General features: G+C 60.8%; 205 protein-coding genes, 1 tRNA gene and 1 riboswitch. Of the genes, 96 read left to right on the top strand and 110 right to left on the bottom strand.

Annotated elements, in window-relative coordinates:
- A partial coding sequence (locus AU074_RS29650; RefSeq protein WP_143503746.1) for an integrase core domain-containing protein occupies positions 1-211 on the top strand: 211 nt, incomplete at its 5' end.
- Between the two features lie 143 nt (positions 212-354).
- Here the strand turns inward: AU074_RS29650 and AU074_RS29655 are convergent.
- From AU074_RS29655 to gshB, 7 genes are all read right to left on the bottom strand, one after another.
- Positions 355-1,626, bottom strand: coding sequence for a dihydroorotase (locus AU074_RS29655; protein WP_076017741.1), 1,272 nt, complete (start codon positions 1,624-1,626; stop codon positions 355-357).
- Positions 1,623-2,627, bottom strand: a complete 1,005-nt coding sequence (locus AU074_RS29660) for an aspartate carbamoyltransferase catalytic subunit (protein WP_076017742.1) — start codon at positions 2,625-2,627, stop codon at positions 1,623-1,625. Before AU074_RS29660 ends, AU074_RS29655 begins: the two co-directional genes overlap by 4 nt.
- 24 nt (positions 2,628-2,651) lie before the next feature.
- Complete coding sequence (gene pyrR / locus AU074_RS29665) at positions 2,652-3,158, bottom strand: bifunctional pyr operon transcriptional regulator/uracil phosphoribosyltransferase PyrR (RefSeq protein ID WP_003213746.1); 507 nt, start codon at positions 3,156-3,158, stop codon at positions 2,652-2,654.
- A gap of 174 nt (positions 3,159-3,332) precedes the next feature.
- On the bottom strand, positions 3,333-3,770 hold the full coding sequence (gene ruvX, locus AU074_RS29670; RefSeq protein WP_003213744.1) for a Holliday junction resolvase RuvX: 438 nt from the start codon (positions 3,768-3,770) through the stop codon (positions 3,333-3,335).
- The gene (locus AU074_RS29675; protein ID WP_063026519.1) at positions 3,770-4,339 is read right to left on the bottom strand and encodes a YqgE/AlgH family protein; all 570 of its coding nucleotides are present in this window, start codon (positions 4,337-4,339) and stop codon (positions 3,770-3,772) included. Before AU074_RS29675 ends, ruvX begins: the two co-directional genes overlap by 1 nt.
- A gap of 190 nt (positions 4,340-4,529) precedes the next feature.
- Positions 4,530-5,429 (bottom strand): energy transducer TonB, encoded by a 900-nt coding sequence (locus tag AU074_RS29680; RefSeq protein ID WP_076017743.1) that lies wholly within the window; start codon positions 5,427-5,429, stop codon positions 4,530-4,532.
- 77 nt (positions 5,430-5,506) lie between these two features.
- Positions 5,507-6,460: a glutathione synthase gene (gene gshB, locus AU074_RS29685; protein WP_010167673.1), complete on the bottom strand. Its 954-nt coding sequence runs from the start codon at positions 6,458-6,460 to the stop codon at positions 5,507-5,509.
- 239 nt (positions 6,461-6,699) lie between these two features.
- Here gshB and pilG point away from each other — a divergent pair, with 239 nt between their 5' ends.
- The 6 genes from pilG to AU074_RS29715 all read left to right on the top strand — a co-directional run bounded on the left by pilG (position 6,700) and on the right by AU074_RS29715 (position 16,529).
- The gene (pilG, locus tag AU074_RS29690; protein WP_003213736.1) at positions 6,700-7,107 is read left to right on the top strand and encodes a twitching motility response regulator PilG; all 408 of its coding nucleotides are present in this window, start codon (positions 6,700-6,702) and stop codon (positions 7,105-7,107) included.
- A gap of 47 nt (positions 7,108-7,154) precedes the next feature.
- Positions 7,155-7,520, top strand: coding sequence for a twitching motility response regulator PilH (gene pilH, locus AU074_RS29695; RefSeq protein ID WP_017476512.1), 366 nt, complete (start codon positions 7,155-7,157; stop codon positions 7,518-7,520).
- 12 nt (positions 7,521-7,532) lie between these two features.
- Positions 7,533-8,057, top strand: a complete 525-nt coding sequence (locus AU074_RS29700) for a chemotaxis protein CheW (protein ID WP_076017744.1) — start codon at positions 7,533-7,535, stop codon at positions 8,055-8,057.
- Positions 8,054-10,093, top strand: coding sequence for a methyl-accepting chemotaxis protein (locus AU074_RS29705; RefSeq protein WP_076017745.1), 2,040 nt, complete (start codon positions 8,054-8,056; stop codon positions 10,091-10,093). The genes AU074_RS29700 and AU074_RS29705 overlap by 4 nt, the downstream gene beginning before the upstream one ends.
- A gap of 147 nt (positions 10,094-10,240) precedes the next feature.
- The gene (locus tag AU074_RS29710; RefSeq protein WP_076017746.1) at positions 10,241-16,081 is read left to right on the top strand and encodes an Hpt domain-containing protein; all 5,841 of its coding nucleotides are present in this window, start codon (positions 10,241-10,243) and stop codon (positions 16,079-16,081) included.
- Positions 16,074-16,529: a chemotaxis protein CheW gene (locus tag AU074_RS29715; protein ID WP_010167660.1), complete on the top strand. Its 456-nt coding sequence runs from the start codon at positions 16,074-16,076 to the stop codon at positions 16,527-16,529. Before AU074_RS29710 ends, AU074_RS29715 begins: the two co-directional genes overlap by 8 nt.
- Before the next feature lie 32 nt (positions 16,530-16,561).
- On the opposite strand, the gene AU074_RS29720 is transcribed toward AU074_RS29715, so the two are convergent.
- Positions 16,562-17,149 (bottom strand): mobile mystery protein B, encoded by a 588-nt coding sequence (locus AU074_RS29720; RefSeq protein WP_076017747.1) that lies wholly within the window; start codon positions 17,147-17,149, stop codon positions 16,562-16,564.
- On the bottom strand, positions 17,140-17,604 hold the full coding sequence (locus AU074_RS29725; protein WP_076017748.1) for a mobile mystery protein A: 465 nt from the start codon (positions 17,602-17,604) through the stop codon (positions 17,140-17,142). Before AU074_RS29725 ends, AU074_RS29720 begins: the two co-directional genes overlap by 10 nt.
- A 671-nt stretch (positions 17,605-18,275) precedes the next feature.
- On the opposite strand from AU074_RS29725, the gene AU074_RS29730 reads away from it, so the two are divergent.
- The 10 genes from AU074_RS29730 (at position 18,276) to madM (ending at position 26,259) form a co-directional block, all read left to right on the top strand.
- A complete protein-coding gene (locus AU074_RS29730; protein WP_008434138.1) occupies positions 18,276-18,599 on the top strand; it encodes a DUF6124 family protein in 324 nt (107 codons plus the stop codon).
- 315 nt (positions 18,600-18,914) lie between these two features.
- On the top strand, positions 18,915-20,585 hold the full coding sequence (mdcA, locus tag AU074_RS29735; RefSeq protein ID WP_076017749.1) for a malonate decarboxylase subunit alpha: 1,671 nt from the start codon (positions 18,915-18,917) through the stop codon (positions 20,583-20,585).
- Complete coding sequence (locus tag AU074_RS29740) at positions 20,586-21,434, top strand: triphosphoribosyl-dephospho-CoA synthase (protein ID WP_076017750.1); 849 nt, start codon at positions 20,586-20,588, stop codon at positions 21,432-21,434. It abuts the gene before it with no gap.
- A complete protein-coding gene (locus tag AU074_RS29745) occupies positions 21,434-21,733 on the top strand; it encodes a malonate decarboxylase subunit delta (RefSeq protein ID WP_003216806.1) in 300 nt (99 codons plus the stop codon). The genes AU074_RS29740 and AU074_RS29745 overlap by 1 nt, the downstream gene beginning before the upstream one ends.
- On the top strand, positions 21,726-22,568 hold the full coding sequence (locus AU074_RS29750; protein ID WP_076017751.1) for a biotin-independent malonate decarboxylase subunit beta: 843 nt from the start codon (positions 21,726-21,728) through the stop codon (positions 22,566-22,568). The genes AU074_RS29745 and AU074_RS29750 overlap by 8 nt, the downstream gene beginning before the upstream one ends.
- A complete protein-coding gene (gene mdcE, locus AU074_RS29755; RefSeq protein WP_076017752.1) occupies positions 22,565-23,341 on the top strand; it encodes a biotin-independent malonate decarboxylase subunit gamma in 777 nt (258 codons plus the stop codon). The genes AU074_RS29750 and mdcE overlap by 4 nt, the downstream gene beginning before the upstream one ends.
- The gene (locus AU074_RS29760) at positions 23,335-23,931 is read left to right on the top strand and encodes a malonate decarboxylase holo-ACP synthase (RefSeq protein ID WP_076017753.1); all 597 of its coding nucleotides are present in this window, start codon (positions 23,335-23,337) and stop codon (positions 23,929-23,931) included. The genes mdcE and AU074_RS29760 overlap by 7 nt, the downstream gene beginning before the upstream one ends.
- Positions 23,928-24,833: a malonate decarboxylase subunit epsilon gene (mdcH, locus tag AU074_RS29765; protein WP_076017754.1), complete on the top strand. Its 906-nt coding sequence runs from the start codon at positions 23,928-23,930 to the stop codon at positions 24,831-24,833. Before AU074_RS29760 ends, mdcH begins: the two co-directional genes overlap by 4 nt.
- Positions 24,834-25,079: 246 nt before the next feature.
- Positions 25,080-25,493, top strand: a complete 414-nt coding sequence (gene madL, locus AU074_RS29770) for a malonate transporter subunit MadL (protein WP_076017755.1) — start codon at positions 25,080-25,082, stop codon at positions 25,491-25,493.
- A 1-nt stretch (position 25,494) separates the two neighbouring features.
- Positions 25,495-26,259: a malonate transporter subunit MadM gene (madM, locus tag AU074_RS29775; RefSeq protein ID WP_076017756.1), complete on the top strand. Its 765-nt coding sequence runs from the start codon at positions 25,495-25,497 to the stop codon at positions 26,257-26,259.
- A 156-nt stretch (positions 26,260-26,415) separates the two neighbouring features.
- On the opposite strand, the gene AU074_RS29785 is transcribed toward madM, so the two are convergent.
- Genes AU074_RS29785 through AU074_RS29795 form a run of 3 tightly spaced genes read right to left on the bottom strand, consistent with a single transcriptional unit; the run spans position 26,416 to position 28,476 of the window.
- A complete protein-coding gene (locus AU074_RS29785) occupies positions 26,416-27,330 on the bottom strand; it encodes a LysR substrate-binding domain-containing protein (protein ID WP_076017758.1) in 915 nt (304 codons plus the stop codon).
- Positions 27,331-27,367: 37 nt separating this feature from the next.
- Positions 27,368-27,910 carry a chromate transporter gene (locus AU074_RS29790; protein WP_076017759.1) on the bottom strand — a complete coding sequence of 181 codons (543 nt, stop codon included), beginning with the start codon at positions 27,908-27,910 and terminating at the stop codon, positions 27,368-27,370.
- Positions 27,910-28,476, bottom strand: a complete 567-nt coding sequence (locus tag AU074_RS29795; protein WP_076017760.1) for a chromate transporter — start codon at positions 28,474-28,476, stop codon at positions 27,910-27,912. Before AU074_RS29795 ends, AU074_RS29790 begins: the two co-directional genes overlap by 1 nt.
- A 246-nt stretch (positions 28,477-28,722) precedes the next feature.
- Here AU074_RS29795 and AU074_RS29800 point away from each other — a divergent pair, with 246 nt between their 5' ends.
- The gene (locus AU074_RS29800) at positions 28,723-29,340 is read left to right on the top strand and encodes a hemolysin III family protein (RefSeq protein ID WP_076017761.1); all 618 of its coding nucleotides are present in this window, start codon (positions 28,723-28,725) and stop codon (positions 29,338-29,340) included.
- On the opposite strand, the gene AU074_RS29805 is transcribed toward AU074_RS29800, so the two are convergent.
- A complete protein-coding gene (locus tag AU074_RS29805) occupies positions 29,335-30,237 on the bottom strand; it encodes a LysR family transcriptional regulator (RefSeq protein ID WP_076017762.1) in 903 nt (300 codons plus the stop codon). The genes AU074_RS29800 and AU074_RS29805 overlap by 6 nt on opposite strands.
- Positions 30,238-30,345: 108 nt before the next feature.
- On the opposite strand from AU074_RS29805, the gene AU074_RS29810 reads away from it, so the two are divergent.
- The 3 genes from AU074_RS29810 to AU074_RS29820 are packed head-to-tail and all read left to right on the top strand — an operon-like array spanning position 30,346 to position 32,911.
- Positions 30,346-31,587, top strand: coding sequence for a D-amino acid dehydrogenase (locus tag AU074_RS29810; protein ID WP_076017763.1), 1,242 nt, complete (start codon positions 30,346-30,348; stop codon positions 31,585-31,587).
- Positions 31,588-31,597: 10 nt separating this feature from the next.
- Positions 31,598-31,951, top strand: coding sequence for a RidA family protein (locus AU074_RS29815; protein ID WP_076017764.1), 354 nt, complete (start codon positions 31,598-31,600; stop codon positions 31,949-31,951).
- Positions 31,952-31,975: 24 nt separating this feature from the next.
- On the top strand, positions 31,976-32,911 hold the full coding sequence (locus AU074_RS29820) for a transporter substrate-binding domain-containing protein (RefSeq protein ID WP_256576986.1): 936 nt from the start codon (positions 31,976-31,978) through the stop codon (positions 32,909-32,911).
- 74 nt (positions 32,912-32,985) lie between these two features.
- Here the strand turns inward: AU074_RS29820 and AU074_RS29825 are convergent, their stop codons facing one another.
- Both AU074_RS29825 and AU074_RS29835 read right to left on the bottom strand, forming a co-directional pair.
- On the bottom strand, positions 32,986-33,705 hold the full coding sequence (locus tag AU074_RS29825) for a 16S rRNA (uracil(1498)-N(3))-methyltransferase (RefSeq protein ID WP_076017765.1): 720 nt from the start codon (positions 33,703-33,705) through the stop codon (positions 32,986-32,988).
- A gap of 163 nt (positions 33,706-33,868) precedes the next feature.
- Entirely contained in the window at positions 33,869-35,275 is a 1,407-nt protein-coding gene (locus AU074_RS29835) for an adenosylmethionine--8-amino-7-oxononanoate transaminase (RefSeq protein WP_076017767.1), read from the bottom strand.
- A gap of 280 nt (positions 35,276-35,555) precedes the next feature.
- On the opposite strand from AU074_RS29835, the gene AU074_RS29840 reads away from it, so the two are divergent.
- The 3 genes from AU074_RS29840 (at position 35,556) to AU074_RS29850 (ending at position 37,490) form a co-directional block, all read left to right on the top strand.
- Positions 35,556-36,107 (top strand): cytochrome b, encoded by a 552-nt coding sequence (locus AU074_RS29840; protein WP_076017768.1) that lies wholly within the window; start codon positions 35,556-35,558, stop codon positions 36,105-36,107.
- A gap of 32 nt (positions 36,108-36,139) precedes the next feature.
- Entirely contained in the window at positions 36,140-36,736 is a 597-nt protein-coding gene (locus tag AU074_RS29845; protein WP_076017769.1) for a YceI family protein, read from the top strand.
- A gap of 157 nt (positions 36,737-36,893) precedes the next feature.
- On the top strand, positions 36,894-37,490 hold the full coding sequence (locus AU074_RS29850; RefSeq protein ID WP_076017770.1) for a YceI family protein: 597 nt from the start codon (positions 36,894-36,896) through the stop codon (positions 37,488-37,490).
- A gap of 72 nt (positions 37,491-37,562) precedes the next feature.
- On the opposite strand, the gene AU074_RS29855 is transcribed toward AU074_RS29850, so the two are convergent.
- From AU074_RS29855 to ahcY, 5 genes are all read right to left on the bottom strand, one after another.
- Positions 37,563-39,449 carry a DEAD/DEAH box helicase gene (locus AU074_RS29855; protein WP_076017771.1) on the bottom strand — a complete coding sequence of 629 codons (1,887 nt, stop codon included), beginning with the start codon at positions 39,447-39,449 and terminating at the stop codon, positions 37,563-37,565.
- 222 nt (positions 39,450-39,671) lie between these two features.
- Positions 39,672-40,475: an ABC transporter substrate-binding protein gene (locus AU074_RS29860; RefSeq protein ID WP_076017772.1), complete on the bottom strand. Its 804-nt coding sequence runs from the start codon at positions 40,473-40,475 to the stop codon at positions 39,672-39,674.
- Between the two features lie 70 nt (positions 40,476-40,545).
- Positions 40,546-41,628, bottom strand: coding sequence for a hypothetical protein (locus AU074_RS29865; protein ID WP_076017773.1), 1,083 nt, complete (start codon positions 41,626-41,628; stop codon positions 40,546-40,548).
- Positions 41,629-41,703: 75 nt separating this feature from the next.
- Entirely contained in the window at positions 41,704-42,549 is an 846-nt protein-coding gene (gene metF, locus AU074_RS29870) for a methylenetetrahydrofolate reductase [NAD(P)H] (protein WP_076017774.1), read from the bottom strand.
- 167 nt (positions 42,550-42,716) lie between these two features.
- The gene (gene ahcY, locus AU074_RS29875) at positions 42,717-44,126 is read right to left on the bottom strand and encodes an adenosylhomocysteinase (RefSeq protein WP_076017775.1); all 1,410 of its coding nucleotides are present in this window, start codon (positions 44,124-44,126) and stop codon (positions 42,717-42,719) included.
- A gap of 21 nt (positions 44,127-44,147) precedes the next feature.
- Positions 44,148-44,254, bottom strand: a riboswitch (S-adenosyl-L-homocysteine riboswitch).
- Positions 44,255-44,452: 198 nt separating this feature from the next.
- Between ahcY and AU074_RS29880 the strand changes: the two genes are divergently transcribed.
- Positions 44,453-44,857, top strand: coding sequence for an acyl-CoA thioesterase (locus tag AU074_RS29880; protein ID WP_076017776.1), 405 nt, complete (start codon positions 44,453-44,455; stop codon positions 44,855-44,857).
- A gap of 76 nt (positions 44,858-44,933) precedes the next feature.
- Positions 44,934-45,821: a formate/nitrite transporter family protein gene (locus AU074_RS29885; RefSeq protein WP_076017922.1), complete on the top strand. Its 888-nt coding sequence runs from the start codon at positions 44,934-44,936 to the stop codon at positions 45,819-45,821.
- Here AU074_RS29885 and AU074_RS29890 read toward each other — a convergent pair.
- The gene (locus AU074_RS29890) at positions 45,815-47,080 is read right to left on the bottom strand and encodes a sodium:proton antiporter (protein WP_076017777.1); all 1,266 of its coding nucleotides are present in this window, start codon (positions 47,078-47,080) and stop codon (positions 45,815-45,817) included. The genes AU074_RS29885 and AU074_RS29890 overlap by 7 nt on opposite strands.
- A 244-nt stretch (positions 47,081-47,324) precedes the next feature.
- On the opposite strand from AU074_RS29890, the gene AU074_RS29895 reads away from it, so the two are divergent.
- Positions 47,325-48,158, top strand: coding sequence for an EamA family transporter (locus AU074_RS29895; RefSeq protein WP_076017778.1), 834 nt, complete (start codon positions 47,325-47,327; stop codon positions 48,156-48,158).
- A 31-nt stretch (positions 48,159-48,189) separates the two neighbouring features.
- Positions 48,190-48,576 carry an MAPEG family protein gene (locus AU074_RS29900; RefSeq protein WP_076017779.1) on the top strand — a complete coding sequence of 129 codons (387 nt, stop codon included), beginning with the start codon at positions 48,190-48,192 and terminating at the stop codon, positions 48,574-48,576.
- 141 nt (positions 48,577-48,717) lie between these two features.
- Here the strand turns inward: AU074_RS29900 and AU074_RS29905 are convergent, their stop codons facing one another.
- Positions 48,718-49,890 (bottom strand): murein transglycosylase A, encoded by a 1,173-nt coding sequence (locus tag AU074_RS29905; RefSeq protein ID WP_076017780.1) that lies wholly within the window; start codon positions 49,888-49,890, stop codon positions 48,718-48,720.
- A 128-nt stretch (positions 49,891-50,018) separates the two neighbouring features.
- Between AU074_RS29905 and AU074_RS29910 the strand changes: the two genes are divergently transcribed.
- Positions 50,019-50,468, top strand: a complete 450-nt coding sequence (locus tag AU074_RS29910; RefSeq protein ID WP_076017781.1) for a cytochrome c — start codon at positions 50,019-50,021, stop codon at positions 50,466-50,468.
- A gap of 6 nt (positions 50,469-50,474) precedes the next feature.
- On the opposite strand, the gene AU074_RS29915 is transcribed toward AU074_RS29910, so the two are convergent.
- The 5 genes from AU074_RS29915 to AU074_RS29935 all read right to left on the bottom strand — a co-directional run bounded on the left by AU074_RS29915 (position 50,475) and on the right by AU074_RS29935 (position 55,505).
- Positions 50,475-50,870, bottom strand: a complete 396-nt coding sequence (locus AU074_RS29915) for a DUF1090 domain-containing protein (protein ID WP_076017782.1) — start codon at positions 50,868-50,870, stop codon at positions 50,475-50,477.
- Positions 50,871-50,951: 81 nt separating this feature from the next.
- Positions 50,952-52,625, bottom strand: a complete 1,674-nt coding sequence (gene ligB, locus AU074_RS29920; RefSeq protein ID WP_173860418.1) for an NAD-dependent DNA ligase LigB — start codon at positions 52,623-52,625, stop codon at positions 50,952-50,954.
- A gap of 110 nt (positions 52,626-52,735) precedes the next feature.
- A complete protein-coding gene (locus AU074_RS29925; RefSeq protein ID WP_076017784.1) occupies positions 52,736-53,077 on the bottom strand; it encodes a hypothetical protein in 342 nt (113 codons plus the stop codon).
- Positions 53,078-53,299: 222 nt separating this feature from the next.
- On the bottom strand, positions 53,300-54,490 hold the full coding sequence (gene metK, locus AU074_RS29930) for a methionine adenosyltransferase (RefSeq protein WP_076017785.1): 1,191 nt from the start codon (positions 54,488-54,490) through the stop codon (positions 53,300-53,302).
- 19 nt (positions 54,491-54,509) lie between these two features.
- Complete coding sequence (locus AU074_RS29935) at positions 54,510-55,505, bottom strand: metalloregulator ArsR/SmtB family transcription factor (protein ID WP_076017786.1); 996 nt, start codon at positions 55,503-55,505, stop codon at positions 54,510-54,512.
- Between the two features lie 249 nt (positions 55,506-55,754).
- On the opposite strand from AU074_RS29935, the gene tkt reads away from it, so the two are divergent.
- The 6 genes from tkt to fba all read left to right on the top strand — a co-directional run bounded on the left by tkt (position 55,755) and on the right by fba (position 62,035).
- The gene (gene tkt / locus AU074_RS29940; protein ID WP_076017787.1) at positions 55,755-57,752 is read left to right on the top strand and encodes a transketolase; all 1,998 of its coding nucleotides are present in this window, start codon (positions 55,755-55,757) and stop codon (positions 57,750-57,752) included.
- Positions 57,753-57,922: 170 nt separating this feature from the next.
- On the top strand, positions 57,923-58,972 hold the full coding sequence (epd, locus tag AU074_RS29945) for an erythrose-4-phosphate dehydrogenase (RefSeq protein WP_063026588.1): 1,050 nt from the start codon (positions 57,923-57,925) through the stop codon (positions 58,970-58,972).
- A gap of 19 nt (positions 58,973-58,991) precedes the next feature.
- On the top strand, positions 58,992-60,155 hold the full coding sequence (locus AU074_RS29950; protein ID WP_076017788.1) for a phosphoglycerate kinase: 1,164 nt from the start codon (positions 58,992-58,994) through the stop codon (positions 60,153-60,155).
- Positions 60,156-60,184: 29 nt separating this feature from the next.
- Positions 60,185-60,412, top strand: a complete 228-nt coding sequence (locus AU074_RS29955; protein WP_076017789.1) for a hypothetical protein — start codon at positions 60,185-60,187, stop codon at positions 60,410-60,412.
- A 60-nt stretch (positions 60,413-60,472) separates the two neighbouring features.
- Positions 60,473-60,808, top strand: a complete 336-nt coding sequence (locus AU074_RS29960; RefSeq protein WP_076017790.1) for an MliC family protein — start codon at positions 60,473-60,475, stop codon at positions 60,806-60,808.
- Positions 60,809-60,970: 162 nt separating this feature from the next.
- Positions 60,971-62,035 (top strand): class II fructose-bisphosphate aldolase, encoded by a 1,065-nt coding sequence (gene fba / locus AU074_RS29965; RefSeq protein WP_003177554.1) that lies wholly within the window; start codon positions 60,971-60,973, stop codon positions 62,033-62,035.
- Between the two features lie 60 nt (positions 62,036-62,095).
- Here the strand turns inward: fba and AU074_RS29970 are convergent, their stop codons facing one another.
- From AU074_RS29970 to AU074_RS29980, 3 genes are all read right to left on the bottom strand, one after another.
- The gene (locus AU074_RS29970; protein WP_076017791.1) at positions 62,096-62,389 is read right to left on the bottom strand and encodes a fructose-bisphosphate aldolase; all 294 of its coding nucleotides are present in this window, start codon (positions 62,387-62,389) and stop codon (positions 62,096-62,098) included.
- Positions 62,390-62,785: 396 nt separating this feature from the next.
- Positions 62,786-64,015, bottom strand: coding sequence for an alanine racemase (gene alr, locus AU074_RS29975; RefSeq protein WP_076017792.1), 1,230 nt, complete (start codon positions 64,013-64,015; stop codon positions 62,786-62,788).
- A 141-nt stretch (positions 64,016-64,156) separates the two neighbouring features.
- Positions 64,157-64,822, bottom strand: a complete 666-nt coding sequence (locus AU074_RS29980) for a polysaccharide lyase family 7 protein (protein WP_076017793.1) — start codon at positions 64,820-64,822, stop codon at positions 64,157-64,159.
- Positions 64,823-65,130: 308 nt separating this feature from the next.
- Here AU074_RS29980 and AU074_RS29985 point away from each other — a divergent pair, with 308 nt between their 5' ends.
- From AU074_RS29985 to AU074_RS29995, 3 genes are read left to right on the top strand one after another with little or no spacing between them, the layout of a single operon-like run.
- Positions 65,131-67,242, top strand: coding sequence for a bifunctional diguanylate cyclase/phosphodiesterase (locus AU074_RS29985; protein ID WP_076017794.1), 2,112 nt, complete (start codon positions 65,131-65,133; stop codon positions 67,240-67,242).
- A 43-nt stretch (positions 67,243-67,285) separates the two neighbouring features.
- Entirely contained in the window at positions 67,286-67,786 is a 501-nt protein-coding gene (locus tag AU074_RS29990; protein ID WP_076017795.1) for a M48 family metallopeptidase, read from the top strand.
- Positions 67,787-67,805: 19 nt separating this feature from the next.
- Positions 67,806-68,102 (top strand): helix-turn-helix domain-containing protein, encoded by a 297-nt coding sequence (locus AU074_RS29995; protein WP_076017796.1) that lies wholly within the window; start codon positions 67,806-67,808, stop codon positions 68,100-68,102.
- A gap of 115 nt (positions 68,103-68,217) precedes the next feature.
- Here AU074_RS29995 and AU074_RS30000 read toward each other — a convergent pair whose 3' ends face one another.
- The gene (locus tag AU074_RS30000) at positions 68,218-68,670 is read right to left on the bottom strand and encodes a GNAT family N-acetyltransferase (protein WP_076017797.1); all 453 of its coding nucleotides are present in this window, start codon (positions 68,668-68,670) and stop codon (positions 68,218-68,220) included.
- Positions 68,671-68,891: 221 nt separating this feature from the next.
- Between AU074_RS30000 and AU074_RS30005 the strand changes: the two genes are divergently transcribed.
- Positions 68,892-69,629, top strand: coding sequence for an ABC transporter substrate-binding protein (locus AU074_RS30005; protein ID WP_076017798.1), 738 nt, complete (start codon positions 68,892-68,894; stop codon positions 69,627-69,629).
- A 39-nt stretch (positions 69,630-69,668) separates the two neighbouring features.
- On the opposite strand, the gene yccS is transcribed toward AU074_RS30005, so the two are convergent.
- From yccS to betI, 10 genes are all read right to left on the bottom strand, one after another.
- Entirely contained in the window at positions 69,669-71,852 is a 2,184-nt protein-coding gene (gene yccS / locus AU074_RS30010) for a YccS family putative transporter (RefSeq protein ID WP_076017799.1), read from the bottom strand.
- A 234-nt stretch (positions 71,853-72,086) separates the two neighbouring features.
- Complete coding sequence (locus tag AU074_RS30015; protein ID WP_063026608.1) at positions 72,087-73,265, bottom strand: NAD(P)/FAD-dependent oxidoreductase; 1,179 nt, start codon at positions 73,263-73,265, stop codon at positions 72,087-72,089.
- Positions 73,266-73,415: 150 nt separating this feature from the next.
- Positions 73,416-74,753: an ATP-dependent RNA helicase DbpA gene (dbpA, locus tag AU074_RS30020; RefSeq protein ID WP_256576988.1), complete on the bottom strand. Its 1,338-nt coding sequence runs from the start codon at positions 74,751-74,753 to the stop codon at positions 73,416-73,418.
- Positions 74,754-74,883: 130 nt separating this feature from the next.
- The gene (gene mdtD / locus AU074_RS30025; RefSeq protein WP_076017801.1) at positions 74,884-76,311 is read right to left on the bottom strand and encodes a multidrug transporter subunit MdtD; all 1,428 of its coding nucleotides are present in this window, start codon (positions 76,309-76,311) and stop codon (positions 74,884-74,886) included.
- A 37-nt stretch (positions 76,312-76,348) separates the two neighbouring features.
- A complete protein-coding gene (locus AU074_RS30030; protein ID WP_076017802.1) occupies positions 76,349-77,239 on the bottom strand; it encodes an alpha/beta fold hydrolase in 891 nt (296 codons plus the stop codon).
- 301 nt (positions 77,240-77,540) lie between these two features.
- Positions 77,541-78,857 carry a TldD/PmbA family protein gene (locus tag AU074_RS30035; RefSeq protein WP_076017803.1) on the bottom strand — a complete coding sequence of 439 codons (1,317 nt, stop codon included), beginning with the start codon at positions 78,855-78,857 and terminating at the stop codon, positions 77,541-77,543.
- Positions 78,857-80,299, bottom strand: a complete 1,443-nt coding sequence (locus AU074_RS30040) for a TldD/PmbA family protein (RefSeq protein ID WP_076017804.1) — start codon at positions 80,297-80,299, stop codon at positions 78,857-78,859. Before AU074_RS30040 ends, AU074_RS30035 begins: the two co-directional genes overlap by 1 nt.
- Positions 80,300-80,506: 207 nt before the next feature.
- The gene (gene betA, locus AU074_RS30045) at positions 80,507-82,210 is read right to left on the bottom strand and encodes a choline dehydrogenase (protein WP_076017805.1); all 1,704 of its coding nucleotides are present in this window, start codon (positions 82,208-82,210) and stop codon (positions 80,507-80,509) included.
- A 192-nt stretch (positions 82,211-82,402) separates the two neighbouring features.
- Positions 82,403-83,875 (bottom strand): betaine-aldehyde dehydrogenase, encoded by a 1,473-nt coding sequence (gene betB, locus AU074_RS30050; RefSeq protein WP_076017806.1) that lies wholly within the window; start codon positions 83,873-83,875, stop codon positions 82,403-82,405.
- A gap of 109 nt (positions 83,876-83,984) precedes the next feature.
- Positions 83,985-84,578, bottom strand: a complete 594-nt coding sequence (gene betI, locus AU074_RS30055) for a transcriptional regulator BetI (protein WP_010167549.1) — start codon at positions 84,576-84,578, stop codon at positions 83,985-83,987.
- Between the two features lie 376 nt (positions 84,579-84,954).
- Between betI and AU074_RS30060 the strand changes: the two genes are divergently transcribed.
- The gene (locus AU074_RS30060) at positions 84,955-86,889 is read left to right on the top strand and encodes a BCCT family transporter (RefSeq protein WP_256576989.1); all 1,935 of its coding nucleotides are present in this window, start codon (positions 84,955-84,957) and stop codon (positions 86,887-86,889) included.
- A 154-nt stretch (positions 86,890-87,043) separates the two neighbouring features.
- Here AU074_RS30060 and choV read toward each other — a convergent pair whose 3' ends face one another.
- The 3 genes from choV to AU074_RS30075 all read right to left on the bottom strand — a co-directional run bounded on the left by choV (position 87,044) and on the right by AU074_RS30075 (position 90,079).
- Positions 87,044-88,222, bottom strand: coding sequence for a choline ABC transporter ATP-binding protein (gene choV, locus AU074_RS30065; RefSeq protein WP_076017808.1), 1,179 nt, complete (start codon positions 88,220-88,222; stop codon positions 87,044-87,046).
- On the bottom strand, positions 88,219-89,064 hold the full coding sequence (gene choW / locus AU074_RS30070; protein WP_076017809.1) for a choline ABC transporter permease subunit: 846 nt from the start codon (positions 89,062-89,064) through the stop codon (positions 88,219-88,221). The genes choV and choW overlap by 4 nt, the downstream gene beginning before the upstream one ends.
- Before the next feature lie 67 nt (positions 89,065-89,131).
- The gene (locus AU074_RS30075; protein WP_017476446.1) at positions 89,132-90,079 is read right to left on the bottom strand and encodes a choline ABC transporter substrate-binding protein; all 948 of its coding nucleotides are present in this window, start codon (positions 90,077-90,079) and stop codon (positions 89,132-89,134) included.
- Positions 90,080-90,516: 437 nt separating this feature from the next.
- On the opposite strand from AU074_RS30075, the gene AU074_RS30080 reads away from it, so the two are divergent.
- Positions 90,517-91,893, top strand: coding sequence for an L-serine ammonia-lyase (locus tag AU074_RS30080; protein ID WP_076017810.1), 1,377 nt, complete (start codon positions 90,517-90,519; stop codon positions 91,891-91,893).
- A 519-nt stretch (positions 91,894-92,412) separates the two neighbouring features.
- Positions 92,413-93,516 carry a GlxA family transcriptional regulator gene (locus AU074_RS30090; RefSeq protein WP_003216915.1) on the top strand — a complete coding sequence of 368 codons (1,104 nt, stop codon included), beginning with the start codon at positions 92,413-92,415 and terminating at the stop codon, positions 93,514-93,516.
- 108 nt (positions 93,517-93,624) lie between these two features.
- On the opposite strand, the gene AU074_RS30095 is transcribed toward AU074_RS30090, so the two are convergent.
- From AU074_RS30095 to AU074_RS30120, 6 genes are all read right to left on the bottom strand, one after another.
- A complete protein-coding gene (locus AU074_RS30095) occupies positions 93,625-93,888 on the bottom strand; it encodes a hypothetical protein (RefSeq protein ID WP_017476443.1) in 264 nt (87 codons plus the stop codon).
- A 378-nt stretch (positions 93,889-94,266) separates the two neighbouring features.
- A complete protein-coding gene (locus AU074_RS30100) occupies positions 94,267-95,427 on the bottom strand; it encodes a gamma-butyrobetaine dioxygenase (protein ID WP_076017812.1) in 1,161 nt (386 codons plus the stop codon).
- Positions 95,428-95,436: 9 nt separating this feature from the next.
- Complete coding sequence (locus tag AU074_RS30105; RefSeq protein ID WP_076017813.1) at positions 95,437-95,913, bottom strand: thioesterase family protein; 477 nt, start codon at positions 95,911-95,913, stop codon at positions 95,437-95,439.
- Between the two features lie 151 nt (positions 95,914-96,064).
- Positions 96,065-97,030, bottom strand: coding sequence for an L-carnitine dehydrogenase (locus AU074_RS30110; protein ID WP_076017814.1), 966 nt, complete (start codon positions 97,028-97,030; stop codon positions 96,065-96,067).
- A gap of 177 nt (positions 97,031-97,207) precedes the next feature.
- On the bottom strand, positions 97,208-98,095 hold the full coding sequence (locus AU074_RS30115) for a 3-keto-5-aminohexanoate cleavage protein (RefSeq protein ID WP_003216924.1): 888 nt from the start codon (positions 98,093-98,095) through the stop codon (positions 97,208-97,210).
- Positions 98,096-98,182: 87 nt separating this feature from the next.
- A complete protein-coding gene (locus tag AU074_RS30120; RefSeq protein WP_076017815.1) occupies positions 98,183-99,127 on the bottom strand; it encodes a choline ABC transporter substrate-binding protein in 945 nt (314 codons plus the stop codon).
- Between the two features lie 193 nt (positions 99,128-99,320).
- Here AU074_RS30120 and AU074_RS30125 point away from each other — a divergent pair, with 193 nt between their 5' ends.
- Complete coding sequence (locus AU074_RS30125) at positions 99,321-100,265, top strand: GlxA family transcriptional regulator (protein WP_076017923.1); 945 nt, start codon at positions 99,321-99,323, stop codon at positions 100,263-100,265.
- 138 nt (positions 100,266-100,403) lie between these two features.
- Here AU074_RS30125 and AU074_RS30130 read toward each other — a convergent pair whose 3' ends face one another.
- The 3 genes from AU074_RS30130 to AU074_RS30140 form a co-directional block, all read right to left on the bottom strand.
- Entirely contained in the window at positions 100,404-100,820 is a 417-nt protein-coding gene (locus AU074_RS30130; protein WP_076017816.1) for a DUF3010 family protein, read from the bottom strand.
- 38 nt (positions 100,821-100,858) lie between these two features.
- Entirely contained in the window at positions 100,859-102,016 is a 1,158-nt protein-coding gene (locus tag AU074_RS30135) for an MFS transporter (protein WP_076017817.1), read from the bottom strand.
- A 99-nt stretch (positions 102,017-102,115) separates the two neighbouring features.
- Complete coding sequence (locus AU074_RS30140) at positions 102,116-102,517, bottom strand: lysozyme inhibitor LprI family protein (protein WP_076017818.1); 402 nt, start codon at positions 102,515-102,517, stop codon at positions 102,116-102,118.
- Between the two features lie 219 nt (positions 102,518-102,736).
- On the opposite strand from AU074_RS30140, the gene AU074_RS30145 reads away from it, so the two are divergent.
- The 6 genes from AU074_RS30145 to AU074_RS30170 all read left to right on the top strand — a co-directional run bounded on the left by AU074_RS30145 (position 102,737) and on the right by AU074_RS30170 (position 110,494).
- A complete protein-coding gene (locus AU074_RS30145; protein ID WP_003216932.1) occupies positions 102,737-103,714 on the top strand; it encodes a dipeptidase in 978 nt (325 codons plus the stop codon).
- Positions 103,715-103,790: 76 nt separating this feature from the next.
- Positions 103,791-104,321 (top strand): DUF5943 domain-containing protein, encoded by a 531-nt coding sequence (locus tag AU074_RS30150; RefSeq protein ID WP_017476435.1) that lies wholly within the window; start codon positions 103,791-103,793, stop codon positions 104,319-104,321.
- 15 nt (positions 104,322-104,336) lie between these two features.
- Positions 104,337-106,397 (top strand): dimethylglycine demethylation protein DgcA, encoded by a 2,061-nt coding sequence (gene dgcA / locus AU074_RS30155; protein WP_076017819.1) that lies wholly within the window; start codon positions 104,337-104,339, stop codon positions 106,395-106,397.
- A gap of 155 nt (positions 106,398-106,552) precedes the next feature.
- Positions 106,553-108,493 (top strand): dimethylglycine demethylation protein DgcB, encoded by a 1,941-nt coding sequence (dgcB, locus tag AU074_RS30160; RefSeq protein ID WP_076017820.1) that lies wholly within the window; start codon positions 106,553-106,555, stop codon positions 108,491-108,493.
- Entirely contained in the window at positions 108,493-109,713 is a 1,221-nt protein-coding gene (locus AU074_RS30165; RefSeq protein ID WP_076017821.1) for an electron transfer flavoprotein subunit alpha/FixB family protein, read from the top strand. The genes dgcB and AU074_RS30165 overlap by 1 nt, the downstream gene beginning before the upstream one ends.
- A 10-nt stretch (positions 109,714-109,723) precedes the next feature.
- A complete protein-coding gene (locus AU074_RS30170) occupies positions 109,724-110,494 on the top strand; it encodes an electron transfer flavoprotein subunit beta (protein WP_076017822.1) in 771 nt (256 codons plus the stop codon).
- 872 nt (positions 110,495-111,366) lie between these two features.
- On the opposite strand, the gene gbcA is transcribed toward AU074_RS30170, so the two are convergent.
- Positions 111,367-112,662 (bottom strand): glycine-betaine demethylase subunit GbcA, encoded by a 1,296-nt coding sequence (gbcA, locus tag AU074_RS30175; protein WP_076017823.1) that lies wholly within the window; start codon positions 112,660-112,662, stop codon positions 111,367-111,369.
- Positions 112,663-112,946: 284 nt separating this feature from the next.
- Here gbcA and gbcB point away from each other — a divergent pair, with 284 nt between their 5' ends.
- Positions 112,947-114,047: a glycine-betaine demethylase subunit GbcB gene (gene gbcB, locus AU074_RS30185; protein ID WP_076017824.1), complete on the top strand. Its 1,101-nt coding sequence runs from the start codon at positions 112,947-112,949 to the stop codon at positions 114,045-114,047.
- Between the two features lie 126 nt (positions 114,048-114,173).
- Here the strand turns inward: gbcB and AU074_RS30190 are convergent, their stop codons facing one another.
- The 3 genes from AU074_RS30190 to AU074_RS30200 form a co-directional block, all read right to left on the bottom strand.
- Complete coding sequence (locus AU074_RS30190) at positions 114,174-114,374, bottom strand: hypothetical protein (protein WP_076017825.1); 201 nt, start codon at positions 114,372-114,374, stop codon at positions 114,174-114,176.
- 174 nt (positions 114,375-114,548) lie between these two features.
- The gene (locus AU074_RS30195; protein ID WP_076017826.1) at positions 114,549-115,364 is read right to left on the bottom strand and encodes a nitrilase-related carbon-nitrogen hydrolase; all 816 of its coding nucleotides are present in this window, start codon (positions 115,362-115,364) and stop codon (positions 114,549-114,551) included.
- Complete coding sequence (locus AU074_RS30200) at positions 115,361-116,806, bottom strand: cytosine permease (RefSeq protein WP_076017827.1); 1,446 nt, start codon at positions 116,804-116,806, stop codon at positions 115,361-115,363. The genes AU074_RS30195 and AU074_RS30200 overlap by 4 nt, the downstream gene beginning before the upstream one ends.
- Positions 116,807-117,070: 264 nt before the next feature.
- Here AU074_RS30200 and AU074_RS30205 point away from each other — a divergent pair, with 264 nt between their 5' ends.
- Positions 117,071-118,888, top strand: a complete 1,818-nt coding sequence (locus AU074_RS30205; RefSeq protein WP_076017828.1) for an NAD(P)/FAD-dependent oxidoreductase — start codon at positions 117,071-117,073, stop codon at positions 118,886-118,888.
- Positions 118,889-118,927: 39 nt separating this feature from the next.
- Here the strand turns inward: AU074_RS30205 and AU074_RS30210 are convergent, their stop codons facing one another.
- A complete protein-coding gene (locus AU074_RS30210) occupies positions 118,928-119,968 on the bottom strand; it encodes a low specificity L-threonine aldolase (RefSeq protein WP_076017829.1) in 1,041 nt (346 codons plus the stop codon).
- Positions 119,969-120,058: 90 nt separating this feature from the next.
- Here AU074_RS30210 and AU074_RS30215 point away from each other — a divergent pair, with 90 nt between their 5' ends.
- The 8 genes from AU074_RS30215 to fdhA all read left to right on the top strand — a co-directional run bounded on the left by AU074_RS30215 (position 120,059) and on the right by fdhA (position 130,079).
- Positions 120,059-120,787: a TraX family protein gene (locus AU074_RS30215; protein ID WP_076017830.1), complete on the top strand. Its 729-nt coding sequence runs from the start codon at positions 120,059-120,061 to the stop codon at positions 120,785-120,787.
- A 258-nt stretch (positions 120,788-121,045) separates the two neighbouring features.
- Positions 121,046-122,299: a serine hydroxymethyltransferase gene (glyA, locus tag AU074_RS30220; RefSeq protein ID WP_076017831.1), complete on the top strand. Its 1,254-nt coding sequence runs from the start codon at positions 121,046-121,048 to the stop codon at positions 122,297-122,299.
- 22 nt (positions 122,300-122,321) lie between these two features.
- Positions 122,322-123,572, top strand: coding sequence for a sarcosine oxidase subunit beta (locus AU074_RS30225; RefSeq protein ID WP_010207084.1), 1,251 nt, complete (start codon positions 122,322-122,324; stop codon positions 123,570-123,572).
- A gap of 15 nt (positions 123,573-123,587) precedes the next feature.
- The gene (locus tag AU074_RS30230) at positions 123,588-123,890 is read left to right on the top strand and encodes a sarcosine oxidase subunit delta (protein ID WP_076017832.1); all 303 of its coding nucleotides are present in this window, start codon (positions 123,588-123,590) and stop codon (positions 123,888-123,890) included.
- Positions 123,887-126,904 (top strand): sarcosine oxidase subunit alpha, encoded by a 3,018-nt coding sequence (locus AU074_RS30235; RefSeq protein ID WP_076017833.1) that lies wholly within the window; start codon positions 123,887-123,889, stop codon positions 126,902-126,904. Before AU074_RS30230 ends, AU074_RS30235 begins: the two co-directional genes overlap by 4 nt.
- A 131-nt stretch (positions 126,905-127,035) precedes the next feature.
- On the top strand, positions 127,036-127,668 hold the full coding sequence (locus AU074_RS30240; RefSeq protein ID WP_076017834.1) for a sarcosine oxidase subunit gamma: 633 nt from the start codon (positions 127,036-127,038) through the stop codon (positions 127,666-127,668).
- Between the two features lie 169 nt (positions 127,669-127,837).
- Positions 127,838-128,695 (top strand): formyltetrahydrofolate deformylase, encoded by an 858-nt coding sequence (purU, locus tag AU074_RS30245; protein WP_076017835.1) that lies wholly within the window; start codon positions 127,838-127,840, stop codon positions 128,693-128,695.
- Between the two features lie 184 nt (positions 128,696-128,879).
- Positions 128,880-130,079 (top strand): formaldehyde dehydrogenase, glutathione-independent, encoded by a 1,200-nt coding sequence (gene fdhA / locus AU074_RS30250; RefSeq protein ID WP_076017836.1) that lies wholly within the window; start codon positions 128,880-128,882, stop codon positions 130,077-130,079.
- A 405-nt stretch (positions 130,080-130,484) separates the two neighbouring features.
- Here fdhA and AU074_RS30260 read toward each other — a convergent pair whose 3' ends face one another.
- The 5 genes from AU074_RS30260 to AU074_RS30280 form a co-directional block, all read right to left on the bottom strand.
- A complete protein-coding gene (locus AU074_RS30260) occupies positions 130,485-131,459 on the bottom strand; it encodes a hypothetical protein (protein WP_076017838.1) in 975 nt (324 codons plus the stop codon).
- Between the two features lie 113 nt (positions 131,460-131,572).
- The gene (locus tag AU074_RS30265) at positions 131,573-131,842 is read right to left on the bottom strand and encodes a hypothetical protein (protein ID WP_256576987.1); all 270 of its coding nucleotides are present in this window, start codon (positions 131,840-131,842) and stop codon (positions 131,573-131,575) included.
- 409 nt (positions 131,843-132,251) lie between these two features.
- Positions 132,252-132,710: an anti-sigma factor domain-containing protein gene (locus tag AU074_RS30270; protein WP_076017839.1), complete on the bottom strand. Its 459-nt coding sequence runs from the start codon at positions 132,708-132,710 to the stop codon at positions 132,252-132,254.
- An 84-nt stretch (positions 132,711-132,794) separates the two neighbouring features.
- Complete coding sequence (locus tag AU074_RS30275) at positions 132,795-133,472, bottom strand: anti-sigma factor domain-containing protein (RefSeq protein WP_076017840.1); 678 nt, start codon at positions 133,470-133,472, stop codon at positions 132,795-132,797.
- A complete protein-coding gene (locus AU074_RS30280) occupies positions 133,469-134,104 on the bottom strand; it encodes a sigma-70 family RNA polymerase sigma factor (RefSeq protein ID WP_076017841.1) in 636 nt (211 codons plus the stop codon). The genes AU074_RS30275 and AU074_RS30280 overlap by 4 nt, the downstream gene beginning before the upstream one ends.
- Positions 134,105-134,257: 153 nt before the next feature.
- On the opposite strand from AU074_RS30280, the gene AU074_RS30285 reads away from it, so the two are divergent.
- Positions 134,258-134,827 (top strand): DUF2780 domain-containing protein, encoded by a 570-nt coding sequence (locus AU074_RS30285; protein ID WP_076017842.1) that lies wholly within the window; start codon positions 134,258-134,260, stop codon positions 134,825-134,827.
- Here AU074_RS30285 and AU074_RS30290 read toward each other — a convergent pair.
- Complete coding sequence (locus AU074_RS30290) at positions 134,824-135,711, bottom strand: acyltransferase (RefSeq protein ID WP_076017843.1); 888 nt, start codon at positions 135,709-135,711, stop codon at positions 134,824-134,826. The genes AU074_RS30285 and AU074_RS30290 overlap by 4 nt on opposite strands.
- 172 nt (positions 135,712-135,883) lie before the next feature.
- On the opposite strand from AU074_RS30290, the gene AU074_RS30295 reads away from it, so the two are divergent.
- Genes AU074_RS30295 through creD form a run of 4 tightly spaced genes read left to right on the top strand, consistent with a single transcriptional unit; the run spans position 135,884 to position 139,885 of the window.
- Entirely contained in the window at positions 135,884-136,384 is a 501-nt protein-coding gene (locus AU074_RS30295; protein WP_076017844.1) for an ATP-dependent zinc protease, read from the top strand.
- Positions 136,385-136,393: 9 nt separating this feature from the next.
- On the top strand, positions 136,394-137,062 hold the full coding sequence (gene creB, locus AU074_RS30300; protein WP_076017845.1) for a two-component system response regulator CreB: 669 nt from the start codon (positions 136,394-136,396) through the stop codon (positions 137,060-137,062).
- Complete coding sequence (gene creC / locus AU074_RS30305; protein WP_076017846.1) at positions 137,062-138,501, top strand: two-component system sensor histidine kinase CreC; 1,440 nt, start codon at positions 137,062-137,064, stop codon at positions 138,499-138,501. Before creB ends, creC begins: the two co-directional genes overlap by 1 nt.
- Before the next feature lie 52 nt (positions 138,502-138,553).
- Positions 138,554-139,885, top strand: coding sequence for a cell envelope integrity protein CreD (creD, locus tag AU074_RS30310; protein ID WP_076017847.1), 1,332 nt, complete (start codon positions 138,554-138,556; stop codon positions 139,883-139,885).
- Between the two features lie 204 nt (positions 139,886-140,089).
- On the opposite strand, the gene AU074_RS30320 is transcribed toward creD, so the two are convergent.
- From AU074_RS30320 to AU074_RS30350, 8 genes are all read right to left on the bottom strand, one after another.
- Positions 140,090-140,719, bottom strand: a complete 630-nt coding sequence (locus tag AU074_RS30320) for a glutathione S-transferase (RefSeq protein WP_076017849.1) — start codon at positions 140,717-140,719, stop codon at positions 140,090-140,092.
- A gap of 99 nt (positions 140,720-140,818) precedes the next feature.
- Positions 140,819-140,995 carry a DUF4175 domain-containing protein gene (locus AU074_RS34230; protein WP_143503747.1) on the bottom strand — a complete coding sequence of 59 codons (177 nt, stop codon included), beginning with the start codon at positions 140,993-140,995 and terminating at the stop codon, positions 140,819-140,821.
- Entirely contained in the window at positions 140,992-142,095 is a 1,104-nt protein-coding gene (locus AU074_RS30325; protein ID WP_076017850.1) for a PepSY domain-containing protein, read from the bottom strand. The genes AU074_RS34230 and AU074_RS30325 overlap by 4 nt, the downstream gene beginning before the upstream one ends.
- A gap of 62 nt (positions 142,096-142,157) precedes the next feature.
- Positions 142,158-144,566: a TonB-dependent siderophore receptor gene (locus AU074_RS30330; RefSeq protein WP_076017851.1), complete on the bottom strand. Its 2,409-nt coding sequence runs from the start codon at positions 144,564-144,566 to the stop codon at positions 142,158-142,160.
- 132 nt (positions 144,567-144,698) lie between these two features.
- Positions 144,699-145,676, bottom strand: a complete 978-nt coding sequence (locus tag AU074_RS30335; protein WP_076017852.1) for a FecR domain-containing protein — start codon at positions 145,674-145,676, stop codon at positions 144,699-144,701.
- Positions 145,673-146,191: an RNA polymerase sigma factor gene (locus AU074_RS30340; RefSeq protein ID WP_076017853.1), complete on the bottom strand. Its 519-nt coding sequence runs from the start codon at positions 146,189-146,191 to the stop codon at positions 145,673-145,675. Before AU074_RS30340 ends, AU074_RS30335 begins: the two co-directional genes overlap by 4 nt.
- A gap of 261 nt (positions 146,192-146,452) precedes the next feature.
- Positions 146,453-147,160: a PolC-type DNA polymerase III gene (locus AU074_RS30345; protein ID WP_076017854.1), complete on the bottom strand. Its 708-nt coding sequence runs from the start codon at positions 147,158-147,160 to the stop codon at positions 146,453-146,455.
- Complete coding sequence (locus tag AU074_RS30350) at positions 147,157-149,079, bottom strand: putative nucleotidyltransferase substrate binding domain-containing protein (protein ID WP_173860417.1); 1,923 nt, start codon at positions 149,077-149,079, stop codon at positions 147,157-147,159. Before AU074_RS30350 ends, AU074_RS30345 begins: the two co-directional genes overlap by 4 nt.
- 246 nt (positions 149,080-149,325) lie before the next feature.
- On the opposite strand from AU074_RS30350, the gene AU074_RS30355 reads away from it, so the two are divergent.
- Positions 149,326-149,772, top strand: coding sequence for a response regulator (locus AU074_RS30355; protein WP_076017856.1), 447 nt, complete (start codon positions 149,326-149,328; stop codon positions 149,770-149,772).
- Positions 149,773-149,834: 62 nt separating this feature from the next.
- Here the strand turns inward: AU074_RS30355 and AU074_RS30360 are convergent, their stop codons facing one another.
- Positions 149,835-152,012 carry a malate synthase G gene (locus AU074_RS30360; RefSeq protein ID WP_076017857.1) on the bottom strand — a complete coding sequence of 726 codons (2,178 nt, stop codon included), beginning with the start codon at positions 152,010-152,012 and terminating at the stop codon, positions 149,835-149,837.
- Between the two features lie 484 nt (positions 152,013-152,496).
- On the opposite strand from AU074_RS30360, the gene AU074_RS30365 reads away from it, so the two are divergent.
- Complete coding sequence (locus AU074_RS30365; RefSeq protein ID WP_076017858.1) at positions 152,497-153,015, top strand: glycine cleavage system protein R; 519 nt, start codon at positions 152,497-152,499, stop codon at positions 153,013-153,015.
- Positions 153,016-153,237: 222 nt separating this feature from the next.
- Here the strand turns inward: AU074_RS30365 and rarD are convergent, their stop codons facing one another.
- From rarD to AU074_RS30390, 5 genes are all read right to left on the bottom strand, one after another.
- Positions 153,238-154,122 (bottom strand): EamA family transporter RarD, encoded by an 885-nt coding sequence (gene rarD, locus AU074_RS30370; RefSeq protein ID WP_076017859.1) that lies wholly within the window; start codon positions 154,120-154,122, stop codon positions 153,238-153,240.
- A gap of 107 nt (positions 154,123-154,229) precedes the next feature.
- Positions 154,230-155,204, bottom strand: coding sequence for a serine/threonine protein kinase (locus tag AU074_RS30375; protein ID WP_017476395.1), 975 nt, complete (start codon positions 155,202-155,204; stop codon positions 154,230-154,232).
- Positions 155,205-155,382: 178 nt separating this feature from the next.
- Positions 155,383-157,281 carry a PhoX family phosphatase gene (locus tag AU074_RS30380; protein WP_076017860.1) on the bottom strand — a complete coding sequence of 633 codons (1,899 nt, stop codon included), beginning with the start codon at positions 157,279-157,281 and terminating at the stop codon, positions 155,383-155,385.
- Positions 157,282-157,352: 71 nt separating this feature from the next.
- The gene (locus AU074_RS30385) at positions 157,353-158,117 is read right to left on the bottom strand and encodes a TOBE domain-containing protein (protein WP_076017861.1); all 765 of its coding nucleotides are present in this window, start codon (positions 158,115-158,117) and stop codon (positions 157,353-157,355) included.
- 57 nt (positions 158,118-158,174) lie between these two features.
- Positions 158,175-158,912 carry a ComF family protein gene (locus AU074_RS30390; protein WP_076017862.1) on the bottom strand — a complete coding sequence of 246 codons (738 nt, stop codon included), beginning with the start codon at positions 158,910-158,912 and terminating at the stop codon, positions 158,175-158,177.
- 90 nt (positions 158,913-159,002) lie between these two features.
- Here AU074_RS30390 and bioB point away from each other — a divergent pair, with 90 nt between their 5' ends.
- From bioB to AU074_RS30440, 10 genes are all read left to right on the top strand, one after another.
- Complete coding sequence (gene bioB / locus AU074_RS30395) at positions 159,003-160,058, top strand: biotin synthase BioB (protein ID WP_076017863.1); 1,056 nt, start codon at positions 159,003-159,005, stop codon at positions 160,056-160,058.
- Between the two features lie 154 nt (positions 160,059-160,212).
- Complete coding sequence (bioF, locus tag AU074_RS30400; RefSeq protein ID WP_076017864.1) at positions 160,213-161,391, top strand: 8-amino-7-oxononanoate synthase; 1,179 nt, start codon at positions 160,213-160,215, stop codon at positions 161,389-161,391.
- A complete protein-coding gene (locus AU074_RS30405; protein ID WP_076017865.1) occupies positions 161,384-162,115 on the top strand; it encodes an alpha/beta fold hydrolase in 732 nt (243 codons plus the stop codon). The genes bioF and AU074_RS30405 overlap by 8 nt, the downstream gene beginning before the upstream one ends.
- A complete protein-coding gene (bioC, locus tag AU074_RS30410; protein ID WP_076017866.1) occupies positions 162,108-162,917 on the top strand; it encodes a malonyl-ACP O-methyltransferase BioC in 810 nt (269 codons plus the stop codon). Before AU074_RS30405 ends, bioC begins: the two co-directional genes overlap by 8 nt.
- Entirely contained in the window at positions 162,914-163,594 is a 681-nt protein-coding gene (gene bioD / locus AU074_RS30415; protein ID WP_076017867.1) for a dethiobiotin synthase, read from the top strand. Before bioC ends, bioD begins: the two co-directional genes overlap by 4 nt.
- A 107-nt stretch (positions 163,595-163,701) precedes the next feature.
- Positions 163,702-163,983, top strand: coding sequence for a hypothetical protein (locus AU074_RS30420; protein ID WP_010167428.1), 282 nt, complete (start codon positions 163,702-163,704; stop codon positions 163,981-163,983).
- A 330-nt stretch (positions 163,984-164,313) separates the two neighbouring features.
- Complete coding sequence (locus tag AU074_RS30425; RefSeq protein ID WP_076017868.1) at positions 164,314-166,119, top strand: phenylacyl-CoA dehydrogenase; 1,806 nt, start codon at positions 164,314-164,316, stop codon at positions 166,117-166,119.
- A 265-nt stretch (positions 166,120-166,384) separates the two neighbouring features.
- On the top strand, positions 166,385-167,674 hold the full coding sequence (locus AU074_RS30430) for a diguanylate cyclase (protein ID WP_076017869.1): 1,290 nt from the start codon (positions 166,385-166,387) through the stop codon (positions 167,672-167,674).
- A 90-nt stretch (positions 167,675-167,764) separates the two neighbouring features.
- Complete coding sequence (locus AU074_RS30435; protein ID WP_076017870.1) at positions 167,765-169,549, top strand: acyl-CoA dehydrogenase C-terminal domain-containing protein; 1,785 nt, start codon at positions 167,765-167,767, stop codon at positions 169,547-169,549.
- Between the two features lie 122 nt (positions 169,550-169,671).
- Positions 169,672-171,450: an acyl-CoA dehydrogenase C-terminal domain-containing protein gene (locus AU074_RS30440; protein WP_076017871.1), complete on the top strand. Its 1,779-nt coding sequence runs from the start codon at positions 169,672-169,674 to the stop codon at positions 171,448-171,450.
- Between the two features lie 226 nt (positions 171,451-171,676).
- On the opposite strand, the gene AU074_RS30445 is transcribed toward AU074_RS30440, so the two are convergent.
- Positions 171,677-172,567, bottom strand: a complete 891-nt coding sequence (locus tag AU074_RS30445) for a LysR family transcriptional regulator (RefSeq protein WP_063026719.1) — start codon at positions 172,565-172,567, stop codon at positions 171,677-171,679.
- Between the two features lie 209 nt (positions 172,568-172,776).
- Between AU074_RS30445 and AU074_RS30450 the strand changes: the two genes are divergently transcribed.
- From AU074_RS30450 to AU074_RS30465, 4 genes are all read left to right on the top strand, one after another.
- Complete coding sequence (locus tag AU074_RS30450) at positions 172,777-174,057, top strand: aspartate aminotransferase family protein (protein WP_076017872.1); 1,281 nt, start codon at positions 172,777-172,779, stop codon at positions 174,055-174,057.
- Between the two features lie 235 nt (positions 174,058-174,292).
- Entirely contained in the window at positions 174,293-174,658 is a 366-nt protein-coding gene (locus AU074_RS30455) for a type II toxin-antitoxin system RelE/ParE family toxin (protein WP_076017873.1), read from the top strand.
- On the top strand, positions 174,642-174,962 hold the full coding sequence (locus AU074_RS30460) for a DNA-binding transcriptional regulator (protein ID WP_076017874.1): 321 nt from the start codon (positions 174,642-174,644) through the stop codon (positions 174,960-174,962). Before AU074_RS30455 ends, AU074_RS30460 begins: the two co-directional genes overlap by 17 nt.
- A gap of 96 nt (positions 174,963-175,058) precedes the next feature.
- Positions 175,059-175,217 carry a YqaE/Pmp3 family membrane protein gene (locus tag AU074_RS30465; RefSeq protein WP_003211049.1) on the top strand — a complete coding sequence of 53 codons (159 nt, stop codon included), beginning with the start codon at positions 175,059-175,061 and terminating at the stop codon, positions 175,215-175,217.
- A 6-nt stretch (positions 175,218-175,223) separates the two neighbouring features.
- Here the strand turns inward: AU074_RS30465 and pqqE are convergent, their stop codons facing one another.
- The 10 genes from pqqE to AU074_RS30515 all read right to left on the bottom strand — a co-directional run bounded on the left by pqqE (position 175,224) and on the right by AU074_RS30515 (position 185,139).
- Positions 175,224-176,363 (bottom strand): pyrroloquinoline quinone biosynthesis protein PqqE, encoded by a 1,140-nt coding sequence (gene pqqE / locus AU074_RS30470; protein WP_173860419.1) that lies wholly within the window; start codon positions 176,361-176,363, stop codon positions 175,224-175,226.
- On the bottom strand, positions 176,356-176,631 hold the full coding sequence (pqqD, locus tag AU074_RS30475; protein ID WP_003211043.1) for a pyrroloquinoline quinone biosynthesis peptide chaperone PqqD: 276 nt from the start codon (positions 176,629-176,631) through the stop codon (positions 176,356-176,358). Before pqqD ends, pqqE begins: the two co-directional genes overlap by 8 nt.
- Positions 176,628-177,380 (bottom strand): pyrroloquinoline-quinone synthase PqqC, encoded by a 753-nt coding sequence (pqqC, locus tag AU074_RS30480; protein WP_003211042.1) that lies wholly within the window; start codon positions 177,378-177,380, stop codon positions 176,628-176,630. Before pqqC ends, pqqD begins: the two co-directional genes overlap by 4 nt.
- Positions 177,381-177,391: 11 nt before the next feature.
- A complete protein-coding gene (pqqB, locus tag AU074_RS30485; RefSeq protein WP_010167410.1) occupies positions 177,392-178,303 on the bottom strand; it encodes a pyrroloquinoline quinone biosynthesis protein PqqB in 912 nt (303 codons plus the stop codon).
- 77 nt (positions 178,304-178,380) lie between these two features.
- Complete coding sequence (gene pqqA, locus AU074_RS30490; protein ID WP_003194766.1) at positions 178,381-178,455, bottom strand: pyrroloquinoline quinone precursor peptide PqqA; 75 nt, start codon at positions 178,453-178,455, stop codon at positions 178,381-178,383.
- Positions 178,456-178,610: 155 nt separating this feature from the next.
- Complete coding sequence (pqqF, locus tag AU074_RS30495; protein ID WP_076017876.1) at positions 178,611-180,983, bottom strand: pyrroloquinoline quinone biosynthesis protein PqqF; 2,373 nt, start codon at positions 180,981-180,983, stop codon at positions 178,611-178,613.
- 50 nt (positions 180,984-181,033) lie between these two features.
- Complete coding sequence (locus tag AU074_RS30500) at positions 181,034-181,828, bottom strand: carbon-nitrogen hydrolase family protein (protein ID WP_076017877.1); 795 nt, start codon at positions 181,826-181,828, stop codon at positions 181,034-181,036.
- A 10-nt stretch (positions 181,829-181,838) separates the two neighbouring features.
- On the bottom strand, positions 181,839-183,521 hold the full coding sequence (locus AU074_RS30505) for an NAD(P)/FAD-dependent oxidoreductase (protein ID WP_063033888.1): 1,683 nt from the start codon (positions 183,519-183,521) through the stop codon (positions 181,839-181,841).
- A gap of 167 nt (positions 183,522-183,688) precedes the next feature.
- Positions 183,689-184,171: an Lrp/AsnC family transcriptional regulator gene (locus AU074_RS30510; protein WP_063026735.1), complete on the bottom strand. Its 483-nt coding sequence runs from the start codon at positions 184,169-184,171 to the stop codon at positions 183,689-183,691.
- A 56-nt stretch (positions 184,172-184,227) separates the two neighbouring features.
- On the bottom strand, positions 184,228-185,139 hold the full coding sequence (locus AU074_RS30515) for a sugar ABC transporter substrate-binding protein (RefSeq protein WP_076017878.1): 912 nt from the start codon (positions 185,137-185,139) through the stop codon (positions 184,228-184,230).
- 193 nt (positions 185,140-185,332) lie between these two features.
- Here AU074_RS30515 and AU074_RS30520 point away from each other — a divergent pair, with 193 nt between their 5' ends.
- Positions 185,333-187,693 carry a glucose/quinate/shikimate family membrane-bound PQQ-dependent dehydrogenase gene (locus tag AU074_RS30520; protein ID WP_076017879.1) on the top strand — a complete coding sequence of 787 codons (2,361 nt, stop codon included), beginning with the start codon at positions 185,333-185,335 and terminating at the stop codon, positions 187,691-187,693.
- A 42-nt stretch (positions 187,694-187,735) separates the two neighbouring features.
- Here the strand turns inward: AU074_RS30520 and AU074_RS30525 are convergent, their stop codons facing one another.
- Positions 187,736-188,602 carry a LysR substrate-binding domain-containing protein gene (locus AU074_RS30525; protein ID WP_076017880.1) on the bottom strand — a complete coding sequence of 289 codons (867 nt, stop codon included), beginning with the start codon at positions 188,600-188,602 and terminating at the stop codon, positions 187,736-187,738.
- A 113-nt stretch (positions 188,603-188,715) separates the two neighbouring features.
- Here AU074_RS30525 and AU074_RS30530 point away from each other — a divergent pair, with 113 nt between their 5' ends.
- Complete coding sequence (locus AU074_RS30530; protein ID WP_010167388.1) at positions 188,716-189,141, top strand: VOC family protein; 426 nt, start codon at positions 188,716-188,718, stop codon at positions 189,139-189,141.
- Positions 189,142-189,151: 10 nt separating this feature from the next.
- Entirely contained in the window at positions 189,152-190,396 is a 1,245-nt protein-coding gene (locus AU074_RS30535) for an amidase (RefSeq protein WP_076017881.1), read from the top strand.
- Between the two features lie 9 nt (positions 190,397-190,405).
- Here the strand turns inward: AU074_RS30535 and AU074_RS30540 are convergent, their stop codons facing one another.
- The gene (locus AU074_RS30540; protein WP_076017882.1) at positions 190,406-190,918 is read right to left on the bottom strand and encodes a cupin domain-containing protein; all 513 of its coding nucleotides are present in this window, start codon (positions 190,916-190,918) and stop codon (positions 190,406-190,408) included.
- A 361-nt stretch (positions 190,919-191,279) separates the two neighbouring features.
- Here AU074_RS30540 and AU074_RS30545 point away from each other — a divergent pair, with 361 nt between their 5' ends.
- The 5 genes from AU074_RS30545 (at position 191,280) to AU074_RS30565 (ending at position 194,666) form a co-directional block, all read left to right on the top strand.
- Complete coding sequence (locus AU074_RS30545; protein ID WP_173860420.1) at positions 191,280-192,074, top strand: MarR family transcriptional regulator; 795 nt, start codon at positions 191,280-191,282, stop codon at positions 192,072-192,074.
- Between the two features lies 1 nt (position 192,075).
- Positions 192,076-192,774, top strand: a complete 699-nt coding sequence (locus AU074_RS30550) for a hypothetical protein (RefSeq protein ID WP_076017883.1) — start codon at positions 192,076-192,078, stop codon at positions 192,772-192,774.
- Positions 192,771-193,442 (top strand): PP2C family serine/threonine-protein phosphatase, encoded by a 672-nt coding sequence (locus AU074_RS30555; RefSeq protein ID WP_076017884.1) that lies wholly within the window; start codon positions 192,771-192,773, stop codon positions 193,440-193,442. The genes AU074_RS30550 and AU074_RS30555 overlap by 4 nt, the downstream gene beginning before the upstream one ends.
- Positions 193,443-193,523: 81 nt before the next feature.
- Complete coding sequence (locus AU074_RS30560; protein WP_143503748.1) at positions 193,524-193,841, top strand: hypothetical protein; 318 nt, start codon at positions 193,524-193,526, stop codon at positions 193,839-193,841.
- Positions 193,842-193,982: 141 nt separating this feature from the next.
- A complete protein-coding gene (locus tag AU074_RS30565; protein WP_083676743.1) occupies positions 193,983-194,666 on the top strand; it encodes a hypothetical protein in 684 nt (227 codons plus the stop codon).
- 231 nt (positions 194,667-194,897) lie between these two features.
- Here the strand turns inward: AU074_RS30565 and AU074_RS30570 are convergent, their stop codons facing one another.
- The 6 genes from AU074_RS30570 to rpsU form a co-directional block, all read right to left on the bottom strand.
- Positions 194,898-195,188, bottom strand: a complete 291-nt coding sequence (locus tag AU074_RS30570) for a DUF3077 domain-containing protein (protein ID WP_076017886.1) — start codon at positions 195,186-195,188, stop codon at positions 194,898-194,900.
- A gap of 558 nt (positions 195,189-195,746) precedes the next feature.
- Positions 195,747-195,823: transfer RNA gene (locus tag AU074_RS30575), tRNA-Ile, on the bottom strand.
- A gap of 15 nt (positions 195,824-195,838) precedes the next feature.
- A complete protein-coding gene (locus AU074_RS30580; protein ID WP_076017887.1) occupies positions 195,839-199,582 on the bottom strand; it encodes a bifunctional diguanylate cyclase/phosphodiesterase in 3,744 nt (1,247 codons plus the stop codon).
- A 120-nt stretch (positions 199,583-199,702) separates the two neighbouring features.
- Positions 199,703-201,553: an RNA polymerase sigma factor RpoD gene (gene rpoD, locus AU074_RS30585; RefSeq protein ID WP_076017888.1), complete on the bottom strand. Its 1,851-nt coding sequence runs from the start codon at positions 201,551-201,553 to the stop codon at positions 199,703-199,705.
- Between the two features lie 67 nt (positions 201,554-201,620).
- The gene (gene dnaG / locus AU074_RS30590) at positions 201,621-203,582 is read right to left on the bottom strand and encodes a DNA primase (protein WP_003211012.1); all 1,962 of its coding nucleotides are present in this window, start codon (positions 203,580-203,582) and stop codon (positions 201,621-201,623) included.
- Between the two features lie 445 nt (positions 203,583-204,027).
- Positions 204,028-204,243, bottom strand: coding sequence for a 30S ribosomal protein S21 (rpsU, locus tag AU074_RS30595; RefSeq protein WP_002551877.1), 216 nt, complete (start codon positions 204,241-204,243; stop codon positions 204,028-204,030).
- Positions 204,244-204,446: 203 nt separating this feature from the next.
- On the opposite strand from rpsU, the gene tsaD reads away from it, so the two are divergent.
- Positions 204,447-205,472 (top strand): tRNA (adenosine(37)-N6)-threonylcarbamoyltransferase complex transferase subunit TsaD, encoded by a 1,026-nt coding sequence (tsaD, locus tag AU074_RS30600; RefSeq protein WP_076017889.1) that lies wholly within the window; start codon positions 204,447-204,449, stop codon positions 205,470-205,472.
- 33 nt (positions 205,473-205,505) lie between these two features.
- Here tsaD and plsY read toward each other — a convergent pair whose 3' ends face one another.
- Positions 205,506-206,075 (bottom strand): glycerol-3-phosphate 1-O-acyltransferase PlsY, encoded by a 570-nt coding sequence (plsY, locus tag AU074_RS30605; RefSeq protein WP_076017890.1) that lies wholly within the window; start codon positions 206,073-206,075, stop codon positions 205,506-205,508.
- A 74-nt stretch (positions 206,076-206,149) separates the two neighbouring features.
- Between plsY and folB the strand changes: the two genes are divergently transcribed.
- On the top strand, positions 206,150-206,503 hold the full coding sequence (gene folB / locus AU074_RS30610) for a dihydroneopterin aldolase (RefSeq protein ID WP_003211007.1): 354 nt from the start codon (positions 206,150-206,152) through the stop codon (positions 206,501-206,503).
- Positions 206,494-207,012: a 2-amino-4-hydroxy-6-hydroxymethyldihydropteridine diphosphokinase gene (gene folK, locus AU074_RS30615; protein WP_076017891.1), complete on the top strand. Its 519-nt coding sequence runs from the start codon at positions 206,494-206,496 to the stop codon at positions 207,010-207,012. The genes folB and folK overlap by 10 nt, the downstream gene beginning before the upstream one ends.
- Here the strand turns inward: folK and AU074_RS30620 are convergent.
- The 11 genes from AU074_RS30620 to AU074_RS30670 all read right to left on the bottom strand — a co-directional run bounded on the left by AU074_RS30620 (position 206,982) and on the right by AU074_RS30670 (position 221,059).
- Complete coding sequence (locus AU074_RS30620; RefSeq protein WP_076017892.1) at positions 206,982-208,217, bottom strand: multifunctional CCA addition/repair protein; 1,236 nt, start codon at positions 208,215-208,217, stop codon at positions 206,982-206,984. The genes folK and AU074_RS30620 overlap by 31 nt on opposite strands.
- Before the next feature lie 63 nt (positions 208,218-208,280).
- Positions 208,281-209,843 (bottom strand): SpoVR family protein, encoded by a 1,563-nt coding sequence (locus AU074_RS30625; protein WP_076017893.1) that lies wholly within the window; start codon positions 209,841-209,843, stop codon positions 208,281-208,283.
- Positions 209,840-211,111 (bottom strand): YeaH/YhbH family protein, encoded by a 1,272-nt coding sequence (locus AU074_RS30630; protein ID WP_003211000.1) that lies wholly within the window; start codon positions 211,109-211,111, stop codon positions 209,840-209,842. The genes AU074_RS30625 and AU074_RS30630 overlap by 4 nt, the downstream gene beginning before the upstream one ends.
- Before the next feature lie 126 nt (positions 211,112-211,237).
- Positions 211,238-213,160, bottom strand: coding sequence for a PrkA family serine protein kinase (locus AU074_RS30635; protein WP_003210999.1), 1,923 nt, complete (start codon positions 213,158-213,160; stop codon positions 211,238-211,240).
- 285 nt (positions 213,161-213,445) lie between these two features.
- Positions 213,446-213,775 (bottom strand): thiosulfate sulfurtransferase GlpE, encoded by a 330-nt coding sequence (gene glpE, locus AU074_RS30640; RefSeq protein ID WP_003210998.1) that lies wholly within the window; start codon positions 213,773-213,775, stop codon positions 213,446-213,448.
- A gap of 33 nt (positions 213,776-213,808) precedes the next feature.
- The gene (locus tag AU074_RS30645; protein ID WP_076017894.1) at positions 213,809-214,660 is read right to left on the bottom strand and encodes a symmetrical bis(5'-nucleosyl)-tetraphosphatase; all 852 of its coding nucleotides are present in this window, start codon (positions 214,658-214,660) and stop codon (positions 213,809-213,811) included.
- The gene (gene apaG, locus AU074_RS30650; protein WP_076017895.1) at positions 214,660-215,040 is read right to left on the bottom strand and encodes a Co2+/Mg2+ efflux protein ApaG; all 381 of its coding nucleotides are present in this window, start codon (positions 215,038-215,040) and stop codon (positions 214,660-214,662) included. Before apaG ends, AU074_RS30645 begins: the two co-directional genes overlap by 1 nt.
- A 107-nt stretch (positions 215,041-215,147) precedes the next feature.
- A complete protein-coding gene (gene rsmA / locus AU074_RS30655) occupies positions 215,148-215,960 on the bottom strand; it encodes a 16S rRNA (adenine(1518)-N(6)/adenine(1519)-N(6))-dimethyltransferase RsmA (RefSeq protein ID WP_076017896.1) in 813 nt (270 codons plus the stop codon).
- Positions 215,957-216,946 (bottom strand): 4-hydroxythreonine-4-phosphate dehydrogenase PdxA, encoded by a 990-nt coding sequence (gene pdxA, locus AU074_RS30660; RefSeq protein ID WP_076017897.1) that lies wholly within the window; start codon positions 216,944-216,946, stop codon positions 215,957-215,959. The genes rsmA and pdxA overlap by 4 nt, the downstream gene beginning before the upstream one ends.
- Entirely contained in the window at positions 216,943-218,280 is a 1,338-nt protein-coding gene (locus tag AU074_RS30665) for a peptidylprolyl isomerase (protein WP_371103567.1), read from the bottom strand. The genes pdxA and AU074_RS30665 overlap by 4 nt, the downstream gene beginning before the upstream one ends.
- Positions 218,261-221,059 (bottom strand): LPS-assembly protein LptD, encoded by a 2,799-nt coding sequence (locus AU074_RS30670; protein WP_076017898.1) that lies wholly within the window; start codon positions 221,057-221,059, stop codon positions 218,261-218,263. Before AU074_RS30670 ends, AU074_RS30665 begins: the two co-directional genes overlap by 20 nt.
- Before the next feature lie 130 nt (positions 221,060-221,189).
- On the opposite strand from AU074_RS30670, the gene AU074_RS30675 reads away from it, so the two are divergent.
- From AU074_RS30675 to AU074_RS30685, 3 genes are read left to right on the top strand one after another with little or no spacing between them, the layout of a single operon-like run.
- Positions 221,190-222,209, top strand: a complete 1,020-nt coding sequence (locus AU074_RS30675) for an aminoglycoside phosphotransferase family protein (RefSeq protein WP_076017899.1) — start codon at positions 221,190-221,192, stop codon at positions 222,207-222,209.
- On the top strand, positions 222,206-222,880 hold the full coding sequence (gene murU, locus AU074_RS30680) for an N-acetylmuramate alpha-1-phosphate uridylyltransferase MurU (RefSeq protein WP_076017900.1): 675 nt from the start codon (positions 222,206-222,208) through the stop codon (positions 222,878-222,880). The genes AU074_RS30675 and murU overlap by 4 nt, the downstream gene beginning before the upstream one ends.
- A 1-nt stretch (position 222,881) precedes the next feature.
- Positions 222,882-223,649 carry a TerB family tellurite resistance protein gene (locus AU074_RS30685; RefSeq protein WP_076017901.1) on the top strand — a complete coding sequence of 256 codons (768 nt, stop codon included), beginning with the start codon at positions 222,882-222,884 and terminating at the stop codon, positions 223,647-223,649.
- A 164-nt stretch (positions 223,650-223,813) separates the two neighbouring features.
- Here AU074_RS30685 and AU074_RS30690 read toward each other — a convergent pair whose 3' ends face one another.
- Positions 223,814-224,788 carry an alpha/beta hydrolase family protein gene (locus AU074_RS30690; protein WP_076017902.1) on the bottom strand — a complete coding sequence of 325 codons (975 nt, stop codon included), beginning with the start codon at positions 224,786-224,788 and terminating at the stop codon, positions 223,814-223,816.
- A 77-nt stretch (positions 224,789-224,865) separates the two neighbouring features.
- On the opposite strand from AU074_RS30690, the gene AU074_RS30695 reads away from it, so the two are divergent.
- Both AU074_RS30695 and AU074_RS30700 read left to right on the top strand, forming a co-directional pair.
- Positions 224,866-227,253: a PAS domain S-box protein gene (locus AU074_RS30695; RefSeq protein WP_076017903.1), complete on the top strand. Its 2,388-nt coding sequence runs from the start codon at positions 224,866-224,868 to the stop codon at positions 227,251-227,253.
- Between the two features lie 25 nt (positions 227,254-227,278).
- Positions 227,279-227,908, top strand: coding sequence for a response regulator transcription factor (locus tag AU074_RS30700; RefSeq protein ID WP_076017904.1), 630 nt, complete (start codon positions 227,279-227,281; stop codon positions 227,906-227,908).
- The last annotated feature ends 61 nt before the right edge of the window (positions 227,909-227,969 follow it).

The raw sequence follows: 227,969 nt of genomic DNA on the forward strand, positions 1-227,969 counted from the left end.
CATGAGTCGAAAAGGCCAGTGCTGGGACAACGCCCCGATGGAACGTTTTTTTGGCAGCTTGAAGTCCGAATGGGTGCCTGAGGGAGGTTATAGCTCTGAGTACGAGGCCCAGGTAGATATCAACCGATATGTGGCGCGATACAACAGCGTAAGGCGCCACAGCTACAACGGTTATCACTCACCGATAGCGGCGGAAAAGCTAGCAGCGTGAGAACCGAAAAGAATGTCCGAAATTACTGGACCAGTTCAGCTTGCTCGCGAATGCGATGTGTCAGTCGACATCTCTATTGACTGACCCAACGCTTTCGCGAGCAAGCCCGCTCCCACATTTACCGTGCCCACTCTGGATCGGGTTTAAGCTTGGTAGCTGATCCGCCCATCCACCAGTGTGTACCGCACATTCGCCGGCAAGCTATGGCCAATGAACGGGCAATTCTCGCCCTTGGACAGCCAGTGTTCCCCGGCAATCGTGGAACTGGCCGTATCAAACAGCACCAGGTCCGCTGCCGACCCCACCGCCAAATTGCCCGCCGGCAGGCGCAGTGCCTCGGCAGGGCCCGCACTGAGGCGTGCCAGCAGCGTCGGCAGGTCCAGCAAGCCATCCTCCACCAACGTCATTGCCAGTGGCAACAACAGCTCGACACTGCTGATGCCCGGCTCTGTCGCGCCGAATGGCGCCAGCTTGGCGTCCCGCTCGTGGGGCTGGTGATGGCTGGAAATCGCCGAAACCACCCCGGACTTCACCGCAGCCCGCAAACCGTCACGGTCAGCGCGGGTACGCAGGGGCGGCTGCACGTGATACAGGCTGGAGAAGTCGATCAGCGCCTCATCCGTCAAAATCAGCTGATACAACGCCACATCCGCCGTCACCGGCAAGCCGCGGGCTTGTGCCTGAGCAATCAGGGCCACGCCGCGAGCGCTGGTCAGTTGGCTGAAGTGCGCGCGTACGCCGCTTTGCTCCACCAACAGCAGGTCCCGGGCCAGGGCCACGGTCTCGGCGGTTTCCGGGATGCCCGGCAGGCCAAGGAAGCTTGCCGTGGCGCCTTCGTGGGCCAGGCCACCTTCGGCCAGGTCGCGGTCCTGGGAGTGGAAAATCACGGTCAGGTCGAAGGTCGCAGCATATTCCAGCGCGCGGCACAGGGTGCGGGTGCTGCGAAAGCTCTCCAGACCGTTGCCGAAGGCCACGCAGCCGGCGTCGCGCAAGGCGATCAGCTCGGCCAACTGTTCGCCGTCCAGGCCTTTGCTCAGGGCGCCGATGGGGAACACTTTGCAGTTGCCGGCTTCGCGGGCGCGGTCGAGGATCAGCTCGGTCACGGCCGAGGTGTCCAGCACCGGCTTGGTGTGGGGCGGGCAGCACAGGCTGGTGACGCCGCCGGCTGCGGCGGCGCGGGTTTCGCTGGCGATGCTGCCTTTGCGGCTGTAACCCGGTTCGCGCAGGGCGACGTTCAGGTCCACCAGCCCGGGCGCGGCGATCAGGCCTTTGGCGTCGATGGTTTCACTGGCGCTGAAGCCTGCGGGGGCGGCGCCGATGGCAATGATCTTGCCGGCTTCCAGGTGCAGATCGGTGACTTGATCCAGGCCGCTGGCCGGATCGATGACTCGGGCGCCGAGAATGCTGAGCTTCACTGGGCCTTCTCCTGCTCGAATTGACGTTGTGCGGTTTGCCCGCTCATGGCCATGGACAACACGGCCATGCGGACGGCGATGCCGTAGGTCACCTGGTTGAGAATCACCGACTGCGCGCCGTCGGCCACTGCCGACTCAATCTCCACGCCACGGTTGATCGGCCCCGGGTGCATCACGATGGCATCCGGCTTGGCGCCGGCCAGGCGCGCGGTGGTCAGGCCGAACAGGCGATAGAACTCGCCTTCGCTCGGCAACAGGCCGCCGGCCATGCGCTCGCGCTGCAGGCGCAGCATGATCACCACGTCCACATCCTTCAGGCCTTCGGCCATGTCGGTGTAGACCTTCACGCCGTACTGCTCGATGCCGATTGGCAACAGGGTTTTTGGCGCGATCACGCGGATGTCCGGGCAACCCAGGGCTTTCAGGGCCAGCATGTTCGAGCGCGCTACCCGTGAGTGCAGGATGTCGCCAACGATGGCCACCGAGAGGTTTTCGAAGCTGCCTTTGTGCCGACGGATGGTCAGCATGTCGAGCATGCCCTGGGTCGGGTGGGCGTGACGGCCGTCGCCGCCGTTGATGATCGCCACGTTCGGGCACACGTGCTCGGCGATGAAGTGCGCAGCACCGGAGTCGCCGTGGCGCACCACGAACATGTCGGCGGCCATGGCTTCCAGGTTGCGCAGGGTGTCGAGCAGGGTTTCGCCCTTGCTCGCCGACGAGGTGGACACGTTCAGCGTGATCACGTCAGCCGACAGGCGCTGGGCCGCCAGCTCAAAGGTGGTGCGGGTGCGGGTCGAGTTCTCGAAGAACACGTTGCAGATGGTCTTGCCGCGTAACAGCGGGACTTTTTTCACCGCCCGGCCGCCGACTTCGAGGAACGAGTCGGCCGTGTCGAGGATTTCGGTGAGCAGTTCGCGGGGCAAGCCGTCGAGGGACAGGAAGTGTTGCAGCTGGCCCTGAGCGTTGAGCTGCAGCGGGCGCTTGGCATCTAGAGGCGTCATCGCGGGGACTCTTTACAAGGCGGTTTAAAGGGCAAGGTCTTGCAGTTCGAGTTCGAGCGGCGTGGGACCGGACAATTTTACCCGCTGGTGGGCTTCCAGGGACAGGGTGGCGCCGACCACGTCCGGGCTGATCGGCAATTCGCCGGCATCCAGGTCCAGCAGGCAGACCAGCGTCACGCTGGCCGGGCGGCCGTAGTCGAACAATTCGTTCATGGCGGCGCGGATGGTACGACCGCTCATCAGCACGTCATCGATCAGCACCAGGTGCTGGCCTTCGATCTCGAACGGCAGGGCCGAAGGACGCACTTGCGGGTGCAGGCCGTTCTGGCTGAAGTCGTCACGGTAGAAAGACACGTCCAGGGTGCCCAGGGGCGAGTCGCTGCCCAGTTCTTCCAATAGTGCCTGGGCCACCCACACGCCACCGGTGCGGATGCCGATAAAGCGCGGCTCGCTGATAGCGCGGTGTTCCAGGTGCGCCTTGAGGCGGATCGCCATCTGGCTGATCAGGTCGGCGGGATTGGGCAGGCTCATGGTGGCTCCTTCAAGGCCTTGCGCAGGCAAGGTCCGGGCTCAAACGTAAAAGACACTGTAGGAGCGAGCTTGCTCGCGAAGAACTCACAGGCACCGCGTGCATCACTGGACGCGCGCGTAATCGTTGACGTTTTTCGCGAGCAAGCTCGCTCCTACAAAAAGCAATGCGGCAATTCAGGATTCAAATAAAGCGGTGTTTTCATCCAGCCAGCCCTGCAACAGCAAGGCCGCTGCGATGGCATCCACCGGGTTGTCGCGGTAGCTGCCTTTCTGCCCGCCACGGTCGCGGCGCTCGCCCTTGGCTTCAAAGGTGGTCAGGCGTTCGTCGTGGGTATAGAAGGGCAGGTTGTAGCGGCCATTCAGGCGGCGGGCGAATTTTTCGGCTCGCAGGCACATCTCGCTCGGGGTGCCGTCCATGTTCAAGGGCAGGCCGACCACGACGGCGTCGGGCTTCCATTCCTTGATCAGGGCTTCGACCTGGTTCCAGTCCGGCACGCCGTTCTGGGCTTTCAAGGTGCACAGCTCGCGGGCCTGGCCGGTGATGACCTGGCCGACCGCTACGCCGATCTGCTTGGTGCCGTAGTCAAAGCCGAGGATCAGACGCAAGGCCATCAGGCGTGCCCCGCCTGGCTGGTCAACAGGCTGAGGTTGATCCGCAGCTTGGCGGCGGCGGCTTCAAGGCGCAGTTCGCTGGGGGTGTTGAACAGGATGTCGGCGTCAAACGGGCACGTCAGCCAGGCATTGCTCGCCAGCTCGGCCTCCAGTTGCCCGGCTTCCCAACCGGCGTAGCCCAGGGTGATCACGCTTTGATCAGGCCCGATGCCATCGGCGATGGCGAACAACACATCCTGGGAAGTGGAAAGCGACAGTCCTTCAAGGTCGACGGTCGCCTGGAATTTCGGCCCGGTAGGGTGCAGCACAAAACCCCGGTCAGTCTGCACTGGCCCGCCGATGTAGATCGGTACGTGCTGGCAGTTGGCGGGCGGGTCGATGTCCGGGCGCAGTTGCTCGAGGATATCGGCCAGGTTCAGGTCTTGCGGGCGGTTGACCACCAGCCCCATCGCACCATTGGCGGTGTGCTCGACGATGTAGGTCAAGGTCTGCGCAAAGTTCGGGTCGGCCATATGGGGCATGGCGATCAGGAATTGGTGCTTGAGGTAGGTCGGGCTGACATTTTTCATGTCCGCTAGTGTGGCGTTGGAGGGGCGAACTGACAAGCTGAGGATGCGCAGGAATTGGTTTGGCGTGTTGATTCTTTGTAGGAGCGAGCTTGCTCGCGAAAAACCGGAGAGCGCCGGGTTAAACCAGAAAGCCCGCGTTATCGTTAACGACCTTCGCGAGCAAGCTCGCTCCTACAGAGAGCAGGGGCGGTTAGTTACTGGACAGTCGATCACCTTTGGCAAAGCGCCAGGTGCGTATGATTTCCAGGCGGTCGATGTCGTTCAAGTCCCCGGTAAACGGCGCAAAAGGCGCTGCCAGGCGCACGATGCGTTGCGCCGCCTGGTCCAGCAGCGGTTGGCCGGAGGACTCCAGCACCTGCACTTCGTACAAGGTGCCGTCGCGGTTGATCGACACCAGCAGTCGCAAATTGCCGTAGATCTGCTGGCGGCGGGCTTCGTCCGGGTAGTTCAGGTTACCGATGCGCTCGACCTTCTTGCGCCACTCATCCTTATACCAGGCGCCTTTGTCGCGCATGGTGGAGGCGGCGTTGAGGCGGTAGATCCGCGGGCGCTTGGCGTACAGCTGTTGTTCATGGGCCAGCTCGGCTTCCAGGCTGGAGATTTCACTGGAGAGTTGCGAGCTGTCAAACGTCGGGGCCGGCGGGGCAGGCGTGGGTTCAGTCTTGGTCTTTTCCCGTTGGGTGGGCGCTTTTTGCGGTTTGGGCGCCACGGTGGTCACGGCGGCCTTGGGTGCAGCCTGTTTCACCTCCGGCTTGGGCGCTGGCGGTGGCGTGACCTTATTGACCTTATTGTCCTGGAACGGTGCCACTTCGGTGGTCTTGGGCACGGCCTTCTTGTCGAGGGTGCCGCTGCCTTGCTGGTTGTCCTGGGCGAGAAAATCAGCCTTCTCGGGCTTCTTTTCGCTTTTGAAGGTGGCGAGGGTGATTTCCAGGGTCTTGGTGATCTGCTTGGGTTCGGCAAAGGTGAAGCCCAGGCCGAGGATCAACGCCAGGTGAATCAACGCCGCGAGAAACAGGGTAAATCCGAGCCGATCAGCCGGGCGCACGCCGCTGTGGGAGAGTTCGGGGGGCAGATCGGACGGGAGCGTCATGACAAGAAAACCAACATCGCGCGTTTCACAGGTGGCGCATGATAACGCAATGTTGGTTTGTGTCCGGCTGTTCTATGTCACTTGGCTTGTAGCTTGGAGGCAATCGCGGCCATCAGCATTTCGCCGATGTTCGTGCCAAATGCATTGTCGATCTCGCGAATACAGGTCGGACTGGTGACGTTGATCTCGGTGAGGTTTTCGCCGATTACGTCTAGTCCTACAAACAGCAGGCCCTTTTCACGCAGGGTTGGGCCGACTTGGGCGGCAATCCAGCGGTCCTTGTCCGTCAGCGGGCGGGCTTCACCCCGGCCACCGGCTGCCAGGTTGCCACGGGTCTCGCCGGCCGCCGGAATACGCGCCAGGCAATAAGGCACCGGCTCGCCATCGATCATCAGGATGCGCTTGTCGCCGTCCTTGATTGCCGGAATGTAGGCTTGGCCCATGATCTGCTGGGTGCCCAGTGCGGTCAGGGTTTCCAGGATCACCGACAGGTTCGGGTCGCCCGCGCGATGGCGGAAGATCGAAGTGCCGCCCATGCCGTCCAGCGGCTTGAGGATCACATCACCGTGCTTGGCGGCGAATTCACGCAGCACGTCGGCGCGGCGGCTGACCACGGTGGGCGGCGTGCATTGTGGGAACAGGGTGGCGAACAGCTTTTCATTGCAGTCGCGCAGGCTCTGGGGCTTGTTGACGATCAGCACGCCCGCGCGCTCGGCCTGCTCCAGCAGGTAGGTGGAGTAGACGAACTCCATGTCGAACGGCGGATCCTTGCGCATCAGGATTACGTCGAGGTCGCTCAGGGGGCTGTCGATTTCGTCTTGCAGTTCGAACCACTTCTCAGGGTTGGCAAACACCTGCAGCGGGCGCATCCGCGCCCGCGCTTCACCGTCGCCCTGGTAAAGGTCCGGCTGCTCCATATAGAACAGGCTCCAGCCGCGGGCCTGGGCGGCCAGCAGCATGGCCAGCGAGCTATCCTTTTTATAGGAGATGCTGGCGATAGGGTCCATGACAATGCCGACGCGAACGCTCATGGGGGATTTCCTCTAGCAAATAAGGGCGCATAAAAGTGGCGTCAGAGTGGCGCTGCGGCTGTTGTGGGTCAAGGAAAAACCACCGCGCGGGTCGGCCGATAGATTGCGTTCTGAGACTGTGCTAAAAAGGCTGCCATGGCACATCAGCCCTTGAATTCCGAGGCTTTTGACGCTCGTCCTGTGCAACATCAGGCAGTACACACCGAAAACCTATTCGCTGTGGCGATGGTAGAGCAGATATGGAACAGCATTCCAACGCCTTGAAAGTGATGGTGATCGACGATTCGAAAACGATTCGCCGCACGGCCGAAACACTGTTGAAGAACGTAGGGTGCGACGTCATCACGGCCATCGACGGTTTCGATGCCCTGGCCAAGATTGTTGACCATCACCCGCACATTATCTTTGTCGACATCATGATGCCGCGCCTGGATGGCTATCAGACCTGCGCGCTGGTGAAGAACAACCCGGCGTTCAAGTCGATCCCGGTGATCATGTTGTCTTCCAAGGATGGTCTGTTCGACAAGGCCAAGGGGCGCATCGTCGGTTCTGATCAGTTTTTGACCAAACCTTTCAGCAAGGAAGAACTGCTGAGCGCGATCAAGGCCTATGTACCGGGCTTCGCCGCAGTAGAACAAGCACACTGACGAGGGCCCCACGAGGGCTTGCGTCTACTAGATAAGTGGGGAAAACCATGGCACGTGTTCTGATCGTCGACGATTCGCCGACTGAAATGTACAAACTGACTGAAATGCTCGAAAAGCATGGTCATGAAGTCCTCAAGGCCCAGAACGGCGGCGACGGCGTCGCGCTGGCGCGCCAGGAAAAGCCTGACGCGGTATTGATGGACATCGTCATGCCCGGCCTCAATGGCTTCCAGGCCACCCGGCAGTTGACCAAAGACCCTGAAACCGGGCACATCCCGGTGATCATCATCACCACCAAGGATCAGGAAACCGACAAGATCTGGGGCGAGCGCCAGGGCGCCAAGGATTACCTGACCAAGCCTGTGGACGAAGAAACCCTGATCGCCACCCTGAACAAGGTGCTGGCCGGCTGACGGCACGTTCCCATGACCGAGTCGCAAACCGCCTTCGAGCTGCTGCTGGACATCGACCGCCGCTGCCGCTTGCTGGCTGCCGACCTGCCGTCCCAGGAAACCCGGCTGCACAGCTGGAGCGGGATCGGGTTTCGCCTGGGCGAACACTGGTACGTGGCACCCATGGGCGAGGTCGCAGAAGTGCTGCACGAACCGCGCTGCACCTTGATGCCCGGGGTCAAAACGTGGGTCAAGGGCGTGGCCAACCTGCGCGGGCGCTTGCTGCCGGTGATGGATTTGGGCGGGTTCCTCGGCCTTGAGCTGTCGGTGGCGCGCAAACAGCGGCGGGTGCTGGTGGTGGAATATCAGGACGTGTTTGTCGGCCTGTTGGTGGACGAGGTGGTGGGCATGCAGCATTTCGCACAAGACGCATTGTCGACGAGCACTGCGGCCAGCGCGCCGTTTATCCAGGGCCAGTTCGACGGCGACCAGCTGTGGCAGGTCTTCAGCACTTTCGCCCTGGCCCTGGCTCCAGGCTTCATGGATGTCGCCGCATGAGTACCGTCACTCCCGTCAAACCCCAGGAGGCTTCCCGCAGCCGCTCGCAGATCATCGTGCTGTTTATCGCGCTGATCGTGTTCATCATGCTGCTGTTCGCCAACTTCGCTTACCTCAACACCCAGTCCACCTACGACAAGCAGTACATCGGCCACGCCGGTGAGCTGCGGGTGCTGTCCCAACGCATCGCCAAGAACGCCACCGAGGCCGCCGCCGGCAAGGCGGCTGCGTTCAAACTGCTGGGGGATGCGCGCAACGATTTTGCCCAGCGCTGGGGTTACCTGAAAAAAGGCGACCCGGCCACCGGCCTGCCCGCGGCACCTACCGCCGTTCGCGCAGAAATGCGCGCGGTGCAGACCGACTGGGAAGCGCTGCTGAAAAACGCCGATGCGATTCTGGCCAGCGAACAGACGGTGTTGTCGCTGCATCAAGTGGCTGCCACCTTGGCGGAAACGGTGCCGCAGTTGCAGGTCGAATCGGAAAAGGTCGTCGATATCCTCCTGCAACGCGGCGCGCCGGCCAGCCAGGTGGCTTTGGCCCAGCGCCAGTCGTTGCTGGCTGAGCGCATCCTCGGTGCGGTGAACACCGTGCTGGCGGGCGACGAAACCGCGGTGCAGGCCGCCGATGCCTTTGGCCGCGATGCCAACCGTTTCGGCCAGGTGCTCAACGGCATGCTTCAGGGCAACCCTGGGCTGCGTATCTCTCAGGTAGAAGATCACGATGCGCGGGCGCGGCTGGCGGAAATCGCCGAGCTGTTCGAATTCGTCTCCGGCTCCGTGGACGAAATCCTCGAGACCTCGCCGCAACTGTTCCAGGTGCGCGCCTCTGCGAGCAATATTTTCAACCTGTCGCAAACCCTGCTGGACGAAGCCTCGCACCTGGCCACCGGTTTTGAAAACCTGGCCGACGGGCGCACCTTCGACACCATCGGCGGCTACGTGCTGGGCTTGCTGGCGCTGGCCTCGATCATCCTGATCGGCCTGGTGATGGTCCGCGAGACCAACCGCCAATTGCGGGAAACCGCCGAGAAAAACGAGCGCAACCAGAACGCGATCATGCGTCTGCTGGATGAGATTGAAGACCTGGCCGACGGCGACCTGACCGTCACCGCCTCGGTCACCGAAGACTTCACCGGCACCATCGCCGACTCCATCAACTATTCCGTGGACCAGCTGCGCGACCTGGTGGCGACCATCAACCTCACCGCGGGCCAGGTGGCTGGCGCAGTGCAGGACACCCAGGCCACCGCCATGCACCTGGCCCAAGCGTCGGAGCATCAGGCGCAGCAGATTGCCGAAGCCTCCACGGCGATCAACCAGATGGCCCAGTCCATCGACCAGGTGTCTGCCAACGCCGCCGAATCTTCGGCAGTGGCCGAGCGTTCGGTAGAGATCGCCAACAAGGGCAATGAGGTGGTGCACAACACCATCCACGGGATGGACAACATCCGCGAACAGATCCAGGACACCGCCAAGCGCATCAAGCGCCTGGGGGAATCGTCCCAGGAGATTGGCGACATCGTCAGCCTGATCGACGACATCGCCGAGCAGACCAACATCCTCGCCCTCAACGCGGCGATCCAGGCGAGCATGGCCGGTGACGCCGGGCGTGGTTTTGCGGTGGTGGCCGATGAAGTACAGCGCCTGGCCGAGCGTTCTTCGGCGGCAACGCGGCAGATCGAAACCCTGGTGCGGGCGATCCAGACGGACACCAACGAAGCGGTGATTTCCATGGAGCAGACCACCACCGAAGTGGTGCGCGGTGCGCGGCTGGCCCAGGACGCCGGCGTGGCGCTGGAAGAGATCGAAGGTGTGTCGAAAACCCTGGCGGCGTTGATCCAGAGTATTTCCAACGCGGCGCAGCAGCAGACGTCGTCGGCAGGGCAGATATCGTTGACGATGAACGTGATTCAGCAGATCACCACTCAAACTTCCTCTGGCTCCACGGCCACTGCCGAGAGCATCGGCAACCTGGCAAAAATGGCCAGTCAGCTGCGGCGGTCGGTGTCGGGGTTCACCTTGCCGCCAGCCCCGTAGGAGCGAGCTTGCTCGCGAAAAACCCGAGAGCGCCGCGTTCATTCAGAATGCCCGCGTCATCGTTAGCGCTCTTCGCGAGCAAGCTCGCTCCTACAGGGCGTTATGTTCAAGCAACACGGCAACTCATGAATTCAGACGGGAGCAGTTATGGTTGATCGGCACGACTACGTGGCCCTCGAATGGGTCAAGGGCGAAATTGCCGAAACCCTGAAACAGGCCCGTTCGGCGCTGGACGCCTATGTAGAAGAAGGCAGCAGCGAAGCCATCGGCCAATGCCTGGAATGCATCCATCAGGTCCATGGCAGTTTGCTGATGGTCGAGTTCTACGGCGCAGCCCTGTTCGCCGAAGAAATGGAGCAACTGGCCCTCGCCCTGCAAGGCGCGCGCGTCAGCCAGCGCGACGAAGGTATTCGCCTGCTGCAACAGGGCCTCGGCCAACTGCCGCTGTACCTCGACCGCGTACACAGCGCCCGACGCGACCTGCCCTTGGTGGTGTTGCCGCTGCTCAACGACCTGCGCAGCGTACGCGGCGAAAGCCTGCTCTCGGAAACCAGTCTGTTCAGCCCGCAACTGCTGATTATCCCGCCACTGCCCGAGGAGGCGCTGGCCCAGCGCACGCCGGAGGATTTCCCCGGGCTGCTGCGTCAGTGGCGGCAGATGCTGCAACAGGCGCTGGTCGGTTTGTTGCGCGAAGACCACGGCCCCAGCAACCTGGAAGACATGGCACGGGTTTTCGCCCGCCTCGAAGCCCTGTGCCATGGTGCGCCGCTGTTACCGTTGTGGCAGGTGACCTCGGCGCTGGTGGAAGGCATGCTCATTGGCGTGGTCGCCAACAGCCCGGCGTTGCGCAGTTTGCTCAAAGCCTGCGACAAGGAACTCAAGCGCCTGCTGATCCAGGGCATCAACGGCATCAACACCCCGGCCCCGGATGAGTTGCTCAAGAGCCTGTTGTTCTACGTCGCCAAAGTCACCCGACCGACTCCACGGATGCAAAGTTTGAAAGAACGTTATGGCCTCGATGAAGCCCTGCCCGACAGCGCCGTGGTGGACGCCGAACGCGCCCGCTTGGCCGGCCCGGACCGCGACGCGATGGGCTCGGTGCTCGGCGCGTTGTGTGAGGAGCTGGTGCGGGTCAAGGAACGCCTGGACCTGTTCGTACGCAGTGACCGCCAGCACGCCTCGGACCTTGAAGCCTTGCTGGCGCCCTTGCGCCAGATCGCCGATACCCTGGCGGTATTGGGTTTCGGCCAGCCGCGCAAAGTGATCATCGACCAATTGGCGGTGGTGCTCGGCCTGGCCCAAGGGCAGCGCGAGCCCAACGACGCGGTATTGATGGATGTCGCCGGTGCGTTGCTCTACGTCGAGGCGACGCTGGCCGGGATGGTCGGCACCGTCGAGCCGGAACGCCGCGAAGAAAGCCGCCTGCCCACCACCGACCTCACGCAGATCCACCACCTGGTGATCCGCGAATCCTGCCAGTGCCTGACCCAGGCCAAAGAGCTGGTGATCGACTGCATCGAAGCCCATTGGGACCGCCAGCGTCTGGAGTCACTGCCCGAGTTGCTGACCCAGGTGCGCGGTGCGCTGGCGATGATTCCGCTGCCGCGTGCGGCGAGCCTGATGCGTGGCTGCAATGACTACGTCAACGAGCAACTGATGGTCAGTGAGGCCGCGCCTTCCGAGGCGCAGCTCGAGCATTTTGCCGATGTGCTCACCAGTCTCGAGTACTATCTCGAACGCATGCTGCAGGACCACGACGCCCCGGGCGAACGGGTGCTGGAAGTCGCCGCCGAAGGCCTCGCTGCACTGGGCTATTTGCCGGCCGAGAAGCCGTGGCGCCAGGCGCTGCTCGCCCAGGATGACACGCCGGCGGAACAAACCCCGTTTCTCGCGGATGCGCTGGCCAGCCCCACCTCGCGCCTCAACCCGCCGGCCCTCCAGCGCCCTGGCAGCCTGCTGCCACCGCCTGCCGGCGAGGAGCCCATCGACGACGAACTGCGGGAAGTGTTCCTCGAAGAAACCGCCGAAGTCCTCGACGTGCTGCACCGCTACGTACCTACCGGCACCGCGAGCCTGGAAGACAAGGCCACCCTGAGCGAAATGCGCCGCGCCTTCCACACCTTGAAAGGCAGTGGTCGCATGGTCCGCGCGTTGGTGTTGGCGGAGCTGGCCTGGGCGGTGGAAAACCTGCTCAACCGCATACTGGAACGCAGCGTTGCGCCGTGCCCTGATGTGCAAGCGGTGCTGGATGACGTGCTGGAATTGCTGCCTGAGCTGATCACCGATTTCGCCGACGATGCCCAGCGCCAGCGCGACGACGTAGACGAACTGGCGGCGCGGGCTCACGCCCTGGCCAGCGGTGTCGAACCGTCGGCCACAGACCCGGCCACCCTGGACCCGCAGTTGCTGGAGATCTTCCGCAACGAAGCCCAGAGCCACCTCGACAGCCTCAACCATTTCCTGCAACAGGCCACCGAGCACCTGCCGCTGCAAGTCAGCGATGAACTGCAACGCGCACTGCACACCCTCAAGGGCAGCGCCTACATGGCCGGCGTGTTGCCCATCGCCGAACTGGCGCGACCGCTGGATCACCTGACCCGCGAATACAAGGCCCATCGCCTGCCGCTGGACCTGGATGAAATTGAATTGCTGCTGGAGGCCGAGGCGCTGTTCCAGCGCGGGGTGCGCCAGCTGGACAGCGATCCCCATGCGCCCATCACCGGTGCGGCAGGGTTGATCGAACGCACACAGAACTTGCTGAACAGCCAGCTTGAAGCCTTGCTGAATGCGCCCAACACCGGCCTGCGGATCAAGCGCGACCCGCAGTTGATTGCCAACTTCCTGGCCCAGGGCATGGATATCCTGCTGGACGCCGAAAGCTTGCTGCGCCGCTGGCAACAACATCCCGGCGAGCGGCAGGAACTGAGTGCACTGCTGGACGAGCTGACCACCCTCGGCGAAGGCGCGCACCTGGCCGACCTGCACTCGATGGATGAGTTGTGCGAAGCCTTGCTCGACCTCTACGGCGCGGTGGAAGAAAGCAGCCTGGCGGTCAGCGAGCGCTTCTTCCACGAGGCTGAACAGGCCCACGAAGCGCTGATCAACATGCTCGACCAACTGGCTGCCGGCCAGGAAATCAGCGCGGCTCCGGCACGGGTTCGAGCCCTGCGCGAGCTGTTGGATGAAGGCCTCGACCCGTCCGCCACCGGCTTGATCAAAACCGATGGCAGCCGTGCGCTGAGCATTTCCGAACTGGGCGCCGCCACGGCGAAGTTGGACCAAGGTTTTGCGGTAGACGATGAGATCGTCGAGATCTTCCTTGAAGAGGCGGTAGACATCCTCGACAGCGCCGGCCAGTCCCTGAAACGCTGGCTGTTGGACCCGGATAACGCAGCACCGCTGTCGTCGCTGCAACGGGATTTGCACACCCTCAAAGGTGGTGCACGCATGGCTGAAATCGGCGCGGTGGGCGACCTGGCCCTTGAGTTGGAAAACCTTTACGAAGGCTTGGTGGACCGTCGCTACAGCTATTCCAGCGAGTTGGCGAACGTGTTGATGGCCAGTCATGAGCGACTGGCACTGCTGCTTGAGCAACTGCAACACCAGCAGCCGCTGAGCGACTCCACCGACCTGATCAGCCACTTGCGTGAGTTGCGCCAAGGCACCGTACAAGCGGCGCCCGCAGCCGCCGCCGAAGTCGAGACACCAGGCAGTGATCCCGAGCTGCTGGATATCTTTCTCGAAGAAGCCGCCGACATCCTCGACAGCTCCGGCGCCGCGCTGTTGCGCTGGCAGGCCGAGCCAAAAAATCGCCAGGAAGTCGAGACACTGCTGCGCGACCTGCACACCCTCAAGGGCGGCGCCCGCATGGTCGAGATCGGCCCGATTGGCGATCTGGCCCATGAGCTGGAGTTTCTCTACGAGGGCTTGTCGGCAGGGTTGCTGGCGCCCTCGGCTGAACTCTTCGCGTTGCTGCAAGGCTGCCACGACCGCCTGGCGCAGATGATCGATGCAGTGGCGGCGGGAATGCCGGTGGGCTCGGTGGATCTGCTGATCGAGCGGATCAAAAGCCTGGTGCATCCGGCTGAAGTGACGGCCGCACCGGTGGCGTTGGCGGCCACCAAAACCGAAGCGGTGCCGGCCAGCGATCCGGCCGCCGACATGGTGAAGATCTCTGCCGACTTGCTGGATGACCTGGTCAACCTGGCCGGTGAAACCTCGATCTTTCGCGGGCGTATCGAGCAACAGGTCAACGACGCGAGCATCGCCCTGCACGAAGTGGAAACCACCATCGAGCGCATGCGCGACCAACTGCGCCGGCTCGACACCGAAACCCAGGGCCGCATTCTCAGCCGCCAACAAGCTGAGGCCGAACGCCTGGGCTACGAAGAATTCGACCCGCTGGAAATGGACCGCCATTCCCAACTGCAACAACTGTCCCGGGCCTTGTTCGAGTCAGCCTCCGACCTGCTCGACCTCAAGGAAACCCTCGAGCGTCGCAACCAGGATGCCCACAACCTTTTGCAGCAACAGGCGCGGATCAACACCGAGTTGCAAGAAGGCCTGATGCGCACGCGCATGGTGCCCTTCGAACGCATGCTGCCGCGCCTTAAACGCATCGTGCGGCAGGTGGCGGGCGAGTTGGGCAAGGATGTGGAATTTATCGTCGGTAACGCCGAAGGCGAGATGGACCGCAACGTGCTGGAACGCATGGTCGCGCCGCTGGAACACATGCTGCGCAACGCCGTCGACCATGGCCTGGAATCCCGCGATGCGCGGTTGCTGGCGGGCAAGCCTGAAAAAGGCCGGATCACCCTGGACCTGACCCACGAAGGCGGCGACATCGTTTTCGACATGCGCGACGACGGCGCCGGCGTGCCGCTTGAAGCGGTTCGGCGCAAGGCGATCAAGCGTGGTTTGCTCGATCCCAACCTGGAAATCAGCGACCGCGACGTGTTGCAGTTCATCCTGCAACCGGGGTTTTCCACCGCCGAAAAAATCACTCAGATTTCCGGGCGTGGCGTCGGCATGGACGTGGTGCATGAAGAAGTGCGCCAGCTGGGCGGTTCGATGGTTATCGATTCGACGCCGGGGGAGGGCGTGCACTTTCGCATTCGCCTGCCGTTCACCGTGTCGGTCAACCAGGCGTTGATGGTGCAGTGCGCGGACGATCAATACGCGATCCCGCTGAACACCATCGAAGGCCTGGTGCGGGTTATGCCCCATGAGCTGGAAGGGCACTATCAACTGAATCCGCCGCGTTACGAATACGCCGGCCAGCGCTACGAGCTGTTCTACCTTGGCGACCTGCTGCACACCGTTGGCCGCCCGAACCTGCTCGGCCAATACCAGCCGCTGCCGGTGTTGCTGGTGCAGTGCAACGAGCGGCGCGTGGCGGTGCAGGTAGATGCCATGGCCGGCACCCGGGAGATCGTGGTCAAGGGCCTGGGGCCGCAATTTGCCGGGGTGAAGGGCCTGTCGGGCGCAACCATCCTCGGCGATGGCCGCGTGGTACTGATCATCGACCTGCTGGCGCATATCCGCGCGCGGCCACCGGCCTTGCCGGCCCAGGCGGTCGAGGCGCCCTTGATCCTCAACGACCCCCTGAAAAAGCGCCCGTTGCTGGTGCTGGTGGTGGACGACTCGGTCACCGTGCGCAAAGTCACCAGCCGCCTGCTGGAACGCAACGGCATGAACGTGCTCACCGCCAAGGACGGCATCGACGCCATGGCCGTGCTGGAAGAACACACCCCGGACCTGATGCTGCTCGACATCGAAATGCCGCGCATGGACGGCTTCGAAGTGGCGATCCAGGTGCGCGACGACCCACGGCTGATGCGCATGCCCATCATCATGATCACCTCCCGCACCGGGCAAAAACACCGTGATCGTGCGATGGCGATTGGCGTCAACGACTACCTCGGCAAGCCTTATCAAGAGTCGGTGTTGCTGGAAAGCATCGCTTATTGGAGCAAGTCCCGTGCTTGATCACCGCGCTACGCAACTCACTGGCTTGCTGCTGCCATTGGCCGACCGCCACCTGTTATTGCCCAACGTCGCCGTGGCCGAGCTGATCGACTTCCAGCGCGGCGAACCGGCCAGCGACGCGCCGCCGTGGTACCTGCGGCAAGTCACATGGCGGGATCGGCAGTTGCCGTTGATCAGCTTTGAAGCGGCGTGTGGCGAGTCGGGCGTGGTGGGAGAGCGCGCACGGATTGTGGTGCTGAACGCCCTTGGAGGACGGCCGACGTTGAAGTTTATCGCGTTGGTGATCCAGGGAATTCCGCGTTCGTACAAGCTCGATAGCCAGCTGAGTTATGTGGACGTACCGCTGTGCCCGCTGGAACTGGCGGCGGTGCAGGTGGGGGAGCATGTGGCCAGGGTGCCGGATTTGATGGGGTTGGAGGCGTTGTTGGTGGAGGCGGGGTTGGCCTGATCTACACATTTTCTATAAGCAATAACATACGCTCAACTGCGCACGAAAGCCTGAAGCGGGCCGTAGTCATTTATGTCGGCGGCACGCAGTGCATGGATATATAACGTGCGTACTTCACTGGCTGCTATCAGGTTCGCGCTTCCCCAAGAGAACGGAGCGAGCCCGTGCTGCCTCAGGAGGCAGTCGGCCATAAGGCGTGAGTGTCGTCCGTTTCCATTGGGGAATGGGTGCAACGACACGAGTTGGTGGTGGAAGCGCACAGCCACCTCTTCGGCAGGGAACACGTCGTGCTCCAGCCAGTAGGTCGTGTTATCGAGTAACTGGCGCAGGTTGACTGAGATTTTTGTCCAGTCGCAGCCAATATTTTTGTCGGACTTGCGAAACGTCCCGGCCCAGATCCAGGTATCGCTGAACATTTTGATGTGAAGTTGACGGCAGAAGTGTTCGTCCAGGACGTCCAACTTTTTTTGCCGCCCAAGCCAGCGTATGGCCTTGATGATGTTTGCCGCTTCCCATTCATCAAGTTCACCTTGAGTACCGATGTGCTTTGGCTTCAGGCCTGCGGCTTCATCAAGGTCTAACGGTGTTTGCCCAGGTTTGAGTTCAAGTTCTATCGCCATAGTCGAGCCCACGATCCGGAGAGCAGTTCTTTGCGTCGATCGTCCACTTGGCTTTCGATGAACGTATCTGAAGGCCGCTGATCTTCAAGGCTCATTGTGTGGGTGACCCCCATAATCTCTTGTCTGGCCAGCCACTCGGCGCGGGCTTCAACCGTCTGGTGCAGTGGTTTTCGCGGCACCAGGGCGTAAACGAGCTCGCAGTCCAAACCCGCCGCCAGCTTGCGTAATTGCGCGAGTGTGATCCGATCTTCGGCTTCGGCCCGTTCCGACTGTTGCAAGGTTGCGAAGGCCACGCCAACCAAGGCTGCTTGAGCCCTTAACGATCGACCCAGTGCTTCCCTGATGGAGCGCAGCCAGCCGCCCGGCGGCGTGGGCTTGCCCCGCAGTGCTTCAAAGGGTTCGAGTGCCCGCTCCACTTGGGTAAGGCGCAATTTAAAGAGATCGGAAGAGGCCATGAGATGCCACCTTTTTTAGCCTGGAAATATTCGTATCCAGCTTATTGTATGCCCTTAAGCATACGTTTTAATATTAATTGATAGGTTATGACCATACATAATTATCTACTATGTATGCTCAAATGCGATCAATAATAGAAATCTAGTATGGCTATAGGCAATCGGTATGGATGAGTTCCTGTGATCCTTGTATTGAGCGAGGTAAGCCCGCTCACTACAACTCCGCTTGGTCGTTGGCGCTTTGCATTCGGCCGCTTTCAGCGGCTATACGATTTGGAAATGAAGGCTAGATGGGACGATTCCGAGCAACAACCCGAAAAGTTCGTAGGAACAATCGGCGCGTGTTTGCCTTCGGATTTTTCCTGCAACCTCTCGCGCTGTGCATGAACTTGTTGTGCTCTGTGATCGCGCCTAGTCTTCGTCCGTCATCGCAAAAAACGGTGACACGGACGTGCAAGTCCGGTTACATATCGGCGCACTAACGCCCATAGCCATTCAACGGGCGTTTTTTATGCCTGCTGTATTTCTTATGGCGGCCGTGCGTGGGAGATCCCTTGGGGTCTGCCGGGGTCCGATATGCCCGGTCTTGCACACCTGCGCACAGCTGCCACCATAATTCGCGTGCAAGCGGACGGTGTCAGCTTCCCTAATACATATCGGAGCTGCACATCATGTTCAAACCTACCCCCAATCCGCCGCACAACACCGAAATCGAACACCGCAAACTCCAGGCCGCCGCCGAGCGTGCAATGGATCATTACTTTCCGACTTCCGCTTCATCTTCACTCTTTACCGTCACTCCCTCTCAATCCACCGAAGCCCTGCTGGCCAACGCTTCTGAAACCTTTGCCTCACTCAACGCCCTGACTTCCAACCTGGCCTTCGAATTGGAAGGCTCCCAGCGCGGCGTGGTGCTGGCCATTCAGCAGATGAGTGAGCTGGGGCAGTTGCTGGTTGATCAGGCTCTGGAGCAGGTGAGCCCAGCGGCTATGTGACGAAGTGAGATCAGTCCCAAAAAGGGACTGATCGTTCCCATTTTGGGACTTCTGCACGCGTTCTCACGAACAGCGGTGAGCAAATGCGGGAGCGGGCTTGCTCGCGAATACGGTGCGTCAGTACCCGATTTATCAACTGACCCACCGTATTCGCGAGCAAGCCCGCTCCCACATTTGAACGGCGCTTAGCTCGAGCCTCAGCGTTTGCTGGCGAACCATTACTCCAGTCGTAACGATCCACCGCGCAGCTTGATTGATGCCCTCCCAATACCCTCCTAAGGTACAGCCCACGACAGCAAATCCCGTGGAGCGACCATGACAACAACAACTTCCCCCGACTCGCGCTGGACGCGGCGGCGCGATGAGAAGCAGCGCCGGCTCGCACTGGTGCGATCCTTCGCCGATGGCGCCGTGCTCCCCAGCGAACGCATCGTCGAAGCCCTGGAAGCCCTGATCCTCCCTGGCGACCGTGTGGTGCTGGAAGGCAACAACCAGAAGCAGGCCGATTTTCTCTCCCGCTCCCTGGCAAAGACCGACCCCGCCAAGCTCCACGACCTGCACATGATCATGCCCAGTGTCGGCCGCTCCGAGCACCTGGACCTGTTTGAAAAGGGCATCGCCCGCAAGCTGGATTTCTCCTTCGCCGGCACCCAATCCCTGCGCATCAGCCAGTTGCTGGAAGACGGCCTGCTGGAGATCGGCGCGATCCACACCTACATCGAACTCTACGCGCGGCTGGTGGTGGACCTGATTCCCAACGTCGTGCTCTCCGCCGGTTTCATGGCCGACCGCGCCGGCAATATCTACACCGGCCCCAGCACCGAAGACACACCCGCGCTGATCGAGCCGGCCGCCTTCAGCGATGGCATCGTCATCGTCCAGGTCAACCAACTGGTGGATGACGTCACCGACCTGCCGCGCGTTGATATTCCGGCAAGCTGGGTCGATTTCGTGGTGGTCGCCGACAAGCCTTTCTACATCGAACCGCTGTTCACCCGCGACCCACGGCACATCAAGCCCGTGCATGTGTTGATGGCGATGATGGCGATCCGTGGCATTTACGAGAAACACAACGTTCAGTCCCTGAACCACGGTATCGGTTTCAACACCGCGGCCATCGAATTGATCCTGCCAACCTACGGTGAATCCCTGGGCCTGAAGGGCAAGATCTGCCGCAACTGGACTCTCAACCCTCACCCGACTTTGATCCCGGCTATCGAAAGCGGCTGGGTGGAAAGCGTGCATTGCTTCGGCACCGAACTGGGTATGGAGAACTACATCGCCGCCCGGCCGGATGTGTTCTTCACCGGCCGCGACGGCTCGCTGCGTTCCAACCGGATGTTCTGCCAACTGGCCGGCCAATACGCGGTGGATCTGTTTATCGGCGCCACCTTGCAGGTCGATGGGGACGGCCACTCCTCCACCGTCACCCGTGGCCGCCTTGCTGGTTTTGGTGGTGCGCCGAACATGGGCCATGACCCACGCGGTCGCCGCCACGGCACACCCGCCTGGCTCGACATGCGCCATGACGACGCCCCGGAAGCCTTGCTCGAACGTGGCAAAAAACTCGTGGTGCAAATGGTCGAGACCTTCCAGGAAGGCGGCAAACCGACCTTCGTCGAAACCCTCGATGCGGTGGAAGTGGCGCGCAAAAGCGGCATGCCCCTGGCGCCGATCATGATCTACGGCGACGACGTCACTCACCTGCTCACCGAAGAAGGCATCGCCTACCTGTACAAGGCCCGCTCCCTGGAAGAGCGCCAGGCGATGATCGCTGCCGTGGCCGGCGTGACCGCCATCGGCATGCGCCACAACCCCAAGGACACCGCGCGCATGCGCCGCGAAGGCCTGATCGCGCTGCCCGAAGACCTCGGCATCCGCCGCACCGATGCCACCCGCGAGTTGCTGGCCGCCAAGAGCGTGGCCGATCTGGTGGAGTGGTCCGGTGGCTTGTACAACCCGCCCGCCAAGTTCAGGAGCTGGTAAATGCACGCACTCAAACTGCACGACCTGACACTGGCCGAACGCCTGGCCGACATGGCCGTCGACGCCTTGATTGATGAAGCCGACCTGTCGCCGAAACCGGCCTTGGTGGACCGTCGCGGCAACGGCGCCCATACCGATTTGCACCTCGGCTTGATGCACGCCTCGGCGCTGTCGTTGTGGCCGGCGTTCAAGGAAATGGCCGAGGCCGCTATCGAATTTGGCGAAGTGGGTTTGCCCTTGCGCGAAGCCCTCGGGCGCATCGGTCGCGAAGGCGAACAGGCGATGCTTGTCACTACCAGCGGCGTGAATACCCATCGCGGCGCGATCTGGGCGCTCGGCCTATTAGTCGTCGCCGCCGCACTGCAGCCCGAATCCTGCACGGCCAACGCAGTGACGTTGCGCGCTGCCCGCCTGGCCTTGCTCAACGACCGCTATGCACCTCAACCGCTGAGCCACGGTGCTCAGGTCGCACAACGCTACGGCGCTCGCGGTGCCCGTGAAGAAGCGCAACTGGGCTTCCCATCCGTACTGCAACGCGGCCTGCCACAGCTGAAAAAAAGCCGCCTGCAACAACACGGCGAACAGAACGCTCGCCTCGATGCCTTGCTGGCGATCATGACGGACCTGGCCGACACCTGCGTGCTCTACCGCGCCGGCCCTGAAGGCTTGCAGGCCATGCAACAAGGCGCCCAAGCGGTGCTGGACGCCGGCGGCAGTGCGAGCCTCGCCGGCCGCCGCCAACTGCACGAGCTGGACCAGCAACTGCTGGCGCTGAATGCCTCCCCCGGTGGCGCCGCCGACCTGTTGGCCGCCTGCCTGTTTATCGACCGCCTCGACGGAGCGCTGTGATGGAAACCTTATCCTTTGAATTCCCCGCCGGTCAGCCTGCCAAAGGCCGCGCGCTGGTGGGTTGCGTCGGCTCGGGCGACCTGGAAGTGCTGCTGGAACCGGGCACCGCCGGCACCCTGACGATCCAGGTACAGACTTCGGTCAATGGTGCCCAGCTACGTTGGCAGCACCTGTTTGAACGGATCTTCCAGGAGCAGACGCCCCCCGCACTGAACATCGATATCCACGACTTTGGCGCCACACCCGGCGTGGTGCGTTTGCGCCTGGAACAGGGCTTCGAGGAGATCGGTCATGACTGACTTGCTCAACAAACACAGCTTCGTCGAACTCGGCGCCCGGCAGCGGGCCAAGGCCTTGCTCGATGCGGGCAGCTATCGCGAACTGATCGATCCGTTCCAGCGCGTCATGTCGCCATGGCTGAGTCGCCAGGGCGTGGTGCCTCAGGCAGATGACGGCGTGGTGATTGCCAAGGGCAGCATCGCCGGCTTGCCGGTGGTCATCGCCGCTATTGAAGGCAATTTCCAGGGCGGCAGCCTCGGTGAAGTCGGTGGCGCGAAGATGGCCGGCGCACTGGAACTGGCCGCTGAAGACAACCGCAACGGCATCCCGACTCGCGCCGTCCTGCTGCTGGAAACCGGCGGCGTGCGCTTGCAGGAAGCCAACCTGGGCCTGGCCGCGATTGCCGATATCCACGCGGCGATTGTCGACCTGCGCCAGTACCAGCCGGTAATCGGCGTGGTGGCGGGCAGCGTCGGTTGCTTTGGCGGTATGTCTATCGCGGCAGGCCTGTGCAGTTATCTGCTGGTGACCCGCGAGGCGCGCCTTGGCCTCAACGGCCCGCAGGTGATCGAGCAGGAAGCCGGGCTTGAGGAATACGACTCCCGCGACCGGCCCTTCATCTGGAGCCTGACGGGCGGTGAGCAACGCTTTAACAGCGGCTTGGCCGACCGGTATGTGGCCGACGACGTGGCGCAGATTCAGCAGCAAATCACCGAACTGCTGCAACAAGGCTTGCCGGAAAAACAGCGTAGCCGCCAGGTCGAACACTATCTGGAACGCCTGGCTGCACTGAACGCCGAACCGCAAATCGACCCGGCGACGGTTCGCGATCTGTATCAGGGAGAACGCTCATGAGAGGCTTGCAGTGGTTCAACGCATTGAGCGGCGATGCAACGCCGGTAAGCGGTTTGCCGAACTCGCTGAAAGTCGCCGACGGTGTGCTCGGTGATCAGCCGGTGCGCTTTATCGCGGTGGTCACCGATGCACAAAACCGCTTTCCCCGCGCTCGCAACGGTGAGGTCGGTTTGCTGGAAGGCTGGGGCTTGGCCAAGGCGGTTGATGAAGCGATCGACACCGGCGACAAGCGTCCGCTGATTGCCATCGTCGATGTGCCGAGCCAGGCTTATGGTCGTCGCGAAGAGGCCCTGGGCATCCATCAAGCCCTGGCCGCCGCTGCCGACAGCTACGCTCGCGCCCGGTTGGCCGGTCACCCGGTGATCGCGCTGCTGGTGGGCAAGGCGATGTCCGGCGCCTTCCTCGCCCATGGTTACCAGGCCAACCGCCTGATTGCCCTGCGCGATCCTGGCGTGATGGTGCATGCCATGGGCAAAGCCTCGGCGGCGCGGGTCACCCTGCGCAGTGTCGAAGAGCTGGAAGCCCTGGCCGCCAGCGTGCCGCCGATGGCCTATGACATCGACAGCTATGCGAGCCTTGGCTTGCTCTGGGAGACCTTGTCGGTCAGCCAAATTGAGCAACCCACTGCCGAAGATATTGCGCGGGTCAGCGATTGCCTGCTGCATGCGATTAAGGACGTGCGAGCGAGCGGCTGTGACCTGAGCGGTCGCCTGGGCGCCACCAATCGTGCGGCCTCCAGCCATGTGCGCCAACTGCTGCGGGAGCAATGGTGAACGCCCACGACTTGCTCTGGGGCATGACCCCGGTGCATGCCCCCGCTGATGCGCCGGCCTGGGTGCTGGATGCATTGGTCGCTGGGCATCCGGTGGTGGTGCGGCGTGCCATCGCGCCGCTGGGCTATGTGCCGGTGGGTGTGCGTGGCCGCTTGCGCGAGCAACGTTTTGCCGCCGTGATGCCGATCGCGGCCGTGCGGCGATGCGTGGTGCCGGAAGACTTGCGCGGTGTGATCTCTCCACGGGATTTACCGGCGTTGCAGGCACTCGCTCAGTTGCGACCGGTACTGGCGGGAGAGCGTTGGGGCGTCACCGGCAGTGCGGGTTTCGAGTTGGCCAGCGGCATCGAAGCGCTGCATGCCAAGAGCGATCTGGATTTGATTCTGCGCACGCCCGAGCGGCTTGATCGCGGCGATGCCGAGGACTTGCTGGCGATACTTGATACAGCGGTGTGCGCTGTAGACCTGCAACTGCAAACGCCGTTTGGTGCCGTCGCCTTGCGCGAATGGGCCGGTGGTTCACGTCGCGTGCTGCTGAAAAATGCCGGTGGCGCGCAGTTGGTGATCGACCCGTGGCAGGCGGTTGCATGAGCAGCCTCCTGGCCTTTCCGGGGCAGGGCGCCCAGCGTCCCGGCATGCTCCAGCAGCTGCCGCGCGCGGTGCTGGACGAAGCCAGTGCTGCCTTGAATGAAGACGTGCTGAAACTCGACTCTGCCGAAGCACTGGCCTCCACCCGCGCCGTGCAGCTATGCCTGTTGATTGCCGGCGTGGCCAGTGCGCGCTTGCTGGAACACAGCCCCGATTACGTAGCCGGCCTATCCATCGGCGCCTATCCGGCGGCCGTTATTGCCGGCTCCCTGGAGTTTGCCGATGCGCTGAAACTCGTCAGCCTGCGCGGCGAACTGATGCAACAAGCGTATCCCCACGGCTACGGCATGACTGCGCTTATCGGCCCGGACCTGTCGACTGTCGAAGCCTTACTCGCCCAGGTCAACAGCCCCCAGACCCCGGTGTACCTGGCCAATATCAATGCCGACAACCAGACGGTTATCGCGGGCAGCGACGAAGCAATGAAAGCAGTGGCCAACCTGGTCCGCGGCAACGGCGTCGCCAAACGCCTGGCTGTCAGCGTGCCGTCCCATTGCGTGCTGCTGGAAAAGTCCGCCGAAACACTGGCTCAAGCCTTCGCTGAAGTGACACTCAAACCGCCGAGCATCACTTACCTGAGCAGCACCCGCGCCCGGCCAATTCACAACACCGAACACATGCGCGACGACCTCGCCTTCAACATGTGCCGCATCGTCGACTGGCGCGGCACTGTGCAAAGCGCCTTTGAGCGTGGCGTGCGCCTGCATCTCGAACTGCCGCCCGGCGCCGTGCTCACGGGCCTCGCGCGCCGGGTGTTCGAGCAAGGCACCGTCATCGCCTTCGAAGGCGCCCGTCTGGACACCTTGCAGGCCTTGCTGCGAGAGGAGGGAAACCATCACCGATAGAGCTCCACCAAGGCTGATGCTGGTCGGTTAATAGATAGAGCGGGTCACCAATGACCTGTGGCGAGGGAGCTTGCTCCCGTTGGAGTGCGCAGCGCTCCGAGGATTTCAGGGCCGCTACGCAGCCTAACGGGAGCAAGCTCCCTCGCCACAGGTACGGTATTCATCTTTATCGGATCGGCATTGCCGCCCAAGGCTTTCGAAGCACAAAAACAACAATTTCGATGAAGCACTTTGAGGACAACCATCATGATTATTTACGGTGTGGCGTTGCTGGCGATCTGCATGTTGGCAGGCGTGATTCTGGGAGACATGCTCGGCGTGCTGCTGGGCGTGAAATCCAACGTGGGCGGGGTGGGCATCGCAATGATCCTGCTAATCTGCGCGCGGCTGTGGATGCACAAGCACGGTGGCATGACCAAGGAATGCGAGATGGGTGTCGGCTTCTGGGGCGCCATGTACATCCCGGTGGTAGTGGCGATGGCGGCCCAGCAAAACGTGGTGACCGCGCTGCACGGCGGCCCGGTGGCGGTGCTGGCGGCGATTGGTTCGGTGGTGGTGTGCGGTTGTGCGATTGCCTTGATCAGCCGTACTCACAAAGGCGAACCGCTGCCCGATGAAGAGCCGCTGATCGCGGTTGCACCTGTCGCGGGAGGTCGCTGATATGTGGGAACTCATCGAGAAAGGCCTGGCAAATAACGGCTTGATCACCGCCTTCGCATTTGTCGGCGTGGTGATGTGGATTTCGGTGGTGCTGTCCAAGCGCCTGACCTTCGGACGCATCCACGGCTCAGCCATCGCGATTGTGATCGGGCTGGTGCTGGCGTGGGTGGGCGGTACGTTGACCGGTGGGCAGAAAGGCCTAGCGGATGTGGCGCTGTTTTCCGGGATCGGGTTGATGGGCGGCGCCATGCTGCGGGACTTTGCCATCGTGGCCACGGCGTTTGAAGTGCAGGCTACCGAGGCGCGAAAGGCCGGGTGGATTGGTGCGATTGCCTTGCTGCTGGGTACGGTATTGCCGTTTATTGTGGGCGCGAGTATCGCCTGGGCGTTTGGTTATCGCGATGCGATCAGCATGACCACCATCGGTGCGGGCGCGGTGACTTACATCGTCGGGCCGGTGACCGGAGCGGCGTTGGGCGCAAGCTCGGATGTGGTGGCGCTGTCCATTGCAACCGGGTTGATCAAGGCGATCCTGGTGATGGTGGGTACGCCCATGGCGGCACGCTGGATGGGCCTGGATAACCCGCGCTCGGCCATGGTGTTTGGTGGCCTGGCCGGCACGGTGAGTGGTGTGACGGCGGGCCTGGCGGCGACGGACCGGCGGCTGGTGCCGTATGGCGCGTTGACCGCCACCTTTCACACCGGGCTTGGGTGCTTGCTGGGGCCTTCGTTGCTCTACTTCATCGTGCGAGGAATCGTCGGCTAACCCGAGATTTGTCGACCGCTTTTGTGGCGAGGGAGCTTGCTCCCGCTGGAGCGCGAAGCGGTCCCATTGCATCCTTCCAGAAACAACGCGGGCGCTGATTTTACGACTGCTGCGCAGCCGAGCGGGAGCAAGCTCCCTCGCCACAGGGGATCATTGTCAGGTTTGGCGATTCGCATACATCCGGCACTCTGCCAACAGCGCGAGCAAATTCGGGTCGCGCTCCTTGGCTTTCAGAAACACCACGCCAATGTGCTGCTGCAAACGGTAGCGCGGTTGCAGGGGAATCAGCTTGACCCGGTTCTCATACACCGCCGCAATCCGCCCCGGCAGCAGTGCATAACCCACGCCCGAGCTGACCATGCTCAGCAGGGTGAAGATGTCGTTGACCTGCATCGCCACCTTCGGCTCGAACCCTGCCTGCTTGAATACGCGGTTGCCATCCTGATGGGTGGCGAAGCCTTGGGTGAGGGTGATGAAGGTGGCGTCGCGCACGTCCGCCAGGTCGATTTCCTGTTCGCGGTCGAAGGGTGAATCGGCCGGGGTGGCGAGGAAGATGTCGTCGGAGAACAGTGCGATTTGCTCGCAGTCGGGATCGTTGGCCTGCTCGTCGAGGGAGATCAGGATCGCGTCGACTTCCATGTTCTTCAGCTTGTAGAGCAAGTCGAAATTGGAGCCGAGGATCAGGTCGATGTTCAGCTCGCTGCGGCGAATCTTCAGCCCCATGATCAACTGTGGCACGGTCTTCACCGTCAGCGAATACAGCGAGCCCAGCTTGAAACGCTCGGCGGAAAACCCGGCGGCTTCGCGGGTCAGCCGCACACTGTCCACCACGTCCTGCACCAGCTTCTGCGCGCGCTCTTCCAGCACATAGGCGCTTTCCAGCGGCGTGAGGTTGCGCCCTTCGTGCTTGAACAGCGGGCAGCGCAGGGCGTTTTCCAGGGAGTGGATCGCCCGGTGCACGCTCACGTTGCTGGTTTGCAGTTCAGCCGCCGCCCGCGCCAGGTTGCCGGTGCGCATGAACGCCAGAAAGATTTCCAGCTTCTTGAGGGTGAATTCTTCGTCGATCAGCATGACAGTGACCCTTGTTCGAATGCCGTCGATTGTGCCCCTAAAACCAGCCCGCTCCCAGCCATGCACTGCACAGGCCCAGCAGCACGCCGAGGATGATCAGCCAGATCGCGTTGAGCCTTGTGTAATACACCACGGCGGCGCTGGCCAGGGTCAGCACCAGGCTGGTGGCATTGTTTTCCAGGCTGTTCATCAGGATGTAGCTGGCGGCCAGGATCAGCCCGATGGAGATCGGCAACAGGCTGCGCTTGACCCGCTGCACCCACGGCGTCTCGGTGTGTTTCTCCAGCCAGCCGGCGCCGAAGTAGGTGAGCACCGAGCAGGGCAGCAGCTTGGCGGTCAGCGCCACCAGCGCGCCCGGTAACCCGGCGGCTTGCTGGCCGATAAACACCAGGAACATGCCGTTGGGGCCAGGCAGGGCCTGGGACAGGGCGAAGAAGGCGACGAACTGCGCGTCGGTGATCCAGTTCATGTCGGTGACGGTGTACCGGTGGATATCACTCAGGGCTACGGTGTTGCCGCCAATCGCCATCAGCGACCACAGTGCGCATTGGATCATCAGGTGAAACAGCACGCTCTGCATCAGCCGGCCACCTTTTGCGAACCGATGAAACTCAAGGCCAAGGAGCTTGGGATGCAGATCAGCAAGACCATCCACAACGGCAACACCAGTACTGCCATCAACACGAAGGTCAAGATGAATGCGCTGTAATTCGCCAGGGTCCGCGGCATGGCCTTGAGCAGGCGCAGTGTGGTGCCGAGCATCAGGCCGGTGGCGATCGGCATGACCGCGCCGAAGACCTGCTGCACCACGTCATGGCTCCACCATTTGGCATAGGCGAAGCCGGCCAGCACGGTGATCAGCGAGGGGAACAGATACAAGCCAACCACGGTCACAACCGCACCCGGCAAGCCGTGAAGGCGCCGGCCGTAGATGATGCCGACGTTGGCGATATTCGGCCCGGGGAAGAATTGGCCGGTGGTCAGCAGCTCGTTGAAACCTTGTTCGCTGACCCACTGCCTGCGGTCGACCATCATCTGCCGCGCCCAAGGCATCACGCCGCCGAAGCCAAACAGGCCGACCATGGCGAAGTTGTAAAACAACTGCCACAGACTGGGGCAGGGCCGGGCAGGTTCGAGGTCGGGCATGGGCGTTACCGTTGAGGGGCTTTGTGTGGGAGCGGGCTTGCTCGCGAAGGTCGTTAACGATGACGCGGGCATCCTGGATGAACGCGGCACCCTCAGGTTTTTCGCGAGCAAGCCCGCTCCCACAGGATGAAGCGAATCATCTATCGGCTCGTGTATTTGGGCAAATGAAGAAAGGTTGTTACCTGATATTGAGCAGGTGACGTCAGAATGGTCTGGGTGATAACCGTTATTCGAGGTGAGTGACACATGTATCACGGGGAACGATTCAACGCCTGGAGCCACTTGCTCGGGGCGGTTGCGGCTTTTGTTGGCGCGGTATGGATGTTGGTGGTGGCCGGTATGGACGGCAGCCCCTGGAAGATTGTCAGCGTGGCCATTTATGGTTTCACGTTGCTGGTGCTGTACAGCGCGTCGACCGTGTACCACAGCGTGCGCGGGCGTAAAAAAGAGATCATGCAGAAGGTGGATCACTTTTCGATCTACCTGCTGATCGCCGGCAGCTACACGCCGTTTTGCCTGGTGACGCTGCGCGGACCGTGGGGCTGGACGCTGTTCGGAATTGTGTGGGGGCTGGCGGTGATCGGCATCCTGCAGGAGATCAAGCCACGCTCCGAGGCGCGGCTCCTGTCGATCGTGATCTACGCCGTGATGGGCTGGATCGTGCTGGTGGCGGTCAAGCCGCTGATTGCCGCGCTGGGCCCCACGGGGTTTGCCTGGCTGGCGTCGGGCGGGGTGCTGTACACCGTGGGCATTATTTTCTTTGCCCTGGAGGACCGCTTGCGGCACTCCCACGGGATCTGGCATTTGTTCGTGATCGGCGGCAGCCTGCTGCATTTCGTGGCGATCATGGGGTACGTGTTATAGCCGGTCCAACTGCTCCTGGGCCCGGCTGCTGAATATCTCCAGCAGGCTCGCGAGCATATGCGGCGGCGGTTCGTCGGCGCGGGTCAGGGCGTACAAGGTGATCGGCAGCGGCGGCGCCAATGGGCGAATGCAGGTGGTTGCCGGTGATGCGCCGAGGGCGGTGAACGGATCGATCACCGCCAGCCCGGCGCCGGACTCGACCATGGCCCTGGCCAGGGAATAGGTCTGCACCGCAATGCTGACCCGCGGTGGCGGATCGACCGCTTCCAGGTAGCTGTCCAGCTTCGCCGACAAGGGGTCGGCGCTGGACAGGCCAATCAACGGCGCGCCCGCCAGCGCCATCAGCGGCAGCGGTTTGCCCCATTCGTTTTCCTTCCAGTAATCCTTTGGCGCCAGCGCTACCAATACGCCGTGGGCCAACGCCTGGGCGCTCAGCCCCGGGTGATCGGGTGGCTGCAGCGTCAGCGCTACGTCGACTTCACGCATCAACAGGTTTTGCACCAGCTCGCGGCTGTGGGCGCTGGACAGCTCGCAGGCGATGTCCGGGTAGCGTTGGGTCCATTCGCGAATGGCCGGTGGCAACAACGACAGGGCCAACGCTGGCGTGGCGCCGATACGCAAGCTCTGGCCCGGCTCGCGTCGCAGGTTCTGCGCCAGGCGCCGCACGCCTTGCAGGCTCTCGGTCACCTTGTCGACCTCCCGCTCCAGCGCCAACGCTTCCGGCGTCGGCTGCAACTTGCCGCGTATGCGCAGGAACAGCGGGAACCCCAACTGCAACTCGGCATGCTGCAGCACCTTGCTCACCGCCGGCTGCGAGACATGCAGCAGTTGGGCAGCGGCGCTGATGGAGCCGGTCTGGCGGATGGCCTGGAAGATTTCGATATGACGCAAGCGCATGGGCAGTCCATAACCTTTGTTTATGGGTGACCCATCTTTATTCATTGTCCCGCGGATGTCACCTGCCTCTAACCTTCGAGCCTGACATCGCACGGTTAAGGGACGCACATGGCTCAGCAGGTTTGCATCATCGGTGGTGGGGTTATCGGCCTGGCGAGTGCCTACGCGCTGGTGCGTGCCGGGATGCAAGTGACCGTGGTCGAAGCCCGGGAAACCTTGGGCAGCGAGACCAGTTTCGCCAACGGCGGGCAGCTGTCCTACCGCTATGTCGCACCGCTGGCCGACAAAGGCGTGCCGCTGCAAGCCATTGGCTGGATGCTGCGGGGTAACTCGCCGCTGAAGCTGCGCCCGCGTATGGACCCGGCGCAGTGGCGCTGGATGGCGTCGTTCCTGGGGGCTTGCCGTAGCTCGGTGAACCAGCGCAATGCGGCCCATCTGCTGCGCCTGGCGTCCCTGAGCCAGGACACCCTGCAACGCTGGCGTGAAGAGGACCAGTTGGGGGATTTCCACTGGCGGCGCAATGGCAAGCTGGTGACCTTCCGCAGCCTCGACAGCTATGAGCGCGCGCTGAATAAAGTGACGGACCCGTTGCAGCAGCAAGTGCTCTCGGCGGCGGACTGCGCACGGCTGGAGCCGACCTTGGACGGCGCCGGTTTTGCTGGCGGCATCTATACGCCCAATGAAGAAGTTGGCGACTGTCACGCGTTCTGCCAGCAACTGGCGGCACGTCTTGAGGCGTCGGGGCGCTGCACGTTCCTGCTGGGGCGCAAGGTGACGGGGATTCGTCACAGCGCAGGCGCCGTGCAGGCGATCGAAATGGGCCGTGAGCTGCTGCCCGTGCAGCAATTGGTGCTGGCCGCCGGACATCGCAGCCCCGAGCTGGCCTTGCCCGGCGTGTCGCTGCCGCTCTATCCCCTCAAGGGCTACAGCCTGAGCGTGCCGATTGGCGCGCAGCACCGGGCGCCGAATATCAGCATCACCGACTACGATCGCAAGATCGTCTACGCGCGCATCGGTGAGCAACTGCGGGTGGCGGCGATGGTGGATATCGTCGGCTTCGACACACGCCTTGAACCCAAACGCCTGGCGCTGATTAAACGTCAGGCGCTTGAGACGTTCCCGCTGGCCGGGGATTACCAGCATGCGGTCGAATGGGCCGGCATGCGCCCGGCCACGCCTACGGGTGTGCCGCTGATTGGTGCCAGCGCTTATAGCAACCTGTGGCTTAACCTCGGGCATGGCGCCCTCGGGTTTACCCTGGCTTGCGGCAGCGGCCAGGTGCTGGCCGAGTTGATTGGCCGGCACAGCACTTCCATTGATATGCAGGGCTTCGCGCCCCGTGCCGCTTGAGGATGTTTAGATGACCATCACCCGAATCAACAGCAACAGTCGCCTGTCTGGCGCCGTGGTGTTTCAGGACTTGGTGTTTTTGTCCGGCCAGGTGCCGGGGGAAGGCCGCGATGTGAAGACCCAGACCGAAGAAGTGTTGGTCAAGATCGATGCGCTGCTGGCCGAGGCCGGCAGCGACAAGGATCATCTGCTGAACGCGACCATCTACCTTAACAATATTCAGGACGGTTTTGCGCCGATGAATGAAGCCTGGTCCGCCTGGTTGTCGCCGGGTCAGGCACCGACGCGTACCACGTTGCAGGCGCAGTTGGCACGGCCCGATGTATTGGTGGAGATCAGCGTCATCGCTGCCCGCCGTCCATAACTAAAACAAAAACGGAGAATAACAATGCAAAAACTGTGGCGAGGGGGTTTATCCCCCGTTGGGCTGCGCAGCAGCCCCATACTCTTCCTGGCACTGATATTGAGCGCCCAGACCCAGGCAACCGAAGCCCCTCTGGAAGGCACACTGAGCAAGATCGCCAACGCCAAGAGCATCACCCTCGGCTACCGCGACGCCTCGGTGCCGTTTTCCTATGTGGGTGATCACAGCGGCAAGCCCATGGGCTATTCGGTGGAGCTGGCGAACAAGATCGTCGAGCGCATCCAGCAGAAAACCGGTGTGCCAAAACTCAACGTGAAGTACAACCTGGTGACCTCCCAGACCCGCATTGCCCTGGTGCAAAACGGCACCGTGGATCTTGAGTGCGGCTCCACCGGCGTGACCGCCGAGCGGCAGAAACAGGTGGCGTTTTCTTACGGGTTTATCTATGTGAAGGGCCAGTTGCTGACCGCCAACGACAGCGGCATCAAACGCTTCGCCGACCTGCGGGACAAGAACGTAGTGACCACCGCCGGCACCACCAATGAACGCTTCCTCAAGAGCTACAACGTCGATCACAAACTAAACATGTCGGTGATCAGCGCCAAGGACCATGGCGAGGCGTTCCAGATGCTGCAATCGGGCCGGGCAGCGGCGTTCTACATGGATGACGCGTTGCTCTACGGCGAGCGGGCCAAGGCCAAGGATCCGCACAAGTGGGTAGTAGTGGGGGAGGAGCAGTCGCGGGAAATCTACAGCTGCATGGTGCGCAAGGACGACCCGCAGTTTCTCGCGGTGGTCAACGAAACCCTGGCCGGCCTTTACAGCTCGGGGGAGATCAACGGGATTTACCAGCGCTGGTTTGAACAGCCGATTCCGCCCAAGGGCCTGAACCTGGAATTTCCGATGACCAGTGAGTTGAAGGCGATTATTGCCAAGCCGGTGAGTGATCCGGTGGAGTAGTGGAGTGGAAACCCGATCAAAATGTGGGAGCAGGCAAGCCAGCTCCCACATTTGATCGGGTTTGCAAAGCGGGTTTAGAAGTCGCCCCAGAGTTGTTGGGCCACCGCCAGCGCCACGACTGGCGCAGTTTCGGTGCGCAGCACCCTAGGGCCCAGGCGTGCAGAATGAAAACCTGCACCTTGGGCCGTTTCGACTTCCCCATCAGTCAAACCACCTTCCGGCCCGATCAGGAAGGCCAGGCTTCCAGGCTTGGCGTGGCTCACCAGCGGCTCGGCCACCGGGTGCAGCACCAGCTTCAAATCCGCTTCGGCCTGCTTCAGCCAATCCGCCAGCAACAGCGGTGGGTGAATCACCGGCACCCGCGAACGACCGCACTGCTCGCACGCGCTGATCGCCACCTGGCGCCAGTGCTGCAGGCGTTTGTCGGCGCGTTCGTCCTTGAGGCGCACTTCGCAGCGGTCGCTGAAGATCGGGGTGATCTCATTTACCCCCAGCTCGGTGGCTTTCTGGATCGCCCAGTCCATCCGCTCGCCACGGGACAGGCCCTGGCCGAGGTGAATCTGCAACGGTGATTCGATCTGCCCGGCGAAAGTCTCGGTGACCTGCACCACCACGCGTTTTTTGCCGACTTCCAGCAAGCTGGCGCGAAACTCCTGGCCGGAGCCGTCGAACAGTTGCACGGCGTCGCCTTCGCTCATGCGCAACACGCGGCTGATGTAATGCGCCTGGGCTTCCGGCAACTCGTGGTCGCCAAGGCTCAGTGGGGCGTCGACAAAAAAGCGGGACAGTCTCATTTCTGTTCTCTGGGGAGGTTCATGTAGGAGCGAGCTTGCTCGCGAAGAACGTAAGGGCGCCGCGTTTAACCAGGATACCCGCATTATCGTTGACGATTTTCGCGAGCAAGCTCGCTCCTACAGGTCAGGCAGCAGCGGCACCCGATTAATCAAGTGAACTCAATCAGCCCGGATCACGAAACCCCGGGTGGAAATCCTTGGGCACCGCCACGCTGACCTTGCTGTTGGTGGCGATATCAATCCCTTCGCTGGCCACTTCGGCCAGGAAGTCGATCTGCTCCGGGGTGATCACATAGGGCGGCAGGAAATACACCACGCTGCCCAATGGCCGCAGCAACGCGCCACGCTCCAGCGCATGCTCGAACACCTTGAGGCCACGGCGTTCCTGCCACGGGTAGGCGGTCTTGGTGGCCTTGTCCTGCACCATCTCGATGGCCAGCACCATGCCGGTCTGGCGTACTTCCGAGACGTGAGGGTGGTCCACCAGGTGCGCGGTGGCGGTGGCCATGCGCTGGGCCAGGGCCTTGTTGTTTTCGATGACGTTGTCTTCTTCGAAGATATCCAGGGTCGCCAGGGCCGCCGCACAGGCCAGCGGGTTGCCGGTGTAGCTGTGGGAATGCAGGAAGGCACGCAGGGTCGGGTAGTCGTCGTAGAAGGCGTCGTACACATCGTCGGTGGTGACCACCGCCGCCAACGGCAGGTAGCCGCCGGTCAGGGCCTTGGACAGGCACAGGAAGTCCGGGCGGATGCCGGCCTGTTCACAGGCGAACATCGTGCCGGTGCGGCCAAAGCCCACGGCGATTTCGTCGTGGATCAGGTGCACGCCATAGCGGTCGCAGGCTTCCCGCAGCAGCTTGAGGTACACCGGGTGGTACATGCGCATGCCGCCGGCGCCCTGAATCAACGGTTCGACGATCACGGCGGCCACGGTGTCGTGGTTGTCGGCGAGGGTCTGCTCCATGGCCAGGAACATGTTCCGGGAATGTTCTTCCCAGCTCATGCCCTCTGGGCGAAGGTAGCAGTCCGGGCTCGGCACCTTGATGGTGTCGAGCAGCAAGGCCTTGTAGGTTTCGGTGAACAGCGGCACATCACCCACCGACATCGCGGCGATGGTTTCGCCGTGATAGCTATTGGTCAGGGTGACAAAGCGCTTCTTGTTCGGCAGGCCGCGGTTGAGCCAATAGTGAAAGCTCATCTTCAGCGCGACTTCGATGCACGACGAGCCGTTGTCGGCGTAGAAGCAGCGGGTCAGGCCTTCGGGCGTCATCTTCACAAGGCGCTCGGACAGCTCGATCACCGGCTGGTGGCTGAAACCGGCGAGGATCACGTGTTCCAGCTGATCCACCTGGTCCTTGATGCGCTGGTTGATGCGCGGGTTGGCGTGGCCAAACACGTTGACCCACCAGGAACTGACGGCGTCGAGGTAGCGTTTGCCTTCGAAGTCTTCCAGCCAGACGCCTTCGCCACGCTTGATCGGGATCAACGGCAGTTGCTGGTGGTCTTTCATCTGGGTGCAGGGATGCCATAGCACCGCAAGGTCGCGTTGCATCCACTGGTTATTCAAACCCATCTTCATTCTCCTCGAAGCGGCTCGCGACGTGCGCGGGCGAAACAATCGCGCAAGCCTATGCAATGCGGACCTGTGTCACAACCCATTGCGAGGTGGAAGCGTAAATTGGTGGTAAACGCAGGACAGTCCGTCACGTTTCTTCTGGATAGTCCTTAATCTCTTGTTAACTTACTCTGCATACGCTCTTGATCGTATTTCTCGATATTTCAAAGCGAAATTTTCCGCTTTAAATCGATAGGTAAGTCGATAGTCTTGGCACAGTTCTTACGGGATTTGGAACATGCAGCTACGTAACTCATCGGCCCGCTACGGCTGGGTCAGCATTGTTTTGCACTGGGGCGTGGCCCTTGTGGTGTTCGGTCTGTTCGCGTTGGGCCTGTGGATGGTGGGTCTCGACTACTACAGCACCTGGCGTAAAGACGCCCCGGACCTGCACAAAAGCATCGGCATCACGCTGTTCGCCATCATGCTGGTGCGCATTGTCTGGCGTTTGCTCAGCCCGCCGCCGCCCCCGCTTGCCAGCTATAGCCGCATGACGCGTCTGGGGGCTGCGTTTGGCCACGCATTCCTGTATCTCGGGCTGTTTGCCGTGATGATTGCCGGTTACCTGATTTCCACCGCAGACGGTGTCGGGATCCCGGTATTTGGCCTGTTTGAGATTCCTGCACTGGTTTCCGGGCTACCGGACCAGGCAGACACCGCAGGCGTGGTGCATTTGTACCTGGCCTGGGTATTGGTGGTGTTCTCCGGCCTCCATGGTGTGGCTGCGTTGAAACACCATTTCATTGATCGTGATGTGACCCTGGTTCGTATGCTGGGGCGCAAAGCCTGATGTTCAACCTCGACTCACAAGGAATAGAAAGCATGTTGAAAAAGACTCTCGCCGCTCTGGCCATCGGTTCTGCCCTGCTGACTGCCGGTCAGGCGATGGCAGCTGACTACGTTGTCGACAAGGAAGGCCAGCACGCCTTCGTTGACTTCAAGATCAGCCACTTGGGCTACAGCTTCATCACCGGTACGTTCAAGGACCTGGACGGCAAGTTCAGCTTCGATGCTGCCAAGCCTGAAGACAGCAAGATTGAGTTCAACGTCCGCACCGCCAGCGTGTTCACCAACCACGCCGAACGTGACAAGCACATCGCCAGCAAAGACTTCCTGGATGTTGGCAAGTTTGCCGATGCCAAGTTCGTCTCCACCAGCGTCAAGACCACCGGCAAGAATGCTGACGGCAAAGTCACTGCAGACGTGACCGGCGACCTGACCTTCCACGGCGTGACCAAGCCAATCGTCGTCAAGGCCACCTTCCTGGGTGAAGGCAAGGATCCATGGGGCGGCTACCGTGCCGGCTTTGAAGGTACTACTTCCTTCAACCGCCAGGACTTCGGCAAGCAGATGGACCTGGGCCCAGCGTCCAACACCGTTGAGCTGTACGTGACGTTTGAAGGTGTGAAAGCGAAGTAATTTTCGCCCGCTAAACAAAACGCCGACCTTTGTGTCGGCGTTTTTTTTTGTGTCGTTTAAGAAGACTCCTACGCAATTTCAGCTCTTAGCCTGTTTTTTTACGCGACGGATATCTCTATTTCTACACGGTCCCCCCTGACTCTCTAGGAGTAGACCGATGCTGATGAAAACATTTGCTGCACTGACGATGAGCTTCAGCGTGCTTGCTGCAGGCCAGGCCCTGGCTGCGGACTATGTGATCGACAAGGAAGGCCAGCACGCCTTTATCGACTTGAAGGTCAAGCATCTGGAGTACAGCTTTATCACCGGCACCTTCCGAGACCTGGACGGAACGTTCAGTTTTGATGCGACCAAGCCCGAAGACAGCAAGATCGAAGTGAATGTGCGTACCGCCAGTCTGTTCACCAATCACACGGAACGCGACAAGCACCTGCGGGAAAAGGAATACCTCAATGTCGACAAGTTTCCCGACGCCAGGTTTGTTTCTACAGGTGTGAAACTGACCGGCACCAATTCGGAGGGGAAACTCACGGCCGATGTAACGGGTGACCTCACCCTTGGCGGTGTGACGAAATCCATCGTGGTCAAATCAACGTTCCTCGGGGAGGGCGATGACCCATGGGGCGGTTACCGTGCGGGGTTCGAAGGCACCACCAGTATTCTGCGGGAAGACTTTGGCCAGACGGGCAAGCTGTCCCCAGGCTCCAGCCGGATCGAGTTGTACATCACGTTCGAAGGCATAAGGACGAAGTAAGTCTTCGTTGCCCTGAAACAAAAATGCCCCGGATCTCGCGATCAGGGGCATTTTTTATGGCGCTTTGAAAACTCAGCGGTTGCGGGTCAGCAACGCCGGTTTTTCACCACGTGGACGGCCCGGCAGTTGATCCAACTGCTCAGGTGTCAGCGTGCGATCGCTTTTCGACTCTTTGTGGATGATCTTCGGTGCCGGGCCGCCGCGCGGGTTTTGCACCGCTGGCTCCGACAGACGAGGTTGATCATCACTAGCCGGACGACGGTTGCGCGATTCTTCGCGACGGGCCTGGCCGTCACGCGGTGCGCCGTTGCGCGGGCCGCTGCGCTTGGCAGGCGGGGTGCCGGTGGTGGCACCGTTGCTGCTGCGCGGGCCGTTCTGGCGACCTTGTGGCTGGCCGCCAGTGCGTGGCGCAGAACCTGCGCCTGCGCCCTGGGCCGGAGCGCCCGGGCGACGACCACGGCCCTGGGCCGGCTTGGCCTGGGGTACGTAGTCAACGCGGTTACCGAAGTTGTCTACGTCGTCGTCCAGGAACTCGTCCGGCGCTCGGTCGGCAGCAGCACGTGCCGGCTGGCTCGGCTGGCGCTGTTCGCGGGCCGGGGTGCCTTCACGGGGCTTTTGCTCACGAGCCGGGCGTTCGCCACGGCCGTTGGTCGCAGCCTTGTCCTTGCCGCCTTTGTCCTTGCCCTTGTCTTTACGACCGCCACCACCGCCGCCGCCGTTCGGGCCATCGCCCTTCGGACCGCGTGGGTTGTTGCGTGGGTTGCGCACGTCCGGACGCTCGCGCACTTCAGGCTTTTCAGCCTCAACGGCGCTGGAGTCGAAGCCCATCAGGTCGCCGTCGGTGATTTTCTGCTTGGTCATGCGCTCGATGCTTTTCAGCAGCTTTTCTTCGTCCGGAGCGACCAGGGAAATAGCCTCACCCGAACGACCGGCCCGGCCAGTACGGCCGATACGGTGCACATAGTCTTCGTCGACGTTTGGCAGCTCGAAGTTGACCACGTGTGGCAGCTGGTCGATGTCCAGGCCGCGAGCGGCGATGTCGGTGGCGACCAGGATGCGCACTTCACCGGCCTTGAAGTCGGCCAAGGCTTTGGTGCGAGCGTTCTGGCTCTTGTTGCCGTGGATGGCGACGGCGGTGAGGCCGTGCTTGTCCAGGTACTCGGCCAGGCGGTTGGCGCCGTGCTTGGTGCGGGTGAAGACCAATACCTGTTCCCACGCGCCGGCGGTGATCAGGTGGGCCAGCAGCGAACGCTTGTGGGCGGCCGGCAGGCGGAACACGCGCTGCTCGATACGCTCGACCGTGGTGTTCGGCGGCGTGACTTCAATGCGCTCGGGGTTGTGCAACAACTTGCCCGCCAACGCGGTGATGTCGTTGGAGAACGTGGCCGAGAACAGCAGGTTCTGGCGTTTGGCCGGCAGGCGCGCGAGGACCTTTTTCACGTCATGGACAAAGCCCATGTCGAGCATGCGGTCGGCTTCGTCCAGCACGAGGATTTCCACGTGGGACAAATCGACGCTGCCTTGGCCGCACAGGTCGAGCAAACGACCCGGGCATGCAACCAGTACGTCGACACCGCGGGACATGGCCTGAACCTGTGGGTTCATGCCGACGCCGCCGAAGATGCAGGCGCTGACGAACTTCAAGTCGCGGGCATACAGCTTGAAGCTGTCATGCACCTGGGCGGCGAGTTCGCGGGTAGGGGTCAGGACCAGTACGCGCGGTTGGCGCGGGCCATGACGCTGGGATTTGTCCGGGTGACCATTGGGGAACAACCGCTCCAGGATCGGAAGGGCGAAGCCGCCGGTTTTACCAGTACCTGTCTGAGCCGCAACCATCAGGTCGCGACCTTGCAACACGGCGGGAATGGCCCGCTGTTGCACCGGAGTAGGCTCGGTATAGCCCGCTGCCTCGATGGCGCGGACTAAAGCCTCGGAGAGACCGAGGGAAGCAAAGGACATGAGTAATCCTGTTTTAGTTAGGGCTTGGCCCAGAGGGATAGTCTTGCCTGGCGTGAATGGCGTTTAGATGAACGCAATCCCGTCCGGTCCTGCTGGGGCTGGCAGGCACTCAGACGGCTCGCGCGGGCTTGAAAGCTGCGCTGTAGCGGGGTCGGGTGCCTTTTGCAAGACCGAAGCGTCCGGGCGTAAGCCTGGCGGAAAGGCCGGAGTATAACAGAGCAATCACTCTGCGCTGCTTTCCTGCTGCTCAACGGTGCGCGCGGGCACGGCGGATGCGCTGGTTTGAGGGCTGCTGCCTGCATATTTGGCGCTCAAGGCCGCGTAGGCCGGCTCTTGCTTGAAGCGTTTGAGTTCGGCGGCAAAGCGTTGCACCAGCAAATCCATGCCGGCACCACGGCGCACGGCGAGGAATTGTGGCTGGCTGCTGACCACCGGGGGTGCCTGGGTGATCTGGTCCTCAAGTCCGAGGGCCTTGAGCACATGCTGGCCGACTCGGCGGTCCGTGATGACCAGGTCGATTCGCCCCAGGGCCAGCTTGCCGAAGTTGGCCTCATGGCTGGCGGCCGGCTCCTGCTTGAACTGTGTGGACTCGCTGAACTCGGCGCCATAGAGGTAACCCGGCGACGTGCCGATGGTCAGGCCACGCAGGTCGTCGAAGGTCTGGAACGGATGTGGTCGCTCGTTGGCGTAGAACAGCACGAACTCCACCTCGGACAGCGGCTCGCTGGGGTACAGCAGCACCGCGTCGCGTTCGTGGCTGTGGAAAATATCCAGTGCGCCATCGGCCTGGCCCTGATCGAGCATCGCCAGGCAGCGCTTCCAGGGCAGAAATTGCCAATCCACATCGATGCCCAAACGCTGGAACACGATCACCGTGGTCTCGTAGTCGAGCCCGCGCATGGTGCCTTTGTCGTCGTATACGTAAGGCGCCCAGGGCTCGGTGACAATGCGCAGTTTCTCGCCATGGGCACCGAGGCTCAGGCAAGCGAAAAGAACAACAGTCAACAACCGGAAAGTGACAGGCATGCCCCGAGATTACGACTGTCTCGGGCTAAAGAGAAGCTCTGGCTCAGTGATCTGCGGGCGCCCGCCGGTTTTACTTACCGGGAGATTTGATCAAGTGTTCGTAGATCGCCTCGCGCCGCTCACCGAGAATCAGCCGCACCACGGGATTGGCAAACCAGTGCTCCAGCAGATGGGCATCAACGGGCCGGCCCTGGCGCTCTTCCTGATTTTGCCGGGCCTTGTCCCACCAAACCGGGCCACACGCCTGGTCGAACTCGTTTTCATGCTCATAGCAGCCGTAGAGGATTTCCCGGATGAACTGCTGCTGGTGCTTGGGCAATATCAGGGTGATCAGCTTGTACATCAGCCGTTGCAGGCGCGGCGGGCGCGGCAGATGGGCGGAGACCTGGCGGGTATCGTCGAGGGCCGTGACGCTGGTGGGGTTCGCCGCATGCTTGGCGATCCATGCCTTGACCTTGGCCCGGAACAGCTGCTTGCGGCTCCAGTAGTGGTGGATCAGGTCCGGGCATTCGCGCACGTTGAGGGTGCGATAAGCGGCGATGGACAGGCAGAACTCTTCCAGGGTGTAGGCACCCTGGGCATGGGGAAACAGTTCGTCCATCAGCTCGATCGAACGGTCGAGAATGTGCGCGTCCTGCTGCGTCAGGCCCATGACCCCGGAGTTGAGGGTCATCATGTCGTCGTCGGCCACGCCCATGTCCAGCAGGCGTTGGTACAGGGCGCTGTACAGAATGCTTTCGTGGTTGTCGCCGTACTTGGTGTAGAAGGCGTTGCACAGCAGGGTGCCGGGCTGCACGCGTTCAAACAGCGCCAAGGGCGAATGGTGGAAAAACGTGTCGGTGTCGATCAGCAGCGCCACTTCGGACTCTTGCAGCACCTGCCGCAGCACCACGTGCTTGGTGCGGAAGTGGTAGCCATGGGGCTCGCTCCAGCGTTTACGCGTGGCTTCATCCAGCGGGCGCACCCGTACCGGCAGCAGGCGATAAGGCTCGGGATTGTCGCTGAAGACCTGGATATCGATGCCGGCATCCGGCGTATCCCGCAGGAAGGCCAAGGCACTGGCGATACTGAATACCGCTTCCTGATGGTAAGTCTCGGCGCCGAATACCAGGTACACCAGTTGCGGGCGGGACGTCGGGGCGGTTGTATTCATGGACTGCAGAATTCCGTGGGCGTTTAGAACGGCAAAGGCCCTCGATATGAGGGCCCTGGCATTTCGGAGCAGACCTTAGCGTGGCAGCTTCAGGTTGTTCCAGACAGCGAGGCTTGGCTCAGCCTGGTTCAGGGTATAGAAGTGCAACCCTGGCGCGCCACCTTGCAACAATTGTTCACACATTTCGCTGATGACCTGCTCGCCGAACGCCTGGATGCTCTTGACGTCGTCGCCGTAGGCTTCCAGTTGTTTGCGAATCCAGCGTGGGATTTCCGCGCCGCAGGCGTCAGAGAAACGCGCCAGTTTGCTGTAGTTGGTGATCGGCATGATGCCCGGCACGATCGGGATATTCACGCCCATCGCCTGTACACGTTCAACGAAGTAGAAGTAGCTCTCTGCGTTGAAGAAGTACTGGGTGATTGCGCTGTTGGCGCCGGCGTTGGCTTTGCGCACGAAGTTCTGCAAATCGTCTTCGAAATTGCGCGCCTGGGGGTGCATCTCCGGATAAGCGGCCACTTCGATGTGGAAGTGATCGCCGGTTTCTTCGCGGATGAAGCTCACCAGGTCATTGGCGTAGCGCAGCTCGCCGCTGGCCATGCCCATGCCGGACGGCAGGTCACCGCGCAGGGCGACGATGCGCTTGATGCCGGCGTGCTTGTATTGGGTCAGCAGGCTGCGCAGGTCGGCCTTGCTGTCGCCCACGCAGGACAAATGCGGAGCAGCAGGGACTTTGACTTCGCTTTCCAGCTGCAACACGGTGTTGATCGTGCGATCGCGGGTGGAGCCACCGGCACCGTAGGTGCAGGAGAAGAAATCGGGGTTGAAGCTGGCCAACTGCTTGGCAGTCGCCATCAGTTTTTCATGCCCAGCATCGGTCTTGGTCGGGAAGAACTCGAAGCTGTAGCGACGGTCTTGGGACATGGTCGTATCCTTGGAAACTCAAAACTGGAAGGCTTACACCGTCAATGTGGGAGCGGGCTTGCTCGCGAATGCGGTGGGTCAGCCATGATTGCTTCGACTGACACTCCGTATTCGCGAGCAAGCCCGCTCCCACACAAGCCCGCTCCGACAGGGAGAGAGCCGGTTACTTAGTAGCGGTAAGCGTGCGGCTTGAACGGGCCTTCGACCGTCACGCCGATGTAGTCGGCCTGGGTCTTGGTCAGTTGAGTCACTACGCCGCCGAAGCCGCGGACCATTTCCAGGGCCACTTCTTCGTCGAGTTTCTTCGGCAGTACTTCCACGGTCAGGCGCTCGGCTTTCTGGGCTGGCGACAGGTCGGCGTATTTCTGGCCGAACAGGAAGATCTGCGCCAGAACCTGGTTGGCGAACGAGCCATCCATGATGCGGCTTGGGTGGCCAGTGGCGTTGCCCAGGTTCACCAGACGGCCTTCGGCCAGCAGGATCAGGTAGTCATCGTTCTGCGGGTCGAAATCACCAGCACCGGTACGGTGAACCTTGTGTACCTGTGGCTTCACTTCTTCCCATGCCCAGTTCTTGCGCATGAAAGCGGTGTCGATTTCGTTGTCGAAGTGACCGATGTTGCACACCACGGCGCGCTTTTTCAGGGCCTTGAGCATGTTCGAGTCGCACACATTCACGTTGCCGGTGGTGGTCACGATCAGGTCGATCTTGCCCAGCAACGCTTTGTCGATGCTCGCTTCGGTGCCGTCGTTCTGGCCGTTGATGAACGGCGAAACCACTTCGAAACCGTCCATGCAGGCTTGCATGGCGCAGATTGGGTCAACTTCGGAGACTTTAACGATCATGCCTTCCTGACGCAGGGACTGGGACGAACCCTTGCCCACGTCACCGTAGCCGATCACCAGCGCTTGCTTGCCGGACAACAGGTGGTCGGTGCCACGCTTGATCGCATCGTTCAGGCTATGACGGCAGCCGTACTTGTTGTCGTTCTTGCTCTTGGTCACCGAATCATTGACGTTGATGGCCGGGATTTTCAGCTCGCCCTTGGCCAGCATGTCCAGCAGGCGGTGAACGCCGGTGGTGGTTTCTTCGGTCACGCCGTGGACGCGGTCGAGGATCTGCGGGTATTTCTTGTGCAGCAGCTCGGTCAGGTCGCCGCCGTCGTCGAGGATCATGTTGGCATCCCATGGCTTGCCATCCTTGAGGATGGTTTGCTCCAGGCACCACTCGTACTCTTCTTCTGTCTCGCCTTTCCAGGCGTAAACAGCGATCCCGGCAGCAGCGATAGCGGCAGCAGCCTGGTCTTGAGTCGAGAAAATGTTGCAGGACGACCAACGTACTTCGGCACCCAGGGCAACCAGGGTTTCGATCAGCACGGCAGTCTGAATGGTCATGTGGATGCAGCCGAGAATCTTCGCGCCCTTGAGCGGCTGCTCAGCGGCGTACTTGCGGCGCAGGCCCATCAGGGCTGGCATTTCGGATTCGGCGATAAAGGTTTCGCGACGGCCCCAGGCAGCGAGGGACATATCGGCGACTTTGTAGTCGGTAAAACCTGCAGGCGTGATTACAGCGCTCATGAAGAGCCTCCATTCGTAGTGTGCGAATGGGCGCCGTTGTGCGTTTAGTATCAGGCCCAATTAACCAGGCCAGACAACGCCCCATCCGAGCCTGACAGGTCGAGCCTGCTGCAGCGCCCCTCGGACAGGTGGCGGGAGAACGGTATCAATCGAAGATGACCGTTTTGAAGCGGAGGCGATTATAGCCGCCTGCGCCTGACTTCTAAAGCCTTTCTGTCGGCGGCATGAAGATCGCTCATGGGGTTGATAGCCAATGGCTCATAGAGCTTGGGGCCGGCCTCTGCCATGATGTTGACCATCATTTCGCAACACGCTTTGGAGTGAACATGAACTTCCACACCCGCAAATGGGTAAAACCCGAAGACCTCAACCCCAACGGCACCCTGTTCGGTGGCAGCCTGCTGCGCTGGATCGACGAAGAGGCCGCCATCTACGCGATTGTCCAGTTGGGCAACCAGCGGGTGGTGACCAAGTACATTTCTGAAATCAACTTTGTCAGCGCCTCGCGCCAGGGCGACATCATCGAGTTGGGCATCACCGCCACCGAGTTCGGCCGCACCTCCATCACCCTGACCTGCGAAGTGCGTAACAAGATCACGCGCAAGAGCATTCTGACGGTGGAAAAAATGGTCTTCGTGAACCTGGGCGAAGACGGTTTGCCGGCGCCCCATGGCCGCACCGAGATCAAGTACGTGAAGGATCAGTTTCAGTCGGAAGGCATCGGCGAGTAATCCTGCGCAGGGCCAGTGAACGCTCTTGATCAACCATGGGTCGTACCTGAATATCGCCCCCCGTTCAGGTATCACCATGGCCACCCAAGAAGACGGCAAGACCCCCAATCTGTCGCAGGAAGAGCAGCACGACGTCGACAAGAACCAGCCGCCTCGCGCGGCGGTTCTGCATGAAATCATCCGCACTCAAGGCGACCAGGAACTGGAGCGCAATGTCGCCGCGTTGTGGTGGTCGGCGCTGGCCGCTGGCCTGACCATGGGCCTGTCGCTGATGGGCATGGGCTTGCTCAACTCGCGCCTGCCGGATGGCGAAGAGTTCAAGGTGATAGCCAGTTTTGGCTACTGCGCAGGTTTTCTGGCGGTGATCCTCGCCCGTCAGCAGTTATTCACCGAAAACACCCTGACAGCGGTGTTGCCGGTGATGAGCAAACCCACGCTGAATAATTTCGGACGTCTGCTGCGTTTATGGGCAGTGGTGCTGGTGGGCAACCTGTGCGGCACCTTGCTGGTGGCGTACGTGATGCTGCACTTGCCGATCTTTGACACCAAGACCGACCTGGCCTTCCTGGAAATCGGGCGCAAGGTCATGGAAAACGACGCCTCCCAGATGTTCGCCAAGGGCATTGTCTCCGGCTGGATGATCGCCACCATGGTCTGGATGATCCCGTCCATGGAAAGCGCCAAAATCTGGATCATCATCCTGATCACCTACCTGATGGCACTGGGAGACTTCACCCACATCGTGGTGGGCTCGGCGGAAGTGTCGTACCTGGTATTTGCCGGCGAGTTGCCGTGGAAAGACTTCTGGCTGGTGTTCGCCGGGCCGACACTGGCGGGCAATATCATCGGCGGCAGCTTTATCTTTGCGCTGATCAGCCATGCGCAGATTCGCAGCGAAAGCAGCCTGCCAGGCAAAGCCGCTGCGGACCCGAGGCATCCGCAGCAGATCAAAAAGGATCAGTGAGTCTCCGGCGCCGCAGCAGGCGCCGGATCATCCTTGGTCACGTGCTTGACCAGCTTGCCGATGCTCAAGCCCTGCAACAGGATCGAGGACAGCACCACGATGTAGGTGATGCTCAGCAGCAAGTCGCGCTCCGGGCCCAACGGCAGGGCCAGTGCCAATGCCACGGAAACCCCACCGCGCAAGCCGCCCCATGTAAGGATGCGGATGGTGCCGCGGGGCACCGTGCGCCAGCGCCGCAGCAGCAGGATCGCCGGGGCGACCGTCAGCAGGCGTGACAACAGGATCGCCACCGCCAGCAAACTGGCGGCCAGCACGTGCAGCCAGTTGAACGGCAACAGCAGCAATTCCATGCCGATCAGCGCGAACAGCAGGGCGTTGAGCATGTCATCCAGCAGTTCCCAGAAACCGTCCAGGTAGCGACGGGTCATGTCGTTCATTGCCAGCTTGCGGCCCAGGTTGCCGATGATCAGTCCCGCCACCACCATCGCAATCGGTGCCGAGACGTGCAACTCGGTGGCCATTGCCGAGCCGCCGATCACCAGGGCGAGGGTCAGCATCACTTCGATCTGGTACTGCTCGATGCTCTTGATCATCAGGTACACGATGTAGCCGATCAGCCCGCCGAACACCACGCCACCGATCGCCTCATGGGCAAACAGCATGGCCGTGGCGCCAACCGTAGGCGTCTCGCCCAGTTGCGCGATGCCCAACAACACCGTGAACACCACCACCGCTGTGCCGTCGTTGAACAGCGATTCGCCGACAATGGTGGTCTTCAGCGGCTTGGACGCGTTGGCGGTTCGTAGCACACCGAGTACGGCAATCGGGTCGGTGGGGGAAATCAGCGCGCCGAACAGCAGGCAATACAGGAAGCTTACGTGCCAGCCGAACAGGGCAAAGATGTAGAAGGCCAGGCTGCCGATCACCACCGTGGCGATCAATACGCCGAAGGTGGCGAGCAGGCCGATGGGCCAGCGGTAGCTGCGCAGGTCGCTCAGGTTGACGTGCAGGGCGCCGGCGAACAGCAGGAACGAGAGCATCCAGTTCATCAGCAAGTCGCCGAAGTCGATCTGGCCGATCAACTGCTGAATGCGTTCTTCAAGGCCGGGGTAGCCGATAAAGCTCAAACCTTGCAGCAGCAGGGAAAACATCAGTGCCGTCACCATCACACCGATAGTGGGCGGCAGGCCGATGAAGCGGTAGTTCACATAAGTGAGCAGGGTGGTGAGGCAAATAAACGCAGCGACAAGTTCAAGCATCCGGGGTCCTTGGATGGGGGGTGAGTAGTTAGTTGGATAGGTGGACCGCAGCGAGGCGGCGACGTTGCAAGCAGATGGAGAAAAGTGCCGTCAGGCATACGCTCGGGTCGATGAGGATCGGGCAGCAGCAAAAAATTATGGGTAGAGGTCTTTGCGCAACTGAGTGCGGCGTGGTTGGCTTTAGTATAAACAGGTGCTGACATATGGCGCATCAATTCTGCTGTTTCTGACTGGGGAGTCACGAGTGATTGCAACAGCTCTGGTACTGGTAGCGGCGCTGCTGCATGCGACGTGGAACACCTTGATCAAATTCAGCGGCGAGCGCCTGTTGGTGATCGCGTGCATGGACACGGTGGCGTTGCTGTTTGTCTTGCTGGCGGTAGGTTTCGTGTCGTTGCCGCCGCTGGAAATCTGGCCATGGATCATCGCCTCGGCGCTGTTTGAATTGCTCTATCGCTACCTGCTGATCCAGGCCTATCGGGTGGGTGACCTGGGGTTGGTGTACCCGTTGATGCGTGGGCTGTCACCTCTGGTGGTGCTGGTGCTGACGCTGGTGTTTGCCGGTGAGGTGCTCAGCACCCAACAGATCCTCGGCATTCTGCTGATTCCGTTCGGCATGCTGTGCCTGTTGTGGCAAGGCGGTGGTGGCGAGCGGTTGCCCTGGTCGATGTTGCCGGTGGTGGCGCTGATTGGCCTGTGCATCGGCTGCTACACCTTCCTCGATGGCCAGGCGTTGCGCCGTTGGTCACACCCGCTGGATTACCTGGTGTGGCTGACGCTGATCAGCGCCTGGCCGTTTCCGTTGCTGGCGATGGTGCGCAAGCGGGCGGCGTTCGGGCTGTTCTGGCGTACCCAGTGGCGGCTGGGGCTGAGCGTCGGGTTGTGCGTGTTGTTGAGCTACGCTCTGGTGCTTTGGGCCATGCAGTTGGGCTCGATTGCCGAGGCTGCCGCGCTGCGGGAAGTCAGCGTGATCCTGGTGGTGCTGTTCGGTATGCGTTACCTGAAAGAACCTTTCGGCCGCCCGCGGCTCATAGCCTGTGGGTTGGTGCTGATCGGCATGTTCGTGATGAAGCTCTAACCGTCGGACAAAACTAAAAAAGGAATGGGTTATGACAGTCGCTTTCTGGTGTGTGTTGATCGCAATTTTTCTGCCGTACCTGTGCACGGGCGTGGCCAAGTTCAGCGGTGGCAAGTTCGGGCCCCGGGATAACCATGATCCGCGTGCCTTCCTGGATACGCTGGAGGGGTTTGCCAAGCGTGCCCACAGTGCGCAACTCAACAGCTTTGAAGTGACCCCGGCCTTTGCGGCGGCGGTGATCATCGCCCATTTGGCCGGCGCGGCGTCGCTGGTGACGATCAACGTGCTGGCGGTGCTGTTTATTACCAGCCGGTTGCTTTACATCATCTGCTATCTGGCGGACTGGGCGATCCTGCGGTCGGTGGTGTGGGCGGTGGGGATGGCGTTGATTGCGAGTTTCTTCTTCGTCTCGATCTAAAGCCTGACACTGTTCAAATGTGGGAGCGGGCTTGCTCGCGAATGCGGTGGATCAGTCGATACATCCGGTGACTGACACACCGCATTCGCGAGCAAGCCCGCTCCCACACAAGCCCGCTCCCACATAGACCCTTGGTGTTCTTCAGGTGCCTGTCGGCGCATCGGGCACTTTCGGCAGCGCTGCGCCTTTTGGCCACAGCATCCAGATCTGGCCCTGCTGCTTCATGTTGCCCGCCAACTCACCAGCGGCATCACCGGTTCCCCAGAACAGGTCGGCGCGCACTTCGCCGGTAATTGCACCGCCGGTATCCTGCGCAGCCACCGGGCGGGCAATGGGTGCGCCATCCGGTCGCGTAGTCGACAGCCATAACAGGCTGCCCAGCGGAATCACCTTGCGATCCACCGCAACGCTATAACCCGCGGTCAACGGCACGTTCAGCGAGCCTCGCGGGCCTTCGTTGCTGTCGGGGCGGGCGCTGAAGAACACGTAGCTGGGGTTGCTTGCCAGCAATTCAGGAATGCGCTGCGGATGCGCCTTGGCCCAGGCCGCGATGGCGCCCATGGTCACGTCTTCTTTTTTCAGCTCACCTTGCTCAACCAGCCAGCGGCCGATGGGGCGGTACGGGTAGCCGTTCTGGTCGCCGTAACCGACACGCAATTGGCGGCCATCGGCCAGTTGGATGCGGCCCGAACCCTGAATCTGCAGGAATTGCAGGTCCATCGGGTTGGTCAGCCAGGCGATAGGCTTGGCGGTGGAGCCTTGCTGGTTGATGGCGCTGGCGTCGTCATAGGGTTTGAGTACCCGACCTTCCAGGCGACCGCGCAGGCGTTTGCCCTTGAGTTCCGGGTAGATACTTTCCAGGTTGACGATGATCAGGTCATCCGGCACGCCGAATACCGGCACGTGGGCGGTAGGGGTTTCGGTGAGGCTGCCGGGGTAAACCGGTTCGTAGTATCCGGTGATCAGGCCGTTGGGGCTGTTGTCAGCCGAACGCAGGCCGTAGACATCAAGGTTGGCCTTGAGGAAGTCGCGAATCGCCACTGCGGTCGACGGTACGGTGGCCGATGCCGCGCACGTCGTGCCCCACACAGGGTCAGCCTTGAGTCGTTGGCAGGCGCTGCGCCAGGATTCGAAGCCGGCTTGCAGGTCACTGTCCGATACCGCCGGCAAGTTTTCCCAGGTGGCACTGGTGTAGGTCGCGATGGCGTGGGGCTTGGCTTTTTCATCTTTGCCGGTGTCGCAACCAGCCAGCAACGCGATCATTGGCAGAGCCCACGCCAGGCGGCGGCTCCAGGGTTTAAAGCGGGTATTCATACACAAAATTCCTGAGGCGATTGCCCGCGCGGGTTGGCGCTCGAACAACCCTTATTATTAATAGGGGTATTGGTCTTTGCAGGCGGGGCGAGGATACTGGCCGCCGTTTCCCGTGACCTTGAGCCATCATGACTTTTAAAAGACTGACCGTTGTATTGCTGGCCTGCCTGACACTGTCCGCCTGTGGCGGAGTTGATCCGAATTCGCCCCTTGGCCAGCGCAAGGCGATTTTCAAGCAGATGCTCAAGACCGGCGAAGACCTGGGCGGCATGCTGCGTGGGCGCATTCCGTTCGACGGCGCCAAATTTGCCGAAGGCGCGGTCAAGCTTGATGCGTTGTCCCATGAACCGTGGAAACATTTCCCGAGCGTGCGTGAAGGAGACCACACCAGCGCCAAGGACGACGTGTGGCAGCAACAGGCACGCTTCCAGGAGATGGCCCGCAACCTTGAAGCGGCCACCGGTGAATTGGTGATCGCCAGCCAAGTCCAGCCCTACAAGGCCAGTAACCTGGGGCCGGCCGTGCAGAAAGTCGAAGATGCCTGCACCGCGTGCCATAAACAGTTCCGCGATCACTGAGGCGTCTTACTTGTCCAGATCGTCCAGGGCTTCCTGCAAGTCCTTGCGTGACTGGGCCAGCTTGTCCTTGCGCTTGTTGATCTTGTCGGAATCACCCTTTTTCATCGCCTTGTCGAGGTCGGCCTGACGCCGGCTGACTTCGTGCTTGGCGTCGAGCACCTTGTTTTCGCGCTCCTTTTTCAAAGAAGCGTCGGTGCAATTGGCAGTGACTTCACTCAAGGCTTTTTCCAGGCCGGCTTGCTGCTCGCTGTTGCCGTGGGCCTTGGCTTGTTCGATCTGGGTGCTGATGGCCTGGCGCTTGGCGGCGCAGCCGGTGAGCTGCGGGGTTTCCTCGGCCGCCAGCAGTGGTGTGGCCATAAAGGTTGCGACGGTCAACAAGGCAAAAGGTGCGAGAAACTTCATAAAGGCTCCAAAGGAAACAAGGTCGCAATCAGGTGGGCAGGATGAATTCTGCCGGCACCGGTTAATGCTGTCGGGCAGAGGTCAAAAACCATCTATCCCGGCAGCCCGTAATGTTTCACTCAAGGCCTGCACCTGCGGGTCGCGAAAAAAAGCGCTCAGTTGCGCCGCGCGGCCCGGGCCTATGCCATCTTCGGCCAGCCAGGCTTGAGTGTCTTTGGCGGCCAGGGTTTGCCAGCCGCCTTGTAGATTGTTGCGGGCCGTGGGCGGTACTCCCAGGGCCATCAGCCATTGCGCGAACGGGCGTTGCCGGGCGCCGCGCAAGCTGTCGAGTAAACGTGCACTGCTGCGTTCACCTAAGCCATCAATGTTAGCAAGCTCTGCCTCATCCAGGGTTAACCAATCGAGCAGCCCGGCGATTAGACCGGCCTGAATCAAAGTGTTCCAGGTTTCACGGCCAATATGTGGCAGGGCCAGCCCCTGGGCGCCGCTCAGCCAGGTCAGGCGCGCGAGCAATTGTTCCTCACAGCCCGGGGCCAGTTCCCAGCAACTCAGGGGATGAAAGTTGTTGGCCTGGGGGATCTGCAACTCGACCCGTGGCTGGCTACGCAGCACGACGTGGTCAAGGCGCGGAATGACCTGGCCGGCAAGGCTGATGGACACCTGGTCGCCAGGGCGAATATCCAGTTCCCGCCAGCGTTTCAGGGAGCCAACGCTGACCCGGCTGATTTTCCGGTCATCAAGCAGTACCGGCTCCAGTTCCAGGATGGAGGTGATGCGCCCGGTGCGCCCAATCTTGAAATGCACCTTGCGCACATGGGCCAGCGCTTTGACTACCGGGTATTTCCAGGCAACCGCCCAATAGGGCGAACTGACCCTCCAGCGTTTGGCCGGCGCTCGCTGGCCCTGATGCAACACCACGCCATCGCTGGCGAAGGGCAGTGGGTGGCTGTACCAGTAGCTGCGCCAGTGCGCTGCTTCGGTAATGTCCTTGATCGGATGGCTATAGCGCTCGCTGTCATTGAAGCCCCATTTCGCAAGCTGGCTCAGCCGTTCGGAAAAATCATCGGGGCCTTGGGGCCAAGCCCACACAAACAGCCCAATATTGGCGGCTTCGGCTTCGCTCAACTGCCGGCGATTCATCAGCCCGGCGACTTTACTGCGGGCGCCGAGGCCACCTTCGGCGGCCTGCACGTGATCATCCAGTCGCCAATAGAGTTCGCCTTGCAACAACAGGTCTACGGGCTCGGGCAGTTGCTGGACGATCCCGGGAATCCTGCGGGCGGAGGCTGACCAATCCTGGCCCAGCCGGCCATCGCCACGACTGATGACCCGGCTCAGTCGGCCCTTGCGGTAAACCAGCGTGACGGCGACGCCATCGACCTTGGGCTGAATCCATACGTCCTGGCGAGTGCTCAGCCAGGTTTGAACGGCATTGTCGTCCAGCAGTTTTTCCAGGCCGGTGTGTGGTGTCGGGTGAGCGATGGTGCCTCGTGCGCTGGCCAGCGGATTGTCCGTGGTCGGCGCGGAGGAGGCGAAGCAACTGCGCCATAGGCCAAGGCGCTGGCGGGCCTGGTCATAGAGCTCATCGCTGATCAATGACTGGCCGAGTCGATGATAGCTGTCATCCCACAAGCGGACTTGCTGCGCCAAGTCGGCGATCTGGGTCCGGGCGTGATCGGCCTCCCAGTCGGGACACTCCCGCGCCCACGCAATCAGCGGCGAGAGACTGAGTAAAAAGAAGAACAGCAAGCGCATAGGCAGCATCATCATGAGCATCCTTGCTCTGAAAGGGCGCCCAGACTAAGCCATCCCGGCGGGCATAAAAAAGCCCCGCAACCGCGAGGCTTTTTACCCGATGTTTCGGCTTACTTGAACAGACCACCCAACGCTTTCACGGTATCGTTGCTGTCCGCCTTGGCCTGCTGCTTTTGTTGGCTGGCATCGAGCTTGGCCTGGGACTCGCCGACTTTTTTGCAACCTTTGTTTACTTGATCCAGAGCGGCCTGCATGGCCTTCACTTTCAATTCTTCGCCATTGGCTTTGGCCGCGTCGACCTTGGCCTGCAGGTCTGTGCCCTGTTTTTCGCAATCGCCGGAAGACACGCCCAGTTGGGAAGTCAGGCCGCTGAGTGCGCTCAAGTCGGCGTGCGCCGGCAGGGCAAACAGGCTGAGCAGAAGGGCGGCAGGGGCGAGTGTGGAAATGCGCATGGAAAACCTCAATGTACGATTGCCTGCGCGCTTATCGGTCCCGGGCAGGCGCAGTGCAATATCCAATAAGAGGTGAAGGCCCGGGAGGGCGCGGATTTTAGTGGGCCATCATTTAGCCTGCAAGCATTGGATCCAAAAAAGTGATTGTCGCCCGCAAATCATCCGGCAATAAAAAACCCTGCCGGGATAGCCCGGCAGGGTTTTGTGTTCACCGTAAGGCGATTACAGGCCGGCGGCAGTGCGCAGGTCGTTGGCGCGGTCGGTCTTTTCCCAGGTGAACGTGGTGAAGGTGTCGTTGCCGACAGTCTTCTGCTCAGGGGTGCGACCGAAGTGGCCGTAGGCCGCGGTTTCCTGGTACATCGGGTGCAGCAGGTCGAGCATGGTGGTGATTGCGTAAGGACGCAGGTCGAAGATTTCACGCACCAGCTTGACGATCTTGTCGTCGCTGATCTTGCCGGTACCGAAGGTGTTCAGCGAGATCGACGTAGGCTGGGCCACACCGATGGCGTAGGACACCTGGATCTCGCAACGCTCGGCCAGGCCGGCAGCCACGATGTTCTTGGCCACATAACGCCCGGCGTAGGCAGCCGAACGGTCAACCTTGGATGGATCCTTGCCGGAGAACGCGCCGCCGCCGTGACGGGCCATGCCGCCGTAGCTGTCGACGATGATCTTGCGACCGGTCAGGCCGCAGTCGCCTACCGGGCCACCGATGATGAATTGGCCAGTCGGGTTGATGTGAAACTGGGTGTCTTTGGTCAGCAGTTCGGCAGGCAGTACGTGCTTGACGATCAGCTCCATGACGCCTTCGCGCAGGTCGCTGTAGGACACGTCCGGGTTGTGCTGGGTCGACAGTACAACCGCGTCGATGGCGACGACTTTGCCGCCTTCATAACGGCAGGTCACTTGGGACTTGGCGTCCGGGCGCAGCCATGGCAACACACCCGATTTACGGGCTTCGGCCTGGCGCTTCACCAACTGGTGGGAGAAGGTGATCGGTGCTGGCATCAGCACGTCGGTTTCGTTGCTGGCGTAGCCGAACATCAGGCCTTGGTCGCCGGCGCCCTGATCTTCAGGCTTGGCACGGTCGACACCCTGGTTGATGTCCGGGGACTGCTTGCCGATGATGTTCATCACGCCGCAGGTCGCGCCGTCGAAGCCGACGTCGGAGCTGTTGTAGCCAATGTCGATGATCACGTCACGAACGATCTGCTCCAAGTCTACCCAGGCAGAGGTGGTGACTTCGCCGGCGATGATCGCCACGCCCGTTTTCACCAGAGTCTCGCACGCCACTCGGGCGAACTTGTCTTCAGCAATGATGGCGTCCAGCACCGCGTCAGAGATCTGGTCGGCGATTTTGTCCGGATGCCCTTCAGACACGGACTCGGAGGTGAAAAGGGAGTATTCGCTCATCTCGATGTTTTCCTGATATTTACCGATGGTGAGTGTCGCCAGCCGGCCGCTGAAAATGGCGGACCTGAATCTGGAAACCATTACGTAAACCTACATAGAGGCTTTCCCCGGGAACGAGTCCCGCAGCGGTGGCCCAACGGGCCAGATCGTCCTGTTCAAAACCCAGCCAGAGATCACCGCAGGCTTCCCTGGCCCAACTCTGGTTGTGGCTGCATAAATCTGTGACTAACAGGCTGCCGCCTGGTTGCAGCAAATTCGCCATCTGCTTGAGGGCTTCTGCCGGGGCTGCGAAATGGTGCAGGACCATGTTCAGCACCACGCAATCGGCCCGCAGGCTGGTGTCATTCAGGGCGTCCGCCAACTGCAGGTGGACATTGCCCAGCGCCTCGCGCTCACACAATTGGCGGGCCAATTCCAGCATCGCCGGGCTGTTGTCCAGCGCCGTGACCTGATGAAAGCGACGCGCCAGCTCCGGCAAAAAACCACCATCGCCGGGGCCCACTTCAACCGCCGTTGCCTCATCACTGAAGCTCAGCTTGTCCAAAAGTGCCAACACGCTTTCGCGGTATTGCGCCAAGCCGGCGATCAGGTCCTGCTGGGCGCGAAACTTCTCGGCTACCCGTGAGAAAAAGTCCTGGCTGGCCGCAGCGCGTTGCCCGTGCACCTGGCTGATGCGCGACTGCACATCAGCCGGCAGGGCCAGGCTGTCTATTTCTTCCAGCAGCGCAGCGTGCAGCCTGCCGCCCAACTGTTCGGTGTGGGGCAGGGCACGACGGTAAAAAATCGCATTGCCTTCGCGGCGGGTTGCCACCAGGTCGGCCTGGGCCAGCACCTTCAAGTGGTGGCTCATGCCGGACTGGCCGATGGCGAAGATCTGCGCCAGTTCCAATACCCCGAACGAATCGTTGGTCAGCGCGCGCAATACATTCAGGCGCAACGGGTCGCCGCCGGCCTTGCACAGGGCTGCCAGCTCGTCGCTGTCGTCGGGGCGAATGGAAGATGCGCTTAAGTTCATAAGGCCAGCAGTCTAGAGACGGTGGGAAAACCCCGCAAGGCCAATATCAAAAAGTTTTGATATTGGTCGATAATCGGTGGTTATAAGCAGCCGCTATAACCCATAGACGAAGCGGGGGGCGGTTTCTCCAGCCAATCGGCAGGAAAAACGCCCCCAAGTGACTATCTGTCATTGCCCCGAGGGCCGTGGCTGAGGGAAAATGCCGATCCTTTTTTCCGTTTCTTTTATTCAACCTCCAGGAGATCAGCGATGCCCAGCCGTCGTGAGCGTGCCAACGCCATTCGTGCCCTCAGCATGGATGCCGTGCAAAAAGCCAACAGCGGCCATCCCGGTGCCCCGATGGGCATGGCGGATATCGCCGAGGTACTTTGGCGTGACTACCTGAAACACAACCCGAGCAACCCGTCGTTCGCCGACCGTGACCGGTTCATCCTGTCCAACGGGCACGGCTCGATGCTGATCTACTCGTTGCTGCACCTGACCGGCTACGATGTCACCATCGACGACCTGAAAAACTTCCGCCAGATCCACAGCCGCACCCCGGGCCACCCGGAATACGGCTACACCTCTGGCGTCGAGACCACCACCGGTCCACTCGGCCAGGGCCTGGCCAACGCCGTGGGTTTTGCCCTGGCTGAAAAAGTGTTGAGCGCACAGTTCAACCGTCCCAATCACAACGTTGTCGACCACCACACCTATGTGTTCCTGGGTGATGGCTGCATGATGGAAGGCATTTCCCACGAAGTCGCTTCCCTGGCCGGTACCCTGGGCCTGGGCAAGCTGATTGCCTTCTACGATGACAACGGCATCTCCATCGACGGCGAAGTCGAAGGCTGGTTCACCGACGACACGCCGAAGCGTTTCGAAGCCTACAACTGGCAGGTGATCCGCAACGTCGACGGCCACGATCCTGAAGAGATCAAGACCGCCATCGAGACCGCCCGCAAGAGCGAGCAGCCGACCCTGATCTGCTGCAAGACCACCATCGGCTTCGGTTCGCCGAACAAGCAAGGTAAAGAAGACTGCCACGGCGCCCCACTGGGTGACGCGGAAATCGCCCTGACCCGCGCTGCGCTGAAGTGGAACCACGGCCCGTTCGAAATCCCGGCTGACATCTACGCCGAGTGGGACGCCAAGGAAGCCGGTCTGGCTGTCGAAGCCGAGTGGGACCAGCGTTTTGCAGCCTACTCCGCTGAATTCCCTGAGCTGGCCAACGAACTGGTACGCCGCCTCGCGGGTGACCTGCCTGCCGACTTCTCGGAAAAAGCCTCGGCCTACATCGCCGAAGTGGCTGCCAAGGGCGAAACCATCGCCAGCCGCAAAGCCAGCCAGAACACCCTGAACGCGTTCGGCCCGCTGCTGCCTGAGTTCCTCGGCGGTTCGGCTGACCTGGCCGGTTCCAACCTGACCCTGTGGAAAGGTTGCAAAGGTGTCTCGGCGGAAGACGCCAGCGGCAACTACATGTACTACGGCGTGCGCGAATTCGGCATGAGCGCCATCATGAACGGCGTCGCCCTGCACGGCGGCCTGGTGCCTTACGGCGCGACCTTCCTGATGTTCATGGAATACGCCCGCAACGCAGTACGCATGGCGTCGCTGATGAAGAAGCGTGTGATCTTCGTCTACACCCACGACTCCATCGGCCTGGGCGAAGACGGCCCGACGCACCAGCCGGTCGAGCAACTGACCAGCCTGCGCACCACGCCGAACCTCGACACCTGGCGCCCGTCGGACGCAGTCGAATCGGCTGTGGCCTGGAAGCACGCAATCGAGCGTAAAGACGGCCCTTCGGCGCTGATCTTCTCCCGTCAGAACCTGCAGCACCAAACGCGCGACGCTGCGCAGATCGAAGGCATCAGCCGTGGTGGCTACGTGCTGAAAGACTGCATCGGCGAGCCGGAGCTGATCCTGATCTCCACCGGTTCCGAAGTGGGCCTGGCGGTTCAGGCTTACGACAAGCTGACGGCAGACGGTCGCAATGTGCGCGTGGTTTCCATGCCGTGCACCAGCGTCTTCGAAGCCCAGGATGCGGACTACAAGCAATCGGTGTTGCCGTTGCAGGTCAGCGCGCGTATCGCCATCGAAGCGGCTCACGCCGACTACTGGTACAAGTACGTGGGCCTGGAAGGCCGCGTGATCGGCATGACCACCTACGGTGAGTCGGCGCCGGCGCCAGCGTTGTTCGAAGAGTTCGGCTTCACCCTGGAAAACATCCTGGGTCAGGCTGAAGAGCTGCTGGAAGACTAAAAGCTCGAACGCGGTGACCCTTTGGTTGCCGCATCCACTGTAGGAGCGAGCTTGCTCGCGAAGATCGTCAACGATAACGCAGCGTTTCTGGTTTAACGCGGCGCTCTCGGGTTCTTCGCGAGCAAGCTCGCTCCTACAATGGTTTGTGTCGCCCACAATGCGAGAACCCCATGCCTCAACCGCGTCCCTACAAAGTTGCACTCAACGGCTACGGCCGGATTGGTCGTTGCGTCTTGCGTGCTCTGTTCGAGCGAGGGGCGGCTGCCGGGTTTGAAATTGTTGCGATCAACGATCTGGCTGACATGGCCAGCATCGAATACCTGACACGCTTTGACTCCACTCACGGCCGGTTCCCCGGCGAAGTGCGGGTTGAAGACGACTGTCTGCATATTAATGGCAACTGCGTGAAGGTGTTGCGCAGTGCCACCCCCGAGGGCATCGACTGGGCGGCGCTGGACGTCGACCTGGTGTTGGAATGCTCCGGTGCTTACCACACCCGTGCCGACGGCCAGCGGTTTCTCGACGCCGGCGCGCCGCGGGTCCTGTTCTCCCAGCCGATGGCCAGCGAGGCGGATGTCGACGCCACCATCGTCTATGGCGTGAACCAGGATTGCCTGACCGGCGCCGAACTGCTGGTGTCCAACGCCTCCTGCACCACCAACTGCGGCGTGCCGCTGTTGCGCCTGTTGGACCAGGCGATCGGCCTGGAATACGTGTCGATCACCACCATTCACTCGGCGATGAACGATCAGCCGGTGATCGATGCCTACCACCATGAGGACCTGCGTCGCACGCGTTCGGCGTTTCAGTCAGTGATTCCGGTGTCCACCGGGCTGGCGCGCGGTATCGAGCGACTGTTGCCGGAACTTGCCGGGCGAATCCAGGCCAAAGCCGTACGGGTACCGACGGTGAATGTGTCTTGCCTGGACATCACCATGCAAACCGTCAGCGACACCGACGCCGGCGAGGTCAACCGGATCCTGCGCGACGCCGCCACCAGCGGCCCGCTCAAAGGCCTGTTGGCCTACACCGAGTTGCCCCACGCCAGCTGTGATTTCAACCATGACCCGCATTCGGCCATCGTCGATGCCAGCCAGACCCGCGTTTCCGGCCCACGGCTGGTGAACATCCTGGCGTGGTTCGACAACGAATGGGGTTTTGCCAACCGTATGCTGGACGTTGCAGAGCACTATCTGCAAACAGCCTCTCCACAACTTTAGCTCTCAGGAATTGCCACCCATGACCGTGTTGAAGATGACCGACCTCGATCTGCAAGGTAAGCGCGTACTGATCCGCGAAGACCTCAACGTCCCAGTCAAGGACGGTGTTGTCACCAGCGATGCGCGAATCCTGGCCTCGCTGCCGACCATCAAGCTGGCCCTGGAAAAAGGCGCGGCCGTGATGGTCTGCTCCCACCTGGGTCGCCCGACCGAAGGTGAATTCTCGGCAGAAAACAGCCTCAAGCCTGTGGCCGATTACCTGAGCAAGGCCCTGGGCCGCGACGTGCCGCTGGTTGCCGACTACCTGAACGGCGTGGACGTGAAGGCCGGCGACATCGTGCTGTTCGAAAACGTGCGCTTCAACAAGGGCGAGAAAAAGAACAGCGACGAACTGGCCCAGCAATACGCTGCCCTGTGCGACGTGTTCGTGATGGACGCCTTCGGCACCGCTCACCGTGCCGAGGGTTCGACCCACGGCGTGGCCAAGTTTGCTAAAGTTGCTGCAGCTGGCCCGTTGCTGGCCGCTGAGCTGGACGCACTGGGCAAGGCCCTGGGCGCACCGGCACAACCAATGGCCGCCATCGTTGCCGGCTCCAAGGTCTCCACCAAGCTCGACGTGTTGAACAGCCTGAGCCAGATCTGCAACCAGTTGATCGTCGGCGGCGGCATTGCCAACACCTTCCTGGCGGCTGCCGGTCACCCGGTGGGCAAATCGCTGTACGAGCCGGACCTGCTGGACACCGCCCGCGCCATTGCCGCCAAGGTCAGCGTGCCGCTGCCGGTGGACGTAGTAGTGGCCAAGGAATTCGCTGAAAGCGCCGAAGCCACCGTCAAGCTGATCGCTGATGTGGCCGACGACGACATGATCCTGGATATCGGCCCGCAAACTGCAGCCAACTTCGCTGAACTGCTGAAGTCGTCCCAGACCATTCTGTGGAACGGCCCGGTGGGTGTGTTCGAGTTCGATCAGTTCGGCAACGGCACCAAAGTATTGGCCCACGCCATCGCTGAAAGCTCGGCATTCTCCATCGCCGGTGGTGGCGACACCCTGGCAGCCATCGATAAATATGGCGTTGCTGACCAGATCTCCTACATTTCTACCGGTGGTGGTGCATTCCTCGAATTCGTCGAAGGCAAGGTACTGCCGGCTGTCGAAGTGCTGGAAAGCCGAGCGAAGGGCTGAAGCACTTGCTGAGGAAAAGGAGCATTCCGATGATCAAGTCGTTGGCACTGGTAATAGCAGCGGGCGTATTGGCCGGCTGCGGCAGCACGCCTAAAGCGGCGCCCGAGTCTGAAAAGCCCGGGGCTGACCCGCGCAAGAGTTGCTATCAGGCTGACTGGCAAGCCGAAACCATGCCGGTGATCAGCAAGCGCATCGGGCCGGACGGGTTGGAGAAATACGACTCTGCGCCCAACGGTCAGGAACAGGGTTGCCCTTGACGGGTCTGATTCACTAACCGACAGCAGCGGTGGCCGCAGGTCGCCGCTTGAGGATTGGCAATGAAAGGCGTTTTCGCCCTGGCAGCACTGGCGTTATTGGCCGGATGCACCAACCTGAACATGTTCGAAAAGAAGGCAGAGCCGGTAGACAAGTGGACCACCTGGACGTGTGACAGCCAGGCGCAAGTCAACTGGCGCTTTGCCGACCAGGCCCGCACCCAGGTGGATGTACGCCTCGGCGGCTCAGACCAGGTGTACCGCCTCAAGCAGGAAGTGGCGGCTTCGGGCGTGCTGTACAGCGACGGCCAGTTGGCGTTTCACACAAAGGGTGAGGAAGGCCTGGTTTACTGGGTTGCCACCGACGATTTGATCGGGCGTGGCTGTAAAGCGATGTAGGAGCTGGCTTGCCTGCGAAGGGGCCATCAGCCGCACCGAAATACTGATTTAACGATTAAGCAAGGCAGGCTTTGAAAGCCTGACCTTCAATAACTTGAATAGCAGCCGCCGCTACGGCAGGCTTGCACGATTAACGACCCTCGACCGGGAGAGAGACTCACAATGGCACTTATCAGCATGCGCCAGATGTTGGACCACGCAGCCGAATTCGGCTATGGCGTTCCAGCCTTCAACGTCAACAACCTTGAGCAGATGCGCGCCATCATGGAAGCCGCTGACAAGACTGACTCTCCAGTGATCGTCCAGGCTTCGGCCGGCGCGCGCAAATACGCCGGTGCTCCGTTCCTGCGTCACCTGATCCTCGCCGCGATCGAAGAATTCCCGCACATCCCGGTGTGCATGCACCAGGACCACGGCACCAGCCCTGACGTGTGCCAGCGCTCCATCCAGCTGGGCTTCAGCTCGGTAATGATGGACGGTTCCCTGGGTGAAGACGGCAAGACCCCGACCGACTACGAATACAACGTACGCGTCACCCAACAAACCGTAGCCATGGCACACGCCTGCGGCGTTTCGGTTGAAGGCGAGCTGGGCTGCCTGGGTTCCCTGGAAACCGGCATGGCCGGTGAAGAAGACGGCATCGGCGCCGAAGGCGTACTGGATCACAGCCAAATGCTGACCGATCCGGAAGAAGCCGCCGACTTCGTGAAAAAGACCCAAGTTGACGCCCTGGCCATTGCCATCGGCACCAGCCACGGCGCCTACAAGTTCACCAAGCCACCTACCGGCGACGTGCTGGCGATCGACCGCATCAAGGAAATCCACAAACGCATCCCGAACACCCACCTGGTGATGCACGGTTCTTCCTCGGTACCGCAAGAGTGGCTGGCGATCATCAACCAGTACGGCGGCGACATCAAAGAAACCTACGGCGTGCCGGTTGAAGAAATCGTTGAAGGCATCAAGTACGGCGTACGTAAGGTCAACATCGACACCGACCTGCGCCTGGCCTCCACCGGTGCGATGCGTCGCCTGATGGCCACCAACCCGAGCGAATTTGACCCACGTAAATTCTTCGGCGCTACCGTGACGGCCATGCGTGACGTGTGTATCGCGCGTTATGAAGCTTTCGGTACTGCGGGTAATGCTTCGAAGATCAAGCCGATCTCCCTGGAAGCGATGTACCAGCGTTACCTGAAAGGTGAGTTGAACGCCAAGGTGAACTAAGCCTTATGCGTTAATGAAGAAGCCCGCAGCGATGCGGGCTTTTTTGTGGCTGAAATTTGATCAGGCGGCTGTGGGTGTGTCGAAGCTGCGGTGTTCGATGACGCGGAATACATCGCTTACGTTCTGCACCAGGATGCGGGCGGTGTTGGCTACGTGGTTCAGGTCACGCTCCGCAAAATCGGGCAGGCTGGAGCAGGCCATCAGGTTGAGGTGTTCGAGGGCGGCATTGAGGCGTTCACGCAGGCAGGCGTGCAGGTCCTGTAGCGGAGCTTCGCTGTCGATCAGGAGCACCGGGTATTCGGTGGCTGTTTCGGTGCAAGGGGTGAAGCGGCGGGGCGGGAGTTGTGGCTTCATGGCAAATCCTTAACTCAAGAGAAGATTAGCCACCGTTTGCTGCGAAACAAATGGGGTGGCAGTTGTACGCGGGTTCGCAGACCGAGGAGTTAAGACCCGGCAGACCCGAAGGTCTCCCACGTACAACCGCCATAAAAAACCGAGCATTGGCAGGACTGCCTATGTCGTATTTTGACGGGTACGGTATTAACTCTGTAGGGCTGCGAAACCCTATCGCCAATCAATGCTTGCGACGGGGCGAACTATAAGCGCCGAGTCCAACCGCTGCAACCGGCCATCTGTAGGAGCGAGCTTGCTCGCGAAGGTCGCGAACGATAACGCGGGAAGCCGGATGAAGCGCGGCGGTCTCGGGTTTTTCGCGAGCAAGCTCGCTCCTACAGTAAGCAGTGATGCAGCTTATTTATCCACCAACACCTTAGGATTGGAATTGCCCCACACCGTATACAGATCCGCCAGCAACGCACCGTTGATGTCTTCAACCTCCGCCTGGCTGGTCTCCACCGCGCCCTGCTTGCCGAACAACACCACCTCATCGCCGCTCTTAACGGTCGGCACGTCGGTGACATCTACCATCAGCGTGTTCATCGACACCTTGCCCACCACCGGCACCCGGTGCCCGTTGATCAGCACCACGCCTTTGTTGGTAAACGCCCGGCGATAGCCGTCGGAATAACCGACGGTGATGTTCGCCAGTTTCGAATCCCGCGCCAGGGTGTAGGTGCGGTCGTAGCCCACGGTGTTGCCCTTCGGGTAGCTGTTGACCGACGCCACGTGGGATTTGAACTGCATCACGCGCTTGTATTCGGTGAACGACGGCACGGTATCGCCAAACAGCAGGCCGCCCGGACGAACCATGTCCAGCCGTGACTCGGGCACTTCCAGGGTGGCGAAGGAGTTGGCGGCGTGCAGGGTGATTTTGCTGCGGTCGAGCTGGGCGACGTTGATCAGCCAGTTGGCTTGTTCGTTAAACGCCTTGAGCCCCGTGCGCACGTCGACGGCATCTTCAACGGCGAAGTGGGTCATGATCGCCGTCACCTGCAGGTTCGGCACCTTGGTAATGGCTACGGCGTCGCGGCGGCCTTGGGCGGTGGTCATTTCCACGCCGTTGCGGCTCATGCCGCTGGAGTTCAGGCCCAAGTGCACGACCAGCGGGCGGCCGTGGTTTTCGGCGATCAGGCTGGCGCGCACGGCGAAGTCCAGATTGCCCACCAGCTCTTCGACGTTATACGGCAACGCAGCTTCCAGCTCGCTCAGGGCGGCGGTGCGTACGCGGATCAGTTGGCCCTTGAAGCCGCTTTCACGGACCACGCGGGCTTCTTCGTTGCTGGCGATGCCAACGCAGGGTACGCCCAATTTGATCACCGAAGGCATCAGTAAACCGATGCCGTGACCGTAGGCATCCGCCTTGAGCACGGCGCAGATTTTCGATTTGTCGGCGAGGCTGGCTTGCAGGGTGCGGATGTTGTTTTCGAAGGCGACTTTGTTGATTTCGACCCAGGCGTTGCTGTCCTGGATATTGACCTTGGCCACCCCGTCGGCCATCGAGAGAGGCGGGGCGGCGAAGGCCGGGTTTTGCAGCAGAGCCATGCCCATAGAGAGGGCGAGCAGGGTGCGGGAAAAGGGCATTGGGCAGTCTCCATGACTTTCTTATAGGGGGTAGTGCGCGTGCGCGGCGCCATACTCGGATTGTCCTACAAGAAAGTCGAGACCCTGGGTCGCGGTTCTGTCCTAAAGCGTCGTGGGACCGGTCGCTGAAGCGAATCAGCTTCAGTCGTGATCAATATCCAGCTTGGCAAACGTCACCCGGGCGCCTTCCTTGCTGTTGCCGCTGTTGTCCTGCACGTAGGCACCGGCCTTGAAGTACAGCGGCTGTTTGCCCCACGCAGCACCGATGCGTTCGTTCCACTGCCCGTTGGCCGCGTCGACGCTCAGCAGGCCAGCCTTGTTCAGGTGGATGACGTAGGTGAAGTCGCGGTCCAGCGGTACGTTCTCGGCAACGATGATCACCCGGCCTTCTGACTCGTCGGGACGCATGCGCACCTTGGCGACGATGTTGCCGGTCTGGGTTTTTTCCTTGTATTGGTACTCGACCTTGATCAGTGGCTTCTGGCTTTCGTAGGCGTGGATTTGACCGATCACCACCTTGCCGGACGACGGCACCTTGTTGACCGCCAACGTGGCACGCAGGAAATTGTCGGCGTCGCTGTAGAGCCAGTTGCGCAGGCGGCCGTCGGAGTAGGTTTCACGCAGTTCGCTACGCGGGTAAACCGCGTTTTCGGTACGCGTGCCGGTGACCGGGGTCCAGAATTGCACGCTGCTGCCTTCGGCCTGGAAGTATTGGTCCTTGAACCCGCTGAGCAGTTTCGGGGTGTCGATGGTCGAGGGCGGGGAGCCGACGGGGATGCTCAGGTTCCAGGTGGACAGATCAATCATTGAATACGCCTTTAACGGGGAGAGAAGGCCTTGGCTCGGGAGCCGGCACTTTCTTTATAGGTGGCTCGAAATGGATTGTTAATGATTTTGTGGCGGATTGTTGGCGCCAATCAAATGTCAAAAAGCCATGTTTCACGTAAACCGCGGGCTGTAGACACTGACCGTTAGTCGGTTGTCTGGAGTTTGGCGCAATGATGGCACCGTCGTGGCTTCTGCTTTATGGGATCCGAGGCTAGAGTGAGCCCTTATTGTTTATCCGGTTTTGTCGCAAAAATGACCGGAATGACGCCGACGAAAGAGAAGCAGCAATGGAATGCGCTCCAATCAAGCCCCGCGATGGTTGTTCAGTGCTTCTGGTGGTCGATGACTATCCCGAAAACCTGATCAGCATGCGTGCGCTATTGCAGCGTGAAGACTGGCATGTGGTGACGGCGGCATCCGGGGTTGAAGCCTTGGAATTGCTGCTCGAGCATGACGTCGATCTGGTGCTGCTCGATGTAATGATGCCCGGTATGGACGGGTTCGAGGTGGCTCGGCTGATGCGGGGAAGCCAGCGCACGCAACTGACCCCGATCATCTTTCTCAGCGCCCACGCCCAGTCGCCGGCGGCGATGCTGGAAGGGTATGCCAGCGGCGCAATCGACTACCTGCTGAAACCCTTCGATCCGAATATCCTCAAGCCCAAGGTCCAGGCCCTGCTGGAGCACCAGCGCAATCGCCGGGCCTTGCAGCGGCTGAGCCACGACCTTGAATCCGCCCGTGCCTTCAATGCCTCGGTGCTGGACAATGCCGCCGAAGGCATCCTGGTGGTGGGCGAGGACGGTGTGATCAGCTACGCCAACCCGGCGATTTCGCGGCTGCTGAATGCGCCGGTTGCCGAGCTACAGGGCGCCGAGTTCCTCGATTTTTTGCAAAAGCCCCACGTGCCTGCCTGGTCTGACTCGGCTTTGTACGAAGGTTACAAACGCGGCGAAACCTGGCGCCTGCACGACGCGATTTTGCGCACCGTGCCCGGCCAGCAGCTGCCGGTGGCGATGTCGTGTGCGCCGCTGCCGGCCGAGCAGAAAGCCATGGTGGTGACGGTGCTGGACATGTCCGAGGTGCGCCATCTGCATCAGCAACTGGAGTTCCAGGCGGTGACCGACCCGCTGACCGGCTTGCTCAATCGGCGCGGGTTTCACCAGTCCGTGGAGAATGTGCTCCTGCGCAGTGAGCGTAACGAACAGTCGCTGGTGCTGCTGTACCTGGACCTCGACGGGTTCAAGCGGGTCAATGATTCCCTGGGCCACGACGCCGGTGACCGGGTGCTGCGCTGGGTCGCGGAGCAGTTGAAAGCGTGCCTTCGTTCTTATGACATTCTTGGACGCATGGGCGGGGATGAATTCACCGCGCTGTTGGAGCTGGAGTTCCCGGAGCAGGCGGCCAAAATTGCGGAAAAACTGATCGAACGGGTGTCGATCTGTCAGCAGGTTGACGGTTTGGATGTGATGCTCGGGGTCAGTATCGGTATTGCCACGTTCCCGGACTGCGGCTCGGACCTCAACGGCCTGCTGCGCGCGGCGGACGTCGCCATGTACGAAGCCAAGCGCGCCGGACGTCAGCAATATCGCTATTACGACCAGGAAATGAACGGCCGCGCCCGCTCGCGCTTGATGCTCGAAGACAGTGTGCGCAGCGCCATCGACAGCAAGGATTTCACCCTGGTGTACCAGCCGCAGGTGTCGTTGCACGACGGCCAGCTGCGGGGTGTCGAGGTGCTGCTGCGCTGGCAGCATCCGAGCGTTGGCGATGTGCCGCCGGGGCTGTTTTTGCCGTTGCTGGAAGAGGCGCGGCTGATCAGCCAATTGAGCACCTGGATCTACCAGCAGGTGGCCGCCCAGCGGCAGGCATGGAAGTCGGTGTTCGGCGACGAGTTGGTGCTGAGCGTGAGTTTGAGCAGCAGCCAGTTCAATATGCCGAACCTCGCCAGCCAGCTGCAGCAGGTGCTGGATCGACATGGGCTGCAGGGCCGGCAGCTTGAGGTGGAGATCAGCGAAGAAAGCCTGATGCACAACCTGGATGAGTCCACCAAGCAGCTCAAGCTGTTGCGCCAGGCCGGTGTGCGGATTGCGCTGGATGATTTCGGCGCCGGGAACTGTTCCCTGGCGCACCTGCGGGACCTGGAATTCGACACCCTCAAGCTCGACCCGAAGCTGGTCGCTCGCCTGCCGGGCTCATCCCGGGACGCGGCGATGGCGCGGAGCATTATCGAACTGTGCCGGCACTTCGATCTGCTGGTGATTGCCGAGGGCGTCGAGACCCAGGAGCAAGTCGAATGGCTCAAGGCCAACGGTTGCCAGTTCATCCAGGGGCCGCAGGTGGCGGCCCCGTTGATAGCGGATGAAGTCGCCAACTGGCACCTGCGCGCAGCGTCCCGCTGAATTCGCTACACTGGCGGCCATTCAAATACCCGTTGTTGACCTCATGACCGCGCTGAAATACCTCCAGGCCTACCCCCCAGCATTGCAGGAGCAAGTGCGTCAGTTGATTGCCAAGGACCAACTCGGCGACTACCTGACCCAGCGCTACCCCGAGCGGCACGGGGTGCAGAGCGACAAAGCGCTGTACAACTACGCCCAGGCCTTGAAGCAGGAACACCTGCGCAACGCCCCGGCCATCGACAAAGTGCTGTTCGATAACCGCCTGGACCTGACCCACCGCGCCCTCGGCCTGCACACCACCATCTCCCGGGTGCAGGGCGGCAACCTCAAGTCGAAGAAAGAAATCCGCATCGCCTCGCTGTTCAAGGAAGCCGCGCCGGAGTTTCTGCGCATGATCGTGGTACACGAACTGGCGCACTTCAAGGAATCGGACCACAACAAGGCGTTCTACAAACTCTGTGAATACATGCTGCCGGGCTACCATCAGGTGGAATTCGACCTGCGGGTATACCTGACCTGGCGGGACATGCAGGGCAAGCCCTAACCTTCAAAGGCGATCGAGCATGGATGTGAGCAAGACCAAAAGCAGCTTCTACCGGCGCTTGTATGTGGCGTATCTGATCGACAGCCAGTTGGCCAGCAGCGTCCCGGCCCTGACCGAAGTCACGGGCATGCCCCGGCGCACTGCCCAGGACACGATTGCGGCGTTGGCGGATTTGGACATTGTGTGTGAGTTTGAGCAGGAAGACGGCGCCCGCAATCATGCCGGGCGCTATCGGATTCACAGTTGGGGCGCGATCGAGCCGCGCTGGATCGAGGCGAACCTGGCGAGCATTAAACAGGTGTTGGGGTACCCCTGAAGGTTTGTGGTGACCGGGCTGACGCCTTCGCGAGCAAGCCCGCTCCCACATTCGACCGCATTCCAAAGGTGGGACTCGGTCAAATGTGGGAGCGGGCTTGCTCGCGAAGAGGCCCTCATGCCCGGCGCATGCCTATATGTGGAATGTCATCCTCAAGGTATTCCTCACCCGCCACCACAAACCCGTATCGCCCGTAATACCCCTGCAAATGCGCCTGGGCCGACAGATAGATCGGCACGTCGGGCCACTGTTTCTCCGCCTGCCTGAGAGCCTCATCCATCATCTCGTGCCCCAGCCCGGTGCCCCGCGCACTCGGTGCGACGATCACCCGGCCGATCACCACATCGCCGCCCTGGGATTCAGGATCAAGCAGGCGCAGGTAGGCCTGTAATTGGCCGTCGCTCCAGGCCATCAGGTGATGGGTGTCGCCGTCCAGGTCCTGGCCATCGATGTCTTGGTACACGCATTTCTGCTCGACAACGAAGACCTCCGAGCGCAGGCGCAAAATGGCGTACAGCTGCTCCTTGCCCAAGTCACTGTGGTGTTTGCAGACCCATTCGACTGTCATGGTGTTCTCTCGGCTAATTGTCTGGTCAGGATAGTAAGCGCGTGGGAGGCGAGTGTCTAAATTGCGGCTTTTTTGTGAGTGAGATCAATTTGCCATCATTCTGTGCGTGCGCGACTGCCGCGTTTGTGTAATCTGCAGCGCAGGCTCATTGATGAGCTACTGTTAAACCCTCGGGTTCAACCCTGAGGTCAGGCCATAGAACGCCCGCCAAGGACTTGAGCATGCCGCGATTTTCTCGTGCCGTTGCTTTGATCGGTTTGTTGTTGCTGGCCCAGACGGCGGCGGCAGAACGCTTGCGCCTGGTGGCGGATGCCTGGCCGCCGTTTACCGATGCCACCCTGATCAATGGGGGGTTGGCCACCGACATCGTCACCACCGCCCTGGCCCGCGCCGGCTATGCCAGTGACTTTGAACAGGTGCCCTGGGCCCGAGCGCTTATGGGCGTGGGCGATGGGCGTTACGACGTGCTGGTCAATGCCTGGTACGACGATGCGCGTACTCAGTTGGGGCAGTTTTCCGGTGAGTACTTGCTCAATCGGGTGCTGTTTCTAAAGCGTCGGGATGACGCCATTGAGTACCAGAACCTGCAACAACTCCACGACTATCCCATCGCAGTGGTGCGCGGCTATGCCTATTCCGCGGCGTTCGACGCTGATCCGCAATTGCAGAAAGTCCCTGTGCATAACTTCGCCATGGCCGTACGCATGCTGGCGGCGCAGCGGGTGCGGCTGACGGTGGAGGATGAATTCGTCGCCCGCTACTACCTGGCGCGGGAGTCCGCCACCGTGCGTAATGCGGTGGAGTTTTTGCCGATGCCGCTGAGCGAGAACAGCCTGCACATTTTGGTCAGCCTGAAAAATCCGCAGCATGAGCAGATTGTCGCCGGGTTTGATCGGGAGATCGCCAGGATGAAGGCGGATGGTAGCTATGCGCGGTTGATGAAGCAGCATGGGATGTAGTGGGGCTAATGGCTCCTTCGACTTGCTCGCGAAAGGGGTTCAGGCTTCGCTGGTGTCTTTGATCAGGTGAGCCGCCAGTGTGCGCAACGGCCCCAACTGCCGGCAGATCAACGCCAACTGCGTCTGCACCAGCCGCTGCCCTTCATCAATCTCATCCGGCATCTGCTCCAGATCCACCGCCAAGGCTTCTTCCGCATCACTCTGAATCGCGATCGGCTGCTTGTTGGCCAGCCCCGTGGCAATCTCGTCGATACTCGCCGCCAGCGTCTTCCCGGCGCCTTCGATCAAGTGCTCGCGCACCTCCGCCGGCAATTGGGTTTCCCGGTGCGCACCCAGCCCCGACAGGTAGCTGAGCAGTGTGTGGGACAGCACCAGGAACCTGAACCCCACATCCGCCTCCTTACGGAAATGCCCCGGCTCCATCAGCATATTCGCCAGGGTGGTGGACAGTGCGGCGTCGGCGTTGTGGGCATTGCGCCGGGCCAGGCGGTAAGCCAGGTCGTCGCTTTTGCCCGCTGCGTACTGCTGCATGATCTGGCGCAGGTAGATGCTGTTGCAGGTCAGGGTGTTGGCCAGCACTTTGTTCAGGCGTCGGCCCTGCCAGTCCGGCAGGAACAGGAACACCGCCAGCCCGGCGATCAGGCTGCCGAGCAAGGTATCGAACAAGCGTGGCAGGAACAGCCCGTAGCCGTCGCCCACCTGGTTGAAGCAGAACAGCACCATCAGCGTGATCGCGGCGGTCGCCAGGGTGTAGCGCGTGGTGCGGTTGATAAAGAACACCAGGCCGGCGGCAATGGCGAACATTGACTGGATCAGCGGGTTGGGGAACAGGTCGAACAGCGCCCAGGCGATGGTCAGGCCGATGGCCGTGCCGATGATTCGCTGGCCGAGCTTGCGTCGGGTGGCGCCGTAATTCGGCTGGCACACGAACAGCGTGGTGAGGATGATCCAGTAGCCTTGGGACGGATGAATCAAATGCACCATCCAATAGCCGATGCTCAGTGCCAGCGGCAGGCGCAGGGCGTGGCGGAACAGCAAGGAGGTTGGCGTCAGTTGCGTGCGCAGGCGGGTCCACATCTCCTTGAGGTTGCGCGGGGCTCGATCCAGCAGGCTGCTGTCGGTGGCATCGGCCAGGCTGTCGGGGTTGGCGGCGTCGCCGAGCAGGCGGTCCAGGGTCGACAGGTTGGCGGCCAGGGCACGCAGGGAGCGCAGCAGGCCGCGCCAGGCCGGGTTGCTCTGAATGCGCAGGTGTTCCAGGGAGGCATTCAGGTCGCCCAGGGCTTCGGCGAAGCTGTCGTCATAGACGAAGGGCTGGCGCAGCTGGATCGATTCGGCGAGGGTCTGGCAGGCCTTGCCTTGCTGGCGCAGCAGGCGCTGGCAGCGGAACAGCACGTCGCTGTGGAAGAAGGCGTCGGCGAGTGCGTTGTAAGGGTAGTGCGAGGAGCTGGCGCGTTCGTGGATGTCCTGGGCCAGGAAATACAGCTTGAGGTAGCGGCTGACCTTGGAGCCCGGGCGGCCATTGCCGACCCGGTGCAGGATGATCTCTTTGGCCGCGTTCAGTGCTGCCACCACCCGGCCGTTTTGCTGCGCCAGTTCCAGGCGCCGTGCTTCCACATCCAGCTGGCGGATCGGTTCGAACAATGAGGACTTGAGCTTGAGGTAGCGCCCCAGCTCACGAAACAACCGCGCCAGGCTCTGCTGCACTGGCTGGTTGGAAAACAGCACCTGCCACAGCACCGACAGCGCGCCATACCACGCGGCACCGGCCACCAGCAGCAAGGGTTCATGCCAGAAGTCCGTGACCGCACCCCCGCGCTGGTCCACGCCGATCATGGTGTAGACCGAGAGAATCAGGGTGGCCGAAGCGATCGCCCCATAACGCTCGCCCAGCGCACCGAGCATGGTCAGGCCGAAGCTGGAAAGAGCCAGGAAGATCGCGAAGATCCAGGGATAGGGGAAGAGCAGTTCGACAGAAAGCGCGGCGGTGCTGAAGCACACCAGTGTCACGGCCAGGGCGTTGAGCCGGCCTTGCCAGTTGTCATCGGTCTCGGCCAGGGCGCTGGCGATAATCCCCAGGAACAACGGGATCAGCAGCGCCATTTCATTCTGGTACCAGCACAGCGCCATGCTGCCGGTCAGGGCGATGAATACCCGTACGCTGTAACTGAATTTATCCAGTGCCCAAAGGCGCCGCATGGACTGCTTGAAGGAGGTCGATGACATGAAGGCTGGGGTCTTCCGGGACGATGCCGCTAAATTGAGCCAGTAATGACGCCACGGCAAGCGTGGCGATCACATCTGAGAGCAAAATTTATTCCAGTCATTACTTCCAAGCACACCACGAACCAAATGTGGGAGCGGGCTTGCTCGCGAATGCGGAGTGTCAGCTAATACATGAGTGACTGATACACCGCCTTCGCGAGCAAGCCCGCTCCCACATTTTTTTACCGCATTCCGTCAGGCAAATTGAGCGGCTGCATACCCGGAAGCCCAAGCCCACTGAAAGTTGAACCCGCCCAGGTGACCGGTCACATCCAACACTTCGCCGATGAAGTACAAACCGGGGCTTTTCAGGGACTCCATGGTCTTGGACGAGACTTCCCGCGTGTCCACGCCACCCAGGGTGACCTCGGCGGTGCGATAGCCTTCGGTGCCCGCGGGCACCAATTGCCAGCTCCCCAGTTTGCTGGCGATGTCGGCAATTTCGGCATGGGTGTACTGCTTCATCGGCTTGGAAACGAACCAGGTTTCAGCCAGCAGGTTGGCCATCTTTTTTGTGAAGATCTCACCCAGCAGGGTTTTCAGCTCGCTGTTCGGGCGCTCGACCTGTTGCTCTTGCAGCCAGGTGTGGGCGTCGTGATCGGGCAGCAGGTTGATTTCCACGGTGTCACCGGACTCCCAGTACGAGGAAATCTGCAGGATCGCCGGCCCGCTCAGGCCACGGTGGGTAAACAGGATGTTCTCGCGAAAGCTCTGGTCGTTGCAGCTCACCAGGCAATCCACGGAAGTACCGGACAGCTCGCCGCACAACTCCTTGAGCTGATCGGTGATGGTGAACGGCACCAGCCCGGCCCGGGTCGGCAGCAGTTCATGGCCGAACTGCTTGGCCACTTGATAACCAAAGCCGGTGGCGCCCAGGGTTGGGATCGACAGCCCGCCGGTGGCGATCACCAGCGATTCGCAGCGCAACTCACCCAGGGTGGTTTGCAACTGATAGCCGCCATCGACCTTGGCAATCTCCTGCACCGACGTGTCCAGGTGCATGCTCACGCCGACCTGGATGCACTCATCCAGCAGCATCCCGAGGATGTCGCTGGACTTGTTGTCGCAGAACAGCTGGCCGAGTTTCTTCTCGTGGTACGGCACGCCGTGCTTGGCCACCAGCCCGATGAAATCCCACTGGGTGTAGCGGGCCAGGGCGGACTTGCAGAAGTGCGCGTTGTGGGAGAGGAAGTTGGCAGGCTCCGTGTACATATTGGTGAAGTTGCAGCGGCCACCGCCGGACATCAGGATCTTTTTGCCGGCCTTGTTCGCGTGGTCGATCAACATCACCTTGCGCCCACGCCCGGCGGCGGTCAGCGCACACATCAAGCCTGCGGCGCCGGCGCCAATGATTACGACTTCGGTAGAGCGCAAAACGGTGTCCTCACACATGAATCAGAAAGATCCCTGTAGGAGCGAGCTTGCTCGCGAAAAACTTCAACGATAACGCGTGCCGTCTGGGTAAACGCGGCGCGCTCAGGTTTTTCGCGAGCAAGCTCGCTCCTACAGTAGAGCGGTGGCGCTTTAGAGAATACGCACGCGCAACGAACGGCCTTTGATCTTGCCGTCATTCAAGCGCTGCAGCGCCTGCTTGGCGATCCCGCGTTCCACGGCCACGAAGGCCTGGAAATCAAAGATCGCGATCTTGCCAACCTGGGCCCCCGGAATCCCGGCTTCACCGGTCAGTGCGCCAAGGATGTCGCCCGGGCGAACCTTGTCTTTACGGCCGGCGCCAATGCACAGGGTGCTCATCACCGGCAGCAACGGGCCGCCGCTCTGAGGCTTGAGGTTGTCCAGTTGGTCCCAGTTCAGCGGCGACTTCTGCAGTTGCTCGATGGCCTGGGCGCGATGGGCTTCGGACGGTGCAACCAGGCTGATAGCAATGCCAGTCTCGCCCGCACGGCCGGTACGGCCCACACGGTGGATGTGGATTTCCGAGTCGCGGGCCAGTTCGACGTTGATCACCATGTCCAGTGCATCAATGTCCAAGCCGCGGGCGGCAACGTCGGTGGCAACCAGTACCGACGTACTGCGGTTGGCGAACATCGCCAGCACCTGGTCACGGTCACGCTGTTCCAGGTCGCCATGCAGGCCGACGGCGGAAATGCCCTTGGAGGTCAGGTGATCCACGGTTTCCTGCACTTGCTGCTTGGTAAAGCAGAAGGCTACGCAAGAAGCCGGACGGAAATGCGCCAGAACCTTGGTCACCGCGTCCATGCGCTCTTCCGGGGAAATCTCGTAGAAGCGCTGCTCGATCTGATCGTCCGAGTGGAACGCTTCGGCCTTGACCTGTTGCGGCGCGCGCATGAATTTCGAGGCCAGCTGCTTGATGCTCACCGGGTAGGTGGCCGAGAACAGCAGGGTCTGGCGGCGGGCCGGGGTCTTGCTGATGATGTCTTCGATGGCGTCGTAGAAGCCCATGTCGAGCATGCGGTCGGCTTCATCGAGGATCAACGTGTTCAAGCCGTCCAGAACCAGCGAACCCTTGCGCAGGTGCTGCTGGATGCGGCCCGGGGTGCCGACGATGACGTGGGCGCCGTGTTCCAGGGAAGCGATCTGTGGGCCGAGGGACACGCCGCCGCACAGGGTCAGCACCTTGATGTTGTCTTCGGCGCGGGCCAGGCGGCGGATTTCCTTGGCCACCTGGTCAGCCAACTCGCGGGTCGGGCACATGACCAGTGCCTGGCAGCCGAAGTAGCGCGGGTTGATCGGGTTCAGCAGGCCGATGCCGAAGGCTGCGGTCTTGCCGCTGCCGGTCTTGGCCTGGGCAATCAGGTCCAGCCCTTTGAGGATCACCGGCAAGCTTTGCGCCTGGATCTGCGTCATCTCGACATAACCCAGCGAGTCGAGGTTAGCCAGCATGGCGGCGGACAGGGGCAAAGTATTAAAAGCGGTGGCGATGGTAGTCACGGGACTGGCTCTGCAAAACAAAATGTCGCGCAGTGTACCAGCCCCGTGGGATTTTCCCTGCAAGTTCTAGACGAGAAGCCTGTTAATGCTCAATGTCGTGCTCGCGGCTGACCATCCGTTTGCCGTCTTTTGGCGACAATTGCAGGAAGATCGCCGCCGCCAGCATCGCCATGATGCCCACGGTGACGAAGGTCAATTGGAACGCGCCGAGCACGGTATCGACCCCGTCGTTGCCCACTTCAGCGGTAAAACCGCCCAGCAACGCACCGGCGCAGGCCACCCCCAGGCTCAGGGACAATTGCGCGACCACCGACAGCAAACTGTTGCCGCTGCTGGCCTGGGCATCGTCGAGGTCGATCAGGGTCACGGTGTTCATCGCGGTAAATTGCAGCGAGTTGATTGCCCCGAGGACCGCCAGCATGCCCAGCAGCAACGGGTAGGGCGTGTGTTCGCTGACTAGGCCCATGCTCGCCAGCATGATCCCCAGCGCCAGGGTGTTGCCGGTGAGCACCACGCGATAGCCCAGGCGCTCGATCAGCGGCCGGGCAATGGACTTGGCAAACATCGCCGCCGCCGCCAGGGGCAGCATGCTCATCCCCGCTTCGGACGGCGAATAACCCAGCGCCACCTGCAACAGCAGCGGCACCAGGAACGGCAACGCGCCGCTGCCCAGGCGGGCGAACAGGTTGCCGAGGATGCCCACGGCAAAGGTCCGGGTCTTGAACAGCACCGGCGAGAACAGCGGGTTGTCGATATGCCCGGCCCGCAGCCAGTACGCCGCCAGGCACGCGAGGCCGCCGAACAGCAGCAACATCACCCGCAGGTGCGGCAGGTGCAATTCGCCGAGGCCTTCCATGGCGATGGTGATCAGCACCATCGCCGCGCCGAACAGCAGGAAACCCACGCCGTCGAAACGGGTGCGTTCGCTGCCGCGCAGGTCGGGGATGAATTTCCAGACGGCGTAGCAGCCGATGATGCCCACCGGCAGGTTGATCAGGAAGATCCAGTGCCAGGTCAGGTATTGCACCATCCAGCCGCCCATGGTCGGGCCGAGCAGCGGGCCCAGCAGCCCGGGAATGGTGATGAAGCCCATGATCCGCACCAGCTCCGAACGCGGGTAGGCACGCAGCACCACCAGCCGGCCCACTGGCAACATCAAGGCACCGCCCAGGCCCTGGATCACCCGGGCGCCCACCAGCATGGTCAAGGTGCTGGAGAGCGCGCAGAGCAACGAGCCAATGCTGAACAGCATGATCGCGCCGAAGAAAATCTTCTTGGTGCCGAAGCGGTCGGCGACCCAGCCGGAGGCCGGGATCAGCAAGGCCACCGTCAGCATGTAGGCGATCACCACGCCTTGCATACGCAGCGGGTTCTCCGCCAGGTCTCGGGCCATGGCCGGCAAAGCGGTGTTGAGAATCGTCCCATCCAGCGACTGCATGAAGAAGGCAATCGCTACCACCCAAGGTAGCCAGCGGGCGGTCTTGGCATCGAGAGGGGCGCGATTCGGCATGAGTTACCTTTTTTGTTAGCAGCCTATGTTTCGGCGATTATGCGCCATCGGCAGCTCCTTTTCCCACTGGCGCTTCGTCTATATCTGACAACGCCACGTCTTTGCCCACCAGGAAGTCAATCAGCGCCCGGTGCACGGCCAGGGCCGCTTCGCGGGATTCCAGGTCGAGCAAATGGCCGGTGTGCTCGGCCGTGGCAAAGCTGCTGCGGCCTACGTATTTTTTGAACAGTTGGGCTTCATCTGCCGGGGTGTACTCGTCCAGCACGCCGTTGAGGAAGTGCACCGGGGTTTCGATCCGGGTCAATTGCGGCAGGTAGTTGCCGTCACCCAGCGCCAGCACCTGATGGATATGGAACCGCGCCTGGCGATACTCGGTGGTGGCCATAGTCGACAGATGCCGGTGGTTGTTGCGCTTGAGCCGGGGCGACAGGTATTTGCCCACGGTTTCATTCAGCAGATGGCCGACGGCAGATTTGTCATCGGCCTCGATCAGTACGCGCACCCGTTCCACGTACTCGAGCATCGCCCGATTGAGGTTGGGCGCCAGTGCCATCACCACCGAGCTTTCAATGGAGGGCGGATTATGGGCCAGGGTCAGCAGCGTGGAAATCCCGCCCCATGAGGCGGACACCAGATGGTTGACCTGAAAGCGCTCCACCAGTGCCCGCAGGATCTGCACTTCATCGTCCTTGGTCACAAGGTCGAGGTCGGTGTTGTGGGGGCGCGAATAGCCGGAGAACGGCAAGTCGAACATCAGCACATTGAAGTGCTCGGACAGGCACTTGCTGGTGCGGGCAAAAGAGCGGGTGGTGGAGAGCGCGCCATTGACCAACAGCACGGTTTTCTTCTCTGGGTTGTTACCAAGCTGCTCTACGTGAACGTTGTAGTGCTTGAACAGCTTTTCAATGACAAAACTTCCATGGTTCATGTCAACGCTCCAGCTTGCCCTATCCCGGGCAAGGTCATGCATCACTTGAATGTAGGAGCGAGCTTGCTCGCGAAGATCGTCAACGATGACGCGGTTTGCCTGCCTTGACGCGGTGCTCTCGGGTTTTTCGCGAGCAAGCTCGCTCCTACGGTGGCTTTGGGTGGCTGAGTGCCACTAACCGTTATAACGAGAATTCCGGCAGGGAACAACAGACCGGATGGCCGGTATAGAGAGGCGGAAGGTTCGCCGGGAGGGAGGATAATCCCCCGTAGGAATTGTCATTCAAAACGGGGGAGGAGTTTTACAGGGTCAGTGTCAGGCGTTTTACCAATGCGCCCGGTAATAGATTGGATGAGGTATTGCGCTGGCTATACGTACTCGCCGACAGCAGCAATTCCCGATCAGCGGTCAATGCCTCCAACTGCGAACCCAGCAGGCTGTACACGCTGTCATCAAAACGCATGGTGCTGACCGGCGCCTTGATCTCGCCGTCCTCGACCCAGAACGTGGCGAAGCGGGTCATGCCGGTCAGGCGCGCGGCGGGCTGGTCGGAGTAGTTCAGGTACCACAGGTTGCTGATGTACAAACCGGTGCCCAATTGCTTGAGGATATCGGCCTGGGCCAGGCTGCCGGCGGCCATCTGCAAGGCGCTGGGCGATTCATCGCTGCTGGCGCCGTTGGTGCTCAAGCCGTATTCGGCCGCGCTGCGGGAGTTCACCAGTTGGCCTTCGGCCTTGCCGGCATTGATCAGCTTCACGTCGCTGCGGGGATAGCCGTCGCGGGAAAACGCCGAGCTCAGGGAGCCACTGACCTGTTCGTCTATGGCCACCAACGGGCTCAAGGCCTGGTCGCCGTTGTACAAGCGTTGCAACGGGCTGCCTTTACTGGCGATGGACTGGGCGGAAAAACCGCCCCAGGTCAGCATGCTGATGATCTCTTCCATGGCCGCCGGCGCCAGGTAGGCGCGGTACTGCCCGGGCGCCAGCGGGTGCAGCGGGCGGCCGAGGAATTCCAGTTGCTCGCGGGCCTGCTGGAAACGCTGGGCGAAGGCCGCGCTGTCCCAATCGTTGCCGGCGTAGCTGGCTTTCACCGCTTCGCCGTTGGCGTGGAACAGGCTGAAGTCGAAGTTGAAACTGTTGGCCTGGTGCCAGCCAAAGGCGCCTGATGAACTGGCGAAGCCACGACTGATCGGGCCAGCGGCGTAGAAGCCGACCATGTCCACGCCCTCGGCGGCCACACTGATTGCTTCCAGCACCTGGGCCAGGTCCGGCAGCGGCCGGGCCTGCTGGTCCTTGTTTTGCCAGGCGTTTTGATTGAGCAGCAGGTACGGATCCTGCGGCAACAACGGCAAGGTCTCGCGCAGCTGTTGCAGGCCGTCGGCCAGGCGCTGGCGATCCAGCTCAGGCTCGCCCGCCAGGGTGATACCGAGGTCGGCGTGGCGCCCGTCGTTGATCAGCTTCAGGTTCAGGCTGGCTTGTTGCACCTGGCCGGCCTGGCGCACTTTGCCGTGGTTGAAACGCACAAACTCTGACGACTCGTCGGCGTAGCCGAGGTGGAATTGTTCGTTGTCGGTGATGGCCTGCTTGAGCCAGTCCACCAGGGCTTTGAAATTGTTCATCAGGCGTCTCCCCCGAATACGTCCACGTTGTTGAACACGCAGGCCGGCGATGCATGGCCGACGCGGATCACCTGGTTCGGTTCGCCCTTGCCGCAGTTCGGCGTGCCCAGGACCCTGGAGGTGCTGGCGTCGCCGACAGCGCTGAGGTTGCGCCAGAACTGCGCGGAAATCGCCCGGTAGTTGGGGTTTTTCACCACGCCTTTGAGCTCGCCGTTTTCAATCAACTGGCCCCATTCGCAACCGAACTGGAATTTGTTGCGCGCGTCGTCAATCGACCAGGAACGGTTGGTGGACATCAGGATGCCGTTCTCGATACCGCCAATCAGCTGCGCCATGTTCTGGTCGCCGACCTCGATATTCAGGTTGGCCATACGGTCGATGGGCGCGCGATTCCAACTGCAGGCACGGCTGTTGGCCACGCCTTGCATGCCGGAGCGGTACTGCGACAGCGCACCGCCCAACGGCTTGAGCAGCAGGCCTTCGCGGATCAGGAATTGTTTGCTGGCCTTCGTGCCGTCGTCGTCATGCCCATAGCTGGCGAGTTGCTCGGGAATGTCCGGGTCGAAGGTTACGTTCAGCAGTTTGGAGCCGTATTGCAGGTGGCCGAAGTCGCTGGCCTTGACGAAGCTGGTGCCGGCGTAATTGCGCTCGTCGCCGAGGATACGGTCGAGTTCCAACGGGTGGCCGATGGACTCGTGGATCTGCAGGATCATCTGGTCGGGCATCAGCAGCAGGTCGCGCGGGCCTTGGGGCGTGTTCGGTGCCAGCAGCAGTTGCAGCGCCTGCTCGGCAATCTGCGGCGCGGCGCCTACCAGGCCGAAGCGGCTGATCACGTCAAAGCCGCCTTGCTGGCCGAAGTTAGTGCCGCCCAGAGTGCGGGTCTGGCTGTCATTGCCATCGTAGGCCGTGACGCTGACGCCGGGGAACACAAACCGCTGGGCCTGGCGCAGTTCGGCGCCGGCGCTGTTGAGGTAGATCTGTTCGACGTGGGTGGTGCCCAGGCTGACTTCCCAGTTCACCAGGCGCTCGTCCTTGGGCACGGCGGCCGATTCGGCGCCGAGCAGTTGGTAGCAGTCGCTCAGGGACGGGAAGGGCTGGTCGAGGTTAGGCGACAGGTAGTCGGCGATGTCGCTGGACACCGGCTGGTCGCGCAGGTCGAGCAGGGCGTGAGGTTTGATCAGACGGGCTTGCTGTTCGGCGCGCTCGAGGGCGGCTTGCAGGCCGGCCAGGGAAATGTCGTGAGTGGCAGCGTAGGCTTCGACGCCGTTGAGGCGCACGGTGAGCATCGCGCCTTCGTCCTGGCTGAGGTGTGGCGGCTCGGCGACGTTTTTGCGTACCGACAGGTACTGGCCGGACTCGCGGACATAGCGCAGGGAGAAGAATTCGGCGGTGGTGCGCAGGGCACCGAACTGCTTTTTGAGTGTGGCGTGGTGTTCGAACATGGGGCCTTCCTTGTGGGCGGCTCGGCGCGGGCAGGCGAACAGAGTAGGCCTGGGCTAGGGAGCTGATCAAGGAAAGTGTAGGGGAGGGGTTTTGCAGTGTCTGGTCGGGCCTCTTCGGGAGCAAGCCCCCTCCCACATTTGATCGGGTTCACACGGTCAAAAGGTGGGAGCGGGCTTGCTCGCGAAGGGAGCGCCGCGGTGTATCAGTTACTGCGCAGTAGGACCTACTTCACGCATCGGCTTGCCACGCACCGGCGCATCGCCTGCTACGTAGTAATCCGCAGTGCTGCGCGGCAGTGGCTGGCGGCCACGGATCTTGTCGGCGATTTTCTCGGCGATCATGATCGTCGGCGCGTTCAGGTTACCGGTGGTGATGATCGGCATGATCGACGCATCAACTACGCGCAGACCCTGCATGCCATGCACACGGCCTTCGGCGTCTACCACGGCCATCTCGTCGGTGCCCATCTTGCACGAGCAGGACGGGTGGAACGCAGTTTCGGCGTGCTCACGGATAAATTTATCCAGTTGCTCGTCGGTCTGTACGTCGATGCCCGGGCTGATTTCACGGCCACGGTATTGATCCAGTGCCGGCTGTTGCATGATTTCACGGGTCAGGCGGATGCCGTCGCGGAATTCCTGCCAGTCCTGCTCGGTGGCCATGTAGTTGAAGAGGATGCTCGGGTATTCCCGTGGGTTCTTCGACTTCAATTGCACGCGGCCACGGCTCGGCGAACGCATGGAGCCCATGTGTGCCTGGAAACCGTGCTCTTTCACACCGTTGCTGCCGTTGTAGTTAATCGCCACCGGCAGGAAGTGGTACTGGATGTTCGGCCAATCGAAGTCTTCACGGGTACGGATGAAACCGCCCGCTTCGAACTGGTTGCTGGCGCCGATGCCGGTGCCGTTGAACAGCCATTCGGCACCGATGGCCGGTTGGTTGTACCAGAGCAGCGACGGGTACAGCGAGACCGGTTGGGTGCACGCGTATTGCAGGTACAGCTCAAGGTGATCCTGCAGGTTTTCGCCGACGCCAGGCAGGTCGTGGACCACCGGGATGTCGAGGCTTCCCAGCAGTTTCGCCGGGCCTACGCCGGAGCGTTGCAGCAGTTGCGGCGAAGCGATTGCGCCGCTGCACACCAGGACTTCCTTGCGGGCACGGGCTTCAACACGCTCTTCGGCAGCACCGATCAGGTAACGCACGCCGACGGCGCGCTTGCCTTCGAACAGGACTTTGTCGGTCAGGGCGTGGGTGACGATGGTCAGCGTCGAGCGCTTCTTGGCCGTGTCCAGGTAACCGCGAGCGGTGCTGGCGCGACGACCGTTTGGCGTCACGGTACGGTCCATCGGGCCGAAGCCTTCCTGCTGGTAGCCGTTCAAATCTTCGGTACGCGGGTAACCGGCTTGTACGCCTGCTTCAACCATCGCGTGGAACAGCGGGTTGTTGCCGGCCTTTGGCGTGGTCACGCTGACCGGGCCGTCGCCACCGTGGTAGTCGTTCGGGCCGATGTCGCGGGTTTCGGCTTTACGGAAGTACGGCAGGCAGTCGAGGTAGGTCCAGTTTTCCAGGCCCGGCAGTTTCGACCAGTTGTCGTAGTCCATCGCGTTGCCGCGGATGTAGCACATGCCGTTGATCAGCGAGGATCCACCGAGGCCTTTGCCGCGACCGCATTCCATCCGGCGACCGTCCATGTGTGGCTCTGGATCGGTTTCGTAGGCCCAGTTGTAGCGGCGGCCTTGCAGGGGGAACGCCAGCGCGGCTGGCATTTGGGTACGGAAATCGAGACGGTAGTCCGGGCCGCCGGCTTCCAGCAGCAGGACAGTGACGCCTTCGTCTTCGGTCAGACGGGTCGCCAGGGTGTTACCGGCGGAGCCGGCACCCACAATGATGTAGTCGTATTCTTGGGACATAAAATGCACCCTCATGTAAGTGGTTCAAGCTGCTTTTGTGGCGAGGGAGCTTGCTCCCGCTCGACTGCGCAGCAGTCGCAAAATCAGCGAACGAGTTCGGTCTGGCGAACTGCGATGCCTGGGATGGGGCTGCTGCGCAGCCCAGCGGGAGCAAGCTCCCTCGCCACAAAGGCGCACCCCTGGCTGGCAGGTTTAGAACACCGAGGCGTAGTCGCCCAGCTCAACCTGTACCGATTTGATGCGAGTGAAGTTGTTCAGCGAGCTGATCCCGTTTTCACGGCCAACGCCCGACTGCTTGTAGCCGCCCACCGGCATCTTCGCGTCGGACTCGCCCCAGGCGTTGATCCAGCAGATACCGGCTTCCAGCTGATGAATCACGCGGTGCGCGCGGTTCAGGTCTTTGGTCACCAGGCCAGCGGCCAGGCCGAAGTCGGTGTCATTGGCACGACGGATCACTTCTTCTTCGGTGTCGTAGGTGAGGATGCTCATCACCGGGCCGAAGATTTCTTCACGGACGATGGTCATCTCGTCGGTGCAGTCAGTGAACACGGTCGGGGCCACGTAGGCACCCTTGGCGAATTCGCCGTCGGTCAGGCGGTCGCCGCCGCACAGCAGGCGCGCACCTTGCTCTTTACCTTTGGCGATGTAGCCGAGCACGCTTTCCATGTGGGCGAAGCTGACCAGCGGGCCGAAGTTGGTGTTTTCATCTTCCGGGTTGCCGATGCGGATGCGTGCAACGCGCTCGGCGATCTTGGCTTCGAACGCGCCTTTGAGGGCGGTCGGAACGAAGACGCGAGTGCCGTTGGTGCAGACCTGGCCCGAGCTGTAGAAGTTGGCCATCATCGCGATGTCGGCGGCGCGGTCGAGGTCGGCGTCGTCGAAAATGATCAGCGGGGATTTGCCGCCCAGTTCCATGGTGACTTCTTTGAGCGAGGAGCTCGAAGCGCTGGCCATGACTTTCTTGCCGGTGTCGGTGCCGCCGGTGAAGGAGACTTTCTCGATGCGCGGGTGCTCGGTCAGCCAGGTGCCGACTTCACGGCCGCTGCCGGTCAGAACGTTGAACACACCGTCCGGAACGCCGGCTGCGGTGTAGATTTCAGCCAGTTTCAGGGTGGTCAGCGAGGTGACTTCGCTTGGCTTGAAGATCATCGCGTTACCGGCCGCCAGGGCCGGTGCGGATTTCCACAGGGCGATCTGGATCGGGTAGTTCCACGCGCCGATACCGGCCACGACGCCCAGCGGCTCGCGACGGGTGTAGACGAACGAAGTGTCACGCAGCGGGATCTGCTCGCCTTCGATGGCGGGCACCAGGCCTGCGTAGTATTCCAGCACGTCGGCGCCGGTGACGATGTCGACGTATTGGGTTTCGGAGTACGGCTTGCCGGTGTCGAGGGTTTCCAGGGCGGCCAGCTCGTCGTTGCGCTCGCGCAGGATGTCGACGGCACGACGCAGGATGCGCGAACGCTCCATGGCGGTCATGGCGGCCCAGATTTTCTGGCCCTTTTCGGCGCTGACCACAGCGCGCTCAACGTCTTCTTTAGTAGCGCGTTGCACGTTGGCGAGAACTTCACCGTTAGCCGGGTTGATGGCTTCGAAAGTGGCATCGCTGCCAGCGTCGGAGTAGCCGCCGTCAATGTAGAGTTTTTGCAGTTCGAAACGGGCCATAAAGTCCTCGCAAGTGCATCAGTGGTTGGCGTTAACCGCCGAAGGTGGGCCATAAGGTTCTGGCAACACCGGCCGGCAGCCGTTCAGGGGTTGAGCGTTTATGTGTGCTCTAACTCACCTGCTTGGCCAATTGGAAATCCATGTATTCGTAAGCGATCCGTTGCGCCTGCTCCGTGTCGAAAGCGTCTCCCGACAGGGCGCCGCGCAACCACAAACCGTCGATCAGGGCCGCAAGGCCTCGGGCTGCGCTGCGTGCCTCGGACAACGGCAACGCTCGGCGGAACTGGCAGCACAGGTTGGAATACAGACGGTGATCGTTGATCCGCTGCAGCCTGTGCAATGACGGGTGGTGCATGCTGGTGGCCCAGAAGGCCAGCCAGGTTTTCATAGCCGGGCCGTTGACTTGGCTGGCGTCGAAGTTGCCTTCGATGATCACCTGAAGATGAGCCCGCGGGCTGTCATCTTTCAGCGCCAACCGGCGCTCGGTGACGTTCTCGATCAGGACGTTCATCAGGTACCGCATCGTGGCGGCGATCAGGCCATTCTTGTCCTGAAAATAGTGACTGATGATGCCATTCGAGACACCGGCCAGACGGGCGATCAGCGCAATGCTGGCATCTCCCATCCCGACCTGATCGACCGCAGTCAATGTGGCTTCGATCAACTGCTGGCGGCGTATGGGTTGCATACCGACCTTGGGCATCGTGCACCTCTCCTTAGGCCTGCCAACGGGCGATAAACGTCCGTCGGCTTGTGGGCCAGTCTATTTTGTTTTGATTGAACGTTCAATCAACAAAGAATAAGATCTGCGACAAATGGTCGCTGCCTACAGGTATTTCCTACGTGCATGTGGCGCCACCTGACATCGGGAAAACCCATGAAACAGCCCGGCACAGCGGTTCGCCGAGGGTTCATGGTTTTTCGGGGTGTCTTTATACACCCGTCCGTCGACTGCCGAAAAATCGATGGCTCGGGTCATGCGTTGCCTTGTGTTTCTCTGCACTGCCCGGAGCATCTGTGCCATGAGTTCTGCCTCTCTTATAAAGACCCCGCCGGAAAAGGTGCGGGTCAACGGTTGGGTGTTCTACACCTCCACCGCGCTGATTCTGTTGTTGACCGCGATTCTGATTATCGCCCCGCAGGAAGCCGGCAGGATGCTCGGTGTGGCCCAAGCCTGGTTGTCGAAAAGCTTTGGCTGGTACTACATGGTTGTGATCGCCGCCTACCTGGTGTTTGTGGTGGGCCTGGCGTTTTCGTCCTATGGGAAATTGAAACTGGGCAGCAAGGACGACACCCCGGACTTCAGCTACGGCGCCTGGGCCGGCATGCTCTTTTCGTCGGGCATCGGCATCTCGCTGCTGTACTTCGGCGCGTCCGAGCCGCTGGACCACTACTTCAACCCGCCTGAAGGCGCGTCGGCCACTGGCGACGCTGCGCGTCAGGCATTGCAGTTGACGTTCCTGCACTGGGGCCTGCACGGCTGGGCGATCTACGCACTGGTCGGCCTGGCCGTGGCGTACTTTGCCTACCGTCATAACCAGCCGCTGGCCTTGCGCTCGGCGCTGTACCCGCTGGTGGGCGAGCGTTGGGTCAAAGGCGCGGCCGGTCACGCGGTGGACGGTTTCGGCATGTTCGTAACGCTGCTGGGCCTGGTGACGAACCTGGGGATCGGTTCGATGCAAGTGTCCTCCGGGTTGGAAAACCTGTTCGGCATGGAGCACAGCAACACCAACCTGCTGATCGTGATCATCGTGATGAGCACCGTGGCGACTATTGCTGCCGTGTCGGGTGTGGAAAACGGCATCCGCCGCCTGTCCAACCTGAACATCGTGCTGTTCAGCGGCCTGCTGATTTTCGTGCTGCTGTTTGGCCCGACCCTGCATTTGCTCAACGGCCTGGTGCAAAACACCGGCGACTACCTGAACGGTATCGTGCTGAAAACCTTCGACCTGTATGTGTACGAAGGCGACGCCGACAAGACCGAACGCTGGATGGGCCTGTGGACCCTGTTCTACTGGGCCTGGTGGATTTCCTGGGCGCCATTCGTGGGCATGTTCATCGCACGTATTTCCCGTGGTCGTACGGTGCGTGAACTGGTCGCGGGTGTGCTGCTGATCCCGTTGGGCTTCACCCTGGCGTGGTTGTCGATCTTCGGCAACTCGGCCTTGGACCTGGTGTTGAACCATGGCGCGGTGGAGTTGGGCAAGACCGCACTGGAACAGCCGTCCATGGCGATCTACCAGCTGCTTGAGCATTACCCGGCGTCGAAAATCGTCATCGGTGTGTCGATCTTTGTCGGCTTTGTACTGTTCCTGACCCCGGCGGATTCCGGCGCAGTGATGATGGCGAACCTGTCCTGCAAGGGCGGCAACGTTGACGAAGATGCGCCGCACTGGCTGCGGATTTTCTGGTCGGTCGTCATCACGCTGGTGACCATCGGCCTGCTGTTCGCCGGTAACTTCGAAGCCATGCAAACCATGGTGGTGCTGGCCGGCCTGCCGTTCTCGGTGGTGCTGATCCTGTTCATGTTCGGCCTGCACAAAGCAATGCGCCAAGACGTGGCGATCGAGCTGGAGCAGGCGCAATTGGCTGAACGTGGTCGGCGTGGTTTCAGCGAGCGTTTGACTGCCCTGGACCTGCAACCGAGCCAAGGTACCGTGCAGCGCTTTATGGACAAACACGTCACGCCGGCGCTGGAAGAAGCGGCGACTGCGTTGCGTGATCAGGGGCTGGAAGTGCAGACCCTGCTGGGTAAATCCAAGCGCTGCATTGGTGTGCGCATCGAGATGGAAGAGGGTAATCCGTTTGTCTACGAGGTGAGCCTGGATGCTTATTCGTCGGCACCGAGCGACTTGCCCGAGGAAGAGCGCACGCGTTACTACCGCGCCGAGGTTTACCTGCACAACGGGCCTCAAGAGTACGACCTGATGGGCTTCACCCAGGAACAGATCACCCGGGACGTGCTCGATCAGTTTGAAAGCCATCGGCAGCTCCTTGGCCGTGTCTATAGCTGAGTGTTGAAAGGACAGGTGGTGTCGTTACTGACACCACCTGAGCAAAATGTGGGAGCGGGCTTGCTCGCGAATGCGCAGTGTCAGTCAGTACATCTGACACTGATACACCGCATTCGCGAGCAAGCCCGCTCCCACATTTATTTTGCGGTGTCTGTTAGCCCAGGTTCTTGCCCAAGAGGGCGTGATAGAGCTCGCTGTCACCCAGAATCCCTACCACCTTGTTGTCGTCCTGCAGCACCAGCTTGTTCCCTGTCTGGTACCGAATCTGCAACGCATCGCGCATCCCGATATTGGAATCCACCAGCGTCGGTATCCGTCCCAAACCTTCCACGGCTTGCCCCGGTGCCCAGTTCTGCAAGTTCAGCACCGCGCCGTTCTGCCGCGCCCCCTTGATGGTGTTGCCTTCCGCCAGGTCCAGCCACGAGTCACCGCCCGGGTCCAGGCTGATGGAGCCGTTGACGTGGGTGCAGTTATCCAACGTGCGCATCAGGCTGCGGCCACACAGCACATTCAGCGGGTTGGTGTGGGCCACGAAGGTCCGCACATAGTCATCCGCCGGGTTCAGCACGATCTCTTCCGGCACGCTGTACTGGATGATCCGGCCGTCTTTCATGATCGCGATGCGGCTGCCGAGTTTCAGCGCCTCATCCAGGTCGTGGCTTACAAATACGATGGTCTTGCTCAGCTTGCGTTGCAGCTCCAGCAACTCATCCTGCAAGCCCTGGCGGATCAGCGGGTCGAGTGCGGAGAAGGGTTCGTCCATCAGCAGGATATCGGCGTCCATCGCCAACGCGCGGGCCAGGCCGACACGTTGCTGCATGCCGCCGGAAAGCTCGTCGGGCTTCTTGTTGCGCCACTGCGACAGGCCCACCAGTTCCAGCTTGTCGTCCACCAGCTTGCGCCGCTCTTTCTCCGGGCGGCCCTGCATCTCCAGGCCGAAGCTGATGTTTTCGCGCACCGTCAGCCAAGGCATCAGGGCGAACTTTTGAAACACCATCGCGATGCGCTGGGTGCGCATCATTTTCAGCTCGGCGGGGGTGCAGGACGCGATGTCGATCTGCCGACCTTCATGCTCCACAAACAGCTTGCCGCGGCTGACGGTGTTCAAGCCGTTGATGCAGCGCAGCAAGCTCGACTTGCCCGAGCCGGACAGGCCCATCAGCACGCAGATCTCGCCTTTCTCGACATCCAGGCTGGCGTTTTCAACGCCGACAATCTGCCCGGTCTTTTTCAGGATCTCGTTGCGCGTCATGCCCTGGTCCAGCAGCTTGAGCGCTTCGCGTGGGTCTTTGGAGAAGATCACGTCGACATTTTCGAACCGGATAATGCTCATGCATCACCCCCTACTTTGGCGTCGGGTTGTTTGCAGATGCGGTCGAGCATGATGGCCAGCAATACGATCGCCAGGCCCGCTTCAAAGCCCAGGGCGATGTCGGCGGTGTTCAGTGCGTTGACCACCGGTTTGCCGAGGCCGTCGGCGCCCACCAGGGCTGCGATAACCACCATCGACAACGACAGCATGATGCATTGGGTAATGCCGGCGGCGATGCTCGGCATGGCGTGGGGCAGTTCAATCCGCGAGAGCAACTGACGGCGCGAGCAGCCAAAGGCCTTGCCGGCGTCCATCAACTCTTGCGGCACATCACGGATACCCAGGTAAGTCAGACGGATAGGCGCGGCAATCGCAAACACCACCGTGGAAATCAGCCCGGGCACCACACCCAGCCCGAAGAGGGTCAGGGTAGGGATGAGGTAGACGAAGGTCGGTACGGTCTGCATCAGATCGAGCACCGGCCGCATCAGGGTGTAGAACATCGGCTTGTGCGCGGCAACGATGCCCAGCGGCACGCCGATCACCACGCAGACCAGGGTGGCGAACAGCACCTGCGCCAGGGTCTCCATGGTTTCCTGCCAGTACCCAAGATTCAGGATCAGCAGGAAGGAGGCGATGACAAACACCGTCAGGCCCCATTTGCGTTGAATGAAGTGAGCGAGCAGCGCAATCAGACCGATCAATGCCAGTGGATTGAACCAGGTCAGCGCGAACGTCACGCCGTGGATCATCGTTTCCAGGGTCGATGCGATTGCGTCGAAGTAGTTGGCCCCGTGTTGGGTCAACCATTCAACGAAGGCAGCGATGTACTGGCCTAGCGGGATTTTATGTTCAGTCAGCATGGTAGTGAATGTCCACATGCGAAGAGGAAAAACATCCCGGGCCAGCGTACCGGCCCGGGGTCAGCGGTTACTTGGCGAGGTAAGCTTTGACGGCCTCCAATCCTGGTTTGCCATCGACCGTGGTGACACCGGCGAGCCAGGTGTCGAGCACTTGCGGGTTCTTCTTCAGCCACGCCTTGGCGGCGGCGTCAGGCTTCATTTTGTCGTCCAGGACGTTACCCATCAGGGTGCTTTCCATGTTCAGGGTGAACGACAGGTTTTTCAGCAACTGGCCCACGTTGCTGCATTCCTGGGTGTAGCCCTTGCGGACGTTGGTGTAGATGGTGGCCTGGCCGTAGTTGGGGCCGAATGAATCATCACCCCCGGTCAGGTACTTCATCTTGAAGCGGGTGTTCATCGGGTGCGGTTCCCAGCCGAGGAACACGATGGCCTGGTCGCGCTTGGTGGCGCGTTCCACCTGCGAGAGCATTCCGGCTTCGCTGGATTCAACCACTTTGAAACCTGCGGTTTTCAGGCCGAAAGCGTCTTTGTCGATAAGGGTCTGAATGGTGCGGTTGCCGTCGTTGCCCGGCTCGATGCCGTAGATCTTGCCGCCCAGCTCATCCTTGAATTTGACGATGTCGGCGAAGTCTTTCAGGCCCTTGTTGTACAGCGCTTCCGGTACGGCCAGGGTGTACTTGGCGTTTTCCAGGTTGGCGCGCACGGTTTCCACGGTGCCGGCATCACGGTACTGCTTGATGTCGTTTTCCATGGTCGGCATCCAGTTGCCGAGGAAGATATCCATGTTCTTGCCATCGGCCAGGGACTTGTAGGTCACCGGTACGGAAATCATCGTGGTGCGGGGTTTGTAGCCGAGGCCCTTGAGAACTTCGCTGGTGGTGGCGGTAGTGACGGTGATGTCGGTCCAGCCGACATCGGAGAAGTTGACGGTCTGGCATTGCGCCGGTTCTGCAGCGTGAGCCAGGACTGGCAGACTCAGCATGGCGGCCAACAACAACGACGGTGAACCTTTCATGGGGGTGGACTCCTGGTGTTTTTCTGGCGGCAATAACACCGCGCTTATAGGTGTTGCGGTTGGGCGTGCGGCACAGCTCTGCCACGCAACTGTGCAAACGAGTCGAGACTGATCATGTACCAGTGAAAATCTGACGCCTACAGGGGGCGTCGTATCCAGTACAGGGATGGTCGTATCCAGTGTCGGTGACGTCGCTTACAGATTTTTTCAACGGCAAAACTGCACTTTTTAGCGATCTGAACCGCAAAAAACGGCCAAAACGTCGCCTTCCACAACAGCGGCGCTGATGAGCATGGGTACGTCGGTGTGAGACGCCGTGAGCGCCAACAAAAGCTTGATGATGGCCGCATCTCGGCGGATTGCGACATGAGCGTAGCAGCTCCGTCACCAGGTGCTTTTCTACGCCTGGCCTGTGCTCATCGAGGAGTTTCACGTCAATGGCTATCAGCGTTTTCGACCTGTTCAAGATCGGCATTGGGCCTTCGAGTTCTCACACCGTCGGCCCCATGCGCGCCGCGGCGTTGTTCGTTCAAGGATTGCGTGAACGTGATGTGTTGGAACAAGTAACGCGCGTCGAAGTTCAGCTGTTTGGCTCCTTATCGGCCACCGGCATCGGCCACGGCAGCGATAACGCCGTGATCATGGGCCTGATGGGCGAGTGGCCCGACGCGATCGATCCGTCGCAGATTGGCATCCGCATCGAAACCCTGCGCGAGACCAACACACTGCTGCTGGACGGACATTTGTCGGTGCCTTTCTTATGGGCGCGGGACATGCGCCTGATCGACGAAAACCTGCCGTTCCATCCCAATGCCATGACCCTGGTGGTGTTCGGTGATAACGGTGAGTTGCACCGCGACACCTACTACTCCGTAGGCGGCGGGTTTGTGGTGGATGAAGCCCAGGCCAACAGCGGCGTGGCGGACATGGACCGCACCGAATTGCCCTATGATTTTTCCAGTGCAGTGGAGCTGCTGCAGTTGTGCAAGACCCACAACCTGCGGGTCGCTGAACTGATGCTGGCGAATGAAAAAACCTGGCGCTCGGAAGACGAGATCCGCAGCGGCCTGATGAAACTTTGGCGCGCCATGCAGGATTGCGTGGAGCAAGGCCTCAAGCACGAAGGCATTCTTCCCGGCGGCCTCAATGTACGGCGCCGCGCGGCCAAGTTGCACCGCAGCTTGCAGGAGCTGGGCAAGCCGAATGTGATCGGCTCGACCCTGAGCGCGATGGAATGGGTCAACCTGTTCGCCCTGGCGGTGAATGAAGAAAACGCCGCCGGCGGGCGCATGGTCACGGCACCGACCAACGGCGCGGCGGGGATCATCCCGGCGGTGTTGCATTACTTTATGAAGTTCAGCGAAGAAGTGACCGAGGCCAACGTCGTCGACTATTTCCTCGCGGCGGCGGCGGTGGGCATCCTGTGTAAAAAGAACGCGTCGATTTCGGGTGCCGAGGTCGGTTGTCAGGGTGAAGTCGGTTCGGCGTGCGCCATGGCGGCGGCGGGGTTGGCGGAGATCCTCGGTGCTACGCCGGAGCAGTTGTGCAACGCGGCGGAAATCGGCCTGGAACACAACCTCGGCCTGACCTGCGACCCAGTAGGCGGCCTGGTGCAGGTGCCGTGTATCGAGCGTAATGCGATTGCTGCGGTGAAGGCGATCAACGCCGCGCAGATGGCGCTGCGGGGGGATGGCCAGCACTTTATCTCGCTGGATCGGGTGATCCGCACCATGCGGGATACCGGGGCGGATATGCATGACAAGTACAAGGAAACATCGCGGGGCGGGTTGGCGGTGAGTGCGGTGGAGTGTTGAAGTAAGCCCCCCCCCTGTAGGAGCGAGCTTGCTCGCGAAGGTCGTGAACGATAACGCGCTCATCCTGAGTCAGCGCGGCGCTCTCAGGTTTTTCGCGAGCAAGCTCGCTCCTACATTGAGCATCACCAACTCGTCACGCCACCTTTTAGCGCGTCGCAATTAGATAAGTAGCTCCCAAACGATTTCCCGCCCCGACCCTCTGTCACCCGTGCTTGTGGTGACAGACTTTTCCTACGTCGTTTCTCTCCCTTCCCACAAGTGCTACCGATCTGCTCACACACCCTGAGCCTGCGTCCTCTCAGGTCGTTTTCGGGTCATATCCCGCACTCCATGCGCGGGCTTATATAGACACGTCATGAGGTCGTTTTCAGGAGTTATTGAATGCGCATTCAACTTTAGGCATGGCATTTGCTCTATCAATACAAAGCCTCTCGCCACAGGAGTTTCCTTAAGGTGATGAGCGCAATAACAAGAGCCTCGCCTGAGGCCATCACCCGCTTTGTGTGAGGAGATACCGCGATGACGTCGTTCAACTCAGGGGCTCAACCCCAGAACCGTGCGCCTCAATCCATCGGCTTTTTGCTGCTGGACAATTTCACGCTGATTTCCCTGGCCTCCGCAGTCGAACCCCTGCGCATGGCCAACCAACTCTCCGGCCGCGAGCTGTATCGCTGGACGACGTTGAGTGTGGACGGAAACCAGGTGTGGGCCAGCGACGGTCTGCAAATCACTCCCGATGCCTCCATGCACAAAGCCCCGGCCTTGGACACCGTGATCGTCTGCGGCGGCGTGGGAATCCAGCGCACCGTGACCCGTGAGCACGTGTCGTGGCTGCAAAGCCAGGCGCGCCAGTCCCGTCGCCTTGGCGCCGTGTGCACTGGCAGCTGGGCCCTGGCCTGCGCCGGCCTGCTGGACGGTTTTGATTGCAGCGTGCACTGGGAATGCCTGGCGTCGATGCAGGAAGCTTTCCCTCGCGTGGCCATGAGCACACGCTTGTTCACCCTCGACCGCAACCGCTTCACCAGCTCCGGCGGCACTGCGCCGCTGGACATGATGCTGCACCTGATCAGCCGCGACCACGGCCGTGAATTGTCGGCGGCGATCTCCGAGATGTTTGTGTACGAGCGCATCCGCAACGAACAGGATCACCAGCGTGTGCCACTCAAGCACATGCTGGGCACCAACCAGCCGAAACTGCAGGAAATCGTCGCGCTGATGGAAGCCAACCTGGAAGAGCCGATCGACCTCGACGAACTGGCGGTGTACGTCGCGGTTTCCCGGCGTCAGCTGGAGCGGCTGTTCCAGAAATACCTGCACTGTTCGCCATCGCGCTATTACCTCAAGTTGCGCTTGATCCGTGCGCGGCAATTGCTCAAGCAAACGCCGATGTCGATCATCGAAGTGGCGTCGGTGTGCGGTTTTGTCTCCACGCCGCACTTCTCCAAGTGCTACCGCGAATACTTCGGCATTCCGCCGCGGGATGAGCGCGTGGGGTCCAATACCACGCAGCAAGTGGCGATGATGCCGATTCCGCAGGCGCTGGTGTTGTCACCGTTGTCCGGGCCGTTGTCGGCGTTGAGCCAGGCCAGGAATGAGTCGACTTTCGCGAGTGTAAGGCTTTAGACCGAGTCGCCTGCATTCGCGAGCAAGCCCGCTCCCACACTTGACCGCGTTTTTTTCAGTAGGAACGCTGTCGAATGTGGGAGCGGGCTTGCTCGCGAATGCGGTATATCAGGCGCCAGAGTTCTGCCTGAACTGCACCAAAGCCGGCAACAACTGCTTATCGATCGCCTGCCTCACCGCCGGCAAGATCGTCGCGCTGCCGGTGTACATCTGCTCAACCATGTTCTTCAGCGCCTTGGCCCGCGCTTCACTCAAACCGCGCACCGCACACTCACAAGCCTGCTCGGCGGTAGCGCCGCTGGACACTTCGAAACCCAACGACCGCAGCTGGCCCAGCAGGTCATCCTGGTCAATCAAATCCGCGTGCATCATGACGTTTATCCTTGTTAGGGGAGCGGGGGACTGAGGTCGATTCTGGTAGGCCATCACCGAGTCGGCAAGGCCTGAATGCGCGAATGTCCGGTACGCCTATGAACAGGTCGTTTTCGGCTAACTCGCAGGAGAGGGGAGTGTGCACACTGGAACCCAGCAAGCAGCTTGAAGGTTTGGTCACCCTCGGGATGCGCAGCTCACACAAAGCACTCTGCCCCGATCCTGTCACGGCTTGATCGGGGCTTTTTTTTGGCTGAATTTGTAGTGGTTGTGCGGGCCCCTTCGCGAGCAAGCCCGCTCCCACATTTGACCGCGTTTTTTCAGGAGGAACTCGGTCAAATGTGGGAGCGGGCTTGCTCGCGAAGGGCGCGCCTCGGTCTACCTCTGCAACACCAATATCCTGGACAGCAGCTCATCGCGATCGATATAGCAGCCCTGGAAATGCCGCGCGCCGGACGCCGGGTCAAAGGCATTGCGCGCATGCAGGGTGCGGCGGTTATCGAAGCACCACAGCTCGCCCGGGTTCAGCCGTTTGACCAGCCGAAAACGCTCCTCCCGGGTCATTGCAATAAACCGGCGATAGGCGCGATACAGCAAGGGCATCTGCTCTGCCCGCGCCTCAAACGGCCCGCGCAGAAAGTTGGCCATGCGAATCTCGGCGACTTCACCCAGGGCATCCAGCGCAATGATCGGTGCCAGCCGGCGATAGTCGCTGTGACGGTCCTTGTTGCGAAACTCCACAGGGATTTCGCACAGCGCGCGAAAGGCTTCGGAGTCTTCATCGCGCAACGCCCGGGCTATGGCGAAACCATCAACGAAAATACTCTCGCCACCGTCGGCGTCGTTCACCAGGCAATGCAAAAATTGCAGTCCCGGTTGCAGCTCCCGGGTGGGCAAATCGCTGTGCAGCGGCAGGTTGAATGCGGTGTAGGCGTTGCTGTCGGCATCGGCCTTGAATTGCACGTTGAACAACACGCCAAAATTACTCTCGCGAATGAACGAAATGCGCTTGGCGATCAGTGCCAGGGAGCCGGGTTCGGTGGGCACGCCGCGCACTTGCGTGAGGCCGCTGTCACGCACGGCCAGCAACCATTGCAGCAGGGCTTTCGGGTCTTCCATCAGTGCTGCGTAGTCAAACACGGGCAGCTCGAAAGTACGGTCCCACAGTTTGGATTTCGGTTTGGCCGCCCGACGTTCAGCGCGGGACTCATCGTCGTAGGCATGCGCTCGCAGCCAACCGGGATCGTACTGGCTGTGATGCCCGCCACTCCATTCAACCGTCAGCAAACCCTGGTGGATACGCGCGCTGACAGCTGTAAGGTTTTCGTCCACATCGACGATTTCCAGCACCTGTTCACGGGTCACGCTGTAGACGCAGGTCGGGCACGGGCAGTTATCTCGCAGCCACTGGTGATGGAACGGGCTAACGCGTCCATCGGCCCATTGCACGCGCAAGTGATCGCTGCGCACCTGCACCTCGGCCAGGTCGCTGATCAGCGGGTAAGTACGGAAGTCGGCAACAGCGGCGGCGGTTTGCATGGCGATTCCTTATTTTTGGGGTGGCAGTCCAATCACGCGGCCGAGCAGGGCGGGCTTCGGCAGGTCGGTTTGTTCGGCACTGATGCTTGCAAGCTTGCCCAGCACCGCCTCGCTGAACGGCGCCGAATGCGGGCCGGCGAGGTCGACGTGGAGCAACATTTGCTCGTTGCCGGCCAGCTCCTTTTCGTCGCCCACGAGATGCAGGCTGTGATAGAGATGCAGGCGCTTGCGGTCGTGGGCGATGAGTTGGGTGCGCACTTCGACGTCGGCGCCCAGCTTCACTTCGTGCAGGTAGTTGAGGTGCAACTCCAGGGTGAACAGCGAGTTGCCGCTGGCTTCGCGGTTTTCGCTGTCCAGGCCCAGGGTGTCCATCAGCGCATCGGTGGCGTAGCTGAAGATCAGCAGGTAGAACGCATCGCGCAGGTGGCCGTTGTAGTCGACCCAGTCGGGGAGAATTTTGGTGGTGTAGGTGGTCAATGCGGGCATGACTTAAATTCCAAGATGTACGCAGTCAAAATGTGGGAGCGGGCTTGCTCGCGAAGGCGGTGTGCCAGGCGGTGATTGCATCGACTGATACACCGCTTTCGCGAGCAAGTCGAATCGTCGCACCGCCGCTCCCACATTGGATGTTCATCGTCTATTCGGCGAAGGTCATACCGTGTTTTTCCTTGGTCGTCTTCACCGCTTCCAGCACCGCCAGCAGGCAATCATCACGATAGCGCTCCAGCGCCGAGATACTGTGTTTGCCCAGTTGGTCGCTGGTGCCATCCACCACATCGTCAATCAACTTGTCGGTCAGTTCCGGGGCCGGCAAGTAGGTCCACGGCAACTGCAACGCCGGGCCGAACTGCGCCATGAAGTGGCGCATCCCGGCATCACCGCCGGCCAGGGTATAGGTCAGGAACGTGCCCATGAATGACCAGCGCAAACCAGCGCCAAACCGAATCGCGTCGTCAATTTCGCCGGTGGTTGCCACACCATCGTTGACCAGGTGCAACGCCTCACGCCACAAGGCTTCCAGCAGTCGGTCAGCGATAAACCCGGGCACTTCCTTACGCACATGCAATGGGCGCATGCCGAGGGATTCATACACCTTGATCGCTGCCTGAATGGCTTCTGGCGCAGTGTTTTTGCCGCCCACCACTTCCACCAGCGGCAACAGGTAAACCGGGTTGAACGGATGGCCTACCACGCAACGTTCCGGGTGCGTGGAACCTTCATAAAATTCGCTCGGCAACAGCCCCGAAGTACTCGAGCCAATCAAGGCATTCGGCTTGGCCGCCGCGCTGATCTTGCTGTGCAGTTCCAGCTTCAACTCAAGGCGTTCCGGGGCGCTTTCCTGGATGAAGTCGGCGTCTTTCACGCACTCTTCAATCGTGGCCACAAAGCGCAAGCGGTCTTGCGAGGCGCCGGGTGCAAGGCCTTGTTTTTCCAGGGCGCCCCAAGCGTTGTCGACACGTTTGCGCAGGGCCGCTTCGGCACCAGGCGCCGGGTCCCAGGCCACCACGTCCAAGCCATGGGCCAGGGCGCGGGATACCCAGCCGCTGCCGATAACACCGCTGCCCAGCGCGGCGAAGGTTTTGATTTCAGTGATAAAGCTCATGGCAAATTCCTAAAGAGTTCGGTGATTCTGTGTGAGAGCCAAGATCAAAATGTGGGAGCGGGCTTGCTCGCGAAAGCGGTGTGTCAGTTGATGCATTCGGTGACTGATTCACCGCATTCGCGAGCAAGCCCGCTCCCACATTTGATTCGGTTCCTGCTGGGAGTCGTGTGGTGCGCCTTAGCCGCGCTTGGTCAGGCCCATCTTCACGCGGCCCTCGGCAGGGGTCATGACCCGCGCACCCAAGCGGCTGAGGATTTCGCTGGCGCGTTCCACCAACTGGCCGTTGGTCGCCAGCACGCCCTTGTCCAGCCACAGGTTGTCTTCCAGGCCGACCCGCACATTGCCGCCCAGCAGTACCGCTTGTGCCGCCATCGGCATCTGCATGCGACCAATGCCGAAGCCGGCCCACACAGCGTCTGCCGGCAGGTTGTCGACCATGGCTTTCATGGTGGTGGTGTCGGCCGGGGCGCCCCACGGGATGCCCAGGCACAGCTGGAACAGCGGGTTGTCGAGCAAGCCTTCCTTGATCATCTGCTTGGCGAACCACAGGTGACCGGTGTCGAAAATTTCCAGCTCGGCTTTTACGCCCAGCTCTTGAATACGTTTGGCGCCCGCTCGAAGTTGCGCCGGGGTGGAGACGTAAATGGTGTCGCCATCACCGAAGTTCAGGGTGCCGCAATCGAGGGTGCAGATTTCCGGCAGCAGCTCTTCCACGTGGGCCAGGCGGGTCAGCGGGCCCACCAGGTCGGTGTTGGGGCCGAACTCCATGGGGTTCTCGCCGCCACCGATTTCCAGGTCGCCACCCATGCCGGCGGTGAGGTTGACGATGATGTCGACGTCCGCCTCGCGGATGCGCTCCATCACTTCGCGGTACAGCGCGACGTCGCGGCTGAACTTGCCGGTTTCAGGATCACGTACGTGGCAATGCACCACGGTGGCACCGGCCTTGGCAGCTTCCACCGCCGCGGCGGCGATTTGTTTGGGAGTGACCGGCACGTGAGGGCTTCTGGCGGTCGTGTCGCCAGCACCGGTGAGTGCGCAGGTGATGATGACGTCGTGGTTCATGGGGCAGGTTCCTTACAGGCGTGATTTTCAGGCGTAGTCATACCGTTCGCAGCCAGGAGCGGCTGCGAAGCGGTGATTCAATAGCGGTTATTTGCTGGTCAATTGCAGGTTGGCCGCGGCGGGTTTGCCGTCGAAGGTAGTCACGCCTTCCAGCCAGCGCTGCTGGTCTTGCGGGTGGTCCTTGAGCCATTGCTTGGCCGATTCGAAAGCGTCCTTGTGATCCAGCAGCGGCTGCATCATTCGGCTCTCGTCGGCGGCGGTGAAGGTCAGGTTGCTGAGCAACTTGTGAACGTTGGGGCATTGCTCGGCGTAGGTCGGCGACGTGACGGACCACACGGTGGCCATGCCCTCGTTCGGGCCCAGCGCGTCATCGCTGCCGGTGAGGTACGTCATCGCCACGTTGACGTTCATCGGGTGCGGCGCCCAGCCGAAGAACACCACGGCTTCCTTGCGGCGTACGGCGCGGTCGACGGCGGCGAGCATGCCGGCCTCGCTGGATTCCACCAGTTGGAACTTGCCGAGGCCGAACTGATTCTTGGCAATCATCGCCTTGATCTGGGTGTTGGCGCCCGAGCCCGGTTCAATGCCGTAGATCTTGCCGCCCAGTTCTTTTTCAAACTTGGCGATGTCGGCGAAGGTTTTCAGGCCTTTATCAGCCAGGTAAGTCGGCACTGCCAACGTAGCGCGGGCATCTTCCAGCGACGGCTTGTCGAGCACCTTGACCTGCTTGGCATCGACAAACGGAGTAATGGTCTGGGTCATCAACGGGTTCCAGTAGCCCAGGAACATGTCCAGGCGCTGGTCGCGGATCCCGGCAAAGATGATTTGCTGGGACGCGCTGGTCTGTTTGGTCTTGTAGCCGAGGCCGTCGAGCAACACTTGAGTCATGGCGCTGGTGGCGATTACATCGGTCCAGTTCACCACGCCCATGCGCACGTTCTGGCAAGAAGCCGCATCGGCTGCCATGACGTTGGTGCTCAAAATGGCGCTGGCGCTGAGTGCGAGCACGCAGCGGCTGATCAGTCGGTTCATGGTGGTTCCCTCGGCAGGTTGTTATTGTGGGTTCCGGCGTCTTTGTGCGCCGTGCAGCCAAGTTACGCAGCTTGGGGTCCGACAAAACGCACGGCGGCGACCAGCTCTTGCACTGCAGCGACCTGCCCCCTTGAATGACCGAATGAACTGGCGTATCACAGTGACCACGCTGTCCGTCCTACGAGAGCGCTCCATGTCCCAGGATTTCTACTTTCTGCTGATGCCGGGCTTCTCCGCCATCGGCTTTATCTCCGCGATCGAACCGCTGCGGGTTGCCAACCGATTCCGAGGCGAGCTGTACCGCTGGCACGTATTGAGTGCCGACGGCGGCGCGGTGTTGGCGAGCAATGGCATGTCGGTCAACGCCGACGCCGCACTGGAGCCGCTGAAAAAGGGCGCGACCTTATTGGTGGTGGCCGGCTTTGAACCGCTGAAGTTCGCCACCCCGGCACTTGAGCATTGGCTGCGCCGTCTCGAACACGACGGCGTGACCCTCGGTGCCATCGACACCGGCAGCTTTGTGCTCGCTGAAGCCGGCCTGCTCGACGGCCATCGGCTGACCCTGCACTGGGAAGCCATCGACGCCTTCAAGGAGTCTTATCCACAGCTGACGGTGACCCAGGAGCTGTTCGAGATCGACCGCCGGCGCATCACCTCGGCGGGTGGCACCGCCTCCATCGACCTGATGCTCGACCTGATCAGCCAGGCCCACGGGCCCGAGTTGGCGATCCAGGTGTCCGAACAGTTCGTGCTCGGCCGCATCCGCCCGCGCAAAGACCACCAACGCATGCAGATCGCCACGCGCTACGGCATCAATAACAAGAAGTTGGTGCAGGTGATTGGTGAGATGGAGCAGCACACCGAGCCGCCGCTGAGCACCTTGGCGCTGGCGGAAGCGATCAAAGTGACGCGACGGCAGTTGGAGCGCTTGTTTCGGTTGCACCTGAACGACACGCCGAGCAATTTCTACCTGGGCTTGCGCCTGGAGAAGGCTCGGCAACTGTTGCGCCAGACCGACATGAGCGTGCTGGAAGTGAGCATCGCCTGCGGGTTTGAGTCGCCGTCGTATTTCACCCGCAGTTACCGGGCGAGGTTCGCCAAGTGCCCAAGGGAGGATCGGCGACGGGAGGCGGTGTGATTACCGCTCTCGAAAACGACACAGATCAAATGTGGGAGCGGGCTTGCTCGCGAATGCGGTGGATCAGTCGGTACATGTATTGACTGACACACCGCATTCGCGAGCAAGCCCGCTCCCACAGGGGATGTGCGATGTAGCTTATTTCTTCAGCAGGGCTGAACACGCGGCTTTGAACGCCTCATGCTGATACTTGTTCAGCGTCGCCGGCAGTTCAAAGTCGTGTTTCTTGTTCTGCGCATTGATGGTCTGCGGCGACAGCAGCGTCACCTCAACACCCTCCAGCAGCTGAAACACCCCTTCAATCTTGAACGTGGTCGGGCCACCGGCGAATTCGCCTTTCTTGCTGCGTTTCTTGATCGCGATCCGCGTGATTGCATTTTCCCGGACAAACGCACTCACCTGGGCGGCGAAGGCTTTGACGTTGGCCGCCTCATCATCGTCTTCAAGGGCGATTTTCTTGGTGGCCAGGGCTACATGGCTCAATGCCTGACCGTCCAGCGAGGCGACAGCAATAATGGCTTCACTGCCTTTGATTTCGATGCCGCAGATAGTCATGGGGTCGCCTTGGAAAAGTGGAGAAGGCGCGAATGGTATCAGGCCCGACGCGATTGGCGCGCTCCGGCCATCAGGCTCAAGCACGCTGCTGCCAGGGCCAATGCCGTCAACAATGCGCCCACCAGCGGCGTGATTTCCAGGCTGCCCTTGGCGATTACCACGCCACCCAGTGCGGCGCCCAAAGCCACGCCCAGGTGCATCGCCGAGGTATTGATTCCCACATTGGCCTCACCGGATTCGGGTGCGGTATGCAGCAGGTAGTTCTGCACCACTGGCGAGATGGTCCAGCTCAACGCCATCCACAACGCGTACAGCGCCAGGAAACTCGCCAGCGAACCGGTGGCCCATGGCAGCAACGCCATGACCAGGCTGAACAGCGACGGGATCAGCACCAGCGCGCGTTTGAACCCCAATCGGTCCGACAGCCAGCCGCCGCAATAACCACCGCTGATGGCGGCAATGCCGAAGAACACATAGAGATAGCTCAAGGACACGCCATGGATGCCCATGGTCTGTTGCACATAAGGCGCGAGGTAAGCGAACAGCACGAAATGCCCGGTCAGCAGCAATACCGACACCAGTTGCGCCAAAAGCAGCTTGGGAATCGCCAGTTGCCGACAGTACTCGCGCATTGAGGTGGGCGGGCGGCTGGCGAACGTCGGCAGGCTCAGGCGCAACAGTGCGGCAATCACCAACGCCAGGAGGGCCAGCAACAGGAACGGCGCACGCCAGCTCAGCGACTCGCTAACGGCGATACCCAGCGGAATCCCAAGCACCAGCGAACCGCTGATGCCCATGAACACAATGCCGATCGCCCGCCCACGCAAGCGTGCGTCCACCAGCGACGCCGACAGTGTCGATGCCAGCACCACCACCAACGCACAACTGGCCGCGCTGATGATGCGACAGACCAGCAGCATCCAGTAATTCACCGCCAGCCCGGAGCCCAGGTTGCCCACTGCAAAGGTCAGCAAAGCTGCGATCAGGAGGGTGCGTCGCTCCATACGCGAAGTCAGCGACAGCAACGGTGCGGCACACAGCGCAAAAGTCAGGGAAAACACCGCCGTCAGCTGCCCGGCTGCGCTCAGGGTGACGCCCAGTTCGCGGGACAACAGCGGCAGAATCCCGCCTATCAGGTTTTCGTCGATACCGGCGACGAAGGCGGCGAGGGCCAGAAGGTAGATGCGTGGGTTCATGAGGCGCCGCCCAAGAGAAATGGACGGCGATCATGGCGAAGGGTGGCTTGACTGGCAAGTCAACAAAGTGGGCCAGCCCGGTGAGGCCCTTTCTAACCTTTATTCCTGCCCAATCGACTCCAAAAACTCCGACCGTTCATCACTCATCCGCGCCAAACAATCATTCTGCTGGATCGCATATTCCTTGCTTCCCGCCACTGCCGGGAAGGTATCCACGGCGCAATCCGCATCCCGTAACTTTTCCCACTTCTGCTGGGCATCCTTCAGACGAGCGGTAATGTCTGCCAGCTGCGTCTTGTTGCTGCCATAGGTCGAACCCATGCGTTCCAGCAGCCCTTGGTAGTTATCCTTGAGCAGTTGCTCGGCGGTGGTTTTGTTGTAGGTGGCGCATTCCAGGGTTTGCTTGTCGTTCTCGATGCCATCGCAAGGCGTGCTATCGGTGTCTTCAGCTGCGTGTACGCCGGTTGCGATGAGTGCCAAAGCCAGGAAAATCGATTTCATTGCGCCGTCTCATATCAGTTGATGAGCAAATTCTGGCTTAAGCGTAAGACAAAGAACAGACACCCGTCAGAGATGTCATGTTGGCCTTTGTCGCGGATTGACGCTTTCGGCAATTCCCTTGTCGTTTTTGCACCCGGCTCCTTCTGCCCCGGGGCATATGCTGGCCCCAAAGCGCCGGCAGACGATTCGGCGCATGAATCGCCAATAAGGGGACGCCTGATGAGCCCAGCCGAATTGCACGCCGACAGCATCGTTATCGACGGGCTGATCATTGCCAAGTGGAACCGCGACCTGTTCGAAGACATGCGCAAGGGTGGCCTCACTGCTGCCAACTGCACGGTGTCGGTATGGGAAGGGTTCCAGGCCACCATTAACAACATCGTGGCCAGCCAGACCCTGATTCGCGAAAACAGCGACCTGGTGATCCCGGTGAAAACCACCGCCGATATCCGTCGCGCCAAGGAGCAGGGCAAGACCGGCATCATCTTCGGCTTCCAGAACGCCCACGCATTTGAAGACCAGCTCGGCTATGTCGAGATCTTCAAGCAGCTCGGGGTTGGCGTGGTGCAGATGTGCTACAACACCCAGAACCTGGTGGGCACCGGCTGCTATGAGCGTGACGGCGGCCTGTCGGGCTTCGGTCGCGAGGTCGTCGCCGAGATGAACCGTGTCGGCATCATGTGCGACCTGTCCCACGTCGGCTCCAAAACCTCCGAAGAAGTCATCCTCGAATCGAAAAAGCCGGTGTGCTACTCCCACTGCCTGCCGTCGGGCCTGAAAGAGCACCCGCGCAACAAATCCGATGAAGAGCTGAAGTTCATCGCCGACCACGGCGGCTTTGTCGGCGTGACCATGTTTGCGCCGTTCCTCGCCAAGGGCATCGATTCGACCATCGACGACTACGCCGAAGCCATCGAATACACCATGAACATCGTGGGCGAAGACGCCATCGGCATCGGCACCGACTTCACCCAGGGCCATGGCCAGGATTTCTTCGAAATGCTGACCCACGACAAAGGCTACGCCCGCCGCCTGACCAGCTTCGGCAAGATCATCAACCCGCTGGGCATCCGCACCGTGGGCGAGTTTCCCAACCTCACCGAGACCCTGCTCAAGCGCGGCCATCCCGAGCGTGTGGTGCGCAAGATCATGGGCGAGAACTGGGTCAACGTCTTGAAGGACGTTTGGGGCGAATAAGCCACCTCTCACGCATCTTTTCCCCCGACCTTTCGCGTCGGGGGCTTACCAAAGAATTTTCCGGAGTTAAGTTTCCATGGCCAAGATCGCCCCTCAATTGCCTATCGAAGTCGACAGCGAAACCGGTGTCTGGACCTCCGACGCCCTGCCGATGCTCTACGTGCCACGCCATTTCTTCGTCAATAACCATATGGGTATCGAAGAAGTCCTGGGCGCCGACGCCTACGCCGAGATCCTCTACAAAGCCGGCTACAAATCCGCCTGGCACTGGTGTGAAAAAGAAGCCGAATGCCACGGCCTGGAAGGCGTCGCGGTGTTCGAGCACTACATGAAGCGCCTGTCGCAGCGTGGCTGGGGCCTGTTCAAGATCCAGGACATCGATCTCGACAAAGGCACGGCCAGCGTCAAGCTCGAGCACTCGGCATTCGTCTACGTGTACGGCAAGGTCGGGCGCAAGGTCGACTACATGTTCACCGGCTGGTTTGCCGGTGCGATGGACCAGATCCTCGAAGCCCGCGGCAGCAAGATCCGCACCGTTGCGCAGCAGGTCTACGGTGGCTCCGAAGAGGGCCACGACGACGGCCTGTTCACCGTCAAGCCGTTGTAAGTCGAGGACCCTGCCATGGCTTTCGAAGCAATGTTTGCGCCGATCCAGATCGGCAAACTGACCATCCGCAACCGCGTGCTCAGTACCGCCCACGCCGAGGTGTATGCCACCGACGGCGGCATGACCACCGACCGCTATGTGAAGTATTACGAAGAGAAAGCCAAGGGCGGGATCGGCCTGGCGATCTGCGGCGGTTCTTCCAGTGTGGCCATCGACAGCCCGCAAGGCTGGTGGAAGTCGGTGAACCTGGCGGATGACCGGATCATTCCGCACTTCCAGAACCTGGCCGATGCCATGCACAAGCATGGCGCCAAGATCATGATCCAGATTACCCACATGGGCCGTCGCTCACGCTGGGACGGCGAGCATTGGCCGACGCTGCTGTCGCCGTCGGGCATCCGCGAGCCGGTGCACCGCGCCACCTGCAAAACCATCGAGCCGGAAGAAATCTGGCGGGTGATCGGCAACTACGCCACCGCTGCGGCACGCGCCAAGGCCGGTGGTTTGGATGGCGTGGAACTGTCGGCGGTGCACCAGCACATGATCGACCAGTTCTGGAGCCCGCGGGTCAACAAGCGTACCGACGAATGGGGCGGTAGCTTTGAAAACCGCATGCGTTTTGGCCTTGAGGTATTGAAGGCTGTACGCAAGGAAGTCGGCCCGGATTTCTGCGTCGGCATCCGTTTGTGCGGCGACGAATTCCACCCGGACGGCTTGTCCCACGAGGACATGAAACAGATCGCCAAGTACTACGACGACACCGGCATGCTGGACTTTATCGGTGTGGTCGGTTCGGGTTGCGATACCCACAACACCTTGGCCAACGTTATCCCGAACATGAGTTATCCACCGGAGCCCTTCCTGCACCTGGCGGCCGGCATCAAGGAAGTGGTCAAGGCCCCGGTGCTGCACGCGCAGAACATCAAGGACCCGAACCAGGCCACCCGCATCCTGGAAGGCGGCTACGTGGACATGGTCGGCATGACCCGTGCCCACATCGCCGACCCGCACCTGATCGCCAAGATCAAGATGGGCCAGATCGACCAGATCAAACAGTGCGTGGGCGCCAACTATTGCATCGACCGCCAGTACCAAGGGCTGGACGTGCTGTGCATCCAGAACGCCGCCACTTCCCGTGAATACATGGGCGTGCCGCACATCATCGAGAAATCCACCGGGCCGAAACGCAAAGTCGTGGTGGTGGGGGCCGGCCCTGCCGGGATGGAAGCTGCGCGGGTTGCTGCTGAGCGCGGCCACGACGTGACGCTGTTCGAGAAGAAAGAATTCATCGGCGGGCAAATCACTACCGCCTCCAAAGCGCCGCAGCGCGACCAGATTGCGGGGATCACCCGCTGGTTCCAGCTGGAACTGGCACGCCTGAACGTCGACTTGCGCCTGGGCGTGGCGGCAGACGCGGCAACCATCCTGGACCTGCGCCCGGATGTGGTGGTGCTGGCGGTGGGCGGTCATCCGTTCCTGGAGCAGAACGAACACTGGGGCGCGGCTGAAGGCCTGGTGGTCAGCAGCTGGGACGTGCTCGATGGCAAGGTGGCGCCGGGCAAGAACGTGCTGGTGTACGACACCATCTGCGAGTTCACCGGCATGTCGGTGGCAGACTTCCTTGCGGACAAGGGCAGCCAGGTCGAGATCGTCACCGACGACATCAAGCCGGGCGTGGCCGTCGGCGGTACGTCGTTCCCGACGTACTACCGCAGCATGTACCCGAAGGAAGTGATCATGACCGGCGACATGATGCTGGAAAAGGTCTACCGCGAAGGCGACAAGCTGGTGGCGGTGCTGGAGAACGAATACACCGGGGCCAAAGAGGAGCGGGTGGTCGATCAAGTGGTGGTCGAGAACGGCGTGCGTCCGGATGAAGAGATCTACTACGGGCTCAAGGCAGGTTCGCGCAACAAGGGCCAGATGGACATCGAAGCCTTGTTCGCGATCAAGCCGCAGCCGTGCCTGAGCGAGCCGGGTGAGGGGTACTTGCTGTTCCGCATTGGTGACTGTGTGGCCCAGCGTAATACCCACGCTGCCATCTATGACGCCCTGCGCTTGTGCAAGGATTTCTGACCCAACACCGAACCAATGTGGACTCGGTCAAAAATGTGGGAGCGGGCTTGCTCGCGAAAGCGATGTGTCAGTCGATGCATCCGGTGGCTGATTCACCGCCTTCGCGAGCAAGCCCGCTCCCACATTAGACCTGTGTGGTCTGTGGGAGCTTCACCATGTTGAACACCTTGCTTCCTGTTCTTTTGTTCGCCGCCCTGGGCCTTGCCGTCCTCGGCGCCCTGCGCCGGGTGAACATGTGGCGCCGCGGCCGCTCCTCCAAAGTCGACCTGATCGGCGGCCTGCTGGCCATGCCCAAGCGCTACATGGTCGACCTGCACCACGTAGTCGCCCGCGACAAATACATCGCCAACACCCACGTCGCCACCGCCCTGGGTTTTGTGCTCTCGGCGTTGCTGGCGATTCTGGTACACGGTTTCGGGCTGCATAACCGCGTCCTCGGTTACGCCTTGCTGCTGGCTTCGGTGCTGATGTTTGTCGGCGCCACCTTTGTCTACCTGCGTCGTCGTAACCCGCCTGCGCGCCTGTCAAAAGGCCCGTGGATGCGCCTGCCGAAAAGCCTGATGGCGTTCTCGGTGAGCTTCTTCCTGGTGACCCTGCCGGTGGCCGGGATTCTGCCGGCGGACTTCGGCGGCTGGCTGCTCGCCGCCTTGTTGAGCCTGGGCGTGCTGTGGGGCGTGTCTGAAATGTTCTTCGGCATGACCTGGGGCGGCCCGATGAAACACGCCTTCGCCGGTGCCCTGCACCTGGCCTGGCACCGCCGTGCCGAGCGTTTCGGTGGTGGCCGTTCCACCGGTTTGAAGCCTCTGGATCTCACAGATAAAACCGCGCCCCTGGGTGTGGAAAAACCGGTGGATTTCACCTGGAACCAGTTGCTCGGTTTCGACGCCTGCGTGCAGTGCGGCAAGTGCGAAGCCGCGTGCCCGGCGTTCGCCGCCGGCCAGCCGCTGAACCCGAAAAAGCTGATTCAGGACATGGTGGTCGGCCTGGCCGGTGGCACCGACGCAAAGTTCGCCGGCAGCCCTTACCCTGGTAAAACCATCGGCGAACACGGTGGCAATCCGCACCAGCCGATCGTCAACGGCCTGGTGGATGCGGAAACCCTGTGGTCGTGCACCACTTGCCGCGCTTGCGTGGAAGAGTGCCCGATGATGATCGAACACGTGGACGCCATCGTCGACATGCGCCGCCACCTCACCCTGGAAAAAGGCGCGACCCCGAACAAAGGCGCCGAAGTCCTGGAAAACCTGATCGCCACCGACAACCCGGGCGGCTTTGCACCGGGCGGGAGGATGAACTGGGCGGCGGATTTGAACCTGCCCTTGCTCAGCGACAAGAAAACCGTCGACGTGCTCTTTTGGGTTGGCGACGGCGCGTTCGACATGCGCAACCAGCGCACCCTGCGCTCGTTCGTCAAAGTCCTGAAAGCGGCCAAGGTCGACTTCGCCGTATTGGGCCTTGAAGAGCGCGACAGCGGCGACGTGGCCCGGCGCCTGGGCGATGAAGCCACCTTCCAGCTGCTGGCCGCGCGCAATATCCAGACCCTGGCCAAGTACAGCTTCAAGCGCATCGTCACCTGCGATCCTCACAGTTTTCACGTGCTGAAAAACGAATACGGCGCCTTCGACGGCAACTACCTGGTGCAGCACCACAGCACCTACATGGCCGAGTTGATCGACGCTGGCGCCCTGAACCTGGGCCAGCACAAAGGCAGCAGCGTGACTTATCACGACCCGTGCTACCTGGGCCGCTATAACGGCGAGTACGAAGCTCCGCGCCAAGTACTGCGGGCGCTGGGGATTGAGGTCAAGGAAATGCAACGTTCCGGTTTCCGTTCCCGCTGCTGCGGCGGCGGTGGCGGGGCGCCGATCACCGACATTCCCGGCAAGCAGCGGATTCCCGACATGCGCATGGAAGACATCCGCGAAACCGGCGCCGAGCTGGTGGCCGTGGGGTGTCCACAGTGCACGGCGATGCTGGAAGGCGTGGTTGAACCGCGTCCGTTGATAAAAGACATCGCCGAGTTGGTGGCTGATGCGTTGCTCGAAGACGCCGCACCGGTCAAGACTCCTAAACGCGAACCTGCGGAGGTGCATTGATGAGCGACATTATCCGCCGCGACCCGCGGGCCGAATGGATCGCCCGTAACCGCCTGCACCCGCTGCACGCGGCGATGCAGCCGGTGCAACACAGCTGGATGGGGCCGAACGGCGTTATCCGCAAGAACGTGCATGGCGTCGGCTTTATCGGCCCCAACGGCATCAAGCGTATTGACCGTAGCGGTGCCCAGCAGGGCGGCGCGGCAAAGCGCTCGGCAGCGGTGGAAGTGCAATTGCCGCTGCATCAGGTGGCAGCCCCCGCGTTCTATATCAACGTGGTGCCGGACATGGTCGGCGGTCGCCTGAGCAGCCACGACCGCGACTTGCTGGGCCTGGCCCGGCAGTTGGCCGGCGCCGACGGTGCGGTACTGGCCGTGGTGTTCGGCGAACACAAGGAAAGCACCTTCGCCACCGCCGGTGTGGATCGGTTGCTGGTGCTGGATGGGCATGAGTTCGACGGTTATTCACCGGAGCAACGGGTCCAGGGCCTGCGGGCTGTGGATAACCAATTCAACCCGCGCCATTGGTTACTGCCGGACAGTCGCAGCGGTGGCGGGGAATTGGGCCGGCGCTTTGCCGCAAGCCTCAAGGAACGCCCGGCCACGCGGGTCTGGCAGATCAAGGGCGAGGAATGTATTGGACGCGCTGGCGCCGGTCAGCAAGATATCGCCCGGCCATTGCCGCGCATGATCCTGGCAGCGGTGGAATGCGCCGAGCCCGTCAGCGACACCCGTCACGAAGCGCTGCCGGTGGAGTTATCCACAAGCCTGGCGCGCAGCTTGCCGCGCATTGAGGATTTGGGCGCGGTGGCGGTCGACCCGGGAGCGATTCCCATGGCCGAAGCCGAATTCATCTTCTCGGGCGGCAACGGGGTCAAGGACTGGGCACTGTTCCACCAGGCTGCTGCCGCGTTGGGCGCCACCGAAGGCGCCTCGCGGGTGGCGGTGGACGACGGCTTCATGGCCCGTGATCGTCAGGTCGGCGCCAGCGGTACCTGGGTCACCGCGCGGGTTTATGTGGCGGTGGGGATTTCCGGGGCGATCCAGCACCTGCAAGGCATTGGTGCCTGCGACAAGGTGGTGGCGATCAACCTCGCCCCGGGTTGCGACATGATCAAGCGTGCCGACTTGTCGGTGATCGGCGAAAGCGCCGCGATTCTGCAAGCCTTGATCGCTGCGGTCGAGGTTTACCGCAACGGCGCCAAGCGCGATGCGGCTTAAGGAAATGGCCATGACGACGAATGTAATCAGCCTGGTGTCCATCGGCGCCCACCCGACTTCCGGCCGTCCGCGCCGCGCCGAGCAAGATGCGCGCGCTGTGGAACTGGGCCTGCAACTGGCTGGGGATAAACTGCAAGTGCTGCACGCGGGTGACATCGCCGAACCGACCCTGCGCGCTTACCTGGGCATGGGCTTGCCGCAGTTGCATGTGCTGGAGCAACCAGCGGGGGCGGATGCCTTGCCGGTGCTCAGTGACTATCTGCGGGACGCGGGCGCCCAAGTGGTGCTGACCGGCAGCCAGGCGGAAACCGGTGAGGGTTCGGGGATGTTGCCGTTCCTGCTGGCCGAGCAACTGGGTTGGCCGCTGATTGTCGGCCTGGCCCAGGTGGAATCCATCGACAGTGGCGTGGCCCATGTGCTGCAAGCGCTGCCACGTGGCCAGCGGCGGCGCCTGAAGGTGCGCTTGCCGTTTCTGGCCACGGTGGATAACGCCGCACCCAAGCCCCGGCAAAGTGCCTACGGCCCGGCTCAGCGCGGGGTGCTGGAAGCCCACGACGTTGAGGGGCTGGAGGATGAGTTATTCACAGGTGCTGTGTTGCAGCCGGCCAAGCCACGGCCCAAGCGTCTCAAGGTGATCAAGGCCAAGAGCGGGGCGGACCGGATGAAGGCCGCCACGGCCAAGGCCAGCGGTGGTGGCGGGCAGGTGCTCAAGGGTGTTAGCCCGGAAGACGGCGCGGAAGCCATTCTCAAGCTGCTCATAGAAGAAGGCGTAGTGCGCTAAACCCTTGTAGGAGCGAGCTTGCTCGCGAAGAGCCCGAGGGCGCCGCGTTCATCCAGAAAGCGCACGTCACCGTTAACGACCTTCGCGAGCAAGCCCGCTCCCACATTGTTTGCGGCGCTTGTTGGGTTTCCCACAATCCCTGTTCACCCACCTGTGGATAACCTGTTCGCGGCTGTCCACACCCCACGCAAATCAAGCCCTCCAGCGCTCTGTATGAAAAACAACCAACCTAACTGACGGTTTTTCCTTGGGTTTTTCTGTGGATAAGGAAAATGCCCGGCACGGACTTGCCCCCAAAGTCTGTTGGTGCTTCTGTGGATAAGATGTTCGCTATCCGCTGTGGGCCATATAAAACGTGCCTTACAGGTTATTGGTTAAAATATGATCAATATCACCCTTTCAGCTTAATTTTGCTCTCAAAGCCGCGAATTCCCTCAGCTTTAGCCGGTTTTCCACAGACACCCCAAAGTTGCCCCCAAAGTCTGTTGGCGCTTCTGTGGATAAGGTGTTTGCGTTCCTCTGTAGCCCATACCCGCCGTGGCTTTCAGGCTTTAGATCAAAAAACGATCAATGTGGGATAAAACCGGCACCTTTGAATAAGTCACGGATTTTCTTGGTTTTATTTCGACGGGAAAGCGCAGTTGCCCACAATTGCTGTGGGTGGCTTTGTGGATAAGTTGTTGGGCAATGGCTGGAAGTAAGGCGGGCAGCGGTCTGTCAGAGTGTTGGATGAATTTTGTACAGTCACAAACCAGTGTGGGAGCCGGGCTTGCCCGCGATGACGGAGTAACAGCCAACAGAGGGGTTGAATGTTAAATCGCTATCGCGGGCAAGCCCGGCTCCCACATGTTGATCGGCGGCGTGTCAGCCGGTTACTCGTGTACGGCGACGCCTTTCAGATAAGGCGCTGGCGCCGCCCCCAGGTTGCTCAGCATCCGCTCGCTGTACCAGTCCACAAAGTTGACCACACCAAACTCATAGGTTTTGGAGTACGGCCCTGGCTGGTACGCAGTGGAGTTGATCCCGCGCTGGTTCTCTTCGGCCAGGCGACGGTCCTGGTCGTTGGTGGCGTCCCACACTTTGCGCATGCGCTCGACGTCGTAATCCACACCTTCCACGGCGTCCTTGTGCACGATCCACTTGGTGGTGACCATGGTTTCCTGGGCGCTGATCGGCCACACGGTGAACACGATGATGTGATCGCCCATGCAGTGGTTCCACGAGTGAGGCAGGTGCAGGATGCGCATCGAGCCCAGGTCCGGGTTCTTGATGCGGCCCATCAGCTTGTTGCAGCCTTGCTTGCCGTCGAGGGTCATCGACACGGTGCCCTTGAGCAGCGGCATGCGCACGATACGGTTACGCAGGCCAAAGCTGGCGTGGGCGTAAGGGATCTTTTCGGCATCCCAGGCGGCAGCGGAAGCGGCTACGTGGTCCTTGAAGGCCTGGTCGGCCCGCGGGTCGGTGACGTCGTCCCATTCCAGCAGGGTTTTCAACAGTTCCGGGTGCGACGCGTTGCAGTGGTAGCACTCGCGGTTGTTTTCCAGCACCAGCTTCCAGTTGGCTTTTTCGAACAAGGTGGTCTGGATCGCCACCTTGGTGTTCTCCATGTCGTAGGGTTCCATGTAATGGCTCAGGGTCGACAGGAAGTCGTCGATGGCCGGCGGGTTCTCCGACAGGCTGATAAAGATGTAGCCACCTGCGGTTTTCACATTCACCGGTTTGAGGCCGTACTGCTTCATGTCGAAGTCGGCGCCCATTTCGGTGCCGGCGAACAGCAGGCGACCGTCCAGCTCGTACGTCCACTGGTGGTAATGGCAGACCAGCTTGGCGACCTTGCCCTTGTCGCTGGTGCACAAGCGCGAACCGCGATGGCGGCACACGTTATGGAACGCATGCACCACGCCGTCGGCGCCACGGATCACGATGATCGGGTTCTTGCCCACTTGCAGGGTGATGTAGTTGCCTTTGGCGGGAATTTCGCAGGTCATGCCGGCGATCAACCACTCTTTCTGGAAAATTTCCTGCATGTCGATATCGAACAGCCGCTCATCAGAGTAAAACGGCTGCGGCAGCGAATAGGTGCGCTCGCGCTCTTGCAGCATTTGCGCGGTGGCCTTGCGTGCGGGTTCCAGCGGATCGCCCAAGCTTAAGGTTGCGGTGACGTCCATCGTGTGTGTCCTCATGGCCATTCTGTGTGGCCGGCGAATAGTGGCTACGGTTGGTGCTATGCAAGGCGTAAAGAAAGTGTCTTTGTTGGGAGCGAGTGTGGGCCCCACAAAGGCCAGAACCTTATCCATGAGCGACATGGCCCACTCTGTTCCCGACGCGTAACCCCCGTGGTATGGGGGCTGGTCGCGATAAGTATGTGAATGTCGCAGATAGGTAAATGGGTGGTTCGCGCGTTACGCAGAATCGCCACCATAAGGCCGATCACACGGCTATGGAGAACAGCATGTCCAACAGCTTCCTGAACCCGGTAACAACCCAGACCTGGGCCAATGGTCGGCACATCGTCCGTTGCGTCAAAGTCATCCAGGAAACCTGGGACGTGCGCACCTTCTGCTTTATGGCCGACCAGCCGATCCTGTTCTTTTTCAAGCCCGGGCAGTTCGTCACCCTGGAGCTGGAAATCGACGGCCAGCCGATCATGCGTTCGTACACTATTTCCAGTTCGCCCTCGGTGCCTTACAGCTTTTCGGTGACCATCAAGCGTGTGCCGGGCGGCAAGGTATCCAACTGGCTGCACGACACGCTTCACGAAGGCCAGGAGCTGGCGGTGCACGGGCCGGTCGGGCTGTTCAACGCCATCGACTTCAGCAACCCGAAAGTTTTGTACTTGAGCGGTGGCGTGGGTATCACACCGGTCATGTCCATGGCGCGCTGGTATTACGACACCAACGCCAACGTCGACATGACATTTATCCACAGCGCCCGCTCGCCGAAAGACATCATCTATCACCGCGAACTGGAGCACATGGCGTCGCGGATCGATAACTTCAGCCTGCACCTGATCTGCGAGAAACACGGCTTGGGTGAACCCTGGGCTGGCTATCGCGGCTACCTGAACCACAAGATGCTCGAGCTGATGGTGCCGGACTTCCTGGAGCGGGAAGTCTTCTGCTGCGGTCCGACGCCTTACATGAACGCGGTAAAGCGGCTGCTGGAAGCCGCCGGCTTCGACATGAGCCGCTACCACGAGGAGTCTTTCGGCGCGACGCCACCGGAAGCCCGTGCGGACGCAGTGGAACAAGCCGAACAAGCGGCGGATGCGCCGGAAATCGACCTCGCGGACCTGCACCAGGTGGAATTCATTGCTTCGGGCAAAAGCATCCGCGTGGCACCGGGCGAGACCGTACACGCGGCGGCGGCCAAGCTTGGCCTGCTGATTCCGAAGGCCTGCGGCATGGGGATTTGCGGGACGTGCAAGGTGATGAAACTGGGCGGTGAGGTCGAGATGGAGCACAACGGCGGCATCACCGAAGAAGACGAGGCCGAGGGTTACATCCTGTCGTGCTGCAGCGTGCCGAAGGGTGATGTGCGCATCGAGTTCTAACCCCCCACTCGATCGTTCCCACGCTCCGCGTGGGAACGCCTCCCTGGACGCTCCGCGTCCTGCTGTGTGACGCGGAGCGTCACGGGCTGCATTCCCACGCAGAGCGTGGGAACGATCAGTTAGAGGTTATTGGGCATAAATATGCACGACGAAGTGCTGGCCGGATGCTGTCAATTCATAGACTTTGTCAGTGATCCGCAATGTCCTCGTCGGTTCGCTGATGGTGTCACCGATTTTCGCGGATTTTCTGAATTCGTCCCAGTCGATGACGGTGGTGCTGATAGTGCCTTCGCCTTGCAGGTTGTTGCCGTAGCGTTGTGCTTCCATGGTATTGCCCTCTGCTGGATTTCCGTTTCCTGCCGATTATTCGGCTGGCGGTTAGTCCCGAAAGGCGGCCTTTTCCTTTCGGGTTCCAAGAGGCTAGTCAAAGAAATTCAGGTTGGTTGCTGTCAGAAATATCGAAAAACAGTCTCGGCACTCCGCCAGCATCCGTTGTCGGGCTCAGTACAATCCCGGTCGACGGTCCTGATGCACATGGTTGTAGTCGCTGATGTATTTGTCCCGCGCCTGAGCCAGTGGCAGGTCAACGATTAACCGCAGTTCTTTCTGATGGGCGGTGCCACCGGCCAATGGGTAACCTTCGGCGCTGACGATCACTGAGCCACCCACCCAGTTGACGCCGCGTTCTTCGCCGTAGCGATCGCAGGCGGCGATAAACATGCGATTGACCGCCGCGTTGGCTTGTACCCGCACGACTTCTCCTGGTCGTTCACCGCCGGGGCGTGGGCCGTCGGGCCAGTTCACCGGGGCGCACAGCAGGTCGGCGCCAGCGAGTGCCGCCAGACGCACCCATTCGGGCAGTTCCAGGTCATAACAAATCATTACGGCAATCCGGCCCACGACGGTTTCCACCAGGGGCGGCGGTGCGGTGCCGGGGGTGAATATCAGCTTCTCGCGATTCCACAGGTGCGCCTTGCGATACACCGTCAGGCCGCCGTCGGGCTCTACCAGTGCCGCACTGTTGGCCACTCGCCCGGCGGCCAGCCGCTCGCAAAAGCCGGCAATGATGATGATGTTCAGCTCGGCAGCCAGGGTCTTCCACTGGCTAAGCGTCGGCCCGTCCAGTGTCTCCGACACCGCATGGGCTTCTTCCCGGTCGTTGAACACGTAGCCGCTTTGTATCAGCTCGGGCAGGACTACCACCTGTGCGCCCAGTGCAGCTGCACCACGGATCGCGTCGGCGCATAGCGCGCGGTTGTAAGGTACATCGGCGATCCGTGGTGACAGTTGATGACACATCACCCGCACAGGATTCATGGCTGGACTCCTTCCAGCACCGCCTCGCTGGCGACAATGGCACGACGCTCTGCCTCGCGGTCGAGGTTGCGGCTCATCACACAGTAGATCACTGCCGAAACCGCCAGCCCGATAACGAATGCCACATCCGCACCTCCCAGCGCTGCGGCGGCAGGGCCTTCATAGAAACTCAGCGACATGAACGGCACCATCGACACCAGCCCCAGGCAGTACGCAACCAGGCCGGCGCTGCCCCATTGGCCGTAGATGCCGGCCGGGTTGAAGATGTCGCTGATGGCGTATTTGCCCTTGCGCACCAGGTAGAAGTCCGCGAGGTTCACCGCTGTCCACGGCACCAGGAAGTACAACATCAGCAACACAAAGGTGTTGAAACTTGCCAGGTAGCTCTCGGGAATACTCAGGGTGATCATGAAAATCACCGCCGCCACCAGGCCGATACCCATCACCCGGCTCTTGAGGCGCGGCTGAATCTTCACAAAGCCGTCAATCGCACTGATACCGGTGAGCATCGCGCCGTAGCAGTTGACCGCCATGATGCCGATCAGCGCGGGCACGGCGATCAGCACGGTGAAAGTGCCGAACCCGGGAATCACCTGGTTGCCCACGGCGCGCACGCTGCCGATAGCGTCGGGCGAGGGCAGGGCGGAAGCCAGGAACGCACCCAGGGACATCAGCCACAACGCCGAGCCGGCGGCGCCCAGGTAGGTCCAGAAAATCACACTGCGCGATGAAGTTTTGTGCGGCAGGTAGCGCGAGTAGTCGGATACGTACACTGCGTAGCTGATCTGATAACCGGCGGCGGCGGAGAGCTGAATCAGGAATGCCGACCAAGAGAAATGCGCATTGGCCACCGCTGCATCGGCGGTCAGGCTCATGAGGGCTGCCACGGTCAGTACCGCAAACACGCTGATCATCACGTAGGTCAGCCAGCGTTGCACGGTGTGCAGCAGGTCGTGGCCGATCACCGCAATCACCACCGCCAGGATGATCATCAGCGCGTACCACGGCGCACGGCTGCCCGGCAGTACGGTGTTGATGGCGTCAGTGGCGAGGATCACGTTGAACACGTTGAAGCCGATGTACACGAAGATCACCGCGATAAACGGCACGATCGCCCCGCGCAAACCGAACTGCGCCCGGGACTGAATCATCTGCGGCAAGCCCATGCGCGGGCCCTGATTGGCGTGGAAGGCCATGGCAAAGGTACCCAGGCCGACGCCGATCACAATCGCCAGGATCGAATACACCAGGCTCAGCCCCAGGGCTGCGCCGGTGAAACCGGTGACCATGGTGGTGAGTACGAAGTTGCCGGTGAACCAGAACGGGCCTTGGTGCCAGACCTTGCCGTGGCGTTCATTGCGCGGGACGTAATCGATGGAGCGGGTTTCGATTTTCAGGCCGGGGGTGACGGGCGGAGCCGTTTTTTCGGAAAGCGCGTTCATAGGTTCACGGTCTGTTTTTATAGTGTTTGAGTGCCGGAGCATCTGGTAAGTGGAGGGCGTATTGAATCGGGATATATAAATAATTACTTCAGACTTTCCTTAAGTAATGCTTTTTCGTCAGTTGCCATGGAACCCAATCAGATTTATTTCGAAGCGGTATAACCAGGGTTTGCCCGGTCTTCTACGCTGACCACACGTCCCGTCGTTGTCACCTTTAGCCTTGTAGTCAGGGGTGGACATTCCCTCATTGCAAGGAAGCTCGCCATGTCTGCCGTCCCCTCGCGTACCCGCAATGTTCAGCGCTTGCTGGCCAATGACGTCACTGCACTGATTCCGGATTTTCCTTTTCACTATGGTCGGTACCTGTCCCAGGCTGCCGCCAATAGCAAACCGCTGGCCCAGATTGCCACGCGGCATCATGGGACCCAGGTGTTGATCGTCGGCGCCGGCGCGGCTGGGCTGGTAACGGCCTATGAGGCGCTGCGCATGGGGTTGCATCCTGTGCTGGTAGAGGCTTCGGACCGGATCGGCGGGCGCTTGTATTCGCGGGTCATGGGCGACCCTGAGGACCCTGCCAACAGCGTCATTTGCGAGTTGGGCGCCATGCGTTTTCCCAAGTCGGGCAAGGCGCTGCTGCACTACTTCGACAAGGTCGGCATGACCCTCAATTCAGCAGACTTCCCCAACCCCGGCTCGGCCGCAACTGCCAGCACCGTGGTCGACTATCAGAACCTCCAGACCTACTACGAAGGCAGCGACTTGCCCGCGAAATACGCAGAAATCGAGCGCCTGTTCTTTGAAGTGTTCCTTGAGATTGACCCCATCCATTTCAGCGAGATGGAGACGGCAATGTCTGAAGGCTCCCTGGACCAGGCCAAGATCAAGCGACTGTGGAATGCGATCCTTGCCGACGGTTGGGACAACCTGAGTTTCTTCGCGGCCATGGTCGAAAAGGCCGGCTGGAGTCGTGCGGATATCGACCTGTTTGGCCAGATCGGTTTTGGCACTGGAGGTTGGAACACCGACTATCCAAATTGCTTCCTCGAGGTCTTGCGGGTGCTCTACACCGGGCTGGATACCAACCATTCTCTGATGTATGACGGCTCCAGTGAGTTGCCCAAGCGTTTGTGGAGCCGTTCGCCGGGGGATTTGGGCGACGTGGTGGTGGGCTGGAGCGACGAGATTACGGTGGAAGCGCTCACCCGTCGGGTGATCCCGCAGCCGTTCAACCAGGAAGTCCGCCAGATCTGGCGGCGCGCGGACGGCACCTTCGATGTGCATATACATGACCGCAATCTGGGGGCGGATACCCGCTACAACTTTCCCGCAGTGATCTACACGCCGCACGTGCGGATTCTCGACAAGTTCCGCTATATGGACGGCAAAGACCGGTTCATGCAGATGGACAGCTTGTTGCCGCAACCCACCTGGGAAGCGGTGATGTACACGCATTACATGCAGTCAGCCAAAGTGTTCGCTGCGACCCAGCGTCCGTTCTGGACCGAGCGTGGGGCCGACCATCGCTACAGGATGAGTGTGACCCTGTCGGACCGCCTGACCCGGGGCACCTATCTGCTGGACTATTCCGCCAGCCGAGGGCCGCACAAAGGCAGTGGCGTGTTCCTCTCCTACACCTGGAACGACGACAGCCTGAAGTTTCTGGGTGATCGCATGGCACCACTGCCGACTCACGTTGAGCTATGCACGACCCTGCTGGACATGGTGTATGCCGACTCGCAGCTGAACCTTGCGGCCGAGTTCGGCTGGGTGGACCCGTTTGTCGAGATCAACTGGGAGGATGAGCCGTTCTTTCTGTGCGCGTTCAAGATGAACCTGCCGGGGCAGTACGAGTATCAGCGCCGGTTGTTTTCACAGTTCATGAGCGGTATTCGGGACAGTAACCCGGACGGGTTTATCCTGGCGGGAGATGATGTTTCCTGGACCGGGGGCTGGGCTGAGGGCGCGGTGACCACCGCATTGAACGCGGTCAACAAGTTGGCCGTGAAATTCGGCGGTGGCACCTTTATCGAAAACCCCGGGCCGGTGGATGCGTGGGAGGTGCTCAAGCCGGTAGAGCTGTAACCCCGGACGGCGCGGCCGGTATGGCCGCGCCCAGGATGTTCAGCCCTGCATCACTTCCCGAATATCCGCGGCCAGTTCCCGCACGCGCTCTTCCTCGGTATCCCACGCACACATGAACCGGGCGCCGCCTTTGCCGATGAAGGTGTAGAAGCGCCAGCCCTTGGCCGTCAGTGCGGCAATCGCTGGTTCCGACAGTTGCAGGAACACGCCGTTGGCCTGCACCGGGAACATCAACTCCACCCCCGGAATATCCTCCACCAGGCTGCTGAGCAACTGCGCGCAGTGGTTGGCGTGGCGGGCGTGTTTGAGCCAGGCGTCGTTTTCCAGCAGGCCCACCCACGGGGCGGAGAGGAAGCGCATCTTTGAGGCAAGCTGCCCGGCCTGTTTGCAGCGGTAGTCGAAGTCTTCGGCCAGCTTGTGGTTGAAGAACAGGATCGCTTCGCCCACGGCCATGCCGTTCTTGGTGCCGCCAAAACACAGCACGTCGACGCCGGCTTTCCAGGTCAGGTCGGCAGGCGAGCAGCCGAGGAATGCGCAAGCGTTGGAGAAACGCGCGCCGTCCATGTGCAGGTTCAGCCCCAGTTCCTTGCAGGTGACGCTGATGGCGCGGATTTCTTCCGGGGTGTAGACGCTGCCGACTTCGGTGGCCTGGGTCAGCGTTACGACGCGGGGTTTCGGGTAGTGGATGTCCTGACGCTTGAGGGCGATCTCGCGGATCGACTCCGGGGTCAGCTTGCCGTTTTCGGTGCGGGCGGTGAGCAGCTTGGAACCGTTGGAGAAAAACTCCGGCGCGCCGCATTCGTCGGTTTCGACGTGGGCGGTTTCCGAGCAAATCACGCTATGGTAGCTCTGGCACAAGGAGGACAGCGCCAGGGAGTTGGCCGCGGTACCGTTGAAGGCGAAGAACACTTCGCAGTCGGTTTCGAACAGTTTGCGGAAACCGTCGGCGGCGCGGTGGGTCCATTCATCATCGCCATAGGCGCGTTGATGGCCCTGGTTGGCGAGTTCCATGGCGGCCCAGGCTTCCGGGCAGATGCCGGAATAGTTGTCGCTGGCGAATTGTTGGCTCTTGTCGGTCATGGCCCATTCCTGTGGTCGATGTTGGTGCGCACTTTACCCAAGATTGTCGGGCGGGCGCACGCACTGTTAATGCAAAGTCATTGGGGAATTATGCACGGTTCTGAACGCGTTCCTGTAAGCCGCGTCCGCGATGGCGCCCTGGACCTGCTCAAGTGGCTGGCGCTGCTGAGTATGGTGCTGGACCACCTGCGGTATGTCGGTTTGAGTCTGGACGGGCTGTATGTGCCGGGCCGCCTGGCGTTCCCGTGGTTTTGCCTGGCGATTGCGGCGAATTTGCATCGGGTCAAGGACGCGCCGGTGACCGGGCAGTGGCGCTATCTGGGCTGGTTGCTGCTGTTCAGTGTGATCAGTGAGGTGCCGTACCGGATGTTCATTGACGACGCCGATACGCTGAACGTGCTGCCGACCTTGGCGCTGGGCTTGCTGGTTGCCCGGGGATGGCAGCAGAAGGCGGCAATTGATCGAGGATTGGCGTTGATCGCGCTGGTTTTGGCGGGGTTGTTTTCGGCGCAGTTGATGTTCGGCTTTTTTGGCGTGCTGCTGCCGTTGGCGATGCTGCTGGTGTTTCGCCGGCCGTGGTATTTCAGCGTGCTGCCGGGTGTGGTGTGCCTGGCCGCCAATCAATGGCAGATCCTGCTCAATAGCGGCACGCCGGTGGCGATGCTGGGATTGGCGACATGCCTGATTGCGCCACTGGCCGGATTGGTCTTGTTGCGACAGGCCAGGCAGGTGTCGCCGCCGGCCATGCGGCGCTGGGCGTATGCGCTTTATCCTGCGCATTTCCTACTGCTGCTGCTCCTTCGAAAGCTCATCGCCTAGTCCCTGTAGGAGCGAGCTTGCTCGCGAAAAACGTCAACGATAACGAGGGCTGCCTGGACGCGCGCGGCGCCCACAGGTTTTTCGCGAGCAAGCTCGCTCCTACAAATGCCGGGGGCCATGTCGTAAACGCACCTTTGCGTGGCGTCCGTAGGCATTTGACCTCTCTGCGCCAGCCCTACCATCGCATCAAAGGGCCCCTCCATCGTGCAGCGGCCCCAACAATACGATTGGCGCACCGCCGCCGCTGGGAGAGACGCGATGTTCAGCAAGCAAGACCAGATCCAGGGTTATGACGATGCACTGCTGGCGGCCATGAATGCCGAGGAGCAGCGCCAGGAAGATCATATCGAGCTGATCGCGTCAGAGAACTACACCAGCAAGCGCGTGATGGAAGCCCAGGGCAGCGGCCTCACCAACAAATACGCCGAAGGTTATCCGGGCAAGCGCTACTACGGTGGCTGCGAGCACGTCGATAAGGTGGAAGTGCTGGCGATCGAACGCGCCAAGCAGCTGTTCGGCGCCGATTACGCCAACGTGCAGCCGCACTCTGGTTCGTCCGCCAACAGCGCGGTGTACCTGGCGCTGCTGAACGCCGGTGACACCATCCTCGGCATGAGCCTGGCCCACGGCGGCCACCTGACCCACGGCGCCAAAGTGTCGTCCTCGGGCAAGCTGTACAACGCGGTGCAATACGGCATCGACACCGCCACCGGCCTGATCGACTACGACGAAGTCGAGCGCCTGGCCGTGGAGCACAAGCCGAAGATGGTCGTGGCCGGTTTCTCCGCTTACTCCAAGACTCTGGATTTTCCGCGCTTCCGCCAGATTGCCGACAAGGTCGGTGCGCTGCTGTTCGTCGACATGGCCCACGTCGCCGGCCTGGTGGCCGCTGGTCTGTACCCGAACCCGCTGCCCTACGCCGATGTGGTCACCACCACGACCCACAAGACCCTGCGTGGTCCCCGTGGCGGGTTGATTTTGGCCCGTGCCAACGAAGAAATTGAAAAGAAACTCAACTCTGCAGTGTTCCCGGGTGCCCAGGGCGGCCCGCTGATGCACGTGATCGCCGGCAAGGCGGTGTGCTTCAAGGAAGCCCAGGAGCCGGGTTTCAAGGCCTATCAGCAGCAAGTGATCGACAACGCCCAGGCCATGGCAGGCGTGTTTATCAAACGCGGCTACGATGTAGTGTCCGGCGGCACCGATAACCACTTGTTCCTGGTCAGCCTGATCCGTCAGGGCCTCACCGGCAAAGAGGCGGACGCTGCCCTCGGTCGCGCCCATATCACCGTCAACAAGAACGCCGTGCCTAACGACCCGCAGTCGCCCTTCGTGACTTCGGGCCTGCGCATCGGCACGCCGGCGGTGACCACACGTGGCTTCAAAGTGACCCAATGCCTCACGCTTGCCGGCTGGATCTGCGACATCCTCGACAACCTCGGCGACGCCGATGTAGAGGCCAACGTCGCCAGGCATGTGACCGCCCTGTGCGCTGATTTCCCGGTTTATCGCTGAGCGCGGTTTTGGAGTAATGACTATGCAACGCTACTCGGGCTTCGGCCTCTTCAAGCACTCACTCAGCCACCACGAAAACTGGCAGAAAATGTGGCGCACGCCCACCCCTAAAAAGGTCTACGACGTGGTCATCGTCGGCGGCGGCGGGCATGGTCTGGCAACCGCTTACTACCTGGCCAAAGAACACGGCATCACCAACGTGGCCGTGGTCGAGAAAGGCTGGCTGGGCGGCGGTAACACCGCGCGCAACACCACCATCGTGCGTTCCAACTACCTGTGGGACGAATCGGCGCACCTGTACGAACACGCGATGAAACTTTGGGAAGGTTTGTCTCAGGACCTGAACTACAACGTGATGTTCTCCCAGCGTGGCGTCTACAACCTGTGCCACACCCTGCAAGACATCCGTGACTCCGAGCGTCGCGTCAGCGCCAACCGTCTCAACGGCGTCGACGGTGAACTGCTCAACGCCAAACAAGTGGCCGACGAGATTCCGTACCTCGACTGCTCCAAGAACACCCGCTACCCAGTACTCGGCGCCACCGTGCAACGTCGCGGCGGCGTGGCCCGTCACGATGCCGTGGCCTGGGGCTTTGCCCGCGCCGCTGACGCACTGGGCGTAGACCTGATCCAACAGACCGAAGTCATCGGTTTCCGCAAGGAAAACGGCGTGTGCATCGGCGTGGAAACCAACAAAGGCTTCATCGGCGCCAAGCGCGTCGGCGTGGTGACGGCCGGTAACTCCGGCCACATGGCTTCGCTGGCGGGCTTCCGCCTGCCAATCGAATCCCACCCGCTGCAAGCGTTGGTGTCGGAGCCGATCAAACCCATCATCGACAGCGTGATCATGTCCAACGCCGTGCACGGCTACATCAGCCAGTCCGACAAGGGCGACCTGGTGATTGGCGCCGGTATCGACGGCTACAACGGCTATGGCCAGCGCGGCTCGTACCCGGTGATCGAACACACCATCCAGGCCATCGTCGAGATGTTCCCGGTGCTGTCCCGCGTGCGCATGAACCGCCAGTGGGGCGGCATCGTCGACACCACGCCGGACGCGTGCCCGATCATCTCCAAGACCCCGGTCCCGAACATGTTCTTCAACTGCGGTTGGGGCACCGGTGGCTTCAAGGCCACTCCAGGCTCAGGCAACGTATTTGCCGCCAGCCTAGCCAAGGGTGAAATGCACCCATTGGCTGCTCCATTCTCCATCGACCGTTTCCACAACGGTGCGTTGATCGACGAACACGGCGCCGCGGCCGTCGCCCACTAACAGGAGAAATTCCCTATGTTGCATATCTTCTGTCCTCACTGTGGCGAACTGCGCTCCGAAGAGGAATTCCACGCGTCCGGCCAAGCGCACATCCCGCGCCCGCTGGACCCGAACACCTGCACCGATGAGCAGTGGGGCGACTACATGTTCTTCCGCGACAACCCGCGCGGTCTGCACCACGAACTGTGGATTCACGCCGCCGGTTGCCGCCAGTATTTCAACGCGACCCGCGACACCGTGACCTACGAAATTCTTGAAACCTACAAGATTGGCAGCAAGCCGCAATTCACCGCCAAGGCTTCTGGAGAGAAGGTATGAGCCAGATCAATCGCCTGTCCAACGGTGGCCGCATCGACCGTAACAAAGCCCTGAGCTTTACCTTCAACGGCCAGAGCTACAAAGGCTTTGAAGGCGATACATTGGCCGCCGCACTGCTGGCCAACGGCGTCGACATCATCGGTCGCAGCTTCAAGTATTCCCGCCCGCGCGGCATCTTTGCCGCCGGTGCCGAAGAGCCGAATGCGGTGTTGCAGATCGGCGCTACCGAAGCCACGCAAATCCCTAACGTGCGTGCCACGCAACAGGCGCTGTACCAGGGTTTGGTCGCCACCAGCACCAACGGCTGGCCGAGCGTGAACAACGACATGATGGGCATTCTCGGCAAGGTCGGCGGCAAGCTGATGCCACCGGGTTTCTATTACAAAACCTTCATGTACCCGCAATCGTTCTGGATGACTTACGAGAAGTACATCCGTAAGGCTGCAGGTTTAGGCCGCTCGCCGACCGAGAACGACCCGGACACCTACGACTACATGAACCGTCATTGCGACGTGCTGATTGTGGGCGCTGGCCCTGCCGGCCTGTCCGCTGCATTGGCCGCTGCCCGCAGTGGCGCACGGGTGATCATCGCGGACGAGCAGGAAGAGTTCGGCGGTTCCTTGCTGGACTCCCGTGAAAGCCTCGATGGCAAGCCGGCGGCCGAGTGGGTTGCCAGTGTTATTGCTGAGCTGAAATCCCTGCCGGACGTGGTGCTGCTGCCTCGCGCCACCGTTAACGGTTACCACGACCATAACTTCCTGACCATTCACGAGCGCCTTACCGACCACCTCGGTGACCGTGCGCCGATTGGCCAGGTGCGTCAGCGTATTCACCGGGTTCGCGCCAAGCGTGTGGTGCTGGCGACCGGCGCGTGTGAACGTCCGCTGGTGTACGGCAACAACGACGTGCCGGGAAACATGCTGGCCGGTGCGGTCTCCACTTATGTGCGCCGCTACGGCGTGGCGCCGGGTAAAAAACTGGTGCTGTCGACCAACAACGATCACGCCTACCGCGTTGCACTGGACTGGTTTGATGCTGGCCTCTCCGTGGTGGCTGTGGCCGATGCGCGCCACAACCCGCGCGGTGCACTGGTTGAAGAGGCGCGTGCCAAAGGCATCCGCATCCTCACCGGCAGCGCCGTGATCGAGGCCCGTGGCAGCAAGCACGTCACTGGCGCCCGCGTGGCCGCCATCGATGTCAAAGCCCACAAGGTCACCAGCCCCGGCGAATGGCTGGACTGCGACCTGGTCGCCAGCTCCGGCGGCTACAGTCCGGTGGTTCACCTGGCCTCACACTTGGGCGGCAAGCCGACCTGGCGTGAAGACATCCTCGGTTTTGTACCGGGCGAAGCACCGCAGAAACGCGTGTGCGTCGGTGGTATCAATGGCGTCTATGGCCTCGGCGACTCCCTGGCCGACGGTTTTGAAGGTGGCGTGCGCGCAGCCAGCGACGCCGGTTTCGCGCCGGTGGAAGGCACGCTGCCCAAAGCCTTGAGCCGTCTGGAAGAGCCGACCCTGGCGCTGTTCCAGGTGCCTCACGAGAAAGCTACCGCACGGGCGCCGAAGCAATTTGTCGACCTGCAAAACGACGTCACCGCCGCCGCCATCGAACTCGCCACCCGCGAAGGTTTCGAGTCGGTAGAGCACGTCAAACGCTACACCGCATTGGGCTTCGGCACCGACCAGGGCAAGCTCGGCAACGTCAACGGCCTGGCCATCGCGGCCCGTTCGCTGAACGTGACCATCCCGCAGATGGGCACCACCATGTTCCGTCCCAACTACACGCCGGTGACGTTCGGCGCAGTAGCTGGCCGTCACTGTGGGCACATCTTCGAGCCGGTGCGCTACACCGCGCTGCAAGCCTGGCACGTGAAAAACGGCGCCGAGTTTGAAGACGTCGGCCAGTGGAAGCGCCCGTGGTATTTCCCGCGCAACGGTGAAGACCTGCACGCCGCCGTGAAACGCGAATGCCTGGCCGTGCGCGACAGCGTCGGCCTGCTGGACGCGTCCACCCTCGGCAAGATCGACATTCAGGGCCCGGATGCCCGCGAGTTCCTCAACCGCATCTACAGCAACGCCTGGACCAAGCTCGACGTGGGCAAGGCCCGCTACGGCCTGATGTGCAAGGAAGACGGCATGGTCTTCGACGATGGCGTCACCGCCTGCCTCGCCGACAATCACTTCCTGATGACCACCACCACCGGCGGCGCAGCACGCGTGCTGCAGTGGCTGGAAATCTACCAGCAGACCGAATGGCCGGACCTCAAGGTGTACTTCACCTCGGTCACCGACCACTGGGCAACCATGACCTTGTCCGGCCCCAACAGCCGCAAGCTGCTGAGCGAAGTCACCGACATCGACCTGGACAAGGACGGCTTCCCGTTCATGACCTGGAAAGAAGGCCTGGTAGGCGGCGTGCCGGCGCGGGTGTTCCGGATTTCGTTTACCGGTGAGCTGTCGTACGAAGTCAACGTGCAGGCCGACTACGCCATGGGCGTGCTCGAGAAAATCGTCGAGGCTGGTAAAAAGTACAACCTGACGCCTTATGGCACCGAAACCATGCACGTGCTGCGGGCCGAGAAGGGTTTCATCATCGTTGGCCAGGATACCGACGGCTCGATGACCCCGGACGACCTGAACATGGGCTGGTGTGTAGGCCGCACCAAACCGTTCTCGTGGCTCGGCTGGCGCGGGATGAATCGTGAAGATTGCGTGCGTGAAGACCGCAAGCAGCTTGTCGGACTCAAGCCGATTGACCCGAACGTGTGGCTGCCGGAAGGCGCGCAACTGGTGTTCGACACCAAGCAGACGATCCCGATGAAGATGGTCGGCCACGTCACCTCCAGTTATGCCCACAACTCCCTCGGCTATTCGTTTGCCATGGGCGTGGTGAAGGGCGGCTTGAAGCGCATCGGCGAGCGGGTGTTTGCCCCGTTGGCGGATGGCAGCGTGATCGAGGCGGAGATTGTTTCTTCGGTGTTCTTTGACCCTAAAGGCGACCGCCAGAACATCTGACAGACCGAGTCGCCTGCATCGCAGGCAAGCCAGCTCCCACATTTGAAGGTATTCGCAATTTAAAAATGTGGGAGCCGGGCTTGCCCGCGATGGCGCCAGTAGATTCACCACAGAATTCAGAAAGGTGCTTTATGACAGCAGCCAATGTTTACCAGCAACGCCCCACCTCCGGAGCCAAGGCCGAGTCGTCGCTGCACCATGCCGACCTCGCCAGCCTGGTAGGCAAGGGCCGCAAGAACGCCGGCGTGACCGTGCGTGAAAAGAAACTCCTCGGCCACCTGACCATTCGTGGCGATGGCCATGACGCCGCCTTCGCCGCCGGCGTGCACAAAGCCCTGGGCATCGAATTGCCCGGCGCCCTGGCAGTGATCGTCAAGGGTGAAACCAGCCTGCAATGGCTGGGCCCGGATGAGTGGCTGCTGGTGGTGCCGAGCGGTGAAGAGTTCGCCGCGGAGAAAAGCCTGCGTGAGGCACTGGGGGATTTGCATATCCAGATCGTCAACGTCAGCGGCGGCCAGCAGATTCTGGAACTCAGCGGCCCCAACGTGCGTGACGTGCTGATGAAATCCACCAGCTACGACGTACACCCCGACAGCTTCCCGGTGGGCAAGGCCGTGGGTACGGTGTTCGCCAAGTCGCAGTTGGTGATTCGTCATACTGCTGAAGACACCTGGGAGCTGTTGATTCGTCGCAGCTTCTCGGATTACTGGTGGCTGTGGTTGCAGGACGCGGCGGCTGAGTATGGTTTAAGCGTGGAAGCTTGATGGAGTGAACGGTGTTGTGGCGAGGGGGCTTGTCCCCCGTTGGAGCGCGCAGCGGTCCCAATAAGGTCAGCGCATTTTTTCTGAAAACAACCGAATGGCAGGTTTTGGGGCTGCTTCGCAGCCCAACGGGGGACAAGCCCCCTCGCCACAAAGGCCTGAGGATTCGAATATGAGCCGCGTACCCGATACATGGATTTTGACCGCCGACTGCCCCAGCGTGCTCGGCACGGTGGACGCGGTGACCCGCTATCTGTTCGAGCAGGGCTGCTACGTCACAGAACACCACTCGTTTGATGACCGGCTTTCGGGCCGTTTCTTCATCCGCGTGGAGTTTCGCCAGCCCGACGGTTTTGACGAACAAGGCTTCCGCGATGGCCTGGCCACCCGCGGTGAAGCGTTCGGCATGATCTTCGAACTGACCGCGCCGAACTACCGGCCGAAAGTGGTGATCATGGTCTCCAAGGCCGATCACTGCCTCAACGATTTGCTCTACCGCCAGCGCATCGGCCAACTGTCGATGGACGTGGTCGCCGTGGTCTCCAACCACCCGGACCTCAAGCCCCTGGCCGACTGGCACCAGATTCCCTATTACCACTTTCCCCTGGACCCCAACGACAAGCCGTCGCAGGAGCGCAAGGTGTGGCAGGTGATCGAAGAGTCGGGCGCCGAGCTGGTGATCCTTGCGCGCTACATGCAAGTGCTGTCGCCGGAGTTGTGCCGCAAGCTCGATGGTAAAGCCATCAACATCCACCACTCCCTGCTGCCCGGTTTCAAGGGCGCCAAGCCGTATCACCAGGCCTACAACAAGGGCGTGAAACTGGTGGGCGCCACCGCGCATTACATCAACAACGATTTGGACGAAGGCCCGATCATCGCCCAGGGCGTGGAGGTGGTGGACCACAGTCACTATCCGGAAGATTTGATTGCCAAGGGGCGGGATATCGAAGGCCTGACCCTGGCCCGGGCCGTGGGGTATCACATTGAGCGGCGGGTGTTTCTGAACGCCAATCGAACAGTGGTGCTCTGATGGACGCCTTCGCGAGCAAGCCCGCTCCCACATTTTGATGTGTGAATACATTCAAATGTGGGAGCGGGCTTGCTCGCGAAGAGGCCCTTACTAACAACGCAAAAACAGCATCTGTACCCGAGCACTTTAACGCGCTGCCTGCCTGGGCAACGCGGTTTCATAAAAACAACAGCGAGGTGAAAGCATGTCTGGTAATCGTGGTGTCGTGTATCTCGGCAACGGCAAGGTCGAAGTACAGAAAATCGACTATCCCAAAATGCAGGACCCCCGTGGCAGGAAGATTGAGCACGGCGTCATCCTGCGCGTGGTTTCCACCAACATCTGCGGCTCCGACCAACACATGGTGCGCGGCCGTACCACTGCCCAGACCGGCCTGGTCCTGGGCCACGAAATCACCGGTGAAGTGATCGAGAAGGGCAGCGGCGTCGAAAACCTGAAAATCGGCGACCTGGTCTCGGTACCGTTCAACGTTGCCTGCGGCCTCTGCCGCTCCTGCAAAGAACAACACACCGGTGTGTGCCTGAGCGTCAACCCGGCCCGTCCGGGCGGTGCTTATGGCTACGTCGATATGGGCGATTGGACCGGCGGCCAAGCCGAATACGTGTTGGTGCCTTACGCCGATTTCAACCTGCTGAAACTGCCGGACCGCGACAAGGCCATGGAGAAAATCCGTGACCTGACGTGCCTCTCCGACATTCTCCCGACCGGCTACCACGGTGCGGTCACTGCGGGCGTTGGTCCAGGCAGCACGGTCTACATTGCCGGTGCCGGCCCGGTCGGCCTGGCTGCGGCCGCTTCAGCACGTCTATTGGGCGCTGCGGTAGTGATCATCGGCGACGTCAACCCGATCCGCCTGGCCCACGCCAAGGCCCAGGGTTTTGAAATCGCCGACCTGTCCACCGACACCCCACTGCACGAACAAATCGCCGCACTGCTGGGCGAGCCGGAAGTGGATTGCGCGGTGGATGCGGTGGGCTTTGAAGCACGGGGCCACGGGCATGACGGCGTCAAGCACGAGGCTCCGGCCACCGTGCTCAACTCATTGATGGGCGTGGTGCGGGTAGCCGGCAAAATCGGCATCCCGGGCCTGTATGTGACTGAAGACCCGGGTGCGGTGGATGCTGCCGCGAAAATGGGCAGCCTGAGCATCCGCTTTGGCCTGGGTTGGGCCAAGTCCCACAGCTTCCACACCGGGCAGACGCCGGTGATGAAGTACAACCGTCAGCTGATGCAGGCGATCATGTGGGACCGCATCAAGATTGCCGACATTGTAGGCGTGGAAGTCATCAGCCTGGATGACGCGCCACGTGGCTACGGCGAGTTCGATGCGGGTGTGCCGAAGAAGTTTGTGATCGATCCGCACAAGTTGTTCAGCGCGGCGTAGGCGAAAGATAAGGGCGACCCAAGGGTCGCCCTTTTTATAAAAGATTCAGTCTTCTATAAGAAAACCGGTGATAGTGATACCTAGAAGCGAGAAGCAAGTAACGAGTGTTGGTATGACCATCCAATATTTGAGGTGCCGCGGTATTTGTTCAACGTCCTCAACCAGTACCATACCCCTCCTTTGAATTATTCTCGGGATGAGAATAACGGTGGCCATAGCGAATACGCGTTGCGGCCTTCCTTCAAAGAGGGTGTGACGAAACGTGTGCCTGTATCCGACTATAAAGGTGCTGTATTGCATATAGCGCTCAGCGGCATCGAGCTTTTTGTACATGGCAGAAAAGACTATCGGGAAGCTGAGTAGCAGGAGGACGCATGAGCCCACCGCAAAGTATTCCAAGTACATTCAATCCTCCACTGCCTGATAGAGAACTTTACCCACCCATTCTCCAACATTGCTTCCAAGCGTGCCCAAGGCGAGTCCACCTGCTGCTCCGCCGATGATGGCGCATGCCAAAGCACCGGCGCCAGCCGTAGGTATGCCAAAAACAATCGCGCAGGCGCCGATACCGCCAACTGCTCCAAGTGTCCCACCCGCAGACGCTCCACCCACTCCAATCACCAACTTGCCACCTTCAACATACTTCGCTTGCGTACACTCTTGCTCGCGCCCCGTGGAGCACGCCTCCGTTATCTCCAGCGCCGCTGCCCCAACATCCAGCGCGATACCAATGTAAGTCCCCGTCTTCAACATTTGCGAAGCCTTGGCTACGCGTTTGACCGTCTCCTCATACCCGCGAATTTCTCCATGATGCCAATAGCTTTTACTGGAGATACCCAACATTTTCTTGATGGATCCTTCATTTCTCAATCCGCTCCCGAAGCGTGCCATGCCGTGGAGTTGACTCTCGAGCCGGGAGAATAAGGTTCTTCGTTTAACCACGAACTCATCTCTTGCGGCCACAGTGCCCTTGCTCAAGTACTGCTTATGCAGACCGTCGATTTCCTGAAGGGTCTTTTCGATTCCTTCCAGGTGTTTACTCCACGCGCTAGTGGCACTCCCGACGCCGATAGAAGCGTAGGCCATGATCTCCTGCAACTGATCGTAATTTTTGATCAGGAATTGATCAGTTGCGGAGTGTGCCAACAGGGTATGTTTCACGTTCTCTGCGGAACTCATCAGCCGCGCTTCTTCGACGGTACAAGAAGCTGTACGGCTGTCACCGATAATCACCAATTGCCCAGGTAATACCACGGTGTTGCGGATATTTTGGTTAAGGATGTCGAACTTGGTTTGAGCGTGAGGATTAAGCGAGAGGCTTTGCTTCAGTAGCGGATAAGGCTGTGATCGATCATTGATAAATGCGTAAGGTCCCTGCATTTCTTACACCTCCTTGGACTGTGGCGCCCGACTATAAGTAGGCGCCACAGCAGGTGTAAGACGAGTAACGGGCAGTTATTGATATTTCAGAAACAGACTACGTAAGAGGTGGTTCAGTCCGACAAAGACTGCAATCTGCGCCCGATCACGTCCATCAAATCGCAACCGTCGCGCAGCGGAATGGCGCAGAGCAGGGCGAAGTCCTTGAGGACGATGGTGTCGGTGATCAGGGTGTCGCGAAACGCGAGGTTTTCCAGGACTTGGGTCACCGCGCGGATGCGGTAGGCGGCTGCGTCGTGGAGCACGCCCAGCGGGGTTTGGGTGTCAATGAGCAAGGACGGGACGGTGCAATCGTGGCCGGTTAGGGGCATGTAGCGATTCATGTGTGCAACCTCATTTCAGATAATGGGGCTACCACTCACCCGTCGCCAAACGAATGGGTGGCAGCTGTACGCAGGTTGGCGAACCGGTGAAATGAAGCAAAGCCGGCAGACCCGAAGGTCTCCCGCGCACAGCCGCCATAAAGCACAGCTTTGCGGGTGCAAAAAGACCTGCAAAGAAACAGGTGCTTTTGCATGCATTATTTCAATCGAGTCGCCAAACCCGTATCGCCATGTGGACGACCGCCGGACTATAAGCTTCCTTGTTTGGCCGAGGCAAGACGCAATGCCGAACACATTTCCCGACACAACGACGTTCAACTGTAGGAGCGGGCTTGCCCGCGAAAAACCTGAGAGCGCCGGGCAAAAAAAAGGCGACCCTGGGGTCGTCTTCTTTGCCTGCATGGGTCACTCAGCGAATCGCCAAAGCCCCCTGATACACCGTTGGCCCCGTCGGCTGCTTGGTTACCGAGCCGCCCTTGGTTTCCGAACTGACCATCAGCGTCACCGGTTTGCTGATCGACTCCTGCTGGCGCGGGTTGATGCCAATAATGCCTTTGCCGTCTTCCGGCAACAGGCCCAGTGACACCGGCGTACCGTCAGCCGGGACGGCCCACAGCTCCAGGCTTTGGTCCGGGGCCGGTGCGGTGGCCGCAATTGGCTGCACTTCGAGGTAATCCTTGTGGGCCACGATCTGCGCGGCTGGTTGCTGGGTGGTGTTCACCAGCAGTGCGGCAGACTTGACGCTGTCCTGGGTATAAAGCGCGCCGCCGACACCGGCGACTACCACCAAACAAGCGCCGACGAACAGGCGCGGGCGGCTCCAAAATGAAGGCTTGTGCTCAATCACTTGGGGGTTGATTGCAGTCATTTGGCTCTTCCTGACATGTTTTGTAGTCTTTCATGGACCCAAGTAACGGCGATCGGTTCCTCAACCGCCGCCTTGGGCCTCGAATCAGAGTGATGCCAATTGGCCCTGATACAGCACCGGCCCGGTGGGTTGTCCGGTCGGCGAACCACCTTGGGGCTCAAGGCTCACTGCCAGCGTCAGCGGCGCCGTCAGGAGCGCCTGGTGTTCTTTGCTCAACTGAATCCGGCCTTTACCCGAGACCGGCACCAGCCCGAGAGAGATCGGTTTGCCGCCCTTGGGAATTGCCCACAGCTCCAGGTCCCGAGCGGGTTCCACCGCCGCCAAGGCCAGCGGTTCAACCTGCAGATGGTCTGCATAGGCCTGGATCTTCAGCGCAGGCTGCTGGTTAGCCGCAACCAGGGTGGCGTTGTATTCCACCCCAAGATCGCGCTGGTACAACACACCCACCAACACCGCGATCACCACCCCGCACGCCACCACCAGCAACCGCAGGTTCACCCAGAACGGCTTCTTCGCTGGCATATGCAGCACTTGCGGTTCAATGCGTGCCTTGATGCCTTCCCACACGTGATCCGGCACCGGCCGTTCAGGCAGCGGCCCGGTGAGGCTGGCGAGGGCGTCCTGCCAGTGTCCCAGCTCAACGCGCAGCGCTGCATCGTCCAGCAACAGTGCTTCAAAGCGTCGACGGGCGGTGGCAGGCATCAGCCCGATGGCGTAGTCAGCCGCGAGGGCGCGGCGCAGGGAGGTGGTCTGGTAGTTCATGATTCAAGGCACCTGCGCAAGCGCTCCATGCCGCGGCGAATCCAGGATTTGACCGAGCCCAGCGGCGCGGCCAAGTGGTCGGCCAACTCCGAGCAGGACAAACCCTGGAAGTAAGCCACGGTGATCGATTGACGCTGCATGCCTTCGAGGCTGTCGAGGCAGCGGTTCAGGGCGTGGGCTTCGCGCTCGCTGTCGAGCAATTCATGAGCGCTGGGGCTTTCGTCGGCCATGGCATCTTGCTGGCCGTCGCCCAAGGGTTGTTCGCGGTGTTTGCGTAACTGGTCGATGGCCAGGTTGCGGGTGATGTTGATCATCCAGGTCAGCGGCGCCGACAAGTGGGCTTCATACCGCGAGGCGTTGAACCAGATGCGCACGAAGCTTTCCTGCAAGACTTCTTCAGCCAGGTCCCGGCGACCCATGAACCGCAGGGCGACACCGTGCAAACGCGGGGAAACGCTGCGGTAGAGCGTTTCGAACGCCTGGCGGTTACCCAGGGAGCACTGGGCCAGCAATTGCCGCAACTGATCTGCATCGAGGGTCGAAATGGGGCTTCTCCAGGCGCTTGCATCAGGGCGATGTGACGGCGCACGGTAAAGAGGGCAGGCTGAGGTTAGTCCAGCTTGGGCATTCATTCCATCTACCTCCGCGCGACTCGTGGTGGATATACGCAGCGCAGGGCAGTTCGGATGCAGTGGTTTTCTGAACTAATCTGTGAGGTGGGAACAATCTTTCGTAACACCCAGTCAAACCCCTGCTTTTAGCGCTTACTTTCAGAGGTTGTCTTGATGAAGATTTCACGCGGTTTTGCCCTGTCCTGCCTGTTGACCGTGGCGGCCAGCCCGGTGTTTGCGGCAGGTTTCAGCCTAGGCGACGTAGCCAATGCCGTTTCAGGCGCACAGGGTGGCGACAAGGCAGCAGCGGCTGCGCCGACCTCACAGACCGCCGGCTTGCTGGGCGCCCTGACCTCGCAACTGAACGTGACCCCAGAGCAGGCCGTCGGCGGTACCGGCGCGATGCTGGGCCTGGCCAAGAATAAATTGGGTGGCGGTGATTACTCGCAACTGACCCAGAGCGTACCTGGGCTGGACAAGCTCTCCGGCAGCAACTCCCTGGGCAGCCTTGGCGCCCTGAGCGGCATGCTCGGCCAGAGCGGCGGCAGCAAGACTTCGGGTCTGGACGGCGTGCTGGGTAACGTGAAGAACACCAACGACCTGAACACCGCGTTCAGTGCGCTGGGCATGGACAGTGGGATGGTTGGTCAGTTTGCCCCGGTTATCCTGAAATACCTGGGCGGCCAAGGCGCCAGCGAGTCGGTGCTGGGCAAACTGGCTTCGGCCTGGGGCACTGGCGGCTAAGACCGCTCTGCGCGCAGTTGGGCGATGCGCGCATCCTTCTCCTTCCAGAGCTGGTTGACCCAGTTCTGGACGGTCTGGCGAAACGCCGGATCGTTTTCGTAATCCCCCCGCCACAACACCGGATCCAGTTCACGGGTGCGGATATCCACGATCACCTTCGGCACTGCGCCACTGATCAAGTCCCAGAAGCCCGGAATGTTTTCCTGTGGATAAACCACGGTGACGTCGAGCACCGCATCCAGCTGTTCACCCAACGCCGCGAGCACGAACGCCACGCCACCCGCCTTGGGTTTGAGCAGGCGCTGGAAGGGTGAATCCTGCTGTTTGCGCTTGGCCGGGGTGAACCGCGTGCCTTCCAGGTAATTCACCACCGTGACCGGCTGGCGCTTGAACAGCTCACAGGCCTCCTTGGTGATCTTCAGGTCCTGGCCTGCCAGCTCCGGGTGCTTGGCCAGGAATGCCTTGGTGTAGCGCTTCATGAACGGGTAATCCAGCGCCCACCAGGCCAGGCCCAGGAAGGGTACCCAGATCAGTTCCTTTTTCAGGAAGAACTTGAAGAACGGCGTGCGCCGGTTGAGGGCCTGGATCAGTGCGGGGATGTCGACCCAGGATTGGTGGTTGCTGATCACCAGGTAGGACGTGTCGCTTCGCAGGTCGCCGCCGCCGCGAATGTCCCATTGGGTGGGGATGCACAGGGCGAAGATCAGCTTGTCGATCTCGGCCCAGGTCTCGGCGATCCACATGACGGCCCAGGAGGCGTAGTCGCGAAAGCGACCGGGCGCCACCAGCTTGAGCAGGGCAAACACCATCAACGGCCCGAACAGCACCAAGGTGTTGAGCAATAGCAGCAATGTGACGAAACAGCCGGTGAGCAGGCGGCGCATAAGTAACTCTTGGAATCATTTTGGCCCGCCATGATAAGCAGCTTGGGTCTAGAGGCCAAATCGCAAATAAGCTGACGAATGTTTCACAGCGGGCTGGGTATGCTCTGTGATCTAACTAAGCGGCGTTTTTGCAGTCTAGAATTGGCCCATCTATTTCAAGGAAACCTCCTACGTGAAATCCATCCTTGCCCTACTAGCGCTCGTGGCCTTGCCTGTCATGGCCGCCGAGCCGACCCTTTACGGTCGCTACGAATACATCCAACTGCCGGAAATCGGCGAGACCTTCAAGGCCAAGATGGACACCGGCGCGCTGACCGCCTCGCTGTCGGCCCGGGACATCGAAACCTTCACCCGTGATGGCGACGACTGGGTGCGCTTCCGCCTCGGCGGCAAGGACGCCACCAACAAGGTCTACGAGCACAAGGTGTCGCGCATCAGCAAAATCAAAAGCCGTGCCGACGAAGATGACGACAAGGACGAAGCCACCGTGGCCAAGCGCCCGGTGATCGACCTGGAAATGTGCCTGGGCAACGTCAAGCGCACCGTCGAGGTCAACCTCACCGACCGCAGCAGCTTCAACTATCCGCTGCTGATCGGCGCCAAGGCCCTGCGTGAATTCGGCGCTGCGGTAAACCCGGCTCGCCGTTACACTGCGGACAAACCGGACTGCTGACGGACCACCATGGCGCATATCCTGATTGTCGAAGACGAAGCGGCTATCGCCGACACGCTGATTTTTGCCCTGCAAGGCGAGGGCTTCACCACCACCTGGCTGAGCCTCGGCCAGGCGGCGCTGGCCCATCAGCGGCAAACCCCGGCGGACCTGATCATCCTCGACATCGGCCTGCCGGATATCACCGGCTTTGAAACCTGCAAACAACTGCGGCGCTTCAGCGAAGTGCCGGTGATGTTCCTCAGCGCCCGGGACGGCGAGATCGACCGCGTGGTGGGCCTGGAGATCGGCGCTGACGATTATGTGGTCAAGCCGTTCAGCCCGCGCGAAGTGGCGGCGCGGGTTCGGGCGATCCTCAAACGGGTTGGCCCCGGTGTTGCTCCGGCCGTGTTCCAGGTGGACCTGGAGCGTATGCAGATCAGTTATCGCGGGCAGCCGCTTAACCTTACGCGCCATGAATTTCGCTTGCTGCAAAGCTTGTTGGAGCAACCCGAGCGGGTGTTCAGCCGCGAGCAACTTTTGGATGCGGTGGGCGTGGCGGCCGATGCAGGCTACGAGCGCAATATCGACAGCCATATCAAAAGTGTTCGCAGCAAATTGCGCACGGTGGCTCCCGAGTCTGAACCGATCCAGACCCACCGCGGCCTTGGCTACAGTTACAGCCCGGGCAACAGCTGATGCGCCTGGGGATCCGGTTCTTCCTGGTCTATGCGCTGTTTATCGGCCTGACCGGCTACTTCGTACTCAGCACCGTGATGAAGGAAATCCGCCCCGGTGTGCGCCAGTCCACCGAGGAAACCCTGGTGGACACCGCCAACCTGCTGGCGGAAATCCTGCGCGAGGATGTGAAGAACGGCACCCTCGGCCAGAGCCATTGGCCCGAGCTGCTCAAGGCCTACGGCGAACGCCAGCCCGGCGCCAACATCTGGGGCCTGCCGAAAAACCAGGTCAACCACCGCATCTACGTCACCGACGCCAAGGGCATCGTGCTGCTGGACTCCACCGGCGAGGCCGTGGGCGAGGATTACTCGAAGTGGAATGATGTGTACCTGACCCTGCGCGGCGAATACGGTGCGCGCTCGACCCGCAGTGAACTGGACGACCCCGCTTCATCGGTGATGCACGTCGGCGCGCCGATCCGCGATAACGGGCAGATCATCGGCGTGGTCACCGTCGCCAAGCCCAACAGCTCATTGCAGCCCTACGTGGACCGCACCGAAAACCGGCTGCTGTGGTACGGCGCCGGGCTGGTTGGCCTCGGCCTGTTGTTTGGCGCGTTGTTGTCGTGGTGGTTGAGTGTCGCGCTGCGCCGGCTCACGGCATATGCCCAGGCAGTCAGCGAAGGCCGGCGTGCCGAGTTGCCGCACTATCGCGGCGGTGAGCTGGAGCAGCTGTCTACTGCGGTGGAGCACATGCGCACCCAGCTGGAAGGCAAGGCGTACGTCGAGCGTTATGTGCACACCCTGACCCACGAACTGAAAAGCCCGCTGGCGGCGATTCGCGGGGCGGCGGAGCTGTTGCAGGGCGACATGTCTCGGGATCAGCAGCAGCGTTTCGTGGGCAATATCGACAGTGAAAGTGCGCGCTTGCAGCAGTTGATTGAACGCCTGCTGAACCTGGCTCAGGTGGAGCAGCGCCAGGGCCTTGAAGACCAGAGCAGCCTGTCGCTGGCAGCGCTGGTGAGCGAAGTGCTCAAGGCTCAATGCGCGCGCATCGAAGGTGCCGGGTTGCAGGTTGAGCAGGCGATTGCGGCGGATGTGCAGGTGTACGGCGAGCCGTTCCTGCTGCGCCAGGCCCTGGGAAATCTGCTGGAAAACGCCCTGGATTTCACCCCGCCCGGTGGCACCTTGCGGTTCAGCGCCAAGGCTGTGAATGACGGCGTCGAATTCACCCTGTTCAACCAGGCCGAGCCGATTCCCGAATACGCCTTGCCGCGCCTCAGCGAGCGCTTCTATTCCCTGCCGCGCCCGTCCAGCGGGCGCAAGAGCACCGGCCTCGGGCTCAATTTTGTCGAAGAGGTGATGAAGCTGCACGGCGGCTCACTGCAGATCGGCAACGTACCGGGTGGCGTGCAGGTGAAACTGCATCTCCACACAGTCTCCACATTCCCTTCATAAAGTCCCCTTAAGCGCCCGCCAGACTCTCCCCCATCAAAACAGGGAGAGCTTCATGAACCGCAATCTGCTTTTCAAACTGGGCACCATCGCGCTGCTGGTGGTGCTGTTGTTGATTCCGTTGCTGATGATCCACGGGGTGATTACCGACCGTCAGCAGATGCGTGACGATGTCTTGCAGGACATCGCCCGCAGCTCCAGCTACAGCCAGCTCCTCAACGGCCCGGTGATGGTGGTGCCTTATCGCAAGACCGTCAGGGAGTGGAAACTCAATGAAAAGCTCAATAAACGCTACGAAGAAACCCGTGAGGTGCGCGGTCGTCTGTATTTCCTGCCGGAGCTATTTGCCCTCGACGGGCAGGTGCAAACCGAAGTGCGCTCCCGGGGCATTTACCAGGCGCGGCTGTTCCACGCCGACAGCCGGATCAGCGGGCGCTTTGTATTGCCGGAGCAATTGGGTATCAAGGAAGATTTTGCCGATTACCGGTTTGACCCGGCGTATCTGGCGGTGGGTATCAGTGACATTCGCGGTATCGAAAACGCGCTGAAGCTGGAGCTGGGCAGTCAGCAACTGGAGTTTTCGCCGGGCACTCAAGTGGCATGGCTGGGGGAGGGCGTACACGTGATGCTGCCCGAGCAGGACAGCAAAAAGCCGGCGCCTTTTGACTTCGCCTTTGACCTGCGCCTGCAAGGCACCGAGCAACTGCAAGTGGTGCCGGTGGGCAAGACCAGCCAGGTCAAGCTGGCGTCCAACTGGCCACACCCGAGCTTTATTGGCAACTTCCTGCCGTCCCAGCGCGAGGTCACCGCTCAAGGCTTTTCCGCCAATTGGCAGACCACATTTTTCTCCACCAACCTGGAAGAAACCATGCGCGGCTGCTCGTGGGACCAGGTGTGTGACGACTTCAACGGCCGCAGCTTCGGCGTGAGCTTTATCGACCCGGTGGACCAGTACCTCAAGAGCGACCGGGCGATCAAATATGCGCTGTTGTTTATCGCCCTGACGTTTGCCGGTTTCTTTCTGTTCGAGGTGCTCAAGAGCCTGGCGGTGCACCCGATCCAGTACGCATTGGTGGGGGTTGCCCTGGCGTTTTTCTACCTGCTGCTGTTGTCGTTGTCGGAGCACATCGGGTTTGCCCCGGCGTATCTGATATCGGCGACTGCCTGTGTGGTGCTGATTGGTTTTTACGTCTGCCATGTGCTGCGCAGTGTCGCCCATGGCCTGGGATTTTCTGCGGGGTTGGCGGCGTTGTATGGCTTGCTGTACGGGTTGCTGAGTGCCGAGGATTACGCGTTGTTGATGGGTTCGTTGCTGCTGTTCGGGTTGTTGGGCACGGTGATGGTGCTGACCCGCAAGCTGGATTGGTATGGGGTGGGCAAGCGATGAGTCGATCTCTGGGCTTGCGTGAGGATCGGCGAGAGGGCGCGCAGTTGCTGGCGAGGATTATCGGCTTTCTCACCGATTCCGCCGCCCACTGTAGGAGCGAGCTTGCTCGCGAAGAACCTGAGAGCGCCGCGTTAAACCAGAAGCGCTGCGTTATCGTTGGCGATTTTCGCGAGCAAGCTCGCTCCTACAAGGGTGGCTTGGCTTTTAAATAGGCGGCTGGGTCTGGAGCATCGAAGGCCGCTGACTCACCTCGGCATACCACGCCGCCAGCTTCGGATGGCTTGACCGCCACTGCATGTCCGGGTGGCGGAAGTCCAGGTAAGCCAGTGCACACGCCACGCTGATCGCCGCCACATCAAACGGCCCGGCCAGCTCGGCAACGGCGTCCTGTTCCAGCATGTCGAGGGCGCGGCGGATCTTGTCCCGCTGGCCTTCCAGCCACAGGTCCCAGTGTTTTTCCTCGGGGCGCATGGCGGTTTCATAACGCACCAGTACGGCGGCATCCATGATGCCGTCGGCGGTCGAGGCCAGGGTCAGGCGCCGCCAGCGGGCCGGGCCGTCACGGGGGATCAGTGGAGTCCCGGTATGTTGATAGTCGAAGTAATCGAGGATCACCCGGCTGTCATGCAATACGTTGCCATCGGCCAGGCGCAGGGCGGGGATCTTGCCCAGCGCGTTGTCCAGGATTACATCGGCATCGGGCTTGACCGGCGTCGGCACGCAGGCGTGCAAGGTCACGCGATCCAGTTGGCCGGTCTCGTGCAGCAGCACCCGTACTTTGCGAACAAACGGCGAGGCAGGGTTGTGGAACAACGTCATGCTTGGGGTGGACATGGGCATTCCTCTGTAGGAGCGAGCTTGCTCGCGAAAGGCGTCAACGATAACGCAGCGCGTCTGGTTTAACGCGGCGCTCTCAGGTTTTTCGCGAGCAAGCTAGCGCCTACAAAAGGCCCATACCCCAATTACAGCCGGAATGCCCAGCCCCACCCAGCTCAACGAATCCCACAACCCATCCCCCAGCAACGCCGCAAACAACCCGGCGGCACTCAGCAGCCCAATGGCCAGCGGGATACCGAACACCTTCCAGAAATTCGACTGCCGCGGCTTCATGACTTGGCCGCCTTGCGCCGCACCAGCCACAGGTACACGCCACTGCCCAGAACGATAATGGTCAGCACATCCAGCACCGCCCAGAGAATCTTCATCGGCATGCCGCCGTAGTCACCGAAGTGCAGCGGTTGGGACATGCCCATGGCGTCCATGTACCACGGCCGTTCGGCGATGGCGGTGACGTGCAGGTTGCTGGCGTCGATCAACACCGGCGTCAGCAGGTGCGAGGTCAGGTGAGTGCTGCCTTTCATGAACACCGCGTAGTGATGCTCGCTGGAAAAGCGCGTGCCGGGGAACGCGATAAAGTCCGGCTCCATGCCCGGCGCGGCCTTGGCGGCGATCGTCAGCAGGTCGGTGGCGGGGGCGCGCAAGGTCAGCGGCGGGGCGTCTTTGTAGGGTTCGATCATCGCGCTGAGGCTGTCGGTACGCCAGGCGGCGATGATCAGGTCGGCGCAGGCGCTGATCACGCCGGTCACGCCCACCACCAGCGCCCAGGTCAGGGTGACCACGCCGATCAGATTGTGCAGGTCGAGCCTGCGCAGGCGGGTGGATTTGTCCTGGCGCACCGTGGCGAATTTCAGCCGGCGCATGAACGGCAGGTACAACACCGTGCCGGAGATGATCGCCAGCACAAACAGAATGCCCATGAACGCCAACAGCAACTTGCCCGGCAACCCGGCGAACATATCGACGTGCAGGCGCAGCAGGAACATCGTCAGCCCACCGTTGGCCGACGGCGTTTCCACCGCTTCACCGGTGCGGGCGTCGAGCATGAAGGTATGGGACGAATTGGGTTCGGTGCCGGCAGTGGCGGCCATGATCGCGATCACGCCGTTCTTGTCGTCTTCGTCCCACGCCAGGTATTGCATGGCTTCGCCGGGGCGATAAGCCTGGGCTTTGGCTACCAGTTGTTCGAGGTTCAGCTGTGGGGTGTCAGCCGGCATGTGTGCCAGTTCGGGTTCGTTGCCCAGCAGGTGATCGATCTCGTGGTGGAAGATCAATGGCAGGCCGGTGAGGGCGAGCAGCAGCAGGAATACGGTGCAGACGAGACTGGTCCAGGTGTGGATGAAGGACCAGCGGCGGATGGTTTTGCTTTTCATGGTTCATCCAAATGCAGAAGGGCCACGGTACAACCGTGACCCTTGGGTACTACCTTAGCGGGTTACCACTTGTAGTTCACGGCAGCGACTACGTTGCGCTCATCACCGTAGTAGCACCAGGCACCGTCGCACGTCGACAGGTAGTCCTTGTTGAAGATGTTCTTGGCGGTCACATCCACCGAAACACCCGCCAGCACCGGATTGATTCGGCTCAGGTCGTAATGCACGGCAGCGTCGTACACGGTGTATGAACCGACGTGACCATTGGCAGTATTGGCGGTGTTGCCGTAGGTGTCACCCACGTAACGCACACCCGCGCCCACACCGAAACCATCCAGAACACCCGAGTGCCACGTGTAATCAGACCACAGCGAAGCCTGGTTGCGCGGCACCAGCTTCATGCGGTTGCCCTTGTCGTCACCTTTGAGGATTTCGGTGTCGGTGTAGGTGTAGGAACCGACCAGTTTCAGGTTGTCGGTGACTTCCGAAGTCGCTTCCAGCTCCAAGCCGCGCACGCTGATTTCGCCGATCTGGCTGGTGACGTTGTTCTGGGTGACAGAAACGTTTTGCTGGCGCAGATCAAACACAGCAGCGGTCAGCAGGGTTTTGCTACCTACCGGCTGATACTTCACGCCCACTTCAGTTTGTTTGCCTTGGGTCGGTTTGAACGACTCGGTGGCACTGGCACTGGCGCCAGCCGTGGGCTGGAACGACTCGGTGTAGGAGATGTACGGGGTAATGCCCGAATCAAACACGTAGCTCAGGCCAGCGTTACCGCTGAAGGCTTTATCGCGCTGGGTGTTGGTGGCGTCATTCATGTTGAAGAACGTGGTGCCGGTGTGAATCCAGTCTTCACGGCCGCCCAAGGTCAGGCGCCACTTGTCCAAGGCAATTTGGTCCTGGACGTATACGCCGGTCTGCACAGTCTTCTGGTTGTAGTCGTAGAAGGTGAACGGGGCGCCGGCAGGACGGGGTTGGTTATAGATCGGACGGTTCGGGTTGATGCTCGCGGCGCTGCCTTCGATCCAGTGGTAATCGGTGTTGCTGCGCTGATGATCCAGGCCGAGCAACAGGGTGTGGCTCAGGGCGCCGGTCTGGAAATCAGCCTGGAAGTTGTTGTCCACGGCCAGTTGCGCGATGTCTTCATCGACCTTGTCGTAGATTCGCGCCAGCATGCCGTCCGGGCCGACAGCGGTGTCGCCATAGCTGGAATAGGTGGTGTTGAAGGCCAGTTCGCTCTTGGTGTAGCGCAGGTTTTGCTTAAACTGCCAGACGTCGTTGAAGCGATGGTCAAAGGCATAACCCAGGGCGTAGTAGGTGCGATCGTAGTAATCCTGATCCGGTTCGCCGAGGTTTTTGTGGTGGGAAATCTTGCCGGCTGGCGAAGGCAGCTTTGTGCCTTGCAAGGGCAGGAACTGGCCGCTGATACCGGTATCGTCGCGGGTGAACTGCGAGAGCAGGGTCAGGTGGGTGTCGTCGTTGATGTTCCAGGTCAGGCTCGGCGCGATGTTGTAGCGCTTGTCTTCGATGTGGTCGATGGGCGTGCCGCTGTCACGTACTACGCCGTCGACGCGGTATAGGAACTGGCCTTCATCATCGATCTTGCCGGTGCTGTCGAAGCTGATCTGCTTACGGTTGTTGCTGCCGACTTCGGCGCGTACCGCGTGGCTGTCCTCGGCTTGTGGACGACGGCTGACCATGTCGAGCATGCCGCCCGGCGGGGTTTGGCCATAGACCGAGGAGGCCGGGCCGCGCAGCAGGGTGATGCGGTCGAGGTTCCAGGTCTCCTGTTTCGGGTTGGCGTAGGAGCCCTTGGGCAGCGGCAGGCCGTCGAGGAACTGGGTCGGCTCAAAGCCACGCACGCGCAGCCAGTCAGCCCGTGCATCGCTGCCGTAGCTGCTGGCGATCACACCCGGCATGTAGCGTACGGCGTCATCAAGGTTTTGCACGCCGCGGTCTTCCATCTGGGCGCGGGTGATCACCGACATCGAGCGCGGGGCTTCGACAATGGCGGTATCAGTCTTGGTGCCAGCGGCGGTGCGTGTGGCGACGTAACCCTCCACCGGCCCCCACGCACTTTCCGCATCCGCCTGCCCGGTGATACTGGTCTCCGGCAACGCCACAACCCCATCCGGAATCGCTACCAGGCTGAACGTGCCCGCACTGCTTTGCTCCAGTTGCAGCCCGGTCCCACGCAACGCTTCACGCAACGCGCCCTGTGCATCGAATTGCCCTTTCACCGGCGCGGACGTCTTGCCCGACGCCAACCCTGGATTAAGCGTCAGCGCCAAACCGGCCTGGCTGGCGATCTGGTTCAGGGTGGTGGCCAGCGGCGCTGCCGGCAGGTTGTACGCGCGCACGCTGGACGCCTGTTCGGCGGCGATCAGCTGAGTGCTGGCCAGCGGGGCGCTGAGGGCAATGGCCACGGCTAACAGGCTGGGGCGCAACAAGGTGTCTAGCGTGCGGGACATAGGGCGGCTCCTGAATGGAAATATTTCTCAATTGCCTATGTGCCGAACGAGATGCAGAAAGTGATAGGGCCGGATGAAAATAATTTCTATTTGGCCCGCATCGGTGGCTCCAGGCGCTATTTTCCATAGCGGCTATTGCGTGGGCGGCTTGGCCTTTACGGTGACCCACCATGGGGTGTGCTGCTCGATTTGCACGGGCAAGGTCGGCAGCAGTGCATTCAGCGCCAGGTTGGTGTCGTGCAGCGGAAAGCTGCCGGTGATCCGCAGGTCGGCCACTTGTTTATCCACACCCAGGTACCCGGTGCGGTAGCGGCTCAGTTCCTCAATCACATCACCGAGGCGCGCGTTGTCTACCACCAGCATGCCGCGCGTCCAGGCGTCGGTGCCGGGGCTGACAGCCAGCATCGGGCCGAGGCCGTCGCGGCGCATCAGTACTTGCTGGCCTTCCTTGAAGACCTGCTCCTGATGCAACGCCTCAGGCTGCGCGCCGACGGCCGACTGCAACACGCTGAGGCGCGTGCCTTCCTCTTCGCGCTTGACGATAAACCGCGTGCCCAAGGCGCGCAGGCTGCCTTCGCGGGTTTCGACAAAAAACGGGCGGGCGTCGTTGTGGCCGGTCTCGACGAGGATCTCGCCTTCCTGCAACACGATCACTCGACGTTTCTCGTCGAAGCGCACGTCGATAGCGCTGTGGGTGTTGAGGTTGATCACCGTACCGTCCGCCAGCTTCAGCGTGCGCTGTTCGCCGGTGGCGGTGCGCTGGTCGGCCAGCCAATAGTTGAGCGGCATGTAGCGCTGGCCGGCGAAGAGCACCAGGCCGCACACCAGCACCACGCTGGCCAGGCCGCTGCCGAGCTTGCGCACGCGGCGACGAATGCCTTCGCGCGAGCTCAATAACGCCGCACGGGCCGGGCCCGAGGCCACGCTGAAACGCTGATCGAGCATGCCCAGTTGGCGCCAGGCCCGGGCGTGTTCTTCATTGCTGGCCAGCCATTTGGCGAATTCTTCCTGTTCCACGGCGCTGCCGTCGCCCGAATCGAGGGACAGTTGCCAGGCAATGGCGGCGTCGAGCACCCGTGCCGAGACCGGCTTGGAGCTGACCGGGCTCACAGCGGCTCGCCATACAGGGCGATGTAGCACTGGCGAATGCCTTGGGCCAGGTATTGCCGCACCCTAGGCACGGAAACCCCGAGGCGCTGGGCGATTTCGGCGTGGCCCATGCCATCGAGGCGGTTATAGAGGAAGGCCGCGCGGGCTTTGCTCGAGAGTTTGCCCAGCAGGCGGTCGATGGCCTTGAGGTCTTCGAGGATCAGTTGCTGCTCTTCCGGTGACGGGTGCTCGCTTTCCGGGATCAGCATCAGCTCGGTGAGGTAAGCCTGTTCCAGCGCGGCGCGGCGGAAGTAGTCGAACAGCAGGCCCTTGGCGATGGCCACCAGGAAGGCCCGCGGCTCGCGGGGTTCGCGCAGTTCTTCACGGCCCAGCAGGCGCATGAAGGTGTCCTGGCTCAGGTCTTCGGCACGGCTGGGGCAGGCCATATTGCGTCGCAGCCACGCCAACAGCCAGCTGCGATGGTCGCGGTACAACGCGCCAACAAGCTCACTGTGGGGACTTTGGATTGACGACAAGGCGACACCGATCGGGAGGTTTAAACTAACGAGAATTATTCGCGATTGTGGCAGAGGTGTTGGAAGGGTGCAATTGGCGTTGGTCGGGCGGCGGCGTAATGATATCTATCATGATGATGCAGCTTACTGTGGCGAGGGAGCTTGCTCCCGCTCGGCTGCGCAGCAGTCGTAATCCAGGCAGTGCATTTATTCAGTTGGAAATGGGTTGGCTGATTTTGGGGGCGCTTCGCACCCCGGCGGGAGCAAGCTCCCTCGCCACAATTAGAATGAGGGCGCTTGCTTGCGGCGTTTCCATTGGCCCAGGCGCTGTTGTAACGCGTGCGGGCTGTCGATCTGCTGCTGCCGTGCGCGGCTGAACAAAATCAACATCAACTCTGCCGTTGCCAACGCATCCGCACTGGCATGATGGCGCTCGCCCACTTGCAGCTTGAAATGCGTGATCCAGTCATCCAGTCCGGCTTCGCGGATATTGGCATCAGGGCACAGCAGCGGGGCGATGTCGGCCACGTCCAGGAAAGGGTGGTTCAAGCGATAGCCCAGGCTGTCCTTGAGCGCCCGGCACAGCATGTGTTGATCGAAGGGCGCATGAAACGCCAGCAGCGGGCTGTCACCGACAAACTCCATGAAGTCCATCAGCGCTTCTGCCGGGTCACTGCCCGCCGCGATGGCGCTGGGGCCCAGGCCGTGGATCAGCACGCTGGGGCTGATCTTGGCCTCGGCCCGTTGCAGGGTGCGTTCGAACAGTTGGGAGAAATCCACCGCGCCGTCCTCGATCACCACCGCGCCGATGGAAAGCACTTGGTCACGATTAAGGTTCAGGCCGCTGGTTTCGAGGTCCACCACTACCCAGCGCTGGTCCCGCAGCGAACCGTCCCCCAGCTCCCGTGGCTTGGGCAATTGTTCGACACGCCGCTGTTGCGCCGGGTCCAGGCCAGGTTTGGTTTTACGCAGCCAACCCAACAAGTTCACAGCTGATACCGCAAGGTCAGGCTGCTTTGCAGGCGTTGGGCCTGACGCAGGGATTCGCGCAGGATGCGCCGGTCCAGATGGTTGAGGCTGTCGGGGTCAACCCGGTTGGAGTAGGGCAGGTTCTCGCGGGTTTGCAGTTGGTGCTGCTGCATACGGGTTTGCTGGATGAAGTGGTAGGCCTCTTCATAGGCCGCACCGTCCAGGCGTTCGATGACTTCCTTGGCCACCAGTTGGCGCAAGCGCTCCAGGGTGTTGATGGCGCTGATGCCATTGGCCAATGCCAGCAGCCGGGCGCCGTCGACAAAGGGCGTGAGGCCTTGCACCTTGAGGTCGAGTGTCGCCTTGTCTGCGCCTTTGCGCGTCAGCACGAAATCCCGGAAACGCCCCACCGGCGGGCGCTGGCGTAACGCGTTGTCCGCCAGCATGCGCTGGAACAAACGGTTGTCTGCCACCTGATCGAGAATGCCCTGGCGCAATTGCTCGCACCCTTGCTCATCACCCCAGACCACCCGCAAATCAAAATAGATACTCGAACCCAGCAGGTTCTCTGGCGTTGCCTCGCGAATAAACCCGGCAAAACGCCGCGCCCATTCCGCCCGGGACAGGCACAGCTCAGGGTTGCCGGCCATGATGTTGCCCTTGCACAGGGTAAAGCCGCACAGCGCCAGGCTCTGGTTGATCTGCTGTGCCAGGGGCAGCAGGCGGCCACGAATCTCGGCGGCTTCGGCGGCGTCCTTGGCTTCGAACAAAATGCCGTTGTCCTGGTCGGTATACAGCGTCTGCTCGCGGCGGCCCTCGCTGCCGAAACACAACCAGCTGAACGGCACGCCGGGGTCGCCCTTGTCAGCCAGGGTTAGCTCGATAACGCGGCACACCGTGTGGTCGTTGAGCAAGGTGATGATGTGGGTGATCTGCGTGGACGAAGCACCGTGGGCGAGCATGCGCTCCACCAACTGGCCGATTTCGCCACGGATCGCCACCAGGTTTTCGACCCTGGGCGCATTGCGAATGGTGCGCGCGAGGTGCACCAGGTCTACCCGTTGCAGGGAAAACAGATCACGTTCGGAGACTACGCCGCACAGACGCTGATCCTTGACCAGGCACACGTGGGCAATATGCCGTTCGGTCATCGCGATCGCGGCGTCGAAGGCGCTGTGGTCCGGGGTGAGGAAGAACGGCGCCTGGGTCATATGGCGCTTGATGCTCTGGTTGAAATCACTGGTGCCGTCGGCCACCACCTGGCGCAGGTCCCGCAGGGTGAAAATCCCCAGGGGCGCCTTGTGTTCATCCACGATCACGATGCTGCCCACTTGTTGCTCGTGCATTTGCGTGACCGCTTCACGCAGCGGCGTCAGCGGGCTGCAGGTCACCGGGTGACGCATGGCCAATTCGCCCAGGCGGGTGTTCAGCGAGTATTGCGTGCCGAGGGTTTCCACGGCCTTCTGCTGGACTTGCTGGTTGACCTGGTCCAGCAGGCTGCTCACTCCGCGCAAAGCGAAGTCGCGGAAGGCGCTGGAAAGGGCGAACAGCTTGATAAAGGCCGGCTTGTTCAGTTGCAGGCAGAAGGTGTCTTCGGCGGCTTTATGCTCGGTGCGGGTCGCCCGTTCTCCGAGCAACGCCGCCAGCGGAAAACATTCACCGGTGGTGATTTCAAAGGTGGTTTCGGCCGAGTCGGGGCGCTCGCCGACCACGCGCCCTTGCTTGACGATATAGAAGTGTTCCACCGGCCCGCCCGACGGCTTGAGGATACTTTCGCCGGGGGCGTAGAAGCGCAATTGGCACTGCTCTACCAGAAATCCCAGGTGGGTGTTTTCCATCTGGTTGAACGGTGGGAAGCGTTGCAGGAATTGCAGGGTGCCGTGGATGTTCTGCAACACAGCGGTTTTCCCCGCTTGTGTGAAAGCATCAGCTTTACTCATACCTATGACCGCAGTTTTTTTGTCGTTATCGTGCCTCATGGTCGGCTCCTGCGCTGCGGGTGCCCATTGGACGTAAGTCTAGGTAGCGATTCGCCCTCACTGACTAGGGAAAAACCTTACATGAATATCGTCCAAACCCCGTAGAACGCCCACTAGGCAAACTTTCCGACGAAGTGCACATTGTTCGCCCTTCCGGTGATGTCTGACTTCTGTGCTGGGAGATTGATCAGAACTGCCGAGAAACGTATGTCCGACCACGATATTTTGAGTGACGCCGAGCGCGAGGCCCTGAGCGCGGTTATGCAGGAGCCTGATTTACCGCCACAACGGGTTTTGATCGTGGATGACGACAAGGACGCGCGTGAACTGCTGGCAGAAATTCTTGGGTTGGACGGCATTCGCTGCATGACCGCCGATAGCGGCGAGTCGGCATGGGACTTGTTGAGCTCCACCAGCTCCATTGGCTTGCTGATCACCGACCTGCGCATGGCACCGAGCAACGGGTTGCAATTGATTCGCCAGGTGCGCGGGTCCACCCGGGCGGCACTGCCGATCATCATCATGTCGGGGGACGCCGAAGCGCCGGATGTGATCGATGCGATGCATTTGAGCGTGGTGGACTTTTTGCTCAAGCCGATTGATAGCGTGAAGCTGGCGAAGATGGTGAAGCGGGAGTTGGGGATGGCGCAGTAAAAGCGCCGCCACAAAAAAAGCCCTGATCTTTCGATCAGGGCTTTTTCGTTTCCAGCGATTAGTTACAAGCCATTTTTGGCCTTGAACTCCCGACGCCGACGGTGCAATACCGGCTCGGTGTACCCGTTCGGTTGCTTGGTCCCTTCAATCACCAACTCCACCGCCGCCTGGAACGCGATGTTGCTGTCGAAATCCGGAGCCAGCGGGCGATACAACGCGTCACCGGCGTTCTGACGGTCTACCACCGGCGCCATGCGCTTGAGGCTTTCCATCACCTGGGCTTCATTGACGATGCCATGGCGCAACCAGTTGGCGATGTGCTGGCTGGAGATACGCAGGGTGGCGCGGTCTTCCATCAGGCCGACGTCGTTGATGTCCGGCACTTTCGAACAACCTACGCCCTGGTCGATCCAGCGCACCACGTAACCGAGGATGCCCTGGGCGTTGTTGTCCAGTTCGTTGCGGATTTCTTCGTCGGACCAATCGGTATTCTGAGCCAGAGGAATGGTCAGGATATCGTCCACCGAAGCACGTTCGCGCTTGGCCAGCTCGGCCTGGCGGGCGAATACGTCGACCTTGTGGTAGTGCAGCGCGTGCAGCGCAGCCGCCGTTGGCGAAGGAACCCACGCCGTGTTGGCGCCGGCCAGCGGGTGAGCAATTTTCTGCTCAAGCATGGCGGCCATCAGGTCGGGCATCGCCCACATGCCTTTACCGATTTGTGCGCGGCCTTGCAGGCCGGTGCTCAAGCCGATATCGACGTTCCAGTTTTCGTAGGCGCCGATCCACTTCTCGGCCTTCATGGCGGCCTTGCGCACCATCGCGCCGGCTTCCATGGAGGTGTGGATTTCGTCGCCGGTACGGTCGAGGAAGCCGGTGTTGATAAACACCACGCGCTCGCTGGCCGCCTGGATGCAGGCCTTGAGGTTGACCGTGGTGCGGCGCTCCTCGTCCATGATCCCGACTTTGAGGGTGTTGCGTGGCAGCTTCAGTACGTCTTCGATACGGCCGAACAGCTCGTTGGTGAACGCAGCTTCTTCCGGGCCGTGCATCTTCGGCTTAACGATGTACACCGAACCGGTGCGGCTGTTCTTGCGGCTGGTGTTGCCGTTGAGGCTGTGGATCGCCGACAGGCTGGTAAGCAGGCCGTCGAGAATGCCTTCCGGCACTTCGTTGCCGTCTTTGTCGAGAATTGCGTCGATGGTCATCAAGTGGCCAACGTTACGCACGAACAGCAGCGAACGCCCGTGCAGGGTCACTTCTTTGCCGTCAGCACCGGTGTAAACGCGGTCGGCGTTCATAGTGCGGGTAAAGGTCTTGCCACCCTTGGCGACTTCTTCCGACAGATCGCCCTTCATCAGGCCGAGCCAGTTGCGGTAGATCACCACTTTGTCATCGGCATCGACGGCGGCGACGGAGTCTTCGCAGTCCATGATGGTGGTCAGGGCGGCTTCCATCAGCACGTCTTTCACGCCGGCGGCGTCGGTCTGGCCGACCGGGGTGCTGGCGTCGATCTGGATTTCGAAGTGCAGGCCGTTGTGTTTCAGCAGGATGGCAGTCGGCTTGGCAGCGTCGCCCTGGTAGCCGATCAGTTGCGCATCGCTGCGCAGGCCGCTATTGCTGCCGCCCTTGAGGCTGACCACGAGTTTGCCGTCGACGATCTTGTAGCCGGTGGAATCCACATGACTGCCGGCAGTCAGTGGCGCGGCTTCGTCGAGGAAGGCGCGGGCGAAGGCAATGACTTTGTCGCCACGCACCTTGTTGTAGCCTTTGCCCTTCTCGGCGCCGTCGGCTTCGCTGATGGCATCGGTGCCATACAGCGCGTCATACAGCGAACCCCAGCGCGCATTCGAGGCGTTGAGGGCGAAACGGGCGTTCATCACCGGCACTACCAGCTGCGGGCCGGCCATGTGGGCAATTTCTTCATCGACGTTTTGGGTCGAAGCCTGGAAATCCGCGGCTTCTGGCAGCAGGTATCCGATATCTTGAAGGAAGGCTTTGTAGGCCACGGCGTCGTGTGCCTGGCCGGCGTGTGCCTGGTGCCAGGTGTCGATCCGCACTTGAAAATCGTCGCGTTTGGCGAGTAGGGCTTTGTTCTTCGGCGCCAGGTCATGGATGACCTTGTCGGCACCGGCCCAGAACTGGTCGGCGGTAATGCCGGTACCAGGAATGGCTTCGTTGTTCACGAAGTCGAACAGGACTTTGGCGACCTGCAGGCCACCGACTTGAACGTGTTCAGTCATTGCTTGCCTCACTCTGCGGAGCTTATGCGCTTTTCAGCTTTTCAATTTACCAATGAAGCCTCTGGCCATGTAAACCGTGAACACGCTGCACCAGTACATGCCGTTGAAGGCGGCTGGGCGGGCTGCGTCGCGGTGCGTGGTTGCCTTGGCAGACATCGACCTAACGTTATGTAGTGCGCGATTGGGCATACTACATGATGAGTTGCGGTTGTGAAAATTAGACTAAATACGTCGTTTAGCGACCCACTTTGGTCGTTCAGTCACAGTGGGGTACAGGATGTTCTCAAAAAACTATTGGATTGTTCCAGATAAATATAAAAATGGTACACGATTTGTTTTCACGGGCGCCTGCGTCCACCTTGTAGGAGCGAGCTTGCTCGCGAAGATCGTTAACGATAACGCGGGATGCCTGACACCCAACGGTGCTCTCACGTTCTTCGCGAGCAAGCTCGCTCCTACAGAATCATAAGAAGAGGACGACACCATGGACCATCTCGTACTGACTGTCATCGCCCCGGACAAACCCGGCGTGGTCGAACGCATCGCCCAATGCATCGCGTCCCACGGCGGTAACTGGCTGGAAAGCCGAATGGCGCATATGGCCGGGCAGTTTGCCGGGATCTTGCGGGTGAGCGTGCCGGCGGAAAATCGTCTGGATTTGATAGGTGCGCTGGAAGACTTGTCCACCCACGGCATTCGCGTGCTGCTGGGCGAAAGCAGTTCGGTCGCCGCCGGTGAGTCGCAACCGATCGCGATGGCACTGGTGGGCAATGACCGGCCGGGGATTGTTCGTGACATCACAGCGCTGCTCAGCAAGCAGGGCGTCAACCTGGAGCGCCTGATCACCGACGTGCGCCCGGCACCCATGAGCAGTGACCCGCTGTTCCACGCCGAAGCCCTGTTGGCGGTGCCTTTGACACTGCCGTTGGAGACCTTGCAGGCAGCATTGGAAACCCTGGCAGACGACCTGATGGTGGAGCTGGAACTGCGCAGCGAGGAATAGTTGCCCACAAGGTTATGCATGGAAATCTTGCATGGGCCTGTGGATAACCTGTAGAGACCCGCGTCCAGCCCAGGCGGGCCGTGGCTCTGTGCGGATTGAGCAAAAAACGAGCAGTTTCAAGGGCTTGTGCACAAACGCCGGGGATCAGGCTGTGGATAACCTTGGGGTGAATGCCTGGAAGCCGCGCCGGCTGTGGCTTGCAGGGGTTTGTACGTTATTTGATCAGTTTTTCCGCATGGTCAGCCACGCGTCGAGGCTGTAAACCACCAGGCCGGCCCAGATAAAGCAGAAGGCGATCAACGTGGCCGGCGCCAGGTGTTCATTGAACAGCAACACCGCTTCCAGCAGCACCAAGGTCGGTGCCACGTATTGCAGGAAACCCAGGGCGGTGTAGGGCAAATGCCGCGCGGCGGCGTTGAAACATACCAGCGGGATCAGCGTCACCGGGCCAGCGGCCACCAGCCACCACGCCTCGGAGGTGCTCCAGAATTCCATCTGTGCACTGTGGGCAGACGGGTTGAACAGCAGCCATGCAATGGCAATCGGCACCAACATCCAGGTTTCCACTACCAGCCCGGGCAGTGCCTTGACCGGCGCCTGCTTGCGGATCAAACCGTAGAAACCAAAGGTGGCTGCCAGTACCAGGGACACCCACGGCAAGCTGCCGACTTGCCACACTTGTTGCGCCACACCCACGGCAGCCAGCCCGACGGCGACCCATTGCAGGCGGCGCAGGCGCTCACCCAGGATCACCATGCCCAGCAGCACGTTCACCAGCGGGTTGATGTAGTAACCGAGACTGGCCTCGAGCATGCGGCCACTGTTCACCGACCACACATAGGTCAGCCAGTTGGCTGCGATCAAGGTGCCGCTCAGGGCCAGGATCGCCAGGCGCTTGGGATTGTCCCGCAGTTCGCGAAACCAGCCCGGGTGTTTCCAGACCATCAGCAGCAAACTGCCGAACAGCGCCGACCACAGCACGCGATTGACGATGATTTCTGCGGCGGGAACGCTGGCGATGGCTTTGAAGTAGATCGGGAACAGGCCCCAGATGACGTAGGCACTCAGGCCCAATATGTACCCGCGACGGGGGTTGGCGGCTTGCATGCAGAATCCTTGCTTAGGCAGCTAACAAAGCCGCGATTGTAAGGATATTTGTCAGGGGATGTGTGTTGAAAGTGTAGGGCCCAAGGTCAGGGCCCAGACGGTAGGGATCAGAACAGCTTCAACGGTTCTTCGTTGAGCGCCGACAACTGCTCACGCAACGCCAGCACTTGGTCGCCCCAGTAACGTTCGCTGCCGAACCACGGGAAGCTATGGGGGAACGCCGGGTCGTCCCAGCGCCGTGCGAGCCAGGCGCTGTAGTGCATCAGGCGCAGGGCGCGCAGCGGTTCGATCAGGGCCAGTTCGCGTGGGTCGAAGTCGTGGAATTCCTGGTAGCCGTCCATCAATTCCGACAGCTGCCCCAGGCATTCCTGACGGTCACCGGCGAGCATCATCCACAGGTCCTGAACGGCGGGCCCCATGCGGCAGTCGTCGAGGTCGACGATGTGGAACATCTCGTCGCGGCACATCATGTTGCCGGGGTGGCAATCGCCGTGCATGCGGATGTTCTTGTGAGGCGTGGCCTTGTAGACCTCTTCCACACGCTTGAGCAGGTCGCGGGCCACGGACTCGTAGGCCGGCAGCAGGCTGCGAGGAATGAAGTTGCCTTCCAGCAGGGTGTTCAGGGAGTCGTGACCGAAATTCTTCACGCCCAGGGCTTCGCGGTGCTCGAAGGGCCGGGTTGAACCGACGGCGTGCAGACGCCCGAGCAGTTGGCCAAGACGGTACAACTGGTCGAGGTTGCCCGGCTCCGGCGCGCGGCCACCCCGGCGCGGGAACAGGGTGAAGCGAAAACCGGCGTGTTCGAACAGGCTTTCACCGTTGTGAATCATCGGCGCCACTACCGGCACGTCGCACTCGGCCAGTTCGAAGGTGAAGCTGTGTTCTTCGAGGATCGCTTCGTTGGTCCAGCGCTGTGGGCGGTAGAACTTGGCGATCAAGGGCTCGGAGTCTTCGATGCCGACCTGGTACACACGGTTTTCGTAGCTGTTGAGCGCGAGGATGCGGGCGTCGCTGAGGAAACCGATGCTTTCGACAGCGTCGAGCACCAGGTCAGGGGTCAGTGTTTCAAACGGGTGTGCCATGCGAACTCCTGCGCGCAGCAGGGCGCCGCGTCCGGCCGGGTATGGTAACGCACCCAGGGTTGGATAGGTGGTGACTGTTCTGACGCCTTCGCGAGCAAGCCCGCTCCCACATTTGACCGCATTCCAAAGCCAGGACTCGGTTTAATGTGGGAGCGGGCTTGCTCGCGAAGGGGCCTTATCAGGCGCCGACGATCCCGCCATCATCCCGACGAATCGCCATCACCGACGACCGTGGCTTGCCATTCGGCAGGTGCTCCGGCCAGGTCGAACCACCGGTTTCCCCCGGATGCTGAATCCCCACAAACAGGGTTTTCTGGTCCGGCGAGAAGCTGATTCCGGTCACTTCACAGGCCACCGGCCCCACCATGAACCGGCGAATCTCACCGGTCGACGGGTCGGCACACAGCATCTGGTTGTTACCCATCCCGGCAAAGTCGCCGCCGTTGCTGTAGTCGCCATCGGTCAGGATCCACAACCGCCCGGCCTTGTCGAAGCCCAGCCCATCCGGGCTGTTGAACATGTTCTGCGGATTGATGTTGGACGAGCCGCCCTTGGGCGTCCCGGCATGCAGCGCCGGGTTACCGGCCACCACAAACAAATCCCAGCTGAAGTCCGGCGCGCCATGGTCGTTGGCGTTGGCCTTCCAGCGCAGAATCTGCCCGTAGACGTTTTTCTCCCGCGGGTTCGGGCCGCCGACGGGCTGGCCGTCTTCGCCGCGCTTGGCGTTGTTGGTCAGGGTGCAATACACCTGGCCGTCGGTGGGGCTGACCACGATCCATTCCGGGCGGTCCATGCGGGTGGCTTTCACCACGCTGGCGGCGAGGCGTGCGTGGATCAGCACTTCGGCCTGGCTGGCAAAACCGCTGTTGGCATCGATGCCATTCTTGCCGTAGGTCAGCTCGACCCATTGGCCCTGGCCCTTGGGATGGTCGGCATTGCCGTCGCCCGCGTCGAAGATCGCCACGTACAAGGTGCCGTGGTCCAGCAGGTCCTTGTTGGCCTTGGGGTTCTTGTGATTGATCTTGTCGCGGCTGATGAACTTGTAGATGAACTCGCCGCGTTCGTCGTCGCCCATGTACACCACGGCGCGGCCGTCGCGGGTTTCCGCCAGGGCGGCGTTTTCGTGCTTGAAGCGACCCAGAGCGGTGCGTTTGACCGGTGTGGATTGCGGGTCGAACGGGTCGATTTCCACCACCCAGCCATGGCGATTGAGTTCGTTGGGGTTCTTGGCCATGTCGAAGCGCGGGTCGTGGGGGTGCCAGTTGATGTCTTTGCTCGCGGCCACCACACCGTAGCGTTTCTGCCCGGCGTCGAAGGTTTGTTGCGGGTTGCTGCTGCCGAAGCAGTCGGTGAAGTTTTCTTCGCAGGTCAGGTAGGTGCCCCACGGGGTCTTGCCGTTGGCGCAGTTCTGGAAGGTGCCCAGGACTTTCTTGCCGGTTTTATCGGCGCTGGTTTTCAGCCAGGCATGGCCCGCCGCCGGGCCACCGAAGCGGATCGGCGAGTTGCCGTGGATGCGGCGGTTGTAGCGCGAGTCCTGGACGAACTGCCAGGTGTCGCCTTTGCGCCGCACTTCGATCACCGACACCCCTTCGCTGGCCAGCGCCTTGCGCACGTCTTCAGCCGATTGCGGCGCGCCGCCGTGGGCGTAGAGGTAGCGGTAGTTGGTGTATTCGTTGTTGATCGCCATCAGCGCGCGGTTGTCGTCACCGGGGAAGGCGAACAGGCTCATGCCGTCGTTGTTGTCGCCGAACTGTTGTTCCTGGGCCTTGGCGGTGCCGTTACCGCTGGGGTCGAAGGCCGGCGCATTCTTGTGCAGCGGCTGGCCCCAGCTGATCAGTACCGAGGCGCTGTAGCCGGGCGGCAGGGTGATGGTGTCGCTGGTGGCTGCGGCGATGCTGGTGAAACCCAGTAGTGGGCTGTTTGCTGCGGCGTTGACCGCCAGGGCGCTGCGGGTCAGCAGGTTGCCGCCGAGAAACATCGCGGCACCGCACAGGGCGCCGGCGCCGATAAAACGCCGACGGGTGAGGCCGACCATCTGTTCCAGGTCGGTGGCTTGGTTTTCTTCTAATAGGCTCATTTCAGGCTCCCTGCGGGTTTTTGCAGACACCTTAGGGAGCGGTCGTGACGAAATTGTTGCAGTTTGAAGCGTTACACCGGGGTGCCCAGCAGCACGTTGCTGGGGGAGAACTGCACCTTCACCTGCATGCCTTTGGCGGCATTAATCTGCGCAAGCGCGTCGGGCCGGGCCAGAGCACATAAAACCTGGCCATTGGGCAGGGTGATACGAACCTCGCTGGGGCCGTCTTCGGCGTCGAGAATCGCCTCGATTTTTCCTTCCAGGCAATTGTGTCCAGGTGTTTCTGACTGCGAGGCGGCCAGCACTTCAAGCCAGCCGGCCTTGATCAGAGCCACCACTTCGGTGCCGGTCTCCAGCTCCAGATGCAAGGTGCTGTCGTGGGTGATCTGCGCAGCCAGGCTCAGCCCGCCGGCCAGTTCCAGGCGAATCAGGTCGTTGCGGCCATGGCTGTCGATGGCAATGACCTTGCCATGCAACTGGTTGCGCGCGCTGGTGCGCAGCATCAGGCGGCCCAGCAGGTTGAAGTCGCTGGCGTCTTCGGCGGAATCCAGCACCTGGGCTTGCAGCACTTGCAGGCGCTGGTAGAGGCGCAATACCCGTTCGCCCTCTGCCGTCAGCGTGGCGCCGCCACCGCCTTTGCCGCCGACACTGCGTTCCACCAGGGGCTTTTGCGCCAGGTTGTTCAGCTCGTCGATGGCGTCCCAGGCAGCCTTGTAACTCAGGCCGGCACTCTTTGCCGCACGGGTGATGGAGCCCTGCTCGGCAATGTGTTGCAGCAGCGCAATGCGCTGGGGGCGGCGGACGATGTGTTGGCTCAGAAGGGTTGGCAGGGACATGGGGACACGCTTTGATGGAATGGGCAGACGTTGCGGGCAGGGGGCTTGAGAGTCAAGTCATGTGCCGGGCTTGGGCGTGCGCGCGAGGCAATACACATCCACCTGTTTGGCGCCGGCGTCCATCAAAAGACGGGCCAGGCTGTTGGCGGTGGCGCCGGTAGTCAGTACGTCGTCGATCAGCGCCAGGTGCCGGCCTTTGATTTGCGCACCGTCCGCCAAGGCAAAGGCCTGGAGCAGGTTGCGCTGGCGGGTCTTGGCGTCCAGGTCCTGTTGCGCCACCGTTTCATGAGGCCGTAACAGCAGGTGCTCATCGTAGGGGATATTCAGGTCCTTGCTCAGCCAGCGCGCGAGCATGGCTGACTGGTTGTAACCCCGTTCCCGCAGGCGTTTGCGAGCCAAGGGCACGGGCAGCAGGCAGTCGGGGCGCGTCAGTTCGGCATCGTCATAACGGTGTTGCAGAAACTGCCCCAGCAGGTGCGCGAGCAAATGGCCGAGGGGCCATCGGGCCTGGTGCTTGAAACGGCTGATCAGGCTGTCGACGGGAAAGCTGTAGGTCCAGGGTGCAACCACCTGTTTAAACGCCGGTGGCCGCTTCAGGCATTGGCCGCATATCAGGCCTATCATGGGCAACGGCAGCGCACACACCTCGCAATGATCCATCAACCAAGGCAGTTCGGTTTCGCAGGCGTTGCAGATGGAATGGGCTGTTTCACTGCTTTCATCGCAGATCAAACAGATTTGGTTGTTTTTTAACCAGATGTAAACCTCATGTTTGTTCTCAAGTTGACAGTGCATGAATCTTCCTTAAATATGCCGAGCATCCGTGTCGTGCCTGTGGGTATTACTTCCCGCAGGGCTTGCCAAAGCATAATCAAGGAATCGCCCATGAGCGCCAGCATCACTGCCAACCTGCGTCACGATTGGTCTTTAGCCGAAGTCAAAGCGCTGTTCGTGCAGCCCTTCAACGACCTGTTGTTCCAGGCGCAGACCGTGCACCGCGCGCATTTCGACGCCAACCGCGTCCAGGTTTCCACGCTGCTGTCGATCAAAACCGGCGCCTGCCCGGAAGATTGCAAATATTGTCCGCAGTCGGGCCACTACAACACGGGCCTGGAAAAAGAGAAGCTGATGGAAGTGCAGAAGGTCCTCAAAGAGGCCGCCCGCGCCAAGGCCATCGGTTCGACCCGCTTCTGCATGGGCGCCGCCTGGAAGCATCCGTCGGCCAAAGACATGCCCTACGTGCTGGAAATGGTCAAAGGCGTGAAAGCCATGGGCCTGGAAACCTGCATGACCCTCGGCCGCCTCGACCAGGACCAGACCGAAGCCCTGGCCCAGGCCGGCCTCGACTACTACAACCACAACCTCGACACCTCGCCGGAGTTCTACGGCTCAATCATCACTACTCGTACCTACGGTGAGCGCCTGCAAACCCTGGCGTACGTGCGTGATTCGGGGATGAAGATCTGCTCGGGCGGCATCCTCGGCATGGGCGAGTCGCTGGACGACCGCGCCAACCTGCTGATCCAACTGGCCAACCTGCCGGAGCATCCGGAGTCGGTGCCGATCAACATGCTGGTGAAAGTCGCCGGTACGCCGCTGGAAAACGCCGACGACATCGACCCGTTCGACTTCATCCGCATGCTGGCGGTGGCGCGCATCCTGATGCCGCAGTCCCATGTGCGGCTGTCGGCCGGGCGTGAGGCGATGAACGAGCAGATGCAGGCCCTGGCGTTTTTTGCCGGTGCCAACTCGATTTTCTACGGCGACAAACTGCTGACCACCGCCAACCCGCAGGCGGACAAGGACATGCAACTGTTCTCGCGCCTGGGCATCTTGCCGGAAGCCCGCGAAGAGCACGCCGATGAAGTGCACCAGGCGGCGATCGAGCAGGCGCTGGTGGAGCAGAAGAGCAGCGAGCAGTTCTATAACGCGGCTGTTTGATAAGTCCACTTTGGAATGCCATCCAAATGTGGGAGCGGGCTTGCTCGCGAAGGCGGTGTGTCAGCCAATACATAAGCTGACTGAGCCACTGCTTTCGCGAGCAAGCCCGCTCCCACATGTTTGACCGCGTTCAACCTGATCTACCGAGGTCTGCATGTCTTTCGATCTCGCCGCGCGTCTTGCGGCTCGTCGTGCCGAACACCTGTACCGCCAACGTCCACTGCTGCAGAGCCCGCAAGGCCCTGACGTGGTGGTCGATGGCCAGCCGTTGCTGGCGTTCTGCAACAACGATTACCTGGGCCTGGCCAATCACCCGCAAGTGATTGAAGCCTGGCGCGCGGGCGCAGCGCGTTGGGGTGTCGGTGGCGGCGCTTCGCATCTGGTGATTGGCCACAGCACGCCGCACCATGAACTGGAAGAGGCCCTCGCAGACCTGACCGGTCGCCCGCGAGCGCTGTTGTTCACCACCGGTTACATGGCCAACCTCGGAGCCGTCACGGCGCTGGTGGGGCAGGGCGATACGGTGCTGGAAGACCGTCTCAACCATGCCTCATTGCTGGATGCCGGTTTGCTCTCCGGCGCGCGCTTCAACCGTTATCTGCACAACGACGCCGTCAGCCTGGCCAAGCGCCTGGAGAAAGCCACCGGCAATACACTGGTGGTCACCGACGGCGTGTTCAGCATGGACGGCGACCTGGCCGACCTGCCGGCGCTGGCCCGTGAAGCCCGTGCCAAGGGCGCATGGCTGATGGTGGATGACGCCCATGGCTTCGGGCCTTTGGGCGCCAACGGTGGTGGGATCGTCGAGCATTTTGGCTTGAGCCAGGAAGATGTGCCGGTGCTGGTCGGCACCCTCGGCAAGGCCTTCGGTACTGCCGGCGCGTTTGTCGCGGGCAGCGAAGAGCTGATCGAAAGCCTGATCCAGTTCGCCCGCCCGTATATCTACACCACCAGCCAACCGCCGGCACTGGCCCGCGCCACGCTGAAAAGCCTGGAACTGCTGCGCACCGAGCATTGGCGCCGTGAGCATCTCAATGGGCTGATCCGCCAATTCCGCCAGGGCGCCGAGCAGATTGGCCTGGAGCTGATGGACAGTTTCACGCCGATCCAGCCGATCATGATTGGCGACAGTGCCCGTGCGATGCGTTTGTCGCAGATGCTGCGTGAGCGCGGGCTGATGGTGACCGCGATCCGACCACCGACCGTGCCTGCCGGTAGCGCCCGTCTGCGGGTGACCCTGACGGCGGCCCACAGTGAAGCCCAGGTGCAGCTATTGTTAAACGCATTGGAAGAGTGTTTCCGCTTGTTAGGCCAGGAGCCCGACCATGCGTGATCGACTGATATTGCTGCCTGGCTGGGGGCTCGGCATTTCGCCGCTGGAACCGCTGGCGGCGGCGTTGCAGGGGCTGGATGAACACTTGCAGGTGCAGATCGAACCGTTGCCGGTGCTGGCTTCCAGTGACCTCGACGAATGGCTCGACGAACTGGACGCCAGCCTGCCGGACAATGCTTGGCTGGGCGGCTGGTCCCTCGGCGGGATGTTGGCTTCGGAGCTTGCAGCGCGCCGCGGTGATCGTTGCTGCGGCCTGGTGACTCTGGCCAGTAACCCGTGTTTTGTCGCCCATGACGGCTGGCCGAGCGCAATGCCCGGCGAAACCTTCGATGCGTTTCTCGCGGGTTGCAATGCCGATTCTCAAGTCACGCTCAAGCGCTTTGGTTTGTTGTGCGCCAAGGGCGCGGAAGATCCTCGCGGGTTGGCGCGCTTGTTGGTCAGCGGGGCGCCGAATACGCCTTCTCCGGTCTTGATGACCGGCCTTGAGTTACTCGCTCAGATGGATACACGTGAGGCGTTGCTGGCCTTTCGCGGCCCGCAGTTGCACCTGTTTGCCGGCATGGACGGCCTGGTGCCCGCCGAGGCGGCCAGTGATCTGCTGACGTTGTTACCCGATGTTGAAATCGGCCTGATTGAACAGGCCGGTCACGCTTTTCTACTGGAGGACCCCCACGGTGTAGCGGGGGCCATCCAGGCTTTCTTGCATGAGTGCGGTGATGACTGATTTGTCCCATGTGTTGCCCGGCGGCTTGCCAGACAAGCGCCAGGTAGCGGCCTCCTTTTCCCGCGCAGCCGCCAGTTACGACAGTGTTGCCGAGTTGCAGCGTGCGGTGGGCAGCGAGCTGCTGCGGCGTTTGCCCGATGGTATTTCGCCGCAACGCTGGCTGGATCTGGGCTGCGGTACGGGTTATTTCAGTCGCGTGCTGGGCCAGTCATTTCCGGATAGCCAGGGTTTGGCCCTGGATATCGCCGAGGGCATGCTCAACCACGCCCGGCCCTTGGGCGGCGCGCAACATTTTATCGCTGGGGATGCCGAGCGTTTGCCGTTGCAGGATTCCAGTTGCGGGCTGATCTATTCGAGCCTTGCCGTGCAGTGGTGTTCGGATTTTGCCGCAGTACTCAGCGAAGCGCGTCGCGTGTTGCAGCCCGGCGGCGTGCTGGCGTTTGCCAGCCTGTGCGTGGGTACGCTGGATGAGTTGCGCGAAAGCTGGCGCGCGGCGGATGGCATGGTTCACGTGAACCGCTTCCGGCCGTTCAGTGCTTATGAGCAACTGTGCGCAGCCAGTGGCTTGCGGGTGCGCAGCCTGGAGCAGTGTCCCCATGTGCTGCACTACCCCGACGTGCGCAGCCTGACCCACGAACTGAAAGCATTGGGTGCGCACAATCTGAACCCGGGGCGCCCCGGAGGCTTGACGGGCCGGGCGCGGATTGTTGCACTGGTGCAAGCCTACGAGCAGTTCCGCCAGGCCCAGGGCCTGCCGGCGACTTATCAAGTGGTGTACGCCGTCCTGGAGAAACCTCTATGAATGCCGCTTACTTCATCACGGGGACCGACACCGATGTCGGCAAGACCACCATCGCCGCCGGCCTGCTGCATGCCGCGCGGCAAGCCGGCAAAAGCACTGCGGCGGGCAAGCCGGTGGCCTCGGGCTGCCAACTGACGCCCAAGGGCCTGCGCAATTCGGATGCCCTGGCGTTGCTGGCTGAATGCTCGCTGCCTTTGACCTATGCCGAGGTCAATCCGGTGGCGTTCGAGCCGGCCATCGCGCCGCATCTGGCGGCCCGCGAAGCCGGTGTGGCACTGACGGTGCAGTCGTTGTTGAAGCCCATGCAGCATATCCTCGCCAAGCAGGCCGACTTCACCCTGATTGAGGGCGCGGGCGGTTGGCGTGTGCCCTTGGCGGATCAGGACAATCTGTCGGACCTGGCGCAGGCATTGAAGCTGCCGGTGATTCTGGTAGTGGGCGTGCGGCTGGGTTGCATCAGCCATGCGTTGCTGACCGCCGAAGCCATCGCCCGGGACGGTTTGCCGCTGGCGGGCTGGGTAGCGAATATCATCGATCCGAAGACCTCTCGTCTGGAAGAAAACCTCGCGACCCTGGCTGAACGACTTCCCGCGCCATGCCTGGGAAGGGTGCCCAAGCTCAAGCATCCCAGCGCCGAGGCGGTCGCCGGGTACTTGCAACTGGACCTGCTTGACTAGTTTTGCCTATCAATAAGGCATTATGCCATTAGTGTTTTTAACGGGCCTTTTGCCGGTATGTCTGCTTCAATAAGATTTCACGATTCTCTTTCAGGCAGGTTCACGCCATGGAAATCTCTGGCAGCAGTGCGTTTTACTCGGGGCTGAGCGCGATTCAGACCGGGCAGAACCGTGTCGACCAGGCCGCCGGCAAGATCGCCAGCGCCGCTACTACCCAGCCTTCGGACGCGCAAAATGATCGTTTGCGTTCGGTAGACGCCAATCAGGCAAGCAACTCGGCAAGCAATATGGTCGAGATGGCCCAAGGCAAGTTCCAGGTAGAACTGGGCGCCAAAGTGGCCAAGGCTTCCGACGAAATGCTCGGCACGTTGATCGATACCTACGCTTGAATATTGCGCTCTCCAGGTTCTCTGTGGGAGCTGGCTTGCCTGCGATAATGTCGCCCCAATCCTCCTGAAGCACCGTGGCGCCTGCATCGCAGGCAAGCCAGCTCCCACCCTGATCCCCGTCACCCTCGATTCCTTCTAAACCCTTGGAACTCCATGCGGCATTTCGCTGCAGGCCTTGCCGTGCCTGACGTTGACCTGCGTCATGACAAACGGCATTTGCACGACGCTTGACAAGGATAGGTCGTAAACGTATGTTTCAAACAACTGTTTGACCGCTACAACAATCCACGCGGTTGTTCATCCCAGATACATCAGCAGAGGTTTATCGCTATGCCTGACTACAAGGCCCCCTTGCGTGATATTCGCTTCGTTCGTGACGAACTGCTCGGCTATGAAGCGCATTATCAGAGCCTGCCGGCTTGCCAGGACGCTACCCCGGACATGGTTGACGCCATTCTCGAAGAAGGCGCCAAGTTCTGTGAGCAGGTACTGGCACCGCTGAACCGCGTGGGTGACATCGAAGGTTGCACCTGGAGCGAGTCAGGCGTTAAGACCCCTACCGGTTTCAAAGAAGCCTACAAACAATTCGTCGAAGGCGGCTGGCCAAGCCTGGCCCACGACGTGGCGCACGGTGGCCAAGGCCTGCCGGAGTCCCTGGGCCTGGCAGTCAGCGAAATGGTCGGCGAAGCCAACTGGTCGTGGGGCATGTACCCGGGCTTGTCGCACGGCGCGATGAACACCATCTCCGAGCACGGCACCCCCGAGCAGCAAGAGGCTTACCTGACCAAACTGGTGTCGGGTGAGTGGACTGGCACCATGTGCCTGACCGAGCCCCACTGCGGCACCGACCTCGGCATGCTGCGCACCAAGGCCGAGCCTCAGGCCGATGGTTCCTACAAGGTTTCCGGCACCAAGATCTTCATCTCGGCCGGTGAACACGACATGGCCGACAACATCGTCCACATCGTGCTGGCCCGCCTGCCGGACGCACCGGCTGGCACCAAAGGCATTTCGCTGTTCATCGTTCCCAAGTTCGTACCGAACGCCGACGGTTCGATTGGCGAGCGCAACGCGGTGTCCTGTGGCTCCCTGGAACACAAGATGGGCATCCACGGTAACGCCACCTGCGTGATGAACTTCGACGCGGCCACTGGTTTCCTGATCGGCCCGCCGAACAAAGGCCTGAACTGCATGTTCACCTTTATGAACACCGCTCGCCTGGGTACCGCGCTGCAAGGCCTGTCCCACGCTGAAATCGGCTTCCAGGGCGGCCTGAAATACGCTCGTGACCGCCTGCAAATGCGCTCCCTGACTGGCCCGAAAGCGCCGGACAAGGCGGCCGACCCGATCATCGTGCACCCTGACGTGCGCCGCATGCTGCTGACCATGAAAGCCTTCGCCGAAGGCAACCGCGCGATGGTGTACTTCACCGCCAAGCAGGTTGACGTGGTCAAGTACGGCACCGACGACGAAGCCAAGAAACAGGCTGACGCACTGCTGGCGTTCATGACCCCGATTGCCAAGGCGTTCATGACCGAAGTCGGTTTTGAAGCCGCCAACCACGGCGTGCAAATCTACGGCGGCCACGGCTTCATCGCCGAGTGGGGCATGGAGCAGAACGTTCGCGACAGCCGCATTTCGATGCTGTACGAAGGCACCACCGGTATCCAGGCCCTCGACCTGCTGGGCCGTAAAGTGCTGATGACCCAAGGCGAAGCGCTGAAGGGCTTCACCAAGATCGTCCACAAGTTCTGCCAGGCCAACGAAGGCAACGAAGCGGTACAAGAATTCGTTGCACCGCTGGCGGCACTGAACAAAGAGTGGGGCGAGTTGACCATGAAGGTCGGCATGGCAGCCATGAAGGACCGTGAAGAAGTCGGCGCCGCCTCGGTGGATTACCTGATGTACTCCGGCTACGCCTGCCTGGCCTACTTCTGGGCCGACATGGCCCGCCTGGCCGCCGAGAAACTGGCTGCCGGCACCACCGAAGAAGGTTTCTACACCGCCAAGCTGCAGACTGCGCGCTTCTACTTCCAGCGCATCCTGCCGCGTACCCGCACCCACGTTGCAACCATGCTGTCGGGCGCCAACAACCTGATGGACATGAAAGAAGAGAACTTCGACCTGGGCTACTAAGCCTCGACGGGTTCATTTCAAAAGCCGCCGCTTCCCTCGGGAGCGGCGGCTTTTTTTATCTTTCCCATGCTCGGTGTGGGAATGCAGCCTGGGATGCTCTGCGTCCCGCTCCATGCCACTCAATAAAAAACCACAGCGCAGCACTCAGGGATTGCGCCGCTCGGCCGTTAAAGTGATGGCAATGTGATACGCATCACATCGAATGTGCTTAACTGTGATCAGTGAAGGCACTGTGCCATCTTTTTAGTGGGTCGGAGCTTTACCCTTGCCACGCGTGTCTGCTTTACGTTTCAGTCATTTTTTACCTTCACTGCTGTTGCTGCTGGCGGGGCTCTCGGCTGCGTACGTGAAGGACCTCAATGTGTTCTTCACCTCACTGTTCAATGTGCTGCCGACCCTCGTACTGCTGCTAGGCGGTTCGTACTGCGCGGTTTACCGTCGCCAGCGCGAACTGTTCCTGATGCTCACGGTGTACGTGGTCTATTTCCTGCTGGACACCCAGACCGATTACTACCGCGACCACGGCCGTGTTCGAGAGGACGCGGCCGTGGTCTTCCATCTGTGCTGCCTGTTGTTGCCGCTGCTGTTCGGCATCTACGCGGTCTGGCAGGAAAAAACCCACCTGTTTCGCGACTTCGTCGCACGGTGCGCGGTGCTGTTTGCGGTCGGCAGCGTGGCGCTGGCCCTTGAGCAAAGTTTCCCCCAGGCGCTGTTGAGCTGGTTGGCCGAGATTCGCTGGCCCGCCTTGCATGGCCGCTGGATGAGCCTGATCCAGTTGTCGTACCCGATGTTCCTGATTGGCTTTGTGACCTTGGCCGCGCAGTACTGGTACCAGCCAAGACCGTTGCACGCCGCGCAACTGGTGGGTTTGCTGGGTTTGTTCTGGATGTTGCCGCAGACTTTCATCCTGCCGTTCACCCTGAACATCATGTGCAGCCAGGTGATGCTGATGATTGCCGCCGGCGTGGCCCACGAGGCTTATCAAATGGCCTTCCGTGACGAACTGACCGGCCTGCCGGGCCGCCGCGCACTCAACGAACGCATGCAGCGCCTGGGGCGCAACTATGTGCTGGCCATGGGCGACGTTGATCATTTCAAGCGCTTCAACGACACCCATGGCCACGATGTTGGCGACCAGGTACTGCGCCTGGTGGCCAGCAAGCTGTCCAAGGTCAACGGCGGCGGCCGGGCTTATCGGTATGGCGGTGAAGAGTTTGCCGTGGTGTTCGCCGGCAAGACCCTGGATGAATGCCTGCCGCACCTCGAAGAAATCCGCGAAATCATCGCCAACTACGACATCAAGCTGCGTAACCCCGATCGTCCCAACGATGATCAACAGGGCCGACAACGTCGTGCAGGCAGTGGTGCGTCAAGCGTGTCGGTGACCGTCAGCATCGGCGTCGCCGAGCGCCAGGCCGAGCAGCGCAGCCCTGAAGAAGTGCTCAAATCCGCCGACCAGGCGCTGTACAACGCCAAGGGCGCGGGGCGTAACTGCGTGGTCGCTTCGGGGCAGACCCGCCGCGGCGCGGTGCGCATGGACAGCGCTGCCGGTTGAGTGATGGTGGTGTATTCAGCGGCCCTACTGTGATTGTCCGGTGGGCCGTGCGGCAGTAGGTTGAAGGCATCTGCTGCCGGAGACATTGCCATGCCTGACTATAAAGCTCCCCTGCGCGACATGCGCTTTCTGATCGATCACGTTTTTGACTTCCACGGCCACTACGCGGCGCTGGGGGCAACTGACGCGAGCCCGGACATGGTCGGCGCGATCCTCGAAGAAGGCGCGAAGTTCTGCGAAAACGTTCTCTCGCCGTTGAACCGTTCCGGCGACGAAGAAGGCTGCCATTTCGACAACGGCGTGGTGACCACGCCAAAGGGCTTCAAGGAAGCCTTCGCCCAGTACGTGGAAGGCGGCTGGCACGGTTTGGCTGCAGACCCGGCCTACGGTGGGCAGGGCTTGCCAATGTCCCTGGGCCTGGTGCTCGCGGAGATGATCTCCTCCAGCAACACGTCCTGGGGCATGTACCCCGGCCTGACCCACGGTGCGATGTCGGCGATCCGGGCCCATGGCACTGAAGAACAGAAAAACACCTACCTGAGCAAACTCACCGCCGGCCAGTGGACGGGCACTATGTGCCTGACCGAAGCCCATTGCGGCACCGACCTTGGGCTTATCAAGACCCGCGCCGTGCCTCAGGCAGACGGCAGCTACGCGGTCACCGGCAGCAAGATTTTCATCTCGGCCGGCGAGCACGACATGAGTGAAAACATCATCCACCTGGTGCTGGCCAAGCTGCCGGACGCGCCGGCGGGGACCAAGGGTATTTCGCTGTTTATCGTGCCTAAATTCCACGCCGACTCGGGTGAACGCAACGCGATGGCGTGCGGCTCGATCGAACACAAGATGGGCATCAAGGCTTCGGCCACCTGTGTGCTGAACTTCGATGGCGCCCGCGGCTTCCTGATCGGTGAGGCGAACAAGGGCCTGAACTGCATGTTCACCATGATGAACCACGCGCGGTTGGGCACCGGCATGCAGGGCCTTTGCCTGGGTGAAGCGAGCTTCCAGGGTGCGATCAAGTACGCCAACGACCGCTTGCAGATGCGTTCGCTGACCGGTGCCAAGGCTCCGGAAAAAGCCGCCGACCCGATCATCGTCCACCCGGATGTGCGGCGCATGTTGCTGACCATGAAAGCTTTCAACGAAGGCAACCGGGCGCTGACCTACTTCTGCGCGCAGTTACTCGATACCGCGCACTTGAGCGGCGAAGAAGGTCAGCGTCAGGAGGCTGAAGACCTGTTGGCCTTCCTTACGCCGATCTGTAAAGCCTTCATGACCGAAACCGGGCTGGAGGTGACCAACCACGGCATGCAAGTATTCGGCGGCCATGGCTACATTCGTGAGTGGGGCATGGAGCAGTTGGTGCGGGACTGCCGGATTGCGCCGATCTATGAAGGCACCAATGGCATCCAGGCGCTGGATTTGCTCGGGCGCAAGGTGCTCGGCAGCCAGGGCAAGCTGCTGCGTGGCTTTACCAGGATCGTCCACAAGTTCTGCGCGGCAAACGCCGAGCATCCGCAACTCAAGGCCCATGTGGCGCAGCTCAATGAGTTGAATCAGCAATGGGGCGAACTGACGGTCAAGGTCGGCATGGCCGCCATGAAGAATCCGGATGAAGTCGGCGCGGCGGCCCTGGATTACCTCATGTACAGCGGCTACATCATCCTCGCCTATCTGTGGCTGCGCATGGCGTTGGTGGCACAGGAGCAGTTGGACAGCGGCAGCGGTGATGCCGATTACGCTCGAGGCAAGCTGGCGACATGCGAGTTCTACTTCAAGCGCCTGCTACCGCGCACGGCAGCCCACCGGGCGGCAGTGGAGGCGGGCAGCGAGTGCCTGATGAGTCTGCCCGCGGAGCTGTTCGCGCTTTAGTGACCGTAAAGTACTTGTTGGTCATGATTAGACCCTATGTGTCACAAAAGTTGTTCGGTTACACTCGGGGTCTGTAAAACTGACCCCACCCGAATAACGTTTTAGTTCTCACGAGGTTTGCCATGGCTGACTACAAAGCGCCGCTGCGCGATATGCGCTTCGTCCTCAACGAAGTTTTCGAGGTCGCCAAACTCTGGGCCCAACTGCCTGCGCTGGCGGAGACCGTCGACGCCGAGACCGTTGAGGCAATCCTCGAAGAAGCCGGCAAAGTCACCTCCAAGACCGTCGCCCCGCTCAGCCGTGGCGGCGACGAAGAAGGCTGCCGCTGGGAGAATGGCGCGGTCTTCACCCCGGCCGGCTTCAAGGACGCCTACAAGACATACGCCGAAGGCGGTTGGGTAGGCGTCGGTGGTGACCCGACCTACGGCGGCATGGGCATGCCCAAGGCGGTATCGGCCCAGGTTGAAGAGATGATCAACTCCTCGGGCCTGGCCTTTGGCCTGTACCCGATGCTGACGTCCGGCGCCTGCGTGTCGATCAACACCCACGCCAGCGAAGAACTCAAGGCCACCTACCTGCCGAATATGTATTCGGGCGTGTGGGCCGGCTCCATGTGCCTGACCGAGCCTCATGCGGGCACCGACCTCGGGATTATTCGGACCAAGGCCGAGCCTCAGGCAGACGGTTCCTACAAGGTCAGCGGCACCAAGATCTTCATCACCGGTGGCGAGCACGACCTCACCGACAACATCATCCACCTGGTGCTGGCCAAGCTGCCGGACGCACCCGCCGGTCCCAAGGGCATCTCGCTGTTCCTGGTGCCCAAGTTCATGGTGAATGCCGACGGCAGCCTGGGCGCGCGCAACCCGGTGACCTGTGGCTCCATCGAACACAAGATGGGCATCCAGGCTTCCGCGACGTGCGTAATGAACTTCGACGAAGCCGTGGGCTACCTGGTGGGCGAACCGAACCGTGGCCTGGCGGCGATGTTCACCATGATGAATTACGAGCGTCTGGGTGTCGGCATCCAAGGCCTGGCTTCCGGCGAGCGCTCTTATCAGAACGCTATCGAATACGCCCGCGACCGCCTGCAAAGCCGTTCGCCAACCGGTCCAAAAGCCAAGGATAAGGCTGCCGACCCGATCATCGTCCACCCGGACGTGCGGCGCATGCTGCTGACCATGAAAGCCTCGAACGAAGGTGGCCGCGCATTCTCCACCTACGTGGCGATGCAACTCGACACCGCGAAGTTCAGCGAAGACGCCACCACCCGCAAACGTGCGGACGACCTGGTTGCCTTGCTGACCCCGGTTGCCAAGGCATTTCTGACTGACCTGGGCCTGGAAACCACCGTGCATGGCCAGCAGATTTTCGGCGGCCACGGCTACATTCGCGAATGGGGCCAGGAGCAACTGGTGCGTGATGTGCGCATCACCCAGATCTACGAAGGCACCAACGGCATTCAAGCCCTGGACCTGGTGGGACGCAAGATCGTCGGCAGCGGCGGGGCGTTCTATAAGTTGTTCGCCGACGAGATCCGCCATTTCACCGCCACTGCAGGCGCTGAACTGGCCGAGTTCACCAAGCCGCTGAACGCGGCGGTGGATGATCTGGACGATCTGACCGCCTGGCTGCTGGATCGCGCCAAGTCCAACCCGAATGAAATCGGTGCGGCGTCGGTGGAATACCTGCACGCGTTCGGCTACATGGCCTATGCCTACATGTGGGCCCTGATGGCCAAGGCGGCCTTGGGCAAAGAGGCTCAGGAAGATTTCTACGCCAGCAAACTGGGCACCGCGCGTTTCTACTTTGCCCGCTTGCTGCCGAGGATCGCGTCCCTCAGTGCTTCGGTAAAAGCCGGTAGCGAATCGCTGTTTTTGCTGGATGAAGCACTGTTCTAAGGGTTTGGAGGGCGTGTAAGCATTCTCTTACATGACGTGCTGCTATTCGTCCTCTATCGCCATATTGGATCCACGGATAATCTACTTCACATGGACGTCGCGCAGGAAGCGCAAAGCAACAACATGGACACGTAGGATTCTGCCAGGAAGGCGGAGTGAAATGGATGTCAGGGAAACAGTCTGCAAAGCCCCGCTTCGGCGGGGTTTTCTTTTGCCTGCGAAAAAGTCAGACAGGCGCGTTCATCACGTCTTCCAGCAGCGTGCGCAACAATTCCAACGTTGCTTGCTGACGCTGCACATCCCGGCACACCAATCCTACTTTCAGCGGCACCCGTGGTTCGCTCAGGGGTTTCCACAGCAACGCCTTGCTGTTGTGTTCGTCCTGGGAGCGCCCGGGCAGTACTGTCGCCAGCTTGGTGTAGGGCAGGCTGTCGAGAATCCCCACCATCGTATTCAACTCTGCCTGCACTTGCGGACGACGGCCCAGGTTGGCCAGTTGGCCCTGCCAGATCTGCCGTACCTGAAACTCTTCCCCCAGCAGCAACATCGGTAACTCCGCGGCCTGCTTCAAGGAGACTTTCTTGAATTCCCGCAGCGGGTGGTCAGACGGGATGACCACCTTGAGTTCATCTTCATACAGCAGCACACCGTGCAACCCCGGCTGGCGCGGCGGCAGGTAACTGATGCCGATGTCGAGCGAGCCGTTGAGCAGCCGGCGTTCGATTTCCATACCGGTCAGTTCGTAGATCTGTACCACCAAGTGCGGCTGGGCCTTGCGCACCCGTTCGAGCATTTGCGGCACCAGGCTAGTGTGCACGGTTTGCAGCACGCCGATCGCCAGGGTACGCAACGCCTGGCCCTTGAAGTTGCGCAGGGCTTCCACGGCTTGCTGCATGCCGTCGAGTAAGGGCAGGGCGTGGTTGTACAAGGTGTGCGCGGCGAGGGTTGGCAGCAGGCGCTTGCTGCTGCGTTCGAATAGGCTCACATCGAGGTTCTGTTCGAGCTGGCGAATCTGCTGCGACAAGGCGGGCTGGGAGATCGACAGGCGCTCTGCAGCCCGGCCCACGTGGCCTTCTTCATACACCGCGACGAAATAACGCAGTTGCTTGAAATCCATAAGTAACGCTTATCGAAAATGCTGGAAAATCGAAATGGCCGAGTGCCCCCGAGACGCCTAGTCTAGCGCCTATTCACAGGGCTTACAGGGCCGGAAAGTGCGATGAGTAGTGTTTATGTTGACGGTGTTTGCATAGGCAGGGCAAAAAACCTCAGCCGTGGGTTGATCGGTAATACCGACCAAGGTGCGATTGCCAGCGGGGTTTATCCATGAACCTGTTCAACCTGCGTCGCCCGGTCCCCAGCCTTGATGATCTGATCTTCGATGCGAAAACTCCGACACTGCGAGACGACCTTTCCAGCAACTGCCTGATGCCCAGCGTGACGCGTCCGCCCCAGGTGTTTGTACGCGGCCAGGGTTCCTGGCTATGGGACAGCGAAGACCGCGCCTATCTCGACTTCAGCCAGGGTGGCGGCGCCAACAGCTTGGGCCATAGCCCGCAGGTACTGACCCAGGCGTTGGCCGATCAGGCCCAATCACTGATCAACCCCGGCCACGGCCTGCACAACCGCGTTCAACTGAACCTCGCCGATCGCCTATGCCACCGCACCGGCAGCGACCAGGCGTACCTGCTCAACAGCGGCGCTGAAGCCTGCGAAGCGGCGATCAAGCTGGCGCGCAAATGGGGCCAACTGCACCGCGGTGGCGCCTATCGCATCATCACCGCCAGCAACGGTTGCCATGGCCGCAGCTTTGCGGCGATGTCGGCATCGGCCGCTGCCAGTGAAAACCGTTTTGAGCCGCAATTGCCGGGATTCAGTCATGTGCCGTTCAACGACCTGCCTGCATTACATGCAGCCGTCGACGCACAGACCGTGGCAATCATGCTGGAACCGATCCAGAACGATGCGGGTGTCATCCCTGCGACCGAGCACTATCTCAAGGGTGTCGAACGCCTGTGCCGCGAGCTGGGCATCCTGTTGATCCTCGACGAAGTGCAAACCGGCACTGGGCGCTGTGGCACCTTGCTCGCCGAACAGCACTATGGCGTACGCGCCGACATTATCTGCCTGGGCAAGGGCTTGGGTGGAGGTGTGCCGCTGGCGGCGTTGCTTGCGCGGGGCAAGGCGTGCTGTTTCGAACTCGGTGAGCTAGAAGGCACCCACCACGGCAATGCGCTGATGGCATCTGCTGGCGTAGCGGTGCTCGATACGGTGTTGAACCACGGATTTCTTGAACACATCTGCGAGGTCGGCGCGTACATGGGCGATGGATTGGCCCGCCTGGCTCATCGTTATGGTCAGGGCGAGCTACGTGGCCAGGGCCTGCTTTGGGGCCTGAGCCTGTCGGAAGATTCGGCAGATGCGGTGGTAAAGGCAGCGCTGAGTGAAGGACTGATCCTGAGCGCGCCGCAACCCGACTGCCTGCGCTTCACTCCGGCGCTCACCTTGAGCAAAAGCAACACCGACGAAATGCTCCTGCGCCTGGCGCGAGCGTTCTCCCGAGTGCGTACCGCACAGCTGCAATGCCGCAAGGGCATTGCCGTTTAACCCCTTATTTCCTGAACCGTCTCGCGGTATACGCGGCGCCTCCAGCCTGATTCTTTTGGCTGGGGGCGTTTTTTTTCTGCGTAATTTTTGGATTGAAAAGGGTGCTTGAGCATCGTTGGGAAAAATGGCCTTTTAGCGGACGTCGGCAAGGACTGCCGATTGGGCGTGGAGTTTTTCTTTACGTCCCATTTTTAATCTATACCACTGGGTGGTATGTTTATGGAGATGGATATCCATGAGGCTAAGGTTGTTCAAAACCCGGTATTTTGCGAATTCGGCTAGCAAGGCCTGGATTTGCGATTCGGAGCTGAAGGAGGCGTTTGGCGAGTTGCTCAGAGGGCAAGCGGATAATCTCGGAGGAGGTGTTTGGAAAAAACGCCTGAACCAAAACAGGCATCGCTCCATTGTCCTGGCCAAGGGCAGGCATTACTGGGTTTATCATTCTCTTTTTGACAAGCAGAAACAAAGCAATATCAGCCAGAAGGAACTCGTCAATTTGCGGCTGCTGGCCAAAGTCTACGAAGAATTAAACGAAGCACAGGTTCAACACCTTCTGGATGTCAGGGAGTTTGTGGAGATACATCATGACCAAAAAATATGAAACGGAAGTGCTTGAGTCCATCCACCAATCTGCTCAAGCGCTATATGCAATAGGTGCCATCAGCAAAACCACTCTACGTGAGTTCGATGAGGCATGTCTTGCTTCGGTCCCAGCGCAAATTCAGGCCGAGCAAATCAAACAACTACGCGAGCGAAGCCACGTCAGCCAACCTGTATTTGCCCGTTACTTGAACACCAGCGCCTCCACGGTGAAGCAATGGGAGTCAGGTGAGAAGCGGCCCAGCGGCATGGCGCTCAAGCTGTTGAGCATCGTGCAGAAGCATGGTTTGGAAATTCTGGCCTGAAGATGGCCCGGTGCCAGATCCCACTGAACCCTTACCAACGGCCAAGGTCGATTAGCTTGTACGGCTCACACGAGCCGATTTTCTGGAGCTGAACCCATGGATATCATTCGCATCATCATCGCCATTCTGTTGCCGCCACTGGGTGTGTTCCTGCAAGTAGGTTTCGCCGGCGCGTTCTGGCTGAACATCCTGCTGACCTTGTGCGGCTACATCCCTGGCATCGTGCACGCGGTGTATATCATCGCCAAACGTTAACGGGCCTCAGCCTTTCGCGATCAGCCGTGAATTGCGCTCATTGCGAAAGGCCAGTTGCTCGATGGTCTGGATGGCGTGCTCCGCTTCTTCACGGGCCTGAAGGATCAGCCCGTGGTGCTCCGATTTGCTGCACACAGGGTCCGCATTGCTGGCATCCCCGGTCAGCATGAACGCCTGGCAGCGGCAGCCGCCGAAGTCCTTTTCCTTCTCATCGCATGAACGGCACGGATCGGGCATCCAGTCGTAGCCGCGGAAGCGGTTGAAGCCGAACGAGTCGTACCAGATGTGTTGCATGCTGTGGTCGCGCACGTTGGGAAATTGCACCGGCATTTGTCGGGCTCCGTGGCACGGCAGTGCAGTACCGTCCGGCGTTACCGTCAGAAAGATGCTGCCCCAGCCATTCATGCAGGCTTTCGGGCGTTCCTCGTAGTAATCCGGCGTGACGAAGATCAGCTTGCACGGGTGGCCTTCGGCTTCGAGTTTGGCGCGGTATTCGTTGGTGATGCGTTCGGCGCGCACCAGCTGTTCCTGGGTCGGCAACAGGCCGACCCGATTGAGCTGGGCCCAGCCATAGAACTGGCAGGTGGCAAGCTCGACAAAGTCCGCCTCCAGCGCAATGCACAGCTCAATGATGCGGTCGATCTTGTCGATATTGTGCCGATGGGTGACGAAGTTCAGCACCATCGGGTAGCCGTGGGCTTTCACCGCCCGGGCCATTTCCAGTTTTTGCGCGAAGGCTTTTTTCGAGCCGGCCAGCAGGTTGTTCACTTGCTCGTCGCTGGCTTGGAAGCTGATCTGGATATGGTCCAGGCCAGCCTTCTTGAAGTCGCTGATCTTCTGCTCGGTGAGGCCGATGCCTGAAGTGATCAGGTTGGTGTAGAAGCCCAACTTGCGCGCCTCGGCGATCAGTTCGGCGAGGTCCTGGCGCACCAGCGGTTCACCACCGGAAAAACCCAGTTGCGCGGCGCCCATTTCCCGGGCTTCGCGAAATACCTTGATCCACTGTTCGGTGCTCAGCTCCTTGCCCTGCTCGGCGAAATCCAGCGGATTGGAGCAATACGGGCATTGCAGCGGGCAGCGATACGTCAGCTCGGCCAGCAACCATAGCGGCAGGCCGATCTCCGGTTTCGGTGGCAGGTCAGGCAAGTTCGATCCAGTGCTGAGCACGGGCAACCTCCATGAATTGCTCGATGTCTTCACCGAGCTCGGGCACGCCAGGGAATTGCTTGTCCAGCTCGGCAATGATCGCGCTTACATCGCGCTCGCCATCGATCAAGCCACCGATCAGCGCGGCGCTGTCGTTTAGCTTGATCATGCCTTCCGGGTACAGCAACACATGGCCTTTTTGCGCCGGTTCGTACTGGAAGCGATAGCCCTGGCGCCAGGTCGGTTTTTTGCTGCGATCGAAGCTCATAGGGTGATCCCCTTATGCCATACACGCTGATCAGTCACGCTGTGATACGGCGGGCGTTTCAGTTCGTAAGCCATGCTCATGGCATCAAGCATGCTCCAGAGAATGTCCAGTTTGAACTGGAGAATTTCCAGCATGCGCTCCTGGCCTTCGCGGGTGGTGTAGTGCTGCAAGGTGATTGCCAGACCGTGCTCCACATCCCGGCGAGCCTGGCCCAGACGGGTGCGGAAATACTCGTAGCCTGCCGGGTCGATCCACGGGTAGTGCTGGGGCCAGCTGTCGAGGCGCGACTGGTGGATCTGTGGGGCGAACAATTCGGTCAGGGAACTGCTGGCAGCTTCTTGCCAACTGGCGCGACGGGCGAAGTTGACGTAGGCGTCTACCGCAAATCGTACGCCGGGCAGTACCAATTCCTGGGAGCGCAGTTGATCCGGGTCCAGGCCGACTGCCTGGCCCAGGCGCAGCCAGGCTTCAATGCCGCCGTCTTCGCCGGGGGCGCCGTCGTGATCCAGCAGGCGCTGGATCCACTCACGACGAATCTCCCGGTCCGGGCAGTTGGCCAGGATCGCGGCGTCCTTGAGGGGAATGTTCACCTGATAATAAAAACGGTTGGCGACCCAACCCTGGATCTGCTCGCGGGTGGCGCGGCCTTCATACATCGCCACGTGATACGGGTGATGAATATGGTAGAACGCGCCCTTGGCCCTCAGGGCCTGTTCAAACTCGGCAGTGGTCAGCGGTGTGTCAGTCATTTGGCTCACTCCTACAATTCAATGCTCATGCCGTCGTACGCCACTTCCACATTGCGTCGCAGCAGTTCGGCTCGCTCGGGCGAGTCCTCATCCAGGATCGGGTTGGTGTTGTTGATGTGGATAAGCACCTTGCGCTGCTTGGGCAACTGCTCCAGCACTTCCAGCATGCCGCCGGGGCCGTTTTGCGCAAGGTGGCCCATCTCGCGACCGGTACGGGTGCCGACGCCACGGCGCTGCATTTCGTCGTCATCCCACATCGTGCCGTCCACCAGCAGGCAATCGCTGCCGGCCATGATCTCCAGCAACGGCCCGTCGACCTTGCCCAGGCCCGGCGCATAGAACAGCTTGCCGCCGGTGCGCAGGTCTTCGACGATCAGGCCGATGTTGTCGCCCGGGTGTGGGTCGAATCGGTGAGGCGAGTAGGGCGGCGCCGCGCTGCGCAGGGGTAGCGGTGTGAAACGCAGGTTAGGGCAGGCGGGAATGGTGAAGCTGGCGTCCAGCTCGATGCGGTTCCAGGCAAGGCCGCCATTCCAGTGGGTCAGCATGGTGAACAGCGGGAAGCCGGTGCTCAGGTCCTCATGGACCATGTCGGTGCACCACACCTGGTGCGGGCAGCCTTCGCGCAGGCTGAGCAGGCCGGTGGTGTGGTCGATCTGGCTGTCCATCAGGATGATCGCGCTGATACCGGTGTCCCGCAGGGCGCGACCGGGTTGCATCGGGGCGAACCCTTGAAGTTGGGCGCGGATGTCTGGCGAAGCGTTGCACAGCACCCAGTTCACGCCGTCATCGGAAATCGCGATGGACGACTGGGTACGCGCCTCGGCCCGCAGGCTACCGTCGCGAAAACCTGCGCAGTTCACGCAGTTGCAGTTCCATTGCGGGAAACCACCGCCCGCGGCGGAACCTAGAATCTGGACAAACATGGCCGCTCCACTACACATAACTCAAAAATAAAAACGCCCCGGGCGAGCCGAGGCGTTGCATTGCGATACAAAGCCAATCAGCGGCTGGCAAAGTACATGGTGACTTCAAAGCCGATACGCAGATCAGTGTAAGCAGGTTTGGACCAGGTCATGTTCTTACTCCTACGGATGGATGGGACATTTACTACCAATACATATAGTCCACCTCCAAGCGGAGATGTTCAGAGGTGTGCATGTGAATGTTACGTACTTCTTGTGAAGATAGCGCTGTCCTGTGGGAAAAAGCCTTTTACCGAAGCGGCAATGATCAGCCAGATAATTGCCAGGGGGCCGGCAGGCACTCGCTGTTAGCCACGCAGCGCCAGCCGCCTGCAGCAGCATTGAGATGCTGTGCCGCTTCCATTAAATCCTGGCGGGTGCGGGTCTGGATGAAATCTCGCAGCTGTTGGATGTAATCCGACGGGTGGCCTGCCAAATGCGCGTGCCAGAGCAGTTCGGTGGCTTGGGCGGTGGGTAGGGCGTCGAGGGAAAATTGCTGGGCCAGATCGTTTGGCAGTTCGCCGGCGTTGATCAGCGCGGGCAGCTGTTTCAGGAACGCGTGCAGGTGATCGAGGATTTGCGCGACGGAAACGTTCGGGGATTGCACCCCGAACAGCAGGCCGGTTTGTCCGTTGAATTGTCGGATACCGCTGAATACCGCGTAGCCCAGTTGCAGTTCGACCCGCAGGCGTTGGTAGAAAGGGGTCTGCAGTAGATGTGCGAGCAAACGCCAGCATGCCTCGTCGGCCAGGGACTGGGTCGGTGTAGGACAGAACAGCAGCAGCGCGCTGTCGCTGGAGTCGGTGCTTACTTCATGCCAAACCTGCTGGCCGCTGATTGATGGAAGCTTGCCGATAGCCGCTTCCGGTTGCCCCGGCAGTTTCCCTGCTGCGCTCTTTATCGCCATTTCGCAGGCGGCTGGCAGTCCGACGGCAAGTCCTTGCCAGCGGGCGGTCGACCATCGATCTTGGCCGGCCATCTGGTCTGCAGGTGTGATGCCGGCGCAATAGCCGGGCAATGTCTTGAGCAACTGCCGGATCGCCATGGTCTGTGCTGCGGCGGGATGGGTCACAGTCCTTTCATCCAGATGGGCAAGACCGCGTGCCACTTCCTCCAATATCGCGGGCATGGGTTCGTGCAGCCCGACCATCTTCAACTGCCAGTAACCGCCAATTGTCTCGAAAGACAGCTGGACGCCAGCCTGGCTGGCGTTCTCGCGCAACCGTGGGAAAAGCTCTGCATGCAGCGGCGAATCCAGATGCCAGCGCAGGTAAAGCGCGCCTTCATCTGTGTCGTTTGGCAGTGCTTGGCTGAAGGTCAACGCCGAAAGGTCCTTTCGGCCACGGGAGCGATCTTGGGCGAACGTGCGCAAACCGCGATGGGCGCTGGTTTGGCCTCGAATCAACCCCGGGCGCTCTTCCTTGACCGCCGGGCGCAGGAACGGATTGGGGGGCGGCAGTTGCCAGGCGTGCCGGGACGGCGGCAATTGCAGCGAGTCCAACAGGACTTTGAGGGACGCGGCGCCATGTTCTGACAGGATGGGCTCGTGATTCTGTCGGGCCAATGCCAGGGCACCGCTGGCCTGTAGTTTGCGAGCGAGCAGCAGCGCGTACTCTTCCCGCAACAGGGTCCAGTCACTGTGGGCGAAAAAGCTCAGCCAGTCGTGCAGCAGTTCTTCGATCAGGATCGTCTGTGATGCTCCGTGAGTGTCCAGAGTGAACTTGATATCCAATACAGCCTGGCCGGCGAACTGATACAGGACAGTTGCGTTAACGGCGCTGACCAGCTGTTGCGTCTGCAACTCGGCGAGCAATCCGCCTGGCGCCGAAGCGTTCAGCCACAGGCAGAGGAAGTCCAACGCGTCAGGGGATGCCTCGCTTACCACAACCTGATGCCAGTAATGCTCATCGGTGTGTTGATAAGTACGTTGATTGCCGGCCAGCAACGCGGGCGCAGGCTTCTGTGGCAACAGCGGTGCAGTCTTCAATGCAGCGCCAAACTGTTGCGCCAATGCCTCTAGCTCCGCCAGCGACTGAGGGCCCGCAAGGCTCAAGGTCATCTGCCCGGTCTGATAGAAGCCTTCATAAAAGTCCCGCAACGCCTGCTGAAAATCCTCACGCTCTAGCGGCAAGCTATCCCGATTGCCCGCATGAAACGCCCGCAACGGATGATCCGCCGCAAAGCCTTCCAGCAACGCTTGTTGCCGTTGCGCCGTGGCATCTTGCGACCAGGCGACAAATTCCGCGTGCAGCACTTCTCGCTCGCGCAGTTGGTCTTCGACGGCCAGGCGCGGATGGGCGAGCATATCCCCCAGACGCGCCAATGCTGCCTCAAATGCCGAAACAGGCACCTCAAAGAAAAAGTCGGTAGTGCGTTCGCGGGTGCTGGCATTGACCTGCCCGCCCTGACGCTGCACGTAGGCCATCAGCCCTTCGTTCGCAGGAAAACGCTCGGTGCCCAGGAACAACAAATGCTCAAGAAAATGCGCCAGTCCCGGCCATGCCAAGGGCACATCGTGACTGCCCGCCGCAACGCGCAAGGCCGCCGCGCAGCGCTTCAAACGCGGTGCATGACGCAAGGAAACCCGCAGGCCGTTGGCCAGGGTCAATTGAAGGTGATGAGGGTGGGCCGGCGCAGGCATGAGCATTTCCGAAACGTAGGAAGTGCCTATGCTAGCGCAAACCTGCCGGGTCAGTGCTTGTGCAACGCACCATAAAGCTCGGGACGCCGGTCCAGCAGGTAGCGATTGGCCGCGCGTGAGTCGACCATCAACTGCCGATCCAGAGTGCCGACAATCAACGCCTCATCGAGACCCGCCTGGGCAATGCGCTGGCCATCCGGCGCGGCGATGCTGCTTTGCCCGCAATACTGGATCTCGCCTTCCTGCCCGCAGTAATTGGCGTAGGCCACATAACACTGGTTTTCAAACGCCCGCGCCCGCACGGTCACATCGGCGACGAAATCGAAGGGCACCATATTGGCCGTCGGTACCAGGATCAACTCCGCCCCGGCCAGCGCCAGGCGCCGGGTGTTCTCCGGGAATTCCAGGTCATAACAAATCAGGAAACCCAGCTTCCACCCGTTCAATTCCACCAGCGGGAAATCATCGTCGCCGGCGCTGAACATTGAGTTGTCGAGATCGCCAAACAGGTGCGTCTTGCGGTAGTTGCAGAGACGTTGCCCATTGGCGTCGATCAACTGCACGGCGTTGTAGATCTGCCCATCTGCACCGCGTTCCGGATAGCCATACAGAATCGCCACGCCCGAATTTTTCGCCAGCGCGGCGATGGACTGCGCAGACGGGCCGTCCTGCGCTTCAGCCAGGGCGCCGACCGCTTCCACGCCGATGTTATAGCCGGTGAGAAACATCTCCGGCAGTACCAGCAGGTCGGCGTCGGTGGCCTCTTGCGCCAACTGATGCAGGCGCTTGAGATTGCCGGCCACGTCCAGCGGCAGAGGCGGGCATTGATACAGGGCGACACGCATGGGCAACTCCTTATTCGGGCAGAGCGATTGGCCCGATCTCGTCGAACACATCGCCCGGGCCCGGGTTCTGCGGGTGAGTGCTGCCGCCGAAGTGAGTCATGATGCCCCACACCGCATTCAGCGAGGTTTGCACGGCGCCTTCGACCCACGCAGGTGTCCACGATACGTCGTCGCCGGCGATGAAAATACCGCGTTGCTCCGCCGGCATATCTTTCTGCATGAAGTGCGCGTACATCCGTTGGTTGTAGCGATAGTGGCCCGGCAGCGCCCCCTTGAAAGCCCCGAGGAAGTGCGGGTCGGCTTCCCACGATACGGTGATCGGATCGCCGATGATCCGCGCGGCGATGTCGACTTTCGGGTAGATCTTTTTCAACGCGTCGAGGGCCAGTTTCACCCGCTTCTCGATGGGCTGCGGGAGCATTTTCAGGGCGTCGCTCATCCAGGAATAGGACAGGCAAATCACCCCTGGCTTATCGTCGCCGTTGTCGAACAGGTAGGTGCCACGGGTCAGGCGATCCGTCAGCGTCATGCTCATCAAGTCACGGCCTGTCTCTGGATCCTTGTCCTTCCAGAATGGCCGGTCGACCATCACGAAGGTCTTCGACGACTGCATATAGCGGGTGCGGTCGAGGGCCATCCACATCTTTTGCGAGAACAGGGTTTCGTCGCACTCGATCTGGGTGGTCAGCAGCCAGCTCTGGCAGGTGGTCAGCACGGCGGCGTATTCACGGGTGTCGCCGTAGTTGTCGGTGACGGCGAAACGGCCGTCCGGCGCGTGGGCAATGCGCTTGACCCCGGCCCGTGGCGCGCCGTTGTGCAGCGAACTCAGGCTGGTGCCTTCGGGCCAGTGGGCGCAACGCTCCGGCACATGGCGCCAGATACCCATGGGTACTTGGGCGACGCCGCCGACCACCAGGTGCTGGTGATCGTCGCAGTTGGTCATCACCACGCGGAAGATTTCCAGCATCGAGTTGGGGAAGTCCGAGTCCCAGCCACCGGTGCCGAAGCCAACCTGGCCGAACACTTCACGGTGATGGAAGGACAACTTGGCGAACGCTTTGGAGGTCGCTACGAAGTCGTAGAAGGTGCGGTCGTCCCACAACGGAACCAGCGTATTCCACAGCTCTTTCAGACGCGGTACGTCACGGTCGCGGATGGCTTGCTGGATATCGCTGAACTGCGAGCCGGCTTCCAGGGCGTCGGCCCAGGCGTCAGCCACTTCCTGGAACAGTGCAGGAAGGTCGGCGAGTTTCTGTGCGTAGTGCGTCTGGCCTTCGAGGTCGATGACCGTGCTGCCGGAGGCTGGAGTCAGTGGGTTGGGGAAGGGTTTGGTCTCAAGCCCGAGCTTGTCCACATAGTGATAGAACGCAGTGGAGGACACCGGGAAGCGCATGCCGCCCAGTTCCGCGATGATGCCTTCGGCGCCTTCAAACGCCTGGGAGCGTAAGCGGCCACCCATTTTCGAGGCTTCATACACCACGGGTTTCAGGCCCAGCTTCATCAGCTCGTAGGCGGCCACCAGCCCGGCAATCCCGGCCCCGACGATCGCCACTTCGGCGCCGTGGTTGGCCGCCGGAATGCTGCCCAGGCCCGCCGGGTGTTCGATCCAGTCATCGAAGGCGAACGGGAAGTCCGGGCCAAAGATGGTGATCGGCTTTTTACCGGTAGCAGGGTGGCGGTTGGGCTTGCTGATGGTGCTGGAAGGAATGCTCATGGCTGACCTTGCTGGCGACTCGGCGGGGCGCGACCCGCTGAGTATAGGAAAAGATGGCAGCCATTCTAGGGAGCGTAGCGTTCGTTAATAAGACGCAATGTGTCGTCGGAATGAATTGTTTTTAGTCAGAGTGACGAATCTTCTGGTCAGATTGGTTGGCCACGATCCAGTTTGTTACTGAGGATGATCGAGGTGGTGGTCTTCTCCACGCCATCGACGCTGCCGATCTGGTCCAGCAGTTGATCCAGCTGTTCCGGCGAATCGGTGCGCAGCCAGGCCACGTAATCGAACTCACCGCTGACCGCACACAGTTGCTGAACCTGCGCCATGGCGCTGATCCGACGCAGCACTTCCTTGCCGGAACGCGGTTGCACGGTAATCCCCACGTAGGCCTGCAAACCGCCATTTACCACGCGCTGGCTCAGGCGCACGCCATAGCCGGTAATCACTTGGGTTTTTTCCAGGCGTGCCAAGCGCGAGGTGACGGTGGTGCGGGCGATGCCCAGTTGCCGGGCGAGCATGGCCACGCTTTCGCGGGCGTTGATCTGCAACGCGGCGATCAACTGGCGATCGATTTCATCGAGGACGGGAGGGTGAGAGGCGGGCAAGGTGTTCTCCGGCGCTGGCATCAATGGGCGAGCATGTTACAGGCTCGGTCCCCTTGATGCTCGCGGCGGGATTTGGCTCAGTTGCGCAGGAACTGCTGGTAGTTTTCCGGGGTGACCAGTTGCGTAGGAATCCATACATCGCCTTGCAGGGCGGCATGCTTGATCAGCATCAGCGCGGCGTCCACCGAGCCAGCACCGATGGCCACCGGGTCGCGGAACACGGTCACTGCCAGTTGGCCCTTTTTCAGCGCCTGCAAACCATCCGGCGTACCGTCGATGCCGCCCACCAGAATGTCCTGGCGCCCGGTCTGGCGCAGGGCCATGGCGGCACCGATGCCCATCTCGTCATTGTTGGAGGCCACGGCGTTGATGGTTTGGCCCTTGGTCAGCCAATCATTCATCAGGTCCATGCCTTTTTCCCGCTGCCAGTCGCCGGACTGTTCTTCGACGACTTTGATCTCGGGGTACTTGGCCAGCACGTCCTTGACCCCATTGGTGCGTTTGCCGGTATCACTGTGGGCGAGACGGCCGAGAATGATCGCCAGGTTACCTTTGCCGCCCATCTTCTCGGCCAGGTATTCCATCTGCATCCGGCCGATGGCGCGCTCGTCGGTGCCGACGAAGACCACGCCCGGCGGGAAGGTTTCGACCTCGGGACGGCTGTTCATGTACACCAGCGGGATACCGGCGGCGTTGGCTTTCTCGGTGATCTTGCGGGTAGCCGCGGTGTCGGCCGGGTTGACGATGATCGCGTCGACTTTCTGGCTGATGAAGCTTTCCACCTGGTTCAACTGGCGGACCACGTCGCTTGCGGAGTCTTCCACCTGCAACTTGACTCCATCAGGCGAGGCCTTGGCGCGGTCCTGCATGGCCTGCACCAGGTAGGAAACGTAGTTATCGAATTGTCCGACGGATACCCCGATGCGCAATTCAGCGTGGGCGGCGGTGGACAACAGCAGGGCACAGGCACAGCCAAGCAGGCGCTTCATGGGAGATTCCTTCTTATTGTTTTGGCGCGACAAAGATTCTGAAGTAGACACTATTGGAAATAAAATTCCACTTCAAGTAAGCCCCGGAATTTATTTTCGCCGCTGATCGCACACATTGATTTGTGCCAGATTGTTAAAAGTAACCATTTGGTACATTATTTCCAGTTGGGTATACAGGAAGGACGTTTGCGCGATGAATAACTTTGGGGCTGCCACCGGCAGCAGAGTGTTGCTGGTTGGGCTGGGCCTGCTGATAGCATTGATCGGCCTGGGTTTGGCAGGCGGTGGCGGTTACCTCGTAGCGTTGGGCGGCAGTTGGTATTTCCTGCTGATGGGCCTGGCGATGCTGGTCTCCGGTGTACTGATCGCCAAGCGCAGGCCTCAGGGCGCATGGCTGTACGCCGTGGCATTGGTACTGACCGCGATCTGGGCGGTGTGGGACACCGGCCTGGAATACTGGCCGCTTGTTTCGCGAGTGTTGACCTTTGCCGTCATCGGCCTGGTAGTCGCGCTGATTTATCCACAGCTCGCCCGCGCCTCGGGATCGACACCCGGGCGCGGCGCCTATGGCGTTGCCGGGCTGCTGGGCCTGGGCGTGGTCGCCACCCTGGCGTACATGTTTGTGCCGACCCATGTGGTCAAGGCCAGCAGTGAGCCGGCGGTGACGCCGGTGACACCGGGCACCGAGCAAAAAGACTGGGCCCACTGGGGCAATACCACCGCTGGCAACCGATTTGCCGCGCTGGACCAGATCAACAAAGGCAACATCGACAAGTTGCAGGTGGCCTGGACCTTCCACACCGGCGACATCCCCGAGAGCAATGGCGCCGGCGCCGAAGACCAGAACACCCCGCTGCAGATCGGTGACAGCGTTTACGTGTGCACCGCCTATGGCAAAGTGTTTTCCCTGGATGCCGACACCGGCGCCCAGCGCTGGAAATTCGACCCCCAGGGCAGCGGTCCCAACTGGCAGCGTTGCCGTGGCCTGGGCTATTTCGACAGCAGCGCGAGTGAGCAACCTGCCAGCGCCAAAGCCTGTGTGAAACGTCTGTTTCTGCCGACCGGCGATGCCCGGTTGATTGCGATCAATGCTGAAACCGGCGCGCCCTGCGACGACTTCGGCGACCACGGCACCGTCGACCTGAAAACCGACATGGGCGAAGTAAAACCCGGTTATTACCAGCAAACCTCGACGCCACTGGTGGCGGGCAATGTGGTGATCGTTGGCGGGCGTGTGGCAGACAACTTCTCCACCGGCGAACCGCCAGGCGTGGTGCGCGCCTTTGACGTGCACAGCGGCGAACTGGTGTGGGCCTGGGATCCGGGCAACCCGAACACCACCAAACGCCCGCCTGCGGGCGAGACCTACACCCGTGGCACGCCGAACGTGTGGTCGGCCATGTCCTACGACGCCAAGCTCGGTCTGGTCTACCTGCCAACCGGTAACGCCACCCCGGATTTCTTCGCCGGTGAACGTACCGCCTATGACGACAAGTGGAGCTCCTCCATCGTCGCCATCGACGTGAAGACCGGCCAGGTGCGCTGGCACTTCCAGACCACTCACCACGACCTGTGGGACTTTGACCTGCCGGCGCAACCGCTGCTCTACGACATTCCGGACGGCAACGGTGGCGTACAGCCTGCGCTGGCCCAAGTCACCAAGCAGGGTGAGATCTTCCTGCTCAACCGCGAAACCGGCGTGCCCATCGCCCGGGTCGAAGAGCGTCCGGTGCCTCAGGGCAATGTGCCCGGCGAGCGTTATTCGCTGACCCAGCCGTTCTCGGTGGACATGCCTTCGATCGGCAATCAGCAACTGACCGAATCCGACATGTGGGGCGCCACGCCGTTTGACCAATTGATGTGCCGCATCCAGTTCAAGGGCATGCGTCACCAGGGCGTCTATACGCCGCCAGGCCTGGACCGGGCGCTGCAATTCCCGGGTTCGCTGGGGGGTATGAACTGGGGCAGCGTGTCGGTGGACCCGAACACCCACTACATGTTCGTCAACGACATGCGCCTGGGTTTGGCCAACTACATGATTCCGCGAGACAAGATCGCCGCCGGTGCCAGTGGCATCGAAATGGGCGTGGTGCCGCAAGACGGTACACCGTTCGGTGCGATGCGCGAGCGCTTCCTCTCGGCGGCGGGCATTCCCTGTCAGAAGCCGCCGTTCGGCACCATATCTGCCATCGACCTGAAAACCCACAAGCTTGTGTGGCAAGTACCGGTGGGCACGGTTGAAGACACCGGGCCGCTGGGTATCCGCATGCACATGCCGATTCCGATTGGCATGCCGACTCTTGGCGCATCGCTGGCGACCCAGTCTGGTCTGTTGTTCTTCGCCGGCACTCAGGACTTCTACCTGCGCGCCTTCGATACCGGCAACGGCAATGAGATCTGGAAATCCCGCCTGCCAGTGGGTAGCCAATCGGGGCCGATGACCTACGTGTCGCCCAAGACTGGCACCCAGTACATCGTGCTCACCGCCGGTGGTGCGCGCCAGTCGCCGGACCGTGGGGATTATGTGATTGCCTATGCGCTGCCCAAGAAATAGAGCCTGAAAAAGCCGCACGGATGTGCGGCTTTTTTTTGCGTTTCAGATCACGTCAGCCAGCAGGCATCGGGCGAAGAGTTGTGGCACCGGAAGGTTGCGCTGGCTGTAGCGGCTGAGCAGGATGATTTCACGGTGAAAGGTCAGTTCGCCCAGCGGGATGACGCGCACCTGTGGCGTGCGATCCAGCCATAGCCCGGCATGGGGAACCAGTGACACACCCAGGCCGCATTCGACCATTTTGACCAGTGCCTCGATCTCGTCCAGTTCCAGCGCCACTTGCACATCCAGCCGCTGCTCCCGCAGAAAACGACTGACCAGCCGGCCGCCAAACGAAGCGCGGTCGTAGCGCACATGAGGATGAGCGGCGAGCAGTTGCAGTGGGTCATCACCCTTGACCGTGTGCGGCACGATCAACACAAACGGCTCCTTGCGCAGCACCTGCACGTGCAGTTCCTTGGGCAAGTCAAAGGGCGGGCGAATGATGATCGCCGAATCCAACTCGCCTGCGTCGACCTGGCTGAGCAACTCCAGGGAAACCCCTGGCACTAATTTGCATTCGACCGTCGGCGCAGCCTGGCGCAAGCGCACGAGGGCTTGGGGCAGCAGCCCGGTTTGGGCGGTGGTGATCGCGCCGACTTTCAATTCGCCACGGTATTCGTTGGCATCCACCGGCACGGCCATGCGGTTGAACGTCTCGAGAATCTCCCTGGCCAGCGGCAGCGCGCGGATGCCCGCCGCATTCAGTGTGGCCTGGCGCCCGGTGCGGTCGAACAACTGCACGCCGAGTACCTGCTCCAACTGGCGAATCTGCGCACTCACCGCCGACTGCGTCAGCCCGATATGCATGCCCGCCGCAGCGAACGTGCCATGGCGGGTAACGGCGATAAAGGTTTTCAGTTCCCGCAGCATGGGCGTCTCGATTGATCAAAATAATTTGAGCTCGATGCGAAAACTATCGTCTTTCCATCGATGACGGCAAGGCTAGACTCGGAAGGACTTAATACCCACAGAGGTTAGACCTGATGGCACTGGCTCCTTTTCACCTGGCGATTCCGGTATTCGACTTGGCGGCTGCGCGGCAGTTTTATGGTGAGGTGTTTGGGTTGGAGGAGGGACGTGCCAGTGATCATTGGGTCGACTTCGACTTCTTCGGGCATCAACTGGTCATCCATGAACACCCGAAAACCGCTTCTCAGGAAGCTGCGCACACCAATGCGGTAGACGGCCACGACGTGCCGGTGCCGCATTTTGGCGTGGTGCTGAGCTGGGATGATTGGCATGCGCTGGCGGAGCGATTGCAGGCGCGGAATACGCGATTTGTGCTTGAGCCGCACATTCGTTTCAAAGGTCAGGTGGGTGAGCAGGCGACGTTGTTTCTGTTTGATCCGTGCGGCAACGCGTTGGAGTTCAAGGCATTCAAGGATATTGGGCAGTTGTTTGCCAAGTGAGGGCGCGTCGATGAATGACCTTGATGCGACGGACATTGCCGACGCGGTGGGCTCTGGTGCAATTACGCCTGCTTTGGTTGCTGAACACTTTCTTGAGCGGATAGGTGTCGACGAGCCAGATATCCAGGCGTTTGCATCCTTCGATGCTGAGTCTGTGAGAAATCAAGCCCGTGGGCTCTGCGCCGGTCTGCTCGACGGCGTGCCCGTAGGGGTCAAGGACATCTTCGATACTGCCGACCATCCAACGGAATTCTATTCGCCGATTTACCAAGGCAATCGTCCATCGCGAGATGCCCATGTGGTAACGCTATTGCGCCAGGCGGGCGCGATCATCATGGGCAAGACCCACACCACTGAATTTGCCTACATGCACACGGGGCCGACGCGTAATTCGCTCGATCTGTCCCGCACGCCGGGTAGCTCCAGTGCGGGTTCTGCGGCGGGGATGGCGGCCGGGTTCTTCCCGTTGGCGTTGGGGACCCAGACGGCTGGGTCGCTGCTCAAGCCAGCCGCTTATTGTGGGTTGTATGCCTTCAAGCCATCGTTTGGACTGGTCTCGCTGGAAGGCGTGAAACCCCTGGCGCCTAGCTTCGATACGGTGGGTTGGTATGGGCGTTCGGTGCGTGATCTTGAGCGAGTGGCGCGGGTGTTGATCCCGGGGTTTCCGGCTGTTGAGGCAGGGCGCCGGCCTTTGCGGCTTGGCTTCTGCCGTACCTGTCGCTGGTCGGATGTGCAGCCGTCCGTGGCCCAGGCGATTGAGCTGGCGATAGCGAGGTTGGGGCCTCTTGTCAGTGAAGTCGTGTTGCCCGAGGCGTTCGACGGAGTATTCGACGATCACCAGTTGATCAACGATTGCGAGGGTGCCCGTTCGTTGGCCAAGGAGTTTCAGTCTCATCCCGACCTACTCAGCGACTCGACGTTGGCCATGATCGAGCGCGCCCAGGCGACGAGTTGGGAGCAGGAGTCGGCAGCCAAGGCACGCTTGGCGCAACTGGCCCCGCAGCTTGCGCAAATCTGCCAGCCGTTTGATGCGATGTTGAGTGTTTCCTGCGGGATGTTGGCGCCGGTGGGGTTGGAGACCACGGGGCCGTCGGACTTCATCAAGTTCTGGGGCGCGTTTGGATTGCCGCAGGTGAATGTGCCGGTGGCGCGTGGTGACGGGGAGTTGCCGGTGGGGTTGCAGGTGATTGGGGCGTTCAGAGGGGATGCGCCGTTGCTGAGCGCGGCGCAGGTCATAGTTGATGCGTTGGCGTGATCAGCGAGATTACGACCCCTTGCACACCTTCGCAGCCGCAGGATCGTTCGGGATAAATGAATCCGGCGCGCCTGGCTTCAGCACCACGTACCCGCGCCGCCACGGTTGATCGTCCACCAGATTCCAGCGGTGCCCTGTGCCGGTATTGTCTGCGGCAATCAGCACTTCACCCGGATGCAGCGTGAACTTCTCACCACCGCGAGTCACGAATGCCAGGGTACCGGACAGCGTCATGACGTACTGGGGCTCCGGGTCGTTATGCCAGCCATACGAGGAGTGCGCCGGGGTTTGCTTGAAGTGGATGGCGGCCACGTCGTTGCGCATGCTCTGGTCGATGGTGCCTACCAGTACGTGGGAGGCGTTGTCGGCGCCGGTGCACAGCTTGAAAGCCTTGATGGTGTCAGGGGCTGCGGTGGCGGCTTGTGCTCCGCTCAAGGTGGCGAGGGTGATTGCGACGGCGGCAGCGGCACGTAGGCCCAGGCGGTGGATTGCGTTGTGCGGCGAACGTTTCTTCTGAGGCATGGAACAAGTTTCCCTCGTGCTGGAGTGGCGTTGATTGGGAATCATGGTCTTCGCCGTCGCCGTTCGGGACAACTAACTAATCTTTCATTGCTGCACGCCAGAAACGACAAATCCGCGCAATGCGCGGCTTTCAAGATGGTGGGCCCAGTAGGACTCGAACCTACGAGATCAGCCCGCTGAATTGAGTTCAAAGAAAACGCGCAGGCACTGATGGATCCTTCCTTCCAGTCGCGCATAGAGTGCTTTTTGCCAGCGTCGCCTTGGTGCTCTTCTTTCCTGTTATTAGCGAAGCTCAGATTAAATCTAGAAAGGTCTTGACGGCTTAATATTTACAATGAGACAAGTGTCCACGGTTTATGGAATGTGGACGCTTGAGGTTTTTGAATTTATGAAGAGTCAAGATATTTTGCTTTTGTTCAAGATGGCCAGTCTGCACGCCCAAGAAGAAAATCTTTATGGGGTGATGGAATCTGAGTCGAATTCGAACACGGTTGAGAGTTTGTTAAAGCCGCAGCAGATACATCGAATGACGGCAGGAGGGCGAGTGGGGCAGCCGCTAGTCACCTACCCCGCTGACGATGAAGAAACTGTATTCCACCGCCAGGAGTTCGACTCGCCCTTGGACGACGAGGATGGGTGGGAAGGTTGGTCGGACCCCGTACCTTCTCCGCCGCTGGCGAGCTGGAGTGAAGGCTACTCGTTGCGTGCGCTGTCCGCGTCTCTTGGGCTAAGCAAAAGCGAGGTTTCAAACTCCATAGCTAGGTGTCGCGAGTCCGGAATGCTCACCAATGATTACGACACGGGGCTTCCTAAAGTTAATCGGCGAGAGCTGCTGAAAATCACCGAGCATGCTCTGAAGTACTTTTTCCCCGTGAAGCCGGGCGCAATGGTTCGCGGTATTCCAACAGGCTTCGCAGCGCCTGCGCTCTCCAAAAGCATCAAGAGCGCTGGCGGTCTGATTCCGGTTTGGCCTGATGCTCTCGGAACTGAGCGTGGTCAGGCGATAGAGCCGCTCTACAAAACGGTGCCGGAAGCGGTAAAGAAGGACAGAACCCTTTATCACTATCTTGCGCTTGCTGATGCGATCCGTCTTGGCGGCCCGCGAGAGTGTGGTGTGGCAGTTAACATTCTAAAAGCAGGGATGGGGCTGAAATAACATGTCATCAAACGCGGATCACAACTATGAGCTCATAGAGTTTGTTGCAGACGGCTTGGGGGAGGCTTTTCTCGCTGAGGTTGCCTTTGTCGGTGGTTGCACCACGGCCATGCTGGTGACTGATGCTGCTGTGCTGGACGACATTCGTTTCACCGATGATGTTGACCTGGTGATCGAGCTAGCAGGCATTAGCGCTTGGCAACACCTCACACAACGCCTGGCGGCTAAGAACTTCAAGATCACAGGTGAAGATGAGGTCAACTGTCGTTTCCGCTTCAACGACGTCGTCGTCGACGTGATGCCTTCTGACCCCGCTGTTCTCGGATATGCCAACCGTTGGTTCGTGGAGGGGCTGGCGAGGGCCGATAAATTTACGTTGCCCAGCGGTATCGTAATCCAGATATTTAAACCGACCTACTTTCTTGCGACGAAACTAGAGGCCTTTAGCGGCCGCGGTGAGGGCGACCCCTACCACAAGGACGTCGAAGACATCATCATCTTGATTGATGGTCGTACAGAGCTTTTGGAGGAGGTTCGTCAAGCAGAGTCTGAGCTCAAGGAATTCATCACTGCTGGAATTCGAGACCTCACGGCGCTCAGTGGTATCGACTACGTGATTGAAAGTTCGGGCTCGGTGCAGGCCAATCCGGGTAGAGGCCGAATCATCCACATGCGCATGAAGGACCTGGGCAACGCATGAGATACGACACCAGATCAGTAATAGGAAGGACCAGGAAAGGCAATCATGACCGTGCTGGAGCTCTCTGCGATGGCGAAAGAGGGCTGTTCGTTATCACGGACGGTACGTCGAAGACCGGTAGTGGCCAATTGGCTGAACACTTCGTAAAAGGTGTTTTAGCGGCCTACCAGAAACACTTAGATCAGGGGGACGATATTACTGAGCATGGTGCAGTGGAGCAGGTACTTTGTTCAGTGCTGAACGAGCTTCACCCCACTTTGTTTGCGGACCAGACAGGGACGACGTGTTACCTGGTCGGTGTAGTTGCCCATGGGAAGCTCACGCTTGCGTATGAGGGTGACTGTTCGTGTGGAGTGGTGACACCGGCAGGCACGATCGAGTGGATTACTCCGCCCCACTGCAAGGCCAATTGGAAGCGCGACCGCTCACACCGTGAGCTGGCGCAAGATCCGGCTCGAAACCGGATAACTCGATGCTTGAAGGCTAATCGTGCTCCGGATCCAGATTTTGTTTTTCATCAATTGGCCGTCGGTGAACGACTGGTGTTCGTAACCGATGGCTTCTGGGCTGAGTTAACGGAATCGCAGCAAAGCAGCTTGCTGGTAGCGCCAGATAGCGACTTTATCGCTGTTGAAGATGACGTTACGTGGATTGACGTTCAAATCTAATCCTGGAAGCGCAGAAAACAGACATACAGTCCGGCTAGCTGGTAGCGTTTCATTAACAAGACCAAAAAAAAGGGATAAATGATGAGCTTGTCAGCAGAAAATCTTTTTGAACAACTGAAAGAAGCGGTCGACCGGTCGGTAGCGGGAGAAAGCTTCGGAATTGTAAATGAGGCGGCCGAAAATGCTGGCATGACTGGTGGCCGGAAAGATCCAAGCGTGATGACTCTTGGGTTCACGTATGAATACTCGGATGCAACCGGCGGTACTGTAACGCTAGTAGTGAAATCCTGGGACACCAGTTCACCGTTTCAGAACAAGCTGGACAGGAACAAGATGACGGTGGAGCTGGTGAGAGACGGCAAGGCGCTTCAAGCCTATTCGAGCTGGTATGACGACTGACTGGTGTTCACATTTAGACGGCAGTCAATGGGAAACCCGCGTGTTCCGGGCCTGCAGTGGCAGAAGCGACGTCACTTGAATATCGTTGATCAGAACGGGCGTGCGTTTCCCTCCTGTCGTGACACTTGAGGCGTTGCAGGTTTGGCTAATGCCAAGTTTGTTCTATGCGACTTGTCGCCTAAACTGGCTTACAACACGAATCCGGAAAAGAACTGTTTGCGTGAAGCCCTTCAAGGGCTTTCTATCGCCGGGCAGCTCTCTGCTAAAAATTTCATCTCCACACAATCCGAAAGAAAAGGCAGAGCATTGAAGAAGTCGCACATTGATAAATTGAGCTTGGCGATTGCAGTCTGTGCATTGGGCCTTTCGCTATGGCAGGGGTATCAGCAAAGAGTGCAAAACCATGTTGCTGTTGAGCCAAGGATCAACGCCTATTTCAAGCTCGACGGCAAAACGGATCAAAACGGCCTGTACGTTTTCAATAATGGCTTAGGCCCTGCCTATGTTGAGAGCCTTGAAGTAACGGTCGCTGGGAAGCCGGTTACGGACAATAGTTATGGCCGATTCGGTGGTGCCGTTCAATCAATGCGCCTTGGTACCGATTGTCTCATTGTAGGCGGTCCTCGCCCGAATGACTCTCTGAAACTGGGTGAGGAAATTGGACTAATTGAGATCAGCAAAAATGCTCCCAGTGCGTGTGCGCTTACGAAGTTGGTGCTTGGGGCCAAAATCCAGCAGCACCTGGATTTTACCCTAATTGTGAAATCCATTTACGGTGACCGGTTTCAGTACAATTTCAAGAGCAATGTCCAGACTGCGCTTTGATTCGCGCCGATAGCGCTCTTGCTTTTGTGCCGCTGCGTGGAGTACCTGGTACCCCAGGATCTAATCTGACTGGCTGGGGTTGCCTCAAAGGCGACATCATTGAATAAGGGCAATCCGTTTTCTAAAACGCGAGCGGAGTAGAAGGGACTGATTTATTGTAAGTGACGGATAAAGAATTCTCATAGAACAGGCGCTCGATAAGCTAATCGAGCACCTGCAAGGTTCTGTTATTTACTGTGAATCAGGCCCGTCGGGCAGCAAGGCTTGGTTGATGTCATCAACAATCGCCTTGCCCATTTCGCCAAGGTAATGCGAGGCAAAAGCGTAGTGCTCTCCGCCAGTATCCATGGCGGCCTCAAGTGAAAGAACTTTGGCGTAGTAGAGCAGGTGAGAGGCATGTTCCAGCGCTTCCCGAAGCGGGACGCCGGCATTAACACGCAGCACTTTCATATCGTGCTTTTTCTCTCCGCAGTCCGCGAAGGTCACAACGCCAATGGTGGCTACTGAGGATGAGGCACTCATTGCAAGTCTCCTGATGTCGAAGAGCAATGAATGTCTTGAGGCGCGGGAATTGAGGTATTTTCGTAAGACATTAGCTTGCTCCTTTGGTACAACCCAAATAGCTGCCACTAACGTTTCCAGGCGAAAGGTGGCAGCTGTACGCAGGCTGGAAACCGAGAAGAAGCGACTCGGCAGACACGAGTGTCTCCCACGCACAGCCGCCATAAAGCACAAACGGCGGGCCTAAAAAAGCGCCCGCTGATTGTTTGACGACGCTGTAGCGTCTTCTTATCGGGTTTCCAGGCCCGGTCGCTGATGAACAGCGACGCGAAGAGACTAACGTTATGCGCCGTAGGCGACAATCAACGAAAACTACCAAAATTGTCAGCACATGTGGCGTTGGGCATGGCTCGAACGTTCACGAATTTCAATGCTGACCATCGGCTCAAAGAAGCAGCGTCGTCCAATCCAAAATGAAAGTGGACACTTTGTGGACACTTTTGCTTTTTCAAACGAGAAACAAGCCGGAGGACGAGCTGCCCAAAAACACGAAAGCCGCGCAGTGCGCGGCTTTGAGTATGGTGGGCCCAGTAGGACTCGAACCTACGACCAAAGGATTATGAGTCCTCTGCTCTAACCAACTGAGCTATAGGCCCTCAGTAGGCCGCGGATTATAACGATGGTTTCTTCGCTGTGCCATCCGAAAAGTCCGAAACACTCATACGAAGAAAAGTCGCGGCGAAAAGGTCTGGCGGCAGCGGCAGACTGACGATGTAGCCTTGCATCTGCTCACAGCCTTCAGCCGCCAGAAACGCTTGCTGTGCAGGCGTTTCCACACCCTCAGCGATGATAGTGAATTGCATGCTGTGCCCCAGGGCAATAATGGCGCGTACGATCGCCGCATCGTGTGGGTCATCGGGCAGACCGCGCACGAAGGATTGGTCGATCTTCAGGAAGTCCAGCGGCAGGCGCTTCAAATAGCTGAGGGACGAATAGCCGGTGCCGAAATCATCAATGGCCAGTTGCACGCCCAGACGCTTGAGTTGATGGAGCACCTCCAGCGCTTCTTCGGCCTGGCTCATGATGAAGTTTTCGGTGATCTCCAGTTGCAGGCAGCCGGGCTCCAGCCGGTTGTCCCGCAGCAATTGTTCGATGCGCGCCAGCAGGTTGGGGTGGCGCAGTTGCGCGCCGGCGAGGTTGACGGACAGCGTGCCGAATTCGTCATAGGACTCTCTCCAATGGTGCATTTGTCGGCAAGCCTGTTCCAGTACCCAGTCGCCAATCTGCAGGATCATGCCGTTCTCTTCGGCCAGGGCGATGAAGTGCTCGGGTGGCACTTCGCCGAAGGTGGGATGGCGCCAGCGAATCAGCGCTTCGGCGCCGATCAGTTGTTGGGTGTCGAGGCTCAGCTTCGGCTGGTAATAGAGAGAAAATTCGTCGCGTTCGATCGCCCGACGAAGTTCGTGCTCAAGCGCCACGCGTTCATTGGCCTGGGCGGTGAGGTCCTGGGTGTAGCTTTCGACGCGGTTGCGGCCTTTGGCCTTGGAGCGGTACATGGCGGCGTCGGCGTTTTTCACCAGGGTGGCGACGTCGACGCCGTCCCGTGGGTACAGGCTGGTGCCGATGCTGGCGCTGATAAAGAACTCATGCTCGCCCGCCTGGAACGGCGGGGTGAAGCAGGCCAGCAGTTTATTGGCCAGGTGTTCGGCGTCGCTGGCTTGTTGCAGGCCGGGCAGGAGGATGATGAATTCGTCGCCACCCAGGCGCGCGACGGTGTCGACGTCCCGCAGTTGGTCCTTGAGACGCACGGCGATGTCTTTGAGCAGCAGGTCGCCAATCGGGTGGCCGAGGCTGTCGTTGATGTGTTTGAAGCGGTCGAGGTCGAGGAACAGCACGGCGCCCTGGCTGCCGTTTTCCTGTTGATTGTTGAGGGCGGCCTGCAGGCGGCTTTCGAACAGGGTGCGGTTGGGCAGGCCGGTCAGCGGGTCGTGGTGGGCCTGGTAATCGAGGCGCGCCTGGGCGTGCTTGAGGCTGGAGATGTCGGCGAACACCGCGACAAAGTGGGTGATCGATTGGTCGTGGTTGCGCACGGCGCTGATGGTCAGCCAGCTGGGGTACAGCTCGCCGTTCTTGCGCCGGTTCGAGATCTCGCCTTGCCAATGGCCGTGGGCCGTCAGTTGGTGCCACATGGCCGCGTAGAAGGCGCTGTCGTGCAGGCCGGAGGCGAGCAGGCGCGGGGTTTGACCGAGGGCCTCGGCTTCGCTGTAGCCGGTGATCTCGCTGAAGGCGCGGTTCACAGCGCTGATATTTTGCCGGGTGTCGGTGATCAGTACGCCTTCAGCCGTGCTCTCGAACACGGTGGCGGCCTGTTGCAGCTTTTCCTGCATCAGTTGGCGTTCGGTGATGTCCCGGGCGATGGTGAGCATGCAGTCGTCGTCGCCGATGGGCAGCGGGCGGCTGGAGACCTCGCAGAGGCGAATCTCGCCGTCGTTGCGGCGGATGTGGCAAACAAAGTCGCGGACAAATCCGTCCCGTTGCAGTAGCTCCAGCATGTGTTTGCGTTCGTTCAGGTCGACCCAGATGCCCAGGTCCAGGGTTGACTGGTCGAGTGACATCACGCTGTTGAAGCCGGTTATGCGGCTGAATCCTTCGTTGACTTCAATCAGCAAACCGTCGCTTTGACGGCTCAATAGCAGGCCGTCAGGAGAAGCGTGGAAGGCCTTGGCGAATTTCTCTTCTGAGGTTTGCAGGCGCTGCTGGGTTTCTTTCAGTTGGGTGATGTCACGCACCACGACCACCAAGGCTTCGGTGGTATCGAGTTGAAAGGGTTCGGCGGAGATCAGCCCGGTGAAGGCCTGGCCGTTATTGCGCCGGAAGGGCATTTCCAGGTTGCGGATGCTGGTGGTCTGTACCCGTTGCAGCAGGCCGGGGCCTACGCCCTGAATGCCCCAGATATTCAGTTCGGTGGCGGTTTTTCCCACGACGTCTTCGGCGCTCAGCCCGATCTGGTCTTCGAATGCCTTATTGACCTCCATCAGGCAGCCGTCGGACAGACGAGCGATCACCAGGATGTCGGGGCATTGCTGGAACACCGAGGCAAACTTCTGTTCCGAAAGCTGCAATGCTTCCTCGGTGCGCTTGGCTTCGCTGATGTCGATCATCAGGCCACGTAGCACTGGCTCGTGGCCGTGCTCGATCAGGCTGACGATGTCCCGCACCCACAGGCAGCGGCCATCAGCGGTGATCACGCGGTAGTCGACGCTGTGGTCACGGTTGGCTCGGGTTTCTGCGTAGCAATAGGATTCGGTGCGGGTCAGGTCGGCCGGGTGGATGATGTTGCGCCAGAAGCCCGGGATCAGCCAATGGGCGCGCGGGTAGCCGAGCAGCTCCTCGGCATGGGGCGACACGTAGCTGTAGGTGAAATCGCTGATGCTGGCTTCCCAGGCAATCGCGGAAAGGCTCTCGACCAGGCCGCGATAGTGGTATTCGCTGCTGCGCAGTTCCTGTTCGAGGGCGACACGGCGGGAGATCTCCGAACTGAGCCGGCGATTGATCCGGATGACCACCGCCAGCACGATGCTCAATAACAATACGGCCGGCAGCCCGTAGAGCAGTACATCCGTCCAGAGGGTGCGGTGGTCGATGACATTGCCGACCCAGCGTTGCTGGATGGCCTCGGTTTCGGCCGGGCTGATATCCGCCAGGACCTTGTCGAGGATGCCCACTAGCATCTTGTCGGCGCTGGGTACGCCCATGGCCAATTGATAGCGATAGGGCGTTTCGCCACTGACGTACAGGCCTTCCAGCTTCAGTTGGCGCAGGCTCCACACGCTGGACGCCAGATCGCCGACCACGGCATCAACCTTGTCGGTGGCCAGGGCCTGCAGCGCCGAACTGACGTTGGGCATGGCCACGAGGTTGAGGTCGGGATGGTGAGTGCGTAGCAGTTCGTGGGGGGCATAGTTCTCTACCACGGCGATCTTCAGCCCATAGAGGTCCTTGAGGTTGCGCGGTTGCGGCCCGCCTTCATGGGCGAGGATGACGATGGGAAAGTCGAGATAGGGTCGGGTGAACGACAGGAAGCCTTGGCGTTCCGGGGTGGACATGATGCCCGGAAGCAGGTCGAGTTGGTTGTTGCGAGCCTGCTCCAGCACCGCATTCCAGTTTACCGGCTCGATCAGCTTTAGCCGGACCCCAAGGCGATCCTGCATCAGCCGCACGTAATCGGCGGCCAGGCCCTGGTAGCGACCGTCTTCATCGCGGTATTCAAAGGGGGGCCAAGAGGCATCGACGCCCAGGCGCAACTCTTGGTGGTCCGCCAGCCAGCCACGCTCTTCATCGGTGAGAGTCAACGCGCCAGCCGTTGCGGTCCAGGTCAGCAGCGACAGCAGTAACACGGTCGGCAATCTGGGCATAACGGTCTCGTTATGGCACGGGGAATGTTTCGAGTGTAGACGGGCATTGCGGGGGAGGGGAGGCGGCGAGGATTTAATCTGTAGAAGCAAAAACCCCGGCCTGGGCCGGGGTTTTTGTGATCACTCGTCGAGGAAGGAGCGCAAATGCTCGCTTCTCGTCGGGTGGCGCAGCTTGCGCAACGCCTTGGCTTCGATCTGACGAATCCGCTCACGGGTAACGTCGAACTGCTTACCGACTTCCTCAAGGGTGTGGTCGGTATTCATGTCGATGCCGAAGCGCATACGCAGTACCTTGGCTTCACGGGCAGTGAGGCCGGACAGTACGTCGCGAGTCGCTTCTTTCAGGCTCTCAACGGTGGCAACATCGATTGGCGACTGCATGGTCGAGTCTTCGATGAAGTCACCCAGGTGGGAGTCTTCGTCATCACCGATCGGGGTTTCCATGGAGATCGGCTCTTTAGCGATCTTCAATACCTTGCGGATTTTATCCTCAGGCATTTCCATGCGTTCGCCCAGCTCTTCCGGGGTCGGTTCGCGACCCATTTCCTGCAACATCTGCCGGGAAATACGGTTGAGCTTGTTGATCGTCTCGATCATGTGCACCGGAATACGGATGGTGCGGGCCTGGTCGGCGATCGAGCGAGTGATCGCCTGACGGATCCACCAGGTGGCATAAGTCGAGAATTTGTAGCCGCGACGGTATTCGAACTTATCCACCGCTTTCATCAAGCCGATGTTGCCTTCCTGGATCAGATCGAGGAATTGCAGGCCACGGTTGGTGTACTTCTTGGCGATGGAGATCACCAGACGCAAGTTCGCTTCAACCATCTCTTTCTTCGCGCGGCGGGCCTTGGCCTCACCGATCGACATGCGACGGTTGATGTCCTTGATCTCGGCAATCGTCAGACCGGTTTCGGTCTGCAATGCAGTCAGCTTCTGCTGGCAACGAACGATGTCGGCCTGGAAGCGACCAATGGCTTCAGCGTATTTGCTTTTGCCTTTGGCCAGCGCGTCGGTCCAGCTTTCGTCGACTTCGTTGCCCGGGAACTGGCGCAGGAAATCGGCACGCGGCATGCGCGCATCACGGACACAGAGCTGCATGATCGCACGCTCTTGTGCACGCAGACGCTCAAGGGCGCTACGAACCCGCTCAACCAGGCCTTCGAATTGCTTCGGTACCAGTTTGATCGGCATGAAGAGTTCAGCCAGGGCCAACAATTCAGCAGTTGCCTGCTTGCTGCCGCGACCGTGCTTCTTCAGGGCCTTGCGAGCCAGTTCCATCTGATCGGAGACCGCGCCAAAGCGCTGGGCTGCGATGATCGGATCCGGACCGCTTTCGACTTCTTCTTCGTCATCGGTGCTGGCTTCAGCTTCTTCTTCGTCGGTGTCGTCGTCTGCTTTGGCAGCCTTGGCATCGATCGGCGGAGGAACTTCAGCCGCAGGTGGCGCAATGCCGTCGTCCGGGTCGATATAACCGCTCAGGACGTCGGACAGGCGGCCACCTTCGGTGGTGACGCGAGTGTACTCGGAGAGAATGTGGTCAACCGTGCCTGGGAAGTGCGCGATTGCGCCCATCACTTCACGAATGCCCTCTTCGATACGCTTGGCGATTTCGATTTCGCCTTCACGTGTCAGCAGCTCTACCGTTCCCATTTCGCGCATATACATGCGCACAGGGTCAGTCGTGCGACCGATGTCGGTCTCGACCGCTGCCAACGCGGCGGCTGCTTCTTCAGCGGCTGCCTCGTCGGTATCGGCGTCGGCCAACATAAGGGCGTCCGCATCCGGAGCACTCTCGTGTACGGGGATCCCCATGTCATTAATCATGCGGATGATGTCTTCCACCTGCTCTGGATCTGAAATATCCTCAGGCAGGTGGTCGTTGACCTCTGCGTAAGTCAGATACTTCTGCTCACGACCAAGGGTGATCAACTCTTTGATACGAGACTGCTGTTGCGCTTTTCCGGACATAACACCCTATCCACTGAAGGTCTTGGCGGGCAAAAAACAAGCCGAGGATTATACCCGAGCTATGACCTCACACGCCAGCTGAGGTCGGGTTTGATGCGGAAACATTGCGACTTAAAAGGTCGCGCAGTTGATTTTTCTCTTCGGCGGTCAATTCACTCTGACGCGCTTTTCGAAGAAGTTGTTCCAGGTTTCGCTCGCGTTGACGAGCTACCAAGCTAGTAATGGTGTCGAAAAACTGTTGTTCAAGGTTATCGCCATCAATCAGCCATTCCTTTTCTGCCAACGCCTTTAGCAAGCGGCCCTGTTCAGTGCCGTGCCAGCGTGCAATCAGCTGGAATGAGTTTAGCTTAGGATTCTTCTGTACGGCCTCGAGCAGGGCCACCAACAGTTGTGTATTGGTGTGGTCTTCGGCCGCAAAGTGCCCCGCGTCTTCGACTTTTTGTGCCAGCTGCGGGTGATGCAAAAGTGTGCGCAGGGCTGCCATGGTGGGCGGCTCTACTGCTGCTGGGACGCGCGGGCCGCGCGGTTCGTCACGGTCACCGCCACGTTTGCCGTTTTTGTCCCAGGGTTTCTTGTCCCATTTCTTGCCGCCGGCGCCGGGTTTCTTCGGTGTCCACTCCTGCTGGGGCGTGTAGGCCTCCTGCGGTTGGTGGAAGTCGGAATAGTCCGGCATGGCGTCGTAATCCATGCCCGGGTCGTAGGCCGGCGGTGCTTCTTGCGGCGCGCTGCGCGCCAGCTGGCTGACGGCCTCGCCACTCAATCCGGTAATTTCCAGCAGTCGCTGGCGCATCAGGGTCCGCAGGTTGGCGCCCGGAACTTTGTCGATCAGCGGTGCCGCGAGGGTGACCATATGGGCCTTGCCTTCGAGGGAGCGCGGGTCGGACTCTTCGGTCAGTTGCTGGAAAAAATAATCGGCCAGCGGTTGTGCGTGCTGGTTGATGCGTGCGCGGAACGCGTCGGTGCCTTCCGAGCGGACCAGGGTGTCCGGGTCTTCGCCTTCGGGCAGGAACAGGAAGCGTGCGCGACGTCCGTCCTGCAGGCTTGAAAGCGTTGACTCAAGGGCGCGCCAGGCGGCATTGCGGCCGGCCTGGTCGCCGTCGAAGCAGAACAGCACGTTGGGCACCACGCGGAACAGACGCTTCAAGTGCTCTTCGCTGGTCGCGGTGCCCAGGGTGGCCACGGCATTGCGCAAGCCTTGCTGGGCCAGGGCGATCACGTCCATATAGCCTTCAACCACGATGATTTCATCGAGGTTGCGATTGTTTTTGCGCGCTTCAAACAGGCCGTAGAGTTCCTGGCCTTTATGGAACACCGGGGTTTCCGGTGAGTTCAGGTATTTAGGCTTGTCGTCCCCCAGTACCCGGCCGCCGAACGCGATAATGCGGCCGCGACTGTCGCGGATCGGAAACATCACGCGATCGCGGAAACGGTCATAGCGCTTGCCAGTCTCGGCGTTTTCCACCAGCAGGCCGGCGTCGATCATGGCTTTTTGCTGCAGGGTGTCGCTGCTCAGGTGCTTGTACAGATTGTCCCAGCCGGGCGGGGCGAAACCGAGGCCGAAGTCGCGGGCGATTTCACCGGTCAGGCCGCGGCCCTTGAGGTAATCGACGGCGGCTTTGCGCTGCGGGTGGCTTTTCAGTGCCTGGCGGTAAAAGTCGGCAGCAGCGGTGAGCAACGGGTACAGCGGCGAATCTGTGGGTTGCCGCGGTTTGTGCGGGCGGCCACTTTCTTCGCGGGGGATTTCCATGCCGGCGGCTTTCGCCAGTTCCTCGACGGCCTGGGGGAAGTCCAGGTTGTCGTGGTCCATGATAAAGCCGAGGGCGTTGCCGCCGGCGCCGCAGCCGAAGCAGTAGTAGAACTGCTTGTCGGGGCTGACGCTGAACGACGGCGTCTTTTCTTTGTGGAACGGGCAGCAGGCGGTGTAGTTCTTGCCGGCCTTTTTCATTTGCAGGCGCGAGCTGACAACATCGACGATGTCGGTGCGGTTCAGAAGGTCGTCAATAAAGCTCTGGGGAATTAGCCCGGCCATGGCGTTCTCGTCATCACTGCGTGTAAAAGAGGGCCCGCAAAGTGCTCAAGGCGCGCGTATTGTGCGGCTCGATCAACTGTCGTCTGCTTGGTCTGTCAGGAAGTGTATCTGCCGAACATTCACTGACGTTAGTTCCGATCAGTGCCCGGCGTAGAAATGTTGCCCGGGAGTCCGGTCTTGGCCATGTGCGGGCCTCGGAAGCTCATCGGTGGGCGCAGTCGACCTGTTGATCGCCTGTTAAAAAATAAGTGTGCTCGTCAGTAGCCTTGTTAGGCTCGTCAGAAGAGACGTGCACCGCTGGCAAAAGAGCCAGTCCTGACGTGTGAAGCAGTTCGTTTCAGTCGCGTGTGCGGCCTCAACGGTGAAGCATCAAGCGATATCCGCAAATGCCAACAGCCCGGCTGAGGGCCGGGCTTGGCAGAAGCTTGCTACGAACGTCTGTGTATTAGTACAGACGAACGGCGCGGCGCTGCTCGCGCTGAACTTTCTTGGCGTGACGCTTAACAGCGGCTGCTGCTTTACGCTTACGCTCAGAAGTTGGCTTCTCGTAAAATTCGCGGCTACGAACTTCAGCCAGAACACCGGCTTTTTCGCAGGAGCGCTTGAAACGACGCAGAGCTACGTCGAAGGGTTCGTTCTCTTTTACTTTGACGGCTGGCATCCAGAGCTACCTTCTTTCATTACCGGGAATCAACGTTCTCGTCGCAAAAAATTCGCGGCTGAGGTCGTCGGTTTTTAAGGGTTGCGGATGTTAACCCCTCATTGCCCGGAATGCAAAGCCTCTGATCGAAAACCACTAGTCGGGAGGGGGAGCGGCGACTATTATGCGCGCCTTCGAATTCAGCCTCTACAAGGCGCAAACCCATGCTAGTTCTGGGATTAGAAACCTCGTGCGACGAAACCGGTGTCGCACTTTACGACAGTGAACGCGGGCTTTTGGCCGACGCACTGTTCAGTCAGATCGACCTGCATCGCGCCTATGGTGGCGTGGTGCCGGAGCTGGCCAGCCGTGATCATGTGAAACGCATGCTGCCATTGATTCGCCAGGTATTGGACGAGGCCGGCTGCGTGCCGACCGAGATCGACGCCATTGCCTATACCGCAGGCCCGGGATTGGTCGGAGCCCTGCTGGTTGGGGCCTCTTGCGCCCAGGCGCTGGCATTTGCCTGGGGCATTCCGGCCCTCGGTGTGCACCACATGGAAGGCCATTTACTGGCACCGATGCTGGAAGAAAATCCGCCAGAGTTCCCGTTCGTCGCTTTGTTGGTTTCAGGTGGCCATACGCAGCTGGTTCAGGTCGACGGAATCGGTCAATACACGCTTCTGGGCGAAAGCCTGGACGACGCTGCCGGCGAAGCTTTCGACAAGACCGCGAAGATGATGGGGCTCAATTATCCCGGCGGTCCGGAAATTGCGCGGCTGGCGGAAAAAGGCGTGGCAGGGCGCTACACCTTCCCGCGTCCGATGTGCGATCGCCCTGGCCTGATGTTCAGCTTCAGCGGCTTGAAAACCTCTGCCCTGAATACCTGGCAGCAGAGCGTCAGCGCCGGAGACGACAGTGAACAAGCCCGTTGCGACATCTCGCTGGCGTTCCAGCAGGCCGTGGTGGAGACTTTGACCATCAAGTGCAAGCGGGCCCTGAAGCTGGCGGGCATGAAGCGCCTGGTGATCGCAGGCGGCGTCAGCGCGAACAAGGCGTTGCGCAGCTCCCTGGAGAAAATGCTCGGCGACATGAAGGGCGACGTGTTTTACGCCCGCCCCGAATTCTGTACCGATAACGGCGCGATGATCGCTTATGCCGGTTGCCAGCGTTTGCAGGCCGGGCAGCATGAAAGCCTGGCAATCAGCGTGCAGGCACGCTGGCCGATGGAGCAACTGCCGCCGCTGTAACCGGCGAACGTGAACCCGGTTCACCGGACGTATTTAAAAATGCCGTTCGCGCCCGGCAAACAGGTCGCGTAAATTGCCCCGGTGGCGCCAGACGATCAGCAGCGTGAGCACGCTCATTGGCACCAGCGCCGCCGGTTCCTGCCAGGCAAGCAATGGCAACGTCAGCGGTGTGGCGATCAATGCGGCCAGCGAGCTGGTACGGGTCAGGTAGAACGTCAGCAGCCAGGCCAGGATGGCCAGCAGCGCCGCCGGTGGGTAGATGCCCAGCAGCATGCCGGCCGCCGTAGCGACGCCTTTGCCGCCGCGAAAGCGGAAGTACAGCGGGAACAGGTGGCCGAGCACCGCGCAGACGCCGATCCAGGCTTGCTGTTGCAGCGAAAGCCCGGCGAGATCGGCGATCACCACCGGCAGCAGGCCCTTGCAGACGTCGCCGAACAACGTCAGTACGGCGAGTTTCTTGCCGGCCAGGCGCAACATATTGGTGGCGCCGGCATTGCCTGAGCCACTCATTCGCGGGTCGGGGTTTCCCGTCAGGCGGCTGAGCAAAATGGCGAAGGACAGCGAGCCGAGCAGGTAGGCGAGAGTCGCCAGTAACCAAAACATGCTAACTATTCCGGGCGAGGACGCCCTGATTCTAACGGGGCATCGCGCCCTTGTCGTGCAGCGGAGAAGAGTGCTTGGACAGAGTGTTTATCGAAGGCCTGGAAGTTGACACCGTGATCGGTGCCTACGACTGGGAGCGCGGTATCCGGCAATGCCTGCGTCTGGACCTGAGCTTCGCCTGGGATAACCGCCCGGCCGCTGCCGGTGATGACCTGACCCTGGCGCTGGATTACGCCAGCGTGTCCGCGCGTATCCAGGCCTTTGCCGAGCAGGCGCAGTTCCAGCTGGTGGAAACCTTTGCCGAGCGCCTGGCCGAAGTCTTGATGAGTGAGTTCCAGATTCCCTGGCTGCACCTCAAACTGACCAAGCCCGGCGCCGTTCCGGCAGCCAAGGGCGTGGGCGTGGAGATCGAGCGCGGATGTCGCTAACTCAGGTTTACCTTGGTCTTGGCAGCAATATCGAGCGTGAGGCCCATTTACGCGCTGGCCTCGATGCGCTGGCGGCTTTCCTGACGGACCTGCGCTGTTCGGCGGTGTTTGAAAGCCAGCCGGTGGGCATCAAGAGCGGGCCGTTCTTCAATCTGGTGGTGTCGGCGTATACCGACCTGCCGCTGATGGAGCTGGACCGTCGACTGAAGTTTATCGAGGCCGACAATGGCCGCTATGCCCCGGATCGCAAGGGCCTGCCGCTGGATATCGACGTGCTGCTGTACGGCGACTTGGTCGGTAACTTCGATGGCCTGATTCTGCCCCGGGCCGAAATCCTGAAGAACGCGTTTGTGCTGTGGCCGCTGTCGCTGATGGCGCCGGAGCGTGTGCACCCTGAGGCGGGCAAGACATTTGCCGCGCTTTGGCAGGATGCACAAATCGATCAGGTACTGGCGCCGGTCGCTTTCGAGTGGCGGAATCAGCCGTTAACGCCGGATGTGCTCTTGTAGGCTTTCAGCGCCTTGAGCCGTTCGCGTTTCAGTGCTTCACCCAGCTCGGGACCTTTGAATCCTTGTTCCAGTAGCGGTGCGACCGCGACACCCCGTGCGGCGAGCGCCGCGCCGCGCAAATAATCCGCTTGTGGATAACTTCTCTGCTCGAGGCCTTTGCGGCCGCGGGCATCCATCTCGCACGCCACCACAAACTCCTCAAAGCGCTGCGGGCGACGGTAAACGTCAAAGCTTTGCAGCAACTCCAACAAAGTTGCAGGCCTCAGCTCCAGCGCGCGATGGCCGTGGGTGTGGTATTCGCCCACCAGCAGCGCCAGTTCCTGGCAATCCCTTGGTACCTTGAAGCGCTCATTCACCGCCTTGATCAACTGCAGGCCGCGATGCTCATGAGCAATGTGCTGCGGCAACTTATCCACAGGCGTGAGGCCTTTGCCCAGGTCGTGCAGCAGGCAGGCCCAGCGCACGGTCAGCGGTTGGGCATGGATGGCCGCCTGCTCCAGCACGCTCAGCGTGTGGATGCCGGTATCGATCTCGGGGTGATGGGCTTCTGGTTGTGGCACGCCGAACAGCGCGTCGATTTCAGGCATCAGGGTTTTCAGCGCGCCGCAATCGCGTAGCACCTGGATAAATACCTGTGGCTGATTTTCCATCAGGGCGCGGGAAATTTCTTTCCAGCTGCGCTCAGGCGTCAGGGCTTCCAGCTCGCCTGAATCGCTGAGTTCGCGCATGAGCTCCAGGGTTTCTGGCGCGACGGTAAAACCCAGGCCTGCGTAGCGCGCAGCAAAACGGGCAACGCGCAGGACTCGGAGAGGATCTTCGGCGAATGCGGGGGAAACGTGGCGAAGAATACGCTCTTTCAGATCGCGCTGACCGTTGTACGGATCAGTCAGGTTGCCGTCGTCATCTTCTGCCATTGCATTGATGGTCAGGTCGCGGCGGATCAGGTCTTCTTCCAGGGTAACTTCGGGGCTCGCGTGAAACACAAAGCCACCATAACCCCGGCCGCTCTTGCGCTCTGTGCGGGCGAGGGCGTACTCGTCGCCGTTTTTCGGGTCAAGGAAGACGGGGAAATCCGCGCCCACGGGCTTGTAGCCCAGGGCGAGCATTTCTTCAGTGGTAGCGCCGACTACGACACGGTCGACATCGGTAACGGGGATGCCCAGCAGGCGATCACGCACTGCACCGCCGACTTTGTAGATTTGCATGAAAAAGCCTCCATTAGCGGCACAGGATAACGCCTGCGGCCCGCCAATGGAGGCTTTGCCGTTTCACAGATGCACGACGGCCAGGTCCAGGCGGCCGTAATCGTTGTCGCTGTGTTCGTTGCGGGGCGGAACATGGTGGGTTTTCATAACCTGGTCGCCTTGCAGCGTTTCCAGGTGGATATCGAACCCCCACAGCCGGTGCAGGTGCTTGAGGACCTCTTCAGTGGACTCTCCCAGCGGTTTGCGGTCGTGCTGCTGATGGCGCAGGGTCAGCGAGCGATCGCCACGTACGTCGATGCTGTAGATCTGCACGTTGGGTTCGCGGTTGCCCAGGTTGTACTGCGCGGCCAGGGTTTCGCGGATGGTGCGGTAACCCGGCTCATCATGGATCGCCGGCACCAGCAGGTCGTCCTTGAGGTCGTCATCCATGATGCTGAACAGCTTGAGGTCACGAATCACCTGAGGTGACAGGTACTGCAGGATGAAGCTTTCATCCTTAAAGCTGCTCATGGCGAACTTGATGGTCGACAACCAATCGCTGCCGGCAATCTCCGGGAACCAGCGGCGGTCTTCTTCGGTGGGGTGTTCGCACATGCGCCGGATGTCGCGGTACATGGCAAAGCCCAGCGCATACGGGTTGATGCCGCTGTAATAAGGGCTGTCGAAGCCCGGTTGATAGACCACGCTGGTATGGGACGTCAGGAACTCCATCATGAAGCCGTCGGTCACCAGGCCTTCGTCGTACAGGTCGTTCATCAAGGTGTAGTGCCAGAACGTGGCCCAGCCTTCGTTCATCACCTGGGTCTGGCGTTGTGGGTAGAAGTACTGGGCAATCTTGCGCACGATCCGCACGATTTCCCGCTGCCAGGGCTCCAGCAACGGCGCGTGCTTTTCGATGAAGTACAGAATGTTTTCCTGAGGTTCGGCGGGGAAGCGCGCATTGTCCTTGTCGCTGTTCTTGCCGGCGCGTTTGGGTATGGTGCGCCACAGGTCGTTGATCTGCTTTTGCAGATGCTCTTCACGGTCCTTCTGGCGCAGCCGTTCTTCTTCGGCGGAAATCGGGTACGGGCGTTTGTAGCGATCGACACCGTAGTTCATCAGCGCATGGCAAGAATCAAGCAAGTCTTCCACTGCATCGATGCCGTGGCGCTCCTCGCACTGCATGATGTACTGCTTGGCGAACACCAGATAGTCGATGATCGAGCTGGCATCGGTCCAGGTGCGGAACAGGTAGTTGCCCTTGAAAAAGCTGTTATGCCCGTAGCACGCATGGGCTACCACCAGTGCCTGCATGCAGATGGTGTTTTCTTCCATCAGGTAGGCAATGCACGGGTCGGAGTTGATGACGATTTCGTAGGCCAGGCCCATCTGGCCGCGAGTGTAGGACTTTTCGGTGCTGAGGAAGTGTTTGCCGTAGGACCAGTGGTGATAACCCAAGGGCATGCCCACGGAAGCGTAGGCGTCCATCATCTGTTCGGCGGTGATCACTTCGATCTGGTTGGGGTAGGTGTCCAGGGCATAACCCGCCGCGATGCGGCTGATTTCCTTGTCATAGGCCTGGATCAGCTCGAAGGTCCATTCGGACCCCGTGGATATGGGTTGGCGCTTATGCTCTTTGGCGGTCATGTCACTAACCTGCGCTGGAAGAGTTCACGGAAGACCGGATAGATATCGCCGGCCGAGACCAATTGTTGCTGGGCGAAGGTGTCAGCGAAGGCTTCGCTGATGCGCTCGTATTCGAACCACAGCGCCTGGTGTTCGCGCGGGGTGATTTCGACGTAGGTGTAGTACTGCACGAACGGCATGATCTGGTTGATCAGGATGTCGCGGCAAATGGGTGAGTCGTCGTTCCAGTTGTCGCCGTCGGAGGCCTGGGCGGCGTAGATGTTCCACTCGTTGGCCGGATAGCGTTCAGCCATGATTTCCTGCATCAGCTTCAAGGCGCTGGAAACAATGGTGCCGCCGGTTTCCCGCGAGTAGAAGAACTCCTCTTCGTCGACTTCCCGGGCGCTGGTGTGATGGCGGATGAACACCACATCGATCTTGTCGTAGTTACGCTTGAGGAACAGGTACAGCAGGATGAAGAAGCGCTTGGCGATGTCCTTGGTCGCCTGGGTCATGGAGCCGGACACGTCCATCAGGCAGAACATCACTGCCTTGGAGCTGGGATTGGGTTGCTTGACCAGCAGGTTGTACTTCAAGTCGAAGGTGTCGAGAAACGGCACGCGGTGGATTCGCGCGCTGAGTTTGGCAATTTCAGCTTCGATTTCCTGAATATCGCCGAAGTTGTCTGGCTCTTCGCGTTTCAGGCGCTCCAGTTCTGCCTTGGCATCCCGCAGTTTCGCGCGGCTGCTGCCAGACAAGGCGATACGTCGCGCATGGGCTGAACGCAGGGTGCGGATGATGTTGATCCGCGACGGATTGCCTTCGTTGCTGATCCCGGCGCGCACGGTCTTGAAGGTGTCGGTACCGGTCAGGTTGCGTTTGACCAGGTTGGGCAGTTCCAGGTCTTCGAACATGAACTCCAGGAATTCTTCCTGGGTGATCTGGAACACGAACTCATCCATGCCTTCGCCAGAGTTGCCGGCCTTGCCTGGGCCTTTGCCGCCCGCGCCGCCTTGAGGCCGCTGGATATGTTCGCCGCTGGTGAACTCCTTGTTGCCGGGATGCACGACAGTTTGTTTGCCGCCCCGGCCGTGGTGCAGCACCGGTTCATCAATGTCGCGTCCGGGAATGCTGATCTGTTCGCCATGCTCCATGTCGGTGATGGAGCGGCGGCTGACGGCCTCTTCGACGGCCTTTTTGATGTGGTCACGGTAACGCCGCAGGAACCGCTGGCGGTTTACCGTGCTCTTGTTCTTGCCATTGAGACGTCGGTCGATCACATAGCTCATGTAGGAGCCCTCCGGGCAGCTTCAAGTTACAAGCTTCAAGCGGCAAGCTGGAAGCTTAAAGACAAGCGGTCGATTGCCAGGCTGTCCGGCGTACCGGGAGCCTGGCATTGCACGCTTGTCGCTGCCTTACTGCGATTTGCGGACCCGCAAGTACCACTCGGAGAGCAGTCGTACCTGTTTGTCGGTGTAGCCACGCTCGACCATGCGAGTGACGAAGTCGTTGTGTTTTTGCTGATCCTCCTTGCTGGCCTTGGCGTTGAAGCTGATGACCGGCAGCAGATCCTCGGTGTTGGAGAACATTTTCTTCTCGATGACCACCCGCAGCTTCTCGTAGCTGAGCCAGGTAGGGTTCTTGCCGTTGTTGTTGGCCCGGGCGCGCAGCACGAAGTTGACGATTTCGTTGCGGAAATCTTTCGGATTGCTGATGCCGGCGGGTTTTTCGATCTTTTCCAGTTCCTCGTTGAGGGCTACGCGGTTGAGGATCTCGCCGGTTTCCGGGTCGCGGTATTCCTGGTCCTGAATCCAGAAGTCTGCGTACAGCACGTAGCGGTCGAAGATGTTCTGGCCGTATTCGCTGTAGGACTCCAGGTACGCGGTCTGGATTTCCTTGCCGATGAACTCGATGTAGCGCGGTGCCAGGTATTCCTTGAGGAAGCGCAGATAGCGCTCGCGGGTTTCAGCCTGGAACTGTTCCTGTTCGATCTGCTGTTCCAGCACGTAGAGCAGGTGTACCGGGTTGGCGGCGATTTCGTGCGGGTCGAAGTTGAAGACCTTGGACAGGATCTTGAACGCAAAGCGTGTCGACAGGCCGTTCATGCCCTCGTCCACACCCGCTGTGTCGCGGTATTCCTGGATCGACTTGGCCTTCGGATCGGTGTCCTTGAGGTTTTCGCCGTCATACACCCGCATCTTCGAGTAGATGTTGGAGTTTTCCGGCTCCTTGAGGCGCGACAGCACGGTGAACTGGGCGAGCATCTTCAGGGTGTCAGGCGCGCAATGGGCCTTGGCCAGGGAGCTGTTGAACAGCAGCTTGTCGTAAATCTTGATTTCATCGCTGACCCGCAGGCAGTACGGCACCTTGACGATGTAGATCCGGTCGATGAAGGCTTCGTTGTTCTTGTTGTTGCGGAAGGTGTGCCATTCCGATTCGTTGGAGTGGGCCAGCAGGATCCCGGTAAACGGAATCGCCCCCAGGCCTTCGGTACTGTTGTAGTTACCTTCCTGTGTCGCGGTGAGCAGTGGGTGAAGCACCTTGATCGGTGCCTTGAACATCTCCACGAACTCCATCAGGCCCTGGTTGGCCCGGCATAGTGCGCCCGAGTAGCTGTAGGCATCGGCATCGTTCTGCGGGAATTCTTCGAGTTTGCGGATATCGACCTTACCCACCAGCGCCGAGATGTCTTGGTTGTTCTCGTCACCGGGTTCGGTCTTGGCCACGGCGATCTGGTTGAGGATCGATGGATAGAGCTTCACCACCCGGAACTGGCTGATGTCGCCGCCGAACTCGGCCAAGCGCTTGGTCGCCCACGGCGACATGATGGTATTGAGGTAGCGCCGTGGAATACCGAAGTCTTCTTCGAGGATCGCGCCATCTTCCGTGGCGTTGAACAGCCCCAGGGGCGACTCGAACACCGGCGAGCCCTTGATGGCGTAGAACGGCACCTTCTCGATCAGTTGTTTGAGCTTCTCGGCCAGGGACGACTTACCGCCGCCGACGGGGCCGAGCAGGTAAAGGATCTGTTTCTTCTCTTCCAGGCCTTGGGCGGCATGGCGGAAATACGAGACGATCTGATCAATGCATTCTTCCATGCCATGGAAGTCTTCAAAGGCCGGGTAGCGACGGATCACCTTGTTCGAGAAAATTCGCGACAGTCGCGAATTGGCTGCGGTGTCCACCAGCTCCGGCTCGCCGATCGCCAGCAGCAGGCGTTCAGCGGCAGACGCGTAGGCGCTGCGGTCCTTTTTGCACAGTTCGAGATACTCCTGAAGCGAGAGCTCTTCCTGGCGGGTGGACTCGAAGCGTTGTTGGAAGTGGCTAAAAATACTCATGACGTCGTCACCTCGCTCGATACGTGGAGCCGACGCCGGATCAATCAGTCGATGCTGGCAGCCATTGGTGGACACCAATGGCCGTTTTCCCCCCAGAACACCCTGAAACGCTACCGATGACCCGCACGCCGGTGTACCGGCTCTCCCCTGTTTTGGATGGCCTGCGCTTAAGGATAGTTCGGAATCAGGGAGGTCAAGGCGCGATACGAAATTAGTTTGGCCGCGCCGTTCGTCAGAAACGGCGCGAGGCCAAGCGTCACGCGGGGTAGCGGGGTTTGAAAAAAATTATTGCGCGTCGCCTGCGGCAATTTCTGCAGGATAGGTCGCACGCCATAGCTCAAAGCCACCGTCGAGGCTATACACGTCGGAGAAACCCTGGCTCACCAGATAGGCCGCCGCGCTTTGGCTGGAGTTGCCGTGGTAGCACGCCACAATCACTGGCGCGTCGAGGTCGGCGGCACGGATGAAGTCGGCGATGTTGTGGTTGTCCAGATGCTGGGCGCCACTGATGTGGCCGGCGATGTAGGTGGGCTGGTCGCGGATGTCGACAACCACCGCGCCTTGCTCGCGCAGGGCCTGGGCTTGCTCGGGAGGGATGCGTTTGAATTCAGTCATGGCGGGATCCTTTGGCCTGTATGAAAGCGCAGCTCAGCGCTTTGCCGTGGCCTGCTGTTGTTCGGGAATGGGGGCTTCGCACTGGCAGCTCACGCGCTCGCCGGTGTCGATGTTCATCAGGGTCATCGCGCCGCCCCACACACAGCCGGTGTCGAGGGCGAATACGCCTGGTTCATCACATTTGCCTTCCAGAGCTGCCCAGTGGCCGAAGATGATCTTCGTTTCACGGGTCTTGCGTTCCTTGTGGGCGAACCAGGGCTTGTAGCCGGGCAGCGCGGTGTCGGCGCCTTCCTTGCTCTTGAGGTCCAGTTTGCCTTCGGCGGTGCAGAAGCGCATGCGCGTGAAGTAGTTGGTGATCACCCGCAGGCGGGCGACGCCGGTGAGTTCGTTGTCCCACTTCACCGGATCGTTGCCGTACATGCCATCCAGGTAAGCCGTGTACAGGTTGTCATCGGCCAGGGCGGCTTCGACTTCGCCGGCACACTTGAGGGCTTTCTTCAGCGTCCACTGGGGTGGAATGCCGGCATGCACCAAGGCCATGTCACGGCTCTCGTCGTAGTGCATGATTTTTTGCCGGCGCAGCCAGTCAAGCAGCTCGACGCGATCCGGAGCCTCGAGGATTTCCCGCAGGGTATCGCCCTTTTTCAGGCGTTCGATGTTATTGCCGGCCGCCAGCAGGTGCAGGTCATGGTTGCCCAGCACACACACCAGGGAGTCGCGCATGCCATAAAGGAAGCGCAGGGTTTCCAGGGATTGCGGGCCACGATTGACCAAGTCGCCTACCAGCCACAGGCGATCCTTGGCTGGATCGAAGGCCACGCGGTCGAGCAGGCACTTGAGCGGTTCCAGGCAGCCTTGCAGGTCACCGACGGCATACGTCGCCATCAGTGCAGGGCTCCGGGGACCGCGAGGCGGAACGGGGCGATGACGGCGTCGAAGTGTTTGCCGTCCTCGGCGAGCATCTGGTAGCTGCCTTGCATGTTGCCGACGCGGGAGGTCATGACCGTGCCGCTGCTGTAGGTGTGGCTCTTGCCGGGGGCGATCAGCGGTTGTTGGCCGACCACGCCGGCGCCGCGGACTTCCTCGACCTGGCCGTCACCGTCGGTGATGACCCAATGGCGCGACAGCAGCTTGGCAGGCAGCTCGCCATTGTTTTGCACGGTAATGGTGTAGGCGAACGCAAAGCGGTTCTGCTCGGGTTGCGATTGTTCCGCCAGAAAGCGGGTGACGACGCTGACGTCGATCTGATAACGAGGATCGGACATGCAAGAGGCCTTAAAAGCAAAAGCGGGGGAACAGCGGATGCCGATCAGTCTAGGCCAAGTGGTGGGCACTAGGCCAGACATGCTGTCTGGCCGTGCCCGACTCTACTTTATTCGGCCGCTGGCGCAGGCTGAATGGCGAGTTGGTCAGCCAGGCGCACGAAGGCGGCCAGGTCCAGCTGCTCGGGGCGCAGGCTGCCGTCGACGCCGGCGGCTTCGATTTCAGCGTTGCTGAGCAAAGCCTTCAACGTATTGCGCAAGGTCTTGCGGCGTTGGTTGAACGCTTCGCGCACCACGCGTTCCAGCAATTTATGATCTTTGGCCGGGTGCGGCAGTACCGCGTGAGGCACCAGGCGCACGATGGCGGAGTCGACCTTCGGCGGTGGGTTGAACGCCCCCGGGCCGACGTTGAACAGGTGCTCTACGCGGCAATGGTACTGAACCATGATCGACAGGCGACCCCAATCACCACCGCCAGGACCCGCGGCCAGACGCTCAACCACTTCCTTTTGCAGCATGAAATGCATGTCGCGGATGATGCCGGCGTTGTTCAGCAGGTGAAAAATCAGCGGGGTGGATATGTTGTACGGCAGGTTGCCGACCACCCGCAGGCTGTTGGGCGCCGCATTGAGGCTGGTGAAGTCGAACTTCAGCGCATCGCCTTGGTGCAGGTTGAAATTGGGCATGCCGGCGAACTGCTGGTTGAGGATCGGGATCAGGTCCTTGTCCAACTCAACCACGTCCAACTGGCCGCCGCTCTTCAGCAGGCCTTGGGTCAGGGCGCCCTGGCCCGGGCCGATTTCCAGCAGGCGGTCTTCGGGCTTGGCATGGATGGAGCGCAGGATGCGATCAATCACGCCAGCGTCGTGCAGGAAGTTTTGCCCGAAGCGCTTGCGCGCCCGGTGTTGGTAATGCTCAGTCATATACGGGTCTCGGCCATCTGATAGGCGGTTTCCAGGGCCACGTGCAGGCTGCCGGTATCGATCTTGCCGCTGCCGGCGAGGTCCAGGGCGGTGCCATGGTCGACGGAGGTGCGGATGATCGGCAGGCCCAGTGTCACGTTGACGGCGGCGCCGAAGCCTTTGTACTTCAGCACGGGCAGCCCCTGGTCATGGTACATCGCCAGCACTGCGTCGCAGTGCTCCAGATATTTGGGGGTAAACAGAGTGTCGGCAGGCAATGGGCCGCGCAGGTCCATGCCCTCAAGGCGCAGACGCTCCAGGGTTGGTTCGATGATGTCGATTTCTTCATGGCCCAAGTGGCCACCTTCACCGGCGTGGGGGTTGAGCCCACAGACCAGGATGCGTGGTTGGGCGATGCCGAATTTCTGTTGCAGGTCGGCGTGCAGGATGCGTGTCACACGCTCCAGTCGCTCGGGGGTAATGGCGTCGGCAATCTCGCGCAGGGGCAGGTGAGTGGTCACCAGCGCCACCCGCAGGTCACCGGTTGCCAGCATCATCACCACTTGTTCGGTATGGGTCAGCTCAGCGAGGAATTCGGTATGGCCCGAAAAGGCGATCCCGGACTCGTTGATCACACCCTTGTGCACCGGGGCGGTGATCATTCCCGCGAAATCCCCGTTGATGCAGCCTTGGCCGGCCCGTGTCAGGGTTTCCAGGACAAAGGCAGCGTTGGCCTTGTTCAGTTGCCCGGCGACGACCTTGGCCTGTAGCGGGGTATCCCATACGTACAGGCTGTTGGCTGGCGCCGGCAGATCAGGCCAGTTGCCCGGGCCGACCGACAGCAGATCGACGGCCACGCCCAACTGCGCGGCCCGCTCAAGGAGCAGGTCGCGGCTGGTAATGGCAATCAGGGGATGTGGCTGGGTGTGCGAGGCGAGCAGCAGGCACAGGTCAGGACCAATGCCGGCCGGCTCGCCGGGTGTCAATGCGAAACGCTTGGGTTTCACTGGGCTGCCTGGTCGGTGCCTGTTTGGTCGGCGCCAGGAAGCTTGTTCTCTACGTAGGCTTCGTCACGGATCTGACGCAACCACGTTTGCAGCTCTTCGTCGTATTTGCGGTTACGCAGTACGGTCAGGGCTTGTTGCTCGCGGGCCTGGGCGGTGTTGTCAGTGGCGCGACGGCCAAGGACTTCCAGCACATGCCAGCCATATTGGGTCTTGAACGGCTTGGACAGGACGCCTTGCGGAGTCTTGGCCATCACGTCCTGGAACTCAGGCACCAGTGCTTTCGGGTCGATCCAGTTCAGGTCGCCGCCGTTAAGCGCCGAACCCGGGTCTTCGGAATAGCTCTTCGCCAGTTCGCCGAAGTCTTCGCCCGCTTCGATGCGGTCATAGAGCTTCTGGGCCAGTTCCTTGGTTTGGGCTTCGGTACGGATCTCGCTTGGCTTGACCAGGATGTGACGAACGTGAACTTCGTCCTTCATCTGGGCTTCTTCGCCACCGCGCTTGCCGAGCAACTTGAGGATGATGAAACCGCCTGGCGTACGGGCAGGCTGGGTGATGCCACCGACTTCCATGGCGCTCAGCTCGCGGTCGAACGGTGGTGGCAGTTGAGCGGCTTTACGCCAGCCCATGTCACCGCCTTCAAGGGCGTTGTCGCTGCCGGACTGGGCAATGGCCATCTGAGCAAAGTCAGCGCCTTGCTTGAGCCGGTCATAGATAGCCTGGGTTTTCGCTGCGGCAGCATTGAGCTGTTCAGCGTTGGCGCTGTCTGGGGTAGGAACCAGGATGTTGGCCAGGTGCAGTTCTTCGGAAAGCTGCATCTTGCCAAGGTCAGAGGCCAGGAAGTTCTTCACTTCCTGCTCGGACACCTGAACCCGCTCGGCCACACGGCGCTGACGCACACGGCTGATGATCATTTCACGGCGAATCTGGTCACGGGCGTCCTCATAGGACAGGCCATCGTGAGCCAGGGCGGCGCGGAACTGATCAACACTCATGTTGTTGCGCTGGGCGATGGTGCCGACAGCCTGGTTCAATTCTTCGTCGCTGATACGGATGCCGGAGCGATCGCCGATCTGCAATTGCAGGTTTTCAACGATCAGGCGCTCAAGCACCTGCTGGTCCAGCACGCTGGTCGGCGGTACGCCGCCGCCACGCTTGGCGATAGTTTGCTGAACTTCCTTGACCCGTTGGTCCAGTTGGCTCTGCATGATCACGTCGTTATCGACGATGGCCACTACCTTATCCAGCGGTTGAACCGCAGCGTGAGCTGCGGCAGTACCCAGGAACAGCGCGCCCAGCATCAGCGGGCGCAGACAATCAGAAAGCTTGGTCTTCACGTTCACGATAACCTTCAATGCCTTTGTCGAGGAAGCTCTCTACCTTGGCGCCGGTCAGGCCGCCGAGTCCTTTGAGGACAACTTGGAAGAAGAGCCCGTGGTCACCCTTTTCGTTCAGCGGGGCAGCCTGGGTGTATTCGTCGTTGGAGACCCAGTAACGGTTGATCACACGCAATTTCCAACAGCAGTTGTCGTACTCGAAACCACCAAAGGCTTCCAGGGTGCGGTTGCGGGCATAGTCATACTGCCAGCGGGTGATCAGGTTCCACTGCGGAATGATCGGCCACATCATCGAGAAGTCGTGTTGCTGGATTTTGTAGTAATCCTTCACGAAGTTGTCGGTGCCCGGAGTGCCATAGTCGCCGCCGAACTGCCACTTGCCGGTCGACTGGTTGTAGACGACCTGGTCATTGCGATAGCGGTAGCCGACGTTGATAACCTTGTTCGGGTTGTCTTCCGGCTGATAGTGGAACATCGCGCTGCCGGAGCGTGGGCTGTGGCTGTCGGTGTCCCAGTTATAGTCTGCAGTAGCGCGCCAGTCGCGGTTGAAGCGGAACTCGTAATCCAGTGCGATAGGCGAGACGTTCGAATGCGCATCGTCGCGGGTCTTGGCATCAATACCTGGCAACTGGACTTCGCGGTCCTTGAAGTACAGGGCCTGGCCGATGGAGACGCGTTGACGCTCGAAGCCGTTGTCCTGAATCCAGCGGCTGGTCACGCCGAGGGACAGTTTGTTCTCGTCGCCGATACGGTCGCTTCCGACGAAGCGGTTGTCGCGGAACAGCGATGAGTAGTTAAACGTTGTCTCGCTGGTGTCGAATACCGGAATGTCGGTTTGATCTTTCTCAGGTACATAGAGGTAGAACAAGCGTGGTTCCAGGGTTTGGCGATAGTTGTCGCCGAACCATTGGGTATTGCGGTCAAAGTAAAGGCCGCTATCGATACTGGCAATCGGTACTGCACGGTCCTCAGAGCTTTTGAAGCTCTCGCCAAGCGAGGAGGAACCAAGGCGATTGGTGACCAGGTCATTCTTGCCGATGCTGTCCAAGTCCAGATCGTACTTGGTGTAAACGTACTTCAATTTCGGCGTGATGAAACCGTAGGTCCAGTTCAGTGGCAGCGAGACGCTAGGTGCCAGGTTCAGGCGGTTACCGTTCGCACGGTTCAGGCCGGCTACGTTTTTATCGAGTCGGTCAGATGTAAGGCCGTCCTCGTCGGTAAACGTGCCGTTCTCAAGGTCTCGTTCGAACCTGACTGCCTCAGTCTCGTAGGCAAACTCCAGACCGGCTGGATGATATGGCAGCGTGCCGTTGAACGTGAGCTGGGGCAGCCTGTTGTAAGGCGTAATATTGGAGATAGTCGCCAACTGATAAGCCTGGACGTTCAATCGCGCCGTATAGCTGTCGCCGCGATAGCTTACGGAACCCTGTTGGTTGACGTATTCCTGGCTCTGAACGCCAATCTGGTACGACTTCAGGTCCTGGAAGTAATACGGGTCGCTGATCTTGGTGTAGTCGACCTGTGTCAGCAGGCGTGAATCCAGACCGCCCTTGTGCTGCCAGTTGAGCATGTAGCGGGTTTTTTCGTAGTCGGTCTGGTTTTTGCGCTCGTCGTTATCATCGTTCAGGTACGCGCCGCCAAACTGCCCTTCGCTGGACTTGGTGAGGTAGCGGAATTCGCCTTCCATCAACATGCCGCGCTTGGTCATGTATTGCGGGTACAACGTGGCATCGTAGTTCGGCGCCAGGTTGAAGTAGTACGGCGTAACCAGCGTGAAGCCAGTCTCGCTGCCGGTGCTGAAGCTCGGCGGCAGGAAGCCGGATTGACGACGGTTGTCGATCGGGAAGTAGATGTACGGCGTGTAAAGGATCGGAATGTCCTTGACCCGCAACGTCACGTTGGTCGCCGTACCGAAACCGGTCGCCGGGTTGAGCGTGATGTTGTTGCCCTTGAGCTGCCAGGCGTTGCTGTTCGGCTCACAGGTGGTGTACGTACCGTCCTTGAGACGGATGATCGCGTTCTCGGCACGCTTGGCGTACAGCGCGTTGCCGCGGATGCGCGATTTGTGCATCACGTATTCGGCGTTGTCGACCTTGGCCGCGCCGGTGTCCAGTTGGACTTCAGCGTGGTCGCCCACCAGCAGGGCGCCGTTGTCGCGCAGACGGACATTGCCGTTCAGCTCGCCACGGTTCTCGGCCTGGTAGAGGTTGGCCTCGTCGGCCTCGACCTGCATGCTGCCCTGGCGCATGACGACGTCACCGGCAAGGGAGGCAACTTGCTGTTCCTGCTCGTAACGAGAGACCTTGGCGCCGATGAAAGTCGGTGCGTCGCTCTTGTTCGTCTTGTCGTTCATGCCAGGACGGATCGGCTCGATGTACGCGCCGGAGCAGTACGGGCCGGTTTCGGCCAGTTGCGCAGCGGTGAGCTTCTCGCGAGGGACCCAGTCCAGATGGCTGTAGTCGGCGCTGCGCGAACGCAGGCCGCGGCCCTTGGCTTCGGTGACCAATGTGGTCTGCGGCACGGCCTCGGCAGTGCCAGCAGACTCGCCTTGCGGCGTGCCATTGGCGGAGCTGACGGCACTGCCGTCATGCACCGGGCGCGGTGGCAGCGGGGCTGCGGCCGTCTTCGGCGCGCAATCCCAGGCACCCGAAGCAGAGACTGAGCAGTCATACTGTTCCGCGGCGACCACGAATGAGGTGGCGAAAGGTTGCATGGCCAGCAGACTGCCGGTTACCAGCAACGGAAATTTTCTACGAAACGCGGGGGATTTCAATGCCATCTTATTAGTCCGGGCTTCCTGCGTGCCATCTGCCCGCGGTGTGGGCCGCACGCCTCTCGATGGTCTGAAAAAGATGCGTGATAATAAAGCATGACCCGCTTGACGGCTAGCGCCGTCGGAGACCCTTGTAATGCCCGACCAAGATCTACGTTTGCAACAGCTGAAAGTCTGGCTTGATGAGCAATTGCCTCGCCTTTTTACCGCCCAAGGCTGGGGTCTCGTACCCCCGGCCACGTTGACTGCGGCCAGCAGTGACGCGAGTTTCAGGCGTTACTTCCGGTGGGACGGAGGAGGTCGCAGTTTTGTCGTAATGGACGCTCCACCCCCCCAGGAAAACTGCAAACCTTTCGTCGATATCGCGCATTTTCTCGGTCAATCGGGAATAAATGTTCCGAAAATTTTTGCGCAAGATCTGATTCGCGGCTTTCTTTTGCTTAACGACCTGGGGAAAAAAACCTATCTGGACGTGATTGACGAGCAAAATGCCGATCAATTGTTCGCCGATGCCATCGATGCGTTGCTCGCTTTCCAGCAATTGCCGATGGAGACGCCATTGCCAAGCTATGACGTTGCTCTGTTACGTCGGGAGCTGGAATTGTTTCCTGAATGGTACGTTCGCCGGGAGTTGGGCATCGAGTTCGACGCGCGGCAACTTGCCCTGTGGCAGCGCGTCAGCGAACACCTGATCGACAGCGCCCTGGCCCAGCCCAAGGTACTGGTGCACCGCGACTACATGCCGCGCAACCTGATGATCAGCGAGCCGAATCCCGGCGTGCTGGACTTCCAGGATGCGGTCTACGGCCCGGTGACCTACGACATCACGTGCCTGTTCAAGGATGCGTTCCTCAGTTGGCCGAAAGCCCGCGTACGGGAATGGCAGCGCGGTTATTGGCAGCGCGCCGGCGCGCTGGGCATCCCGGTGCAGTCGGACTTCGAAGAGTTCCTGCGAGCCAGCGACCTGATGGGCGTGCAGCGTCACCTGAAGGTGATCGGCATCTTCGCGCGCATTTGCCATCGCGATGGTAAGCCACGCTACCTGGCGGACGTGCCGCGCTTCTTTGCTTATATAGAGGCGGTGCTCGCAGACCGGCCAGAGTTGAGCGAACTGGGTGAGTTGCTGGCGAGCCTGCGCGTCGAGGCGGCGGTATGAAGGCCATGATCCTGGCCGCCGGCAAAGGTGAGCGGATGCGTCCGCTCACCCTGCACACGCCCAAGCCGCTGATCCAGGCCGGCGGCAAGCGCCTGATCGAGTATCACCTCGAGGCGCTGGCGAAAGCGGGCTTCACCGATATCGTCATCAACCATGCCTGGCTCGGCCAGCAGATCGAAGGCTATCTGGGTGACGGCGCGCAGTACGGCGTACGTATCCAGTACTCGGCTGAGGGCGAGCCGCTGGAAACCGGCGGCGGCATTTTCAAGGCCTTGCCGCTGCTGGGGGACGAACCGTTCCTGGTGGTCAATGGCGACATCTGGACCGATTACGACTTCGCCAGCCTGAACCAACCGTTGAATGGCCTGGCCCACCTGGTAATGGTCGACAACCCGCCCCATCACCCGTCCGGCGGTGACTTCTACATAAAGGACGGCGCGCTTCATGATGCCGCCCCCGGTGCCGATAACCTGACCTTCAGTGGCATTTCCGTACTCCATCCCGAGCTGTTCGCGGGTTGCAGTGCGGGTGCTTTCAAACTGGCGCCGCTGTTGCGTGACGCCATGGCGAAAGGGTTGGTGACGGGGGAACACATGAACGGACGCTGGATCGATGTCGGGACGCTGGAGCGCCTGGCGCAAGTCGAAACTCTGCTGGCAGCGGGGCACTAGGGTGTTGTGGCCAGGGACTCTGATCGGAGCCGGGGCAGGCTTTGCCATTGCCAGCATTCCGGGGGCCATGTTGGGCGCGTTGCTGGGCCAGGCGCTGGACCGGCGCCTGGAGCTGCAAAGCTGGGCTCAGTTACGCGAGCGCCTCGGCGGTCGGCCGGCGCTGCGCAATGACGAATTGCTGTTCGTGTTGCTCGGCCGCCTGGCCAAGAGTAATGGCCGGGTAGTGGACGGGCATATCCAGCAGGCTCGCCAGGAAATGCGCTCGCTGGATATGTCCGAGCCGGCCCAGCGCCGTGCGATTGCCGCGTTCAATCGCGGCAAGTCCGGCTCGGACCGGGTGCGCAGTTATTTGGGCGTGCTCAAGGCTCAGCCTCACGCGGCGGAAGGTGTGCTGCGTGCCTGTTGGCGCATGGCCTGGGCGGACGGCAAGGCCAGTAGCGCCGAGCGCGAGTTGATTGAGCAATGGGGCAAATGGCTGGGTTGGACCGTGCAGCAGATCCGGGCATTGGCGGCTGACTACGAGCCAGAGCGCAAACCGTTGGCCAATCGTGGCAGGGCCTATCAGGAGGCGCTGCGGATTCTGGGGGTGACCTCGACCACTGAACCATCGGTGATCAAACGCGCCTACCGGCGCCTGCTCAGCCGGCACCACCCGGACAAGATTGCTGGCAGTGGCGCCAGTCCCGCCCAGGTGCGCGAGGCGACCGAACGTACCCGCGAGCTGCATAACGCCTATGCGCTGATTCGCGAAAGACGAGACTTTCGCTAGCAGAAGCAGGAGCCGCTGTTTTTTATGGTGTAAACCGGATCAATTGTGGGAGCGGGCTTGCTCGCGAATGCGGTGGATCAGTAACAGGTACAGTGACTGACTCACCGCATTCGCGAGCAAGCCCGCTCCCACATTTTACTCTCCAGTGTTTTTGAGATTTACGATCAGTCCCCGGGATTTTGCGGGCTCAGCCAGCCGCGAATCCGGCGGTACAGTTGTTCTTGCCCGGCCTGGCTGTTATCGGGGAAGGCCTTCAACGACACCTGCTTGTAGCTGTCATTCTTCAAACGCTTGCTGGCCTGGGAACGTTCCTGGGCCGCTTTGCGTACCAGGGCGTTGTCCTGGTAGAAAAAGTCTGCCGTGGCCACCTTCAGTTTCGGTGCCAGTTGTTGCAGGTCCGGGGCACGGCCCACCGGGGTTTGTCCGGCCACCATCACAAATTTCTGCACCTGCGCCGGTTGTTTTTCACTCAGGTAGCGTGCTGCCCACCAAGCGCCGGTGCCATGGCCCAGCAGCACAATGCTGCGGGCATTCTGGGTCTGGGCGAAGGCGAGGGCGGCGTCGATGCGCGCGAAGATTCGCGTGGCGTCGGTCTTGTCTTGTTCATCGTTGCCCGGAACCACGGCCGGGTCGGTGCCTTCAGCTTCGGCGCTGGCGGCTTGCTCCACGGGTTTGGCGACGGTGCTGGCGTCTTTGCTGCTGGTGTCCACGGCCGCCTTGGGCGATTCGATGACCCGGGGTGGCAGCGTGTCCAGAGTCAGGTCCGGCAGCGACAAGCTCAGGGTGCCCCAGGCAGCGTCCGGCAATTTCTTGCGCAACGGACCGATTGCTTGAGGCCAGTCAGCACTTTCGCCGTTGCCCGGGACGATAATCACCACGCCTTCAGGCTCGCCGGTGTTGGCCGGCTTCCACAGGGCCAGGAAAGAATCGCTTCCCGCCTGCAACTGTTGCTGTTCCTGCTGCGGGATTTGTCGCTCCAGGGCGTTGGCTTCTTCCTGGCTGCGCTCCGGCAAGGGCTGGCGTACCACCGGTTTTTCCGGGGCGGGAGCGGGAGTGTCGGCAGCCTCGACACAAAAGGCGCTGGTAAACAGCAGCGACAGGCACAATGCTGGCAGTGCCGAACGGTGGGAAAGTGGCATCGTTGAATTCCGGCCAGAAGTGATTCCGGCAGCCTAATGGGTTGGTCAGTATTTGTCAGTGATATGAGACGTGGATCATGGGTTTTCGCTACCTGCTGGTTATCGGCTGTTTATGCTTTCCCTTGATTGCGGGCGCCGTGCCTGCGCCTGCCACTCACCAGGCGCAGCTCGATGCCGGCCAGCGTGAATGGCTCGACCACCATCCGGACCTGCGGGTCGGCCTGGTATTGCAGGCGCCTTATGCCCAATACGATCGGCGCTTGCAGCGGCTGTCCGGAGCCAACGTCGAATTGATGCAGTGGCTGGCCAAGGCGCTGAACATCGAGCTGACCTGGCGCAACTTTCCCAATCAGGAGCAGTTGGAGGCGGCGGTGCGTGAAGGTGAGGTCGACCTCGCCCCCGGCCTACTGCAAACCCCGGCCGGTCTGCGTTTATGGTTGTTCTCTGATCCGTATATGCGCGTGCCCCAGCACATCGTCGGGATCCGCGACGGCGGCACATCGGTAGACCTGGAGAAACTCGATGACCAATCCCGCGTCGCCGTGCGCATGCCCAGCGCTGTGGCGGATTACCTGCGCAGCACCTACCCGAGCCTCAACCTGCAAGGCGTGCCCATGGAGCGCCAGGCCCTGCAATTGCTGGTGAGCCAGCAAGCCCGGTATGCAGTAGTGGATGAGGCGCAATTGAGCCGGTTGTCTGGGGAAACCGAGTTCGCCGGTCTTGCCGTGGTGGGCGATATCGGCCTGCCGCAATTGTTGCGGGTAGCGACTCGGCGCGACTGGCCAGAACTGGCTGAGATCATGCAAAGCGCCCTGCGTTCTATTCCCGCCCGCGATCTGGACCAGTTGCACACACGCTGGCTGCAGCCCAAATATCCGCGGGTGACCGAGTCGCCCGGTTTCTGGCAAAACCTCACTCTGTTGTTGGGGCTCTTATTGCTCGCCAGCCTGGCCGTGGTGTTCTGGCAGCGCCGCCAGCAACGCGGCCTGGAACACAACCTGCTGGCCGCCCGGGAAGAAAGCGCCGCCCGCGCGGCCGGCGCCGAAGCCTTGCGCCTGACTCAGTTCTCCATCGATCAAAGTACCGTCGGCATCCTCTGGGTCAATTGGGACAGCCATGTGCGCTACGCCAACCAGGCGGCGGAAACCATGCTCGGCTACGTTCCCGGCGCCCTGATCGAGCGACCGCTGATCGAATTCGATCCGACGCTGACCATGGACCGCTGGCTCAACCTGTGGAAACGCGCGCGGGCCAGCGAAGACGGGCCGCAGAGTTTTGCGACCAATTGCCTGCGCGCCGATGGCAGCGTATTGCCGGCGGATGTGTCCCTGAGTTTCCTGCGCTTTGCCGATGGCGAGTACCTCGTGGTCTACCTCAACGACGTCACCGAGCGTCGCCGGGCCCTCGCGGCCTTGCAGGAAAGTGAAGCGCGCCTGCAAGGGATTGCCGCCAATGTGCCGGGGCTGGTGTTTCGCCTGGAGCGTTTGCCGCACAGCGAGGCGATCGAGTTCGCCTACATCAGCCAGGGCAGCGAGGGCTTGGTCGGGTACGCACCCGAAGTGCTCAGCCATCCGGCCATGGGCATTCGCAGCCTGGTGCATCCCGACGACCGCGCCAGTTATCACCGCACCCAGGACCAGGCCATCGAGACCGAGAGCAATTGGGCCTGGCAGGGCCGCATCCTGACCCGCCTGGGCGAGCAGCGCTGGGCCGATATCAAGGCTGTTACCCGGCGCCTGGAAGACGGCGCCGTAGTCTGGGACGGAATTGTCTGGGACATCAGCGAGAGCAAACGCATCGAGCTGGAGTTGGACGCCTCCCGCGCGCAACTGCGGGAATTGTCGGCGCACCTGGAAACCGTGCGCGAGGAAGAGAAGGCCCGTATCGCCCGGGAAGTGCACGATGAACTGGGGCAGATGCTCACCGTGCTCAAGCTGGAAACCTCGATGTGCGAGCTGACCTACGCGCAACTGGATCCCGGCCTGCATGAGCGGCTGAACAGCATGAAGCGCCTGATCGCCCAACTGTTCCAACTGGTACGCGATGTGGCCACCGCCTTGCGTCCGCCGATTCTCGATGCCGGGATTGCCTCGGCGATCGAATGGCAGGCCCGGCGTTTCGAAGCCCGGACGCAGATTCCCTGCCTGGTGCAGGTGCCGGATAACCTGCCGTTACTGAGCGACGCCCAGGCTATCGGCCTGTTCCGTATCCTGCAGGAGGCACTGACCAATGTGATGCGCCATGCCCAGGCGCATACTGTCGAACTGACGCTGGTGGTGGAGGGCGCGCACTTGCGGCTGACCATCAGCGACGATGGCATTGGTTTCGTCCAGGCCCCCGGTCGACCAGTGTCGTTTGGCCTGGTGGGCATGCGCGAACGGGTGTTGATCATGGGCGGGCAACTGAGCCTGGACAGTGAGTTGGGCGAAGGCACTACCCTGAGCGTGACGGTGCCGCTGGATTGATAACCAAAAGAAGAGGACATCCACAGTGATCCGTGTACTGGTAGCTGAAGACCACACCATCGTTCGCGAAGGCATCAAGCAACTGATCGGCCTGGCCAAGGACCTGCTGGTGGTGGGCGAGGCGAGCAATGGCGAGCAGTTGCTGGAGACCCTGCGCCACGTGCCCTGCGAGGTGGTCTTGCTGGACATCTCGATGCCTGGCGTCAACGGCCTGGAAGCCATCCCGCGGATTCGCGCGTTGAACAATCCTCCGGCGATCCTGGTGCTGTCGATGCACGACGAAGCGCAAATGGCCGCCCGTGCGCTGAAGGTCGGCGCCGCTGGCTACGCCACCAAGGACAGCGATCCGGCGCTGCTGCTGACGGCGATTCGCAAGGTCGCGGCGGGCGGACGGTATATCGACCCGGACCTGGCAGACCGCATGGTCTTCGAAGTCGGCCTGACCGATTCGCGCCCGTTGCATTCATTGCTGTCGGAGCGCGAGTTCTCGGTATTCGAGCGCCTGGCCCAAGGCGCCAACGTCAACGACATCGCCCTGCAATTGGCCTTGAGCAGCAAAACCATCAGCACCCACAAGGCGCGCCTGATGCAAAAGCTCAACATCACCTCCCTGGCGGAACTGGTGAAGTACGCCATGGAGCACAAGCTTCTATAACCGCATATCTATTTGCGACCACTCCCAGGCCTCGGCAGACCCGTTCCCGCCACCTGTAGCT

The sequence above is a fragment of the Pseudomonas sp. ATCC PTA-122608 genome (assembly GCF_001952855.1).
In the GTDB taxonomy this organism is placed as follows: Bacteria; Pseudomonadota; Gammaproteobacteria; order Pseudomonadales; family Pseudomonadaceae; genus Aquipseudomonas.

What these genes read in the sequence shown, in the direction of transcription:
- AU074_RS29660 (WP_076017742.1), bottom strand. Translation starts at nt 2,627, where the DNA reads ATGACGCCTCTAGATGCCAAGCGCCCGCTGCAGCTCAACGCTCAGGGC.
- pyrR (WP_003213746.1), bottom strand. Translation starts at nt 3,158, where the DNA reads ATGAGCCTGCCCAATCCCGCCGACCTGATCAGCCAGATGGCGATCCGC.
- ruvX (WP_003213744.1), bottom strand. Translation starts at nt 3,770, where the DNA reads ATGGCCTTGCGTCTGATCCTCGGCTTTGACTACGGCACCAAGCAGATC.
- AU074_RS29675 (WP_063026519.1), bottom strand. Translation starts at nt 4,339, where the DNA reads ATGAAAAATGTCAGCCCGACCTACCTCAAGCACCAATTCCTGATCGCC.
- AU074_RS29680 (WP_076017743.1), bottom strand. Translation starts at nt 5,429, where the DNA reads ATGACGCTCCCGTCCGATCTGCCCCCCGAACTCTCCCACAGCGGCGTG.
- gshB (WP_010167673.1), bottom strand. Translation starts at nt 6,460, where the DNA reads ATGAGCGTTCGCGTCGGCATTGTCATGGACCCTATCGCCAGCATCTCC.
- pilG (WP_003213736.1), top strand. Translation starts at nt 6,700, where the DNA reads ATGGAACAGCATTCCAACGCCTTGAAAGTGATGGTGATCGACGATTCG.
- pilH (WP_017476512.1), top strand. Translation starts at nt 7,155, where the DNA reads ATGGCACGTGTTCTGATCGTCGACGATTCGCCGACTGAAATGTACAAA.
- AU074_RS29700 (WP_076017744.1), top strand. Translation starts at nt 7,533, where the DNA reads ATGACCGAGTCGCAAACCGCCTTCGAGCTGCTGCTGGACATCGACCGC.
- AU074_RS29705 (WP_076017745.1), top strand. Translation starts at nt 8,054, where the DNA reads ATGAGTACCGTCACTCCCGTCAAACCCCAGGAGGCTTCCCGCAGCCGC.
- AU074_RS29710 (WP_076017746.1), top strand. Translation starts at nt 10,241, where the DNA reads ATGGTTGATCGGCACGACTACGTGGCCCTCGAATGGGTCAAGGGCGAA.
- AU074_RS29720 (WP_076017747.1), bottom strand. Translation starts at nt 17,149, where the DNA reads ATGGCGATAGAACTTGAACTCAAACCTGGGCAAACACCGTTAGACCTT.
- AU074_RS29725 (WP_076017748.1), bottom strand. Translation starts at nt 17,604, where the DNA reads ATGGCCTCTTCCGATCTCTTTAAATTGCGCCTTACCCAAGTGGAGCGG.
- AU074_RS29730 (WP_008434138.1), top strand. Translation starts at nt 18,276, where the DNA reads ATGTTCAAACCTACCCCCAATCCGCCGCACAACACCGAAATCGAACAC.
- mdcA (WP_076017749.1), top strand. Translation starts at nt 18,915, where the DNA reads ATGACAACAACAACTTCCCCCGACTCGCGCTGGACGCGGCGGCGCGAT.
- AU074_RS29740 (WP_076017750.1), top strand. Translation starts at nt 20,586, where the DNA reads ATGCACGCACTCAAACTGCACGACCTGACACTGGCCGAACGCCTGGCC.
- AU074_RS29745 (WP_003216806.1), top strand. Translation starts at nt 21,434, where the DNA reads ATGGAAACCTTATCCTTTGAATTCCCCGCCGGTCAGCCTGCCAAAGGC.
- AU074_RS29750 (WP_076017751.1), top strand. Translation starts at nt 21,726, where the DNA reads ATGACTGACTTGCTCAACAAACACAGCTTCGTCGAACTCGGCGCCCGG.
- mdcE (WP_076017752.1), top strand. Translation starts at nt 22,565, where the DNA reads ATGAGAGGCTTGCAGTGGTTCAACGCATTGAGCGGCGATGCAACGCCG.
- AU074_RS29760 (WP_076017753.1), top strand. Translation starts at nt 23,335, where the DNA reads ATGGTGAACGCCCACGACTTGCTCTGGGGCATGACCCCGGTGCATGCC.
- mdcH (WP_076017754.1), top strand. Translation starts at nt 23,928, where the DNA reads ATGAGCAGCCTCCTGGCCTTTCCGGGGCAGGGCGCCCAGCGTCCCGGC.
- madL (WP_076017755.1), top strand. Translation starts at nt 25,080, where the DNA reads ATGATTATTTACGGTGTGGCGTTGCTGGCGATCTGCATGTTGGCAGGC.
- madM (WP_076017756.1), top strand. Translation starts at nt 25,495, where the DNA reads ATGTGGGAACTCATCGAGAAAGGCCTGGCAAATAACGGCTTGATCACC.
- AU074_RS29785 (WP_076017758.1), bottom strand. Translation starts at nt 27,330, where the DNA reads ATGCTGATCGACGAAGAATTCACCCTCAAGAAGCTGGAAATCTTTCTG.
- AU074_RS29790 (WP_076017759.1), bottom strand. Translation starts at nt 27,910, where the DNA reads ATGCAGAGCGTGCTGTTTCACCTGATGATCCAATGCGCACTGTGGTCG.
- AU074_RS29795 (WP_076017760.1), bottom strand. Translation starts at nt 28,476, where the DNA reads ATGCCCGACCTCGAACCTGCCCGGCCCTGCCCCAGTCTGTGGCAGTTG.
- AU074_RS29800 (WP_076017761.1), top strand. Translation starts at nt 28,723, where the DNA reads ATGTATCACGGGGAACGATTCAACGCCTGGAGCCACTTGCTCGGGGCG.
- AU074_RS29805 (WP_076017762.1), bottom strand. Translation starts at nt 30,237, where the DNA reads ATGCGCTTGCGTCATATCGAAATCTTCCAGGCCATCCGCCAGACCGGC.
- AU074_RS29810 (WP_076017763.1), top strand. Translation starts at nt 30,346, where the DNA reads ATGGCTCAGCAGGTTTGCATCATCGGTGGTGGGGTTATCGGCCTGGCG.
- AU074_RS29815 (WP_076017764.1), top strand. Translation starts at nt 31,598, where the DNA reads ATGACCATCACCCGAATCAACAGCAACAGTCGCCTGTCTGGCGCCGTG.
- AU074_RS29820 (WP_256576986.1), top strand. Translation starts at nt 31,976, where the DNA reads ATGCAAAAACTGTGGCGAGGGGGTTTATCCCCCGTTGGGCTGCGCAGC.
- AU074_RS29825 (WP_076017765.1), bottom strand. Translation starts at nt 33,705, where the DNA reads ATGAGACTGTCCCGCTTTTTTGTCGACGCCCCACTGAGCCTTGGCGAC.
- AU074_RS29835 (WP_076017767.1), bottom strand. Translation starts at nt 35,275, where the DNA reads ATGGGTTTGAATAACCAGTGGATGCAACGCGACCTTGCGGTGCTATGG.
- AU074_RS29840 (WP_076017768.1), top strand. Translation starts at nt 35,556, where the DNA reads ATGCAGCTACGTAACTCATCGGCCCGCTACGGCTGGGTCAGCATTGTT.
- AU074_RS29845 (WP_076017769.1), top strand. Translation starts at nt 36,140, where the DNA reads ATGTTGAAAAAGACTCTCGCCGCTCTGGCCATCGGTTCTGCCCTGCTG.
- AU074_RS29850 (WP_076017770.1), top strand. Translation starts at nt 36,894, where the DNA reads ATGCTGATGAAAACATTTGCTGCACTGACGATGAGCTTCAGCGTGCTT.
- AU074_RS29855 (WP_076017771.1), bottom strand. Translation starts at nt 39,449, where the DNA reads ATGTCCTTTGCTTCCCTCGGTCTCTCCGAGGCTTTAGTCCGCGCCATC.
- AU074_RS29860 (WP_076017772.1), bottom strand. Translation starts at nt 40,475, where the DNA reads ATGCCTGTCACTTTCCGGTTGTTGACTGTTGTTCTTTTCGCTTGCCTG.
- AU074_RS29865 (WP_076017773.1), bottom strand. Translation starts at nt 41,628, where the DNA reads ATGAATACAACCGCCCCGACGTCCCGCCCGCAACTGGTGTACCTGGTA.
- metF (WP_076017774.1), bottom strand. Translation starts at nt 42,549, where the DNA reads ATGTCCCAAGACCGTCGCTACAGCTTCGAGTTCTTCCCGACCAAGACC.
- ahcY (WP_076017775.1), bottom strand. Translation starts at nt 44,126, where the DNA reads ATGAGCGCTGTAATCACGCCTGCAGGTTTTACCGACTACAAAGTCGCC.
- AU074_RS29880 (WP_076017776.1), top strand. Translation starts at nt 44,453, where the DNA reads ATGAACTTCCACACCCGCAAATGGGTAAAACCCGAAGACCTCAACCCC.
- AU074_RS29885 (WP_076017922.1), top strand. Translation starts at nt 44,934, where the DNA reads ATGGCCACCCAAGAAGACGGCAAGACCCCCAATCTGTCGCAGGAAGAG.
- AU074_RS29890 (WP_076017777.1), bottom strand. Translation starts at nt 47,080, where the DNA reads ATGCTTGAACTTGTCGCTGCGTTTATTTGCCTCACCACCCTGCTCACT.
- AU074_RS29900 (WP_076017779.1), top strand. Translation starts at nt 48,190, where the DNA reads ATGACAGTCGCTTTCTGGTGTGTGTTGATCGCAATTTTTCTGCCGTAC.
- AU074_RS29905 (WP_076017780.1), bottom strand. Translation starts at nt 49,890, where the DNA reads ATGAATACCCGCTTTAAACCCTGGAGCCGCCGCCTGGCGTGGGCTCTG.
- AU074_RS29910 (WP_076017781.1), top strand. Translation starts at nt 50,019, where the DNA reads ATGACTTTTAAAAGACTGACCGTTGTATTGCTGGCCTGCCTGACACTG.
- AU074_RS29915 (WP_076017782.1), bottom strand. Translation starts at nt 50,870, where the DNA reads ATGAAGTTTCTCGCACCTTTTGCCTTGTTGACCGTCGCAACCTTTATG.
- ligB (WP_173860418.1), bottom strand. Translation starts at nt 52,625, where the DNA reads ATGCGCTTGCTGTTCTTCTTTTTACTCAGTCTCTCGCCGCTGATTGCG.
- AU074_RS29925 (WP_076017784.1), bottom strand. Translation starts at nt 53,077, where the DNA reads ATGCGCATTTCCACACTCGCCCCTGCCGCCCTTCTGCTCAGCCTGTTT.
- metK (WP_076017785.1), bottom strand. Translation starts at nt 54,490, where the DNA reads ATGAGCGAATACTCCCTTTTCACCTCCGAGTCCGTGTCTGAAGGGCAT.
- AU074_RS29935 (WP_076017786.1), bottom strand. Translation starts at nt 55,505, where the DNA reads ATGAACTTAAGCGCATCTTCCATTCGCCCCGACGACAGCGACGAGCTG.
- tkt (WP_076017787.1), top strand. Translation starts at nt 55,755, where the DNA reads ATGCCCAGCCGTCGTGAGCGTGCCAACGCCATTCGTGCCCTCAGCATG.
- epd (WP_063026588.1), top strand. Translation starts at nt 57,923, where the DNA reads ATGCCTCAACCGCGTCCCTACAAAGTTGCACTCAACGGCTACGGCCGG.
- AU074_RS29950 (WP_076017788.1), top strand. Translation starts at nt 58,992, where the DNA reads ATGACCGTGTTGAAGATGACCGACCTCGATCTGCAAGGTAAGCGCGTA.
- AU074_RS29955 (WP_076017789.1), top strand. Translation starts at nt 60,185, where the DNA reads ATGATCAAGTCGTTGGCACTGGTAATAGCAGCGGGCGTATTGGCCGGC.
- AU074_RS29960 (WP_076017790.1), top strand. Translation starts at nt 60,473, where the DNA reads ATGAAAGGCGTTTTCGCCCTGGCAGCACTGGCGTTATTGGCCGGATGC.
- fba (WP_003177554.1), top strand. Translation starts at nt 60,971, where the DNA reads ATGGCACTTATCAGCATGCGCCAGATGTTGGACCACGCAGCCGAATTC.
- AU074_RS29970 (WP_076017791.1), bottom strand. Translation starts at nt 62,389, where the DNA reads ATGAAGCCACAACTCCCGCCCCGCCGCTTCACCCCTTGCACCGAAACA.
- alr (WP_076017792.1), bottom strand. Translation starts at nt 64,015, where the DNA reads ATGCCCTTTTCCCGCACCCTGCTCGCCCTCTCTATGGGCATGGCTCTG.
- AU074_RS29980 (WP_076017793.1), bottom strand. Translation starts at nt 64,822, where the DNA reads ATGATTGATCTGTCCACCTGGAACCTGAGCATCCCCGTCGGCTCCCCG.
- AU074_RS29985 (WP_076017794.1), top strand. Translation starts at nt 65,131, where the DNA reads ATGGAATGCGCTCCAATCAAGCCCCGCGATGGTTGTTCAGTGCTTCTG.
- AU074_RS29990 (WP_076017795.1), top strand. Translation starts at nt 67,286, where the DNA reads ATGACCGCGCTGAAATACCTCCAGGCCTACCCCCCAGCATTGCAGGAG.
- AU074_RS29995 (WP_076017796.1), top strand. Translation starts at nt 67,806, where the DNA reads ATGGATGTGAGCAAGACCAAAAGCAGCTTCTACCGGCGCTTGTATGTG.
- AU074_RS30000 (WP_076017797.1), bottom strand. Translation starts at nt 68,670, where the DNA reads ATGACAGTCGAATGGGTCTGCAAACACCACAGTGACTTGGGCAAGGAG.
- AU074_RS30005 (WP_076017798.1), top strand. Translation starts at nt 68,892, where the DNA reads ATGCCGCGATTTTCTCGTGCCGTTGCTTTGATCGGTTTGTTGTTGCTG.
- yccS (WP_076017799.1), bottom strand. Translation starts at nt 71,852, where the DNA reads ATGTCATCGACCTCCTTCAAGCAGTCCATGCGGCGCCTTTGGGCACTG.
- dbpA (WP_256576988.1), bottom strand. Translation starts at nt 74,753, where the DNA reads ATGCTGGCTAACCTCGACTCGCTGGGTTATGTCGAGATGACGCAGATC.
- mdtD (WP_076017801.1), bottom strand. Translation starts at nt 76,311, where the DNA reads ATGCCGAATCGCGCCCCTCTCGATGCCAAGACCGCCCGCTGGCTACCT.
- AU074_RS30030 (WP_076017802.1), bottom strand. Translation starts at nt 77,239, where the DNA reads ATGAACCATGGAAGTTTTGTCATTGAAAAGCTGTTCAAGCACTACAAC.
- AU074_RS30035 (WP_076017803.1), bottom strand. Translation starts at nt 78,857, where the DNA reads ATGAACAATTTCAAAGCCCTGGTGGACTGGCTCAAGCAGGCCATCACC.
- AU074_RS30040 (WP_076017804.1), bottom strand. Translation starts at nt 80,299, where the DNA reads ATGTTCGAACACCACGCCACACTCAAAAAGCAGTTCGGTGCCCTGCGC.
- betA (WP_076017805.1), bottom strand. Translation starts at nt 82,210, where the DNA reads ATGTCCCAAGAATACGACTACATCATTGTGGGTGCCGGCTCCGCCGGT.
- betB (WP_076017806.1), bottom strand. Translation starts at nt 83,875, where the DNA reads ATGGCCCGTTTCGAACTGCAAAAACTCTACATTGACGGCGGCTACTCC.
- betI (WP_010167549.1), bottom strand. Translation starts at nt 84,578, where the DNA reads ATGCCCAAGGTCGGTATGCAACCCATACGCCGCCAGCAGTTGATCGAA.
- choV (WP_076017808.1), bottom strand. Translation starts at nt 88,222, where the DNA reads ATGAGCATTATCCGGTTCGAAAATGTCGACGTGATCTTCTCCAAAGAC.
- choW (WP_076017809.1), bottom strand. Translation starts at nt 89,064, where the DNA reads ATGCTGACTGAACATAAAATCCCGCTAGGCCAGTACATCGCTGCCTTC.
- AU074_RS30075 (WP_017476446.1), bottom strand. Translation starts at nt 90,079, where the DNA reads ATGAAAGGTTCACCGTCGTTGTTGTTGGCCGCCATGCTGAGTCTGCCA.
- AU074_RS30080 (WP_076017810.1), top strand. Translation starts at nt 90,517, where the DNA reads ATGGCTATCAGCGTTTTCGACCTGTTCAAGATCGGCATTGGGCCTTCG.
- AU074_RS30090 (WP_003216915.1), top strand. Translation starts at nt 92,413, where the DNA reads ATGACGTCGTTCAACTCAGGGGCTCAACCCCAGAACCGTGCGCCTCAA.
- AU074_RS30095 (WP_017476443.1), bottom strand. Translation starts at nt 93,888, where the DNA reads ATGATGCACGCGGATTTGATTGACCAGGATGACCTGCTGGGCCAGCTG.
- AU074_RS30100 (WP_076017812.1), bottom strand. Translation starts at nt 95,427, where the DNA reads ATGCAAACCGCCGCCGCTGTTGCCGACTTCCGTACTTACCCGCTGATC.
- AU074_RS30105 (WP_076017813.1), bottom strand. Translation starts at nt 95,913, where the DNA reads ATGCCCGCATTGACCACCTACACCACCAAAATTCTCCCCGACTGGGTC.
- AU074_RS30110 (WP_076017814.1), bottom strand. Translation starts at nt 97,030, where the DNA reads ATGAGCTTTATCACTGAAATCAAAACCTTCGCCGCGCTGGGCAGCGGT.
- AU074_RS30115 (WP_003216924.1), bottom strand. Translation starts at nt 98,095, where the DNA reads ATGAACCACGACGTCATCATCACCTGCGCACTCACCGGTGCTGGCGAC.
- AU074_RS30120 (WP_076017815.1), bottom strand. Translation starts at nt 99,127, where the DNA reads ATGAACCGACTGATCAGCCGCTGCGTGCTCGCACTCAGCGCCAGCGCC.
- AU074_RS30125 (WP_076017923.1), top strand. Translation starts at nt 99,321, where the DNA reads ATGTCCCAGGATTTCTACTTTCTGCTGATGCCGGGCTTCTCCGCCATC.
- AU074_RS30130 (WP_076017816.1), bottom strand. Translation starts at nt 100,820, where the DNA reads ATGACTATCTGCGGCATCGAAATCAAAGGCAGTGAAGCCATTATTGCT.
- AU074_RS30135 (WP_076017817.1), bottom strand. Translation starts at nt 102,016, where the DNA reads ATGAACCCACGCATCTACCTTCTGGCCCTCGCCGCCTTCGTCGCCGGT.
- AU074_RS30140 (WP_076017818.1), bottom strand. Translation starts at nt 102,517, where the DNA reads ATGAAATCGATTTTCCTGGCTTTGGCACTCATCGCAACCGGCGTACAC.
- AU074_RS30145 (WP_003216932.1), top strand. Translation starts at nt 102,737, where the DNA reads ATGAGCCCAGCCGAATTGCACGCCGACAGCATCGTTATCGACGGGCTG.
- AU074_RS30150 (WP_017476435.1), top strand. Translation starts at nt 103,791, where the DNA reads ATGGCCAAGATCGCCCCTCAATTGCCTATCGAAGTCGACAGCGAAACC.
- dgcA (WP_076017819.1), top strand. Translation starts at nt 104,337, where the DNA reads ATGGCTTTCGAAGCAATGTTTGCGCCGATCCAGATCGGCAAACTGACC.
- dgcB (WP_076017820.1), top strand. Translation starts at nt 106,553, where the DNA reads ATGTTGAACACCTTGCTTCCTGTTCTTTTGTTCGCCGCCCTGGGCCTT.
- AU074_RS30165 (WP_076017821.1), top strand. Translation starts at nt 108,493, where the DNA reads ATGAGCGACATTATCCGCCGCGACCCGCGGGCCGAATGGATCGCCCGT.
- AU074_RS30170 (WP_076017822.1), top strand. Translation starts at nt 109,724, where the DNA reads ATGACGACGAATGTAATCAGCCTGGTGTCCATCGGCGCCCACCCGACT.
- gbcA (WP_076017823.1), bottom strand. Translation starts at nt 112,662, where the DNA reads ATGGACGTCACCGCAACCTTAAGCTTGGGCGATCCGCTGGAACCCGCA.
- gbcB (WP_076017824.1), top strand. Translation starts at nt 112,947, where the DNA reads ATGTCCAACAGCTTCCTGAACCCGGTAACAACCCAGACCTGGGCCAAT.
- AU074_RS30190 (WP_076017825.1), bottom strand. Translation starts at nt 114,374, where the DNA reads ATGGAAGCACAACGCTACGGCAACAACCTGCAAGGCGAAGGCACTATC.
- AU074_RS30195 (WP_076017826.1), bottom strand. Translation starts at nt 115,364, where the DNA reads ATGAATCCTGTGCGGGTGATGTGTCATCAACTGTCACCACGGATCGCC.
- AU074_RS30200 (WP_076017827.1), bottom strand. Translation starts at nt 116,806, where the DNA reads ATGAACGCGCTTTCCGAAAAAACGGCTCCGCCCGTCACCCCCGGCCTG.
- AU074_RS30205 (WP_076017828.1), top strand. Translation starts at nt 117,071, where the DNA reads ATGTCTGCCGTCCCCTCGCGTACCCGCAATGTTCAGCGCTTGCTGGCC.
- AU074_RS30210 (WP_076017829.1), bottom strand. Translation starts at nt 119,968, where the DNA reads ATGACCGACAAGAGCCAACAATTCGCCAGCGACAACTATTCCGGCATC.
- AU074_RS30215 (WP_076017830.1), top strand. Translation starts at nt 120,059, where the DNA reads ATGCACGGTTCTGAACGCGTTCCTGTAAGCCGCGTCCGCGATGGCGCC.
- glyA (WP_076017831.1), top strand. Translation starts at nt 121,046, where the DNA reads ATGTTCAGCAAGCAAGACCAGATCCAGGGTTATGACGATGCACTGCTG.
- AU074_RS30225 (WP_010207084.1), top strand. Translation starts at nt 122,322, where the DNA reads ATGCAACGCTACTCGGGCTTCGGCCTCTTCAAGCACTCACTCAGCCAC.
- AU074_RS30230 (WP_076017832.1), top strand. Translation starts at nt 123,588, where the DNA reads ATGTTGCATATCTTCTGTCCTCACTGTGGCGAACTGCGCTCCGAAGAG.
- AU074_RS30235 (WP_076017833.1), top strand. Translation starts at nt 123,887, where the DNA reads ATGAGCCAGATCAATCGCCTGTCCAACGGTGGCCGCATCGACCGTAAC.
- AU074_RS30240 (WP_076017834.1), top strand. Translation starts at nt 127,036, where the DNA reads ATGACAGCAGCCAATGTTTACCAGCAACGCCCCACCTCCGGAGCCAAG.
- purU (WP_076017835.1), top strand. Translation starts at nt 127,838, where the DNA reads ATGAGCCGCGTACCCGATACATGGATTTTGACCGCCGACTGCCCCAGC.
- fdhA (WP_076017836.1), top strand. Translation starts at nt 128,880, where the DNA reads ATGTCTGGTAATCGTGGTGTCGTGTATCTCGGCAACGGCAAGGTCGAA.
- AU074_RS30260 (WP_076017838.1), bottom strand. Translation starts at nt 131,459, where the DNA reads ATGCAGGGACCTTACGCATTTATCAATGATCGATCACAGCCTTATCCG.
- AU074_RS30265 (WP_256576987.1), bottom strand. Translation starts at nt 131,842, where the DNA reads ATGAATCGCTACATGCCCCTAACCGGCCACGATTGCACCGTCCCGTCC.
- AU074_RS30270 (WP_076017839.1), bottom strand. Translation starts at nt 132,710, where the DNA reads ATGACTGCAATCAACCCCCAAGTGATTGAGCACAAGCCTTCATTTTGG.
- AU074_RS30275 (WP_076017840.1), bottom strand. Translation starts at nt 133,472, where the DNA reads ATGAACTACCAGACCACCTCCCTGCGCCGCGCCCTCGCGGCTGACTAC.
- AU074_RS30280 (WP_076017841.1), bottom strand. Translation starts at nt 134,104, where the DNA reads ATGAATGCCCAAGCTGGACTAACCTCAGCCTGCCCTCTTTACCGTGCG.
- AU074_RS30285 (WP_076017842.1), top strand. Translation starts at nt 134,258, where the DNA reads ATGAAGATTTCACGCGGTTTTGCCCTGTCCTGCCTGTTGACCGTGGCG.
- AU074_RS30290 (WP_076017843.1), bottom strand. Translation starts at nt 135,711, where the DNA reads ATGCGCCGCCTGCTCACCGGCTGTTTCGTCACATTGCTGCTATTGCTC.
- creB (WP_076017845.1), top strand. Translation starts at nt 136,394, where the DNA reads ATGGCGCATATCCTGATTGTCGAAGACGAAGCGGCTATCGCCGACACG.
- creC (WP_076017846.1), top strand. Translation starts at nt 137,062, where the DNA reads ATGCGCCTGGGGATCCGGTTCTTCCTGGTCTATGCGCTGTTTATCGGC.
- creD (WP_076017847.1), top strand. Translation starts at nt 138,554, where the DNA reads ATGAACCGCAATCTGCTTTTCAAACTGGGCACCATCGCGCTGCTGGTG.
- AU074_RS30320 (WP_076017849.1), bottom strand. Translation starts at nt 140,719, where the DNA reads ATGTCCACCCCAAGCATGACGTTGTTCCACAACCCTGCCTCGCCGTTT.
- AU074_RS34230 (WP_143503747.1), bottom strand. Translation starts at nt 140,995, where the DNA reads ATGAAGCCGCGGCAGTCGAATTTCTGGAAGGTGTTCGGTATCCCGCTG.
- AU074_RS30325 (WP_076017850.1), bottom strand. Translation starts at nt 142,095, where the DNA reads ATGAAAAGCAAAACCATCCGCCGCTGGTCCTTCATCCACACCTGGACC.
- AU074_RS30330 (WP_076017851.1), bottom strand. Translation starts at nt 144,566, where the DNA reads ATGTCCCGCACGCTAGACACCTTGTTGCGCCCCAGCCTGTTAGCCGTG.
- AU074_RS30350 (WP_173860417.1), bottom strand. Translation starts at nt 149,079, where the DNA reads ATGAGTAAAGCTGATGCTTTCACACAAGCGGGGAAAACCGCTGTGTTG.
- AU074_RS30355 (WP_076017856.1), top strand. Translation starts at nt 149,326, where the DNA reads ATGTCCGACCACGATATTTTGAGTGACGCCGAGCGCGAGGCCCTGAGC.
- AU074_RS30360 (WP_076017857.1), bottom strand. Translation starts at nt 152,012, where the DNA reads ATGACTGAACACGTTCAAGTCGGTGGCCTGCAGGTCGCCAAAGTCCTG.
- AU074_RS30365 (WP_076017858.1), top strand. Translation starts at nt 152,497, where the DNA reads ATGGACCATCTCGTACTGACTGTCATCGCCCCGGACAAACCCGGCGTG.
- rarD (WP_076017859.1), bottom strand. Translation starts at nt 154,122, where the DNA reads ATGCAAGCCGCCAACCCCCGTCGCGGGTACATATTGGGCCTGAGTGCC.
- AU074_RS30375 (WP_017476395.1), bottom strand. Translation starts at nt 155,204, where the DNA reads ATGGCACACCCGTTTGAAACACTGACCCCTGACCTGGTGCTCGACGCT.
- AU074_RS30380 (WP_076017860.1), bottom strand. Translation starts at nt 157,281, where the DNA reads ATGAGCCTATTAGAAGAAAACCAAGCCACCGACCTGGAACAGATGGTC.
- AU074_RS30385 (WP_076017861.1), bottom strand. Translation starts at nt 158,117, where the DNA reads ATGTCCCTGCCAACCCTTCTGAGCCAACACATCGTCCGCCGCCCCCAG.
- AU074_RS30390 (WP_076017862.1), bottom strand. Translation starts at nt 158,912, where the DNA reads ATGCACTGTCAACTTGAGAACAAACATGAGGTTTACATCTGGTTAAAA.
- bioB (WP_076017863.1), top strand. Translation starts at nt 159,003, where the DNA reads ATGAGCGCCAGCATCACTGCCAACCTGCGTCACGATTGGTCTTTAGCC.
- bioF (WP_076017864.1), top strand. Translation starts at nt 160,213, where the DNA reads ATGTCTTTCGATCTCGCCGCGCGTCTTGCGGCTCGTCGTGCCGAACAC.
- AU074_RS30405 (WP_076017865.1), top strand. Translation starts at nt 161,384, where the DNA reads ATGCGTGATCGACTGATATTGCTGCCTGGCTGGGGGCTCGGCATTTCG.
- bioC (WP_076017866.1), top strand. Translation starts at nt 162,108, where the DNA reads ATGACTGATTTGTCCCATGTGTTGCCCGGCGGCTTGCCAGACAAGCGC.
- bioD (WP_076017867.1), top strand. Translation starts at nt 162,914, where the DNA reads ATGAATGCCGCTTACTTCATCACGGGGACCGACACCGATGTCGGCAAG.
- AU074_RS30420 (WP_010167428.1), top strand. Translation starts at nt 163,702, where the DNA reads ATGGAAATCTCTGGCAGCAGTGCGTTTTACTCGGGGCTGAGCGCGATT.
- AU074_RS30425 (WP_076017868.1), top strand. Translation starts at nt 164,314, where the DNA reads ATGCCTGACTACAAGGCCCCCTTGCGTGATATTCGCTTCGTTCGTGAC.
- AU074_RS30435 (WP_076017870.1), top strand. Translation starts at nt 167,765, where the DNA reads ATGCCTGACTATAAAGCTCCCCTGCGCGACATGCGCTTTCTGATCGAT.
- AU074_RS30440 (WP_076017871.1), top strand. Translation starts at nt 169,672, where the DNA reads ATGGCTGACTACAAAGCGCCGCTGCGCGATATGCGCTTCGTCCTCAAC.
- AU074_RS30445 (WP_063026719.1), bottom strand. Translation starts at nt 172,567, where the DNA reads ATGGATTTCAAGCAACTGCGTTATTTCGTCGCGGTGTATGAAGAAGGC.
- AU074_RS30450 (WP_076017872.1), top strand. Translation starts at nt 172,777, where the DNA reads ATGAACCTGTTCAACCTGCGTCGCCCGGTCCCCAGCCTTGATGATCTG.
- AU074_RS30455 (WP_076017873.1), top strand. Translation starts at nt 174,293, where the DNA reads ATGAGGCTAAGGTTGTTCAAAACCCGGTATTTTGCGAATTCGGCTAGC.
- AU074_RS30460 (WP_076017874.1), top strand. Translation starts at nt 174,642, where the DNA reads ATGACCAAAAAATATGAAACGGAAGTGCTTGAGTCCATCCACCAATCT.
- AU074_RS30465 (WP_003211049.1), top strand. Translation starts at nt 175,059, where the DNA reads ATGGATATCATTCGCATCATCATCGCCATTCTGTTGCCGCCACTGGGT.
- pqqD (WP_003211043.1), bottom strand. Translation starts at nt 176,631, where the DNA reads ATGAGCTTCGATCGCAGCAAAAAACCGACCTGGCGCCAGGGCTATCGC.
- pqqC (WP_003211042.1), bottom strand. Translation starts at nt 177,380, where the DNA reads ATGACTGACACACCGCTGACCACTGCCGAGTTTGAACAGGCCCTGAGG.
- pqqB (WP_010167410.1), bottom strand. Translation starts at nt 178,303, where the DNA reads ATGTTTGTCCAGATTCTAGGTTCCGCCGCGGGCGGTGGTTTCCCGCAA.
- pqqF (WP_076017876.1), bottom strand. Translation starts at nt 180,983, where the DNA reads ATGCCTGCGCCGGCCCACCCTCATCACCTTCAATTGACCCTGGCCAAC.
- AU074_RS30500 (WP_076017877.1), bottom strand. Translation starts at nt 181,828, where the DNA reads ATGCGTGTCGCCCTGTATCAATGCCCGCCTCTGCCGCTGGACGTGGCC.
- AU074_RS30510 (WP_063026735.1), bottom strand. Translation starts at nt 184,171, where the DNA reads ATGCCAGCGCCGGAGAACACCTTGCCCGCCTCTCACCCTCCCGTCCTC.
- AU074_RS30515 (WP_076017878.1), bottom strand. Translation starts at nt 185,139, where the DNA reads ATGAAGCGCCTGCTTGGCTGTGCCTGTGCCCTGCTGTTGTCCACCGCC.
- AU074_RS30520 (WP_076017879.1), top strand. Translation starts at nt 185,333, where the DNA reads ATGAATAACTTTGGGGCTGCCACCGGCAGCAGAGTGTTGCTGGTTGGG.
- AU074_RS30525 (WP_076017880.1), bottom strand. Translation starts at nt 188,602, where the DNA reads ATGCTGCGGGAACTGAAAACCTTTATCGCCGTTACCCGCCATGGCACG.
- AU074_RS30530 (WP_010167388.1), top strand. Translation starts at nt 188,716, where the DNA reads ATGGCACTGGCTCCTTTTCACCTGGCGATTCCGGTATTCGACTTGGCG.
- AU074_RS30535 (WP_076017881.1), top strand. Translation starts at nt 189,152, where the DNA reads ATGAATGACCTTGATGCGACGGACATTGCCGACGCGGTGGGCTCTGGT.
- AU074_RS30540 (WP_076017882.1), bottom strand. Translation starts at nt 190,918, where the DNA reads ATGCCTCAGAAGAAACGTTCGCCGCACAACGCAATCCACCGCCTGGGC.
- AU074_RS30545 (WP_173860420.1), top strand. Translation starts at nt 191,280, where the DNA reads ATGTGGACGCTTGAGGTTTTTGAATTTATGAAGAGTCAAGATATTTTG.
- AU074_RS30550 (WP_076017883.1), top strand. Translation starts at nt 192,076, where the DNA reads ATGTCATCAAACGCGGATCACAACTATGAGCTCATAGAGTTTGTTGCA.
- AU074_RS30555 (WP_076017884.1), top strand. Translation starts at nt 192,771, where the DNA reads ATGAGATACGACACCAGATCAGTAATAGGAAGGACCAGGAAAGGCAAT.
- AU074_RS30560 (WP_143503748.1), top strand. Translation starts at nt 193,524, where the DNA reads ATGAGCTTGTCAGCAGAAAATCTTTTTGAACAACTGAAAGAAGCGGTC.
- AU074_RS30570 (WP_076017886.1), bottom strand. Translation starts at nt 195,188, where the DNA reads ATGAGTGCCTCATCCTCAGTAGCCACCATTGGCGTTGTGACCTTCGCG.
- AU074_RS30580 (WP_076017887.1), bottom strand. Translation starts at nt 199,582, where the DNA reads ATGCCCAGATTGCCGACCGTGTTACTGCTGTCGCTGCTGACCTGGACC.
- rpoD (WP_076017888.1), bottom strand. Translation starts at nt 201,553, where the DNA reads ATGTCCGGAAAAGCGCAACAGCAGTCTCGTATCAAAGAGTTGATCACC.
- dnaG (WP_003211012.1), bottom strand. Translation starts at nt 203,582, where the DNA reads ATGGCCGGGCTAATTCCCCAGAGCTTTATTGACGACCTTCTGAACCGC.
- rpsU (WP_002551877.1), bottom strand. Translation starts at nt 204,243, where the DNA reads ATGCCAGCCGTCAAAGTAAAAGAGAACGAACCCTTCGACGTAGCTCTG.
- tsaD (WP_076017889.1), top strand. Translation starts at nt 204,447, where the DNA reads ATGCTAGTTCTGGGATTAGAAACCTCGTGCGACGAAACCGGTGTCGCA.
- plsY (WP_076017890.1), bottom strand. Translation starts at nt 206,075, where the DNA reads ATGTTTTGGTTACTGGCGACTCTCGCCTACCTGCTCGGCTCGCTGTCC.
- folK (WP_076017891.1), top strand. Translation starts at nt 206,494, where the DNA reads ATGTCGCTAACTCAGGTTTACCTTGGTCTTGGCAGCAATATCGAGCGT.
- AU074_RS30620 (WP_076017892.1), bottom strand. Translation starts at nt 208,217, where the DNA reads ATGCAAATCTACAAAGTCGGCGGTGCAGTGCGTGATCGCCTGCTGGGC.
- AU074_RS30625 (WP_076017893.1), bottom strand. Translation starts at nt 209,843, where the DNA reads ATGACCGCCAAAGAGCATAAGCGCCAACCCATATCCACGGGGTCCGAA.
- AU074_RS30630 (WP_003211000.1), bottom strand. Translation starts at nt 211,111, where the DNA reads ATGAGCTATGTGATCGACCGACGTCTCAATGGCAAGAACAAGAGCACG.
- AU074_RS30635 (WP_003210999.1), bottom strand. Translation starts at nt 213,160, where the DNA reads ATGAGTATTTTTAGCCACTTCCAACAACGCTTCGAGTCCACCCGCCAG.
- glpE (WP_003210998.1), bottom strand. Translation starts at nt 213,775, where the DNA reads ATGACTGAATTCAAACGCATCCCTCCCGAGCAAGCCCAGGCCCTGCGC.
- AU074_RS30645 (WP_076017894.1), bottom strand. Translation starts at nt 214,660, where the DNA reads ATGGCGACGTATGCCGTCGGTGACCTGCAAGGCTGCCTGGAACCGCTC.
- apaG (WP_076017895.1), bottom strand. Translation starts at nt 215,040, where the DNA reads ATGTCCGATCCTCGTTATCAGATCGACGTCAGCGTCGTCACCCGCTTT.
- rsmA (WP_076017896.1), bottom strand. Translation starts at nt 215,960, where the DNA reads ATGACTGAGCATTACCAACACCGGGCGCGCAAGCGCTTCGGGCAAAAC.
- AU074_RS30670 (WP_076017898.1), bottom strand. Translation starts at nt 221,059, where the DNA reads ATGGCATTGAAATCCCCCGCGTTTCGTAGAAAATTTCCGTTGCTGGTA.
- AU074_RS30675 (WP_076017899.1), top strand. Translation starts at nt 221,190, where the DNA reads ATGCCCGACCAAGATCTACGTTTGCAACAGCTGAAAGTCTGGCTTGAT.
- murU (WP_076017900.1), top strand. Translation starts at nt 222,206, where the DNA reads ATGAAGGCCATGATCCTGGCCGCCGGCAAAGGTGAGCGGATGCGTCCG.
- AU074_RS30690 (WP_076017902.1), bottom strand. Translation starts at nt 224,788, where the DNA reads ATGCCACTTTCCCACCGTTCGGCACTGCCAGCATTGTGCCTGTCGCTG.
- AU074_RS30695 (WP_076017903.1), top strand. Translation starts at nt 224,866, where the DNA reads ATGGGTTTTCGCTACCTGCTGGTTATCGGCTGTTTATGCTTTCCCTTG.